We start from the raw sequence: 228,473 nt of genomic DNA on the forward strand, positions 1-228,473 counted from the left end.
CCGTTTGAGTGTCTCAATGCCCTCGGTAACGTCGTCGTGAAACTCGCGCGACGACTGTACAGTCACGACTAGGGTTGATTCGGATCGAAGCTGTTCGCGCTCCAGTGGATGCAGTGGCGGCGTGGTATCGTTCATGGGTGTCACCGTGGTGTGATGGTCTCACTTGACCTCGAACGCGGATTTCGGGATCTCGCTCCAGAACCGTTCCCAGAGTTCGATCATGCCGGGAAACGTGATACTGTCTGGGTTGGGGTCCGGTGCAACATGCAGTTCGTGTCCTTTCGTGTCCTCGTGTGAATTATCGTATCGGCGAATTGTCCCATCGTCAAGCGTGTGGGGAGGGTTCGGCTCCGTTGCACCGTAATGGAGTTTGTAGGCCCACCCAGACGGATACGCATCACGGTCAGTCCGCATGCAGAACACGCGGACGACGGTCCCGTCAGGGTACTTCTCCCCTTCGCTTATGCCATCGAGGTCGTCGTCGGTCAGCGATCCCATCCTCGCTTATTGGTACAGAGGCCAACGCAATAACTCTATTGGTTCCAAAACCAATAGAGACGATCCACAACGTGCAAGATATCATGGAATCGGAGTTAACAAGCACAGGGAGAGTGGGTTCGGAGTGAAAAGGCCGGGAACTAGTTAGCATCTACCCCCACTGTTTCCTACCGGGCAAATGCTCTTGTTTAAGGGTAGTAACATATGCAGCAGGCCGCTGAGGAATAGACACACACCACTATTTCAGTTGGCAGAGTTCAGATAGATCCCCATACCAACGCGTTTAGTAAGGATTTGAAAGTATACGGGCTGGTGAACCTGCGGTTCGAAGGGGAAACCGCATTGAATAGTGGGCACGTACTACTAGTTGGAGCCAAACGCAGAGAGGGAACACAATATGGCTACAAATACAGACGATACACGGCTGATCACGATCCTCCTCATACTTCTCGGTGCGTTCGTCGTCCTCCCGATGGTCTTCATGGGCTTCGGGTTGATCGGATTCGGGCCGATGATGGGTGGGATGGGGGGCGGTGGAATGTGGGGCAGCGGAACGATGTCAGGGTGGATGTTCATCGTCGGCATCGTGATGCAGCTCCTGTTCCTCGCTGCCCTCATCGGTGGTGGGTACCTGCTCTACCGAGCGGCCACAGGGGGTGAGAGTCACACGGACCAGGCGATCGAAGAACTTCGGCTCGCCTACGCTCGTGGCGAGTTGAGCGACGAGGAATACGAACAGCGACGCGAGGCGCTCGAACGGGACACCTAATCGCGAACCAACGAATCCAAGGAATGACGAAGACGTCCGACCACTACACGACGGCGCGTTCGTCCCTCCCGACTTGGCTTGACCGATACACAACGCTCGGACTGTACGGACTCCTCATCGGAACAGTCCTTTGTCTCGTTTCTCTGTTCACGAATCCCGTTCCGGACCCGTCGTTCTCCTGGGCAACACTCCCGCAATCACTGCGACTTCCACTCCAGCAACCGAGAATCGAACACTGGCCGGTCACCTACACCGTCGGCATCTGGCTGTGGGTCCTTTGCTTTCCCGCCCTGTTCCTCGCCGGCTATCGACGATACGGCGACTCGGAGCGTGGGAAAGCGGTGTGGTTCGTTGCGTTGCCGACGGTTGCGATGCTTGGCTGGACCACGTACTGCCGGTTCTTCTGGCCGAAGCTCCAGCCACCGACCTGGAACGCTCCGGCCTACACGTTCGTTTGCTGGCTGTACTGTTCGACCTACGACGCCATCTGGAGCAACGCAGCGTTCGTGATCGCGCTTCTCGGCGGCGTCGCGACAGTCCTCATGTTCCAGCAAACACGTAGAAACGAGTACGTACTCATCGGATTCGGCATACTGGCCCTCCCGCTCGGACTGCCGGCTCTTTACGAGGGGTCCCGTCGAGTCGGAAGTGAGCGTTGAGCGACCCAGCGTTAAAGCGGTGGAAGTCAGCGTAGACTCCCGTCTGGCCGAAATAGAGGCAGGTGACTCACAGTCACCGCTCGCGTTTAGCGCCCGATTGCTCAATCGCACACCCAGGGTTGCGTTTCCGTCAACCCCACATTGGTTGGGACGGAGATACCGCAATCCGATGCTCTCCGCCTCGTGGAAAGTACCGCCGAAGAAGTCTATCCAGCGAATTGCCAGAGACGACTTTCCGTCTTGAAGACGAACCCTAAGGCGTGAGTGGTCAGCATTCGCGCCGGCCCGACCTTGCAAGTTTTTCCGGTGAGTCCACCGTTAGTGTCTGCCAGTGTACTGGTTGCAGCTTCCAAAGGCAGGTAACATGAATCCGGTCCCCCTCGCTGTCGGCGCACTCTTACTTGTGCTGGCCATCATCGACATCCTCTGGACGACGCTTTGGGTCGAGGGCGGTGCCGGTCCTCTTACGTCCCTGGTGATGTCCAGCACCTGGAAGACGCTGAAGACCGTGTCCGGAGAGCGCCCCCGTGTGCTCTCGCTTTCCGGACCGCTGATCCTCGTCCTTGGACTCATCATGTGGATCGCACTCCTCTGGGCCGGGTGGACGTTCCTGTTCGCAGGCAGTGAGGGGAGTCTCATCGATACGCGGAGCACTGGCCCGATTTCCTGGACAGAACGGTTCTACTTCGTCGGATACACGGTGTTCACGATGGGGAACGGGGATTTCACACCGAACGGCGGGATCTGGCAGGTCGCGACCGCACTCATGACGGCCAGCGGGATGCTCTTTGTCACGCTCAGTGTCACGTATGTCCTCAATGTCCTCAGTGCCGTCACCCAGAAACGCTCACTCGCAAGCGGCATCAACGGACTCGGTGCACATCCCTCGGAGATACTCGAAACGAGTTGGAACGGCGACGGGTTTCAGGGGTTAGAGCTGCCGTTAAACACGATCGCAAGCCAGCTCGACACACTCACGGCAAATCACAAAGCCTACCCGATCCTCCACTACTTCTTCACGCCCCAGACGTCACAGGCACCGACGACGAACATCACTATCTTGGACGAGACGCTGACCGTCCTTCAGTTTGGCGTCGCTCCAGAACACCGCCCGGGTGAACCAGCGATCAGGCAAGCTCGGTCGAGTGTCCAGAACTATCTTGATACGCTCGGACAGGCGTTCGTCGAACCAGCGTCACGGCCACCACCGGCCCCGGATCTCGAACACCTACGCAACGATGGGATCCCGACCGTTCCGGATGAAACCTTTACTGCCTCGCTGCAGGAGATAGACGCTCGCCGACGCCATCTGTTAGGTCTCGTCGAGTCGGACGCACGACGCTGGCCGGGTGCCGACAATCACTAAGGAACCTCCCCGAAAGCCCCCAAACCCATCAATCTCGGCCCTGTACTCTTGCCCACTGACCACCGATGGATGACCACGACCGTTCGTCCGATGAGGCGGGGGCATCTGACGAACACCCTCATGACGGACACCGAAAGACAGCAGACGACGAGAGCGCCGATGGGGCGGACGAATCACGGGTTGAGCAATCGATGCTTGCGGACGAGGCAGAAGACGCCGGCGACGCCGAACAGGCAATTGCGGAGGAACACGAACACCACGTAGGCCACGGGGTTGGAGACCACGAACACGGCGGGGATCATGACGGCAACGGTGGCATGCACGAGGGTCACGAGCGGATGTTTCGCCGTCGGTTCTTCGTCTCGACGCTTCTGTCGATCCCGGTACTCCTCTATAGCGACGCGCTTCAGGACTGGCTGAACTTCTCGGTCCCGGCGTTCCCCGGTAGTGAGTGGATCAATCCCGTCTTCGCCGTCATCGTGTTCGCCTACGGTGGGGTCCCGTTCCTCCGGATGGCCGTCCCGGAACTGAAAGACCGGGAACCGGGGATGATGACACTCATCTCGATGGCTATCTCGGTGGCGTTCGTCTATAGCCTCGCGAGCGTCATCTTCCCGACCACGTCGGCGTTCTTCTGGGAACTCGTGACGCTGATCGACATCATGCTGTTGGGCCACTGGATCGAGATGCGGTCGGTCCGGCGGGCCTCCAGCGCGCTTGACGAACTGGCGAAGCTCATGCCGGACACCGCCGAGCGAATCACCGAAGAGGGGGGCACGGAGGAAGTACCGGTAGACGAGCTCTCGGAGGGAGACCGCATCCTCGTCCGGCCGGGTGCGAGCGTGCCCGCCGACGGCGTCGTCGAGGAGGGGGATTCCAGCGTCAACGAGTCGATGATCACCGGCGAGTCGAAACCCGTCGACAAGGAGCCCGGTGACGAGGTGATCGGGGGGACCGTCAACGGCGATGGAAGTCTTCGAGTCCGAATCGATGCCATCGGCGATGACACGACCCTCGCGGGGATCATGCGTCTCGTCGAGGAGGCCCAGTCAAGCAAATCACGGACGCAGGCACTCGCCGACCGCGCTGCCGGCTGGCTGTTCTACGTCGCACTCGGGGCAGCTATCGTGACAGGCATTGCGTGGACGGTCGCGACGACGTTCGATGCGACGGTCGTCGAACGTGTCGTCACGGTCCTGGTCATCGCGTGTCCGCACGCTCTCGGGCTCGCCATTCCGCTCGTCGTCGCGATCAACACGTCGCTCGCCGCTCGCAACGGGATGCTCATCCGCGACCGCATCGCGATGGAGGAAGCGCGGAACCTGGACTCGATCATCTTCGACAAGACCGGGACGCTCACCGAAGGTGAACACGGAGTCGTCGGGATAGCCACCGTCGATCGCGTCGACGAGGGCGAGGCACTCGAACTAGCTGCCGCCGTCGAATCCGACTCCGAACATATGATCGCCCGGGCAATCCGGGAAGCGGCTAGCGAGCACGGGATCGATGCGCCAGCCGCCAGCAATTTCGAGGCGATCAAAGGCCGGGGCGTTCGGGCCACTGTCGATGGAGAGGAGATCTACGTCGGCGGGCCGAACCTCCTTTCCCATCTCGATGTCGACGTCCCGCCGGAGCTGGAGACGTTCGCCGACGAAGCAGGCGAGAATGCACAGACGGTCGTGTACCTCGTCCGGGATGGAGAGCTGATCGCAGCCTTCGCCATGGCGGACGTGATCCGCGAGGAAAGCTACGCCGTCGTCGACGCGCTCCACGATCTGGACATCGAGGTGGCGATGTTGACCGGCGATTCTGAGGACGTGGCCAATGCGGTCGCCGCCGAACTCGGTATCGACACCGTCTTCGCGGAGGTGTTGCCCGAGGATAAGGACAAGAACGTACAGGAACTGCAGGATCAGGGAAAGCTCGTCGGAATGGTCGGCGACGGGGTCAACGACGCGCCTGCACTAACCCGAGCGGACGTCGGGATCGCTATCGGCAGCGGGACGGACGTCGCCGTTCAATCGGCGGATGTCATCCTCGTCCAGAACAACCCGATGGACGTCGTCCGGCTGGTGAAGCTCAGCCGGACGAGTTACCGGAAGATGCAGGAGAATATCGTCTGGGCAGCGGGGTACAACGTGTTTGCGCTCCCGCTCGCAGCGGGCGTTCTCGCACCGATCGGGATCCTTCTCTCACCGGCTGTCGGCGCTCTATTAATGTCGCTCAGTACGGTGATAGTGGCGATCAACGCACAACTCCTCCGACGAGTTGATCTTTCAGTGCCAAGTCTACCGGGAATGTCACCATCCGGGCAAACACAACCTGCGGACTGAAACCCGGAGTGTCAGTAACTGCTACTGAAGGAGCATTCCGCTACTCCCATTCAAGCGTTATAGAAAGTGCGAGGCGACAACCCACGGCTTTAGCCGTGGGTTGACCTCCTCCCACAGCGTTTTGTCAGTGACGTGTGAGACTGCGCACGAATGACGCGGGACGTAACTCGACGGACGGCGCTCGCGCTCACGGCGGCCGTCACCCCGCTCGTCGCCGGCTGCCAAGATGCCGAACCGTCGTCCGATGGCGAGGATTCATCGGCGGCGACCGACACGACGGACCCCACGCGACGGGCCACCGGGACCGAGACAGTATCGGAGCCGCGGGGCGACGGCCCGGACATCGCCGCGACCTACCAGCTCGGACACGGGCAGTGGGGCGACTGCATGGCCGGCAGTCCGAACGGCGGCCGATACGAGCAGGTCGTCGACGACGTTGCCACGCGCCACCGCGCCGCCTTCCGGGCGGCGAGGGTCGGGCGCGTCAGAACGCAGTTTCCGGCCGCGGAGGGCGGCCGGCGGCGGCTCGCTGCCTTCCTCGACCGGACCGAGCTGGACGTCGACCTCGTGGCGGATGTCGTGCGGGCAGCGGGGGCGGGCGACCATCGGGCGTTCGTCCCCGACCTCGCCGACGTGAGCGCAGGCGGCGAGGCGGTAGCCGGAGTGGTCGTGCCGGTTCGCTCGCTCCGAGGGGAGCGCGCAGGGGATGTCCGGGACCGGCTCCGCGACGATTACGGGTCGCTGCCGGCGTTCGCCGACTGGCTGCGGTCGGCGCTGTCGGACCGGCGGATCGTCGCGCAGGTCGGGATGCCGGGCGTCAGGTCGCTCCCCGGACAGCCCGTGTGGTACCGGGAGACGGTCGGCCGGTTCGACGCCGTGACGAACGCCGCCTGGCCGCCGCGGGCGTCCGACTCGCCCGGGGGGACGTTCGCGGCGTCGCTCCGCGATACGTTCCAGGCGCTCCGCGAGTTCGCGCGCCACGCCGACAGCGAGTTCGAGCCGACGGTCGCGTCGGGACTGCCGACGGGCGTCGACGCGTGCACGGACGGCGGCCCGCGGGCGGTCCCGCGCGACCCCGTATTCTGTCTCGCGGCCTCGAACAGGTAGGGACGGGCTGTCCCGAATCAACGCCTGTGGAGACTGTGCTCCCTACGGACACCGATTCGGTGTCTGCAAAGCGCGTCGTGGAAACAGGAAGCCCCACCTCAAGGAGCGAACCGCATTAGCGGTGAGCGAGTAGGGGGGAGGAAGCCACTAAGTAGCACGGGCCCGAATGTATCCGCATGAGTAGTATCGATCTTCCGCCCGGAGTGCTGGATGCGATTTCGGCACCGCCGGAGGATCGTGAGCCGATCGTTCGGCAGGAACTCGCCGTGTCGTTGTACCGGGAGGGATACCTGTCCTTCGGTAAGGCGCGAGAACTGGCCGGTCTCTCGAAGGCGGAGTTCCATCGGCTTCTCGGCGAGCGCAAGGTTGAACGTCACTACACTGAAGAAGACTTGGCCCTCGATGTCGAGTACGCGCTGGAATAACTCGTTTCGAACACGTCACCGCTGTTGAATCTCGCTCTCGTCGAGCGGCTTCATCTGATCGAATCCCAGTTCGGAGAGGTGGTCGTTCCGACAGCTGTCTGGACTGAACTCACCGCGGGATCCGACGGCCGTGACCGTATCGAGGCGCTTCGTGACCGGGGCGGAATGCGGGTCGTATCGCTGGAGCCGACCGATCTCCGAACCGAGTTCGAACGGGAACTCGATAGCGGGGAGGCCGCGGCCATCGCGTATGCCATCGACATCGACGCGGACCGGGTACTCATCGACGAGCGTGAAGGCCGTGCGACAGCCACGCGACACGACGTACCAGTGACCGGGGCCGTGGGAATGCTCCTCCGCGCGTCCGACCGAGGAGAAGTTGACCTCGAAACGGAACTCGACGCGCTCCGCGAGGCAGGCTTTTGGATCTCGGACACACTGTACGAACGCGCACTCGAAACGGACGCTGAGTAGAAGACTTCGCTCACGGAGAGGTCGATTCGCCAGCGAAGACGTGGAGATCCTCGTCGTTGTCCACGACTCGACGTTTGATTTGCGGCTGAGATGGCGGTAGCAACGACAATATAGTGGCCGTCATCGCCTTGACGGACGTGATACTAAATTTTTCACAGTACTTACGGCAAAAGGTGTATGCTGCTCTGCCGGGGAGACCCCCCCCCACGTCCGCATAATTACTCCCATAGGGTACCCTCACTCTGTATTCCTCTAAATGGATGAGAAGATCGTTACGGAGTAAGATGAGTGAAACACCTCTACGGCCCACCCCACCATGTCCGCATAATTCATAGAGAAAGAGATCGGGTTGTGTTGTAAAGAGCCTCTTACGTCGTGTGTATTCAGTAGTGTATTATGCGGACAGAGTGGGGTAGTTATTCTGCTCTCTCAGAATGAAGACGCTCCGGACACGATGGTTTTATAAGCAGGGTGCACAATTACGTTCGTATGTCGCGGTCGTTCACAGACCAAACAGACATTTTCGCTGACGAGACGGTTCTCTACGACTCTTGGACACCTGAGGAACTTCCGGAGCGTGAAACGGAGCTAGATGATCTCCACGATGCCCTTGCGCCCGTGGCGAGAGGTGCTTCCCCACACAACACGTTCGTCTACGGGAAGACTGGTCAGGGAAAAACCGTCGGTGTCACCTACAAATTAGAAGACCTGCGCGCGTTCGCCGACAATAACGATATCGACCTCTCTATCGTTCGGTATTCGTGCGCCAAGGACAATACGAGCTATCAGGTCGCCTCAAACCTGGTTGCAGAGCTGTCAGGCGAGAAGCCACGAGGGTACGATAAGAAGACGGTCTTCGACCGTCTTTACGAGAACCTGCAAGCGCTTGGTGGAACCGTGATTATCGTCTTGGATGAGATCGATTCGATTGGCACAGACGATGACATTCTATACGAGTTGCCACGGGCTCGCGCCAACGACCATCTGGAGGACATGTGGGTATCCGTCATCGGGATTTCGAACGACTTCGAGTTCCGGGACAATCTGAGCCCGAAAGTCAAGGACACCCTCTGTGACGAGGAAATCCACTTTGCTCCCTACGATGCGAGTGAACTTCGATCGATCCTTATCAGGCGTGCGGAGAAGGCGTTCAAGGACGGTATTTTGTCGGATGACGTAATTCCGCTCTGTGCGGCGATGGCAGCGCAGGACAAGGGTTCAGCGCGGCAGGCGATTCGGTATCTGTACAAGGCGGGTGAACTGGCGTCGAACGGCGGCGACGAAACCGTGACAGAATCACACGTTCGGGAAGCTGAGGCAGTCATCGAGCGCAAGAGCATCGAGCGAGGCATTCGGGATTTGACCACACAGGATCACCTCGCGTTGACCGCGGTCGTTTCGCTGGAAGTGGATGGGGAGACGCCGGCACGCACGAAACAGGTGTACGCGAAGTACACGGACATCACCACGCAGATTGGTGCTGAATCGATCGCGATGCGGCGCGTTCGTGACCATCTCCAAGACCTCAATCTAGCAGGTGTCGTGAACGCAATGGAACGAAACAAGGGCATACAGGGGGGGCAGCACTATCTGTGGGAACTCGGTGCTGATCTCGGTACGACCATCGACGTCCTTCGGGAGAACGAGCGGCTGGGTGCTGTGATGGAGCGCATCACTGCGTAGGGGATTATGTGGACGCAGGGGGGTCCCTCCGGTTAAGAATGATATTCGAAAGGCGGTGCTCAATCGGTTCAAGCAGTTCGTGGGTGGAACGACGCCCCACCTGAAACTACGCTATCGAGAGTTTCGGCGAGCGTGTCGACGGTCGTTTTGGTGAGAAAGTCGGCGTCGTCGATAACTTCGTCCACCGCCTCGCCTCCGCAACGGTCAGGCCGACGCTCCCGTGGGCGACACGGACGATCGAGGGAAGCGAAAGGAGAACTCGATCTCCTCCGTGCCAGCACGGAGAATCGGCCGCTTCCGCTGTCCCGTCTCCTCGAACTCGACGACGCCTAACTCCTCGAGTTCTCGAAGGTTTCGGTGGACCTCCCGATAATCGCGTTCGACTTCCTCAGCCACGTCTCGGATGCTCGCCGGGCGTTCCGTCACGATCGTTTCGATAATCCCGAGCGTCGACGGACGCATGAGCCGCTCGATGTCCTCGTAGGTCTCAAAGTTCAGAACGAATCGAACGTCCTGTTCGATCGTCTCGTCTACTTCGCCCGCCTCGGCACGACGTAGTCGCTCCCGCGCCGCTTGTTTTATCTCCTCTTCTTCACCGAACGTGATGCGTAGCGTGTTTTCGGTCATGGAACTTCTTTGCGCCCGGCATCCGGTCGCGTATGTCCGTCAACTCCTCGAACGTTATCTCGGAGTGGCGCCCCTAAGCTGGCGCCGCGTCGTCAGCCGGGTCCGACATCGATATTTCGAGGCAGACCTCGATCGAGTCGTACGGAACGAACGGTCGCTTCGCTCGACCCGCTTGCTCGAAATGAACGATGTCGTACTCGGCGAGGACCTGAAGGTCGTTATGGACAGTCTTGACATCACGGTTGAGTCGGTCGGCCAGCTGACGGATACTGTCCGGCTGTTCAGACATCACGCTCCGAAGGAGCTCGATACGGCGGTCGGTGAGTAGCGCCCGGAGATCACTGGGATTCTCGAAGTTGACGACGTGTGGAACCTCCTCATTGTTTTCCCAGCGTTCGAGTCGGTCCAACGAGCCTTGTCGGTGAGCCTCCTCGGACTCGGACGTGAGCCGCAACACGTTGGGGTAGTCCTTCGAGTCGAGGTTTTCGAGGAAGCTTGCCTCGGCTTCGACATCGTCCATCACGATCGCTTCCTCGTCGGCGCTATTTCCGTCGGTATCATCGGACGCGTTGTTGGGTTTGTCTGGCATGGTGGGTCACTGCTCGCGACGATCGTCCATCTCGTTGTAGAACCTCTGGGCGTGGTCTTGGAGGCCGGTGTATTCGATGTCGTCGTACACGCCATCTGTCATGTGATAGTGATGTCGGTCAACGTCAGGGTGGTCTGGAAAGTTGTCGAACCGCAGGAGGGTTCGACCGTCACCGGCCATATACTGGAATCGGTACTTGATCCCGTCTGGGTAGTCATCACTTTTCGGGACAGCGGTCGCAATCATCTCGTATCGGGTCCCGTCATCGAACGTCCCCTGGTCTTCGTACACAACCGTCGTCCCCATCTATGCTACCTATGTTGGTGTACAGTACCAACAATTAATAAGGCTTCTGTTGGTGTACATGGCCAACACTACGGCTTCAACTGAAGCGGTAGCGCGGAGTCCCCTTCCTCAAGGAGCGACCAAAGGGAGCGAGTAGGGAGGGGAGGAGCGCGTTCGCATCGGTTACAAACACTTTCCTATAAGTACCTACAACTCTACATTGAAACTGTGGCAGACGACTACGTGCGTCGGACGGCAATCACTCGTCTCGAAGTTACGGACGAGCAACGCGACCTCCTCGAAGAGACTATTACTGAGTGGAAGCGTGGGTGCCAGATTGCCACGGACATGGCGTGGGGCGAGTGCAACGCCAAAAGCGACGTACAGCCCCTCGCCTACGATACCGTGCGCGAACACACCGACCTCGGTAGTCAGCACGCGATTCTCGCCACTCATCAAGCCGCACAAGCCATCACCGGCTGTCTCAAACGTCGGTCAAAAGGCAAGAAGGTGAGCAAACCCACCTTCACCGCACCGACCGTAAAATACGACACTCGGACACTGACACTGTTTGACGATGATACGGTGTCCCTCTCCACCACGGAGAGTCGCATCCGATGTGACCTTGCTCTGCCTGACGCCGACGATGGCTACCAACGACAGTACCTTGACGCCGACGAATGGAGCGTTACGGAAAGCACCCTCACCGCCCGTGACGGCGACTACTTCTTGCATATTGGATTCCGCCGCCACAAGACTGATGCTGAGCGGAACACCGCCGAGGACGGAACGGTCCTCGGGGTTGACCTCGGTATCGAAAACCTCGCCGTCACCAGTACGGCGTACTTCTTCAGCGGGCGAGAGCTAGCTCACGACCTCCGTGAGTTCGAGAAGGTGCGTGCCGGACTCCAACAGACCGGGACGCGAAGCGCCCATCGGACGCTCGAACGGTCGAGTGGCCGTGAATTTCGCTACGTCCGTGACGTACTCCACCAAGCGTCCAACGCTATCGTAGACGAAGCACTCCGATACGACTGTGACATAATTGCGTTCGAGGACTTGACTTACATCCGCGACCGAACGGGTGCGTCGTGGGGGCACACATGGGCGTTCAGAACGCTCTACGAACAAGTGGAGTACAAAGCCGAGGCGGTTGGAGTGTCGGTAAAGCAAGTGGGTTCGGCATACACGTCGAAGCGGTGTACCGAGTGTGGCTTTACGGCCGACGAGAATCGCCCGACTCGTAATCACTTCTGCTGTCAGAAGTGCGAGTCGGAAGCGAACGCGGATTACAACGCGGCGAAGAATATTGGGATGCGGTACGTCCGTCGAGGCCAACAGTCGTCTCGCCGGACGGGCGACAGTCAACTTGCCCTGAAGTCTGGAACAGTGACGCCGAGCGACGGATTCACCGCCCACCCGGAAGGGTTCGAGGCCGAGTTCACGGACAAGCCCCATCCTCAAAGCGCCGAAGGCGCTTAGGGTGGGATAGTTGACTACGGGTCGGTTGTCAAGCACGACTGCGAAGACGTTCGCTCTGCGTAGCTTTTTCCGTCTTCACCACTCGCCGACGGCGCGCCGGAAGGCTCGCTCGGCCCCGTCAGCGACCCCGTCCCAGTCGCACCGCGGTGCGCGTTCGACTGGCTCGGTCGATGGTCTGTCACCGGGAGTGCGGCAGAGAGCGTCTTCGAGCGGGCGTCGACGGGCAAGTCCACGAGGAAGCACGGCGTCTCGACCGTTGGATGAACCGCATCGAACGGAACGTGACGAGGACGGTGTCGGGCCTGAACCCAACTCAGTCTCCGGTCTCGCCGTGTATCACCAGAACCGGGACGGTATCCGCCCGCAAGAGAGCCTCGGTCGTACTGCCGAGCAGTATCGTCTTGAACGCAGAGCGACCCTTCGCACCGACGACGACGAGGTCGACCTTCTGTTCTTCTGCGTAGGTAAGCAATTCGTCGTGTGGAACGCCTTCTCGAATCACTGTCGTAACCGAAACCTCGGCATCAGGGGACGCTTCGATGGCAGAAAGCGCTGCTTCCCCTTCTTCGCGGAGATTTTGCCGAACGACTTCCGGATCAACGATTGCGTTGTCGTACCCCGTCCGGGTTTCGATGACGTACAGGGCGTGGAGTTCGGCGTCGTGCTGTCGAGCGAGTTCGAGGGCGTGACGCGTAGCGCGTCCTGCGTTCTCGCTTCCATCCGTCGCGACAAGGATCCGGTCGTACATCCTGTACCACTACGCGGCGAGACCGGTTCAATCCAGCGAGAACGTCTGATTCACTGCTTGCAAGGCGACGCCGAGGAATTCGAGAGTGGCTCAAGGTCAGCGAACATGGGGTAGAGTGGATCCGAAGCACGAAGGCCGGGAATTCGGTAGCGCCCACTCCCCACTTTTTCATACCAATCGGAAGGACCCGTTTGAATGCACGACAGCTGATCTGGTATGAAAAAGTGGGGTGGGGTGTGTGTTACTCGGCTATCGTACTGTCGGCCGGGCTCGGTCGAAACTCCAACGAGAACGAGTCGAGGAGGGAATACGGGAACTGACCAGACACGAACGGCTCACCCGCAGAACACCGTGTGTGCACTCGCGCTGCTGTTCGAGATCAGGTGGCGCAGGTGAACGGGCCGACCCGACCACTCCACACTGTAGTCTCAGTATTTGAGTCGCCTGAACTACCTGCGGTCCCGGTCGTTGATTCGGCCCTGCACCCCGCTTCCAGCAAATGTTCTATCAGGCAGTAGTGTTTTATACTTGATTGCCACTTCACAGGGTGTAGAGTTCCTTGACATGACAAATCGACTGCAATCGGGGCAGGCGTTCGGGGACCGAGTGGGAATCGGGTGGCAACCGACGCGGAAGCGGGCAAAACCAAACTAACCGTGTACTTCACGATCAAAATCATCCGACTCGTTCTGAAGGTCGTCCTGTTTCCGTTTCGGTTACTCCTCCGACTCCCGAGGCTCGTCACGAATATCGGGGGCAGCGATCAGTCGGGGTACGAAGAAGCGTACGGGTACGAAGAGCAACCGCCGTCGGAGGCCGGAGCGAACGGGCAGGTGACAGAGCAGCACCGACCGTCGGGCCAGCCGGTCGACAGTGGTCGCGGGGAGTACAAGCAACAACAGGAGCCGTATCGGGAGGACGCCGCTCCGACACGAGGCTCCGAGCCGCACGCCGAGCCGGCCCAATCGACGGCGCCGCCTGAGCAGTATGGCCAACAGGCGGGGCCACAGGCACAGGCGCAAGCACCGGCAGCACAACCGGCCGCAGGGACCGGAGGCGGCACCGGCGCGGAACCGGCCCAGCGGGCTTCCGAACAGGCGGCCGCAGGCACAGGGGAACACGCGGCGGCCAACGACGCGGGACAAGCACCGGCGGACTCGACAGCACCGGATGCGACAGCGACCACGACCGCCGTGTCGGATGAAGCCAGCCGGGACGGGACCGGCGCTCAAGACGAGGGAGACAGTCAGGACTCCGAAGACGAAGCCGCCGACGAGGAGGACGAAGCGGCCGACGAGGACGACCTCGAGGCGCGCAAGGCCGAGTACGCGTCGGCCCTGTCGGCATCGGACCCGGCGACGAGGGAGGACGGCGTTCGGCAGGTTTCGGCGGCCGTCGAATCGGGTGACCTCCCACCGACAGCGGCGATGGACCTTCTTCAAGAGCCCCTCGGAGATGACGATCCGGGCGTCAGGGCGGCGGTTTGCGAGGCGCTCGCAACGATCGGAACCGATGCGGCCCGAGACGCGCTCAGAGACCTCCGCCTCGACCCGGACTCGCAAGTGAGCCGCGCAGCGACGCAAGCCTATCGAACCCTCGACTAACTCATGCTAGCACACACGCAGCCAGCGACGACGAACCGTTCTCGAACCACCGACCACGCGGGGGCCACGCCATGCGCGTGACCGACGTCTGTTACGAACAGGGGGAGGGCGTCGAAGAGGAGCGGGCCCGTGCCTTCGCCGTCAACGAGGTGTTACGAGGGCCGCTGAGCGAGTTCCTCGAATCACAGGAAGCCCAGGCCAAGCGGGCGGCAGCCGTCGGGGCGATCGGTATCGTCCTCGGTGGCGCACTGCTGATCGGCGGGAGCCAGGGGACGCTGGGAGCAGGGCTGATCGTCGTCGGCGCCGTCATCGGCGGTGGCGGGCTGTACTACGTCCGCTCGCAGGATCCCGACGTGACCGTCACCGGGGTCCGGAAGGGGTACTGGACGAGCTACTGCGTCCCGGAGGGCGACGGTGCTGTCCTCTACGACGCGACCGACTCGCGCCAGCGGACGACCTTCAACCTCGAACTGCTTGACGACCGCGACCGGATCGCCCGGGCAAGGGAACAGCTGCAGGACGTCGAGGAGTTCCCCGTCGTCATGCCAGCGGACGAAAACGTCGAGGAAACCGTCGCCGAGACGCTCGAATCCGTCTCCGAGGAACTGGATTCGGCGAGGGAACGGACCGTCTCCGCACCGGTTATCGGACGGACCGAACCGGCCGCGGACGCCGTCGACTTCCTGGCCGACCGGGCAGTCGCCGACCCCATCCCCACCGAGACGGCGATCGACCCGGGACAGGCACGGGACGACGTTAGCGCGCTTGCCGACCTCAAATCGATGGCGGCGACCGCTGACGGCGACGCGGAACTCGAAGCGGTCAGCGAGAGCAGCCGCACCATCGCCTCCGATCTGTCTGGCCATCAGGAGACGGCGATCGGCGTGCTAAACGACCACATCGAAACTGCAGCCGACGCGTTCGGCATCGTCAGTTACCACTTCTACTGTCCGGACTGTCTGACCGACGACGTGGAGACACGCCTCGAACTCGTGGACCCGGACGACGGGACGTGGGTGTGTGAGACCTGCCGGAACCACCACGAGACCGCCGAAACCGTCCCGCGCCACCGGATCGAGGACGACATCGTCAATCCCGTCTGGGACCAGCTCTGGACCGAGAAGGACGACGAGCGCCGGCGGATCTACGAGGAGATCGAGGACCAGAAGGCGGATCTGACCGAGCGCGAGTTCGAACAGCGCCAGGAGGAGATCCGGTCTGCGACCGACCGGATCCGCGACCTGCGCTCGCGGGTGCGCGACCTCGAAACGCAGGCCAAAGCCGCCGAGGGGACCGTCGACGAGATCGGCGAGCTGATGGTCAAGTACGAACACCTCCACCAGGAGCGCAAGGCGGAGTTCCAGACGGAGGTCAGCGAGGCGTTCGCCGAGATCGACGCGAAAACCGAGCAGATCCTGGCGGAGACGCGAAACGAGGAGCAGGAACGCATCGAAGCCGCCGAGCAGGCGGCACAGGAGAAAGCCGAGCTCATGCGCGAAGAGAAGCAAAAGCGCGAGCGCGCGAAGTTCATGGCCCGCCAGCAGATGGAGAACAAACGCACGAAAGCGAGCATGCAGAACGAACGCGCCACGACGGCGGCGAAACTCTCCCAGTCGGCCAAACAGCACAAGCAGGACGTCCTGCTCGATACGCACGGCAGCCTCAGCTCCTCGAAGCACATTAACAACGCCCGGAAGTGGAAAGTCGACAACCTCGGCGCCTCGAAGAACGGGGGTGGGACCTGATGTCCGCCGGCAACGACGACCTCCATCCCATCCTGAAGCGGATCAACGAGACCCTCGCGAACGTCCGAACCGAAGTCCAGCGCGTGCAGGGCGAACTGGAGAAGGTCCGGACGGCCATCACCGACGGCGTCGAAACCATCCGTGACGCTATTCAGGAGAGCATCCAGGCCCAGGCCGAGCTGAAGCTGATGGAGCACGTGATGGAGGCCAAAGCGGTCAAGCCCCAGATCGAGGCCGAACACGACCAGATAGAGACGGAGCGCGAGGAACTAGACGAGCGGATCGCCACCATCAACGAGCGGTACGAACGAAAACACGAGGAACTCGACCGGAAGGCAAACAGACGGGTCCGTGATGTCGGCTCGCACATCTTCGACGTGCAGGAAGACCAGTTTGAGGAGGGCATCGAGGGGCCGTTTGTCGACCAGGTGACGACGACGTGGGAAACGCTGCAGTCCCACAACGACGAGGTCAAGCAGGACCGGGGCGAGCGCGTCCGCGGCAGCGTCGGCGACGCCGTCCAGACGATCCACGACTTCATCGACCGGCAGTCCAAGCTCATCGACGACATCGACGCCCACCGCTTCGACGACGGGCGGCTCCCGGGACGCCCCGGCCAGTTCCGGCAGTTCCAGGTGCCCTACTACGTCGTCGAGTACGAGGAAGACGGCGTCGCGCATAGCCAGCTCGTCGTCCCCTCGCACGTCGATGCCGCGCCGGAATCGGAGTGGTCGACCGTCTCGCTCTCGCCGGTCTCGGGCGCGACGGACCTGCTCGGCGACGTGCCGACGCCGCGGGACGGTCATTCTGACCCGACGCCAAGCACCGCGATCGCCGACCATCTCTCGGCGTACGGCGAGGGGAGTTCGCTCGGCTCCTCCTACGGTGACGCCGTCGAGTCGGCGCTGCCCGACGAGCAGCTGTCGGTCACTGTCGAGGGAGGGGACCGCTGATGGCTCACGTCGAACGCACGCGGGCAGTCGTCGAAGCGGGCGAGACGTACGACGGGCGGATCTTCCCGACCGTGCAGGCGGAACTGGGACGGCAGGTTCGTCTGCGGGAAGGGTCGACCGTCCTCGGCAGCGTGTACGGCGGCACCGTCGAACTGGGGCCCGACGCGTCGGTCGAGGGGTCCGTGATGGCCGAGGACGGCGTCGAACTCGAGGGGGGCCACGTCCAGGGCGAACTCGGGACGCCCGGGAAAGTGGTCGCGAAAGATACCCACGCCGAGGGGACCGTGACTGGCACTCGGGTTCGGTTGCAGGACTGCGTGGTCCGCGGGAACGTAGTCGGCACCGAAGTTATCCTAGAGAACTGCATCGTCCTCGGCATCGTGACGGCCGAACGATCGCTCACCGCCGAGGAGACGCTTTGCTACACGTTCCGCTCGCACGGCGAGACGACGCTCTCGGAGACAACAGTCGTGTTACCCCAGGCGGTCGCCGACGGCCCGCTCTCGCTTGAGACGCCCGTTGCGGTGGCCGGGCTTGGCGAACTCGACTTCGAGGGTGAGGAGGACGTTCTGCCCGAGATGACTGCCGACGACGTGTACGAGCAGGACGGGACGACGTTCCTCACGCTCGCCCCGCGGATCCTGAACATCGAGGCGGCGAAGGCAACGCTAGAGGAACTGGAGTCGGGGATCATGGCTGCCGTCGACGATACGAGCGACGAGGAAGGGGCCACGATGGATGTCGAAGCGGTACTTGCGGGACTGGGGGTTGACCACGAGAAGATCATGGGTGAGTAAGTGATGTGGGAAGGGTCGTCGATTCTGTTCCGAATTACGTCGGTGGGAGAGGAACCGGTCGGGGGCAAATTAGTAGACAGAGTCGTAGAGATAGGACTCGGCTATCGCGGGTCTCACCACGTCAGTCCTTCGTAGACGATCCCATCTCGACGGTCGATCGCCCGGCGACCGTCTATGACAACAGGTGTCGCCATCGAATCAAATTCATCGTCAAGAGCCGTGATTTCCGGCCAGTCAGTGACGACGAGTGCTGCGGTTGATCCGTCTAGAGCGGTCGCGGGACTCGACGCGTAGCTCACGTCGGGGAACCGCTCACGCATGTTCTCGGTCGCGACAGGGTCGTACGCGACGATATCAGCGCCGCGTTTCTGAAGCCCTTTGATGACGGGAATCGCCCGTGAGTTCCTGATGTCGTCGGTCCCGGGTTTGAACGCGAGGCCGAGCACCGCGACGCGTTCATCGTGTACGTCGACGTGGTCGTCCATGAGCGACAGCAGGCGATCGGGCTGGCGGTCGTTCACCTCGGTTGCGGCGTCCAGCATGAGCGGCTCGTAGTCCTGCTGTCGTGCCGCCGCTCTGATCGCCGCGGTATCCTTCGGGAAGCAACTCCCGCCCCAGCCGATGCCGCTTCGGAGGAACTGCTCGCTGATGCGGTCGTCCAGCCCGATAGCATCGGCGACCTCGTAGGCGTCGATGTCGAACTCCTTGCAGATGTTCCCGATGTCGTTGATGAGACTGACTTTCGCGGCGAGGAAGCCGTTGTTGGCGTACTTGATCATCTCCGCGGTTCGGGTGTTCGTCTCGATGACCGGAGCGTCGGCGTTCGCAACGAGTGGGTTGAAGACATCGGCCATGTCGGCAAGCGCGCGGTCGTCGTCCGCGCCAAGGACGACTTTGTCCGGGTTGCGGAAGTCCTGGACGGCGCTCCCTTCCCGGAGGAACTCCGGGTTCATGCCGACGCCGAACGCCTCGCCAGCGCTCTTGCCGCTTTCCGCTTCGAGGATCGGCGTGATAGCGTCTTCCGTCGACCCCGGAATGACGGTGCTTTTCACGACGACCGTATGCCAGTCGTCTTTTCCCGCAAGGGTTGCGCCGAGTTGCGACGCACCGGCTTCCATGATGGAGAGGTCGATGCTTCCGTCGTCGTTCTGTGGCGTCGGGAGACAGAGGAAGGTCACCTCGGTATCGAGGATAGCGTCGTAGTTCGTCGTCGCGCGGAGTCGACCAGTACCAGTCTCGCCCGCGTGCTTTTCGATCAGATTCTGGAGACCGTCCTCGTGGATGGGGGCGGTACCGTCGTTGATCGAGCCGACGATATCCTGGTCGATGTCGACGTTGACGACATGGTGGCCGAGATCCGCGAAACAGGCTGCGATCGTGGTTCCAACGTAGCCGCTTCCGATGACGGAGAGATGCATACCGGGTATATCTGAACGGTATCTACATGAAGGGACGGGTTGAGCCGTCACCTGATGTCCAACGGCGGAGAATCGGCCGGGGTTCTACTCAATAACAAAAGGTATTTATCTAGAATATAGATCCTACTAACGAGTTATGGAGGTTACAAAAGCAGTTATTCCTGCTGCGGGATTTGGTACGCGATTCCTCCCAGTAACGAAGGCCCAACCGAAGGAGATGATGCCCGTTCTCGACAAACCGACGATCCAGTACGTCGTCGAGGAAGCGGTCGAGGCGGGAATCGAAGACATTCTCATCATAACGGGCCGCGGGAAACAGGCGATCGAACGTCATTTCGACAAGTCGTACGAACTCGAAGAGGAACTCGAGGCGGCTGGCAAGACAGACCGACTCGACCGCGTGCAACGGATCTCTGACCTCGCAGATATCCACTTCGTTCGGCAGAAGGAACGTAACGGGCTCGGTGACGCAGTACGATACGCTCAGAAGCACGTCGGCGACGAACCCTTCGCGCTTCTGCTCGGTGACACGGTTATCGAGAGTACCACCCCGTGTACCGAGTCCCTCATCAGGTACGCCGAAGAGTACGAAACCTCTGTGTTATCCCTCGAACGGGTTCCGTGGGCGGATGTCCCGAAGTACGGGATCGCCGACCTCGGCGACGCGTCGGAGGAGCAGGCCTGCTTCCCAGTGGAGGATTTCATCGAGAAACCCCCACGGGACGAAGCTCCGTCAAATCTCGCGATCACTGGGCGTTATGTATTTACCTCGGAAATCTTCGATCGACTCGAACAAACCGAAGTCGGTGTCGGTGGCGAACTCCAGCTGACGGACGCTATCCAGAAGCTGGATCACGTTCGGGGGGTCGAACTCACGGGTGATCGCTACGATATCGGGAACATCCCCAGCTGGTTGCAGGCCAACATCGAGATGGCGCTCCAGCACAACGAAGGCGAAATGAATACCGCCGTGGAAGCACTGATCGAGGAGTATTCCCAATGAGTCGGGTTCTCGTCACCGGTGCCGCAGGCTTCCTCGGTAGTTATCTCTGTGATTCGCTGCTTTCGGACGGCTACGAAGTAATCGGGATGGATAACCGAGTGAGCGGGCGAACCGAGAACCTCGATAACGCCTTCGGTCACGATCGGTTCACGTTCTACGAGCACGACGTGACCGAGTTCATCCACGTGAATGGCGAGTTGGACGCCGTGCTCCATCTCGCGAGTCTCGCGTCTCCCGTGTTCTATCGCGAGCATCCGATAAAGACGCTGAAGGTCGGTGCTCTCGGAACCCACAAGACGCTTGGACTTGCAAAGGAGAAAGACGCCACGTACCTCTTTACGTCGACCAGTGAGGTGTACGGCGATCCCGAGGTCAACCCCCAGCCGGAGGACTACCGCGGGAACGTCGATCCCTACGGTCCGCGGTCGTGTTACGACGAATCGAAGCGCTACGGAGAGTCACTCGTGCGGGCGTACCGCGACCAGCACGACCTGGATGTGCGGGTCGCTCGAATCTTCAACACGTACGGTCCGCGAATGCGTATCGACGACGGACGAGTCATTCCGAACTTCATGCGTCAGGCCCTTACTGGGGAGGACCTGACCGTGTACGGGGACGGCGAGCAGACGCGGAGCTTCTGCTACGTTTCGGACATGATTGACGGACTACTAGCGCTGCTCGAATCCGAGGTTCAGGACCCCGTGAATATTGGCAACCCTGACGAGCGAACGATCAACGAGCTGGCGGAGGTCGTGTTAGAGGTCACCGGGAGCGAGAGCGGAATCACCTATGAGGAATTACCGCCACAGGATCCGAAGGTGCGCCGGCCCGATATAAAGAAGGCGCGGGCAGAACTGGGATGGGAGCCCGGGACCACCTTACGGGAAGGACTACAGAGATCGATCGAGTACTTCGAAGAACAGGTGTGACCCGTCGCACTGGAACCGACGACAATGGTGAACTTATATGGCTGCCAAGACCATCCGGTATCGTGTTGACCGCTCGCTATGTCTGAGATAGATTCGGCGTCTGTTTCGCGGCGCGAGAAGATCGCTGCCCTCCGGAAAGTCGCTCGGTTCGATCCAAAACTGACGGCGCTCATCGTCGTGTTCGGTGTGACCGCGGCTAGCCTGGAGGCTGTTGGCCTGGGGTTCATCCTCCCAGTCATCGAACTCGTACAGTCCAGCGGCGATCCAGCTGCCAACGCAGACGGTGTCATGGAACTGTTCGTGGCGGCGTACCAACTATTGAACGTCCCGTTTACGCTCGGAACCGTGGTCGTCGGAGTCGCAGCGGTGATGCTCGTCCGGTACACGTCGAGTTTCATGGGTGCGTGGTTCAGAGCCGCCATTCAGACGTACTACGTTCGTCATCTCCAGACGGAGGCGTTCGACCATGCACTCGATGCACGCATTTCGTACTTCGATCAGGAGGGGTCCGACGACATCCTGAACGCGATCATCACGCAGACGAACTTCGCGGGGCGAGTGATCAGGAACGCCGTTCGGTTTCTTCAGGTCGCGTTGCTCTCACTCGTGTATCTGCTGGTGGCCTTCGTCATCTCACCCGAACTCACGATCTTCGCCGTCGTCTTCCTCGGTGGGCTCACGTACGCCGTGCAGAACGTCGTTGAATCCGGATACGAGCTCGGAGACGAAGTCGCGGAGGCAAACGAGAAACGACAGGCAGCCGCACAGGCAGGCACTCAAGGCGTTCGCGATATCCGGATCTTCGGCATCGCCGACGAGCTCCGAGAGAAGTTCTCCGAAGCGGTGGACCGGTACACCGATTCACAGATCACGCTCCGCCGGAACGAGGCCGCGGTTCGGAACTTCTACAATCTGATCGTCGCCGTTTCCGTGTTCATCCTCATCTTCCTCGCGTTGCGGTTCGCGGATCTCTCACTGGGGGCACTGGGCGTGTTTCTGTTCGCGATGTTCAGGCTCGGCCCACAGGCAAGCAGCATGAACCAGATGTTCTACAAGGTCACGAACGACCTCCCGCATCTCGTTCGGACACAGGAGTTCGTCGACAAACTCGCTCGCTACGAGGAACCGGACGACGCTACCCGTCCAGTTCCAGACTCAGTCACGGACGTCGAGTTCGATGACGTCCGGTTCTCGTACGACCAGGAGGAGGACGTCCTTCAGGGAATCACCTTCGAGGCACACCAGGGCGAGTTCATCGCGTTCGTCGGACAGTCCGGGGCCGGCAAGTCGACGATCGCCGCGTTACTCGCGCGGATGTACGAACCGGACGACGGCGAGATACGGGCGAACGGAGAGCCGGTCGCCGAGATGGACATCGACGAGTGGCGGGACCATCTCGCCGTCGTCCGACAGAACCCATACATCTTCGACGACACGTTGCGATACAATCTGACGCTCGCCAACCGTGACGCGTCACGGGCCGAAATCGAGCGAGTGTGCGAGATCGCGAAAGTCGACGAGTTCTTCGACGACCTCCCGAACGGTTACGATACGCTATTGGGGGATGACGGCGTCCGGCTCTCCGGAGGGCAGAAACAGCGGGTCGCGCTCGCCCGGGCCCTGTTGGCCGATGCCGACGTGTTGATTCTGGACGAGGCGACGAGCGACCTCGACACGAACCTGGAAGAAGAGGTACAACAGGCGATCGAGGGGATGGGTCGCGAGTACATCATCATCACGATCGCACACCGGCTCTCGACAGTGAAGAACGCAGAACGGATTTATACGGTCGAAGACGGGCGGATATCGGAGTGCGGTCAACACAACGAACTGCTCGCTCAACAAGGGAAGTACGCGGAGCTGTACGCGACACAAGCACAGGGATAACAAATCCGCCATCATATATTCGGCAGAGTGACGAAATGAAAAGACGATCTCGCCGATTAGATCGTTGTCTCCATACAGCAAGGTCTGCAAGGTGGTTTACCGGTTAGCTGACCCGGGTGGGCTGAAAATGACGAAGGACGAGCTGATTGCCACTGACAGCATCCGCTGCGATCCGAACCAAATCCGGCCCTGAAGCCTTCGTACACGGAGTCACTACGTCCTTCAACTAGTGGAAGGTGCTGTTCAACGGGATCGCCTCTTTTTGTTACGACTTTGGTTCCATGTCGCTGGGTTCGTCCTCCTTGATCTCCACGTGGATCCTGAAGAAGCGCCGCTTGTCGCCGCAGTCGAACAGGTAGCAGATCCAGTCGCGTTCTTCCAAATTCAGTTGGGGGATCCGACTGGCAACTAATTTATACTCTGGTTTAGTTCTATTTGGTGTAATGTCACTTCCAGGGATCCCTATCCGGACCCTATATCCCGCCATAGCAGCGGTACTACAGTCCAGGATTCGTTTTGGCCACAATATTTACTCAGAAGATTGGGACGCCCTCATTATTCTTGATGCTTGTCGTGTTGACGCGTTACGGGAAGTCCAGCACGAATATGATTTTTTGACAGACATAGAAACACGGTGGTCACGGGGGAGTACGTCAAAAGAGTGGCTGGAAAACACGTTTATCGAGCCCTATAGGGATGAGATCGAATCAACCACGTATATTACTTCTAATTATTATTCTACTGAGCTGAGGGAGGAGAATATGAACCGGCTCGGGTATCCAATGGCGGAGGATGAACCTGTTGGGGAACGGGTGTTCAAGACGTTGCTTCAAGACGATGTCCTCTACGCGTCTGAGTTTGGGGAGTTCATCTCCCTGTTTGATAGGGCGGTGTACGAAGACGGGAAGCAACTTCATCCTGAGATGGTCACCGATTGTGCGATCACCGTCGGCCGGGAGAGTGACTGGGATCGGCTCATCATCCATTATATGCAGCCACACCATCCATTCATTCAACGCGATGATCCGCCGAGATCTCATCGAGAGCCGTTCGCATACCTGAACGACGGTGGCCATTTTGAGGAGGTGTGGGAGGGATATCTCGGCAATCTCAGGCTCGCCTTAGATGCTGTCGAACTCCTATTAGAGAATCTCGATGCTGAAAAGACAGTCATCACAGCAGACCACGGTGAGTTGTTCGGGGAACTAGGACAGACCGGTCACGGCGTTGGGATTCCGCATCCGAACCTGCGAAAAGTCCCGTGGGTAGAAACGACGGCGTCCGACACCGGGTCGTACGAACCAGAGTATGAACGGACTGAGGAACGTGCCGCAGAGGACGAACTTCAGGAGCGGTTAGAAGCACTCGGTTACCGATAAACCGATTTTCAATCTTGCTGGGGTCTTAGGTTCACATTCTTGACTATGGAGGTAGGTCCACCGACACAGAATCGACGAAGAAATCTATAAAGTCTCCACGCTAAACTGGAGGTCTATCCACTCGGATGAGAAATACCCATGTTTTCAGGTAGTGGATCCGATTGTAGTCCTTGAAATCCAACCGCTCATTCATCGGTTTGGTCATTGTCCCACCATAGGTTCTAACATCGTGGTCTGGAAAGTGACTAGCGCCCTATAGAAACGTTAATAATTTACTGGAAAAGTTCAACTGTATGGGTCGAATCGCTACAGAATTAGTCGGAGCATATATATCAACCGTCTCTATTGTTCAGTCGTATTTCCGGTTGGGGACAAACATCTATGAAGACGATTGGGACGGACTCATCGTTCTTGATGCTTGCCGTGTTGATGCATTACGCGAGGTACAGGACGAATATGAATTTCTGACAGGTATCGAATCACAGTGGTCGAGAGGGAGTAACTCAAAGGAATGGTTAGAAAATACGTTTACTGCCGAATATCTGAACAGGATCGATTCAACGGCGTATATAACCGCAAACCCATTTGTGAACGAATTAGATGGTTCCCCACCTGATCCATCGGGATATCCACCGGGTCGAGATTCGGCAATCTGTAATAATCGACTGACCTCAGGACTTATTCGGGACGATGTCGTCTCGGCAGAAGATTTTGGTGATATAATCGAACTGTGGGACCTGGCTACGGGAGAAGACGACCCTCAGACCCACCCCAGTCCGGTAACTGATTGTGCAATAACCACCGCTCGAAAGACGGATTATGAACGATATATAATTCATTATATGCAACCGCACCACCCATTTTACGGAGATGCGGGGGACAAGCCATGGAATAAAGAGCCGTTTAGGTATCTGAAAAACGGTGGCGATTATGAGGCAGTGAGGGATGCTTACATTGACAACCTTCGGCTTGTACTAGATCATGTCGAACTCCTGTTGGAAAACTTTGACGCAGAGAGCGTCGTGATCACAGCTGATCACGGAGAACTATTCGGAGAGTGGGGATTGTATTCGCATATGGTTGGAGTTCCGCATCCGAATCTGCGAAAAGTCCCGTGGGTAGAAACGACGGCGTCCGACACCGGGTCGTACGAACCAGAGTATGAACGTTCTGATGAGCGAGTTTCGGAAGATGAACTTCAGGAGCGGCTAAAGGCACTCGGTTACCGATGACACGCTCACATTTTTACGACGATACGTATGATACTTCAGAACCTTTGTATGTTGACACACATCAAGAATATAGAAGGTGATGACAGTCCAGTCTCCTCTCCGGAAAGCTCTGCGATACTATCGAGAAAACGGTGCTTTCACGCTCGCCCAGTCGACGTTCAATTATCTCGGGTTTGCGGGTTGGCCCGTCGTGGGGAGGGCTATCGACGCAGTGTATCCGAGATTCATTGTCCCCTCGGAGGAGCTCAAATCGGAGTACTGCTCCCAATATTGGGAGTTAGAGGACGATCTTGATGGACTCCACTACGGCCTCAACGAGAAGATCGCACCACTCCAAGACGATCCCTTACTCTCCTATAACTACTATCCGCGATTTGCGTTCAAACAGCCGTTCGTTGCTGAGGTGCCGAACATCTCCGTCGCCGGTCCCTACGCGAGCGCATTCACGGATGACGGGAAGGTCCTCCTCGACCCGCACAATTCGTTCACGCCGGGGGCTGGCTGGCGCACGGGTGGTGCGATCAAGACGGCCATCTCGGACGTACCACTTACCGTCGGAACCGCATTGCTTCGTGGGCATGCCCCGGAACCGACACGGACGGTCCCTATCGCGGCGCTCGTCCACGACTATTGGGGCAACTTCTATCACTGGACGCTCGAAGAATTGCTCAAGCTCCGGGGTGTCCAGCAGTACGAACAGACAACGGGCCGCGAGGTCCCGATTATTATTCCGTCGGACCCGAAACCGTACATCACTGAATCGCTCAGGTTGCTCGGCTACGACGAAGACGACTACATCGAGTGGGACGGAGAGCCGTTAGGCGTCAAGCAACTGGTCGTGCCGTCGTTCCCGGATCCCACGCCACGCGCGATCGAGTGGCTACGGAACGAGATCACCAGCGGAATTGATCTATCGGACGAGACCAGTCCTGACTGGGTGTACGTCTCCAGACAGAACGCAAGTAAGAGGCGCGTGGTCAACTATGAGGAGGTACTGCCGGTGCTGGAGCAGTACGGTGTGCAGCCAGTAGAATGTGAGACGCTCTCGTTGGAGAAGCAGATTCGGTTGTTCAGTGGTGTAGACGGAATCATCGGCCCACATGGGGCAGGATTGACTGGGATGATTTGGGGGTCGGATATCCGCGTTGTCGAGGTGTTCAACAACGTTGTGAAGGGTCCATATTACGTATTGGCACACGTCCTCGGACACGACTATACGGCACTTTCAGCGGATCCTGTCGGAGATGCACACAGTGAGCGAGAAAGAGATGTACATATTGAACCAAACAAATTAGCCGAGACGCTTGATCGGCGTACAAATTGATTCAGTACTTTGTTTAGATAACCATATTTAGATTATGTAGAATTGGGACTCGCTATAGACCGGTCGAAGATATTCATATCCCTGAATCCATAATGTGAAGAAAAGTATTATCGTTATGATAGAAGGTGGCTCTATGGTCAGTTCCGAATTATATCTTGATTACCTCCCATCTCAGGTTGTCCGGGTAGATGAGATCACTGATGTTGGTAGTGGTATGTCTCCTTGTTATCATATACAAAGGGAGTCAGATGTTTGGACTTCAACATCTGCAGAAAGTCTTATTAATAAAATAGTGGAACTAAAACAGAACTCTGGGTTGAACAGCTAATCCCACTCAATCTTTATGTTTTTAATTCTTCTCTTACTCTAACATCCGCTTACCAGCTATTATCATTTGACCGACCCCCTCTTCTTTTCGTTTTTCATTGGCTCGTTTTAATAGATCTATTGTTCCAGATACACCAGTATCACGTATCTTGTACCACATCGATTTTTTATTCGTTACAACTCGAAACGGGTATCTGTCAAATGTAATCACACGTCGCCCGGTGTTTCGATTAAGTCTCCGACTGAAGTCGTCGAGTTCCTTTTTCGAATACCCTTGATGATGGATGATTTTTACCTTCCCAGATGCATAGGATACATTCTTATTCATGAAATTGTATTCCGGAGTTAGAGTTAGAATTTCAATTTCTGAGTTGTATAATGCCGATCGTAAGGCTGGTTGGTTATATTTGTAATTGAGTGACTCGTATGTTTCCTGCCAATGTTTGAAAAGTCCTCTGACTGACGGTGAATCATTAAATGCGATTACACCGCTATTATACTCTGGGAATGAATCAGGAATACTCAACCCATGTTCTTTATAAACATCCTCATTCCACCAGTGGCGGGCATTATTATGTGCCATCGCCAGATCTCCACGATCAAGTAGATCAAATATTTCAGATATATTGCCACATATGTAGGTGTCTGCGTCCAAATATAGGTTCTTATCGTGTTTTATATGATCTTCAGTTAAAATACTATCACCAGCAACAGAGACTTCGCTATCTATATTTATTACGTTATCAAACACACCCTTTTCAATATCTTCGTCCGTATAGATTGTTATTGAGACATTAGGATTGTATTTCTTTAGACTTTTAGCAGAAACACGTGCGTGGCGAATGAAGGCATCGCCAGATGCGATATAAAACGCCCCTCTTGACATATCCATATATTTTCTGTCACACAGCAAAAAGCTTTCTGTGTTTAAGAATAGTATCTCTGCTAACCGATATGGTTTCAGGACGAATACATCGTGGACTAGAGGTGCTTCAAGAAGGAGGACTACTAAGCCTAAAGAGAGCTGTATTCAATAATCTCGCCCCTCGATACATTGGGAAAGTCCTCTCTTGTAACGGTCTGTATGGGGAAAACGTCTTTTCGAGGGACTGGGATGTTCTAATTCTACTGGATACCTGTCGTGTGGATGCGTTACAAGCAGTTGCTAACGAATATGAGTTCATAGCTGACGTGAATAGCATTCGCTCAGTTGGAGGTACATCAGCTGAATGGATGGCAAATACATTCACACAGAAACATACAGAGACGATAAATGAGACAGCATATATAGCGAATAATGCTTTCGCTTCTAAGCTATTTAGCGAATCCGGATATTCTCTACCCGAGCTTCCATTTTGTAGCTGGAAGACAGTAGAAGAAAACGACTTCGGAAAGCTTGAGCATATTTGGAAATATGAACCCAAAGGAGAGGGAGGTGAGCTTGGACACTTAATGGGCCATACTCCACCACGCCCGGTAACAGATCGTGCTATATCTGTCATGAGAAACTCAGATTACGAGCGTGTTATCCTTCATTACAACCAGCCTCATAAGCCGTATACAGCAGACGCACTTGATGAAAACCGAGAACTGCAAGAGCACGAACATTTCCCATTTGACTATTTAAGAAGGGGAGGGAGTAAAGATACGGTATTCAATTCCTATCTGAACAATCTTCGATATGTATTAGATGACGTAAAGCTACTGCTACAGAACATTGATGCGAATCGTGTCGCGATTAGTGCTGATCACGGGGAAGCGTTTGGTGAGTACTGTACGTATGAACATCCGTTTGGAAGTCTCAACCCAGTTGTACGCCTTGTTCCCTGGGTGATTACATCAGGAGAAGACGATAAAACATATATACCCGAATTTGATCCCATTGAAAATACGGATAGAGATGTTGATGTACTACTTAACGCACTAGGATATACATGATATAGGATGACGTCATTTGCTCATGTTTAAGGCGATCCTCCCTAAGTCAGAATAGTCATGTATTTCATAGGATATACCATTTAGTCGTTTATCAAATTCAGCTACTTGTGACTGATTAAGATGAATATCCTCAATATTTATTATATTTGGGCATATTTCATCTTCAAGAAAAGAATAGACGACCTTATCGTCCATACCTTCAGTATCAACTTGCAATAGATCTACGTCATCAATAATGTCTGATTCGCTTATAATTCTAGAAGGTCGGTAAGTTTCCACTCTTACACCCTCTATTATTGACTCTGGTTTTGAATTTGAGTCGATATTATTTGATGCCCAACTAAGCAATTTATTTTTATCTGAAGTAGTAACACCAGTAGGGATTCTATAGTCCGGCCATTCATGCCCATACGATGCGTCGACATCAGACCAGTACTCTTCTTTGATCCTGTATAGTTTTATATAATCTTCATCTGAAAGTGTAACAGCTTTATTTAATATCTCGACAGACGGGTGGGATTTGTAATTTTCTTTTAGATATGGAATGAGTTTTTCTTGAGGTTCGATTAGAATGACATTTATATTGTCTTTATTGTTTTTCACAAAATCAAATATGGGGTCGCCATATTTCCCATCATTAGCACCTACTTGAATTATATTTAAACTTCCTTTAACTGCCAGTCCTCCCCTTAGTATATTCATATAGAACTCAATGTTTTCATCATAACTATGGCCTAATCCAACCATTCTCAAGACACTCCTTGCTGTAGACTTTGACAGAGACAACACAGAACCAGATAGTTTCATACGAGACAGATTCTTAGTGGAACGACTAATATACTGTGATAGGTTGAATCCCCTAATCAGTATAGTTCAGTTAATTATATCTTTTCCAGTAATAATATTATCTAAGGCTTGGCCGGTCATGGTTGCCGCTCCAAATTCTATCAATAAGTTCGTGAAATAATACAGTACGTTAGGAGGAACGGGACCCACTGGCCACTATTCAATTAGATCATTTATATTCGATAATATATACTGTCGCCAGTCTATGAGCAAAAACACACCAACGAATATCATCTCATCTGCACCATCGGTACCGGGATCGATTTCCTCGGGTAAGCAGTCGAGACACCACGTTTGTCGGGACGTCCACACACCCCCGTCGTACCACATCGCTTACATTCCTGTCGTGTCATCGTACTTAATACTCCGGTTATACGAAGCGCAGGTTCGGCCTGTCTCGACACCGTTGAGCACCGCCGCCGGATCAGGCTTTGCCATCGATACTCACCTCCCGCCACTCATCGAGGTCAGTCCTCATGAGTGTCCATCCGGATTCGGAAGCTGGGTCATATCGCCTGTCGAGGGGTCCCCCTCGACCCGGACTCTACACTCCTCACCGACGGATACGGCTGAGCCACAGTGACCTCAACAGACGGTCTGTTCGACCGTTGTGACCCCGCAAATCCGGCCTTTCGCCACTAATGTGATCTTATCGGTAGCTACACATCTCCAGAAGATCACAGTTCAGGTTCTCACCGTAGTATTCGTTGACAAACTGCCGAGGGATTCGAAGGGTCTTGTATTCGTACCGGACCAAGACGCCACCGTTGAACACGAGGACTCGATGCGCTTGTAAATAATGGCTGGATTCCCCTTTGTCCCGTGGTTCTAATAGGCGATATCACGTCTGATAGAGGTGTTTCGATACTCTTGGCGGGTATCGCTGGGGGGTCTTCAAGAAGTACGATTTCCTCTTCACGGATCATCTCCTAGAGCTCGTCCTCAAACACACCCTCGTCAACAGAATATAATCGATATCAAGCGGGATATGGTAGCTTCTGGTGCCGTGAGGGACTAGAAATAACCCAGCGCTTCTAGTTTCTCTTCCCTGTCCACTCTTTCGCTCGCAGTGTCGTAATTGCTGGCAGTATACGTGTTCCTATCGGTAGCCGTCGTCTCCCACCACGGCACCTCTCGGACTGCCGGATGGATGTGATCCCGTGGATGCCCCCAGCGCCCCTTTTCACCCAGATAGTTGCCGTGGTCGGCCGTGATCACGACCTTCGATGCGTCGATGTTGTCAAGCAGTATCTCGAGATCGTCGAGCACCGGGGCGAGGTTCTCGCGATATGCCTCTCGTGCGGTGTCTGGGTCTATAGCGCCGGATTTCACCGCTGCCCACTCGGCCTCTTCTCGCTCTTCTCCGGGCTCGCCCTCCTGTGGACTGAATCCCGTGAATCGGCCAGCGTGTTTCCCGACCGGCGGCAGGTGTGGCTGCATGTAGTGAACGACGTACCGGTCGAACTCCCCGGTCCTGATTGCAGCTATCGCGCGGTCGGTCACCGGCCTCGGAGGGACGGTTTCGAGCTCTTCGTCCCACGCGTACTGCCAGACCCGATCCACGTCCCCCAGCGCGGATTTCGGGAGCTCGTTCGTGAAGACGTTGGCCGTGATGTACGCCGTCTCCGCGAGTGTCTCCTCCGGTGCAGACCCGAAGGTCCGCCGGATCCAATCGGGCGACCACGAGCTCACACTCGTCGCTTTCTCGGGGTCCCCCAACCGGATCGAGTGGGAGGCGATCCGCTCGGCGGCGAGGTCGTACCGACACGCATCCAAGATGACGGCGACGTCCCAGTCTTCCTCGAATAGATATCTCGCCTTCCGCGGCGTGAAAACGAACTCGTCATACACTCCCTGAACGCGAAAATAGAGCCAGGTCGGGATCTGTGTGGGGTTTCGAACCCCTTTCGAAATGAGCCTTCCCGGGTCCATCACCTCGTTCTCATCTGTCACGATATATATGTGCTGTGGGATACGGCTCTGTAGAATTTATAACCCAGGAAAGATATATCCGCGTATGGAAATCGAACGCTGGCAGTCGGGGCCAAACCCCTCTATCTCTGTGGTTATCCCGACTGTTCCGTCTACGGACCATTCCGATGTCGTGGAGGAGCTGAAGGAACAGTCGTTCACGGAGGAATGGGAAATCCTAATAATCGTCGATGATGAGCCGACAGACCGACGTTGTGAAGCGCGAAATACTGGACTCCGCGAATCGACAGCGGACATTGTTGCGCATACGGACGATGATGTTTCACCGCCTAGTGATTGGTTAGATAATATTCATACAGCGTTTGAAGCGGATGTCATTTGTGTTGAGGGACCTGTGCGAGGGGGGATGAACTACACGGGAACTGGTCTCTATCGTGGATGTAACATGGCGGTCCGTCGAAGTGAAGCACTAAGGGTAGGTGGATGGGATGAAGAATTCGCTGGGTGGCGTGACGATACAGAGTTCGGATGGCGTCTTGAGCGAGAAGGGGAGGGAAAATGTATATATGTGGACTCTCTCTTGATGCACCATCCGCCCAAACCAAGAACTGAACCAAGAATTGATCAAGAAATAATGCTCTACAACCGATTCTCCAATAGATACCGGGATCGAGTACCCGGAAGTGCAAAAAAACATGCATTCATGTTCTTAGTGGAACGGCGTTTGGGGAGATATATATTGAATATTTTAAATAAAAATGGCATAAATTGATCTTATTTAGATACGAATGCTGTTGTTTCCCCATTCGAATAAACCCGGTCATGCATTGGTTGATATGGGGTTCCAACAAATACAAACTGCCGGCCACCTAACGAAAGACCATCTGCTGAGATCATGCCAGTTCGATTTGCAAGCTGAGAGTAGACGATCAAATCCCCTTGGTTTACGTCTGTCAGGTTGGCTTTTCCGGTATGCGGTCCAGTTCGTTCAATTGGGATCGATGTGGAAGGTTGAGTCAGTTGTATTAGGCTGACACCGTAGGTTTGGGCCCACCGATCTCCTTGTTCTCTCTGTTGCGTGTCGAATTGCCGAGAATGCGGTAAATCCTCGCTGACAGGTGATGTTGCCTTATCGGCGATTGGGGAGACCAGACTGGCCGTGGCGAAGGCAGTCACAAGAATGACGATAGCGATGCGTCCGCCGTTGATGGTAATGGTCCCCCCATTGAACACACCACGACTGTCGATCACGTAGAATAGTGCTCCAACACAGATATTGAATCCGAAGAGTACGAGTAACCCGTAGAAACGTTGTGGTGCAGTATCTACCGAATTCGTCAGTAGACTCACAACCAGCAGAAGAGATATAGCACCGATCCAGGTGATGACGAAGTCATACTCCCATTCGCTCCGTTGGAACAACCAAACCGCACCGAGGATTGACAGTGTGAAGAGAATCGTCTGAGCAGCCGTACTGGCGATCAGTACATTGATTGCGAGTTCCGAATATCGTCCCGGTCCACCCGTGGCTGTCCCCGTTTCTGAGGATTGGACGACAGACAAAAGAAGTCCAGTAAACCGTCCCACTAGTGGTCCCTGGTGAATCGGATTGCCCATCACACTGAGGAGATACACAATGACGAACAGAAGAGCATCTCTGGCAGATGTCATTGAAGCGTACTCTCGGGGTGTGATCTGGCTTGAAACAAATGTGAACGCACCGAGAACAATGAGAAGAATCATCGCTGCTCCGGCACTAAACTGATGGCCGAATACGAGTGCAGGTATAATGAGGATGCCAATTATAACCCTTCTAATTGGTGGATTCGACAGATTCAACGACTGATACAGTAGTACCCCAGTGCTACCCAAAAGCATAATCAGTACATAAAAGAAGTTCAGCTTGTTCGGATGCATACCACGACCAAGCATCCAGCTAGATGTCACAAAGATGAGCGTGGCATAGAGCGCCATTCGCTGCGGTATTGAGGGGAAAAAGCGATCGAATAATGAGATCACCAAAACAGTACATACGAGTAATAGTGTTGCGAGAAGAAAATATCCGAGTTGGGGCGACAATCCGGTAATGTGGGCAAATATCGCAGTATGAGCGAGGTGACCTGCGTAGATTGTCTGTCCAGTTAGGATGTTCCCCGTTGAGAGGATATGTGCTACACTTGGGATGTAAGCTCGTAACGTATCAGGACCGGCCATTCCAGCCGGAAATAAGAACTGACTGCTCCAATAAGTGAAAAATGATAACGATGCTATCTGCGGGACGATACTGTGCACCGACATTCCTCTAGCTATTTGATACGCAATAAGTCCAGAATAGCCTCCGAAGAGCACGTACAGGAGAGTGGGCCGCTGATACGTGTAGAATCGGAAGAGAATGATTATTGCGGTGGCATACAGACAAGCAAGGATTATTGGAATACGTCCATCTAACGGATCGTTTTCTGGTTTGATGGGTATCTCCGAGGGGAGGTAAAACCATTTCAGTAATAATCCGACAACACCGAGGAAACTGCCGATCGCTAACCCGAGAACCGGACCAACAACTGACCAGAACTCTAAGGAAATAAAAATGTACAGCAACGACAACCCAACCACTAAGAGAAGAACTGTTGCGTATTTCCGAAGCCAGTGGATGACGTGATTAATCATTATTTAGGCGTTCAGTATGATCCTTTTGGATAGAACGATACACATCGTCCACACGCGCCGCAATGGAAGTCCAGTCGTGTTCCATTGCCCAACTTCGGGCGTTATCCGATAGTTGAGCGGATTGCTTCGAATTACTCAATACTTTCCCTATCCGTTCAGCTAACCCTTTAATGTCATTCCGTCCAATGAGAAACCCCGTTTCCCCGTCGTCAACCGCCGTCGGGATCCCTCCCACTGAAGTACCAACAACGGGCGTTCCACAGGCCATCGCCTCCATGAACACGATACCGAACCCCTCGTACTCCGATGGCAACACGAACAGGTCCACCGAGGAGTACAGCGACGGGAGTTCCTCGTCAGGGACGAACCCGAGGAAACGAACGCTATCACGGACACCTAGCTCCGCAGCCAGTTCTTTCAACGACGGTTCCAATCGTCCCGTCCCGCCGATGAGTAACTCCGCGTCGTCGTACTCCAGTTGCGCGAAGGCGCGGATCGCCTTGTCGATGCCTTTCCGCGGGTCGAGTCGGCTCAACACCAGAACCGACCGCTTCGAATCATCCACGGCAGGATGCACAGCGTCCGTCGGACTGAACCGCTCCGTATCGATGCCGGGCGGCACAGTCGTGAGTTTCGCCTCGTCGAATCGGTACAGGTCCCGCAACTGCTCACGCGTGTGGTCGCTCACTGCGATGATGTGGTCCGCGGACCGCCCGCTCACCAGGTCCAGAAGGACGTTCACCGGGTGGAAGAAGTACTTGAATAGGTAATCGACGAACCCCCGAGGATCGACGGACCGCGCTTCGTCGTAGGACGTGCCGTGACTCGTCAACACCAGCGGCGCATCCAGCCCGCGCAGGAACAGCGGTCCGAACGCGACCGTGGATGCGGGCATCAGCGTGCCGTGAATCACGTCGTACTGCTCGAAGTCGATCCGGAGCCGACACGCGATGCTGAAGTACAGCGTCGAGAACACCACGAGCGGACGCGCCTTCGTGATGCGCGTCACGGTCACGTTGGGATGCGTCGGCACATCGTTGTCCTCGCCGGGCACCGCCTGCGTGTAGACGTCCACTTCGTGCCCGAGCTCCCCCAGCGCGTTCGCGAGTTCGTACGCGTACGTCGCGCCGCCACCCGTACGCGGTGGATACATCTTCGTGACGAAACACACCTTCAGGCCGTCAGTCATAGTGGCGTCCCGCCGGCGGTTAGTTCGTTCGCCGCCGTTTCGACGCGTTCCTTCTCGGTCTGCGTCGTTCTGTGTCGGTCGGCGAGGTCCGCCAGCGACGACGCGACCTCGGGATGCGTGGTGCTCGCATCGGTCGACTCCTTGGGGTCCGATCCGAGGTCGTACAGCTGTGTGTCTTCTTCGGCGGTGACGAACTTCCATCGAGGCGTTCGGATGGACAGCACCTGATTGTTCTCGGTCTTCGACACTACGAACGGCTGTGTGTGGGCCTGTGGGTCGAACTCCCTCCCGCTAGCCAGCGCGGCGAACAGTTCCGGCAGCGACTGAAGAGACACCTGCTCGCTCACGCGTTCGGCCGACCCGGCATTGTGTACGAACAGCGGTACGCGAAGGTTCTCCTCGTACAGTGTCTGCTCGTGGCCGAAGTTCCCGTGTTCGCCGAGCGCTTCGCCGTGGTCCGAGTGGAACACCGTCACGGGGTCGTAGCCACTAACGGCCTCGGTGAGTGCGTCAACGAAGCCGTCTACGGACCGGACTGCATCCCGGTACGCCTGTCCGATCAGTTCCTCAGCACGGTCGGAGAGTTCCTCGTCCGAGGACTGTCCGTGCCAGTATCGCAAGATGGAGTAGTACATCTCCCATGCCGCGGACTCCTCGCGGTGCCGTCTCGGGGTGATGTATGGCTGATGAGAATCGAGAATGAACACCCAGACAAAAAACGGTTCGGAGAGGTCAGCCAGTTTCTCCTGAATAATGTCGAAGTAGCCCGTCCACTGTGAGAACCACTCCTTCTTGGAACTCCACCCGAAGATATCCCCGGGTAGTGCCTCGAACCCGCTGTCGGCGAGTGTGAACAGCGTCGAATCCGAGAGCTTCGACGAGTCAATGTCCGGGCTATCGGCGCTGATTTCGGTGAAGTCGTCGAACCCGTAGTCGAAGTTGCTCTCCCGGGTCGTCCACGGGTTCGCGGTGAACGCTACGGTCTCGTAGCCCCGACGCTGCAACCGTTCGCTCAAGTGCTGAAACCGGGTCATGTGTTCGCCGATTCGTTGCTGGCGGCCCTGCCAGTTTGCCATCGTCCAGTTCTCGTCATCGGACATGAACTCGCCCGTGAACATCACGGGTACGCTCGACGGCGTCCGCGGCCCGGGAGCGATGGCCTGAGTGTACGAGATCCCCTCGTCAGCGAGCCGGTCGATGGTCGGCGTCAACCCGGAATCCGGGTTGATGAATCCGCAGTGATCGGCCCGAAGACTATCTACGCTCACCAGCACGAGGTTACGCTTCGAGTCCGTCACAGTCACTCCTCCAGGTAGCCCAGAGACTGAAGACGGTTCTGGACCTCTTCGCCCGACATCGTCGATTCACGCGACTCGTCCCCCTCACGTTCGGCGCGGGTCACGACCTCCGAAAGCACGAACTCGGCGTAGTCATCCACGCTCTCAAAGTCCGTGTACTGAATGCGATCCTCGATTCGCTCGGCGACATCATCCGAAACAGTAATATCCATCATTGCTGAAACGCGCGTTCAAATAAATGAGTTCGTTGTAATGTCATGTATCTTGTTCCGGCTCTCACAGATCGATCGTTCCAATCCACACTCTTTACCCAATCACTCGGTGTACCCAAGCGCATTCAGCCGCCGTTCGATCTCCTCGTCAACGTCCTCCTCGCCGTTGATGTCGCCCCCATTCTCGACACGCACGCGCTGCTCGACGTGTGCTTTTAGCTCCGACCGTAACGACCGGTCGGACACCGCCGTGAACTCGATCGATCCGCTCTCCCGATCGCGTTCACAGAAACATGCTTCCTCACGAGTCCGTACCGCATACCGACGAAGGTGACTGTCATCGTCCTCACCGCGCGCCTGCGAGAACACGCGCCGGTCCTCGGCAACGTCCTCCAGCAGCGAGACGCCGTCCTCATTCCCGATAGCCCGCTCGATAGTTGTACCGACATCCAGCGTGCTTACGGGCGAATCCACGGTCCCGGTCGCACCGCCGGGGGGCCGCACGAACAGCGGCACGTGCGTGATCTCGTCGTGCAGGTAGCGCGGATGTTCGTAGTAGCCGTGCTCCCCGAACGCGTCGCCGTGGTCCGCAGTCACGATCACCAGCGACTCCTCCAGCAGTTCGCGCTTCCGGAGCGCGTTCAGAAACTTGCCGATCTGTTCGTCGTTATACCGAATTTCGGCATCGTACAAGTCGATGAGCAACTGCCGCTCCGCTTCGGTAATCGACTCTGGATCGTCGATCGCGCGCTGGTACAGCGATTGTGCGTCCCGACCGCTGAGTTCCTTGTCCGCGTACAGCGTCGCGTACTCGGCGGGCGGCTCGTACGGTCCGTGGGTGTCCATGTAGTGATTCCATACGAAGAACGACTGCCGGCTCTCCAGCGAATCGATCCACGACAGCGAGCGCTCGTTGATCTCCATGGCCCGCGCGTAGTGTCGGTTTCGCACTTTGTCGAGCGCTCGCTGGGCGAGCGCGATCAACTTGTGTTGTCCCAGATGAAGGTCGTCATCGAAGTGATCGAACCCCCTGTCGAATCCATACGCCCGCGAGACGAACGGATTCGAGTGGAAGCCGGCAGTCGCGAACCCTTCGTCGGAGAGCGTCGACGCAATGGTATCAGCGGCCAGGTGGTACTTGGCGTCGGTTGCCACGTCGGGATATGCCCCAGTCAGGAGGGCAGGAACCGCTTCACGCGTGTGGGAACTTGCACTGTACGCGTTCGTAAATCGGATGCTTTCCGCCGCGAATTCGTCGAGTGCGGGCGACGTTTCGCGATGGTAACCGTAACAGGAGAGATGATCTGCACGGAGCGCGTCGGCAGAAAGCAAGATGACGTTCTCCCAACGTTCGCTCATTGAGTTGGTCCAATCCATGGAACAGTATAGGTGTTACGTGAACGACATCGAGCTAGAATCGTAAATAGATATCAGGATACGATCTTCATTGTTGGTCAATACACCGAAAAGACATTATTCGAAGTCTCCGCATAGCCGATAATGCGCCTGGCGTTCGTGAGTAACGTCGTGTATCCTTTCGTGACTGGCGGTGCCGAAAAGCGCATTCACGAGATCGGCACCCGCCTTGCCGACGAGGGCCATGACATCACAGTCTACGGCCGGCATTTCTGGGACGGTCCCGAGGAAATAACTCACGAGGGGATGACACTGCGAGCGGTCGCCCCCGAGGCGGAACTCTACGAGGACGACCGCCGCTCCATCACGGAGGCACTGGACTTTGCGGCGCGAGCCCTCCCCTCACTCCGCAGGCGTCTCCGATGCGATGAACACGACATCGTCGTCGCGAGCGTCTTTCCGTATTTCCCCGTGCTCGCCACGAAACTCGCGAGCCTCCGTTCGGACACGCCGGTCGTCACGACCTGGCACGAGGTTTGGGGGAACTACTGGGAGGAGTATCTCGGCTACCTCGCACCGTTTGGGAAGTTCACCGAGCACATCACCGCCCGCACGCCCCAACATCCAATAGCGATCTCCGGGGTCACGGCTGACCGTCTCGCGACCATCGGTCCCGACCGCCAGAACATTGAGATCGTTCCCAATGGGATCGACACCGAACAAGTCAGAAATGCGCGACGGCCTGACGGTGGCTACGAGATCCTCTTCGTTGGCCGCCTCATCGAACACAAGAACGTGGATGTGCTCCTTGACGCCTTTGACGCAGTTGCCAGCGATCACGACGCCAGGCTGGGAATCGTCGGCGATGGCCCCGAACGCGAACGTCTCGAAGCAAAACGGGACTCTCTGTCCCACGCGGATCGCGTTGAGTTCCTCGGTTTTCTTGACGACTACGATGATGTTCTCGGACACATGCGCGCCGCCGGTGTCTTCACCTCCCCCAGCACAAGGGAGGGGTTTGGTATCACGTTCGTGGAAGCGATGGCCGCCGACTGTACTGTCATCGCTGCTGACCACCCGGGTTCGGCTGCGGACGAGGTTATCGGAGATGCTGGCTTCCTCGTCGATCCCACAGTCGAATCCTTGACGCGGACACTCGACGAAGCATTGCACGGTAAACGGCCACTGGCGGACCCCGTCGAACGCGCTCGCCAGTACGACTGGGATTCGGTTGCTAGCCGCGCTGAAACAGCATATTTGCGTGCCGTAGACGGTACTTGGTAACTCACTGAGCTAAGTTGAGCAGATATCCCCACCGAATTGAGAATCGATCCCACAGCGCCCATTTCAATGTCCCACCAAATCGTACAAAGACTCTCTATCCTTCCGCAACGGCACTCATGAAGAACGACGAAAACGTCATCTGTAGGCCCAATACGATCGCCGTGAACGCCGCGATGTCGGCAGTCAGGGTCGGGAGTGCAGCGTACCCGGAGGTCACCCACTCCAGAAGCAGCGACGCCGCATAGAGGCCACCGGCAGCAAACATTACTACCCCAACTGTCGCCCCCCACTCTAACGTCAGATTCTCCGCCATCCAGTTCGTCACCGGATCCGTCGGCTTCCGAATCGGGTCACCAGCGACCGTCGCGAACACCCCCAGACACACGACCTCGAACCCGACGATCGTGAGCAAACTCCCGACGATCATCGAGCGCGGGCCGAACGACGCACTCCCGAGCTCGACGCCGGAAAACGCCACCCCCATCACGGCCAGCCCGAACACGGTCAGCAAAAGCCCCGGCACCGAGAACAGGTAGCCGGGCGCGTTCACGAGCATGAACTTCACGTGCCGCCACCCGTCACGGAAGCTATCGAGCGTCGCCTCCCCCTCGCGCTCGTGGTACGTGATAGGGACCTCCTCGATCGTCAGGTCACGCGCGCCGGCCTCCATGATCATCTCGCTCGCGAACTCCATACCGTCGGTCTCCAGGTCCAGCTCCGCCAGCTTCTCGCGCTCGATGACGCGAAAACCGCTGTGGGCGTCGCTCACGCCGGCCCCGTAGAACACGTTCAGGAACTTCGTCAGCAGGGGATTCCCGATGTACTGGTGTAACGGTGGCATCGCACCGTCTTTGATTTCGCCTTCCAGGCGGCTCCCCATCACGATGTCGGCGTCGCCGTTGACGACGCCGTCAAGCAGCTTCGGGAGCTCCTCGAAGTCGTACGTCGTGTCGGCATCGCCAATGGCAATGTACTCCCCGCGGGCGTGGTCGAACGCGTAGCGGTAGGCGTACCCATAGCCTGGTTTGTCGGGGACGACGACTCGCGCACCCATCTCCCGGGCAATCTCGGGTGTCCGGTCGTCCGAGCTATCGCTGACGATGATCTCGCCGCGGATACCAGCGGCGGCGAGCGCGTTCTGAATCCGCTCAATGCACTCGGCGATCCCGTCCTCCTCGTTCAGCGTCGGCATGACGACGCTCAGGGCTGGTACCTGTGTGCTGTCCTCGTCGACGAGCAACTCGTCGGCATCTTTTGAGACCTGGTGGTGTCCGACTGGGTCAGCGTCTGTATCTACGTTCGGATCCCGCTGACTTGGCTGGTCCGGCTGTTTGTCCGCCTCAGTTGACATTGTTCATAGGTTGTCCTTCCGAGTGACCGGCGGCGACCCACATTCAACGCAAACATATCGACCGTCGACCGTCTCAGCAGCTGGCGCGTTGCAGTCAACGCACTTCACACCAGCGGCCCTGACCATCCGTGGATAGCGGCCCATGTATCTGTAGTATACACTGTACTTGTTAGTAATAAAACTATTCAAGCGTACTGACCGGAATAGTCATCATGAACGATCCGATACGGTCACAGACAGATCAGGCCGTTCCGTGAAACAGGTGTTTTCTATACCCGTAATGCGTTTTATCGGTATTCAGAATTGATAAATTACTGCAGGTTTGTAAACATTAACCCATAATACGACAACAATCCTATCTGATACATAATCAATACAATATATAATGTAACAGTATAATATATGTGGCCCGGGTGGTATTGACCAACATCAAACCTTTTCAATCTAGTTGGTGTTCTGATACATATATGCAGGACAAGCGCGTTCTCGTCACCGGCGGCGCAGGTTTCATCGGCTCCAACCTCGCAAACACGCTCGCGACCGACAACGATGTGGTCGTCGTCGACGACGAGTACCTGGGCACGCCCGAGAACGTTGATGAGTCGGTCGAGTACCACGACGTGAGCGTCCTCGCCGACGACCTTCCCACGGATGTCGACGTCGTGTTCCACCTCGCCGCGCTCTCCTCGTACGCGATGCACGAGGACGATCCGCAGCGTGGCGCGCGGGTCAACGTCGAGGGGTTCGTCAACGTCGTCGAGCAGGCGCGCCAGGACGGCTGTGACACCGTCGTGTACGCCTCAACGTCCTCCATCTACGGCAGTCGCACTGAGCCCTCACCGGAGGACATGCCCATCGAAGCGAACACGGGCTACGAGGCCTCGAAGCTCGCCCGCGAGCGCTACGCCGAGTACTTCTCGAACCATTACGACCTCACCTGTGCAGGCATGCGCTTTTTCTCCGTCTACCAAGGCTACGGCGGCGCGGAGGAACACAAGGGCGAGTACGCCAACGTGATCGCGCAGTTCGCGGCGGACATCGCCGAGGGAACCCCGCCCAAACTCTACGGCGACGGCGAGCAGACACGGGACTTCACCCACGTCGACGACATCGTCCGCGCACTCGAAACGGCCGCGGACCACGAACTCGACGGCATCTACAACGTCGGCACCGGCGAGCCCTACAGTTTCAACCGCGTCGTCGAACTGCTCAACGCCGAACTCGGGACCGACGTCGACCCGGAGTACGTCGAGAATCCCATCCCCGAGGACGTGTACGTCCACGACACCTGTGCGGACGCGTCGAAACTGCAGGCTGAAACCGACTGGGAACCGCAGGTCGACTTCGAAGACGGTATCGCGCAGGTCTGCGAGCCCTACAAGTAACTCCTTGACGGGGTGGAGGCCATCCCTGACGCACCTACGGGCGATACCGAGAAACAGGGATGCTCATAGTCCCTGCAACCGCAACTGCAACGGAGCGATCGCTCACTGAGGCCCCCGAAACATCACCAACGGCAGTCTCGGAGCGAGAAACCGCCGCAGTCCCGTTCGCCTCGGAGACATTCACCCAGAGGTGCAACTCCCGATAGGCGTTCTCGGGCGTCGGCTCGGCGGGCACGTCCCCACGATATAGCATGTACGTCAGCCGCAGGCGCTCGCCGGTCATCGTCGGCGTGACGTTGTGTGTACGGAGCCAGGTTTCGTTGTCCGCGACCTCGCCGGTCGAGAACTGGGAGAGATCTTCGCGTTCAACGATCCGGGTCGAGTTGTTCACCATCTCGACCCGGTGCATCTCGACCACCACCTGATACGTCTCGGGCTGGTGTTCGTGATTCCCAACGCCGACGACGATCTCCGCGCTCTCGCCCTGCGTGAACTCCGTTGGATACCCGTCGGCCACGAGGTCGCCGGTTTCGTTCTCGGTGAGCACGTAGAACTCCGAGAACGACTCGCCCTGTTTTGGGACGGCGACCGCGTAGCCCACGCTGCCGACCGCAAGCAACAGGCTGAGCACGAGCAGGACGTTCAACGCGGCGTCGGCCCTCGTATCCGGCTCGAACAGTTCTGCACGCGCCGTGGCAACCCACTCGCGATACGGAACCCGAAACCGCTCGTCCGCGGGCAGCTCCCAGCGCCGATGCGCCGCGACAGCAGTCGAAATGAGCGTGAACCCGCTGACACCCACGAGGATCGGCAGCAGTCGGATCCCCCACGGCGTGAAGTTCAACACCAGTCCGATGAGCGGGACGACGGCGATGCTGAGCCCGAACGACAGCGCTACCCGCTCGATACCGTCGATCCCACGGTCACGGGCCGTCGCGAGGCGGCCGTCGTCAGAATCGACTCCCGAGCCTGCGTCCTCCGCTCCAGTCTCTGCATCGGCCTCTTCGACCGGAGATGCCCCGGCCTCCGGGAACAGGGCCGCGATGAACGCGTAGCCGGGGACGAACAGGACGAACGGTAAGCCGAGAACCACCCGAAGCGGCGACTCCCGGACGAGGGGTGCAAGCACCACGAGGTTCGTGAGACAGACGAGCGCGACGACTCCAGCGAGATCGGCCGGCAGTCGCCGAACGGGAGCTGGCAGCAGCAACCGCCACTCCGCCTCCTCAGCCATACACTCGTCGTTAGTGAGGGGGCCCTAAAAAGCGTCCATTGTCACTCGCAACTCCGGCGGACAGCAAGCACCACCAGTGCAACGACCCCCAGGGCCGCGCCGGAGAGCCCCGGACCGGGCTGACCGCTCGTGTCGCTCTCGTCGGTGGACGTGGTCGACCCACCGGGCGTCAACACACCGTCGTCGCCTGTCGTCGAGTCGGTGGTCGTCGTGTTGTCGGTCGGAGCGTCAGTACTCGTCACAGTAGTCCGGGAGACCGTCGACTCTGTTCCGTTCGCCGTAGAGGTCAACGTCGCAGCGGTCGTCGAAGTCGTGGTCGTCGGTGTCGTCCCATCAGGACCCGAGTCTGTCGTCGTGGTCGCGGGGCGGGTTGTCTCTGATCCCCCGCCAGGAGACGAACCGCCGCCGCCATCACTCGGCGTCGTCGTCGAAGACGGTGTCGTCGTGCGGGCTTCTTCGACGGTAATCGTCGACGAGCCGCTCACGCCGACGAGCGCCCGCTCGCCGAAGGCGGTTTCGTCGATGCGAACGCCCGCATACAATGCGTACTCGCCGGTGGAGAGGTCACTGGCCGCGACGGTCACGACGTACCCGCTTTCGGTCTCCTGTGTCGCCGTCACGCGTGTTTCGCCCTCGCTGTCCGCGATGACCGCCTCGACGGAGTCGGGGGCTGGCACATCGCTCATCTCGGTTACCTCGACGGTCGCGTTGAAGCGCTCGCCCTCGGTGACCGTCGACGGTGCGGAGACCGACACGTCGTACCCCCGAACCACGAGCGGGTGGACCGTCTGATAGTTCCCGTCGTGATACACCGTGAGCACGTACGAGCCGGGCTCGTAGTCGGAGAGGTCGAACGTGAACGACCCGTCACCCGTGCCGCGCTTCGAGGCCTCGATCTGCTCCTCGCCGTTGTAGAGGTACACCCGGTACACCTCGTCCGGACCGGTCACTTCGACGCTTACAGATCCTCCGGGATCAGCCACCGAGACACCCGAAACGTCGAACGTCTGGCCCTCGAACGTGACCGTCCGGGACGGCGTCTCGATGCTGTCGGAGACGGACATCTCCCACGTCGCAGTGTCGGTCGCTGCCCCGGAATCGGCCACCCCCGAGGAGAGTGCCGGGCTGACCACTGCAACGAGAAGCACCGCACAGAACACGGCCGGGAGGGCGGCTCGATGCACGTCCCCAAACAGGCTCAATTCGCGCATAAGGTTTGTGGATCGAAGGATTTCAGTCTGGCAGGACGGTCTCGGTGACCCGACTTGTTCGGGCGACGCTCGTGGCTGTCCCTGGCTCTACATCTCCCGCGCCGTGATGCTCTTGACCGTCCGCACAATCTCGCCCGGCGCGTGCTTCGGATGGGCGGAGAGGAACAAATGTACGTGGTCGGGTGAGATGTGAAGCGACAGTATCTCGTAGCCATACTCGTTGCACACGTTGCAGAAACTCGCTTCCAGCGAATCCTCGATTGGTTCGAGGATGGCGTGGCGGTACTTCGGACACCACACGAAATGGTAGTTGACGTTGTACACCGTGTGATTCGACCGCTTCTCACCCATATCGAACCCACTCCACCAACATAGTTGAGTATATCTAAAGGATATACGAAGGTATGGTGAATCGCTTTGAAATCGACGGCGAGGAAGTTCTCGACGGCGAGGTCAAACCGTTCGGGAACAGCGCCCACGTCACCGTCCCTAAACGATGGCGTGGAGCCGACGTGAAAGTCGTCCGAACCTCAGAACCCACCGAACAAGACGAAGAATGACCAACTCACAGGCCCTCGTCAAGACGCTGGACTTCCAACTCGACATACAGAGTGACAACGAGGGTCTGCTGTACGACGCCACACTCGAAGCCCGCTCGGTGTACAACGAAACCATCCAGCTCGCCAAAGACGGCGTGGACTGGGACGCCATCCCCGACCGCGTGGCCGACGATACCAACCTCGTGAAGAACACGACTCAGCGCGTCGTCGCCAAGGCTCTCGGCGCGATGGAGAACTACTACGAGTACGACGACTTCGGACTCCCGAGTCACACCAAAGACGGTGCGTACCCGCTTCGAGCGAACTACGAGGAGGGGTACAACCTGTCGCTCACCGACGACGGTGACGTGGAGTTCCGTATCAGCGCGAAGCCGTACAAACACGTCAAGGGATTCCTCAAAGGGAGTGACGCCCATCTCGATATTCTCAAAACCGCACTCGAAAACGACGAGTGGAAGATTGGGACCGCGGAAGCCCTGTTCCACAACGACAACGCTGAGTTGCACGTCAATGTCACCAACACCGAGCAGACTGTTCGAGACAAGCAGGACTCCCGGACTGTCGTGGGTGTGGATGTGAACGAGGACAATGTAGCCCTCACCGCTCTGTCCGAAGACGGGGTTGAGGACTCGTTGGTTATCGACTTTCCCGAGATCAAGTTCGAGCGTCACCGCTACTTCACGATGCGGAAGCGCGTCCAGAACGCGGGGAAGGACAGCATCCACGACACGCTGGAAGGGCGTGAGGAACGGTTCGTCCGCGACAGACTCCACAAGGTGTCTCGGCATATCGTGGAGTGGAGCCAGCAGTTCGAGAAGCCGTGTATCGTCTTTGAAGACCTCAAAGAGATGCGCGACAGTATCGACTACGGCACACGGATGAACCGACGCTTGCACCACCTCCCGTTCCGCGCCCTCCAGTTCTATACGTCGTACAAAGCGTCGTTCGAGGGCATCCCAACGGTGTGGATTAATCCCGAGTACACCAGCCAACGATGTCCGATATGTGGGCATGCGGAGCGTGCGAACCGCAACAAGAAGCGGTTCAAGTGTCGGTTGTGTTCCCACCAAGACCACAGCGACCGTAGTGCAAGCGTCAACATCGCCGTGAAAGGCGTGAAGAAACTCGATTGGAATGTGCCTGCTCTCAACAGCCTTCCCCAAGTGCGGAAGGTGCGACGGCAGGCATCGGGGGCTGTGGACGCCCCGACCGTGACCCACCCGACCGTCCGAGGCTATCAGGCCGATGGTCGCGTGGGAGTGTCCGACTAACCCACGGGAAGCCTCGGGGCTTGACCCCGAGGCGGTTCACAGGTATCAGTTCGTTGTGTGCTGTACGAGGGTAGAGTAAACATTATGGGACCACAGTATGATTTGTCCATTATGATAACATATCTCGTCACGGTGGGGTCTGACTTGGGACAGGGCCCACCGAGCGACCGGAGTAGATCGACCGGCAGTGGTCGCCGGAACCCCGACGCCAGTACCGGTATTTCAGCGGTGGGGGGATAACTAATGGGTCGGTTTCGGACCGCCACGGTCCTGCTGTTCGCGACCGTGATGACGCTCTCGATGATGACGGGGGCGGGGTTCGCCGAGACAGCAGGCACCACGGCACCTGTCGACCAGAACGCATCGAACACGTCGTACGCAGTCATCCAGGGCGACACCTGTGTCGACGTCGCGGCGTTCGGCGACGGAACGGAGTCCGTCGAGGAGTTCTACGACTACACGGTCGAGGAGGACACGGACGGTGACGGGGACGACGAGGGCGTCTACAGTTCGCTCGGGACGCAGGCGCTCCAGAAGTCCCAGACGAGCCAGGTCCTGCTGTACGAGGGCACCGACGGCGTTAGCCTCGTCACAGTCCACGACGAGTACGGTGACGACGGCGAAGGAGCCCGCGTCTCGTACAACGTCTCCGCGTTCGACGAGTCGGGCTCCCTCATCAAGTCCAACTGGACCGTCAGGGATGACTTCTACAACGGTGCCCCATCCGAGGACTACGACGTGTTCGTCAACGGAAGCGGGAACTACGCCGCCTGGTTCTGGCTCGACAACCGAACCGACGGCGGCGCGCTGACGCCCGAGAACGAGGACGACACTGCCGGGTTCGCTATCCAGCCGGGGTTCAACGACGATATCCACTACCCCGACGAGCTAGACGACCTCGACGACAACGGCGACAAGCACCCCGACCCCGATTACGAGGGGGGCCAGATAGAGCAGTGGAACGTTCTCTCGAACGACGGCACCGATGACGGTGTCGCCACCGAGCTGAACATGTCCCAGAACGTGACGATCGTCGAGCAGAGCTGTGAGAACGTTCGGCGGGCTGCGCTACGGGACAAGATCGACGTCTGGGACCGCTCGATCCTGCCGCTGCGCGCGGACACGTCGAACGCCGCGACGCGGATCCCGAACGCCGACTGGCGTATTCAGAGCCCGGGCGGCGACGAGACCTCCCTGAACAAGCCGTGGATCGGCGTGTTCAACGAGAGCGAAACGATCACCGTCGAGTACGACCACAGCGTCACGCAACGAGCCTCCGACGAGTTCGAGGGCGAGTCCGTGACACTCGTCGCTGGGAGACTCGAACCCACCCAGGGCCGCAACCAGATCATGAACATGAACCTGGGGTCGCTGTCGCTGATGAGCGGGAGCGTCTCGGACATCAACGAGAACGTGACGTTCAGCGAGGTCGACGAGAAAACCCTGGACGCCGGCACGGCCGACGCGGCGTTCGACTTCGATCCCTCACAGTCCGGCCAGTACATGCTGCTGATGGCGAACGCCTCCGACGGCGAGGGGCTCGTCGTCGATAACGGCGACCTCTCCATCGACGGCAACATCACGGTGCTCGGGGTCGAGCAGGTGGCCGTCCAGAAGGAACCCTCCTCGGTCGACCCGACGACGATCGAGAGTCAGAACAACGTGACCCCGGGCACGAACCTCACGTTCGACGTCGACGCGGGCAGTTCCGGTGACCCCGTCGCCCACGCGGTCGCCGTCTACGACGAGGACACCGGCTTCGTCGACCAGTCCTTCGTGATCGACGTTGAGGAGCGCCCCTCGCTCGATTTCAACGCGACCGAAGACCTCCGGATCGAGCACTCGGTCAACGAGACCAACGGCGTGCTCCGCACGGAGGGCGACGTCTCCTTCGACGGCCGGGATTTCTCCGACGAGCGACGGACGGAGCCGATGAACATTCCGGAGCTGATAGCAAACAACGGGCCGCCGTCGACCAACCCCGAAACCGAGTACGTGCCCGCCGTGGGCGGGGAGCGGCTCGACGCCTCGATGACGGTCGTCAACGGCTCCGCCACCGAGACGATCACCGTCGAGACCCTCGGTAACTGGACGACGAACACCGAGTACCGCTGGGTCCACGTCGCCGTCGAGGAGGACGGGTCGACGATGTACACGAACACCGACGAGTTCCAGCTGTCGGAACCCGACGAGGCTGAACCGCCGGACGACGGAAACGAAACCGACCCCGACGAGGGTGACGGCGGTGGGGGTGGCGGCGCGCCGCCAGGCGACCTGCCCGACCCGATCCAGCAAGTCGAAACGGAGGTCACCGTGACTGACGGCAAGGCAAACGTCCAGATCATGCACGCCAAAGGGTTCGAGCCCGTCGAGATCGACCTCTCCTCGGCGTTCGCGGACCGCGAGGGCGTCCGGCTCGAAGGGATGTCCGTCGAGTTCGCCCGGGACACGGACTTCAACATGACCGTCGACCAGGGCCCCGAGGACGTGCCCTCGGTCCACGCGGGACAGTCCGACATGGAGTACTTCAACGTCTCCTATGCGGACGCACCCGAAACCCGGGAAGTGCAGTTCACGTTCACCGTCGACCAGTCGACGCTGGACGAGCAGGGCATCGAGTGGAGCGACGTGGCGCTGTACCGCTACAGCGACGGCGAGTGGCAGCAGGTCGAGACGGGAGTCATCGGGCCGACCGACAACGGTTACCGCTACCAAGCAACGTCGCCCGGCCTCTCGGTGTTCGCCGTCTCGACGGAAGAGCCCCAGGTAGCGCCGCCGAGCGCGTTCAGCGTCTCGGACGCGTCGCTCGACAGTGAGGAGATCACGGTCGGCGAGGAGGCGACCGTCAGCGCCACCGTCCGGAACGCGGCAGGCGTCGAGGGGAACTACACGGTGAACCTGACCGTCGACGGCGAGGTCGTCGACGAACGGACGGTTTCGGTCGGTCCCGGCGAGTCCACCGAGGTGAGCTTCACCCGGCAGTTCGACGAAGTGGGGCAGTTCCAGATCGGGATCGGCGGCATGAATGCCGGCGAACTCGCGGTCGTCGAGAGTCAGGAGACCACGACTACGACGACCACGACGGCCGGGCCGGGTGACGGAGACGGCGGTGCCGGTGACGGCGATGGCGGTGCCGGTGACGGCGATGGCGGCGGTGGTCTCGGCGGCCTGTTCATCGCGTTGTTCCTGATCGTGTTGCTGGTCGCCGCCATCGGCTACTACCTCGCACAGCGGGAGGACATCGACTTCTCCCCCGCGGACTTCACGGGGCGTCTCGAGGACGACGAAGACGACGTGCTCGACGACGGGTCGTCGTCCGCAGGGTCCGCGAGCGCCACCAGTGCCGCTGACGACGAAGACACGGACGACGACGAGAGTGGCGGAGACGACGACGGTGAAGACGGAAGTGATGGCGACGACGACAGCGACGGCGGTGACGGTGGGGACGGAGATGCTGGTGACGACGGCGGTGACGATGGAGGCGATGATGGCGGTGACGACGATGATAGTGATGGCGGCGACGACGGTGGCGGCGATGACGGCGGTGGCGACGACGGCCACAGTGGGTCCGAGATCGCGAGTCACGGAGAGAGCCGAGAATCCGCCCCTGACGGTTCCGAGAGCGACGAGGCCACGGCCGACGAGGGCGAGAACGCGTCGTCCGACACCGGCGAGTCGACGGGGACGGACACGCCAACCGACACCACGGCGTCGGAGCTGTTCGCCGCCGAGGACGGGAGCGACGACGAGGACGACGAGTCCGAGGCGGAGCGCTCGCCGGTCGAGGTCGCGACCGACATGTTCGACGAGCCGGAAGACGAGGACGAATCGGGCGGCGAGGAACTCGACGCGAGCGACATTCTGAGCGACTCGGACGACGGGGAGTCGTAAGGGGGACCCTTATCATCGTTCGGAGTTCTTGCGTATCTATGGAACCGGGGTCGGGTACGGAGCCGATCGTGTCGTGTGAGTCCCTGGGTCGGGAGTACACCCGTTCGTCCGGTCGGTGGCTCGACCGCTTTCGGTCGGTCGACCGGCCAACGGTGACGGCGCTCTCCGATGTGACCCTCGCGGTCGACAGCGACGAAGTCGTCGGGATCGCCGGCCCGAGCGGGAGCGGGAAGTCGACCCTGCTGCACCTGCTTGCGGCCCTCGACGTGCCGAGCGAGGGCACGGTCGAGGTCGCGGGGACCGACGTGACCGGGCTGTCCGAACGGAAGCGAACACGGCTCCGGCTCGACCACGTCGGGATCGTCTTCCAGCGGTTCTACCTGCTACCGTCGCTCTCGGCGCGCGGGAACGTCGCGCTGCCGCTGGTCCAGCGCGGGGTCTCGAAGCGAAATCGCCGGGAGCGCGCGACGGCGCTGCTGGAGCGGGTCGGGCTCGGCGAGCGCGTGACACACCGTCCGGACGAGCTGAGCGGCGGCGAACAGCAACGGGTCGCGATAGCGCGCGCACTCGCCACCGACCCGGCGGTCGTGCTGGCCGACGAGCCGACGGGCGAACTCGACTCGGCCACGAGCGAACGGGTGCTCGACCTCCTGACCGATGTCGCGGACGAGCGGGCGGTGATACTGGCCTCGCACGACGACCAGGCGCTCGACCGAACCGACCGGGTCGTCCGACTGCGCGACGGTCGCGTGGTGCGCGATGCCTGAGGGACCCCAATCCTCGCGACTCCGCCGGGTTACGGGGCTGTTCGGGCTCGGCTTCCGCGGGGCGCTCGCCAGGCTCCGGGGCGGCGACTCGCGCCGAGTGCTCGTGACGGTCGTCGGCGTCGGGATCGCGGTCGGCTTTACGCTGACCGTCACCGGAGTCGCAGTGGGCCTCGCCGGACAGTCGACGGTCGCCTCCGACGACGTCGACTACTGGGTCGTTCCGGAGCAGGGCTCCTCGCCGCTGACGGTCGCCTCCGGCGGCGTCCGGCTCGGCGACTCCCACGCGACGGCGCGGTCGATCGCGGACGACCAGCGGGTTCGGGGCGCGACGCCCGTATTGCTGGAGTTCGTCGCCCTGGAGAACCCGACGGATGACACCCGGGAGTACGTGTTAGTGGCCGGCGTCGTTCCCGCGGACGACACGTTCGAGGTGTTCGGCGTCTCGACGGCCGGGCTCGCGCCCGGCGACCCCCACTACGCGAACGGCACGTACGACGGGGAGCGGACGGACGAGGTCGTTCTGAGCGACGGCGCGGCCGAACTCCTGAACGCCACGGACGGCGGCGCAGTCGAGTTGCAGGTGCGCGGCGCGGAGCCGCGGCGACTGCAGGTAGTCAACGTTTCCGTGGCGGAGTCGCGGGGGACGGGCACCTTTCCCGTCGCCGTGATGCACCTGAGCGAACTCCAGTCGATCACCGGCGCGGCCGACGGCGACCAGGCGAACCAGATCCTCGTCCGGACGAACGACCGCTCGGTCCGCGAGGAGCTGGACGGCGTCTACCCCGAGACGACCGTGATCGCCCGCAACGACGTCGGGCTCGACCGCGGCGGGGCCGACGACCTGCCGCTTGCGATCGCGGCCGCGGCGTTCGTCACCGCGCTCTCCGTCGGCACGCTCGCCGTGGCGACGACGATGGGACTCGAGGTGACCGGCGACCGCCAGCGGCTCGCACTCCTCGCTGCCGTGGGGTTCTCCCGGCGCTCCCGGGCGGTCGTGGTCCTGGCGGAGGTGCTCACCGTCGCCGTCGTCGGCGGGATCGCCGGCATCGGCGTCGGCGTCGCCGGCGTAGAAATCACGAACCGGGTTGCTGCAGAATACGTCGCCGACGCGTCGGCCGCGACCTTCCACCCGCTGTTCGTGCCGTACGGGATCGGGCTCGCCGTCGTCATCGGGCTGGTCGCGTCGCTGTATCCCGTCTACCTGAGCTACCGGTCCCGGCCGCTGGAGGTGATCGACCGATGAGCCGCCTGCGGCGGATCCGCGCGATACTGGGCGTCGCAGGGTCGCAGTTCCGATACGACCCGGGTCGGACCGCCCTCGCAGTCGTGGGAATCGCCGTCGCCGTCCTGGCGACCACCGTCCTGGCCGGCGTCGGCGTCGGCGTCCTCGCCACGGGCGAGGCCCAGTTCGACGCCGCCGACCGCGACCTGTGGGTCACCGGCGGGCCGGTCCAGTTCCAGCCGGGGACGGTCGGCGGTATCGAGAACACGCTGGTCGACGCCCACACGGTCGCCGCCGAACTCAACGAGCGTGACGACGTCCAGACGGCGGTCCCGATGGCGTTCCAGTCGGTGTACGTCAGCCCGGACGGCGAAGATTTCGAGACGTACGTCGGGGCGGGCGCGCCGGCGAGGGGCCCCTCGGTCACGATCACCGAAGGTCAGGAGTTCAGCTCCGAAGACGTCCACTACGCCAACGGGAGCTACGACGGGCCGATGACCCACGAGATGGTGATCGACCGGCAGACTGCGAACCGGTTCAACGTCTCCGTGGGCGACACGCTGTACGCCGGGGGGACGATCGCGACCGCCAGGCAACACGAGTTCCGGATCGTCGGGATCTCGCCGACGTACTCGCGGTTCCTCGGGACGCCGACCGTGACGATGCATCTGAGCGAACTGCAGGAGGTCTCGGGGACGACCGCGGCCGACCGCGCGACGTTCATCACCGTCGACCTGCAGGACGGCGCGAACCCCGAAGCGGTCAAAGCCGAACTCGAGGCCGAGTACCCCGACTACGAGGTCCGCACCAACGACGAGCAGATCCGGGCGATCCTCGGCGATCAGGCGGTCGTCATCGCGAGCGCCGTGAGCCTGCTCGTGCTGTCGGTCGCCGGCGGGCTGGCGCTGACGCTGAACGTCCTGCTCTCGGTCATCTATCAGCAGCGCCGCGAGTTCGCCGTGCTCAGGGCGATCGGGTGGTCGCCATGGACCGTCGTCGGGACGACAACCGCCTGGGCGTCGCTTCTGGGGCTGACCGGGAGCGTGCTCGGCGTCGCAGCGGCGATCCCGGTGACCGCAGGACTGAACCACCTGATCACGGCCGTCGTCGGGTTCGACGGGCTGGTGCGGGCGACGCCGGAGGTGCTGGCCGGCGGGTTCGCGCTCGGCGTCGTCGTCAGCCTCGTCGGCGCGCTCGGGATCAGCGTCCTCGTCGCCCGGTACTCGTCGACGTCCGTTCCCGGGCGGTGACGTCCGACTGTTCACCGTTTGACGACGACCGATCCGCGTCCTCCGAGGCGAGAAGATGGACGTAGTCGTCGAGGTCGAACGCGAACTCGCGGGCGGGCGGGAGGTCCACCCACGAAAACGCAAACTCCAGGCCTTCCTCGTCGCCGTCGCCGGTCACGGTGTGTGTCCAGCGGTCGCGGGGCTCATCGACGGTGGCGTGGAAAAAGTGCCGCACGTACCGCTTTGGCGGCGATCGGCGACGCGTCCAGACATCGCGTGCGAGGCAGGTGACCTCAGTGTCGAGCCGCAACCCGCTTTCCTCTTCGACCTCGCGGAACAGCGCCGCAACCGGCGTCTCGTCCGGTTCGACCGTTCCTTTCGGGACCTGCAACCCGTCGTATTCCGGGCCCTCGAACACCAGGAGTTCGCCCCCGCCACGCGTGAGATAGGCACATACCTTTGGGACGTGGCGAACACGGGCGGAATACATAGCTAGTTGACAATAACGCGGACGACAAAAACGTTCTGGCAGCCCCTGAACACGGACAGTCACTCACTATTCACCGGTTTCCGAGCGTGTACTCGGCGACTTCCTCGGAGTCGCAGTTCGGACAGCCGGCTTCGTCGTCCGACAGCGTCGTCCCACACTGTCGGCATTCGCGGATCGTCACCGCGTCGTCGCCGAAGAGCCCGGAGACGAGACCGGTGAGATCGACCATGGGGGAATCCACCCGTGACCAACACAGGTCAAATAAATAACTATTATGGCCTCCGCGTAATGCAAGGTGGAGCCTCCGGCCTCAAGGAGCGACCGAAGCGTAGCGAAGGGAGCGAGTAGGCCGGAGAGGAAACCGACACGGTACGACGCAACCGGTATGCTTCGACCGACCGACACCCAATCGTATAAGTACCCCCGCCCTTCTCTGGACTGTGGGTTCACGCACGACGACAACCGTCACGGCGAACAGTTCGAGTGCCAGAAGTGCGGGTACGAGGTGAACGCCGATTACAACGGCGCGAAGAACATCGGGCTACGGTACGCTCGAAAGCGAACACACAGACTCCGGTCCTCGCCCAAGTCGGGGAGCGGAGACGCAGCAGTAGACCTGCGTATAAATGGTGGGACGTTGAACGGCAAGAGCACCCGGCATATTGCCGGAGACTGATTGCCGGGAGTCCACATCAAAGCCACCGAAAGGCGAAGCCTTTCGAGGCCTCGATAGAGCGAAGCTCTATCGGTGGCCCCACCCTCAAGGACCGAGGCGCAGAGCGCCGAGGGAGTAGGGTGAGGTAGTTTACAGGTCGGTGACTGCCGCCCGACCAGCGTCGACCGCTGCCCGCAGTTCGGCGATCCCGGGCAAGCCATCACGGACCCAGGCGACGAGTGCAACGGCCGAAAGGAGGATCTGCAACAAAAACAGTGGCGTGGGCTCAATGCCGAGGAAGTGTGCTGTGAAGCTCTGTTGGGTCTCGTACTCGACTGGCGGGAGGAGCGGCCATGCCAGAAACGCAAGGTCCGCATAGTGCCCGGCGACCACCGTCGGGAGCGCGTCCGTCGCGAGGTGGACACCGTAGCCCACGCCGAAGGCAGCACCGAGCAGGGGACGGTCACGCCCGTTACAGACAAGCACGACGACGGCGACAACCACTCCGGCGACGAGCGCCGAGTGTGTGAGCGACCGGCCGTTCGGGAGGACGCCGAACGTCCAGGCCAGTGGCTTGTCAACGAGGTCAGGGAACTGTGTTCCAACGGCGAGCAGGATCGCTTCCGAACCGGTCGGTGGCTGCCCCCGACGATCGCGTGCCAACTGACTCCAGAGCAGATAGCCGACGGCGAGATGTCCCCAGGGCCACATCAAACGCTCGTTGGAGCAGCAAACGGAAACGGACTTCGGTTGGGATCCCCCGACAGCGGTGTGCCCGACACAGGAACGAGTCGGGTTTTAAGATGTGCGGGCAGTTACGGCATGATAATGGCGACCCGACGGCGCTGGCAGTTCATCCACGGACAGGTAGCCTGGATGCTCGCGACGATCCTCTGTTTAGCCCTGCTCGGGTCGCTCACGCTCGAACTGTTCTTCGTCGTCTCGCTCATCGGCTTCCTCGTCGTGATGGAACTCACCGCACCGTTCACCGTTACGCCGGCGTGGCGCGCGCGGCTGAAGTGGATCGTCGGTCTCGGCCTCGTTGTGTTCGCGTATATCGTCGTGCGGCGCATCCTCGCCATCCTCCCACCGGAGGTGTTTGGATGAGGTCACTTTCGGCGCTCACGTACCCACAGGTACTCCTCGCAGCACTGCTCGTTGCGACGGTTGCCGGCGTCGGCGTCGCGGCGAGCACGTCCAGCGCCGGGTTTGGCGCATACAACCCCGCCTGGGACGGGGCGTCTGACCTCCGAACCATCGCCGACGAGCAGGGTACGGAGAGCCAGATCGTCAGGGACACCGCGGCGTACGACACCCTCGGGCCGAACGAGACCGTCGCAGTCGTCCTTTCACCGGACGAACCGTACGACGCGAACGACACCGAACGGGTACGCACCTTCGTCGAGAACGGCGGAACAGTCGTAGTTGCGGCTGACTTCGGCGCGAACGGGAACGACCTCCTCGCCGGCCTCGGAGCGGATGCCCGGGTCGACGGCGCGCCGCTCCGCGACGAGCGTCACTACTACCGCGCCCCCGCGCTCCCCGTGGCGACGAACGTCTCGAACCACTCGCTGACCAGTGGCGTCCGACGCGTCACGCTGAACCACGGCAGCGCAGTCAACGCCAGCGGGGCGACAGTATTGATTGCCTCCTCGTCGTACGGCTATCTCGACCGGAACGGGAACGACACCATCGACGACAACGAAACGTTGGCGTCGTATCCCGTCGCGACGGTCGAACGTGCCGGTGACGGGCGCGTGATTGCCGTGAGCGACCCGAGTATCCTGATCAACGCGATGCTCGAACGCACGGACAATCGCGCGTTCGCGGGCAACCTGCTCGGGTCGGCCGACACCGTCGTGCTCGATTACTCCCACTCCGAAGAGCTCCCACCGCTCGTCGCGTTACAACTGACGGTCCAGCGCTCGGCCGTGCTACAGGTTCTCCTCGGTGTACTCGGCGTACTCGGGGTCGGCGCGTGGGCGCGCCGTCCGTCGGTGTCGGTGCCGATACCGATACCGTGGAGCGACGACAGCCCGGACAACGCTGGCCCGTTCCTGTCGACCGAAGAGGTCGCTGAGACGGTTCGCAGGCGACACCCGGACTGGCAGGCGGACCGTGTCGAACGCGTGACGGAAGGGATTATGCGTCGTCGTTCCGAACGAACTGACGATGACTGACCCGGCGACGTTGTACGAGGATATCCGCGACGAGATATCGACGGTACTCATCGGGAACGAACACGTCCTCGAACGCATCACGATATCGCTTCTGACGCGCGGCCACGTCCTGCTGGAGGGCGTTCCGGGGACCGCCAAGACGACCATGGCGAACCTCTTTGCGACGGCCACCGGCCTGGAGTACGCCCGGATCCAGATGACGCCCGACATCCTCCCGGCCGACATCACCGGGACGCAGATGTACCGCGAGTACACGGGGGAGTTCGAACTACAGCGCGGCCCCGTGTTCGCGAACGTCGTCGTCGCCGACGAGATAAACCGCGCGACGCCGAAGACCCAGAGCGCGCTGCTCGAAGCCATGGAGGAACGGCAGGTCACCATCGAGGGGACGCCGCTCGAACTGCCCGAGCCGTTCATCGTCGTCGCGACGCAGAACCCGATCGAGATGGAGGGTACCTTCGAACTGCCCGAGGCCCAGCGGGACCGCTTCCAGTTCAAGGTGAACGTCGACCTGCCGCCGCGCGACGAGGAGGCGGAGATGCTCGACCGGTTCGACGAGGACCCGCTGCTGGACGCGGGGAGCATCAGTCAGGTCGTCTCAGAGTCCGACATCTCCGCGGCCCGACAAACCGTCGAGGACACGTACATCGACGAGCGGGTCCGGGACTACGCTCTCGACATCGTCGAGGCGTCACGGACCCATCCCGAGGTGGAACACGGCGGGTCGCCGCGTGCGTCGCTTGCGTTCCTGAACGCGTCGAAGGCACGGGCACGGATCGAGGGCCGCGAGTACGTCATCCCCGGCGACGTGAAGGCGCTCGCCGAGTCGATACTCGCCCACCGGCTGGTGCTCACGGCGGACGCGGAGTTCGGCGACGTCTCCCCGCGGGACATCGTCACGGAACTCTTCGAGGACGTCGAACCGCCGAGCGAAATACGTCCCGAACCGGAGCCGACGCCGGACGGCGGCCGCTCCGAAGGGGAGTGAGCTACGCCGCCTCGTCCCAGCGGAGCGTCACGAGGTAGTCCGCCCGTTCGTTTTCCGCACGCGTCGTCTCCCCAGTGACGGGCGTATCGAGCGCCTGCGCCAGCCCGACGGCGAGAACGGACTGGACCGGATGGTCGAACCGGTCGAGGGAGCCGAAGGCGCTCGCCCGGACGGCCACTGTTGCCCGCGCGTCTTCGGAGTCAACGTCGACCCGCAGATCCTCGGCGAGTTCGAACTGCTCGCCGACCGCGTCCGCCAGCCCCTCGACGACGGCTGCCGGCTCCGCCCCCGGGTCGCCCGAGCGTGCCCGCTCGACTTCGCGGACGAGGGGGTCGCCCGTCGGCCGAAAGGAAGCGCCACGCTCCGCGGGGTCGTCGCCGACGACGAGCGGGGCCGTCAGCGCATCCGCGTCGGGGAGCGTGTAGTCGACGTGCTGGGGCACGTACAGCCAGGCCAGCGGGTCCGAGGCGTCCGTGGGGACGTACACGGTCCGGTCGGTCAGCCCGAGGTCCTCGACCAGCGCCGCCTCGGTCTCGGCCATCGCGCCGTACACCGACGACCCGACATCCGCGGCGATGAACCGCTCCGGCGTGAGGTAGTACGTCAGTATCGCAGCGAACAGGCCGGTACCGCCGAGCGCCAGTAGTACATCCCTGGTGGCCGGGAACAGCACCGCCCCCGCGAGGGCGACGGCACCGACGCCAGCCAGCCCGAGCGCGCTGCGTCGGTAGCTGGTGCGGCGAGCCACGGCGTACGAGCGCCGGAGCCGTTCGTTCTCCTCGCGGAGCAGTTCGAGCCGGAGCTGGAGGTCGTCCTCGCCCTCCTCGGCCGGCGATCCATCCGTCACCGTCGTCGGTTGCTGGCGTTCACTCATCGGAATCCTCCGCGAATCCGTTCGTCATCCGTCCGCCTCCACGAGGTCGAACAGCACCAGTTCGTAGCGGTGGAGGCCGTACGCGCCGAGCGCGACGAGGGTCGCGAGGACAAGGGCAGTGATGCCCAGGGAACTCCCCCGCCCCAGCGCGAGCAGTACGATCCCTACCGCACCGCCGATACAGAGCAGCGTCGTGACGGCGTCGCCGAGCGACCGAGACCCGGCTCCCCCGCCGGTCACGAGCGCGACAAGCAGGGCCGCCTCGACCGCGACGAGGACGCCGAGCCCGACCGCGGGGGAGAGCGCGGCGAGCAGGACGTGACCGATGGCGACGGCGTACGGCACCGGCAGCGCGGCCGCGAGGGCGAGCAGCACCCCCCCGACGATCCCGGCCGGGCCAGCGGCGGCTCCCATCACCCCGGCAGCCAGGATGACACAGGCGAGGCTCGCAAAACCTCGTTCGGGGCGGCTCGCGACGCTCACGTCGACTCACCCCTGCGTGCCACACGGCTGCGTGACTCCGGCCGCGCGTCGGCAACGGCCGAGAGCTTGCTCCCGGGACCGACCTCGAACGCCGAAACGCGCTCTAAACCGCCGAGCGAGCGGCGGAACGACTCGAATTCCGCGTAAGCGTCGTACGCGGCGTCGAGGTCCGCCAGCCGGCCCGGCTCGAACAGCACGGTCGGCGTGAGAAACACCATGACGTTACCACCGCCCTGGCGCGCGGCCATGACTGCCTCGCGCACTTCGCTCGGGTGACTGTCGTCCGTGACGATAACCGCCCACAGCGAGTCGCTCAACCGGGGTGAATCCCGGCGAACCGTCGCGAGGAAGGGCGCGTCGTCGGTCCGTCGTGCGCTGACCGTCCTCGCGTCGAAGAAGGGGCGAAGCGACGCTCCGAACTCGGAGTGATCGTCCGCGAGGACCGCGGCGGCGCGGCGGGTCTCGTCGGGCTCCCGGCGGTCGTACCGCGTTCGCCATGCGGTGGTGCGCTCCCCTGACGGGGCGAGGTTCCGCAGCGTACGGCGCACCGTCACGTACTGATCCGTTCCGCCGTGGGGCGGGTACCGCGTGGTCGGTCCCTCGTCGCCGACTGCCGTGAGGCCGAGTCGGCTGTTCAGCGACCGGGCGCTGTTGACGAACGCGAGCGCAACCTCCCGGGCATAGTCGAGTTTCGTCTCGCCGGCAGGGCCGGTCGCCATCGACGCACGGTGGTCGACGTACAGCATCGTCGCCGGGTCGGACTGCGCCTCGAACTCCCGGACGTGCGTGTGGTTCAGCCGCGCCGTCGCGTTCCAGTCGATCCGGCGGACCTCGTCGCCGGGGACGTACTGACGAACCGTCGCGGGTTCGAGGCCCGAGCCGCGCCGCTCCGACGTTCGGGTCCCGATGCCGCTCGCGATCCGGTCGCCGCCCTCCCCCACGTGCATGTCCCTCGGGGCGCGCGGCTCGACCGTGACCCGCTCCGTGTCACCGACTGGCACCTGCGAGCGGAGCAGGCCGAGCGGGTCGGTCGCGGTGAGTACCGGACGGCCGAACTCGAACTCGCCGGCGACGGGGAACGACAGTTCGAACGTCGTGCTTGCGTCCTCGCTGTCGAACCGAACCGTGCGAGCGTCCGTAGCGCCACCCGTCGAGCCGACCGGGGGTGACGCGGTGACGGAGAGGTCGACCGGCGTCGGCGGCCGAGTCGCGGCGAGTGATACCGTCACCGCGTCGTCGGTTGTGACGGTGCCCCGCGAGAGATATCGGTCGACTTCGATGTTTTCGACCGCATCTCGGAGTCCACGAAGGTAGCGGTACTGCCGAGACAGGAGCCACCCGCAGATGACGGCCGCGCCGACGAGCAGCGTCGGCAGGTCGAGCGTGACCGCACCAACGGCCAGAAACCCGGCGAGACAGAGCATTGCCCAGTACCGCCGTGTCGGCTGCATCGTCCCGACAGTGCGGCCGCTGCCAATTGAAGATGTTGGTCGGCGCGGGCGACTGCCCGGGGACGGAAAGACGGAAGCCCTTTTGTCGGTTCCCCGGTTGCAGTACGAACGTTACATGGCCTCGTCCCGCGCGGTCGCAGCTGTCGTCTGTGGCCTTCTCGTCTGTGGAGCAGTGGTCCCGCTCTCGGGCGCAGCGGCGTCCGTCACGCCCGCCGAGGGGGATCGGGCCGTACCGGTCGGCGGCGACACCGTCGTCGCCGTCGCACAGGAGAACAACACCACGACACAGCACGAGAACCCCGCGTCCGCGGGCGAGGACGGGGACCTGGAGAACGTCAACGGCTGGCTGGTAAACCGGCTCTCCGAACGGCTCGGCGACAGCACGCTCCAGTTGAGCCAGGGGGAGTACGACGCCGCCCGCGAGGTCGTCGGTGATGACTACTCCGACCGACTCGGGCAGCTCGTCGACGTGGCAGGCGAGACCAGCGGCGGTGGGGGCGACGGGGGTGATGGGGGCGGTGGCGGCGACGATAACCAGAACGACAGCGCCTCGTTCGACCGCGCACAGGAGGAGCAAGCGGAGTACGTCTCCGAGGTACAGGAGTACCGCGAGACGCGGGACCGATACGAGGCGGCCAAGGAGCGTGGTAACGAGACGGAGGCGCGGCGGGCCGCACGTCGGCTGGACCGGATCGCACAGAACGTGACGGCCACCGGTTCCGAGCTGACCGACGAGTACGAAGCGATCACGAACCGGACCGACGCCGATCTCACGGCGGAGATCCGGACCGTCGGGAACATCAGCGCGAACGTCAGCCGGACACAGTCGGCGATCCGGACAGCGGAGTTCATCGAGACGCGGCTAACGATCACTGCCCGGACGAGCGAGATCACGTTCCTGAACCCGCTCGAAGTGACCGGTCGACTGACCGACGCCAACGGGTCGGCGCTGGCGAATCGGACGGTCGCAGTTCGGCTGGGGAGCCGGACGCAACTGACGACGACGAACGCGACCGGGTACGTCACCGCGTCGTTCAGACCGACGGTCCAGCCGCTCGGCGAGGGGAACGCCACCGTTCGGTACGTTCCGGAGCCGGACTCGATCTATCTCGGCGACGCCACGTCGGTCCCCGTCGAGGTCGACCAGGTCACGCCGACGGTGACGCTCGACGAAACGCCGTCGACGACCGCCTACGACGAGCAGATCACCGTCTCCGGGTCGGTGGCGGCCGAGTCGGTGCCCGCGGCCGGCGTCCCAGTCGCTATCAGGCTCGGTGATACCCGACTCGGAACGGTTCGCACGGACGGTGACGGGGAGTTCACCTTCAGCGCGCGGACTCCGGCAGCAATTCCGACAGGAACGGCAGCACTCAACGCCTCGATACCGGTTCGGAACCGGGCACTCGCAGCCACGGGCACCGGGACGGAAGTGACAGTCGAGGAGACGGACGCATCGCTGACGGTCGCAGCCTCACAGGACGGAGCGGACGCCGTTCGGGCGACTGGCAGACTCACCGCGAACGGAACGCCCGTTTCGAACCAGCGCATCGAACTCCGCGTCAACGGGACTGTTGTAGAGACGGTACAGACGGACGCTAACGGGCAGTACAATGCATCACTGGCGGTACCAGCGTCGATAGCAGACACGGGTGGAGCCGTCGAGGTCACTGCAGTCTACGCTACTGAGCGGACGAACCTCGACGATGCGAGTGCTCGGACAGCCATTGTGCTTCCGACTCCCGCCGAGGTGGCGGACGAGCAGCCGCTGTGGCAGGACTGGCGGGTCCGTGGCGGTATTGGCGTTGTTGGACTGCTCGTCCTCAGCGGCGCGGCGTACTGGTGGCGACGGCGTCGGCAAGAATCGGTCCCCGAGGAGGACGGGTCGTCGCAGTCGGATAGCGCTCCCGGCGATACCGACATCCCGGAGGACGAGGGTGACGAAGCGTTCCCGACAGATGTAATCACGAGCGACGTGCTTGAGAACGGACAGCCTGATCGTGCGGTCGAACTGGCCTACAGCGATGTTCGCCGGCGGATCTCGGACGCCCTCGATGTGCCGTCCGTCCGAACGCACTGGGAGTTCTATCAGGCCTGTCGGGATGCAGGACTCGATACGGAAGGAGTCAAAGCACTCGAACGGCTGACTGAAGCGTACGAACAAGCGGCGTACGCACCCGAAGAACTCTCGATCGCAGAAGCCGACGAGGCGCTTGAAGCCGTTGATGCAGTCAGGTGAGAGATAACTGATTGCGGCGGGGTGTTCAGGTGTTTTGGACTGGACCGATCAGTCAGCTGAAGCAGGCTGCTGGGACGGAGACGGCTTGACGTGAGACGTTCCGTCACCGTGGACGACCACCTGATACCCCATGTATCTGAATTCGATCCTCACCGAATCGTCCGCGGTTTCGAGAACGTCACAGAGACTGTCCACATCAATGGTCTCCTGTAGTGGCGTGAGTTGAGTCGGATCGATGCCTTCCCGGGTTGCGACCTCTTCGACAACTTCAAGAAATAGATCGTCGGCGTTTCGGTCCGAAGGTTCTTCGGTTGACATGATAGGCTCGGCAACGTGATCTTGTTTAAATCTAGGGGACCAGCACATCACGACAGGACGGGATTTCCGGGGAGCACAAATGCACTACTGGGAGCTATCGACTCAACGAGAAACCGCCGGGCAATAGACAAGAGATTCAACGAAGCCCACTACCTGCTTGGGGATTCGACTTCGCTTGAGTTCCTTGAGATGGCAGTTCGGCACAGCAGGCGCTACGACCTGTCGTTGCACTTCATCACGCAGACTGACGGCGAGTTCTCGCTGATGCCCGAAGCGCGGACCATCGCGAATCTCCGTTCGATGACGGTCATTCACCGTGTCCAAGAGGAGGCTGAGAAACTCGAGAGTGGTTCGGACTGAGCGAGCGTGAAGTGGAGTGGGTCCGGAGTGCGAAAGCCGGGAACGAGGAGGACGGGTATTCGGAGGCCTTGTTGGGTATCGACGGTGAGAGGTGGTTTCCGCTTCGGGTGCGGGCGAGTGAGTACGAGGGGGAAATGGTTGATTGAGAAGATAAGTTCGAGATCTACCGACCAACGTTACTGCTGGAACCTTGCTCAGTGAGGTCAGTGGTCCGTATTTGAGACAGTACGTAGCTTCGTTAGTTCTCACGACGACGCAGTAGCGGTGTCACCAGCCTCCGGATCGAACGGGAGGTTGATAACGAGTTCGTCGAACCAGACCACTGGACGCTTGCTCTGACCGTCTTCCTCGAAGAAGATGATACCGAGCTGGGCGAGCTGGCTGAGTTCTTCGTGGACGTTCTTCACGTCTCGGTCAACAACTCGTGCAGTCTCGTTGATACTGGCTGGCTCTTTCCGGCGAACGGCCTCGATGAGATCGAGGACGCGCGGCGTCAGGGTCCCCATGAGATCATCGTAACTCGTGAACGAGAGCGTCGGCGTGGAATCCACCGCATCACTCCGTTTGAGTGTCTCAATGCCCTCGGTAACGTCGTCGTGAAACTCGCGCGACGACTGTACAGTCACGACTAGGGTTGATTCGGATCGAAGCTGTTCGCGCTCCAGTGGATGCAGTGGCGGCGTGGTATCGTTCATGGGTGTCACCGTGGTGTGATGGTCTCACTTGACCTCGAACGCGGATTTCGGGATCTCGCTCCAGAACCGTTCCCAGAGTTCGATCATGCCGGGAAACGTGATACTGTCTGGGTTGGGGTCCGGTGCAACATGCAGTTCGTGTCCTTTCGTGTCCTCGTGTGAATTATCGTATCGGCGAATTGTCCCATCGTCAAGCGTGTGGGGAGGGTTCGGCTCCGTTGCACCGTAATGGAGTTTGTAGGCCCACCCAGACGGATACGCGTCACGGTCAGTCCGCATGCAGAACACGCGGACGACGGTCCCGTCGGGGTACTTCTCCCCTTCGCTTATGCCATCGAGGTCGTCGTCGGTCAGCGATCCCATCCTCGCTTATTGGTACAGAGGCCAACGCAATAACTCTATTGGTACTCAAACCAATGATAGAAACAGCACCACGTGCAAGAGGACATCAAGTGGATCAGACTTGACGAACGCAAGGTGAGTGCGGAGTGCGAAGGCCAGAGACAAAGAAGACTGATTTTTCGGCGTTGCTTTGGATCGACGGCGAAGGCGAGTTTCCGCTTCGGGTTCGGGTGAGTGAGTTTGAAACCGAACTAGTAGAGACAAAGCTAGAGTGAGTCTTCTCGCTGTGCTGCGAGAGTGAGGAAGAGAACAGACAAAGACACTTGCAGACGCCAAAGAAGCCATCGCCTTGATCACGTGATGCTGAATCTTTCACAGTACTTACGGCGAAAAGTGAATGCTGCTTTGCCGGGGAGACCCCCCTACGTCCGCATAATCACAGAGGAATGGATTGGATTGTGTCGTAACGAGTCACTTGTGTCGTGTGGATTCGGTAGTATATTATGCGGACAGAGTGGGGATAGTCGTTCTTCACTCCCAGAATGATATCTGTAACGCTTTGAAAATAGTATTATATTTATAACAAGTGGTAGGTTTATTGTAGCCAATCTATCGCTTCCCCTCCCACCCGTCGTTTCCGCTGTTCTGGAAGACCCCACTCCGAATGAGGACTGAGAGAGACACCCGTCACTTCCGCTGTTCTTGAGGGTGGATAGCGGGGAACTATCTCGTCCAACAGTAGAAACTACTGAGGACCACAGAGGAATTCAAACACCGGAATCGACGGGTGCAAACAGTATATAAAATTTTGCGAACACAGGAAACAACGGAACGGAGGTATAATATAGATGTACTGTGATAGACTAGCGTGTGCCATCTGGATCGCCTTTCAATACTACGCAGAATATCTTCACAGATCGTGATGTCTTCGACATTGAAGGGTTCCAGCCAACCGAACTGATCGAGCGCGACGACCAAATCAACGAATATGCCGCTGCACTCGAACCAGTACTCAACGGCTGGAAGCCAAACAACATCTTCATTTACGGGAAGACGGGGACTGGAAAAACAGCCACAACGCAGTACATGCTGGATTGGCTTCAAAAAGATGTTACAGAACATAACGAGAACCATGAGCAGCGCATCGATCTCTCTGTCGTCTATCTCAACTGTGAGGCACTCACGTCCTCGTATCAGATCGCCGTTGAACTCCTGAATGAACTCCGAGACGAGAACAGGCAAGTCTCAACGCGTGGGCATGCACCAAACGATATCTATAACTGGCTCTTTGAGGAACTCGATTCTAGAGGCGGGGTTGTTCTGATCGTCCTTGACGAGGTTGATAACGTCGGTGAGGACGATACAGTCCTCTACAAACTTGCTCGTCCCGAGATCGAGAACGCGAATCTCGGGCTTATCGGCATTAGCAACGATTTCTCGTTCCGTGATGACCTTTCGGCCAAGGTCAAGGATTCACTCTGTGAAAAAGAGATCCTGTTTCCCGCCTACGAATCCGCTGAGCTCCGTGAAATTCTCTCGCAACGCGCCGAGAAGGGACTTCACGAGACAGCCTACACCAATGGCCCAATAGCGTTGTCAGCTGCCTATGCCGCACAGGATAAAGGAAGTGCACGCCAGGCAATTGATATCCTGCGCGAAGCCGGCGACATCGCTCGGCGTGAAGACGCCGATGAACTCACCGAGGATCACGTCGAAGCGGCCAAGGGTATCGTCGAACGGGGCCGTGTTTCTGAGATGATCGGCAGTCTCTCTCCACACGGAACGTACGCACTGCATGCGCTTGCGATCGCAGAACAGCACGATGAGACACCGATTCGAACTCGGGGCCTCTATGAGATCTATTCCGTTGTTTGTTCGCAACATGCTGCTGATCCCCTTTCAGACCGGGCTCTCCGCGACCATCTATCAGAGATCGACTTGATCGGTCTGGCCGCAGTCAACAAGAAGAATATCGGACGGGCTGGTGGGAAGTACAAGCAGTACGAACTGGATGTCAAGACAGAGTGTGTGATCGAAGCGTTTCAACGAACTGATGGTGTCGATGTCTCGGAAGTGGACCCATAGCTATCTAGGAAGAACAGCGGAAACGACGGGTGGGGGTCCTCAATTCCACCCACGATGTATGGCGGTCCATTCTGTTTTTGTATGTACGTGAACTATCCTGCGCTGTTTACCGCTGCCGTCTTTTGGGACGTTCGCAATGCTACTCAAGCAGGGGACTGCATCGCCCCACAATTCCTGGAAGTGACGTTCAAATTCCCTAACAGCTTTTTCGGAGGATGTAATTCCGCTCTGTGCGGCGATGGCAGCGCAGGACAAGGGATCAGCGCGGCAGGCGATTCGGTATCTGTACAAGGCGGGTGAACTGGCGTCGAACGGCGGCGACGAACCCGTCACAGGACTTTGCGACGCGACCTATTCGTTACAGATGTGGACTGTAGTCCGAGGGAGCCTAGTCATCCAGCGCAACCTCATAGAGCTGCAGGTGGGACTCGACCAACGAGTCTAGACTGAAGTTCTCCTCGACGAGTTCTCGGGCTCTAGCTGTGAGACGGTCAGTGTTTCCAGTTGCCGAAATTGCGTCCAGTATCGCCGCCTCCAGTTCGGGAACATCCTCCGGGTCGACGAGCCACAGGTGCCGTCCATCGACAGCCTGCTCCGCAACGGCCCCGACACGAGTCGACACGACTGGGCACTCCATCGCCATCGCCTCGAGAGCGACCATGGGTCCCGTCTCCGATCGAGACGATACGACGAGCAAGTCCAGGCCCGAGAGAATCCGAGGAATGTCCGACCGCCAACCGAGAAACTCGACCGCGGATTCGAGATCGTGCGTTCGGATCTTCGAACGGACTCGCTTTGCATACCCCCGTTGCGAGTCGAGTTCGGAACCGGCGATCACCAGTTTGCTGTCTGGCTGACGCTCGTGAACGGCAGCGAACGCGTCGATTAGTACGTCGAACCCCTTGACCGGGTTGATATTTCCGATCGCACCGATCAGGAACGTCGAGGGATCGACATCAAGTTCCGAGCGCAGGTCCCTCCTGCCCTCGGGATAGTTCTCCGGATCGAACTCCTCGAGATCGACAGGTGGATAGAGCGGGACGATCGTGTCGCTGTCGAGACCGAAATACTCGATTGCCGAATCGCACGAGATACCAATACCGTCCGCATATCGGTTCGCAAGCGATCCAGCGATGGAATTGACGGGCCAGGGCGTGAGCACGTCATTGAAGTGCCAGACGAGAGTTGCCGACGACCTGGCGGTTCCAATAGCTGGTTGAAAGTTATACGGCGTGTTTACGTGAACGAGATCGTACCCTTCAGAATCTATGAGCTGTCGAACGCCACGGATCTTTTTCGGGAGCGTCGAAACGAAGCGGACGTTTTCCCGAAGTCTTCGAGGAGATCTCAGTCTAGGAATCCGCATCCGATGCACCGTGGCGCCAATGTCGCGCGCTGCGTCAGCAAAATCGTCGTCTCCCGTGGGGATGAGGAAGTCCACATCGACGTTTCGGTCCGAAAGTCGGTCCGCCACCGGGATGGCCCTCGCTCCTGGCCCACCCATTCTGGGGTCTGTAAAACACGCGAGGACGCGCATGCTATCCGTCATACAGCTCACCCTCTGAGGCAATCTTCTGAGACACATCCTCCCGTCGTTCGAACTGCACCACGGCAATCGGAAGTGCGATTGCGATCCAGAACCATGGAGAGAGGGTCGTCGTAATCGACTTTGCGACAAGGCTTACAATGATCATAGTAATCGCGCCGTTTACAAGTGCAAGCGTGACGTCCGGCATTCGAAGGTTCTTGTTCAGGTGGAAGCCCACTGCTTCCCATGAGCTCGTAGTCACAGCCCCCAGGAAACTGATCAGTCCGAGCAGTCCAGTTTCGGCTAGAATAGTCCCGAAAAGAGACATCGGATAGTAGGACCCGACGCCGACGCCGAAGAGTGGACGGCGGAGCCACACCTCGACGCTCCGAACGAGATATCGGGCTCTGTAAGAACCCGAGCCATCCTGAAACTGCAACTTCTCGAATACGTATTCGACGACCGAGCTACTCTCTGTCACCAAAACCACAGATACGAGTCCGATACCGAATACTATCGCACATCCCAAAAGTCGTATGACTCGGGTCCGCTCGAAATCAGTAGTCAGGACACCCAGACCCGCCGTCACGGCAGCGAGGACCAACAACCCACCGTACCCGGTCGAACTGGTGGTGAGCAGGAGAAGCGTGAACAAAGCGACGACGACTCCGAACAGCGTCCGGTCTCTAAACACCCTGTTCGAGCCGGTCAAATAGAGCGTGGAACACACTGCCAGCAGATACAGCAAGAACTGAGCCGTATGTCCGGGTTCGCCGGAGACCGTTCCCATTCTCGGGAGAGGGCCGAGGAAGCCATATCCTTGCCCTGCCGGCCACATGTCGCCAAATATGATACCAATATTCACCAGCTGCTGGATACCAGTGAGGATAGAAAGTTGGTATAGTATTCCTGATAAACCCGCGAGGAAACCACCAAAGACGAGGGTTCGAAGGTAGAGCGGCAGTTCCTTAATCCGCATATTCATTGCAGTGAATACAATGACGACCACCGTGAAGATCCTGAGAGCGAGCTGAGTAATGTTTGAGTTCTGGAAGGAGAGAAGTACCCAATCGAAATTGCCTGCGTATTTTCCATACGGGTTGATTTCAACCGGAGCGGGATTGATAGCGACATGGGCCACCGAAATTGCGGCCACGATCAAGAACACACCAAACCAAGAATACGACTGACTCCATTGTAGTTCTGCTTCACCGCCCTTCGCCCATCGATACAACTGGTTGAACATGAGTCCGAAGAACGCGATCTCTGGAGGGGTAAATCGATGACTGATCGCGACTATCACCGTGATGCCGAAGAACGGTACCGTCGCGAGAAAATAAAGAATAGAACGCTTCCTGGATCCAATTGTAACTAAGAGAATCGGCAAGAACACTAGAACCGAGGGGTAAATTTTCACCATCGCTATTGGGTTTCGTCGGTCAAGACATTACTACCTGCTATCAAAGGCCTTGTGATAGCAGTGTGGGGTTGGACTCGCTGTCATCACTCGAGTCTTCGGTGTCCAAAGAAATGTATGAAGGTAGGAAGGTTTCATTAGGATCGTACTCTGATATGAGCGTCTGGATCCACTCGCACGGGATATCACCAAACGTCATAGCGTTTTAGACTGTCGGCTCATGAACATCGTCCAGGATCAACCGGGCGCGACTCCCGCAACATCGTCTATTGTCCGGAGCCTCCAATAATCCCAGTACAGACGAGGAGCGGACCCTCTCCGGCTCAGTGCCGCGTTTCTCTGTTATTGAGAATACCCGACGGAGGGAATCCTTGATAAGAAATATGGCGCAAAGTCGAAACACTCAATGAGGCGTACAAGGACTAGCAGATGATGGAGAAGCCGCTTGTCTCGATAGTCACGCCTTCATATCAACAAGAGGCCTACATCGAAGACACAATCCGATCCGTTCGGAAGCAAGAGTACGATCGAATCGAACACATCGTCGTCGACGGAGGCTCGACCGACGGTACAGTCGATATCTTGAAAGAGTACGAAGAGACCTACAATCTTCGCTGGATTTCCGAAGATGACGACGGTCAGTCCGACGCCATCAACAAAGGGTTCTCGATGGCAGACGGAGAGATCGTCGGGTGGATCAATTCGGACGACTTCTACTACGATTCCGATGTCGTCCCTACTGCAGTCGACCGATTCGAATCGGAGCCAGAGCTGGACGTCTTGTACGGTGGAATCGCTTTCATCGATGGTAAAGGCCTCATCGATCGATTCCAGCCATCAGCCAAGTTCGCTCCAACAATCTTGGCAGGTCACACGTATCTCCCGCAACCTGGCGTATTTTTCCGATCCGATGTCGTCAAGTCAGAACAGTTGAGGACTGACCTCGTCTTCTGTATGGACCTCGAGTACTGGCTCAGACTGGCAAACGAGGGGTACAATTTTGCCTCGACTTCGAAGATTATGGCAGCCTATCGGATGCACGACGAGGCCAAAGGACCTACATTGGGGGACGATACGCGGATTACGGAACGAGAATCAGTCGTCCAAGAGTACAATGAACCGACGTTCATTGAGGAAACATCATTTAAGGTTCTGAGAAATATAAATGAACTAATATTTAATCTTCGGAATCGAAGTGAACGGAGGGAACATCCACCGATATTCCAAGAAGACCATGATGCTACAATATGACGGATACTATCCCCAAAGAACCGATTGACGTCGCTATTCTCTATAGTATCCCGAGTCCCTATCAAGAGAACTTATTCGAGCTTGTGGGCAACAGAGAGGGAATCAATCTCCACGTATACTACTGTAAAGAACGCCCCGCAGATCGAGACTGGAACATCGATAGCGGAGAATACAGTTACGAGTCGCTTCCGGGTGTTACAATACATAGTCAATATCTTAATCCCAGCATCGTCCGACGCGTTGCGGACAAGCAGCCGGACGTGGTCATCGTCGGAGGGTACTCGCATCCGACGATGCAACTGGGTATCGTAACGGCTCGGACCCTCGGCCTTCCGGTCATCCTCTGGAGCGAGAGTCACGACCGGGACTGGTCGAATAGAGAAGGAGGCGTTAGTACGAAGCTAAAGAATCGGTTATTACCTCTCCTAATCAAGCAGTGTTCAGGGTTTCTCGTTCCGGGGGGTCTACAACGCCAGTATCTTGAGAGGCGAGGCGCTGCAACCAATTCGATATTTCGCGGGACCCATGCGTGTAACGTCGAACAATTCTACGTAGCCGCGCGACAGTCTGAGCGGGCAGAGACCCACGACAGGTACGGGATTACAGAGGACATCGTTTTGACGTTCGTCGGAAGACTCATTGAGGAAAAAGGACTATCTGAACTCATTGATGCTGCGGCTTCGGTATCCACTGAGCATGGGGATGTTGGATTCGTGATTGCGGGAAGTGGATCGTATGAGGACGAATTACGGCGACGTTGTGAGACGCATGGCCTCACCAACGTCTACTTCCCCGGTTTCGTACATCGGGAGCAACTCCCGCCCCTCTACGGGGCAAGTGACGTGTTTGTATTCCCTTCCCGAGGAGACCCCTGGGGCGTCGTCGTAAATGAAGCGATGGCGTGCGAACTGCCTGTGATCACTACGGATGCCGTTGGCGCGGGATACGACCTCGTAAACGACGGAGTCAACGGTGCTATCGTCCCACCGAACGATGCTGATGCACTTGCCGAGGCGATCACGGAAGTCGTTACGTCCGATTACGTCGACATGGGACGACGATCCTCCCAGATCATCGAGAAGTGGACGCACGAGCATGCGGCCGACAGTGTCGTCGATGCAGTCAGATGGTCGGTTGACAGTCCCGATCTAGCTGGTTCCCCCAATCAGGCTCACTGAAGTTCCTCAGGAGACGGCCGACCATCGCATCGGACGCCGAAATCGAGAGCAACGGATCCTCATCAGAGGTATCCGAGATCTTCGAGGCGATCTCAACCTCCTCGTCCGTGCTCCTTTCGTCGTGTGAGACTGTCGCTTGCTCGGACATAGATGTCCGTCGAACATCAGGGTACTCAAGCGAGTCATCCGCGAATATCGACGTTCGGACCGCACCAGTCATCGAGGTAGGAACTGGGAGGCCCTGGAGGTGAAGCAGCGTCGAACCCACATCCACAGCGTCCACCTCGATCTCTCCTTGCTCGAACGACGGCCCTGACGTACGAAGATTCCAGTGGGCTCGTGATCCGCGATCCGGTCGGTCGGCGGCTGCAGCCACTCCTCGGCAAAGTTACCGTACATCATCGCATTCCAGTCTATCGGTTCGAGAATTACGTCCGGAATCGACGGTCCGCGACTCCCGTAGACCTCGTCTACAGTCCGTGCGTTCTGGATGAGCTGCTGGCCAGTCTCGGGGTGCTGAAGGTCCTCGAAGCGGTCGACGACGTCGGAGCGGACGCCCTCGTAGTCTGGATTGACCGTCCCTCACCCGTACCAGTCGCTGCGGTACACGTACAGGTGGCCCACGTAGCCGTAGGCGAACACAGAGATCTCCTCCCACGGGATTTCCTCGTAGAGTGAGAACTGCCCCCTGCCGGCCGCCCGCTGCAGTAGGTGGTTACCCTCGCTCGACACAGTGCATTTGAGAAGGTCCTTGACATCTCGAGAGAGCCGAGATGCCATCGAGAGCGCGACGCTGCTCACCGTTTGGGAGATCCAAGCCTCACGGGTGCAGAACAGGATGTCCTATATAAGTTCGCTGTATACCTCTTGATACTGACGCGCGACCGTTGTATAGTGATATTGCTCCTCAGCACGTCTACGGGCATTTACTTCTAACTGCTCCCTCAGATCCTCATCTCGTAATATCCATTCAATACCGTTAGCAAAATCAATTGGATCGTATGGCTCCGCCAAATAACCTGTATCCTTATGCACTACAGTATCTGAGGGCCCAGTCGCATCGAACGCCACAACCGGTGTACCACATGCCATCGATTCGGTTACCGTTTGTCCAAATCCCTCATAACGCGATGGCACCGCCATGACATCGAGACACGAGTAGAGGAGAGATAAACTCTGCTCATCGTTTAGATATCCCACGTAATGTGTCGGGAGACCGAAATCCGGTGGATCCTCAGGTTCGCTCGCGCCGAATACAACGAGTTCGATATCGTCATGATCGGCAGCTAAAGACTTGATTGCATTCTGGAAGGGTTCAAATCCCTTCCGTGGGTTGCTAAGGGGACCTACGGAACCAAATCCAATTAACCGGGAATTGGTTGGGAGGTCGAATAGATTGCGTCCAGTCTTGGAATCATTTGGGCGGAACACGTCAGTATCGAGCCCATTTGGAATCACTTCGATACGACAGCCACCGAACAGAGCACTCTCTTCGGCGCACGACGCTAGCCAGTTGCTAGGGGCTACGACAGTCACGTCAGTATCATCAAGGGCACGCTGTTTCCGCTTCATCGTCACTCGCGATAGATCCAACGAACGCTTGCTATCGAGCTTTGGACAGTCTCCACAGGCGTCACGGTATCGATCACAGCCATCGCTGTAGTGGCAGCCGCCAGTCATGGGCCACATATCAGGAAATCTCCATACGAGAGGTGCGTCGAAGTCTGAGAGGGACGATATGCTGATATACCCGCCTGCTATCCAATTGAGATGAACCAGGTCTGGGTCCATCTGTGAAATTCGACTCGGTATTCGATCGGGTACCCAATCAAGAGAAAATGGGCCAACATCTTCGTAGAGTTGCAACGGGAGTGTATCCGCCATAGGACGAATTCGAGCTAATGCCTTGCCAACTTTCGAGCGTGGTCCTACGATGTATGGGCTATCACGTGATTGTTGTCGAACAAGCATTCGGGATTCGACACCAATGTCACGAAGTCCTTCGTGAATCCGACGTGTCGCATTGGCAGCTCCACCCGTATCCACCGCGTTTAACAATACGGGACGAAGTTTAGACATGCATAAATTCACCACGCGGAGACAATATAAGGACGACGATGCAGAAAACATCCCATAGTTCCCAGACACCATATTAAATACATTAATAATCAATTAGGACAGTCATATCACTTCCCACCAATACCTCCTGAGAACCGTGAATTATAATATTGTCATTATAATCTCAAAATATCCATTATATTCAAACTATAGTCCGACTTTTGTTCAAACATAACCCAACGCTTTGAGTGTCTCCTCAACTGTTCGTTCGGGAGTGGACTCATCAATTGATTCGGGACTGTATTCTCCAGTATCCTCCGCAGAGGTCTTTACCCAAGGAACTCTTCGGACATGGGGGTGTAAACTACCCCATGCATGACCAAACACTCCGAACTCCCCGAATGCTTCTCCGTGGTCTGCAGTTATCAATACGTTTTCTCTGTCTATATTCTGTAACAATGTCTCGACCTCGTCTAAGACAGATCTCAAGTCATCAAGATATGAATCAAAAACTGTTTGCTTATCACCAGTTCTCTTGATATATTCACCGGGGTCGCTCTCATACTGTTTCAATGACCTTTGTTCCCTTAGAGCATTGGAGGTGTATGGGCTATGAGGCTGGTTATAATGGAGAATTATAGTGTCGAAATCATAGGTACGGTCAACCGTGATTCCCCGATCAGTCACGTATCTAGGGGGTGAATGTCCTTCGACGTGCCCGTATCTACCTTCTTCTCCCTTCGATTCGTATCTCCAGAGATGTTCTAGCCGGCCCAATTCAGAGGCGTCAACTGTATCCCAATCCATGAGTCTCGAATGAAACCGAGAATCCACATGTACATTCATGTCATCGAATTCTCCCCTCCCCTCTTCTTCTAAAATCACTTTAGCGTAACCGTTTGCAGCTAGATATGCCGTTTGTTTGATTTTCGCCGAGTGCCGCTTGTCAAATGTTGCAGCGATCCACTCCCCGGATGTTCCTCCTACAGAGATGCGACTCTCGACCTTATTTATGAAATCATATTCCTCGGAGACGATCCTTAGTGCGTCTACTCGACAGGTATCTAGTAATATTACTAAATCGAAATTAGTTGAAAACACATTTGTACCCAATAGCCCCCTTGATGACAACATTAGAGCTGGCCACGCCAATACATGGTTTGCGGCTAGTCCAGGATTTTTAATCCCTTTCAGAATCTTCTCCATATCTCGCTAGTAGACTATACGCGATAATGATTGTAATGAAATGATATGGGCTTGGGCACTATCTAGTTGGGTCAGTTTGAGAAGTGAGCAGGTCGTTGAGTTTCTTGTCCAAAGATGCTCGCAGACCTACTCTGCGAAAACTGTACGGCGGATTTTCATGAATCTTTGGAGGGTGAGCGAACGGCAACGCCCAATAGGGCGTTCGCCGGCTGATTTTATGTGACCGGCTGTTCACTCAGAGAAACAACAACGATTCTCTCGGAATTAGCCGTGGAATGCTCGTGTCAAGCGGTTTGGCAGTGGGTTCACAGACTCGCTGACAGCGGCTGCGACCCGCCGACGGCATCGCCGTCGGCGGGTCGCAGTTAACGAAACCGCTGTCAAGATTAACGGCGAGTGGTCTTGGTTGTCCGCTGCAATCGACCTCGACACATAATTGAGTCTCGACGTCCGGTTGTTTGGTCGGCATGACACCGATCCAGCGGTTGCGTTTCTGCATGGACTCCGAGAGAAACACGGTCTCTCCGATGTCATGTTTCGCGTGGACCAGTTCGGCGAACGGACTGCTCTCAATCGATTAGGACTGAACGGTCAGACGGACTATACCGACCGTAACCTCATCGAAAAGTGATTCCACACACTCAAAATGGGCATCGACCGTTTCCATAACTCCTAGGTGGGCAGTCGGTCAAGCGCACGCGAATGGCTTGAACAGTTCGCGCACTACCACAATCATCAGAGACCGCATCAATCTCTCGATGGAAGAACGCCAGTTGAGGAGGGGCTAAAATAATCAGTACCGCCAGACACAGTACCAACACTCATATAATGCTATGCCTAAATAAGTTGTGTATGGATAGACCAAACATTATTTGTGTTTCTGTCGACAGCCTTCGCTCAGATTTTTGTTCATTTTCTGAGAATCCAGGTGAAAATACCACACCATTTCTACAATCATTAATCGATGAGGCGACATTATTTACAAATACTATTAGCCCTTCAATTTGGACGCTCCCTGTCCATACATCCATCTTTTCCGGATTATTTCCTCCTGAACACGGGGTTCTTACAGGTTCAGATGTCCTTAGCGAAAGTCACCCAACATTTGCAGAGATCCTTTCGGAAAGTGGCTATTCAACGAACGCATTCTATACAAACGCGTGGTTGGATACGGCCGATATTCTTCGCGGATTCGATAAAAAAAACACTGAGGATGTATCTGATTCTGAGACACAGGGATTTTCAATAAAACATAAGATAGCTCATGCCGCAGGGCTTCTTTCTCCAAAAATTAAATATTTTCTTACCAGAAGCTATAGGGGGCAAAAGCAATATCGAGAATGGCGTGGCCATGACCCAATTGATGGGACGAAAGGCACCGGAGGGGAAAAAACAATCTCAGCCGCTATTAGGGAAACCGGTGTTCAAAACGCGCCTTTCTGTTGGTTCGTCCATTTAAATGATGCGCATCATTTATATACTCCCCCCAATCCGTATCACCGGTTGTTCACAAACCGAAACACTGCTGCACTAACATATAATGTTGAATGGTGGCAGAAGCGGCTGTATTATAGTCGGTCTAAACGGCTAAAGGCAACTGCTGGAGATATTACACCCCCGGCGTATGAGGTGGATACCTTCAAAAATCTGTATAGAGGGGCGATTCGCTACTGCGATTCGCTCATTGAACGACTTACTGATGAGCTGAAACAGGTAGGTGAATGGGAGAATACTATATTAATCGTATTCGGCGATCACGGTGATGGTTTTGGTGAAGATGGTGTATATGGGCACCACTTCTCCTTACATGAATCTGTAACAAGCGTTCCATTATTGATTCGAGATCCGACTGGTCAAATCCCACCGGAGACTGTTCCATCGCCGACCTCACTTGTGGATATCTATGCAACAGTGTTAGGACTAACTGGAATTGACGGTCCAGAAACAAACTCGGTTGATCTCACAGAGGAATCTCGTGAATATGCCTATTCGTACTACGACATATCTGGGCACGATTATTATACAGATGCAGCAAGCTATGGGGTTGAACAAGATCGCTTGCCGCCGGCAAAGCAGTATGGTATTTGGGGTCCGAACGGCGAGAAAGTTATCAGTTATCCTGACCGGGGCGACTACGTAATGAGTCAGGACGCTGACGAGGCTCTGCGAAAGCAGCTTGATGCTCACACTCAGCAATTAGAACTGATTGAATCTGAAGATCGTGAACTAACAGACTCAGTAGAACGGCGCCTCGTTGAGATGGGATATTTGCGCGAATGAACCTATCGAATAAGGTTCTTTCAGACTCGGCAGCGTCTGCTGTGCGATTGCTTCTAAAGACAGTCAGGAGTCTGGTTGTTATTCCACTTATAACGAATCTATTGGGTACCGGAAGCTACGGCGTTTGGGCAACTGTGTTGCCGTTTATCGGGTTGCTAAGTTCAGCAGGAGGGATTCATCTTCACGGATCGCTTGTCAGATACTTCCAATCAAACGATTACCAAACGTACAGCGATGTATTGTCTCTGAGCATCTTTGTCAGCAGCTTGTTAGCTATCTGTTTCGTTATACTAGGGCTCTGGGTCGATCTCTCAGCGATATTTAATGGAGAGGTTGCTAGTCAACAGACGCTCGTTTTGACGTCGGCGATGCTTATCGCCACGAACATTTTGCTTCAAGTGAATTTGAACTTCCCTCGAGCGACAGGAAATATAAAATTATACGAAATTGGAAAGATAACTAGGTTAGTTCTAGAAACAACCAGTCTAATTGCAATATTTATTCTTGGTGGAACAGTAACCGACGGAATAATTGGACTAGTTGTCGTTTCAGTAATTCTTAATATCGGTATATTATTTGGGATTCTACGAACACATAATCTCCCATGGCCTAGTGTGACCAACTACCCGGTATATGTGCGATATGGCATCCCAATGTTGCCAAAAGCCGTTTCATCAGGCCTATTAGCCCAAATGGATCGCTATCTAATTCTTGTACTCATTTCTCCGGTAGCAGCGGGAACATACGCGATAGGGCGAGGACTGTCGGCATTCATCACAAATATCAGTCGGGTGCTCAACCCAACCTTATATCCCTCTGTATCGGGTGCTTGGGAAGAAGACCGATTTGACGAAATTTCAAAGTTATACACCGATATCATCCGCTATTATTTTCTTATCGCAATCCCTGCTATCGTGGGGCTTTCGTATTTGGCCCAGCCGATTATCACTTTAATTTCAACTCCTAGTATTTCGAATGAGAGTTGGATTCTTGTGCCAATCTTAGGGGTAGGATTCTTTCTACGCGGTATTGATAATATGTTAAGTTATATTCTCACAGCAGCTGAAAATACGCAAAAGATAGCAAAATCCGTAATGATTGCAGTCTGTATCAATATTCCAGCAAATCTTATTCTCATACATGAGTACGGTATTACTGGTGCGGCAATCGCTACGGTCGTCGCTCAATCCACCGCATTCATTCTTATTTATCGCTACGCCACATCCGAGATCGCGTTTGCTATCCCGTGGTGGTCACTCAGCCGGAGCCTCCTAGCTGCTGGCATTATGCTTACTAGTCTTTATTATTTACCGCTTCACTTCTCTATTGTTCTGGAAATTATCACGTCTGTATCAATCGGTGCAACCATTTACGCAACTGGGTTAGTTTTAATAGGGGAATTTACACCTAGTGAATTAATTGCTCTATTGAATCGATAGGTAGCGTCGAGATAGTTCGGTAAATCGAAGCAGTTGTATTGCACGGGTGGTGTTACGAATTTCGGGAGCTTGCCCAGACATATCTGGTCTACAGCATCAAATAGTTTGTTACCTCGTAGACTCCGCGTAATATATAAGTTCAATAGAGCCGTACGTTGGAAGCAATAGCCTATTCAGGCAAATATTAACAAGAGAATCTGTACCGGCTGTAAGGATCAGCACAAGAAGTTGCCGCCGATGTTAAGTTAAGAATAAGGCGGTCGGTGTTTCGAATGATCTATGTCTAATTCCAGCCACCTCAACGGTTCTGCTGAATTGATAGACTTAGAGTTTATGGAGCGAAAGTGGACACCCTACGAAATCATTAAAACAGGTATTCAGCTCCATCCTGCTGGACTATCATTTTCGAATGCCAAACAGTATCTTGTGAGGTTGGGCATCGATCGGAGTCAAACAGTAATTCACAATTGGATTCAAAAGACTGATTTGCAGCCATCCAACGGTCCGAGCCTGAATCGCATTGCAGTCAATGAGACTGCGATTCAGATCAACTCAGACAGATTCTGGCTGTATGCCGCCGCAGATCTTCGTACAAACGAATACCTCACGCTAACGTATTTCGCGTTCAAAATACTCATACTATTACTTCTCTGCTTTGTATAATATTTCACCGTTTCTGCTACAAATTCTGTTAACTGTGAACCCAAAGTCTTCTAGTCGTTGCTGCAGGTCTTGGGGAGAACTTCCAAAATCCCCGATAGATGGTCGACGATCTCCTGATTGTACGTGAACCTCGTAGTAAACAGAGCGACAATCTGGAGCAGATAGTGCTTTTTCTAATCCATCGATAACAAGCGGTTCAGACCCTTCTACATCTATTTTTACCACGTTCGGTGGAGGGATTTCTCCGTCATCGATTAGCTGATCTCCGGTTATGGTCGTAACTTCAGTCGTTCCTTCCGAGGCATTTGTTACTATTGACGACGATCCATAACCCACATCATCCGTATCTGGTTGACTAAATTCGATGCTTCCATCAGAATCCGAAAGAGCCACCCCAAGGACCTCAATATTCTGTAACTGGTTCTGATCGATATCGTGTTTCAATAGTTCGAGGTTCGGAGAATATGGTTCAAACGCGATTACCTCCCCCTCCGAACATTCTTTTGCAGCAAAAAGTGTGTAGAGTCCAGTATTCGCCCCAATATCGTATACAACGTCATCATCTCCGATCTCGTTCATGAAGTCGCGGAGTTCCTGCTGTTCAAACTCAAACCGTTGCCGATTACGTTGTACCATCCTCTTGGTCGGAGCTGAAAACGTTACAGTGCTATCTGCCACCGTCAACGAATAATGGCCTCGAATAGATATCAATTTATAGTATATATCCTGCCGGACTTTTCCATGAATTATTTGAAATAGTCTTTTTGCACCTTCATTCTTATAGATGGATAGACAACGCCGCATGCGAGATATCATTAATATTCAAAGGATGCAACGATGGTTTATGAAAATCATTTTATGCCTACGAGACCAAACCATATGAGGTATCTAGTCTCTTCATTTATCATATTTCTGTTCGTACCACTCAATCGTCTCCTCTAACCCCTCCTCAAACTCCGTAGTAGCCTTCCAACCGAACTCCTCCTGCGCCCTTGACGTATCCAGACACCGCCGTGGCTGCCCGTCGGGCTTCGAGGTGTCCCACTCGATTTCACCCTCGAACCCGGTAAGCTCGGCAATCAATTCGATCAACTCACGAATGCTGATCTCCTCCCCCGTCCCGAGATTCACCGGATCCCGATCCTCGTAGCGCTCCGTGGCGGTCAAGATCCCATCTGCCGCATCCTTAACGTAAAGGAACTCCCGGGTGGGCTCGCCAGTACCCCACGCAGTGATCGAATCGTCGCCTCGCTCCCGGGCCTCGACGCACTTCCGAATGATCGCCGGGATAACATGAGACGTCTCGAGGTCGAAGTCGTCCCGTGGCCCGTATAGATTCACGGGCAGGAGATAGATACTGTTGAAATCGTACTGCTTGCGGTAGGCCCAGGACTGTGTCAACAGGGCTCGTTTGGCGATTCCGTAGGGAGCGTTGGTCTCTTCGGGATACCCTTCGAAGAGATCGTCCTCGCTGAACGGAACGGGCGTGTGCTTGGGATAGGAACAGATCGTGCCGAGGATGGTACACTTCTCGACGCCGTGCTGTCGGGCCGCTTCCATGAGTTCGATGCCCATGACGGCGTTTTCGTAGAAGTACGTCCCCGGGTTCTCCCTGTTCGCCCCGATCCCACCGACAGTCGCCGCGAGGTGGATGACGACGTCGGCGTCGGAATCCTCGAACGCGCGATCGATCGCGGATCGGTCCCGCAGATCGTACTCGTCGCTCCGTGGTACGAAAATCTCCACGGAGTCCGATCGCGTCTCGAGGTCTTCGACCAGGTGGCTTCCGAGGAATCCCGCGCCCCCCGTCACCATCACCGTCTTGTCGTCCCAGAAGGCGGTGGAATCGGTCATCGCCAGTCTACCCTCCCAGCCCACGTCTCGGGGTTTTCAGCGTACCACTCGATGGTCTGCCGCACGCCCTCACGCCAGCTCACCGTCGGCTCCCAGCCCGTCTCGGCGTGGAGCTTCTCGTAGCCGACCTTCAGCTCCTCCACGTCGCTGTCGCCCGGCCGATACCGATCCTCCCGCTGGACGATCTCCGGACGCTCCCAGTAGCCCTCCTCCGCGCCGACATCGAGGATGAGGTTCGTCCAGTCGCGCATCGAAATGTTCTCGCCGTAGCCGTAGACGTACTCCTCGCCGGGATTACCCTCCAGCGCCACGTGCATGTGACCGCGAACGCCGTCGCTGACGTAGCACATGTCGCGCTTCGGCGTGAGATTCCCCAGTTCGACGATCTCTCGCTCCAGGGCCTGCGTGATGATCGTCCCGGTGATGTAGCGTGGGTTCTGCCGCGGGCCGTAGTTGTTGAACATCCGCGTCGTGACGCCCGGCACGTCGTAGGCGTCGTGGAAGTTCATCGTGAGGAAGTCCGCTGCGAGTTTCGACGTCGCGTACACTGACGTCGGATTCACGGGCGAGCGTTCGCTGAGGAGCACGCGGCCGTCCTCGTCGTACTCGTGTTTGTCCTCCATCTGATCGTCGACGTTGCCGTACTCCTCGGAGGTGCCAGCCGTGTCGAAGCTGTAGAGGTCGAGATCGAGATCGACGACGGTCTGGAGGAGATTGAGCGTGCCGACGACGTTGGCGTCAATCGTCTCGTAGGGCCGCTTCCAGGATTCCCCCACGTGGGCCTGGGCGCCGAGGTGGAAGACGATCGTATCGGAGTACTCCTTCAGGGGCCGCATCGCACGTTCGACCGAGTGCTTGTCCCGGAGGTCTCCGCGATGTACCGTCAGGTCGTCTTGGAGGTGTCGAATGTTCCGAAGCTCGCCACTGGAGGTCGCACGGACAAAGACGTGGACGTCTGCACCGAACTCCACCAGCTGCTCCGTGAGATGCGACCCGACAAAGCCGTCCGCGCCCGTGACGAACACCGGACGTTCCGCGAAACGGTTCTCGAGATCCATCGATACGCAATACTGCGAGTCCTGAGCTGTATGTAGTATTCGGTTGCCGATCGATAATCGCAGATTGCCCGAGCCATATGGGAGATCAAGGGTACTAAGGCCGTCCTTCGATCACGTTGGATACCGACTAACTCAGCGATGTCCGATGACCCCATCCCCCACGAAGACTGGCGCACCATCGTCGCGAACGTCCCTCTCGTCTCCGTCGACCTCGTCGTCGAGCACGACGGCGGCGTCCTCCTCGGCCGCAGGACGAACGAACCGGCGAAGGGCGAGTGGTTCCTGCCCGGCGGCACCGTCCACAAGAACGAGCGCCGACGCGAGGCGGTCCACCGGGTCGCCGAGGCGGAACTCGGCGAATCGGTCACGATCCAGGACCAACTGGGCACCGTCGAGCACTTCTACGACACGTCGGAGTTCGACGACGTCGACTCCAAGCACTACCTCTCGACGGCCTATCACTGTAGGCCAGTCGCCGACGAGCCGGCCTTCGAGCTTGACGACCAGCACGGCGCCCTCCGGGTCGTCGAGCCGCCATACGACGACCTGCACGAGTACGTGCGGACAGCGCTCGAGTTGGCCTGACCGTCTACTTCGCAGTCATCGTGAGCGTCGGACGGGCGATAGACCGTTCCCCAGATAGCTCACAACGTATGAGAGTGTCATAGGACTCTTCTCACACCGTGATGATCGTGCTTCCCGGATTGTCTCCGCGTTCGTGATTGGTGATTGCGATGACGAGACGAAGACACAGGGCGAGAACTTTCAGCAGCAATATTGGATGCATTAGAGCGCCTGGATGAACGCGAACGGCGAGCAACGTTGGCCAAAAAACGAGTCAGAGAGACACTGTCTCTTACGGCTGCAGCTGACCGCCACAAAGACCTCTACCGCTCTCTTGACTCGAAGTGAGAAGAGTAAAGAATTTAGCTACTCTTTAGTAACTGAGAATAGTGACAGATATAACGATCGTTCTTGGAACACGTCCAGAGATAATCAAGTTATCACCGGTCGTAAGAGCCTGCGAGGAAAGGGAAATTCCGTGTACTGTTATTCATACAGGGCAACACTACTCTGATGAACTCGATTCTGTCTTCTTCGAACGCCTTGAACTGCCTGAACCGGATGTTAATTTGAAAGTCGGCTCAGAGAACCATGGGAAACAGACGGGGGAAATGCTCATTCATCTTGAAGAAGTTCTACTCGACAAAACCCCCGACGTTGTTCTGGTTCAGGGCGACACCAATTCCGTTTTGGCGGGTGCAATCGCAACGAGCAAGCTCAACGCAGAGGTCGCACACGTTGAGGCAGGCTTACGGAGCTTTGACCGTGATATGCCAGAGGAAGTGAATCGAATCGTTGCTGACCACGTTGCGGACTATCTCTTTGCCCCGACTGAAGAGACACAAGAGCTGCTTCTGGAGGAAGGTATCCCGGAAGAGCGCATCTACGTTACCGGAAACACGATCGTCGATGCAGTGATCGCCAATCGGGAACTCGCCGCTGAAAAAAGTACTATTTTGGAGGACCTCAACCTGAAAAGCGGGCAGTATATCCTCATGACGGCCCATCGGGCAGAGACGGTCGACGACCAAGATGTATTCCGATCCGTCCTCGATGGAGTCGATAGAGTCGCTACTGCACTAGACGTGCCCGTCGTCTACCCCATTCATCCACGGTCACGGAACAAGATAGGAGAATTTGACATCGCTGTCCCCGATTCGATAAGGCTGATCGATCCAGTCGACTTTCTCGATTTCCTTCGTCTGGAAGACGATGCGATGTTGGCGATGACCGATTCCGGTGGCGTGCAGGAGGAAACCTGTATTATGGGCACTCCGTGTGTCACGTTCCGCGATTCGACAGAACGCCCCGAGACCGTAGATGTTGGTTCAAACGTAGTCGTCGGAACAGCCTCAAACGCGATTCTCGACGGTGCTAAGTCTCAAGTCGAGAAATCGAACGACTGGGAGAATCCGTTCGGCGAAGGTGATGCGGCAACGCGTATTCTCGATGCTATTCTACAGTCTACTCAGGAAAGCAAAAGATAATCATACCCTCTCTCCAGATAACCGACAATGGCAACCATTCTGGTGACTGGCGGGCTGGGAAGTGTCGGAGCTCCGCTCGTGGACGAACTCGAGTCCCGCGGTCACGACGTCTGGGTAGTTGACCTCCCCTGGAACGAGCGTGAGAAGTATTACAGAGCGGACATCAGCGAGTACAGGCAGATAGAATCGGTCTTCGAGGATCGGTCGTTCGATTACGTGTACCATCTGGCGGGGGAGTTCGGGAGGAAAAACGGGGAGGACTACTACGAGACGATGTGGAACTCGAACGCGGTCGGGACCAAGAACATTCTACGTCTACAGCAGGCACACGATTTCCGACTGGTCTTTTTCTCCAGTAGCGAGGTATACGGCGACTACGACGACGTGATGGAGGAAAGCGTCCCCCTGAAGGAAAACCCGAGACAACTCAACGACTACGCCATCTCTAAATGGGTGAACGAGCAGCAGATCCTCAATGCGGAAGATAGACACGGGATAGAGGCCGTTCGAGTGCGACTGTTCAACACGTACGGCCCGGGTGAGAAGTACAGCGACTATCGTAGCGTCGTCTGTAAGTTCTGCTACAGGGCCTTGCACGATCTTCCGTATCACGTGTACGAGGATCACCACCGATCGTTCACCTACGTCGCTGACACGGTACGCACCCTCGCAAACATCGTAGACAACTTCCACCCGGGAGAGGCATACAATATCGCAGGTGACGAGTACCACAACATCAAGGATCTGTCGGACCTCGTTCTAGATTATCTCGATAAGGACGACACCGACGTTGAGTACAGAGGAACCGAGGAACACAACACTCTGAACAAGAAAGCGAGTACCGAGAAAGCCAAACGTCACCTCGACCACGAGCAGCGGATCCCACTGGAAGAAGGGGTTCCGAAGACGATCGAGTGGATGCGGGAGTACTACGATGTCGAATAGGGTACAGACAGATCCGATCGCGGCAGATGGAGTCGATCCCATCGACAACGTAGTAGTGATCGGAACCGGGTTTGTCGGCTTGCCGCTCGCACTGCTACTCGCCCACAACGAAAAGGAGGTCGTGGGCGTGGATCTGGACGAAAATCTTGTCGAAGCGATTAATGACCAGTCACTCCGACTTGACGATTCGGAACTACAGAGACTACTCGAATCCGAGGAGGTACAGCGAAACCTGAAGGCACAGACGTCGCCGACGTCGGGCGATGCGTTCGTGATTTCCGTCCCTACGCCGCTTACCGAACCGAACAAGAGTCCAGATCTTTCACACATCGAGGCGGCTATCGAATCGATCTTTCCTTATCTAGAGGACGGGGACCTCATCAATATCGAGTCGACCATCCCACCGCTCACGCTGTGTGAAGTTATCATTCCCAAACTTCGAGACGCCGGGTTTGAGCCCGGAGAAGACATCCAACTGGCACACTCCCCCGAACGGATCCTCCCTGGAAACGTCTTTGAGGAGATCATCGAAAACGATCGGGTGATCGGCGGGGTCGACAGGGAAAGTGTGGAAAGAGCCGAGAAGATCTACGAACCGTTCCTACAGGGGGAGGTCTACAGAACCGATCTCGTTTCGGCGGAACTCTGTAAACTGATGGAAAACACGTATCGCGACGTAAACATTGCATTAGCCAACGAATTTGCACTCATTGGCGAAGAACTTGAAGTGGACATCAGCCACGTTATTGAACTAGCAAACAACCACCCGAGAGTGGACATCCTTCAACCCGGGATTGGTGTCGGTGGCCACTGCCTCCCGGTAGACCCGTGGTTTCTGAACGAGGTTGATCCCGAACACACGAACCTGATCACGACCGCTCGGCGGATCAACGATATGATGCCGTCTGTTGCAGCCCGTAACATAAGGAGAGCGTTGCGCGGCTCAAACGATCCCCACATCCTCGCACTAGGTGCCGCATACAAACCAGATACGTACGACGTTCGGAACAGCCCCGCAAAACGAATAGTACGTGATCTCCGACTTGACGGGTACGAAATAGACCATTATGACCGCCACGTTGAGGGAATGGAATACGAAAGACTTCAGGAACTGCTTGAATCGAACGCGCCGGACGTACTCCTGCAGTTAGTTCCACATCAAGAAACGTTATCCGAACTCGAATTGCTGGAGTCGTGGCTCCAAGATAACGACATACAACTTCTTCAGTTCGGCGTTGGAGATCCGTTGGATCCGAGTAAGTAATGACCGATACATCTGTACTTGTTATTTCACAGGTTTTTCCCCCGGAGCCGCTCGGCGGCGCTCACAGGTGGGAAAAACTTGCCAAGAACCTTCCAGACGAGTACGAGTGCCGTGTTTTAGCACCACCACCATCGTATCCGGCCGGCGAGTTCGAGAAGACGTATCGTCCACTGTCCAGAGAGGTACAAAATGGCGTCCCTGTAACTCGGCTCTATACGTATCAACCCGGGTCGGATCCATCAACACTCGAACGCATGCTTTATTATGGGATCTTCGCTCTTCTGTGTACTATCTATGTCCTGGCAAATTTCTGGCGATATAGGATCGTCGTTACGGTGTCTGCCCCCCACACTACCTTTCTTACCGGGATCGTCGCGAAGCTTCTGGGACGCACTTGGATCGTCGATATATACGACCTCTGGATAGATAACGCAGCCCAGATCGAGGGGATCAATACTGATTCGATCCCGTACCAAGCAGTTGCAGCACTCGAATCGGTCGCCATCAGACGATCCGATCACGTGATCGTCCTAACGCCAACTATGGGGGAGTTCTACCAAGAGAAATACGGAATCTCCGAGGCCCGGTTGACGGACGTGCCCTTCGGCGTCGACACAGATCTCTTCACTCAGAAGGTGGACGGTGAAAATAAGTCAAACACCTTGATATACACCGGTAATTTCGGAAAGGCACACGCGTTTGTTCCCTTTTTCAAAGCACTCGAGAAGGTTGAACACGACGTTCGCCTGAAAATGGTAGGATCAGGAAGACGGAACACTGAGTTGCAGAATTTGAGTCAGGATCTAGACCTAGAGGATCGGATAGAATTTGTGGGGACGGTCTCTCGATCCACGATCCCGGAATTGCTGGGGGAAACGACCGTGAGTTTGGTGCCCCTGCAAACAGAGTACGACCTCGACTACGCTCGCCCGAACAAGTTGTTGGAGACGATGGCTGTGGGAACACCGTTTGTCGCTAGTTCCGTCGGCGAGATCCAGTACGTTACGAACGCTTCGAACGCCGGGATAGCAGTAGCAAACGATCCGAAGGAGATCGCAGAAGCCATCGATGCCCTCTTGCGCAAGCCACAGCGACGAAAACAGATGGGCGAAAACGGTATCGAATTTATCGAAACACATCACTCTTGGCCACAGTTAGGAGAGAGAGTAGCGCGGATCTTCGACGAAACGACCGGGACGGGAGCACCAGACTGATTCTACCTCTCCGGATCATCCGATAGAACAGTCTACCGACTGTATTATCTAACCGATGTTCTTATCTACGCTCATCTTACACGTAATTCCATGCAGACGCTCGTCACCGGCGGCGGGGGCTTCATCGGATCGCACCTCGCCGACTTCCTCCTTGACGAAACAGGGGACAGCATCCTCCTCCTGGACGACTTCTCGACCGGCCAGCGCGACAACGTCGCCCACCTCGTAGATCAGGACCGCGTCGAGTTGATCGAGGGCGACGTAACGGACGACGAAACCGTCACCGAACTCGTCACCCATTCCGACCGCGTGTTCCACCTCGCGGCCGCCGTCGGCGTCCAGCGGATCGTCGACCAACCCCTCCAGTCGATGCGAACCAACCTCGTCGGCACCGAGAACGTCCTCGACGCCGCCGCCGAGGACGGCACGCCCGTCTTCCTCGCTTCCTCCTCGGAGCTGTACGGCAAGTCCGAGGACGTGCCCTTCGCCGAGTCGGACGACCGCATCCTCGGTCCCACCTCAGCGCTGCGCTGGAGCTACGCCTCGGCGAAGGCCATCGACGAGTCGCTCGCACTCGCCTACCACCGCGACCGCGACCTCCCGGTCGCAGTCGGTCGCTACTTCAACATCGTCGGCCCCCGACAGACGGGACAGTACGGGATGGTGATCCCGACGTTTGTCGAGCAGGCGCTGGACGACAAGCCACTCACAGTCTACGGCGACGGCACGCAGACGCGGAGCTTCACGCACGTCGCCGACGCCGTCGAGGCGACGTACGAACTCCTCACCACACCGGCGGCCCACGGCGAGGTCGTAAACATCGGCGCACCCGAACCGACGACGATCAACGCGCTGGCCGAGCGCGTCGTGGAACTCACGAATTCGAACTCCGAGATCACCCACGTCCCCTACGAGGAGGCGTACGACGAGGACTTCGAGGAGCCACAGCAGCGCGAGCCGGACGTCTCCAAGCTGGAAGCCACCCTCGGCTGGCATCCCTCGACCGACCTCGACCGCATTCTCGAAGACATTATCGACGAGCGGACGGAGGCGGTGGTCGCCGAATGACCGGCCTCCAGAAGCGGATCGACGAGCGAGATGCAACGGTCGCCGTCGTCGGCCTCGGGTACGTCGGCCTCCCGCTCAGTTGCCACTTCGCCGACGCCGGGTTCGAGGTCGTCGGCTTCGACGTGGACGACGAACGCGTCGCCCGCCTCCGGGCAGGTGACAGCTACATCGACGACGTGGACGACGACACGCTCGCCCACCGGCTCGAAGACGGCTTCGAGCCGACGACGGACCCCACGGCGCTCGCCGACTGCGACGCGTTCGTGCTGGCAGTCCCGACGGGCGTGACGGACGGCGAACCCGACATGAGCGCCGTCCGGCAGGCCACCCGGACCGTTGCCGAACACGCGCCCGACCGCGAGGTCCTGCTCGTCTGTTCCAGCACCGTCTACCCGGGGACCACCGACGACGTGATCCGCCCTGCGCTCGAAACGGCCGGACGGTTCCCGGAAGCGGACACGCTCATCGCGGTCGTCCCGGAGCGTCTCAGCCCCGGCGGCGAGTACGACTTCGCTGATATCCCGCTCGTCGTGGGCGCGGACAGCGATCGCGAGCGCAGGGCCGCGCGGGCGCTGTTCGACGCCGTCCTCACGGAGACGGTGCCCGTCGACGCGACGGTCACGGCCGAGTCGACGAAGATGCTCGAAAACACCTACCGGATGGTCAACGTCGCCTTCGTCAACCAGTTCGCGGCGTTCGCCGAGGACGCCGGGATCGACGCGTGGGACGTGATCGAGGCCGCCGGGACCAAACCGTTCGGGTTCCAGGCGTTCACGCCCGGCCCGGGCGTCGGCGGCCACTGCATCCCGGTCGACCCGCAGTTCCTCACCTGGCGGGCCAGACAGTCGGGCACCGCCCTGCCGCTCGTCGAGAGCGCGCGCGAGGTCAACGAGGAAATGCCCGACCACGTGTTCGACCGGATCGAGACGGCGCTGGCCGCCCGGGGCACCGACCTCGGCGACGCGTCTGTGGTGGCGCTCGGCGTCTCCTACAAACCCAACGTGGGGGACCTCCGGAACTCGCCCGCGCTCGCGGTCTGTGAGTCGCTCGTCGAGGCCGGCGCGTCCCTCCAGCCGGTCGACCCGCACGTCGACGCCGTCGATATCGCCGGCGGGCGGTACGAACCGACCGACGATGTCGACCGGGAGACGGTTCGGGCGGCGGACGCCGTCCTCCTGCTCGTCGATCACGACGCGTTCGACGCGGGCACCGTGGCTGCCGACGCGAACCTCGTGTTCGACGCGCAGAACGCGGTGCCGGAAGATACCGAAACGCCGGTGGTCAGGCTCGGCGACGGGAGCAGCGACCTGCGGCCGGCCGTCTCGGAGTCGACGGTCAGTCGTCTCTAAGCAGCCCGGACACGTCGACGAACACCTTGAACACCTGCCGGATGACGATCTTCACGTCCAGCCACAGCGACTGGTTGCGGATGTACCGCAGGTCGTAGCGGAACTTCTCGGCGGGCTCGGTGCTCATCACGTCGTTGATCTGGGCGAGCCCCGTCAGCCCGGGCTTGACGAACCAGCGCTTTCGCCACTTCGGCTCGGCGGACTCGAATTCGTCTTCGATCTCGGTCTGGGCCGGACGCGGCCCGACGACGCTCATGTCGCCGACGAGGATGGACCACAGCTGTGGAATCTCGTCCAGGTGCGTCGTCCGGAGGAACTGACCGAGCGGCGTGTGGCGGTCCTCCTCGATGGTCGTCCCGACCTCGCCGCCCTTCTTTGGCTTCAGCGTCCGGAACTTGTAGACGGTGAACGTCTCGCCGAAGAGGTACGTCCGCTTCTGGTCGAACAGCACCGGCCCCTCGCCCTCCAGTTTGATCGCGGCGACGATGCAGACGATGACGGGCGACAGCACGAGCAGCGCGGCCCCGGCGAACAGCAGGTCGAACGCCCGCTTGAGGACGTAGTCCTGCCAGTCCCACGGTTCGACCTGCACGTCGACGAGCGGTCCCACGTCCGCGTCGGCGGTGAGCAGCGTGTCGGCGTAGTCGCGGTGGACCTTCGTGGCGACGCCGTGTTCGTAACAGGCGTCGAGCGTCCCGAAGAACTCGCCGCGGTCGGTATCCTCGAACGCGAGCACTACGGTGTCCACGTCGTGGTCGACGAGCACGTCCTCCACGCGGGACAGGCCGCCGAGATGGTCCAGATCCTCCAGCCCTGCCACCACACCGCCGTCGGCGATGACCTTCCGCGGGTCCTCCACGGGAAGCGCGGCGGTCGGGCAGAGATACCCGAGCAGTTCGCCGTCCACGGCCTCCCGGACGCTGCGCATCTGTTCGATATCGTCGCCGACCAGAATGGTCCGGTCCAGTTCGCCCGGAACGGGTCGCCTGATCGCCACGAACCAGGCGGGCAGCGCAACGAGCAAGAGCCCGGTGAACAGCACGAGCGTCACCCGCGGCAGCCGGTGGGACCACTGGAAGAAGCCGAGCGTCGCCAGCGCCAGGCCGCTTACGAGCACCCGCTTCCCCGTGAGAAACACCGCGTCGAGGATCCGCCGCGGCCGCGGCTTGTACATCGGCACGAGCGCCCCCACGGTGAAGGCGACGCTCAGCAGGAGCGTCCGGCGGAGGTACTGCCCCTCCATCACGGTCGGCTCCAGATTGTTGAACTGTGGGACGTACGTCGTGAAGAAGTGCTGCAGGAACGGATGGTTCGCCACGAGCACGGCCACGGCAGCCAGCGCCGTGACCCCACCCACCGAGAGCACCCGGTAGCGCCACCCCGTGGTCATTACACGTCACACATCGGTGTACAAATATAAACACTACGTTACTCGCGCCGCAGGACGTGATCGGTCTCCGCCGACCTCCGGATTCCTGTCGCTCGCCGGGAAACCAACGAAAACGCTTTACCATGTGTAGATTCTACACATGGATATGTCCGGAGACAAAGCACGGGTCGATTTCAACGCCCCCGAAGACCTCGTGGAAGAGGCTGACGCCGTCGCGGACCTGCTCGACACGTCCCGGACGAACCTCCTGATCGACGCGTTGCGGCAGCAACTCGACGAGATCGCAAACGACGAGTCCTTCCGCCGTCGGCTCAAGGAGGCGTACTACGAAGACCGGCTCGGCTTCGAGACGGTAGAGATGGTGCTCGGGCGTGAGGAAGCCACACGACTGCGACTGCTTCGGGAGTCACTGGACCGCGAGCCACCAGTCCCGGACACCGCCGAGATCGATCCGCCGTCCGAGTCGGAGTTCTACGACGGTGAGATCGCCGAGTGGACGCCTGATGAGCAGTCGGACGACGAGGAGTCGCAGTTCGCGTAGCGATGGGACAGGACCCCGTCGCAGTCGTCGACACGAACGTCCTCCTGAACCTCGCAACGCCGGTCGTCGATGGCCGGCCTGACACGCCCTCAGGCGAGGACCCGTTTCGGACCGTGCTGACGGCGTACGACGTGCACGTTCCGGAGACGGTGCTCGGCGAGGTGGCCGAAGCCGCGGGGGACGATGACCTGCTCTCGGCAGCTGCCAATGCAGTGCTCGCTGCATCAGGCCGGCTCACGGCCCACGATGTCGTTACAGCTGGCGATGACCCTCTCGAATACGGTCTCGATCCCGGGGAGTCGATGGGAATCAGATTGGCAAACGAGATCGGTGCTGACCTGTTCGTCACTGACGAGTTCAACACGAGCAACTACCTGCTCGTGGCGATGGCACTCGACGACCGGAACACGCTGTTTACGACGCCGCACATATTATGTGGCCTCGCCGACCGCGATATCCTGGACACGGCGTACGTAGACGGGCTACTCACCTATCTCTGTAAATCCAAAAGCTGGGACGAACAGTACGTCGACCAGCTTCGGGCGAGATACCTCCGCGATTGATGCGGGAACAGGCAGCACTACCGCGCTTGCGACAAACGGATTCGAGGACCGCGGCCAGTTCAAAAACGGGTCCAAATTGATCGACGATATCACCTGAACCATCGACCGAGCCGGCGAAGGCTGGCATTCTGGTTCGTACCGCTCTCGTCCTCCTGTCAGACCTTGGTATGCTGAATGGGCGAGGCGCGCTCGCGCTGGGGGAATTCGGCAGCCGTACGGTCCCGGACCCGATGCACCCACTCCCGGCAACGACGCCTCGCATCCGAGAGACTGGGGGAATGTCCTCTCAGAGGTTCTTTCGGAGATCGAGGAACGTCAGCGCGGGTTCTGGAGCGGGTGAGATACCGTTCGAGCTCCGGGATGCCGAGCTGTCGCGTGGCAACCGCGGGCGCGCCGAGGGTGTTCGAAGACACCGAAGCAGTCGTTGGGTCGTTGGATCCATCCCCGGCCAGGAGATGCTGCAGCCACCCGAACCCACAAAACGGAACCGACCGCTACTCGACCATCGCCTCAACCACCTCGTCGACCGTAAACAGCCGTAGATCGTCGCGTTCCGCGGCGGCTTCCTCCACGGATGGCTTGAACCCGCTCCGGGAGAAGAGCGCGTAGTGCTCGTCTCGCTCACCACCATCGGGCGACCAGCGGAGTTCGTCGACGTGCCCCTGTAGCTTCGAGAAGGCGTCGTATCCGAGCGGCGAGCGCTGGAACTTGCACTCGCCCGCGATCAGCGTCTCACCGGCGGTTAGCCCGACGACGTCGATCTCGTGTTCGTCGTACCACCACTGACCAGTTTCCGTGATCGTCTGGTTCGGATAGAGCGTGCGGAGCGCCGAACAACACAGGTCCTCGAACGACCGGCTCGCGAAGTCCGCCAGTTCCGGTTCGACGAGCACTTCATACGCGTCGTCGAGTTCGTCGTACTCCGTTCCGGTACCGTAGACGAAGCGAAACCAGAAGCGGACGAACGGATCACGAATCCGATAGCGGCTGCGCTTGCTCCGCTCTTTCCGTTCGGTGATCGGAACGTGCTGTGCGACCAGCCGGAGCCGTGAGAGGCGGTCGAGATACTTCGAGAGCTGGTTGTAGTCGATACCCGTCGTTCCCGCGATCTCGTTCCGGCTGGTACTCCCGCCGGCAATGGCCTCCAGTATCGAGAAGTATCGAGTCGGTTCAGTGAGTTCCATCCGGAGCACGTAGTCCGGCTCGTCGTGGAGCGTGCCGTGGCGCGAGAGGATCGTTCGCCGGACGTTCTCCCCGAGCGTCGCATCCGGCGAGACTTCCTCAAGATAGTACGGAACGCCGCCGAAAACGCTCCACGTCAGCACTTGCTCCTCGGCGGTGAAGGCGTCGTCGAAGAACGCCATCGCCGCGTCGAACGGGAGCTGTCTGATGTCGAGTTTCAACGACGAGCGGCCGTACAGCGGACTGTTGCCGAGCAGCGCGGCCTCTTCCATCATGCTGATCGACGACCCGACGAGCACGACCGTTGCGGCCGAGTCGTCGAGTTCATGGTCGAACATCGCCTGCAACACGGACGGAAGACTTTCGTTCTGCTCGACGAGGTAGGGGAACTCGTCAAGGACGATGATCGCGTCCTGTTCGGCGAGATACCCGAGGACATCTTCCCAGTCCTCGCGTATCCGTGTCACACCGGGATACGACTCGGAGGCAGTTTCGATGAACTGTCGGAGCTGAAGCGCGCCCGTCTTTTGCTTCGCCTGGTGGACGATAGCGTCGTCGTACCCCTCAAGCGACTGCTTGACGAGCGCCGTTTTCCCGAGTCGACGACGACCGTATATCACGGCGAGTTCCGCCTCGTCGGACTCGTAGAGAGTGTGGAGCCGCGAGAGTTCCTCCGTCCGGTTCACGAAGTCGACCATGTGTACCCTACGATCTGGCCCATTATAGTACTCTCGATAATCGTACTTTGAAGTACAATACTTTAGAGTATCATTATTGGTTCGGTCGGGTCGACATAGACCGCCGCCAGATCGAGCGTACCGCCAAACCCTGCCCCCGACGACGCTTACAAACCGTCCCCGCACCTACCCTGGTGCATGACCGCCGACGACTTCCTCGATGCGCTCCGGGACGACAACGAAACCGCGCTCTCGCGGCTGGGCTCCTCGAAGTCGCTGTACGCCGCGACGGGCGGCGAGATGAACGCCGACGCCGTACTCGAAGCGGCGGCCGACGACGCCCACGCCGCCGCGGAGACGTACGAGACGTGGGCGGACGAGTCCGACCACGCCGTCTTCGCCGACGCCGCCGAAGCGGAGCGCGACCACTACGACGACGTGACCGACCAACTCGGCGACCACGACACCACCGCGACGCCGGCCATCTACGTCTATCTCGGCGGACTGGACGACACGGTCGCCCGCCTCGGCGGTCTCGTCGGCGCGGCGCTCGCGGGGAAACAGCGCGCCACCCAGACCTCCGGCTTCTTCACGGGCGAGGCCGACCCGCAGACCGCTTCGCTGTTCCGTGGATACGGGTCGACGCTGGAGGAGCGCCGGGACGCCGCTCTCGACGCGCTCGACGACGTCGCCGCGGACGACGGGGACTATGACCGCGCCGCCGAGGCCGCAAGCGGCGCGGTCCAGGCGGCCTACGACGACTACGTCGAGAAGCTGGAGTCGATGGGCGTCAACCCCAAACCGGTGTGTTGAAGCGCCAAGAACCGGTCGCTACACCCCGGGCAGGTCCTCGCGGTACTCCGTGATCGCTTCCTTCGCCTCGTCGATGTGCTCGCCGACGGCGTCGTTGCCGTTCTTTTTGATCTCCGCCAGGATGTTCTCGTGGCGCGCCAGCCGGCCGTGGTCGGGACCACGGTCGGCCGTCGCCATGCGGGCGAACTCGTCTGACTGGTCGTACAGGCGGTCGCGGACCGTCTCCCCGTCGGCCGCTTCGCTGGCCTCTCGGAGTCGGTCGCTTGCGCGCTGTAGTTCCTCGCGGACCATGCGTGACGGTACGGCGACGGCGAACATAAGCCCCGGGCCGCCTCAGCGGTCGAGCACGGCGGCGAAGAAGGGCGGTTTCGGCGGTTCGTCGGCGGCCGTCTCCGGGGCTGCCCACTCGGACTCGACGCGAAACCCCGCGGCACGCAGCTGATCCCGGGTCGCCTCGGCCCCGGCCATGTGCCAGGTCATCTCGACGCCGTCGCCGAGCCAGTCCGGGTTCGTGCGCTCGAACTCAGCGGGCGCTTCGGAGAGCAACACCCGTCCGCCGGGACGCAGGACGCGGGCGAACTCGTCGACGACAGCCTGATGGTCGGGAAGCGGCACGTGGATCAGCGAGTCGACCGCCGTCACGGCGTCGAACGCGTCGGCCCGGAACGGGAGATCCGTCATGTCACCTTGCACGAGCCGGGCGGCGGGAACGCCGTCGGCGGCGAGCCGGAGCTGGCCCGCGGCGAAGTCGAGGCCGACGGCTGTCGCTCCCTCAGAAAGCCGTCGGAGGACCGGCTCGCCGTGTCCACAGCCGGCGTCAAGCACGCGAGTCGGGTCGGCGAGCGAGTCGAGAAACGCATCCAGGATAGCTCGCTCGCGCTCGTCGCCGGAGCGGTTCGCGGCGTACGCCTCGGCGAGTTCGTCGTACCCCCGACGGACGGTCTCCCTGTCTGCCATCGGGGGGCGTTCGTCCCCCCGGTGGTTGAACGTTCGGTCCGGCCGCGGTGACGGCGGCTGCGGTGCCGCCTACTCCTCCGTGCGGTCCGAGACCGTCACGCCGAACGCCGCGCGGTCGGCGTCCGCCACTGCGGGCAGACCGAACAGACGCGGCCGGACGAGGAAATAGATCCCCGTAAAGCCGAAGCCGAGGGCCGCAAGCGCCATCGTGGTCGTCACGCCCAGCAGTTCGGCGACGACGCCGCCGAGGAGCGAGCCGAGCGGGAGCGTCGCCCCCGAGGCCGTCCCCTTGACCGACGAGACCCGCCCGAGGAGGTCCCCCGGGAAGACGGTCTGGTTCAGCGTCGCCGTGAGCACGCCGTCGACCCCGGCCGGCACCCACGCCAGCCCGAACAGCACGACGGTGAGCGCGGGCGAGGGGACGACCGCCGCGGCGAGCCAGCTGCACGCGCCGAGCGTGTGCATCACCGGCTTCAGCCGGCCGTAGGCGACGCCCTCCAGATACGGCGCGACGACCGACCCGACGAGCCGGCCGATGCCGAGCGCGCCGAGCATGAGGCCGTAGAGGGCGGGACCGCCCAGCCCGTCGCCGAACGCCGGCAGGATCGCGAGCGTCACGCCCGTCGCGAGGTTGGCGACAGCGGTCATGGCGATCAGCGGGACGAAGGCGCTCCCGCGGAGCGCGTCGACGCCCGCACGAAGGTCGTCGACGTACGAGGCGAACACGGCCCGCAGCGACTGCCCGTCGTCAGTCGGCGCGTCGGCGTCGGCCGTCTCCGAACGGTCGGCGGTCGCCTCGCCCCCGCGGGAAATCACGATGCCGGCGAACAGCAGCGCGGCGACGCCGAACGTGGCCGCGTCGAGCAGGAACAGCGCCGTCGCGCCGAAGACGGCGATGAACGCGCCGCCCAGCGCGTCGAATATCATGTCCAGCCCGAGCGTGACGGTGTGGAGCGCGGAGTTGGCCTGCGATAACTGCCCGTCGTCGACGATCCGCGGGACGAGCGTCGCCTGCATCGGGGCCATCGGTAACGTCGCGAGCATCAGGATCGGGAGCACGGCGAAGATGACGCCGACGCTCAGGTGCCCCGTCGCCGCAGCGAGCGGGAGAACCAGCACGACGATTCCCTGAACGACCTGTGACCCGACGAGCACGGGCCGGAGCGGGAGCCGGTCGACAAGGGGACCGGCGAACATCTGCAACAGCCACGGGAGCAACAGGATGGCGTTGGCGACGCCCGTCAGGAACGTCGATCCGGAGAGTTCGAAGACCAGCCAGAGGACGGCGACGCTGTAGAGGCTGTCGCCGGCGTTGGTGACGAACTGGCCCGCGAAAAAGCGCAGGAAGTCGCGGTTGCGCCAGATCGACGGCTTCTCGGCAGTCGGTTCCGCTTCGGTCGTCTCGACTGACTCGGCCGCCGTCATCGGCGACCACCCCTACGGGCCGTCGGGCGTTCACGAGGCGGTCGCCACAACCGCGAGCGATGCAACTGGTGATTGCGAAGCGATCCGTCGTCGTCTCCGTAAATCGGTACGTGGTCGGACGAGCCGCGGGGCGTCCCCAGCGGCTCAGCGAATGTCGGCATATGCGTGCGTGTTCGATCGAGAGACTGCGACTACAGGACGTAGCGAAGCGGCGCGAACCCGAGTGCTGCAGCTATCGGGCCCGCCGCGCGGCGGGAGGCGAACGCGGATCGAACACCGGACGGCCCGCGAGCCGACGGATCATAGAACGGTTCGTCCGAGGAATCGGCGACCCGAGAAATAAATCTGGTGGACCTATGAGACGGTCAACCGTGGTCGTTCACCCGAGACGCGCGGTTGGTGGTGGAAACACGACAACGGCTACGTGCCCAGGAGTACAGCGTACAACTGTGAGCCCAAACAGGGAGCAGGTCCAGTTCCGAGTCCCGGTTCCCCTCATCGACCGAGCGGATGCACTGGCGACAGCTCTCGAAACGGACAGAACGGATGTCCTCGTAACTGCACTCCGTGAATACTTGCAGGACGCAGTCCACGACGACACGCTTGTTCAGGAGATCGCTGCCGCCTACTACGACGACGAGATCAGCGACGAGCAACTCGAAGCACTTGTCGGTGCGGAAGAGACCGCCAACCAGCGCGTCCTGAAACAGCAACTCGACGAGGAGTTCGTCGACGAACTCGCTGAGCGATAACTACGTTCCACAGACTCGGACTCGTACGTGCCTCGCTGGCGAACGTTCACCGACCGTGTGATGCGCACAATCGCCGGGCGAGGACGGCCTCCATTATTCGAGGAGATCAGCACTGTTCGACGCGGGAGACACAAAGCGACATCCAACGAGCGGTCTCGTTGGGAGTGGGATTCTGAACCGAACAGTTATATCTTTCCCACTCAAAGTGGGAAACATGCCGACGGTGGATTCCAAAGGGCGGGTAGTGCTTCCGAAGGAGGTCCGGGAACAGATAGGGATCGCGCCCGGGACGGAGGTCACCGTTCACGAGGAAGACGGGAAAGTGATCGTCAAACCGGAGGACGACCCGGAACGGATCGTAGAGGACCTGGTCGAGCGGATCGAGGCCGCCGCCTCCGCGGACCGAACGACGACGCCGTACGAGGACCTGGACCCGCACGCGAAGAAGCACGTCGACGCCGTTCAGGACGGGGCAAACGGTGACGGCGATGAGTGAAGGGCCGTACCTCTTTGACGTCGGCGTGACGGCGCTCGCACACGCCGGGACGCCGGTGAGCGATACTCCACAGTCGTACGTCCGCGAGGCGATCCAGGGGTCGATCGATGCGGTCGTGCCGTACGCCTCACTCGTCGGCGCACATCACGTCCTCTCGTCGGTGTATGGGTTCTCGAACGACGAGGCGGCCGGGCTCATGCAGCGGTTCATGGACGCAAAGCGGATCCACTGGTACGCGGACCTCCCGGAGCGCATCGTCCGGAACGGGTTCGACCGGTCGGGGAACTTGAACATCGACGGCTGGGACGGCTACTACGCGCAAGTGGCTCTCGAGGAGGGGGTCGAAACGATCCTGACGCTTGACGACGACTTCGAGCGAGTCGACGACGTCGCGACCGAAGTCGTCCTGTCGTCCGAGGAGTTCGCCACGCTGAACGAGTATCTGGGGTACTGACGAGTCACGAAGCGAAGGGCGGCCGCCGACCGGCCCCGACGCCCCGCCTTTTTGCCCGTCTCTCCCGTACGGCTAGCGATGGTCGAACGGGCCGCGGGCCACGGCGAACCGCCCGAGCACGACACCGAGGACCACGGCGGGGAGGGCGGTCACGAACACCGGAGCCGCTGGCCCATCCTCGCGGCGGGCGGCGCTGGCGTGCTGTACGCGGGCATTGCGCTGTACGCGCTGGCAGCCGCGGCGGGCATCGCGCCGACGTGGATCGGCGGCGGTCTCGCCGTCCTCGGCACGCTCGGCGTTGTCGGCGGGCTCACCGGCTGGGCCGTCGAGGCGTACGCGCCGCCGGGCGGGAAGGACCGCCGGACGTACCGCGCGACGATGGCGCTGTTCCTCGCGACGGACGTGGGCACGTTCGGCGCGGGCTTCATCTACTACTTCTTCGTCCGTGTCGGCACGTGGCCGCCCTCGGAACTGCCCGACCTCGTCGGCTCGCTCGTACTGGCGAACACGGCGATACTGCTCGTCTCCAGCGTCACGCTCCACTACGCCCATGTCTCGCTGGAGCGCGACAAACGGCGGCGCTTTCTCGGGCTGCTCGGGGCGACCGTGTTGCTCGGCGTCGTCTTCCTCGCCGGCCAACTCTACGAGTACTACGAGTTCGTCGTCGCGGAGGGCTTTGCCCTCTCCTCTGGCGTCTACTGGAGCGCGTTCTACGGGCTGACGGGGCTGCACGGCCTGCACGTCGCGCTCGGCGTCGTCCTGCTGTCGGTCGTGCTCTTCCGGGGATACCGCGGGCGGTACGGGGCGGAGCGTGACACGGGCGTCACGACGGCGTCGCTGTACTGGCACTTCGTCGACGTCGTGTGGATCTTTCTGGTGGCGGTGCTGTACGTGGGCGCGGTTGTGGAGTTGTAGGGAGGGTAAACACAGTGGTTGTGCCATGATATAGATCAGGGAGGTCTAATATGAACTTTAAGTAGTTAGCACAACGAATGGTTTTCTATGAAAAGCAAATCGAATATTGATCCGGGGAGCGGAGCAACGATAACGCTCGATATCCCCACACAGGACGCGGGCCTGTTCAAGAGTCAGGCTGTACACGAGGTTCTCTCCTTCTTATCTCGGTACTACAGCAACGAGTTCTCCATCACGGAACTGACTGATGCTGTCGACTACTCACAGCCGAGTGTCTCCAAAGCCATCGATGTCCTCGCCGCCAACGACCTCGTCACAGAGCGGCGACAAGGAAACGCTCGGTTGGTGCAGATAAACCGTGAACGGTTGTTCCAGCCCGACGATCCGCTGCTCCAGATCCCGCAGGGGGAGTTCCACGCGCCAGTTCGAAGCGCAGTCGAGGAATTAGTCGAGCAGCTCGACAGTATCATCGGTGTCGTTCTGTACGGCAGTGTGGCGCGAGGGGAGGCCGACAGACGAAGCGACATCGACCTGTGGGTCCTCGTCGAAGAAGACCGAATGACGAACCAACGAACGGCGAACCGCATCCGGCAGGATCTCGAAGATCGGGAGTTCGATACCGGCCGGTATGCATACGAGATCGATATCGAATCGCTTCCGGCCGTGCCGAACTACACCGACGAGTTGCAGGAGATACTCGGCGATGGTCTCGTGGTCTACGACACGGAGAAGTTCGAAACGGTCCGAGAGATGGTGTTCCACGGTGAGCTCGATGAGTAGGGAGTCGGACCCACAGGCCATCACGGACGCGCTCATCGCAGCGGTCGACGCGTTCAACGAGGAGGGATACGGCGTTCCGACGCGGGAGGACGCGATCGATCCAGACGCCGACTGGAAAACGCAGTTGACGAAGGCCTGTCGGTTACTGTCCGCGGTCGATACGATCGCCGACCAGGGGTTCTGTACTGCCACTATCGAACTGTGCTTCGGCGCGACAGAACGGTCGATCGAGGCCTACGCGTTGGCTGAAGGTGGCGATGAGCTCGTTGACTTTCACGACCACACTACCTGCTACGACCGCGCAACCGACCTTGGGCTGCTATCTACTACGACGACACGCAAACTACGGCAACTGTACGACACCAACCGCACGGACAGTTACTACGGTGGACGACGCCCAACGGAACGCCAAGCCGACACGATGCAGCAACTTGCCCAAAGCGTCCACGGGTACGTCACAAACCAGATCAGGGAAGGCGGAGTCTGCGTCTGCGACACACCGCACTAGTGCGGTCCCACCGAACCTAAGTTACCCCTGCCGTCGCTCGAACGCCGCGTACCGCCGGTACAGCGGCGGCGTCAGTACGCCGAGCGCGCCGAAGGCCATCGCGGCCAGCCCGAGCGGGAGCAGGATCGGGTCGACGGACGTGCACGGCCGGGTCGAGCGCAGCGTCGCGTAGTACGTCTCGCCCTCGTACGCGACAAGGACGCCGTCTTCGAACGCCTCACGGTTCGGGAACGCCCCGTCGACCGCCCCTTCGCCGTCGAACGCGTCGACGCCGTCCGCGAACGCCGCGCGCTCGGCCGGCGAGAGGTCGTCGAACGGCAGCGTGCGGAGCGTCGGGCCACCGTCGCCGTACCCCGAGCGCAGGCGTTCGGTGTCCGCGGGCGACTCGACGCCGATGGTCGGCGCGCCACAGAGGCCGGCCTCGGCCTGGACCGCGCCGTAGCCGCCGAGCACCGCCGCGCCGATGCCGGCCGCGAGCAGCACGGTCCCGAGGAACGGCACGCCGTAGGTCAGCAGGGCGTCGCGGACCATCAGCGGTCGCCCTCCGGCGGGTCGCCCGATCCGCCCCCGGACATCCCACTCCCTTCCAGGTCTCGGCGGTACTCCGCGTACCGGAGCGTCCCCGCCAGCCCGATCCCGTAGAGCCAGTGGGCGACGAGGACGAAGGCGAGATAGCCCACGAGCGCCAGCCCGGACTGGCCGGTGTAAAAGGCGACGGCGAAGCCAAGGGACATGATCGTCGCGTAGGAGACGCCGGTGACGACCAGCAGGCGGCCGGGGAGATACTCCGCGAGCGCCCGGAAGAGGATGGCCCAGGTCGTCATCCCGCCGAGCAGGAACACGGCGTAGCCAGCGGCGATGCTTCCCTCGACGCCGACGAGTTCGGACAGTTCGACGAACCCTCGCAGGTCGAACACGCCGACCAGCGCGCCGGTGAAGAGCACGCCGGTCATGGCGAGCGTGCCGAGCAGGCCGCCGAGCGCGCCGTACAGCGTGTCCGCGAGGACCGACCGCACCAGCCCCCGCGGGTCCCGGAGCACGTCGGGGCTGCCGACCGACGGGTCGTCGGTGCTCGACGGGCGCACGGTCTCCGGATCCGGCTCCGTCGGCTCGACGGCGTAGCGGCGTTCGAGGCGGTCCTCGAACCACGCCCACTCGCGGGTGAACTGCCCCGTCCGCTTCAGGTCCCACACGTCGGCGTCCTCGACCGGTTTGCCGTTCCAGTACGACCACACCATGTTGTACAGCCACAGCAACACCGCGACGCCGATGACGAACGCGCCGACCGAGGCGACGCGCTGGAGCGGCGCGAACTCGACCGGGTAGTTGGCGTACCGGCGCGGGAGTTCGCCGAAGCCGAGCGCGAGCAGGGAGCCAAAGGTGACGACCGAGCCGACGATGAAGAGGCCGGCCTGGAACTTCGCCAGCCGGCGGTCGTACAGCCTGCCGGTGATCAGCGGATACCAGTAGTACGACGCCGCGAGCATCATCATCGGGATGATGCCCATGACGATCATGTGGAAGTGGCCGACGACGTAGTAGGTGCCGTGGTAGATGATGTCGACCGGGATCGCCGCGAGGAACACGCCGGTGACGCCGCCGACGACGAACGTGCCGATGGAGCCAAGACAGAGCAGCATCGGCGCGGCCAGCCGCACCTCCCCGTCCCAGATCGTCGTGATCCAGTTGAACGTCTTGATCGCGCTCGGGACGGCGATGGCGATGGAGATGCCCATGAACGACGCCTTCAGCCGCGGGTCGATCCCCGTCGTGAACATGTGGTGCGCCCAGACGCCGAAGGAGAGCACGCCGATGGCGAGCGTCGAGTAGACGATGTAGCGAAAGCCAAAGAGGCTCCGCCCGACGAATTTCGGGAGGAGGAAGCTCATCAGCCCCGCCGACGGGAGGAAGATGATGTACACCTCCGGGTGGCCCCAGAACCAGAACAGGTGCTGCCAGAGGATCGCCCCGCCCCCGGAGACGGCGTAGAACGTCGTGGCGAAGTTGCGGTCCAGCAGGAGCATGACGATCGCACTGCCCAGCAGCGGGAACGCAAACAGCACCAGCCCGCTGGTCACGAGGAAGTTCCACGAGAGGATGTCGAGGTTCGACCAGCCCACGTCCTCGCCACGCTCGTAGACGATGGTCACGACGAAGTTGATCGCGCCGATGACGGTCGCGATCCCCGAGAGATGGAGCCCGAGCAGGAGGAAGTCGATCTGGGGGTTCGCCTGCGTCGTCGACAGCGGCGTGTACAGCGTCCAGCCGATCCCCGGCTCCTCCATGACGCCGAACAGCGTCGCTAGCTGGCCGGGCGACACCGCGCCGAGCACCTGCGCTGCCACCTGCGCGACCAGCCCGAACCGGGCGAGCAACAGCGCCGGCGGGAGCAACCAGAACCCGACGGCGTTGAGCCGCGGGAACGCCATGTCGTCGGCGTCCAGCAGCAGCGGCAGGACGTAGTTCCCGACGCCGAAGAACACGGGGAGAACGAAGAAGATCAGCATCGTCAGCCCGTGGGTCGTGAACAGCGCGTTGTACGTCTGCTCGCTCCACACGGTCGCTTCGGGCGTCAGCAGTTCCAGGCGCATCATCATCCCGTCGACGCCGCCCCACAGCGCGGCGACGGTGCCGAAGAGGATGTACAGGATCCCGATCTCCCGGTGGTCCGTCGTCGTCGTCCACCGCAGGAGTTGCTCGCGGAGGAACGACCGGTCGAACACCGACCGTCGACTGTACCCCCCGTCGGCGCGGGGGCGGTCCCCGCACCGGCGGGCGTACAGGACGAACGCCACCAGCAGGAGCGCCAGCGCGGCGAGCGCGCCACCCTCGACGAGGACGCGGTTCATCGGTGTCTCACCGTGCCCCGCAGGCGTGCACCGACCGGATTGGTCATGTCCGCGGGACCACGGCGAGTCAAATAAACGTGGACCCGACCGACGATCCCGCAGTCGTCCTCGCAGTATCGAACCGAGATCCCTCGCTACGCCAGCCGGTCCAGCAACTGCGCGACGTAGGGGCTGTTCTCCCAGCTTCGGTGAAAATGGCGAAGGCGCTTCTTGTTCCCCTCAGTTGAACGGATCGTCGGGCGTCTCCAGTCGCGTTATCCCCTCGACCACGTCGAAATCGTCGTCGAAGGAGTACAGGTACTCGACATCCGTCCGCTCCATGTACGCGGCGATAGTCGCGTCGCCGAACGCGAGTTCCTCGTAGGTCTCGAAGAGTTCGACTGCGCGGTGAAAGTCCGTCTGTGCCGAGTGAACCAACTCGAAACCCGCCGACTCGGAGAGGCGGGTGCGCAGGTCGACCGCGATATCGTGGCGCTGCCGCTCGTGAATCCAGTTCAGCGCCTCCAAGAGCGCATAGTTCGTGACTCTGGCGCTCGGGAGCGTGCCGCGGTCGATGGCGTAGACGATCGCCTCCGCCCGTTCGTGCCGGTCGGTGGCGCTCGTGTCCTTGTAGTCGATGAGAACGTTGGAATCGAGGACGGCGACGCCCATTCAGATGTCCTCCGCGAACGCGGGGTCGTCCTCGTGCCCGGCTACGTCGTGTGTGTCGAGGCCGTCGCCACCCAGCGGCGCTTTCATGTCGTCGTCCTCGAACGCTCCGTATCGCTGTCGGACGACTTCCACGGCGAGATCCCCGTCCTCGTCGATATCCCAGCGAAGCTTGTCGCCGGGTTCGATGTCGAGCCGACGGCGGAACGACGCCGGGATAGTCACCATCCCCCGGTCGCTGACCGTGGTTTCCTCGGGGGCGTCCTCGGTTGCCATGCGCGATAGTACGGGTCCTCGCGCCATACATGTTCCGCCACATGTGCTGGTCGAACCGAACACAGCCGACGGGGAGCGCCATCGAGCCAATCCTCGGCCCGAGCTATTTACGCGACGACGTGGGACGGCACCCATGCCGGTCCGCTTCCGACGCGCCGCGCTCGCGACACTCGCCGCGGCCGGGCTGCTGACGCTGTTCGTCGCGCCGGCGGCGGCCCAGTCGGTAAACCGGGAACTGATCGACGACCTCAACACGCAACTGCTGTACGTCGCGCTCCCGCTGACGGTGTTCGTCGAGGTGATCCTCATCTACGCCGTGGTGCGGTTCCGGGACAACGAGACCCCGAAGCCGACCATCGACTCGCCGCCGCTGGAGGTCACCTGGACCATCGCGACGGCGATCATCCTCCTGTTCGTCGGCGTCTCGGCGTACGTCGTGCTCACCAGCCCGTACATCTCGACGGCGAACGACGAGGTCGGCCCGACCGACGAGCGGGTCCACGCGCTCGGCTACCAGTGGGGCTGGCAGTTCACCTACCCCGAGGCGAACGTCACGACACAGGACCTGCTCGTGATCCCTGCCGAGCGGAACGTGAGCGTCGGGGTGACTTCCGCGGACGTGTTGCACTCGCTGTTCGTCCCGGAGCTGGGGGTCAAGCAGGACGCCTTCCCCGGGAAGAACACGACGATCCGAACCTACGCGACCGAGACCGGCACCTACCGCGCGTACTGCACCGAGATCTGTGGCGCGGGGCACTCGCGGATGCGTGCCGACGTGGTCGTCGTCGACAACGAAACCTACCGCGAGTGGCTGGCCGCCCACGAGGGCGAGACGGGCGTGACCGCCGCGCCCGGCGAAGGGGGCAACGAAACCGCCGCGAATGCGACGCCGGCGCAGTCGCTCGGCGTCAGCGTCCAGCGAAGCTAGAGGAAAGCGCCGGGTCTCAGGCCGTCGTCCGGCGACGACGCGCGTCGTCGGCGAACAGGCCGTACGCGCCGGAGCCGAGGAGAGCGGCGGCCGCGATGGCCGTGGTGACGAGCCCGAGGCCGGGGTTGGTTCCGGCGTGGAGCCCCACGGCCAGCCCGGCGACGCCGAGCGTGACGATGAGGCCGACGCCGCTCATGAGGGCGCGGGTGCGGACCCGCCAGCCCCAGGCGAGCACCGCCGCGAAGGCGACGAGGCCGAGGAGGGCGGTCACACCGCCGAGGTAGCCGTAGCCGATACCGGAGGTGGAGACGCGACCGAGTCCCTGGGTCGTCCAGGGGAGGAACGCGGAGAGGACGACGGTCAGGGAGGCCGTCATCCCCACCTTTTCGGAGCGGGTGAATCTGAACTGCATCGTATCCGTATGGACCCCGCGGAGCGGCATAAGTATTGTCGTACTGATATGTTTGTGTACGTTTGCCACGTGAGCGTTGCACACACCGTCGCGACCGAGCCGGTAAAGTCGCTCCGCGCCCAACCGACGGACAACGTGAGCGACGCCAACTCCGGCCCGCTGTCACCCGACCGCCCCGACCGGGAGCGCCCGTTCCGTGTCGACGCGCCCTTCGACCCCGCGGGCGACCAGCCCGAAGCGATCGAACAGCTCGCCGAGGGGTACCGCCAGGGGATGGACCGCCAGACGCTGCTCGGCGTGACCGGCTCCGGCAAGACCAACACCGTCTCGTGGGTCATCGAGGAGATACAGCAACCGACGCTCGTCATCGCCCACAACAAGACGCTGGCGGCACAGCTGTACGAGGAGTTCCGGGAGCTGTTCCCCGACAACGCCGTCGAGTACTTCGTCTCCTACTACGACTACTACCAGCCCGAGGCCTACGTCGAGCAGACGGACACCTTCATCGACAAGGACGCCTCGATCAACGACGAGATCGACCGCCTGCGCCACTCCGCGACGCGCTCGCTGCTGACCCGTGACGACGTGATCGTCGTCGCCTCGGTCTCTGCCATCTACGGCCTCGGCGACCCGTCGAACTACGTCGACATGTCGCTGCGGCTCGAAACCGGACAGACGATCGACCGCGACGACCTGCTCGGTCAGCTGGTCGACCTGAACTACGAGCGCAACGACGTGGACTTCACGCAGGGCACGTTCCGGGTGCGGGGCGACACCGTCGAGATCTACCCGATGTACGGCCGGTACGCCGTCCGCGTGGAGTTCTGGGGCGACGAGATAGACCGCATGGTGAAGATCGACCCGCTGGAGGGCGAGGTCAAAAGCGAGGAACCCGCGGTGCTGGTCCACCCGGCTGAACACTACTCCATCCCGGAGGAGCGCCTCGAACGCGCGATGGAGGAGATCCGCGAGGACTTAGATAGCCGGATCTCCTACTTCGACCGCAAGGGCGACGCTGTCGCCGCCCAGCGCATCGAGGAGCGCACGACGTTCGACCTGGAGATGATGCAGGAGACGGGCTACTGCTCGGGCATCGAGAACTACTCCGTCTACCTCGCGGACCGCGAACCGGGCGACCCGCCGTACACCCTGCTCGACTACTTCCCCGACGACTTCCTCACCGTCATCGACGAGTCCCACCAGACGATCCCCCAGATCAAGGGCCAGTACGAGGGCGACAAGTCGCGGAAGGACTCGCTCGTCGAGAACGGCTTCCGCCTCCCGACGGCGTACGACAACCGCCCGCTCACCTTCGAGGAGTTCGAGGACCGGGTCGACCAGACGATGTACGTCTCCGCGACGCCGGGGGACTACGAGCGCGAACACAGCGACCAGGTGGTCGAACAGATCGTCCGCCCGACCCACCTCGTCGACCCCGAGGTCGAGGTCGCCGACGCGACCGGGCAGGTCGACGACCTCATGGACCGCATCGACGAGCGCGTCGAGCGCGACGAGCGCACGCTGGTGACGACGCTCACCAAGCGCATGGCCGAGGACCTCACCGAGTATCTGGAGGAGGCCGGCGTCGACGTGGCGTACATGCACGACGAGACGGACACCCTGGAACGCCACGAACTGATCCGGTCGCTCCGGCTCGGCGAGATCGACGTGCTCGTCGGCATCAACCTCCTGCGGGAAGGGCTGGACATCCCCGAGGTGAGCCTCGTCGCCATCCTCGACGCCGACCAGGAGGGCTTCCTGCGCTCGGAGACCACGCTCGTCCAGACGATGGGCCGAGCCGCCCGCAACGTCAACGGCGAGGTCGTGCTGTACGCCGACGAGCGCAGCGCCGCGATGGAGCGCGCCATCGAGGAGACCCGCCGCCGCCGCGAGATCCAGCGCGAGTACAACGAGGAGCACGGGCTGGAGCCGACCACCATCGAGAAGGCCATCGGCGAGACGAACCTCCCCGGCTCCCAGACCGACACCAGCGACGTGGCCGGCGACGGCCCCGCGGACGCCGAGGAGGCCGCCCGCCGGATCGAGCGGCTGGAGGAGCGCATGGGCGAGGCCGCCGACAACCTGGAGTTCGAACTGGCGGCGGACATCCGCGACCGCATCCGGGAACTCCGCGAGGAGTTCGACATCGAGGGCGACGAGGACGACGGCGTCGCGCCCGAGGTCGACCCCGAGTTCTGACGCCCCAACTCACTCGTACAGGTCGCCCTTGCTGAACACGTAGCCGAACACGACCAGTCCGACGAGGAGGCCGACGGCGTTCAGCTCGTACAGATCGAGGACGATCCCGAGCCCCTCCAGTATCAGCGCCCACTTCCACGCCCACCCCGCGAGCGTCCAGAGTCCGGCGTACACGACGAACTGGCCGAGCGAGAGAAACAGGAACACGAGGCCGAGGGAGCCAGCGGCTCCGCCGACACCGAGTAGTCTGAAGGCGGCCAGCAGGGCAAAGAGGGCCCCGAGGAAGCCGATGACGCAGATGATCTTGATACCGAGCGGCGCTGAGTCGCGGTCGGGTCGAGACGCGGGCGAGGTGGAGGGGGTGGTGGGCGGCGTGGTGCTCATTCTGTTCGTCGTTTCGATCGGCAGAAAATAATATTTCTGCTCCCGGTCAGCGAACGCCGAACCCGAAGACTGGCATGCCGAGCACCGGGCCCCACAGGAAGTGGAGCCCGATGCCGACCACGAGCGCGGGCACGGTCGTGTACACGGTCGCCACGATGGCGGCCTTCTTGTCGATGGCCAGCAGCGGGAACAGCGCGTCGCCGTCCTGGCTGATGGCGTTTGCCGTCAGCGCCGAGAACGGGAGGCTGCCCTCCGCGTAGACGGTCGAGAGGACGATCTGGGGGCCACAGCCCGGAATGAGGCCGACGACGGCCCCCGCGATGGGCGCGAGCACGCCCGCGGCAGCGGCGAGCGACGCGATGTCCGCGCCCGTCAGGAGCAGGCCGTACTCGTAGATCAGGTACGCACCGAGCACCCAGACCGTGACGAAACTCGTTTCCATGGCCGCGTGGACCAGCGTGTCGTACGCGGAGGCAAAGGAGTCGCGCGCCCGGCCGACGCTCCCCTCGCCGACGTAGTGGCGGCCGACCGCGTAGAGGTACAGCGACAGGAGCGATCCGGCGAGGCCGATGACGGTGAACGCGCCGGCGAACGTCGCCCCGAGCGCCAGCGGCACGTCGGGCGCGCCCCGGAGGAGGTAGGTGACCCCCAGCGTCAGCGCCGCGGCGGCCGCGAGCCACCAGGCGACGTGGGCCGCGTGCGAGAGCGGCGTGAGGACGGCTGAGCGGCGGTCCGGCCCCTCGTCGTGGACGTGCGTCGGCGGGTCGGTGGGGTACTCGTGGGTCGGGTTCGGAACGGGGTTGGGGCCCGCCCCGTGGACGACGCTCCCGCCGTCAGTCGTCGCGGGAGATATCCGCGCGACGGCCGCGTCGACCCGCTCGACGCCGACGCCGAACGCGTCGATCAGGTAGCCCGTCGCCACCGCGGCGACAAAGGCGATGCCGTAGGCGTACAGCGCCGCCTCCGGCGCGAGCGCGATGATGACGAACGCGGCGTCGCCCGCCGTCGCGGCCAGCGTCGCGACGACGGTGCCGAAGCTGACCGTCCCGCGGACGTACAGCGGCATCATCACGATCGCGCCGCCACAGCCGGGCGTCAGCCCCAGCAGCGCGCCGAACAGCGGCTGGCCCCGCTCGTGCTCCTCGACGTAGCGAAGCAGCGCGCCGCCGGTCCAGTACTGCGCCAGTCCGAACAGCAACACCGTCACGGCGACGAAGGCGCTGACCTGCACGTAGCCGTCCCGGAGGGAGGTGACCAGCACCTCGACCGCTTCATTCACGGCGGGTCGACCCCGCAGAACAGAGAATTAGACTCATCTAAATCTGTCTTTAGGATACTCAAATATAAAACTGCCGCCGGCCCGCACTCGCGGGCGGACAGCGGTCGGAAAACGGGATGACGATCTGCGGCGGTCGAATCGGACCGGAAGACGGTCCCCCGCTACCCGAGGAGGTAGCGGAGCTTCGGCCGCTGTTGCACGAACTCGGTCGCCTCGAGGTAGGCGTCCACGCCGAGGAACCGGCCCGCGGCGAACGTCCCGATGAGGACGAACATCAGGAGGCCGAGCAGGTCGCCGTTGACGTAGCCGTGGGCCCAGTCGGCGTTCCCGAGGTAGAACAGGGTCATGAGGACCCCGCCGAAGAACGCCGCCAGCCGGGTGAGCGCCCCGACGATCAGCCCGAGGCCGATGAGGAACTCACCGACCGGGATCATGAAGTTGGTGAACTCCAGGAGCCACGGGGTCTCGGCGACGAAGGCCAGCAGCCCGGCGATGGGGCTCCCGCCGGCGTTCGCCAGGTAGCCCTCCGCGCTGAACGGCGTGCCCGCGACGAACGCGAACTTCGTCCAGCCGGACATGAGGAACCAGTACCCCACCACCAGCCGGACCAGCACCGTCACGTAGCCGGCGACCGACCCCGCGTATTCGAACTCCTGTTCCCGCCCGAGCCAGTCGACGGTTGCTTCGTTGGTTGCCATAGCGGTCACCTCACATGCGAAGTTTGGCGGGACTATCACTTATACCGGGAGACCGATTCCCAGCTCCTGAGAACATGTTCCCCCGGAGATTAACCTCAGATGGGTGAAACCGGGCGGACCGCGGACCCGCTACGGCGGCGGTCAGCGTCCCCGTCGCCGGAGTCGGTGACGGTGAGCCACAGGTAGACGGTCCGGTAGGCGTTTCCGACCGTCGGGTCGTCCGGGGCGTCGCCCCTGTACAGCAGGTAGGCGAGGCGGACGCGCTCGCCCGCGAACGGCGGCGACACGGTGTGCTGTCGCCGCCACGTCCCGTCCGAGTCCAGCCGGGGCGTGTAGCGGTGGAGCACGGTCCGCTCCACGACGCGGCCCCCGGCCGGGCCGGGACGCGACGCCCTCGCCGTCACCCGCTCGTCGGCCGTCCCGTTCCCTCTCGCGACGCGCTGCAGTTGCACGACGACCGTGTAGTCGGTCGCCGTTCCTTCTCGGTTTCGGACGCCGAGCGTGAGGTCGCGCTCCGAGCCGACACTGACGTTCCGCGGGTAGCCGTCGGCGACGAGGGCACCGGACTCGTTCTCGGTCACGAGGTACAGTTCCGTGTACCCGCCGTCGTCCGACGGGGCGAGCGCCGCGACGCCGACGCCGGCGAGCGCCAGGACGACCGCGGCGGCGAGCACGAGGTCGAGCGCCGTCCAGTCCCGACCCGTTCGGTCGACGGCGTCGGCGGACGCCGCGGGTCCGCGCGACGGCGGGTCGGGACGGACGCGCCCGGGGAGCCGCGACCGACGGACCGCCGCGTAGCCCGTCACGCCGACCGTCACGGCGGTCAGGCCGGCGACCAGCGGGAACAGCCGCACGCCGACGGGCGTGAACGTGAGCGCGATGCCGAGCGCGGCGGCGACGAGCGCGCTCGTCACGACGGCGAGCGCGATGCGTACGGCCGCCGTCGGCCTGCCGGCGTCGGCGTCGTCGCTCGCTCCCCCGCCCGACGGCCGCGGGAACAGCGCGGTGACGACGGCGTACCCCGGCACGAACAGGACGAAGACGAGCCCGAACACCGGGCGCGCGGGCGTCCCGTTCAGCCCCGGCACCAGCACGAACAGGTCGGCGGCGGCCGTCAGGGCGAGGACCGCGATCAGGTCCGCACCGAGCCGCCGCTGGAGCTCGGCGAGCCGCGCGCCGCCGCCGGGTCGCGTGGGGCGTGTCATGGGTGGATCAGTCCGGTGTGAGGGAGCCGTCCGCGAGCGTGAACCGGCGGTCGAACGACCCCGCGAGTCGCGGGTCGTGGCTCACCAGCAAGACCGCCGTGTCGAACGTCTCGTGGACGGTGAACAGGGTGTCCAGCACGTCGTCGGTCGTCTCGGGGTCCAGCTGGCCGGTCGGTTCGTCGGCGAGGACGACGCTCGGCCGGTTGGCGAGCGCGCGTGCGATGGCGACCCGCTGGCGCTCGCCGCCGGACAGCGCCGGCGGCCGCCTGTCGGCAAGCGGGGTGATCCCGAGCCGGTCGAACAGCGTGTCGAGCCACGCCTCGTCCACGTCGCCGGCGTGTTCCTGCGGGACGCGCGCGTTCTCGTAGGCCGTGAGGTCGTCGATGAGCCGGAACCCCTGGAACACGAACCCGAGGTGGTCGCGCCGCAGCGCGGCGCGTTCGCGTTCGGACGCCGCGGTCGCGTCGGTCCCCCGGACCTCGACGGTCCCGCTGTCCGGCGCGGTGAGCAGGCCCAGCACCTCGAACAGCGTCGACTTCCCGGCCCCGCTCGCGCCGCGGACGAGCAGCCGGGCGTCGGGCGGCACCGCGACCGAAACGCCGTCGAGGACGCGCCGGTCGCCGCGGGCGAGCGTCACGTCGCGGGCGGCCAGCACGGGGGCGTCGCTCACGGGCCACCCCCCGGGAGCCCCGCGTCGCACCGGCCCGGCTCCCACCGCAGGACGATAGACGAGTCGGCTCCGCCGGCGTACACCACGTCGCCCGTCATCACCCACTCGTCGTAGGCCGACCGGGAAATGTCGAGCGGTTCGGTGGGACCGGGCGCGCCGACGGTCTTCCACGAACTCCGGGCGACGACTGGGCAGTCGGGCGGCGGCGCGTCGCCCCGGAGCCAGGCGGTCGTCGGCAGGTCGGTCACGCCGGCACCGCGGTAGTTGTACGCGACGAGCGCGACGTGGTCGTCGCTCGTCCAGCCGCCGTCGACGCGGTCCGTGGCGAACGTCGCCGCGTCGAGTTCGGCGGGGTCGGTGACGGGCTCGAACGGGAACGCCGCCAGCCCGGCGAAGGGGAGCGGGGCCGAGACGAGCACGGCGACGACGGCCGCCGCGGCGGCGACGCGCCCGAACGCCGGCCGCCGGCGGACCAGCACGGCGAGGCCGACCGCCGCGGCGACGACCAGCCCCGGGTGGACGAACGTCACCGACCTGACGACCAGGTCCTCGTACACCGGCGTCCGGCCGGCCGTGAGCGCGAACCCGACCGCCGCGAGCGGGCCGAGGACGAGCGCGAACATCGCGAGACCCCGGTCGGAGGCGAGGCGGGACAGACCGACCCCGGCGGCGGCGAGCACGACGACCAGCGGCAGGGTCAGCGTCAGGAGCAGCGACGACGTCGTCGCGGTCCCCGGGTAGACCGCGACCGCCGCGTTCAGCACGAAGACGGCCACGCCAGCGCCGAAGACCGCGACCGCCGCGCCGCGCCGGACGGCGGCGGAGGCGGTGTCGAGCCACCTGGCCAGCGCGACGACGAGCACCACCCACGCGAGGAACAGCCCGAGCGAGGCGGAGACGCTGCCGGCCTTCGGGAGGTCGGCGGCCGCGTAGTAGCCGAACGTCAGCAGCCAGAAGCCGGCCGTCCCGAGCGCCCCGTACGCGAGCCGCCGCGTCGTGGGCCGCCGTGCGACCCCGAGAGCGACCAGCGTCGTCCCGACGAGCCCGGCGACGAACGCGCTCAGGCTGTGGACGACCGGCACCGTGACGGCCAGGGCCGCGGTCAGCGCGAGCCAGCGGCGGCGCTCCGTCCGCAGCGTCCGGCCGAGCGCGAGAGCGAGGCAGGCGACGACCGCCAGCCCGAACACCTCCGCGTTGACCGACATCGACCGGAACAGGTAGGGCCCCTCGACGGCCAGGGCGAGCCCCGCGAACGCGGCCGCGCCGCGCCGGACGGGGGCCGAAAAGTCGGCCGCGAGCGAGCGGGCGTACGCCATCGCGACCAGCGAGGGGACGGTCGCCAGACAGGCGACGAGCGCCTGGGCCACGTACAGCGGGGCGACCCCCGTGACCTCGCTCACGACCGCGAGCAGCGTCGCGAACAGGTACTCGTCGGGTGCCGGCGCGGCCGGGCCGGCCAGCGCGACGCCGTCGGTCGCGAGGATCCGCTCCGCGCTGCTCACGAAGACGAACCCGTCGGTGTTGAACGGCAGCGGCGAGGCGTACAGCGACGAGAGGCGGGTCGCCGCGCCGACCGCGAGGACGGCCACAACCAGCAGCCAGTCGGGGCGGCGTCGGCTCATCGCGACCCCCCGAGCAGCCGCGATGGAGCCACCGAACTGTACCGCCAGGCGACGACGCCCGCGCTGACGAGCGCCAGCGCGAGCGAGCCGAGGGCCAGCGGCCCGACGACGGAGAGCGGGACGCGGGGGGTCACGCGGACGCCGAACACGGTGAGCGTTCCGACGACGGAGAGCGTCCAGACCGTCGCCGCGGCGAGGGCGATGCTGACCGCCGCCGCCGGCAGCCCGATCCGGAGCGCGTCGCCGAGCACCAGCCGTCCGATCCGGCGCGGGCCAGCGCCCACCGCCCGGTGGACGCCGATGTCGCCGCGGCGGGCCTGGACGGCGTCGGCGAACGCCGCGACCGTGCTGCCGACCGTCATCACCACGCCCAGCGCCACGAGCGTCGCCAGCACGAGCCAGAGGTTGCCGAACACCCGCGAAAGCAGGCCGCCGGCTCCGACCCCGCCGGGAGCCTCGTCGCTCGACGCGACGGCGCTTGCCAGCCGTTCGTCGCCGGTCACGCGGTACGTCCCCGTCGCTGCCCCGCCGCCGGCGGTCACCTGAACGGTGTACTCGCCGGGCGGGCGTCGGTCGAGCGTCGCCGAGACGGTCCGGTCGCGTCCCGGAGCCAGTTCCAGCGGTTCCGAGACGGCCACGCCGGGACCGTCGACCGACAGCGTCCGGTCGAGCGACACCCCCCACGGGTTCCTGACGCGGACCCGGACGGACGGGGTCGTGAACACGCCCGTCCGGTTCGGCGTCACGAGGCGGACGACGGGCTCGCGCCGCGCCCCGCGCTCGACGCGCAGCGCCTGCGTCGCGGAGCGGTTCCCCGCCGTGACCCGGACCGCGTACTCGCCGGGCGCGCTCGGCAGCCGGACCCGCGTCCGCCCGTCGTCGCCGACGCGCGCCGTCCGGTCGCCGAGCCGGACGGTCGCGTTCCCGACGGGCGCGCCGCCCGCCGTTCCGACGCCGACCCGGAGCGTCGCGTTCGGCGGGCCGACCTCGGGGAGCGGGGCGAGCACGAGCGTGTCGGCCGAGAGGACCCGGACCGTCCGCGTCAGGTCGCCGACCGTCACGACCCGGGTGCCTGCGCCGGGCGCGTCGAACCGGAGTTCGACCGTCCGGCGCTCGCCCCCGTCGAGCGTGACCCGCTTCGTCCGGCGCTGGTCGCCGAGCGTGGCACGGACCGTCCGCGACGCCGGCCCGGAATCGACGTTCCGGAGGCGGACCTCGACCGGGACCGTCTCGTCCGTGGCGACCCGCCGCGGCGCGCTCGTCCCGAGCACGACGACGCCCTCGGTCGTGCGGTTCGCGGCGGGCTCGCCGTAGCGGACGAGGTTCACCGACCCCTCGGGGACGCCCTCGAGGTGCCGCGCGAGCGGGAGGCTGACGAGGAGGTGGTCGTCGCTCGCGCCGTCGGCCGCGAACGTGCCGACCACCTCGACGGTGCCGACCGCCGGCGTCGTGCTGCCGCCGAGCGCGAGTTCGTCGCCCGGGGCGAGGCCGTGGGTCCGCGCGAAGGCGGTCCCGACGGCCGCCTCGTCGGTCGCGTTCGGTGCCCGCCCGTCGACGACGCGGGCGTCGGTCACGGCGCTGTACGCGTCGAACTCCACCCCGCGGGCGGGGACCGGCCGGCCGTCGTGGGCCAGGAACAGCAGGATCTCGGGGCTGGCGGCGACGCCGGAGCGCCGGAGCCGGTCGGCGTCCGCCGCCGGGACGTGGCTGTCGACCGGGTGGACGGCCCCGGGCTCGACGACCATCCCGCCGGACGCGCCGCCCGTGGCGCCGATCCCGCCGACGACGCCGGCCAGCGCGACCACAACGAGGACGAACGCGGCGAACACCGCGAGCGTGGCCGTCGTCGGGACGGCGGCCCCCGCCGGGAGAAACGATGGGCCGCCCGGCCACCGTCGGGTCGTCGCCGCCCCGGAGTCGAGCGGCGCGCCGCGAACCGCCGACCGGGCGGCCAGCGCGCCGGCGAGCAGTCCCACGCCGACGAGGGCGAGGAGGACGAGAGGGATCAGGCCGGCGGCGCGGGGGGTCACGCCCAGCGGGAGCCCGACCGGGAACCCGAGCGTCACGGCGGCGGTGACGGCGGCGTTCGGGACGACGACGCCGACCGCGTAGCCGAGCGTGACGCCGGCGAGCGTGAGCAGTCCCGCGCGGGCCGTCACGAGCAGGGCGACCCGTCGCCGGCTCGCGCCCGTCGCCCGGAGCACGGCGATCGACGACCGGCGGTCCCGGACCGTCATCCGGGTCACGCTGAACACGACGACGCCGACGAGCACGGCCACGCCGAGACAGACGACGCCGAGCACGCCGAGCATCTGCCGGGTGCCGACGAGGAAGAAGGCGAGCGCGCCGGTGAGCGGCGCGCCCGACGCCGGGACCGGCGACGCCGACGCGCGCAGTGTCAGAGCGCGGTCGCTCCCCAGCGACGTCGCCGTCCCGGCGTCGGTCACGAGCCACGGGTCCGGGAACGGCGTCTCGCCGCTTCGCTCCCGGACCGTTCGCTCCAGAGTCGCCCGGTCGCCGACGAGCGTGCCCGTCCCGTTCGACGCCGGCCCGGCGACGCCGTCGGGCGGGTCCATCCCGAACGCGCCGCCCCGCGGGACGCCGACGACCGTTCGCTGGACGCCGTCGACGGTCGCGGTCGCCAGCGGGAACGTCGTCCCCTCGGCCCCCGTGGTCGTCGTGAGCGACACGGCCGTCTCGGAGCCGTGGTCGGCCGCCATCACCGTCGTCTGTCCGGAGACAGCGAGCAGGACGACGACTGCACCGACGAGGAAGGCGGCGGTCACGGCGACGACGAGGACGGCGAGGCGGTCCCGGCCGGACCACCGCACCACGAGCGACTGCCGGTAGCTCATGGCGCACCAGCACCGGTCGGTGGGCTCCGGACGCCGGCGGACATTGGGGCCGTTTTTGGGCAGCCTAAAGATAAATAGCACGGTTCGATACCGCGGCTTCAGCGGCGTGTCAGTCGGACCGGACACAACCGTCGGCTCGGACCCGACAGTTAAGCGGCCGGTTACCGACGTTCACACCATGGGCGAGTCGAGGCTTGGGCGGTTCGTGGAGGGGCTTCGAGACGGAGGGCGACACGGGGGGCAATCTGCATGACGGGAGTCCTCCAGTCGCTGTTCGACAGCTACATCGAGATCCACACCGCACAGCTGGGCGTCCTGCTCGGCCTGTTCGTCGGCGTTATCTACCGGGAGCGGCCGACGCTTGCCTACGCGGTGCTCACCGTCGGCGTGCTGTCGGCGTTCGGGTACGTCCCCACCATCGGGTTCGTGCTGTACGACCACGTCGCGGCGGTCATCACGGTGAAGCCCTGGTACTTCCTGTCGGCGCTGTACGTCTCCACCGTCGCGAACCTGCTTGCGGTCGACTACGGGCCGGCGCTGTGGCGGCAGACGCTGGGCTCGTCCGACCTGCGGCGGGACGGCGTGGTAGAAGACGACAACGGGTAAACTACCCCACCCTACTCGCTCACGGCTTCGCCGTTCGCTTCGTTGAGGGTGGGGCTTTCGCGTGGACTCCCGCTCTGGCCGGAACCCCCGGCAGGAGAGTCATATTCTCCGTTCGCGTTCAACATCCCGCGATTCAGGCGCACGCCTACGGGTGCGCCTCCGCCGTCTCCAGTTTGGTTACGGCGGAGATACCGTAGTCCGATGTTTTTCGCCGCGTTGTAGTCGGCGTGGTTCTCGTACCCGCATTTCAGGCACTCAAAGTCCTCACCTTCGCGGTTGTCTGGGTGGGTGAATCCACACGTTGAACACCGCCACGACGTATTCTCCGGGTCCACCTGCACTACGTCGATGCCGTGGAGTTCGGCCTTGTATTCGACGTACTCGTACAACCGCTCAAACGCCCACTTGTGCCCCCACGACGCACCCGAGAGCCGGTCGCGGATGCCGGTCAACTTCTCGAAGGCGATAACCGTACAGCCGTTTTCGGCGGCTTCTTCGATGATGCCGTTCGTAATCCGGTGGAGCATCATCTTGAACCGCCCCGTCTCTTTGCGCCCGACCGACTGGATGTTTTCGTGGGCGTGACGCGACCCACACTGCTGGAGTGAGGCCCGCCGCTTCTCGTACTCCCGTCGCCAGTGGTCGAACTCGTGACCGCTCCAGAACGTACCCATCGACGTGACCGCGAGTTGGTTCACGCCGAGGTCAACGCCGAGGACTGTGCTGTGCCCGGTCGTTGCCTGCTCCGGCGTGTCGGTCTCCATCTCCGCCTTTGTGCGGAGGTGAAGGAACCACTCGCCGTCCTTGTTGTGGAGTTCCGCTCCCGTCACCTCGTAGTCGTCGTTGTCGAGATACCGACTGTGAGGTGTGTCGCGATCTGCGTCGGGCAGGACGTACTCAACTTCGATACGTCCGCCCACGGTTGCCAGCGACACGTACTCGTCGTGGAATGTCGCACACCGCTTGTCGTAGACGACAGTAGGCTTCGAGAAGTGTGGTTTGCCCGCATACTTGCCCTGTTTCCAGCGGGCGACGACGCTCTGTACGGCGTCGGCGGCCTTGTTGCGAGCGTTCTGGACGAGATTCGCGTGCAATCGTGTCCGGTCGCGTACCTCGTCGTAGGTTTCCTCCTGCAACTGCGCCTTGCTTGTGGTTTTGTAGTCGCCCTGCCATGCGTGGTCCACGACGTAGTTGGCGGCCCACAGAAACTCGTCAACAGTTTCGCGGAGAAGTGCGGCATCGTCGCTGTCCACATCGAGTTTCACCGGGACAGTTCGCCGCATCTCCATACGTCAGATGTACCCCCGATAGTTTATTAACGTTGTGGAGAAAGGGCGGCAACAGTTCGTGGGACGTGGTGGGATTGTCGGCTTCCTCTCCGGCCTACTCACTCGCTTCGCTCGCTCCTTGAGGCCGGAGGCTCCGCCTCGAATACGCTGACTCACGCCGACTGCGGATGTAAAAGGTTTTTTAGGACGGCCTAAAACGACGGGTAACCGGAGCGACTCGCACATGCACAGCAACAGGCGGCCAGTCGGCGGAACCGGGCGGCGGACAGCGGACGCGGATCGAACCGGGCGGTGGTGAGATGGTCGGACTATCCGGCGTCGTGGGCGACCACGTCGACGCCAGCGTCGAGACGATCCCGCCGACGGTCGACGACGAGCGGGCGAGCACGTATCGGGACGAGGGGATCGCGGTACGGTCGGCGTTCCACGAGGGGACGGCGACCGACCAGCCGGTCGAGGCGGCCGACGGGTCGCTCGTGTGGGTGTGGGGCGAGGTGTTCACCGTCACGGACGAGCGTGGCGGACGGCGGCGGGTCGATCCAGCGGAGACGGCGCGGGTGTGTGCCGGCCAGTACGACGAGTACGGCGACGGCTTCGTGGAGCGACTCGACGGCGAGTTCGTCGGGCTGCGCTACGACCCCGACGACGGGACCGCGACGTTCTTCGCCGACCGCGTCGGCGCGCGCCCCCTCTACTATGCCGTCGGCGACGGCTGTCTCGCGTTCTCGACGACCATCCAGACGGTCCCCGAAGTGCCGGGGTTCGAGCCCGCGTTCGCGGAGCCGTACCTCGCGGAGTATCTCTACTCACGTCGGGTTCAGGGGACGAAGACGCCGGTCGAGGGCGTCGAACAGATCGCGCCCGCGACGCTGCTGACGTACGACCCCGACTCCGGCGGGTTCGACGAGCGACAGTACTGGGAACCGCGGTACGACCCGGTCGACAAGCCACTGTCGTACTTCGTGTACGAACTGGCGAAGCGGTTCGAGCGGGCCGTCGCGGACCGGATGCCGAGGGAGGACGGCGACTACGGCCTCCTGCTGAGCGGCGGGAGCGACTCCCGGACGGTGCTCGCCGCCGGCGGGTCGGCGCTGGACTGCTATCACATGGGCGACGGGTGGAACCGCGAGGCGCGGGCCGCAAAGCGGGCGGCCGACGCCGCAGGGGCCGATTTCGAGCTGCTGGAGCGGGGGCTCGACTATCACGAGACGCTGCTGGAGCGGGCCGCGCCCATCCAGGAGTTCATCGGGCAGTTCCAGTCGGGGCACATGCTCGGGTACGCCGAGAAGCTCGCGGAGACCGACGCCCTGCTCACCGGGCTGTACTGCGACGTGCTGTTCGGGTCGTGGGGCGTCCCGCAGCGGGAAATCGACCTGCCGTTCGGCGTCACGCTGTGGCCGCCGGTCCCGGACGTACCGGTGACGCCCGCCGGGCACGTCGCCCAGCGGGAGGCCGACGGGATGGCGCGCGACCCGGCCTTCGTCGACGCGCCGCCGTACGGGGAACTCATCGACGCGAACCTCCGCGACCGGGGGGGTCGGGTCGACGCGCACGGCGTCGAGTACGAGTCCGTCGGGACGCTGGCGCTCAGCCAGTACCTCTACCCGGTCACGAACGGGATCGGCTTCGACCTGTTCGCCGCCCTCCAGATCACGCCCACCCGGAACCCGCTGCTGGACCGCCGGCTGATCGACCTCCACCTCTCGATGCCGCTGAAGTACCGGCTGCGGTCCGACCCGGTCCACCGGGCGATGGAGGCGCTCGACCCGTCGCTGGCCGACATCCCCCACGCGTCGACCGGCGTCCCGGTCAGTTCCCACAAGGCGGCACACGTCGTCGGCGACCGCGCCCTCAACCAGGTCGCGAAGCTCACCAGTTCGGCCACCCACCGGACCGACGGCCCGATGCAGGACAAAAACGAGGTCATCCGGAACCACGACTTCTTCGAGCGCGCGCTCGACCGGAACGAACAGCGGGGGAGGGCGCTCCCCTGTCTCGACTGGGCGGCCGTGCGGGAGACGTACCGGCGACATCAGGCGGGCGAGATACACGCCGGCGAGGAACTGTACCGGCTGGTGACGGTGCTGGAGACCCCGCTCGCGGAGCGGATCCTCGACGGGTAGAGCTACGCGACGGCGGCCGGCAGGTGCTGGCGCAGGTAGCCCGCCGTCCGCGCCCACTTCAGCACGCAGGCGAGCAGGTACCACAGCGGCAGCGCGGTCGCCGGGGCGGACGCGTCCGCCACCGTCTCGCGGAACCCGAGGGGGTTGACCGGGAGGTAGTTCCGCGGGTCCAGCGTACTCCGCACGTCCAGCCGGTCGCCGTGATACCGGCGGATCTGCCCGCGGCCGCGGCCGATGCGGACGTTCTGTGCGAGCAGTTCACGCACGGTCGACCTGGCGGGGTGGTACAGCGTCACCGACGGCTCGAACGCCAGTTCGTACCCCGCCTCGTCGACCCGGCGGCCGAACTCCAGGTCCCCGTTCGACAGCAGGCGCTCGTCGAAGCGGCCCACGTCCTCGAACACCCGGCGTCGGGTGACGAGACAGCACGTCGGCGCGAAGCGGTGCTCCCTGACGTACCGCTCGACGGGGAACCCCGTCGCGCGCCGGAACCGCGAGACGGTTCCCTCGGCGGCGACGACCTCGACGCGACAGCCCATGTAGTCCCGGTCGTCGGCCAGCATCCGCTCGGTGACCGACCGGACGTAGTCCGGCTCGACCCACATGTCGGCGTCGACGAAGCCGAGGACCTCCCCTCGTGCGGCCTCGATGCCGGCGTTCCGCGCCGCGTACGACCCCTGCACCGCGTCCTCGACGACGTGGCGGACGCGGTCCGACCGCGCGAACGCCCGGGCGACGGCGGTCGTCCCGTCGGTCGAGCCGTTGTCCGCGATGACGACCTCGTAGTCGGTCGCGGTCTGGTCCAGCAGCGAGTCGACCGTCGTCCGCAGGCCCTCGGGGTCGTTGTACACGGGGACGATGATGCTCGTTTGCACGCGCTCGTCATCCGGATCGACCGGCCCGGCGTTAACTGCATCGCTTCCGACCCGGACCGCCGTCGCCCGGCCGCTCCGCCGCCGAATGTAAAGTCATTTTAGGCCGGCCAAAAAACACCACTGGTATGACCGGAAACGCGGACGACGCAGGCGGCGACGAGCACCGGACCGTCTCCACTCGGCGCGGTCGTCGTGGGTTCCTGAAGCTCACCGGCGGCGTGACCGGCGCGGCCGCGCTCGCGGGCTGTCTCGGGAACGACGACGAGGGGTCGACGTACTCGCGGGAGGGGTCGATCCCCGACGCCAAGACGTACGCCGCCGACGAGCTGTTCAACATCGAGGAGTGGCGGGGCTCCGGGCCGCTGATCGACGACCGCCCCACGGAGTACGAGGGCCGGTCGATGCTCGACCTGCCGGACCTCAGGGGCGAGCTGACGATCTACCTCGGCGGCGGCGAGGGCGGGCTGTACGAGAACCTGATGCGGCGGATCCAGCACACGTACCGCGACTTCACCGTCGACATCAGGAAGGCCCCCTCCTCGCAGCACGCGAACACCATCGTCGAGGAGGTCAACGCCGGCCAGAGCCCGGCGGACATCTTCTGGGCGATCGACGCCGGGTCGGTCGGGATCGTCTCCGAGAACGACGCGACCGTCGAACTCCCGGACCACCTCGTCTCCGAGATCCCGGACACGTACCACCCGACCGACCAGTGGGTCGGCACCATGGGCCGCGCACGGAGCATCCCGTTCAACACCAACGAGTTCTCGAAGTCGGAGATCCCAAACGACATATTCACGTTCGCGCGGGATCCACGGTTCGACAACGCGATGGGCTGGGCTCCGACCTACGGCGCGTTCCAGGCGTTCGTCACGGCGATGCGCCTCATCAACGGGGAGAGCGAGGCGCGCCAGTGGCTCAACGGGATGCAGGACCAGGGCGTCGGTACGTACGACAACGAACTGGTCGTCGCCAATCGGGTCGCGAGCGGCGAGTTGAACGCGGGATTCGGGAACCACTACTACTCGCGGCTCGTGTACGAGGAGCGGCCCGACGCCCCGCTGGACCTCGCCTTCACGCAGGCCGACGCCGGCGCGCTCGTGAACTGCTCGGGGGCCGAGATCATCAAGAACACGCCGAACGAGACGCTGGCGGTGGACTTCATCCACCACCTGCTCAGCATCGAGGCCCAGGAGTTCCTGACGACCCGCGGGTACGAGTACCCGCTGCTCCCGAGCATCCCGCCGGTCGGGGACCTCCCGACGATCGACGAACTGAACCCGCCGGAGTTCGACCTCTCGCGGCTCGCGGACCTCGAACCGACGCTGCAACTCATGCGCGAGGTGGGCGTCCTGTAACATGTCGGTGGCCGACAGGGTAGTTGCACAGTTCGACCGCGAGGACGCCGACGGGTATCCGGTCGGTCTCACCCTCCTGAGCGGTGCGATCGCCGCGGCGGTGCTCTCGCCGCTCGCGTGGATCGTCATCCGCGTCCTGCAGGTCGACACCGACTACGCGCTGTCGATCATCGCGCGCCCGACGATCGTCGAGATCCTGGTGACGAGCCTCGGCCTCGTCGCCGCCGTCACCGGGGCGTCGATCGGCATCGGCGTGCCGCTCGCGTTCCTGACGGTGCGGACGGACCTCCCGTTCCGCCGGTTCTGGACCGTCGCCGTCGCCCTGCCGCTTGTCATCCCAAGTTACCTGGGCGCGTTCACGTTCATCTCGGCGTTCGGTCCGGGCGGGGTACTCGCGGACGCGCTCGCGCCCCTCGGCGTCGAGTCGATCCCCTCGATCTACGGGTTCTTCGGGACGACGCTCGTGCTCACGCTGTACACCTACCCCTACGTGTTCATCACCACGCGGGCGTCGCTGCTGTCGTTCGACCAGCAGCTCGTCGAGGCCGCGCGGACGCTCGGGACGACGCGCTGGGAGGCGTTCAAACGCGTGACGCTCCGGCAGCTTCTGCCCGGCATCACGTCGGGCGCGCTGCTGGTCGCGCTGTACACGCTCTCGGACTTCGGCACGCCGTCGCTCATGCGGCTGGACGTGTTCACGCGCGTCATCTTCGTCGAGTACAACACGTTCGGCCGCGAGACCGCCGCCATGCTCTCCCTGCAGCTGCTGGCGATCACCGCGGTGATCCTCGCCATCGAGTCGCGCATCGGCGATTCGAGCCGCGGGGCCTACGTGGGGACGGGCGCGAGTTCGGGCAGCGACACGACGGTCTCACTCGGACTGTGGAAGCTGCCCGCGCTCGGGTTCTGTGCGAGCATCGTCACCCTCTGTCTCGTCGTCCCCGTCGCCGTTCTGACCAACTGGCTGCTCCGGAGCCCGAGCGGGGCGACCAGGATGGGCGGCGGGTTCGAGTGGCAGTTCGCGGTCAACTCGGTGTCGGTGTCGCTCGCGGCGGCGGTCGCCTGTGCGGCCGCCGCGGTTCCGGTCGCCTACCTCGCCGCGAGACACCGGAGCAGGCTGTCGGAACTGTTCGACCGCGCGACGTACGTCGGCTACGCGATGCCGGGGATCGTCCTCGGGCTCGCGCTCGTGTTCTTCGGCGTCTACTACGAGTCGTCCGTCGGGGACCTCTCGGTGTTCGGTGCCGACATCACCCCGACGCTGTACCAGACGCTCCCGCTGTTGATCTTCGCGTACGTCATCCGGTTCCTCCCGCAGGCAGTCGGCTCGACGCGGTCGTCGGTGCGGCGCGTCGACCGGAGCCTGACGGAGGCCGCACGGATGCTCGGCCGGACCCCCGCGGAGGCGTTCCGCCGGGTCACGCTCCCGCTGATCGCGCCGGGCGTGATCGGCGGCGCGGCGCTGGTCTTTCTGACGACGATGAAGGAGCTGCCCGCGACGCTCGTGTTGCACCCGACGGGCTTCGAGACGCTCGTCACGTACATCTGGAGCGTCCGCGAGTCCGGCTACTACGGGTTCGCGGCGGTCCCCGCGCTGGTGCTCATCGTCGTCTCGGGACTCTCGATGGTCGTTATCCTTTCCCAGGAGGAGTGACTCATGGCACGAAACAACCACGACGGATCGCTCGCATCGCCCGAACCGGCGGCCACGGCCGCCGACCCCGACGACAGCCCCCCGCAGTCGACGGTGCTCGAACTCCGGGACCTCGTCCGCTCCTACGAGACCGAGACCGCCGTCGAGGACCTCTCGCTGTCCGTCGGCGAGGGCGAGGTGCTCACGCTCCTCGGACCGTCCGGCTGCGGCAAGACGACGACCCTGCGGCTGATCGGCGGGCTGGAACGCCCCGACGACGGGACCATCGAACTCGGTGACAGCGTCATCGCCGACGCCGGCGACACGTTCGTCCCGCCCGAGGAGCGGGGCATCGGGCTGGTGTTTCAGGACTTCGCGCTCTTCCCGCACCTGACCGCCGCGGAGAACATCGGGTTCGGGATCGCCGAGTGGCCGGAGAGCGAGCGGCAGGCACGGATCGAGGAGATGCTCGACCTCATCGGCATGTCGGACCACGGCGACGACCGGCCGGGCGAGCTCTCGGGGGGGCAGAAGCAGCGCGTCGCCCTCGCGCGCTCGCTCGCCCCCGAACCCGACGTGCTCCTGCTGGACGAGCCCCTCTCGAACCTCGACGTGAGCCTCCGGGTGTCCATGCGCGAGGAGATCCGCCGGATCATCGACGAGACGGACGTCACCGCTATCTGGGTCACGCACGACCAGGAGGAGGCGCTGTCAGTCGCCGACCGCGTCGGGGTGATGCACGACGGGGAGCTCCAGCAGGTCGGCCGGCCCGAGAAGGTGTTCGAGCTGCCGGCCTCGCGGTTCGTCGCGTCGTTCCTCGGTCGCGCCGGCTTCCTCTCCGCGACCGTCGAGGACGACGTGCTCGCGACGGACGTGGGCGACATCGACGCCGACGCGCTCGTCGGGGCCGAGCGGTCGGACTGGGAGGTGCTCCCGGACGAGGCGACGGTCGACGTGCTGGTCCGCCCCGACGACCTTCGCGTGACCCCGACGACGCCGGAGGAGGCCGACGGCACGATCACGCGCCGCCAGTATCAGGGACCGTCGTTCATCTACCGCGTCGAGACCGAAGGCGGCGACACGATCCAGTGTCTACACAGCCACACGGAGGTGTTCGACGTGGGCAAGTCGGTCAGCGTCGACCTCGTGGCGAACCACCCGCTGGTCTGGTTCCCGGCCGAGTGACCGCCGGGCCGCTCACCCGTCGACGACCCGTCGCGTGAGCGGCATCGAGAGGACGGTCACCAGCCGGTACAGTTCCTCGCCGGCGTCTATCTCGCCCGCCCGGTGGCGGCGGTACGTCTCCCGCACCGCCGCCCAGTCGACGCCGGGCAGTCGCCGCCCGGTCGCCTCGTGTCGCTCCAGGGCCCGACCCACGAAGTCGTCGCCCCTGACGACCTCGTCCTTGTCCTGCCAGGGCCCCTGAGTCCGGTACGACGCGTCGCCGAACTTGTCGGCCAGGTTCACCGCGCGGTTGCCGACGACGTGTGCCGCCTTCGGGGACGACAGCGGGACGCGCGTGGAGGCGTGGGGGATCGTCGCGAGCGACCCGTCGAGCCGCTCGATCGCGCGGTGCAGCGGGTCGCGGCGCAGCCGGTACTTCAGCGGCATCGAGAGCGCCAGGTCGACCAGCCGGCGGTCGAGAAACGGGTTCCGGGTCGGGACGATCTGGAGGGCGCTGAACAGGTCGAATCCGATCCCGTTCGTGATGGGGTACAGCGTGGAGCTGAGGCTCAGCTGCTCGACCGACTCGTAGCCGACGCCGTGGAACTCGACGCCGCTCCCCGCGGCGCGGATGTTGTCGGCGAGGATCTCGCCGAGCGGTGCCGAGTCGAGGAAGTCCGGGTCGCGCGTCGGCCCCGATGCCACCTGGTCGCGCACGAAGTCGTCGGGGGTCGAGGGCAGGCACGCCCGCGGGAGCCAGACCTGCACATCGAACGGCAGCCGAACCGTCGCCTGCGACACGCTCCAGGCCCCGAAGAGGTCGTCGCTGTACAGCCCGGTCAGCAGCGTGTCGACGTCGTCGGCGATCCCCTCGGCGAACCCGAGCGCGTGGCCCGTGTGGAACGGGCCGACGAACTCCTGGACGGGCGCGGCCCGCTCCAGCAGCGTCTCGTGGTAGCCAAGGCCCCGCTCCAGCAGCTCGAACCGAGACCCGGCGGCGTCGGCCGCCCGCTTGGCGACGCGCGCCTCGCGGTTCCACCCGTCGCCCAGGTGGAACGACGCGGGCGGCTCGTCCGCGGCCGCCAGCACGGCCCGGGAGTCGCTCCCGCCGCTCAGCAGGAGACCGTGGTCGCGGTCGTCGCCCGTCCGGTCGGCGACGGCCCGCTCGAACCGGTCCGCCAGCTCCCGCACGAAGTAGGAGAACGACCTGTCTTTCGGCCGGTATCTCGGCTCCCAGTAGCGGTGCCGGTCGACGCCGCCGCCCCCGATATCGTAGGTCAGGACCGTCGCCGGCCCGAGCTGTTCGACGCCCTCGACGGGCGTCTTCGTGCCGAACGTCCGCCGGCAGCGGAGGTACTCGGCGAGGTACCGCTCGTCGAACGCCGGGTCGAACCCGGGGAGGTCGGGCACCGTCTGGACGCTGGTCGAGACGGCGAGGCCGTCATCGGTTCGGGCGTAGTACAGCGGCCGCGCGCCGAGGCGGTCGATGAAAAACGAGACGCTGCCGTCGTCGGGGTCGTAGCGCAGTCCGACGAACTCGCCGTCGAGCCGCTCGACGAACTCCATGCCGTGCTCGTCGTACTGGCCGGCACACACCCGCGCCGTCTCCGCCGGATCGACCGACCGCCGGCCGCCGCGCTCGTCCGTGACGCTGTACACCTCGCCCCACACCCACACGAGCGACCCGTCGGCCGCCTCGGCCGGCTGGTCGACCGCCGTCCCCTCGTGGAACGCCGACCGCACCGCGATCTCCCGGCCGCGGTAGGCGTCGCTCGTCTCGCCGCCGGGGACCGTCTCCGGGACCGTCTCGACCTCGACCGAGTCGGCCGCGTCGCCGAACACGCCGGACAGGCCGACCATCTCAATCGCCGCCGGTCATTTCGGGGACGGGTTCTCGGCGGGGCGCGCCCCGCGGTCGGCGACGAAGTCGTCGACCTTGAAGCTCTGGAAGGGGTCCGCGCCGGGCAGCTCGTAGACCGCATCGTCGGCGACGGCGTTGACGATGGTGGCGTTGCGGTACGGGCCGAGGCCGAGGTCCGGCGCGTTGATGCCGTGGGAGTGCAGTTCCGCGTTCTGGACGAATATCTCGCCCGGGAGCCCGTCGGTCTCCACGCGGTAGTCCCGCGTGATCTCGAGCCGGCCCTGATCGTCGCGCCGGATCCGGTCCTCGAGCGGGTCGAGGAACGGCGGGTCGGTTCTCGTGTACCCGGTCGCCAGGACGACCACCTCGCTGTCGAGGACGAACCGCTCGTCCTCCTGCCACTGCTCGCAGACCAGCTGGTAGTCGTCCGAGCGCGGGCTGGCGGACCCGATGTCGGTGACCTCGGTCGCCGCGATCAGCCCCACGTCGGGCTCGGCGTCGCCGATGGAGTTGCGGTAGAGCGCGTCGTAGATCTTCGCGCTCGTGGTCTCGTCGATCCCCTTGTAGAGCTGGTCCTGCTTGCCGCGGATCTCGTCTTTGGTCTCCTGGTCCAGGTCGTAGAAGTAGTCGATGTACTCCGGCGTGTAGATCATGTGGCCGAGCTTGGCGTCGGCCATCTGGAAGAAGCCTCGCGACCGGGTGATCCAGTCGAGGCTGTACTCGTGGTCGGACTGGCGTTCGAGGAGGTCGCGGAACACCTCCGCCGCGCTCTGTCCGGAGCCGACGATCGTGACCGACTCGGCGTCGAGACACCGATCCCGGTTGTGGAGGTACGACGCCGAGTGGAACACGTCGCGGCCGAAGGCGTCCCGGAACTGCTCGGGGACGTGGCGCTGGGTCCCGATCCCCATGACCACGTCATCCGCGGCGTAGCTCGTCTGCTCGCCCGTGACGGGGTCGACCGTCTCGACGACGAACACGTCGCCGTCCTCGCGCACGTCGGTGACCTGCCGGTCGAACTGCAGCGTCGGCAGCTGGTCGGCCACCCACCGGCAGTACTCGTTGTACTCGCGGCGGGGGATGAAAAACTCCTCGTAGAAGTAGAACTCGTAGAGGCGGTTCCGCTCGCGGAGGTAGCTGAGGTAGCTGTAGGGGTTCGACGGGTCGACCATCGTCACGAGGTCCGCGAGGAACGGGACCTCGAGGGTGGTCCCCTCGATCAGCATCCCCTCGTGCCAGTTGAACTCCGGCTCCTGTTCGAGAAAGGCCACGTCGAGGTCGGCCGGCGCGTCGTCCAGCAGCGCCGCGAGGCCGAGGTTGAACGGCCCGACGCCGATGCCGACGAGGTCGTGGACGCGGTCGGTCATGCGACCGCCCCCTCGAACCGCTCGCGGTCACAGAACATGAGCAGCCCCGTCTTGTCGGGCAGGTCGACCTCGCGCTGGGCCTCGAACCCGCACTTCTCGAACACGCGGATGGCCCGGTCGTTCCGGGCGTCCGGTTCCGTGACGACCCGCCGCGTCTCGGGGTGTCGGAACTGGAAGTCGACCATCGCCCGCACCAGCGGTGCCCCGTACCCCTCGCCGAGGTACTCGCGGGGCCCGATGAGCAGGTGGATCCCCCGGTCGGCCGGGTCCGCGTCGTAGTAGTCGCCGATGCGGTCGCGGTCGGCCCAGTACGACTCCCAGTAGCTCATCGGCGTGTGGTCGAGGGAGCCGATGTACAGCGTCTGGTCCTCGTTCGCGGCGCGCTCGGCGATCGTGTCCCGAACCACCGGGAGCGGGTCGTTCTGCTCCCAGTACGGGAGCACGTGCTCGCTGTTGAGCCACGTGTGGAGGCGGCCGAGGTCGCGGTCGAGGTCGACCTCGCGGAAGCCGATCCGCTTCCCGGTGTCGGGGTCGGTCGTGAGGTAGCTGTATTCCGAACGCACTGTCTCCTGTGGCCCGCTCATGCCGGATCCCTCCGTCGACCCGCCCGCTCCTGCACGGACCGGACTGGGGTCCGCGTCGGTTCCGTGTGTGCCTTCATATCTGGATCGCTCGTTACCAGCCAGTTTTTAGGCCAGCCTTAAAAATATTTAGATGCCGAATTCGGAGCCTCAGACCGGCGAAACCGCCGGGCGCTACTGTTGGATCGCTACGACTTCCCCCGACACCGAGACGGTTCCGAGGTCGAGGCCGATGGTGGTGCCCTCCCGGAGCGGACGCGTCCGGAAGCGGAGGCCGTCGCCGGTCGCCCGCGCCCGCAGTTCGACGGTGAGGTACACGTCCTCGTTCCGGGGATGCTCGCGCTCGTAGATGTTGCCGTCGTCGCTGGTGAGGACGACCGAGGCCGGTTCGGTCCGGACGTCCGTGACGCGGGCGACCGTCACGTTGTCCCGCCGGTCGACCATCCCCGCCTCGATCCCGTCGGCGATCTCCGGCCCGACGTTCGTCGCCTTCACGACGACGGTCCGCTCGACCGGCCTGCCGGGCACCGAGGCGTTCCCCCACCGCGTCACCACGCCGGAGAAGGCGTAACGGTCGGTCCGGAACTCGATCGTCCGGTCGAGCAGCACCCGCCTGTCCCCGAAGTAGGTGTCGCCGCCGTAGCGGACCGTCCGCAGGGTGAGCCCGACGGCGTCGGTCCCGTTCGTCCGGTTCATCCGCGGGGTGACGACCGACCGCTCGACCGTCGCCACCGCCCGGCCGTCGATCCGGTACTCGTCGCCCGGCGAGACGAGGTCGGCCGTCGACCGGCTCAGGTCGGCCCGCACGAGCACGGGGAGCGTGCCGGTGTCCAGCGTCTCGCCCTCGGCGTCAAGCGCCAGCACCTCGCCGCGCACGTCGTACCTGGACGTCGCGACGTCGATGGCCTCGCCCCGCCGGACCGGCACGCCCGCGAACTCGAAGGTCTCCCCGCTCCCGTCGCGGTCGACGAGCCTGCCGTCGACGCGGACCCGGGCGACGACGGAGACGTTCCGCCCGTCAGCCGGCCCCACGTACGTGTCCGTGACCGTGAGGTTGGTCCCGTCGTCGCCGGTCGCCACGTCGCCTTCGGAGATGCGCTCGGCGACCGCCGGCGAGCGCTCGCCGAGGTCGACGGTCGCGTAGCGCGTCGCCGGTTCGCCGTCCTCGCCGCCGAAGGGAACGGCGTACACGACGCCGGCGGCGACCGCCCCGAGGACGACCAGCACGACGAGCGCGTCGTAGACGTTGACGCGGCCGAACAGGCGGCCGTCCTCGTCGATGGGCGTCACGGCTGGCACCTCCCCCGAACTGTGGTCGTATCCATGGTTCCGTCTCGAACTACCCGTGGGTTTCCGGGGCTCCGTAAAAGCCTTTCATATATAGTTTGGCGCACCTAAAGCACCCCGCACGCGCCCGAGCGACGCCGATATCGAGATAAACGGATTTATACGGAGCAAACTGGACTGCCGATGTAGACCCAGACACACTCATGCCGGACTCCGACACGCCGTCCGCCACGCGACGGGAGAAACTCGACGCGCTGTACAGCGTGCTGAAGTACGATCCGAAGCTCACCGCGACGATCGTCGGGCTCGGGATCGTCGCCGCCGTGCTCGAAGGCGTCGGGCTGAGTTTCATCCTCCCGATCATCGAACTGGTCCAGTCGGAGGGCCAGCCCGCGCAGGGCGGGATCGCCGGGCTGTTCGCGTCCGTTTACCGGGCGCTGAACGTGCCGCTGTCGCTCGGCACGGCGGTTCTGGGCGTCGCGGCCGTCATGACCGTCCGGTTCACGGCGAGCTTCCTCGTCGCGTGGTTCCGCGAGACGCTCCGCATGTCCTACATCCGGAACCTCCAGACCGAGGCGTTCGGGAACGCCTTCGACGCCGACATCTCGTACCTCGACGAGACGGGGTCGGACGACGTGTTGAACGCGATCATCACCCAGACCTTCTACGCCGGGCAGGCGATCGAGCGGCTGGTCGTGTTCGTCGAGCAGTCGTTCCTCGGCCTCGTCTACGGGGTCATCGCGTTCGTCATCTCGCCGACGCTCACGCTCGTCACGGCCGTCGTCCTCGGCGGGGTGACGGTGCTGTTGCGCGTCGTCGTCGAGCCGGGGTACGACATCGGCGACAGGGTCGCGGACGCGAACGAGCGCCGGCAGGAGGCCGCCCAGGCCGGCACCCAGGGGATGCGGGAGAGCCGGGTCTTCGGCCTCGTCGACGAGCTGTACGGGGACTTCGTCGACGCGGTCGACAAGTACACCCGGGCCCGCGTCAAGCTCCGCCGCAACGAGGCGGCGATCGACAACGCCTACCAGCTGGCGGTCGCCGTCTCCGTGTTCGCCCTCATCTACGGCTCGCTCACGTACGCCGACCTGACGCTCAGTTCGCTCGGCCTGTTCCTGTTCGCGATGTTCCGGCTCGGACCGAAGGCGAGCCGGGCGAACGAGCTGTTCTACCGGATCGAGCAGGACCTCCCGCACCTCGTTCGCACCCGGCAGTTCACGCGCGAGCTCGCGAACAACGCCGAGCCGGAGGCCGCCCGCCACGAGGTGCCGGAGACGGTCGAGTCGGTCGCCTTCGACGACGTGCACTTCGCCTACGACGACGGGGACGAGGTGCTCCGGGGCGTCGACTTCTCTGCGGAGCGGGGGGAGTTCGTCGCCTTCGTCGGCCAGTCGGGCGCGGGGAAATCGACCGTGGTCTCGCTGCTCGCACGGATGCACGAACCGACCGACGGCGAGGTCCGCGCGAACGGCGTCCCGATCGGCGGGATGGACATCGACGAGTGGCGCGACCGCGTCGCCGTCGTCGGCCAGGACCCGTACATCTTCGACGACACGCTCCGGTACAACCTGACGATCGCTGACCGGGACGCTTCCCGGGCGGAGATCGAGCGAGTCTGTGAGATCGCCCGCGTCGACGAGTTCCTCGACGACCTCCCGGACGGGTACGACACGCAGGTCGGCGACGACGGCGTCCGGCTCTCGGGCGGGCAGAAGCAGCGCGTCGCCATCGCCCGGGCGCTGCTCGACGACGCGGACGTGTTGCTGCTCGACGAGGCGACCAGCGACCTGGACTCGAACCTGGAGCGGGAGGTGCAACGCGGCATCGAGACCATGGACCGGGAGTACATCGTCGTCACCGTCGCCCACCGGCTGACGACGGTCCGGAACGCGGACCGCATCTACACGCTGGAGGAGGGGACGGTTTCGGAGGCCGGCGACCACGAGGAACTCGTCGCCAACGACGGGGAGTACGCCGACCTCTACGCGACTCAGACCGGCAGGTGAGCGCCGGCTACCGCGTCATCGCGCGCTCGTACAGCGCCTCGAACTGCGGGACGACGGTCTCGGCCCGGTAGGCGTCGACCTCGCGCCCGGCCGCCGCGGAGCGGTCGGCCAGCCCGTTGCCGTCGAACAGGGCACACAGCGCGTCGACGAACCCCTCGACGGAGCCGTCGGTGGTGACGCCGCCCTCGCCGACGATGTCGGCGACGCTGCCCACGTCGCTCGCGACGACCGGCGTCCCCGTCGCCAGCGCCTCGAGGAACACGCGGCCGAACGGCTCGTCCCACCGGCCGGGGTAGACGAAGCAGTCGTGGGCCGCGAACACGCCGGGAAGCTCGTCGTTGGGCACCCAGCCGGTGAACGTGACGCGGTCCGCGACCCCGCCGTCCGCGGCCTGTGCCTCCATCTTGCTCCGGAGGCCGCCGTCGCCGACGACGGTCAGCCGAACGGACGCGTCGGTCCGGTCGTTCAGTCGCGTCAGGACCGGGACGAGGCGGTCGACGCCCTTGTGCTCGTCGAGCGAGCCGACGTACAGCAGGTCGTAGGGGGCGTCGAAGTCGGACTCGTGGTCGCGGTCGAACCGGTCGTCGAGGACGTTCGGGATCACGGACAGCCGCTCGGCGGGGAAGCCGAAGTCGGCGTACGTCGTCTCGATGTGCGGCGAGAGGGCGTGGTACGCGTCGATCCGGTCGGCCACCGCCTCGCCCTCCCGGACCAGCTTGAGGTAGCCGAGCCGGCTCGCCGAGCGGTAGAGCGGGCCGTCCTCGTCGTGGCCGCCGGCGGTCGCGAGCGAACACGCCGTGCACTTCGCCAGCCCGTTGCTGGTGCAGGGCTCGCGGTCCATGTAGCGGAGGTCGTTCTTCGGGCAGATCCCGCCGTAGGCGTTCAGCGTCACGACCGTCGCGGCGCTCGTCCGGTCGGCGACCTCCCCCATCGCGGGCATGCTGTTCATCACGTAGCTGTGCACGAGGTCGTACTCGTCGAACTCGCCCACGCGCTCCCGGAGCGCGGCGTCGAGCTGGAGCGCCGAGTGGTACGGGTAGCCGGACAGGTCGAGCGGCCGGACCGAGACGTCGCCGTCGACTGCCGCGTCGTCGGGCGGCTCGGCCCAGGGGTAGACGGTCACGTCGTGGCCGCGGTCGGCCAGCTCGAACACGATGCGCGAGGCGCTGTGCGTCGCGCCCGTGCCCTCGCCCTGCGGATAGCTCGGGTGGATGAATCCCAGCTTCACGGCGACCCCCTCGTGGCGCTCATTCGGCGTACCCCAGGTCGCGCAGGCGTTCGGCGACCACGTCGTCGGCGGCGGCGTCGCGCTCCCCGGGCGTCGACTCGCTGATCGCCCGCCGGGGGCCGTCCTCGTACACCAGCCACGGCACGTCGACGAGTTCCGGGGTGTACACGCCCCGGGGGTGGCCCCACTCGCGGAACGGGATCGGGAACGCGCGCTCGCCGACCATGTTGCCGTGGTCGGCGGTCACCACCGTCTTGCCGCCGAGTTCGCGCATCGCTTCCTCGACGTGGGGGAGCGCACGGTCCAGGTTTGCGTCGTAGCACTCCCAGATATCGGATCGGTCCGCGTCGAGCCGCCCCTGCAACAGCTGCACCCAGACGTTCTCCTCGTCGGCCTCGGCGTCGGTGAAGTCGCCGCCGTCGAAGTCGGCGTCGGCCCCGACGAAGGGGTAGTGGGGCTGCATGTAGTGGACGACGAGCCGCTTGTTCGGGTGCTCCTCGGCGGCCCGGAGCGCCCGCTCGGTGACCGTCTCGGGGAGCACCGTGCCGTGCTCGTCGCTCCAGCCGTCGTCGCGCCACACGTCGACGACGGCCGCGAAGCGCGCCTCGATCGACTCGCGGTGCTGGTGGAGCTGCGGGTTCGCGGTCACGTAGACGGTGTCGGCGAGGTCGCGGCCGTCGACGTTCGCCCGGAGGAACTCGACGGTGGTTGACGCCCGCGACTCGCGGCGCTCCAGCCGGCCCGGGAGGTCGGCCCTGCGCTCGAACATGTCGTAGCGACACGCGTCGAGCACGAGCAGGTTGTCCCAGTCCGCGTCGAACGGGTCGACGCCGCCCGCGTTGCACCGCCGGAGACCGAGCCGGCGGTGGTACAGCCGGTTCGCGTGCCTGCAGAACAGGACCGGGGTGCCGATCGCACGGGAGAGTCGCGAACGCGCGTCCATAGTCCCCATCTCGCCGAAGCGACGGGATTAGTGTTTCGCCATCCGCTCGGGCGCCGCAAGCGCCGGCCGACGCGGCGGCGCGGGAACGGAACACTGATTTCGCGCCGCCTTCCAGCCCGCGTATGCACGTCCTCACCGCGACGAACAACCTCTACCCCGACCCGGAGGCGACCGGCTCCGGGCGGTACAACTACGAGGTCGGCCGCAGGCTCGTCGAGCGGGGGCACACCGTCTCGGTCATCACCAGACGGCGCGGCGACGCGCCGGCGCGGGAGACGGTCGCGGGCATGGACGTCTATCGGTACGACGCGTCGGTCCCGCGGCTCCCGGCGACGCTGCGGGGGATCGACCGGCTGGTGGCGTCCGTCCGGGAGACGGCCCCCGTCGACCTCGTCAGCTTCCACGGCGCGCTGAGTTCGTTCGGCGTCGACCGGGCGGTCGCCGACCGGGTCCCGCGGACGTACACGGTCCACGGGCTCTGGGGGGTCGAGTACCGCGACAGGCTGGTCGACCCGAGCCGGTGGGCCGCGCCGTGGCACTGGCTCAACCGGACGCTCCGCCACCGGGTCGAGGGGCGCGTGCTCGGCCGCAGCGACGCCGCGGTCGTGCTGAGCGAGTTCATGCGCGACCGGTTGCGCGAGTTCCACCCGGACGCGCCGCCGACGGCGGTCGTCCCGGGCGGCGTCGACGCGGAGCGGTTCGCCCCGCTCGACGGCCCGGGGCCCGAGGCGTTCGACGGGGACGGGACCGCGTTTCTCACCGTCCGCCGCCTCACCCCGCGGATGGGGCTGGAGACGCTGCTCGACGCGTTCGCTCGGCTGGCGGCCGACGGCGTCGACGCCCACCTCTACGTCGGGGGCGACGGCCCGCTGCGCGACCGGCTGGAGACCCGGGCCGACCGGCTCGGCATCGGGCGGGACGTGACGTTCCTCGGTTACGTCCCCGAGGACGACCTGGCGTCGCTGTACGCCGGAGCGGACGTGTTCGTCCTCCCGACGCTCGAACTGGAGGGGTTCGGGCTCGCGACGCTCGAGGCGCTGGCCGCCGGGACTCCGGTCGTCGGGACGCGGGCCGGCGCGACGCCGGAGATCCTCGGCGAGCTTGAGCGTCGGTCGGCGGTTCCGGAGCCCCTGCTGGTCGACGCCGGCGACGCGGACGCGCTCGCCGACCGGCTGCGGGCGTGGGCGGAGACGGCAGAGCGGGAGCGCGCGAGCGAGGCCTGTCGGTCGTACGTGACGGAGGCGGGCTACACGTGGGCGGACGTCTGCGGTCGGCTGGAACGGCGCTTCGAGGACCTGCTGGAGTGAGCGGAGTATCAACAGTTATGTACGGATCGGCCGTACCCTCGACCGATGGGGCAGGGACGCATCGAGCCGTTCTCCGAGTCGAAGACGTACGCCGTCGTGCGGACGCTGTACGGCTGGACGGCCAGCAGCCGGGTCCTCTCGCTGCTCGACGACGAGCGCGTGCTGTTCGGCTGCCTCGCCGGCTTCGTGCTAGCGAGCGTGGTCGCCGTGTTCCGCTCGAACCTCGGGGCCGGCGTCAAGTTCCTGAGCTTCGCGCTGCTGTTCGTCGCGCTCGCGGTGCCGATCCACCGCCTCGTCGACCCGCCGACGGAGTGACCGGTACCACGATTCGAAGACCGGGGCGCAAAACGCCGCCAGGAGCAGCACGAACACGGACCGGTGTCTGATCGTCGTCCCGAAGTTCGAATCGATCAGCCCGTAGCCGACGACCCCCCCGAGGTAGACGACGCCGAGAAACATCTCCACGCGGGGGTCGGTCTCGACGCCGCGAAGCGAGACGACCGCGACCACCGCGAACGCGATCAGCAGCGGCAGCGAGAGGACCGCCACCACGTCGAACGCCGACGTGACGTGCAGCGGAAACGGAGCGAACTGGAAGTAGATCGCGCGGACCGGCGCGGCCAGCAGCACGTCCAGCCACGACTCGTACCGCATGAAATCGAGGTATGCCGCGCCGCCCGCCGAGCGGTACTGCAGCCGCGCGTTGAGCGCGTCGACGGGGAACAGGGCGGCGAACAGCGCGAACCCGGCAACGCCGACGGGGAGCGCGGCGAGCGCAAGCGATCGGAGCGACACCGTCCGGTCCGCGACCCGGTCGACCGCGGCCACGAGCAGCGAGCCGGCCGCGCCGAGCAGCACCAGCAGGGCCAGTTCCTCACGCAGCAGGAACAGCAGGCCCCAGAGCGGCGGCGCGGTGAGCGCCCACCAGCGCCGCCCCTCGGCGACCGCCCGCACGCAGACGGCCGCGAGCGTCACGGCCAGCAGCGTCGAGAGCGCGTCGCGCATCGGGAGGCTGTTGAACAGGAACGGGAACGGCAGGAACAGCGCCACGAGCAGGAGGCCGTTCGTCGACGACAGGGGGACGTAGAGCCGCCGGGCGAGGTAGCACACCGGCAGCGGTATCAGCACGGCCAGGAGCCCGTTGAGTATCGCCAGCGCGGTCGGGTCGGCCCCGAAGACGGCGTAGACGATCGCCTGTGCCGTGCCGAACGCGTCCAGCGGGGAGAGCGGACTCGTGTCGGCACCCCCCAGGATGCCGAGCGCCACCGAGTGGAACACGTCGATGTCCCAGTCGTACGGCAACAGCGGGAGCACGGCGACGGCGAAGACGAGATGGCCGGCGAGGGTGACCCCGCCGGCGTATCGGTACAGCCGTCCCCGCTGCCGGCTGACGAGGGCGAACAGCAGGACGACCGCGACGGCGGCGGCGACGACCATTCGGGGACGGCTATTCGCGGCCCGGACATATACCTGTCCACCGCGTCCGGGCCCGCGGACCACGGGTCGGCGGCCGGTCAGTCGGCCGCGAGCGCGTCCCGGTAGACGGCCAGAGTTTGCTCCAGCATCTGCCCCCGGGTGAACGTCTCGCGGACCCGCCGCTGTGCGTTCTCGGAGTACCGCCTGTACCGTGACGCGTCCGCGAGCAGGTCCTCGGCGGCGGCCGCGATCTCGGCCGGCTCGCCGGGCGGGACGGTGCGGCCGGTCTCTCCGTCGACGCTCACGTACGGAACGCCGGTGGGGAGCGACGTGTTGATCACCGGCAGCCCGCGTTGCATGGCTTCGAGCTGGACGATCCCGAACGATTCGTTCGGGGCCGAGGAGGGGAGCACGAACAGGTTCGCCGCCCGGTAGAGCTCGTCGAGCCGCTCCTCGGAGACGAACCCCTCGAAGGTCACGCGGTCGGTGACGCCCTCCTCGCGCGCGTGCCGTTCGAGCGACTCGCGTTCCGGTCCCTTGCCGACGATCGACAGCCTCGCGTCGACGTCCGCCATCGCCGAGATGAGGTGGTCGACGCCCTTGAAGTCGACCAGCCGGCCGACGAAGAGGAGCCGCCTCCCGTCGAGCGGCTTCGGGGAGACCGGGGTGTCGTCAGCGTCGACCCCGATCGGCACGACGGCGGCCTTGTCGCGGACCCCCGCAAGCCGCGCGCACTCGTCACGCATCTGTGGGGAGGTGACGATGATGCGCTCCGCGCCGTCGAGGAACCGGTCGAGGACGGGTTCGTACGGGTAGATCGCGGGGCCCTTCCCGATGATGTCGTCGTGGAAGGTCGCGACGTACGGCGTGTCCACCCGGTTGAGCAGATGACTCACCGGGCCGAGCGGGAACGGCACGTGGTAGTGAACGAGGTCGGCCCAGTCCAGATGCTGGCGGAGTCGATAGGGAAACCCGGGCGTGATCGGCGTCGACATGACCTCGCCGAGACAGCCGGCGCGGACGACTGTGGTGCCGTGTTTCTCGTCGACGGCTGCCCGCCCGCGGGTCTGCGACGTGACGATCCGGAAGTTCACGTCGTCGATGCCGGTGACCAGCGCACGGACGAGGCGCTGTATCCCCCCGGTGTGGGGATAGTAGTACGTGCAGACCTGCAGGACGTTCGGCGTGTCGTCGACCATGGTTGTGGCGTCGTGCCGGTGACCGCCGGGGCGGGACACCGAGTCGTTTCAGGTGTAGTAGCGGACGCCGCCATAAGCGACACGGTTTTTAGGCTGGCCAAATACTCGTGCGGTACGGGCCGAGCGACTGCGATCGGCCGGCCTTCGAATCTCCCCTTTCCGCGGCAACACGGCCGGTCGGAAACCTTCACACTTTTATTTTAGGTCCGCCAAAAACAGGCCGATGACAGAGGACGTCCAGTCACAGTCGAAGACCGCGATCTCGCTCCACGGTGGGGGGCCCCTGACCCGACCCAGGAACGTCTACCGGATCCTCTCGGGGGTCGGGCTGGTGGTCCTGACGGTGGGTGCCCTCGCCGTCGTCGCCGTCGCCGACCTGCAGCGACTGTTGGGCGTCCGCGGGCTGTTCGGGACCGGGACGTCGGCTGGGTCGCTCTCCGCGGAGACGCCGGCCGTCCTCGCGCTGGCGGCTGCCGTCACCGTGGCCGCGACCCTGCCGCTGTGCAAGCCGCGGCCCCGACGGATCCTGGACACGGTGACGCGGACGCTACGGTCCCTGCTGGTCGCCGCCGTCGCGCTCGCGACCGTCGGCTACTTCACTGCGACGCTGCGGCTGCCGCGACCGGCGCTGCTCTCGTTCGTCGGAGTCCTGGCCGTGACGCTGCCGGGGTGGTTCGTCGCCCTGCAACAGTGGCAGCTCAAACGAGCAGAGGGAACGCTGATCGTGGGGAACAACCCCAAGCGCGTCGAGGCGGCGGTTCAGGCCGCGGCGGAGCCGATCGTCGGGTACGCGTTCTCCCCCACGGACTCGCACGACGACGGGGCGACACGCACCGACGGCGGCCGGCCCGCCGTTCCGGAGAAGCTGTCCCAGTACGAGTGTCTGGGCGGGCTCTCGCGCCTCGATGACATCCTCGACCGGGCGGACGTTGGGACGGTTATCCCTGCCCTGCCCCAGACGGACCGCGCCGAGTTCTTCGGCGTGCTCGAAACGTGCCACCGCCACGACGTGAACGTGGAGATCCTCAACGAGCACAACGAGAGCGTCCTCGTCGAGGACGAGAGCGCCGTCTCCGCCGACCGAACCAAGCGCCTCATCGCCATCAACATGGAGCCGCTGGACCTGCAGAACAGGGTCGTCAAGCGCCTGTTCGACGTGGGCTTTGCCGGCATCGGCCTCCTCGTGACGCTCCCGCTGTTCGTGCCCATCGCCGTCGCGATCAAACTGGACAGCCGCGGACCGGTGTTCTACAGACAGGAGCGCACCACCCAGTTCGGCGACCGCTTCCCGGTGTACAAGTTCCGGAGCATGCGTCCCGAGAGCGAGGCCGCCGCTCCCGGGGAGGACGAGGACAGGATCACCCGTGTCGGGCGCTTCCTGCGGCGGACTCATCTCGACGAACTCCCCCAGCTGTGGGCCATCTTCACCGGCAAGATGAGCGTCGTCGGGCCGCGGGCGGCGTGGACAGCCGAGGAGGAGTTCATCCAGCAGGAGATGGAGACCTGGAAGAAGCGGTGGTTCGTCAAGCCGGGGCTGACCGGGCTGGCGCAGATAAACGAGGCCACCAGCGAGAACTCGCGGGCGAAGCTACAGTACGACCTCACGTACATCAAGAACCAGTCGTTCTGGTTCGACACGAAGATCGTTCTCCGTCAGGTGTGGATGGTGCTCACCGACCTCGCCCACATCGTCGCCCGGTCGTTCGCCGGGCGAAGCCGCGACGGGTCCGACTGACGGCCCGGGTCCGTCACGGGTCGGCGCACACACCGTCGCGGGTAGCGGTACACCGACTGCTGGCGGCAGCCCCCGCCATCACTTGCCGGGAATCACGCTCCACGACGCGCCCGAGCCACCGCTGGCGGGGCGTCGGTCTGTCAGTTCACTGCGCGGCTATCGACGCGAAAAGGCGGCGTAAGGGAAACCGTCAGTCGTCGCCGGTCGTTCCGGTCTCGGACTGTGGCCCCTCGAACGGCTTGGCGGGGACCTCTTTCCTGCTGGCGTCGAGTTCCGAGAGCCCGTACACCAGCCCGATCAGCACGAGCGCGCCGACCGGCAGGAAGACGACCGGGCCGAGGCCGGTGACGCCGTAGATCAGGTACGCGAGCGTCGCCACCGAGATGACGGTGACGGCGTAGTACATCTGCGTCCGGACGTGGTCGATGTGGTCCGACCCGGCGAACGTCGACGAGAGGATCGTCGTGTCGGAGATGGGCGAGCAGTGGTCGCCGAAGATCGACCCGCTGAACACCGCGCCGACGGCGACGGCGACCATCTCCGGGCTCTGGTTACCGATCTCCCACGCCAGCGGCACGGCGACGGGGGTGACGAGCGACATCGTCCCCCACGAGGTGCCGATGGAGAAGGAGATGAACGCGGCGGCGAACAGGATGACGATCGGCAGCATCATGGGCGAGACCAGCCCCTCCGCGATGCCGGTGACGTAGTCGCCGGTGCCGAGCGCGGTGGCGACAGAGCCGATGGACCACGCGAGGACGAGGATGCTGACCGCGTGGAGCATGATGCCGAAGCCGTCGAGCACGGACTCCATCCCCTCGCCCAGGTCGATGTGACCGTCGTAGATCCCGAGGGTGAGCGCGCTCGCCACCATGCCGAACGAGCCCCAGATGAGCGCACCGGTGAAGTTGGCGTTCTCGGCGATGCCGAGGGCGTCGCGGCCGGGCGCGTAGCCGGTCCCGACCGCGCCGCCGAGCACGACCACGATGAGGACGCTCACCGGGACCACGAACGTCCGCAGGCGCGGTTCGTCCGTGACGGGGTCACCGAGGTCCTCCTTCATGCTCTGGAGCGGGTTGGCGTTCTCGCGGGTCACGTTGCCCGTCTCGCGGGCGCGGGTCTCCGCGTCCAGCATCTCGCCGAAGTCACGCTGGGTAATGACGACGATCCCGACCATCAGGATGGCAAAGAGGCAGTACACGTTGAACGGGATCGACCAGAGGAACGTCGCCACCGCCGACGGCGTCTCGCTCTGGATCCCCATGTTCTCGTAGGCAGTCTGGACGAGGCCGATCTGGAACGCGACCCACGACGAGATGCCGAACGTCGCGACCGGCGCGGCCGTCGAGTCGAGGATGTACGCCAGCTTCTCGCGGGACATCCGCATGTTGTCGGCCATGTCCTTCATCGCCGAGCCGACGATGGCGGTGTTGGCGTAGTCGTCGAAGAACCACACCATACCGAACAGCCACGTCACGACCCCGACCCGGCGGTGGGAGTCGACCTTCGACCTGGCGAACTGCGCGACGGCCAGCGAGCCGCCGAGCCGCCAGATCAGGGCGATCCCCGCGCCGAGCAGGAACGTGAAGATGATGATCTTCGCGTTGAACGTGCTCTCCCCGATCGAACTGATCACCCAGTCGAACGCCTCGACGATCCCGAGGAACGGGACCGCGACGATCTCGACCGCGCTGTCGGCCGCGTCGGCGGCGACGATCGCGCCGCCCATCCACACGCCGATGAACAGCGACAGCATCGCCCGTCTGGTGATTATCGCCAGTACGATGGCTAGCAGCGGCGGTGCGAGCGATAACGCGCCGAATTCCGATGCCATGGTAGGGCGTTACACACGTGGGGGTTAAAATCATTCACGGTCCGTCCGGGTAGTAATACAATTGAACTTGTGCTACTACAATTTAGTTGGCAAAACTTATGTGTGGGCCTGCCGTCACTCCGAGGCACGCCAGGCCGGCGGTTTCGGCCGCGAGCGCCGCGGAGCGACGGGTTCGTCAGCCACAGCTCCGTCCGGCGCACAGCCGTCACCGGCCGGCCGCGACACACCACCATGACAGCAACGACCCGCACCGACCGACTGCGGTCGGCACTCGACCACGCCTGTACCGGCTACGACGACCAGATCCCCGACGAGGCCCGCGAGGCGGTCCTCGCGGACGCCGAAAGCGACCTGTACGCCGAGGCGACCGTCGCCGAGACGTACGACGCGCTGATCGGCGAACTCACCGCCCGGATCGACTCGGTCCCCGAGTTCGCCGACGTGGCGGCCGCCGTCTTCAGACAGCGGTACTACCGCGAACTGCTCGGAGCGGACCTGACGGGCGACGAACTCGACGACGCCTACCGCGAGTCGTTCGTCGACGCCATCGAGCGCGGCGTCGAGGCCGACCTGCTCGACGAGCGCATGGCCGACTACGACCTCGACGCGCTCGCCGACTATCTCGTCCCCGACCGCGACGAGGCCTTCGACTACCTCGCGATGGAGACGCTCCACCAGCGGTACTTCCTCCGGACGAACGACGGTGAGCGCCTCGAACTCCCGCAGGCGTTCTGGATGCGCGTCGCGATGGGCGTCGCCCTCCGCGAGGACGAGGGCGAGCGCGAGGCCTACGCGAAGGAGTTCTACGACGCGCTGTCGACGCTGCGGTTCGTCCACTCGACGCCGACGCTGTTCCACGCCGGGACGACGCACCCCCAGCTGTCGTCGTGTTACATCACGACGGTCCCCGACGACCTGGAGGGCATCTTCGATGGCTACAAGGAACACGCGAAGCTGTCGAAGTGGTCCGGCGGCCTCGGCAACGACTGGACGCCGATCCGTGCGACCGGCTCGCTCATCGAATCGACCGGCGTGGAGTCGACCGGCGTCGTCCCGTTCCTCAAGATATCCAACGACGTGACCGCGGCGATCAACCGCTCGGGCAAGCGCCGCGGCGCGGCGTGTGCGTACCTCGCGGCGTGGCACCTCGACTTCCCGTCGTTTCTCGACCTGCGCCGCAACACGGGCGACGAGCGCCGGCGCACCCACGACCTGAACACAGCGGCGTGGGTGCCCGACCTCCTGCTGAAGCGCGTCCGCGAGGGCGGGGAGTGGACGCTGTTCTCGCCCGACGAGGTGCCCGAACTCCACGGGACGTACGGGCAGGCATTCGAGGAACAGTACCGCGAGTACGAGCGGCTGGCCGACGCGGGCGAACTGCGCCAGTACGAGCGCGTCGACGCCGAGGAACTGTGGCGCGATATGCTGACGCGCCTGTTCGAGACTGGCCACCCGTGGATCACGTTCAAGGACGCCTGCAACGTCCGGTCGCCCCAGGACCACGCGGGCGTGATCCGCTCGTCGAACCTCTGTACGGAGATCACGCTGAACACCAGTTCCGAGGAGACGGCGGTCTGCAACCTCGGATCGGTGAACCTCGCCGCCCACGTCGACGCGGACGGCCTCGACCGCGAGGCGTTCGCCGACACCGTCGAGACGGCGATGCGGATGCTCGACAACGTCGTCGACCTGAACTTCTACCCCACCGAGAAGGCCGAGCGCTCGAACATGCGTCACCGCCCGGTCGGGCTGGGGATGATGGGGTTCCACGAGGCGCTCATGGCACAGCGGATCCCCATGGCCGACGAGGACGCCGTCGCCTTCGCCGACGAGGTGGGCGAACTGCTCGGCTACCACGCGGTCCTCAATTCGTCGCGCCTCGCCGCCGAGCGCGGGACGTACGGCTCCTACGAGGGGTCGAAGTGGGACCGCGGTGTCCTCCCGCAGGACACGGTCGAACTGCTGGAGGACGAGCGCGGCGTGGAGACGCCGCTCGACCCCACCGAACGGCTGGACTGGGACCGCGTGCGCGACCACGTCGCCGAACACGGGATGCGCAACTCCAACACGATGGCCGTCGCGCCGACGGCGACCATCTCCACCATCGCGGGCACGTCGCCGAGCATCGAGCCGCTGTACTCGAACCTCTACGTCAAGTCGAACATGTCGGGCGACTTCACCGTCGTCAACGACCACCTCGTCGCGGACCTGCGCGAACGCGGTCTGTGGGACGACGCGATGGTCGACCAGCTGACGTACCACGACGGCTCCGTCCAGGAGATAGACCGTGTCCCCGACGACCTGAAGGAGCTCTACCGCGGCGCGTTCGAGGTGGACCCGCGCCACCAGATCCGGCTCACCGCCCGCCGCGGGCAGTGGATCGACCAGAGCCAGTCCCACAACGTCTTCTTCCCGTCGACGGACGGGTCGTTCTTAGACGACGTGTACCGGACGGCGTGGGAGTACGGCCTGAAGACGACCTACTACCTCCGGACGCTCGGCGCGAGCCAGGTCGAGAAGTCGACCGTCGACATGGCCGAGTACGACGACACCCAGCGCCGCGACGACGCGGACGCCGACCGCCGCGACGCGGACGGTGCGGACGAGTCAGGCGACGGCTCCGCGCCGACCGTCGAGGACCCGACCTGCGACGCCTGCCAGTGACCACGAGCGCTCTACGGTAACCGCCAATGCCTATCAGCAACGACGACACCCACGACCCGAACAAGATACTGCCGATCGACTACGACTGGGCCCGCGAGTACTACCGCGACGGCGTCGCCAACAACTGGACGCCCGAGGAGGTGCCCATGCAGGACGACGTGAGCCAGTGGGAGAACGGCGAGCTCACCGACGCCGAGCAGCGCCTCGTCGAGTGGAACCTCGGCTTCTTCTCGACGGCCGAGTCGCTGACCGCGAACAACATCGTCCTCGCGCTGTACGAGTACGTCACCGCGCCGGAGTGCCGCCAGTACCTGCTCCGGCAGGCCTACGAGGAGGCGGTCCACACGGACACGTTCATCTACTGCTGTGACACGCTCGGCTTCGACCCCGAGTACATGTATGGGATGTACGACCGCATCCCGTCGATCCGCGAGAAGGACGAGTTCGTCGTCGACCTCACGCGGGCGGTCGACCGGGACGACTTCGCCATCGAGACGACCGACGACGTGCGCGAGTTCGTCCGCGACTGCGTCGGCTTCTACGTCATCATGGAGGGGATCTTCTTCTACGCCGGCTTCGCCATGATGCTCGCGCTGAAGCGCCGCGGGAAGATGGTCGGCGTCGGCGAGCAGTTCGAGTACATCATGCGCGACGAGTCGCTCCACCTGAACTTCGGGGTGGACCTCATCAACCAGATCCGCGACGAGCGCCCCGGCGTCTGGACCGACGCGTTCGAGCGGGAGGTCGAGGACCTAGTCCGCGAGGCCGTCCGCCTCGAGGGGATCTACGCCGAGGAGGCCTGCCCCGACGAGGTGCTCGGCATGTCGGCCGACCAGTTCGTCGAGTACGTCGAGTACGTCGCGGACCGCCGGCTCCAGCAACTCCGGATGGACCCCGTCTACGGCACCGACAACCCGTTCCCGTGGATGGCCGAGCAGGTCGACCTCAACAAGGAGAAGAACTTCTTCGAGTCGACGGTGACGGAGTACCGCGACGCCGGCAGTCTGGACTGGGACTGACTCGGCCGACCGAAGTCGGCTACAGCCGACTCGCCAGCGTCTCGGCGGTCTTCTCGCCGACGCCGTCGACGCTCCGCAGTTCGTCGGGCGAGGCCGCCCGGACGTTCTCGACGCTGCCGAAGCGCCGGAGCAGGCGTTTCCGCGTTTCGGGGCCGACGCCGGGCACGTCGTCCAGCACCGTCTTCACTTCGTCGCGGACGGTCTGGTGGTACTGGACGGCGAAGCGATGGGCCTCGTCGCGCACGCGCTGGAGGAGGTGGAGGTGGGGCGCGTCGTCGGGCCAGTCGCGGACGCCCGAGGGCGTCACGACGAGTTCCCGGTCCTTGGCGAGCGCGACGGCCGGGACGTCCCAGCCCGTCTCCGCGAGGGCGTCCCGCGCCGCCCCCAGCTGGCCCTCACCGCCGTCGATCAGCAGGAGGTCAGGGTCCGGGCGGTCGTCCCGCCCCTCGACGGCGCGCTCGGCGCGCCACCGGACCAGGTCGCGCATGTTGGCGTAGTCGTCGTTGCGGTCCTCGAGTTTCTTCCGGCGGTAGTCGGGCTTCTCCGGGTCGCCGTCGACGAACGTCACGTTGCTGCCGACGACGGCGCTCCCTTGCGCGTGACTCACGTCGAACCCCTCGATGCGGTCCGCGCGGTCGATGCCGAGCTCGTCGGCCAGCGCCCGCGTCCCGTCGCGGTCGCCGCCGCGGCTCCGGGCGTTCTTCAGCGCGAGGTCGACGAGCTTCGCCTCGCGGCCCGCGCCGGGCACCCGGACGGCGACGCCCTCGGCGTCCAGCCAGGCGTCGACCTCGGGGTCGCCGTGGCGCTCCGGCAGGAGGACGGCGTCGGGCAGGTCGCGCTCGGCGTAGTACTGCACGAGAAACGCCGCCAGCACGCCGGGGACGCCCTCCCCGTCCTCGGGGGCGGCCAGCCGGTGGCGTTCCCGGTCGACTAACTGGCCCCCCTCGCTGTGGAGGCGGGCGACGGTGGCGTCGTCGCCCTCGACGGCGACGCCGAGCACGTCGACGCTCCGCTCGCCGCCGTGGCTCGACACGGCCTCGCCGCCGCCCTCGTGGAACGACTCGACGACGTCGAGGCGGTCCCGGAGGTTCGCCGCGCGCTCGAACTCCTGGCTCTCGGCGGCCCGCTCCATCTCGCGGCGGAGCGGGTCGGCGAGCACGCCCGTCTCGCCCTCGAAGAAGCGCCGGACGGAGGCCACGTCGTCGGCGTACGCGTCTTCTCCGATCTCGCCGGTGCAGGGCGCGGTGCAGAGACCGACCTCGTAGTCCAGACAGGGGCGGTCCCGGTTCGCGTACTTGTGGTCCGAACAACCGCGCAGGCCGTACGTCTCGCGGAGCGCCTTCACGACGGTTTCGACCCGGCCCTTGTCCGTGAAGGGACCGTACGCGACGGCGTCCGGGTCGGGGTCACGCGTCACCTCGATCCGCGGGACGGGGTGGTCGGTAAGCTGGACCAGCGGGTAGGACTTGTCGTCCTTCAGCCGGACGTTGTAGCGGGGCTGGTGGCGCTTGATCAGGTTGGCCTCCAGCAACAGCGCCTGGGTCTCGGTGTCGGTGACAGCCACCTCGATGCTGTCGGCACGCTCGACCATCCGGCCGATCCGCCGGCTCCGCGGATCGGCGTACGACCGGACCCGGTCCCGCAGGTCGACGGCCTTGCCGACGTACAGCGTCGTCCCGCCCTGCTGGAACTGGTAGACACCGGGGTCGCGGGGGAGGGCCCCCGCCCGCTCCCGAACCGCCGCGGCGTTCATCGGGCGAGGCTAGCCGCGGCGGCGATTAGTCCCTTTCGGCTCGGCCACCGTCTCACTCGCCGTACGGCGGTTTCGCCGCCTCCGGTCCCTGCCCTTCGAGGTGGATGATGTTCTCGCGGCCGATCGAGAGCTTCTCGACCTCACCGTTCTCCGTCATGTCCGACAGGAGCCGGCTCACCTTCGCCTTCGACCACTCCGTCTCCTCGACGATCGCCGCCTGTTTCATCCGGCCGTCGTTCTCCCGGAGGAGCTGTAACACCCGCTGTTCGTCGGTGAGGAGCGGCTCGTCGTCTGGGTCGGGCTGGTCGGTCTCGGCGGCCGCCGACGCCCCATCCTGCCGGCGGCTGTAGAGGACCCAGCCGGCGATGAGACCGACGCCGAAGACGAGCGCGCCGGCCGTGAGCTTCACGACCGTCGCGCCGTCGGTCGGGTTCGTGCCGAGCTGGAGTTCGAGCCCGTCCCGGAGCCCGTCGCCGTCCGTGTCGGGGTCGGTCGGGTCCGTCCCGTAGTTCTCGACCTCCGCGCCGTCGGACAGGCCGTCCATGTCCATGTCGGAGTCGGTCATGTCGAGCCCGAGTTCGACCTCCTTCCCGTTGGGAAGCCCGTCGCCGTCTAAGTCGCCGTCCTTCGTGACGGCTCTCGTCGAGAGGTTCTCCGCGTCGACGGTCGTTCCGTTCGAGTCAGTGAGTACGACCGCGACCGTCTGGCGCTCCGTCTCGTTCGTGTCGGGCTGGTCGACCGCGAGCGTGACCGTCGCGTTCGGGCCGGAGACGTTCCCCACACAGCCGATGCTGGTCGTGCGGTTCCCGTCGGTGTACCGGTCGGCACAGACCCGGTACTCGCGGTCCTCCGTGCCGGTGAAGGAGACCGTCAGGTTGTACGGCTCGTCGGTCCAGACGTACGTCGAGTTGTTGTGGCTCGTGACGGCCCCCGGCTCCGCGATCTCGACCTCGTCGATCCCGGTGTCCGTCGCCATCGTACCCGAGGCTACGGTTCCCAGACACGCGACCACGAGGAGAACACCCATCACGGCGAGCCCCCCTCTCGCCAACGTCATAGTCGTCATTCGCCTCCCTGTCCTATACCGTTTGTCGAGGTAGACTGAGACATCATACCGGTGATGCCTCTCCCGAACCGCGGGATCGCTGCGGGGTCGACGGACCGGTCACGCGTTTACGCTACCGCCGCAGTGTCGTTTCCGGCCGTGTCGTTGCCCGCAGTGTCGTTGCCAACGGTGTCGTTCCCGACCGTGTCATTGCCGACAGTATCGTTGCCGGCCGTGTCGTTACCGACAGTGTCGTTGCCGTCGTCCATGGTGTCGTTGCCGGCCGCGTCGTCCGTCTCGGTCTCGTCGCCGACAGCACCGTTGTCAGCGCCGATCCCGTCCGTCTCGTCCGTTCCGTTCGTGTCGTTCGCGCCGCCGGGACCGCCACAGCCGGCGAGCCCGACGAGCAACACCGCGACGACCGCGATCAGTACGACGCGTCCGCGTGGCAGTTTGGCTCTCATGCCGTCCGGGAAGGGGACGGCGGAGCGATTAAATCGCCGGAGCCGTTCCGGACGGTTCCGAACCGTTCCGGGTCGAGCGGCGGTCCCGCCGGATCGAGGGACTGCGTGGCCGTGGGATCGTAAGCCCCTGCTAGCCGGACACACCCCGTGACTGGTCCCCACGCGTTCACCGGGATCCGCCGCGAGAGCCGCGATCGACCGCCTGAAGCCGATTTGTTCCATCGGTTAGACCGAACGTATTTATAACGGGAGTCCGACAGACACGGACGATGACCGCCATCGAACTGAACGGCGTCACGAAGCGGTTCGGCGACGTCGTCGCCCTCCAGAACGTCGACCTGACCGTCAGGGACGGGGAGATATTCGGCTTCCTCGGCCCGAACGGCGCGGGCAAGTCGACGACGATCGATATCCTGCTCGACTTCGTCCGCCCCACGTCGGGGACGGCGACGGTGTTCGGCCACGACGCGCAGGCCGAGAGCGAAGCAGTGCGCTCCAGGCTCGGCGTCCTCCCGGACGGCTACCGGGTGTACGACCGGCTCACCGGCCGCCAGCACATGGAGTTCGCCATCGAGTCGAAGGGGGCCGACGACCATCCGGAGGAACTGCTCGAACGGACCGGCATCTTAGAGGCCGCCGACCGGAAGGCCGGCGGCTACTCCAAGGGGATGGCCCAGCGGCTCATGCTCGCCATGGCGCTGGTCGGCGAACCCGACATGCTGATCCTCGACGAGCCCTCGACCGGGCTGGACCCCAACGGCGCGCGGCGGATGCGCGAGATCATCCGCGAGGAGCGCGACCGCGGCGCGACGGTGTTTTTCTCCAGCCACATCCTCGAACAGGTCGAGTCCGTCTGCGACCGCGTCGGCATCCTCCGGGACGGCGAGGTCGTCGCCGTCGACAGCGTCGAGGGGCTCCGCGACGCCGCGGGCACCGACATGACGCTCAAGGTCACCGTCGACGAGGTGACGCCGGCGGTCCGCGGGGCCGTCTCGGACCTGCCCGGCGTCACCGCCGTCGAGGTCGAGGGCGCGACGCTCGTGGTCTCCTGTACGGGCGAGGTCAAGACGGACGTCTTGAACGCCATCGAGGACGCGGGCGGCGACGTGCGTGACTTCTCGACGGAGGAGGCGTCGCTGGAGGAGCTGTTCGCGGCCTACACCACCGAGGAGGTGCGCGTATGAGCCTCAGCCCCGCCTCGGTCCGTGCGGTCGCCCGAAAGGACTTCCGCGACGCCGTCCGCTCGAAGACGCTGTGGATCCTGTCGGCCCTGTTCGTCCTCTTTGCCGCCGGCATGGCGTACGTGTTCACCCTGCTGGGGTCGGGGGCCGACGGGGAACTGACCGTACTCGACCTGCTCTTTTTCCTGCAGTCGCCCGTCGCTCTGCTCGTGCCGCTGACGGCGCTGTTGCTCGGCTACAAGTCGATCGCCGGCGAGATAGACTCCGGCAGCGTGAAGATCCTGCTGTCGCTGCCCCACTCCCGGAGTTCGGTCGTCCTCGGGAAGCTGCTGGGCCGGACCGCCGTGCTCACCGTCCCGATCCTGATCGGCTTCGCCGTCGCCGCGGTGGTCGTGGTCGCGCTGTACACCACGTTCTCGCCGGGGTACTACGTCGCGTTCGTCGGGGTATCGGTGCTGTTCGGCCTCGCGTACGTGAGCATCGCGATCGCCGTGTCGTCGCTGACGAAGTCGACGTCGCGGGCCGCGGTCGGCATCTTCGGCGTGTTCGCCCTCTTCAACTTCCTCTGGGACGTGCTCGGCTGGGGGATCCACTACGTCGTCACCAGACTCGGGGAGGGACCGGCAACCTTCTTCCCCGGGATCCAGCCGCCGAACTGGTACCTGTTCTTCCAGCGCCTCTCCCCCAACGGCGCGTTCGCCGGGTCGATAGCGTCGGTGTTCCCCGGCGAGAGCCAGATCGAGGGGTACTTCCCACAGGGGGACGTGCCGCTCTACCTCGAAGACTGGTTCTCGGTGCTGATTCTGGTCGCGTGGACCGTCGTCCCGCTCGCGCTCTGCTACCGGCGGTTCAAGGCGGCCGACATCTGACGCCGCCGCCGTTTTCGGCAGCGTTCAGACGCCACGCTCGTCGAGCAGACCCTCGAACTCGGCCTCGTCCAGCACCGGAACGTCCTCGCGCTCCGCGTCGTTCGTCTTCGACGCGCCGGGGTTCTCGCCGGCGACGAGGTAGTCCGTGTTGCCCGAGACGCTGCTCGTCGCGTTCGCGCCGTGCCGCTCCACGAGTTCCTGGGCCTCGCTCCGGGTGTAGCCGTCCAGCGACCCGGTGAACACGAACGTCACCCCGGCGAGTTCGTCGCCGCCGCCCTCGTAGGGCTGTGGCTCGACGCCGCGCTCGCGGAGGTCGGCGAGCGCCCGGCGGTTCGCCTCGCTGTCGAAGAAGTCCCGGACCTGCGCGGCGACGGTCGGCCCAACGTCGGACACCTCCTGCAGGTCGGCCTCGGTGGCGTCGACGACGGCGTCAAGCGTGCCGAACTCGCGGGCGATCTCCCGGGCCGTTGCGGGACCGACGCCGGGGACGCCCAGCGCCGAGAGGAAATCGGGGAGTTCGGGCTCTTTCGAGGCGTCGAGTTCGGCGAGCAGGTTCTCGGCGCTTCGCTCGCCCCACCCCTCCAGGTCGAGCAGGTCCTCGCGCTCGATGGCGTAGAGGTCGGCGACGCTGTCCGCGACCAGTCCCGCCTCGACGAACTGGCGGACGCTCCGCTCGCCCAGCCCCTCGATGTCGAGGCCGTCGTCGCTGGCGTAGTACTCCACGGCCCGGCGAAGCTGTGCGGGGCAGGCCATCCCGCCGGTGCAGAAGGCCATCGGGCCGTCGCGCTCGACGGCGCTGTCACAGACCGGGCAGGTGTCGGGGAACTCGTAGTGGCCCTCGCTCCGGTGCTCGGTCACCTCCGCGACGTAGGGGATCACGTCGCCGGCGCGCTCGACGCGCACCTCGTCGCCGACCGCGACGCCCATCTCGGCGATCTCGTCGGGGTTGTGGAGGCTCGCCCGCGAGACGGTGACGCCGCCCACGTCGACGGGGTCAAGCAGGGCCACCGGCGTCAGGCGACCGGTGCGGCCGACCTGCACGGCCACGTCCCGAACGGTCGTCCGCTCGGCGCGGGCGGGGAACTTGTACGCGAACGCCCAGCGGTAGTGCCGCGACGTCGCGCCCAGCTCGTCGCGCGTCCCGCGGTCGTCGACCTTGATCACCGCGCCGTCTATCTCGTAGTCGAGTTCGTCGCGCTCGTCGTGCAGGCGGTCGCGGTAGTCGATGGCCGCGTCGATCGACTCGACGCGCTCGACCAGGTCGGCGACTGGCAGGCCGAACTCGGGCAGCGCCTCGTGCTCAGCCCACCGCGTTTCCCACCCGTCACTCGAATCGAGCACCTCGAAAAAGTAGCAGGCGAGCGGGCGCTCGGCGACGACGGAGGGGTCCTGCTGACGGAGCGTCCCGGCGGTCGCGTTGCGGGGGTTGGCGAAGGGCTCCTCGCCGCGCTCGACGCGCTCGCGGTTGTGCGCCTGGAACGCGTCGCGCGGCATGTACACCTCGCCGCGAACGGCGAGGAAGTCGGGATGGTCGCCGGCGAGGCGCTGGGGGATCGCGCGGATCGTCCGGACGTTCCGCGTCACGTCGTCGCCCTCGCGGCCGTCACCCCGGGTGGCGGCGCGGACGAGGCGGCCCTCCTCGTACACGACCTCGACCGAGACGCCGTCGAACTTCGGCTCGCAGACGTACGTCACGTCGCCCACCTCGTCCCGGACGCGCCGGTCGAACTCCCGCACGTCGGCGGCCTCGCCGCTCTGGTCGATCGACAGCATCGGCGCGACGTGCTCGACGGTGTCGAACTCGTCGACCGGCTCGCCGCCGACGCGACGGGTCGGGCTGTCCTCGGTCGGCAGGTCGAAGGCGTCCTCCAGTTCCTCCAGCCGGGCGAACAGCGCGTCGTACGTGCGGTCCGCGATGACCGGGTCGTGCTCGACGTAGTACTGCCGGTCGTGGTAGCGCACCGCCTCGCGCAACCGCTCGGCCTGCTCGCGGGCCGTCGACTCGGAGATGGCGTCGACCGCCTCGAACTCCGTCGGGGGGTCCGCGAGGTACGGGTTGTCGTCCGTCTCGGTGGTCGGCATCGTCGGACGCTACTCGCGGACGGCCCTAAAACGCGGCGTCCGCCGACGCTCGGCGGGGGACTGAGCGAAGTCGGCATCAGCGCAGCCGCGAGGCTGCGCCGGCGGCGACACGCGTCGGGGCAGCGAGCGCGCCGTTCGGCTCGGTCTCAGTCGCGCAGTTGCTGCACCGTCGGGAGGTGCCAGTCGTACGTGACGGCGGCCAGCCGGGTCGCGACCGTCACGACAGCGCACGCGACGGCAGCCGTGCTCGCGGCCGCGCCCAGTTCGCCCGCCAGCCAGTACGCGCTCCCGCCGAGGACCGCACAGCTCGCGTAGAAATCCTCGAAGAGGATGAAGGGTGCCCGGTCGAGCAGCACGTCCGCGAACGCACCCCCGCCGACGGCGTTGATCGTGGCGATCGCAACGACGCCGAACGCCGACACGCCCGTCTCGGTCGCGACGATCGCGCCGGTCGTCGCGAAGGCGGCGAGCCCGATAGCGTCCGCGACGAGCGTGACCGGATGCGTATCCGGGGCGGACAGCACGACGCTCAACGCGATCGCCAGGCCGACGCCGAACAGTCCCAGGCCGATCTCGACCGGCGACTGGAGCGCCAGCGGCACCCGTGCGACGAGCAGGTCGCGGGTCGTCCCGCCGGCAAACGCCATCGCGAGCCCGACGATCGTGATCCCGAACACGTCGAACTCCTCCCGGATCGCCTTCGACGAGCCGACGAGCGCGAACGCGACCAGGCCGACCGTGTTCATGACGGCGAAGGGGTCGCCGAACAGAGTCGTCACGAGATCCTGACTCACTGCGCTCGCGTACGAAGACGAGTCCCTTGAGTGCACGTATCGACGCAAACAGCGCGGAACTGCGTGGAGTCGAACGGCACGCTCACTCCATCGTCACGTGCTGGCAGTTCGTGCCGAGGCGCACGCTCGGCGATTCGTCGGGACCGCCCTCGACCCACACCGTGATCCCCTCCCAGTTGTCGCCGGAGCACTCGGTTTCGCCGGCGAAGGCGGGCCACGGGCGCTCGAACCGCTCGCCGTCGACGGTCACGACGACCGTCTCGGGGTCCGTGGACTCGGGGAACGTCGCGTCCTCGTGGGCCTCGTTGTCGTCGGAGAGGGCGTACTCGCGCTCGAACAGGACGGAGCCGTCGTCGGCCTCGACGACCACGGTCACGTCGCGGGTCGCGTCGCGGTCGCCGAGGTAGACGCTCACGGTGTGTGCGGGTTCCTCGGACGCCAGCACCTCGGCACAGCCGGCGAGGCCGCCGACGCCGCCGGCAGCGAGCAGGCCGAGCATCGTCCGTCTGGAGGGCGTTGGGGGCATAGTTGACAGTTTGGCAACGGGCGGCATATGCCTTCGGTCACTCTTCGGCCGACACCACGTCGATGGCGACGGCCTCGTCCGGGTCGATCCCGGTGAGACCGAGGTCGACCCCGAGGTCCGCCTCCAGCGCCGCGAGGAACGCCTCGGGGTCGACCGTCTCTATCAGCAGGTCCGCAGCGGTCTCGCCGACCGCTGCCCCGACGGTCTGGCCGCCGAGCGTCTCCACCACGGGGCCGGCGGGCGTGCGGCCGACCACGTCGCGGGCGACGAGCCGGCCCGAGAGCCGTCCGACGGTGCGGACCGCCTCGTCGTAGTCGACCGCCTCGCCGACCGGCGCGCCGTCGAGCGCGGCCGCGAGGTCGACGGTCTCCAGCACGTCCCTGACCGCGTCGATGGCGAAGTACGCCGACAGCGCGTCCGCCAGTTCGTCCATCGGGTCAATGGGCGCGTTCCCGGGCATGACGGATCCCCGTCGTGGACCGCGAGGCAAAAGCGTTGCCGCCGGCGCGACGGATACGTCGGCGTCACGCCTCCTCGGTCCCGCCGAACGTCCCGGTCCGCTCGATGTCCAGCCGCAGGAGGACGGGCAGGGTCACGGCGGCGAGCAGGATTTCGAGGCTCCCGACGACGAGAAACGCCGTCCCGAAGCCGTACGCGTCGGCCACCGTCCCGCCGAGGAGAAAGCCCGCGAGGAAGCCGAGGCTGCCGAACAGGTTGAACCCGCCCATCGCCGTCCCGCGGTCGCGTTCGGGCGCGAGGTCCGTGACCAGCGCCATCGTCGCCGGCGACATCAGCGCGCCGAGCACGCCGACGAGCACCATCCCCGCGCCGGCCAGCGCGACGGTTGGCGCGCGGCCGACGGCGATGACGACCACGCCGTAACACGCCGAGCCGGCGACGATCGGGAGCCGGCGGCCGTACCGGTCGGACAGCGCGCCGAAGGGGTACTGAAGGAGGGCGAAGGGGGCGAAAAAGAGCGCGAGCATCAGCCCCGCCGCGCCGGCGTCCAGCCCGAAGGTCGACCGGAAGTACAGCGTCCCGACCAGCGCGAAGAAGCCGGCGGTGAGCCGGTCGATGAAGCCGAACGCGTACGGCACCGACAGCGTCGGCGTGGCGGTCAGGTTCGACAGCGCCTCGGCGAGGCCGCCGTCGCGGGCGACGGCGCGGTCGTCGACGAGCGCGACCAGCAGGCCGGCCGCCAGCAGCAGGCCGCTGGCGACGTACAGCGGCGCGAGCGGGTCGACCTCCGTGAGCTGGCCGCCGAGCGGCGCGCCGGTCGCGGTGCCGGCACCGATGGCGATCCCGGCCGCGCCCATGTTCTTGCCGTGACCGCCCGAGAGGTCCATCAGCATCGTCATCGCGAGCGAGAACGCGCCGATGGTCGCCGCGCCCTGGAGCGCGCGGACAACGAGCACCGCTTCGAAGGAGAGGTCGGTCACGGCGGGGGCGAGCGCGAGCGCGCCGTAGCCGACCGCGCCGCCGACCGCGCCGGCGGCGATGAAGGGGACGCGCCTGCCGGCGGCGTCGCTCGCCGCGCCCCAGACGCCGACGAAGGCGACGAAGGCGGCGAACTCCGCGACGAGGAACCACATGCTCGCGTCGAGTTGCGTCGTCGCCCCCAGCGCGGCGACCAGGTCCGAGATACCCGGGTACAGCAGCGTCTGGGCGAGCAACACGACGAAGACGACGCCAGCGAGCAGCGTCCTGTCGCGCGCCGGCCGTGTCATCGACGGGACGTAGGGGCTGGAGGCACTTGAGCACCGCCGACTCGCGTCGCCGACGCGCCGGGCGAACCGCGGGGTTCGGGTCGAGCGACCGTCGGACCCGTCGGAGGGGTCAGAACCCCCAGCGGAGGCCGGACATCGTGGCGACGATAGCGACCATGAGGACGAGTTCGACCAGGCTCAGCATGCCGTACTTCTTGTTCAGTTCGGCGAGTCGCTCGTGGTCGGTGTCCTCGGCGGCGATCTCGTCGAACATCCCGGCCGTGAACATATGCAGCGGGCCGAACCCGAGGACGAGCAGCGCGACGGCGAGCCCGAGCGCCGCCCACAGCGACGGCGTCGGGGACGCCAGCAGCCCCATCATGCTGGCGAGTCCGACGCCGGAACCGACCGCACCGAGCGAGACAGGCTCCATGAGCAGGTTCATCCGCGGGACGAACCCCTGGGCGAACTCGACGTTGGCGTCCTGAGAGAGACTCCCCATGACGGGGCCGAGGACCACCGCGCCGAGCACCGCAGTCCCGAACCAGAACGCGCCGAGGAAGAGGTGGACGGTGAACATGATTCTGATGTCGCCGGTGAGATACCCCAGGACGGGGAGTCCCAGCGGAACGGCGACGGCACCGGCGGCAAACGGCCGGGAGGCCGCATCAGCCATCAGCCGATACCGCTCGCGCGTGTTCGTCGGGCGTCGTGCGTCAGTCAGAGACATACCGGATCCCGCTCCATGTCGGTCGGATCATCTGTTGTCACACGGATAAATTCACTGGCTCGACAGGCTTCGCACCGGCGTGTTGCCCCGACGGCCCGCGTTTCCGACGGCGGCGGCCGCCCACGCATCCGCGGTCGGTGCGTGCCAGACAGTGGCAAGATTTGCGAATGTTGCCGTAACTGTGGGTTATATGGATTTGAGAATATATGAGCCATACACATGACCAACGACGACGAGGACGGCGAGCAGGGCCTCTCGACCCGCTCGGTCCACGCGGGCGGGTCGCCAGACGACGCGACGGGCGCTCGCGCGACGCCGCTCTACCAGACCACCTCCTACGAGTTTCCCGACGCCGACCGCGCCGCGGAGCTGTACGCGCTGAACGCCGAGGACCATATCTACTCCCGGATCAGCAACCCCACCGTCGAGGTGCTGGAGGAGCGCCTCGCCAGCCTCGAAGGCGGCACCGGCGCGGTCGCGACGGCCAGCGGGATGGCCGCGCTGGACGCGGCGACGCTCGTCCTCGCCGAGTCCGGCGACAACGTCGTCTGCTCGACGGACACGTACGGCGGCACGACGGCGTACCTCTCCCACACCGCGGACCGCCGGGGGATCGAGGCCCGATTCGTCGACACGCTGGACTACGACGCCTACCGCGAGGCGGTCGACGAGGACACCGCGTACGTCCACGTCGAGACGGTCGGCAACCCGTCGCTGGTGACGCCCGATTTCGAGCGCGTCGCCGAAATCGCCCACGACGCGGGCGTCCCGCTCGTCGTCGACAACACGTTCGCCACGCCCGCGCTCTGTCGGCCGCTGGAGCACGGCGCGGACGTGGTCTGGGAGTCCACGACCAAGTGGCTCCACGGGTCGGGCACCACCGTCGGCGGCGTCCTCGTCGAGGACGGCGCGTTCGACTGGGAAGCGAACGGCTACGACGAGATCGCCGGCGACAACGACGCGTACCACGACACGGACTTCGCGCGTGACTTCCCGGACGCGCCGTTCGCGGCCGCCGTGCGCTACCGCTCGCTGCGGAGCCTCGGCGACCAGCAGTCGCCGTTCGACGCCTGGCAGACCCTCCAGGGGCTGGAATCGTTCCCCCTGCGGATGGAACGCCACTGCGAGAACGCCGCCGTCGTCGCGGAGTACCTCGCGGACCACGACGACGTGGCGTGGGTCGCCTACCCCGGCCTCGACTCCCACGAGACTCACGAGAACGCCAGCGAGTACCTGGAGGGCGGCTACGGCGGCATGATCGCGTTCGGGCTTGAGGGCGGTTACGAGGCGGGGAAGGCGTTCTGCGAGCGCGTCGAACTCGCCTCCTTCCTGGCGAACATCGGCGACGCCAAGACGCTGGTCATCCACCCGGCCAGCACGACCCACGGCCAGCTCTCGCCCGAGGAACAGCGACAGGCGGGCGTCACGACCGACCTGATCCGGCTCTCGGTCGGCATCGAGGACCCCGCCGACATCCTCGCGGACATCGAACGGGGGATCGAGGCCACATGAGGGCGACCGCCGGAACCGTCGACGTGGGCGAGTTCGAGTTCGAGTGCGGGGACACCCTCCCGTCGCTCGAACTCGCCTACGAGACGTACGGCGAGTTCACGGGCGACGGCGCGGAGCAAAGCTCCGCGAGCGACCGGACGCAGTCCGGAAGCAACGCGGTGCTGGTCTGTCACGCGCTCACCGGGAGCGCCCACGTCGCCAGCCGCCGGCTGTCGGACGGCGAGGCGGTCGAGACCGGCGGCCAGGCCCGCGCGTGGTGGAACGACATCGTCGGCTCCGGGAAGGCCGTCGACGGCTCGGAGTACTACGTCGTCTGCGTCAACGTGCCCGGCTCCTGCTACGGGTCGACGGGACCGGCCAGCGAGAACCCCGAGACCGGGGAGCCGTACGGCACCGAGTTCCCGCCCGTCACCGTCACCGACTGGACCCGGGCCCAGCGGCTGGCGCTGAACGAACTCGGCGTCGGTCGCCTTCACGCCGTGATCGGCGGGAGCGTCGGCGGGATGAACGTGCTGGAGTGGGGCAAGCAGTACCCCGACGACGTGCGCCGGCTGATCCCGGTCGCCACGGCGGCGCGGCTCGACCCGCAGTGCCTCGCCATCGACGGCATCGCCCGGCGGGCGATCACGACCGACCCGAACTGGAACGGCGGCGACTACTACGGCGGCGAGCACCCGAAAGACGGCCTCGCGCTGGCCCGCCAGCTGGGCCACGTGATGTACCTCTCGAAGGCGTCGATGGAGCAGAAGTTCGGCCGGCGCGCCGCCGGGCGCGCCGCCGCAGCCGACGTGTTCCCCTCGGACCCGGCGGGCGACTTCTTCCCGTACCGCGACGTGGAGTCGTACCTCGACTACCAGGCCGACAAGTTCGTCGAGCGGTTCGACGCCAACAGCTACCTCTATCTCACCCGGGCGATGGACAACTACGACCTCGCCGCCGGCTACGACGGGGACGCCGACGCCCTCGCTGCGTTCGAGGGCGAGGCGCTGGTCCTCTCGTTTACCGGCGACTGGCACTTCACGAGCGAGCAGGCCGAGTCGCTCGCGGCGGCGTTCCGCGACGCCGGCGTGCCGGTCGCCCACCACGTCGTCGACTCGGACCACGGCCACGACGCCTTCCTCGTCGAACCGGAGAACGTCGGCCCGCCGGTCGCGGACTTCCTCGCGGACGGCGTCGACGGCCGCGCAGTCACCGACACCGCCGGAGACGGCGACGACGGAAGCGACTTCGCGCCGGTCCACACCAGTCTGTTTTCCTGACGGATCCATCCCCCGTAATTATATTACCGGCCCCTGACATCCGTCGGGTATGTCAGGTGCAGGAAACGGCGGCGGCCGCAAGCGACGCGGCGGCTCCGGCGGCGACCGAACCGGGTCGGAGAACCGACGGCAGAGACAGCAGTCGGGCGGCTCCGGCGGCCGACGCGGCCAGGGCGGCCGTGGCGGCGGACAGCAGTCCGGCCGCGGGGGCGGGTCCCGTCGTGGCGGCCAGCGGTCCGGAGGCGGCGGGCAGCGAGCGCAGGGCGGTCAGGGTGGTCGTGGATCCCGCCAACGCGCCGGGCAACCTGCCAGCCAGGGCGGGGGTCGCCAGCAAGGCCCGCCGCCGTCCGGGTCGGGAGGCGGGACGATGCCGTCCGACGCGCGAACCACGGTCGGCTACGTGGTCGTCGCGCTCGCCGCGATGGGCCTGGCCGTCGGGCTGATGGTCGGGGCCGTCTCGGCCCTCGGGGAACAGGCGATCTCGGTCGAGCCCGTACAGGACGACGCCCAGCAACCGGACGATAGCGACCTGACTGCCGAACAGGAGCGGAAGCAAAGCACCGTCGAGGAGAAGCGGTTCCGCCAACGACTCGCCCAGTCCACCCTGTCGATGCTCCCGGTCCTCACCGTCGTCCTCGGCGGTATTGGCGGGCTGGTCGTCGGGCGAACGGTCGACGCGGACCTCGGGACGGTCGCCGTCGCCGCCGCCGTCGCCGCGTTCGTGGGCGCGACGCTGTTCATGTTCCTCGGCGGCTACGTCACGGGACAGCAACTGCCCGAGTTCGAACCTGCACCGAACATCGCCGTCTACGTCCCCTCGACCCAGCTGGCGCTCGACGCCGGGTCGCACTTCTTCAACAGCCTCGGCGCGGGGGTCGCAGGGGGCGTCGCCGGCGGTCTCGCGGGCGTCTGCGGCCGAAAGATCGGCTAGGCGAAGGACGACACCGGTGCAGTCGGGCCGGCAGACGGCCGGCAGCGTCACGAACCGGGACCCCGGACCGAAGTTCTATCTGCCGTATCATATCCGTCGTCTCTCACCGAGCCGTCAGGTACGAACGGTCCGAAAACGGCATCTCGAACCGTCTTCCCGACCGATCAGCCGTGAAAACCGTCGTAAGTTATAATACAACACTGTTTGATGTGAAAGTGATGTCAGATCGGAACCAAGTCGACCACGGCGAAGGACAGCAGCAGGAGGGGAACCAGCCGGGACAGCCACAGGGACAGCCGCAGGGACAGCCACAGGGACAGCCGCAGGGACAGCCCACCGGCCAGCCGGTCGCCCGGGGCTCCGGAAGCGACCTGCCGGTCAAGGAGGGCGCGGTGTTCGGTGCGCTCGGCGTGCTCGTCACCTACTTTACCCACCTGTACCTGACGGTCGCCGCGGCGGCCCAGAGCACCCCGCTGACGTACAGCCAGGAAGGGACCACGGTCGTGACCGACATGGTCGCCTCGTGGGTCGCGGCCGGCTGGAGCTATCTCGGGACGTTCGGCGTCGGCTTCGAGGCCGGCGGCGAGACGGCCGCGCTGTCGGCGGCACCGAACAACGTCGCCGCGCTCACCAACTCGCCGTTCACGCTCGCGACGACGGTGCTGTTCGCCGTCACCGTCGGGACGCTGGTCGCGGCCGGCTACGGGGTCGCCAAGCACACCGACGCCGACGACCCGGCCACCGCGGCGAAAGCCGGGCTGACCGTCGTCCCGCCGTACCTCGTGTTCGCCGGGATCGCGGCGGTCCTGATGTCGCATACGTACTCCGATCCGCAGCTGGTGAGCAGCGTCATCAACAGCGTCGGGGCGCTCGAAGCCGAGCAGTTCATCAGCGGTGGCGAGGTCTCCTCGGACCTGCAGTTCGGCCCCTCGCTGACCGACGCGGTGCTGCTCGCCGGCGTCGTCCTCCCGGCCGCCTTCGCCGTCGTGGGGGCGCTGCTCACGCAGGGCGAGCGGAGCGTCGACGCGGTCGTCGACAGGGTCAACAACTGAACTGCGAATCGACGGTCCGGACGGGACCGTGGGTCAGGGGGTCTCAGTCCGAGCGAAACGCCGAACTCCCGCCGATTCGGTTTCAATCTTTATTACCCCGGTATGTGTTAGGCAGTAGTGATGTCAGATCGTGGCGGAAATCGGCAGAACAGAAACGCGCAGGGCGGACAGACAGGCGGGAACCAACAGGCCCGACCCCAGCAGCAGCCACAGGGTCAGCCGACCGGGCCACAGGGCGGCGGCCGGGGCGTCGGCGACGTCGCGACCTCGCCGGCAACACAGAGCTACCTCAAGTTCTTCACCGGTATCTACGCCGTCGTCGGGATGGCTGTCGGGCTGAGCGTCGTCCTCATCGGCGTGGCGGGCGGGTCGCCGCTCCAGCCGGAACTCAGCGGAACGGTCGAGAACGCGCTCGAACAGAACGTGAATAACTACGACGCGATCCTCCAGCAGATGCAGATGAACCGGCTGGGCGCGACCGCGATCAACGGCGCGCCGCTGCTCGCGGCCGTCCTCGGCGTCATCACGGGCGGCTACGTCGGGAGCCGCCTCGACGCGCCCGACCGCGACGCCTACGTCACGGCGGGTCTCAGCGCGGGCGTCGGCTCGGTCGTACTGGTCGCGCTCACCGGCTTCCTCGCATCGACGCAGATCAGCCCCGTCCCGCAGCCGGAACTCCCCGAAGGGGTGGCCGGCGCGGCCGGTGCCGGCATCCAGGCCGACGCCGGCATGGGCGTCGTCGAAGGCATCCCGTCGGCGATCCTCATGGGCGGCACGAGCCTCTCGACGGGCGACCTCCTCATCAACTCGGTGCTGGTCGGCGTCGCCGTCGCCGCCTTCGCAGCCGCGACGGTGTACGTGGTCCGCAACTTCAGCCCCGAACCCTGAGCGCAACCACCTGATCCGTCTCGGTCCCCGCGAACTCCGCAGCGCCTTACAGCACGCCGTCCTCTTCCAGTAGCCGCTGCAGGCGGTCCATCCGCGCGACGACCGCGTCGCAGTGCGGCCGGACGGCGTCTTTCGGCACGAAGCCGACCGCCCGACCGGCGACCTGCAGCATCGGCAGGTCGTTCGCGCCGTCGCCGACGGCGACGGTGTCGGCCAGTTCGACGCCCAGGTCGTCGACGAGCGATTCGAGGGCGTCGTCCTTCGTCCCCTCGATGAGCGGCCCCTCGACCTCGCCGGTGAGCGCCCGCCCGCCGTCGCCCGCCGCCATCGGCAGCCGGTTGGCGACGATGCTGTCGACGGTCACGCCCTCTTTTTCCAGCGCGGCCTCGACGCCGCGCTCGAAGCCGCCGGTGAGGATGGCGACGTGGACGCCGGCGTCGCGCAGCGCCGCGATGAGGTCGGCCGCGCCGGGCCGCAGGGTGACCTCGTCGAACGCCGCGGCGGCCTCGGCCTCGGGCAGTCCGTCGAGCAGCGCCGCGCGCTCGCGCAGGCTGGTGGCGTAGTCGATCTCGTCGTTCATCGCCCGCTCGGTGATCGCGGCCATCTCGTCGGCCACGGCGCGGCGCTGCCCGAGCAGGACGGTCATCTCCGAGTCCGAGAGCGTTCCATCGAAGTCAAAGGCGACGACTGTCATGCCGCGGGATTCGTCCGGAGGTGTTGAAAAGAAAGCGGTTCCGATCTATCGTCGAGCATTTCTCGCCTTCGGCCATCAGAAGTGTTATAAAATCATCATTTATATCCCAGCACCGTTGAGGTTTATATTCTATTTTTAGGTTCATCAAGAACGAGAACTTCTTATAAAAATCTATATTAATAGGATATAATTAATAGTATGAAGAAGCCATACGATAGATTAGAAAATAACAAATAAAAAGATATTTAAACAGTAATTGAATGGTATTGTGTGAGGATGAAAAGAAGAGACTTACTCCACACAGTCGGTAGTGCATCTCTGGCCGCCGCCGGAATGGGGGTCGCAAAAGCTGAATCTAATGAAATCATTACTGAAAATGTTCATTTCGTAACATTTAGCGTTGGTCTTGCCGATGAATATCGATCTCAGAATAATATAACGCGAGAATCATCAGGATGCTCGGCGCGTCCAGATTATTCGTATGATGACTACAGAAACCGAATATTCGTACCCACCGGATCCCGTCCCTCACCTTCTGAAAATGAGCTAGTGGTTAGAACGACATATAATAGATACCATACAGGAAGAGAAGTAGACTTATTTACTCGAAGTCGTCCGATTCCTATTCGCGGATCGGTAGAAAGTATAGGAAACGAATATTTAGGTGTTAAGATTTCTCCGGATGTCAAAATTTTGAAAGAGGGAGCTAGAATAGAAGTTAGTTTAGATAACCAAAGTATGGTCTTACCTCCAAACAGTTCAAACGAAGTGATGGCAGAGACAGAAAACGACCATATCTTATCTTATGATATCACCAATCATGGGAATATACCGTTACTATCACATAGCACTAGGGAACTCCATCCGGTTTCTCCAGCGGACGAAGGCCAAATCAGAGAGATGGTAACAATCAATCAACCTTCAGACCCAGATATTCAATGGCATAGCAATAGCCATGCAATAAGCATTAATGAGGGAGGTACATAATGTCCGGATACACTAGTGTTGTAGTGGTTACAACGGAGGAACACCCTTGGGAAAATAAGGGTAACAGTCTTAGTGAAATAGCTAATCGAGTTGAAGATCGATGGAATGCCGAGATTGACAATGGTGACAATGAATTTACGATGAGGGCAACCGTCGACGATTATAAAGTTGATATAAATGATCGGACAGATGCAGAGACTGCGAAAAACGAAGCGGCTGGTTATCTGGAAAATTCTAATATTTCTATGGTGTATGATGTCGTTCTAGTCATGGATGATTATTCCCATGATGCTGCGAATGGATATGCATTCGTGGGATCTGAGAATAATCCTGCTGCTGGAACTTACGATAGGGGGATTGCATATTGTACAAAAGGAGATTATCACCTTGCAGAACATGAAGTATCACATACTTATGGTGGACTCCATGACCACCATGATGAGTGGGGGTCGTACCACTATACAATAATGGGTAACCCAGGTGACAAACAGTGCTTTGAAGATAACACTACATCCAGCTTCCGGGTTAGAAATAACCAATATAATAATTGCGCTCAACAGAATATAAGATCATATGTAAACGAACACCGAGATAAACTAAACTATTAATATAAATAACCTAACTTCAAGATTAGTCACATGACATCTATGATCGAAGCAGCGACATTCATGTTACCCCTAGGAAGTGTGGCCGGTTTAGTCGCATTTCTCGTTACTGCCGTCGTAGTTGGCGAGTACCGGCCTATCAAATTAATAGTATCAGTAGCTCGGCTAGAAGAGAACGGGAACCCTTCAAAGATGATGGTCGGTAGTATCTACGTGGCGTTGGGTGCTGCCGGTGGAATGATCTACTGGATACTGTTCGTCGTCGCTCCGGGGTATCCTGACTCGAAGATAGCCGCCACCGCGCTCTCCTTTTTCATCCTCGCGTACCTACCGATGGAATTTTCTCTCCTGAAACGCGACGCGGAGACCCACGCACATCGACTCCGTCTCGCGTGGGCCGGGTCGATCGTCGTCTATCTCCTCGTCGTTGTCGGCGTCACGACCCCGTTCCTGACCCAACCGACCGGGTGACGTCCGTCGTGTGAGGGCATCTTTTCTCCGACCGCTCGACCGCCGTCGCGGTCCGAAGCATCAATCGGCAGTTTTCGCCACCCCTGCCGACAAAGGAAGCGTTAACTCGGGCGCGCGAATTCGTCCCGACATGAAGGTACTCGTCACCGACCCGATCGCCGACGCGGGCCTCGAACGGCTCCGCGAAGCGGGCCACGAGGTCGTCACCGCCTACGACGTGGAGGGCGACGAACTGCTAGACGCCGTGGCCGACGCCAACGGGCTGATCGTCCGGTCAGGTACGGAGGTCACCGAGGACGTGTTCGCGGCCGCCGAGGAACTGGTCATCGTCGGCCGAGCCGGCATCGGCGTCGACAACATCGACATCGACGCCGCGACCGAGCACGGCGTCATCGTCGCCAACGCGCCGGAGGGCAACGTCCGCGCGGCCGCCGAGCACACGGTCGCCATGGCGTTCGCCTCGGCGCGCTCGATCCCGCAGGCTCACGTCCGCCTCAAGGCCGGCGAGTGGGCGAAAGGCGACTACCTCGGCACCGAGGTCAACGGCAAGACGCTGGGCGTCGTCGGCCTCGGCCGCGTCGGCCAGGAGGTCGCCAAGAAGCTGGACTCGCTGGGGATGGACCTGGTCGCGTTCGACCCCTACATCAGCGAGGAGCGCGCCGACCAGCTCGGCGCTGAACTGGTCGACCTGGACGGCTGTCTCGACCGCGCCGACTTCCTGACGGTTCACACGCCGCTGACCCCCGAGACCGAGAACATGATCGGCGAGGAAGAGCTGGCACAGCTGGAGGGCGGCTACCTCGTCAACTGCGCCCGCGGCGGCGTCGTCGACGAGGACGCGCTCGCGGCGGCCGTCGAGGACGGCGTCCTCGCCGGGGCCGCAGTCGACGTGTTCGCCGACGAGCCGGTGTCGCCGGACAATCCCCTGCTCGACGTGGAGGACGTGATCGTCACGCCCCACCTCGGCGCGTCGACGGAGGCCGCCCAGGAGAACGTCGCCGTCTCGACGGCCGACCAGGTGGTCGCCGCGTTCGACGAGGAGCCGGTCGTCAACGCCCTGAACGCCCCCTCGATCGACGAGAGCGCGTTCCCGCGCGTCGAGCCGTACATCGGCCTCGCGGAGACCGCCGGCAAGATCGCCGCACAGCTGTTCGACGGCCGGATCGCCGAGGTCGAGGTGCGCTACGAGGGCGACATCGCCGAGGAGGACGTGGAACTCGTGACGGCGAGCGGCCTCAAGGGCGTGTTCCAGCCCCTGGAGTGGCAGGTCAACGCCGTCAACGCGCCCCAGATCGCCGAGGAGCGCGGCATCGAGGTGACCGAGTCCAAGACCCGGCAGGCCGAGGACTTCCAGAGCCTCGTCACCGTGACGGTCACCGACGGCGAGGAGAAGATCAGCGTCGACGGGACGCTCTTCGCCGACGACGACGCCCGCATCGTCCGGGTCGACGGCTACCGCGTCGACGCCATCCCCGGCGGGCAGATGATGGTCGCGCGCAACACCGACGAGCCGGGCGTCATCGGCCTCATCGGCAGCGTGATGGGCGACCACGACGTGAACATCGCCGGGATGTACAACGCCCGCGAGACCATCGGCGGCGAGGCGCTGACCGTGTACAACGTGGACAGCCCCGTCCCCGACGCGGCGTTCGAGACGCTGGAGGCCGACGACCGCATCATCGAGGTGCGCTACATCCAGCTGAACGGCGTCGAGGAGTAGCGGGGACCGAGCGTGTCGAAGCGGCCGCGGCCGGGCCGCTTCAGCGTCGGAGTCTGTCGAGGAGGCCGGCGTCGCGGTCGCTTCTGTCGTCGTTCGCGGTTCGCGCTCGCTCGTCTAGCAGTCGTTCGTAGCGCGCTATCACCGCCTGCCGCCGCTTTCGCTCCTGATCCAGCGCCTGTTCGAGCGCGGCGATCCGGGCGCGGAGCTGTGCGGTCCGGGCGCGGCCGGCGACGCTCCCGGCGGGCGAGGTGCTGTCTCGGTGGCGTTCGGGTGGGGGTGGCTGGTTCGCTGCCATGCGTCTCCTCATGTGTGACAGAGTACCAAAGAACCCCAGCAGACGGGCGTCAGTCGGTCGTATGACGGGGGTCCCGCCGTCAGGTCCGTCCGCTTACTCGCCGAGATGCTCCAGCACGGCGTCGGTGTCGTTCGGCACCGGTTCGGGGTCGCCGCCCGCCTCGGCGGCCGCGTCGGGGTCCTTCAGCAGGTGGCCCGTCGTGAGGCAGACGACCGCCTCGTCGTCGCCGACGACGCCCGCCTCGCGGAGTTTCCGGAGGCCGGCGACCGACGCCGCGCTGGCCGGTTCGACGCCGACGCCCTCCGCGGCGAGGTCGCGCTGGGCCTCGGTGATCGCCTCGTCGGAGACGGCGACGGCGGTGCCGCCCGTCTCGCGGATGCCGGGCAGGGCCTTCGGGGCGTTGACGGGGTTGCCGATCCGGATCGCCGTCGCGCGGGTCTCGACCTCGTCCCAGCGCTCGGTGTCGTCCCAGCCGTGCTCGACCGCTTCCACCATCGGGGCCGCGCCCTCGGCCTGCACGCCGGTGAGCTTGGGGACCTCGTCCTCGGCCATCGCGCCGGCCTGGACGAGTTCGCGGAAGCACTTGTACAGCGCGGCGGTGTTGCCGGCGTTGCCCACCGGGAGGACGATCCGGTCGGGGAACCGGCTCTCGTCGTCGCGGAACTCCTCCAGGATTTCGAGGCCGATCGTCTTCTGGCCCTCCAGCCGGAACGGGTTCAGCGAGTTGAGCAGGTACGCCTCGCCGCGCGCGGCCAGGTCCTGCACGATGTCGAGGCAGGCGTCGAAGTTGCCGTCGACTTCGAGGATGCGGGCGTCGTGGAGGCTCGCCTGCGCGACCTTGCCGGCGGCGACCTTGCCGGCGGGCAGGAGCACGAGCGTCTCAAGGCCGGCGCGCGCGCCGTACGCCGCGAGCGCGGCGCTGGTGTTGCCCGTCGAGGCGCAGGCGAGGCGGTCGACGCCCAGTTCCTGCGCGACGCGGACGCCGACGGTCATCCCGCGGTCCTTGAAGCTGCCCGTCGGGTTCATCCCCTCGTGTTTCACGCGGAGGCGGTCGACGCCGACCTCGTCCTCCAGTCGGGGAACCTCGTGGAGGGGGGTCGACCCCTCGGGCAGGGTGACCCCCTCCGCGAACGGGAGCGCGGCGCTGTATCGCCACACCCCCCGACCCTCGAACTCGTCGAACGTCGGCGGGTCGGCGTAGCGCGCCTCCAGCAGGCCGTCGCAGTCGTCACAGCGGTACCGGATCGCCGAGAAGGGGGCGAACGACTCGCCACACTCGATGCAGGCCAGCCAGACGCCGTCCGTTGCCTCGTCGGGGACGGCCTCGGCCGCCGCCGAGAGGGTCATGGAACTCATTGTCGGGACCAACGCGTCCGGTCGGGAAAAGCGGTCCGCTCCGGGCGAAACTCCGCGCGACGCTACTCGTCGCCGAACCCGTCGATGGCGGCGTGGACGCGCTCGGTCCACTCGTCCAGGGCGTCGTGGAGCCGTGTCTTCGCCTCGGGAAGCGGGGTGGCGGTGTACTGGTACACGTAGCCGCCGGGGTCCAGCAGGCGGCGCTCGCGCTCGGCCAGCCCCTTCTCCATGAGCGTCGTCAGCGACCGGTTCACGTTGCTCCGGTCCCGGTCGAGTTCGTCGGCCAGTTCCTCGACGGTGCTGCCGGGGTGGTCCAGCAGCGCGAGGTACGTCCGCGTCTCGTGGGCCTGGATGTCGAACACGCAGGTCATGACCTCGCGGAACTCGGGGTCGGCTGTCTCCAGCAATTCGCCCATGTTCCGCGGGGGCTCGGAGTCGGCCATGCCACCCCGTTAGGTCGGACGGGGGTTAAAATTCCGCATCGGTTTCGCTCTCACTCCGGCGATTCGACGTACCCCTGGTTCTCGATGCACCGTCGCATCTCCGCGACGTCGTCGTGCTTGTGGAGCGTCGTCGGCGTGTCGCAGTAGTACGTCTCGCCGTCGTGGCGGAGCGTCACCTCGTGAGGGGAACCGAGCAGTTCGGTTTCGAGGACGACGCGTCGCCCGTCCTCGAGCGCGTCGAGGATGGTCTCCGCGTCGAGTTCGCCCGCAGTCGCGTGGAGTGGCTCGGGCATCGTCGGTGGCGAAGTATCGTGTTCGAGGCTAATCAGTGTTGGCGGCGGGACCTGGTATTTAATCCTATCGGCCCTATGCGCCCGCCGCGCCACGCCGAACCAGAACTATTTGCCGGTTCGTGGTATCGGGGAGCATGGCACAGCAGACAGCCACCGAACGAAGCACCGACACGGAAACGACGGTCGCCGCGTGGCAGGCCGGCGTCCTCGCGGGCATCGGCGGCGGGTTCGTGATGGGGATCATGCTGACGATGCAGATGACGCCGGTCATCGAGAATGCCATCCCCGCGCTGTGGGGGCTTTCAGGCGGGGCAGCGGGATGGACGATTCACATGGCGAACTCGGCCGTCTTAGGGGTCGTCTTCGCCGCGATAGCGGGCACTGCGGCGCTGTCCGACTACGGCGACTCGGTCGGGACGAGCGCGCTCGTCGGCGTCGCCTACGGCGTCGTGCTGTGGGTCGTCCTCGCGGCGGTCGTGATGCCAGTCTGGCTCGACGCCGTCGGGTTCGGCGCGGTACCGCCGCTGCCGAACTTCAACCCGATGAGCCTCGTCGGCCACGTCGTCTACGGGGCCGTGACCGGCGCGCTGTACCCGCTGATCCGGTAGTACGCCGGTCGACGTCCCGTGCTTCACGGGTCGGCGGTCACCGTGGGAATGTGCGGCTCGTGCATCAGCGGGCTAACACTTTATCGGTGGCCTAGGACTGTCGAGCATGGCAACGACCGACGAAGTCGGCCTCAGGACCGAGCGGAGCAACTCCTACGTCCTTTACGGCGCGCTCGCCGGGGTGGTCGCCGGACTCGCGTTCGGCCTGCTCATCCAGTTCCGGCTGGAGCGGATGACCGCGATCGGCGCGATGTACACGCTCGGCGAGCCGAGCCTCTCGATCGGGTGGGTCGCTCACGTCGTCCACAGCGCGCTGTTCGGCGCGCTGCTCGGGCTTGTCGTGGACCGCGAGCCGCTCCGAACGATCGCACGCAACCCCCTGAAAAGCGCCGGCGTCGGGATCGCGTACGGGATCACCCTCTGGGCGGTCAACATCGTGTTCCTCTGGCCGCTGTGGCTCAACGGCGTCGGCCTGCCGGGCGCGCCCGAGCTGCCGTTCCTCGGCGTCATGCCGCTGGTCGGCCACGTCGTGTACGGCGGTCTCGCCGGGGCGATCCTCTCGGCGGTGCTCCAGTAGCTACGCGTCGAGCAGGTGCGCGAGCAGCCCCTTCTGGGCGTGCATTCGGTTTTCCGCCTGTCGCCACACCAGCGAGCGGTCGCTCTCGATGACGGCGTCGGTGATCTCCTCGCCGCGGTGCGCGGGGAGACAGTGCATCACCGACGCGTCCGGCGCTGCGCCCGCGAGCAGGTCCTCGTTCACCTGGAACCCCTCGAAGTCGGTCATCCGCACGTCGCGCTCGTCCTCCTGGCCCATGCTGATCCACACGTCGGTGTAGATCACGTCAGCGTCCTCGACGGCCGCGACCGGGTCGTCGGTCACCGTCGGGTCGCCGCCGAGGTCGCGGGCGCGCTCGACCACGTCGTCGTCGATCCCGTACCCCTCGGGCGTGGCGACGGTGAGGTCGATATCGGTCAGCGCACAGCCGAGCGCGAACGACTGGGCGACGTTGTTCCCGTCGCCGACCCACGCCGCCGAGACGCCGTCGAAGCCGCCCTCCGTCTCGCGGATCGTCAGCAGGTCCGCGAGCGTCTGGCACGGGTGGGCGTCGTCGGTCAGCCCGTTGACCACGGGCACGTCGGCGTACTCGGCCAGCACCTCGACGTTGTGGTGCTTGAACACGCGGGCCATCAGCGCGTCGACGTAGCCCGACAGCGCTCGGGCGGTGTCCTTCAGCGGCTCGCCGCGGCCGAGCTGGATGTCGTTCTCGCCGAGGAACACGGCGTGGCCACCCAGTTGCGTCATCCCCGTCTCGAAGGAGACCCGGGTTCGCGTCGAGGGCTTCTGGAACAGCATGCCGAGGGTCCGCTCCGGCAGGTCGCGGTGCGGTTCGCCCGCGGCGAGTTGCTCCTTGTACGCCGCCCCCCTGTCGAGGACGGCCGTCAGTTCGTCCGGGGTCAGGTCGTCGACGTCGAGGTAGTTGTCGGTCATGTGTTGGCGGTCACGACTGCAAGCGGTCAGCGACGCGTTCGAGCACCGCGACGGCGCGGTCGAACTCGGACAGCGACAGATGTTCGTTCGGCGCGTGGTCGAGGTCGGAATCGCCCGGGCCGTACGTCGCCATCGGGCAGTCCCAGGCCCGTGCGTAGAGGTTCATGTCGCTCGTGCCGGTCTTGCGGAGCAGTCGGGGGTCGCCGTCCGCGTCGCGGATCGCGGCGCGGAACGCCCGCGCCACGTCGTTCCGGGGGTTCTCCATCACCGGCGGGATCGGCTCCTCCCAGGTGACGGTGCCCGACTCCAGTTCGCCGTCCGCAACCTCGCGGACGGCCTCGGCGGTCTGCTCGGGCGGGATCCGGAGCTGCACGTCCATCGTCGCCTCGACGGAGAGGCCGTCGGCGGTGAACCCGCCGTCGAAGGAGACCGGTTTCGTGGTCACCTGCTCGAAGACGGGCACCCACTCGTCCGGTTCGAACGCGTCCTCGACCCGGGACCACCAGCGGATGCCGTCCTGGATGGCGTTTGCCTCGGGACGGGACGTGTGGCCGGACTCGCTGGTAGCGACGTACGTGCCCGCGAGGAAGCCCCGATAGCCGAGCGTGATGCCGTCCCAGCCGCTCGGCTCGCCGTTGATCACGGCGTCGGGCGCGTCGCGGTCGGCGACGAGGTGGCGCGCCCCCCGCGAGTTCGTCTCCTCGCCCACGACGCCGACGAAGGAGACGCCCGTCCGCACCGCCGCAGCGGCCATCGCCGCGAGCGGGCCGGTGGCGTCGACGGAGCCGCGCCCCCAGAGGTTCCCGTCATCGTCCACCTCGACGGGGATCTCGCCGGGCACGGTGTCGATATGCGAGGTCAGCAGGACGGCGTCGTCGGCGGGCGCGCGGACGTTGCCGACCTCGTCGATCCACACGTCGCGGCCGTGGGCCTCGAAGAAGTCGGCGAGGTGCTCGGCCGCCTCGGCCTCCTCGCCCGTCGGCGAGGGGATCGAGACGAGGTCGACGAGCAGGTCGCGGGCCTCGTCGTCGGGGACGGCGGCGGTTGCGCTCATGTGACGACGGCCTCCATGGCGTCGACGACCTCGTCGACGTGGGCCTCGTCGACCGTCAGCGGCGGGAGCAGGCGCACGACGGTCCGGCCAGCCGGCAGCGCGAGCACGCCGTGGTTCATCGCGAGTTCCTTCAGCGCGCGGTTCGCGCCGCGGCCGACCTCGACGCCGACTAGCAGGCCCTCGCCGCGGACCTCGCGGACCTCGTCGCCGAGCGCCGCTTCGAGTTCGGACTGCAGGTACTCCCCCATCGCGGCGGCATTGTCCGCGACGCCGTCCTCAATGACCGTCTGGACGGTCGCACCGGCTGCCGCGGAGACGACCGGGCCGCCGGAGAACGTCGAGGCGTGGGAGCCGTAGTTCTCGGCGATCCAGTCGCGACACAGCGTCGCGCCCATCGGGAGCCCGTTCGCCAGCCCCTTCGCGCTCGTGATGATGTCGGGGGTGATGCCCGCCCGCTGGCAGTTCCAGAGCGCGCCCGTCCGGCCCATGCCGGTCTGGACCTCGTCGAAGATCAGCGCCGCGCCGGCGTCCTCGGTGACCTCGCGGGCGGCCCGCAGGTACTCGGTCGAGGCGGGGTTGATCCCGCCCTCGCCCTGGACCGGTTCGACGATGACGCCCGCGGTGTCGTCGTCGACGGCCTCGGCGAGGGCGTCGGCGTCGTCGTACGGCACGAACTCCACGTCGCCGATCAGCGGCTCGTACGGCTCCTTGTACTTGCTCTTCCAGGTGGTGGCGAGCGACCCCATCGTCCGCCCGTGGAACCCCTGCATCGTGGCGACGAGCTTCGACTCGCCCGTCGCGGCGCGGGCGAACTTCAGCGCGGCCTCGTTGGCCTCCGTCCCGGAGTTGCAGAGCCACACCTTGTCGATTGGGTCCGGTGCGGTCTCCGCGAGGCGCTCGTACAGCGCCGTCCGGGCGGCGTTGGGGTAGGACGCCTGCACGTAGGTGAGCCGCTCGAACTGCTCGGTGACGGCCTCGGTGATGGCGGGGTGGCCGTGGCCGAGCGGCACGCAGGCGTACGACGCGCCCATGTCGAGGTACTCGTTGCCGTCCTCGTCGTAGAGGTACGCGCCCTCGCCGCGCTCGATCGGGATCGGCTTCTCGGAGAAGACGAAGCCGCTCATGCCTCGTCACCTCCGATTTCGTCGGCGTCGATCCCGTCGACCTGCTCGCCCTCGGCGTCCGCGCCGAGCGCGCCGGGCGTGATCGTCGTGCCAGCGCCGTCGAGCGCCTCGACGATGGGATCGTTCCGGTTCGCGTCGGCGACGGTGACCGACGCCGCGCCGCCCTCCAGCGCCTCGGTCGCCGCCATCACCTTCTTCGTCATGAACCCCTCCGCGGCGGCCTCGACGCGCTCGAACTCGGCGGGCGTCGTCGCCGCGTCGATCAGCGTCGACTCGTCGTCGGGGTCCTCGTACACGCCCGCCACGTCCGTGAGGACGACCAGGTCCGCGCCGAGCGCGCCCGCGACGGCGGCCGCCGCGCGGTCCGCGTCGGCGTTGACCGGCGTGCCCGTCGTGGTCCCGTCCTCGGCCGCGAGCATCGGCACGGTGACGACCGGCGTGTACCCGTCCGAGAGGAGCGTCTCCAGCAGGTCCGCGTTCACGTCCTCGATCTTGCCCGAGTGGTCGCCGCGCCGGATCTTCTTCTTGCCGTCCTCGACGACCCGGACCGCGGACTTCCGCGGACCGGTGAGGAGCTTGCCGTCGACGCCGGAGAGGCCGACGGCGTCGACCCCCTCCGACTGGAGGCCGGCGACGAGGTCGGTGTTCAGCTTGCCGGGCAGCACCATCTCGAACACCTCCATCGTCCGCTCGTCGGTGAATCGGCCGACGACGCCGCCCGGCGTCTCGACGTATTCGGGCTCCTCGCCCAGCGCTTCGAGGGTCTCGTCCACCGCGGTCGACCCGCCGTGGACGACGACCACGTCCTCGCCGTTGGCCGTCAGGTGGGCCACGTCCGCCAGTGCGCCTTCCGGGTCGACGGCGCGCGCGCCGCCGATCTTGACTACTACTGTCATGGTACTGAAAAATCGGTGTCTGTCTGCGTCATTGAAAGCTCAGGGTGCGCCGACGGGGTGGAGCCCCTGGAACTCCAGGCCCGCCGTCTCCTCGAAGCCCAGCGCGACGTTGGCGGCGTGGACCGCCTGCCCCGCCGAGCCCTTCATCATGTTGTCGATGGCCGAGAAGACCACGAGGCGCTCGTTGCCGGGGTCCAGCTCGAAGCCGACCTCGGCGTGGTTCGTCCCGGCGACGGCCTTCGGCTCGGGGTAGCGGTAGACGCCGGAGCCGCCCGCCGCCAGCCGGACGAACGGTTCGTCCTCGTAGGCCCCGCGGTACGCGCCCCAGAGGTCGCCCTTCGAGACGGGGTCGTCCGGGAACACGTGACAGGTCGCGGACGCGCCGCGGATCATGTCCACGGCGTGGCAGGTGAACGAGACGGACGTGCCGAGGAACTGCTCGATCTCGGCCTCGTGGCGGTGGCCGGTCGGCGCGTACGGGCGGACGACGCCCGAGCGCTCGGGATGGGACGACGCCTCGCCGCCGCCCGCGCCGCCTTCCGAGGAGCCGACCTTCACGTCGACGACTATCTGCTCGTCACCGGAGAGCACGCCGTCGGCGAACAGCGGGTACAGCCCGAGGATCGTCGCGGTGGCGTTACAGCCGCCCGAAGCGATCAGGTCCGCGCCCGCGAGGTTCTCGCGGTTGATCTCCGGGAGCGCGTACTCGGCCTCGTCTAACAGTTCGGGCCGGCTGTGGCCGTCGTACCACTCGTCGTACTGCTCTTCGGAGTCGAGCCGGAAGTCCGCCGAGAGGTCGACGACGGTGTCGGCGGCGTCCCGGAACGCGTCGATCCGCTCCATCGAGACGCCGTGGGGCGTCGCGGCGAACAGGACGTCGACGCTCTCCAGGTCCGCGGGGTCGGAGAAGCGCAGGTCGGTCCCCCGCAGGTTCGGGTGGACCGAGCCGACCGATTTGCCGTCGTAGCTCCGGCTCGTCGCCTGGGCCACCTCGAACTCGGGGTGGCCGGCGAGCAGCCGCAGCAGTTCGCCGCCGGTGAAGCCGCTCCCGCCGACGACCGTCGCCGAGGGCGTCACTGTGCGGTCACCTCCTGCCGCTCCGCGGCCGTCGCCTCCAGCCAGTCGACGACGGCGGCGGGCACGTCCACGTCGGTCGTGTCGTTCAGCGCCTTGAACTCGACGGTGTGGTTCACCTCGTGGACGGTGTAGCTGTCGCCCGTCTCCATGAGGTCGACGCCGAGCAGGCCGCCGCCGACGGCGTCGCTCGCTTGCTCGACAAGGTCACGGGCCTCGTCGTCGAGTTCGAACTCGGCCGTCTCGGCACCCTGTGCGGCGTTGGTGAGCCAGTGGTCCGACGAGCGGACCATCGCGGCGACGGGCTCGCCGTCGGTCGCCAGCACGCGGATGTCGCGGCCGGGCTTCTCGACGAACTCCTGGACGTAGAACACCTTGTGCTCGTAGTGGCCGAGCGTCGCCTTGTGTTCGAGGATGGCCTCGGCGGCGCTTTTCGAGTCTATCTTCGCCATCAGGCGACCCCAGGAGCCGATCACCGGCTTGAGGACGCAGGGGTAGCCGAAGTCCTCGATGATCTCCATCGCGGCGTCCTTGGTGAACGCCACGTCCGTGTTGGGCGTGGGGATGCCCGCGCGGGTGAGCGCGAGGCTGTTTTTCACCTTGTCCGCACACACCTCGGCGGTGTCCGGGCTGTTGACGACGGGCACGTCGTACGCCTCGCAGAACTGCGTGACGTAGAGGCTCCGGCTCGTCGCCAGACAGCGGTCGATCACCAGATCGAGGTCGTCGAACGCCGGCGGTGCCTGCTCGATGTTGAACCGCTGTTTCCGCACGTCTATCTTGGTCACCTCGTGGCCCCGGTCGCGAAGCTCCGACAGCAGGAGCTTCTCGTCCTTGCGGATCCGGGAGTACAGCATGCCGACGTTCATTGTCGTGTGTTCGTGGTAGGTCGCTGGGTCGTCTCGGTCGCTCGTCGAGCGAGTGTTCGTGCCGTCGTCACCTTACTCCCCCCAGTCCTCTTCCAGCTCGGGGGCCTTCTCGAGGACCGGCGGGTTGGTGTCGGTGACTTCCAGCTCCGCGCCGCAGGTGGTGCAGTCGAGTATCTCTCCCACTTCGAGGTCGTCGTGCAGGGCGACGTCGGCCCCGCACTCAACGCATTCCGCCATTGTACTCCTCACTCGTCGTGGAGAGACCTTAAACCCTTCGAACTTACCAGAAAAATTAAGTTATCTACAGCCACCTCTAATGGAGTTAGGAGCGTTCAAAACCGAATTTCGAGTTCCGATATCAGATTCGGAATATGTTATGTGTCCCCTCGCGGGGACGGCGGCAGCGGCGGCCCGGTCGCCGGGGGCGTGTGGACCGGCTCACGCATACGACGCCACCTCCGCGTGGAGCAGTTCGTCGGCGTCCGCGACCGCGTCGCGCTCGGTTTCGACGGCCTCGGCGTGGACCGCCAGCGCCGTCTCGGCCTCGCTCACCTGTGCCGCCACGGCGTCGGCCGCGGGGCCGCCCAGCGAGTCGCGGCTCGCCACGCTCTCGGCGGGGTCGAGCGCGGCCTCGACGGCCTCGCGGTCGACGTACGTCGAGAGCGGGTCGCCGAGCACCTCGCGGGCCGCGGCGTCCAGCGCGTCGTAGTCCGCGCCGGCGTCAGCCGACCCGTCCGCAGCCTCCATACGCTCGGCCGCCGCGGCCACCATCTCGTGGGCCGAGCGGAACGGGAGGCCGTGCATCGCCAGCAGGTCCGCGACGCCGGTCGCCGTCGAGAACCCCTCGCCCGCCGCGGCGGCGAGCGCGTCGGCGTTCCAGTCGGCGGTGGCGACCGCCCCGGCGGCCACGTCGGCCGCGTCGACGACCGCGTCGACCGTGTCCCAGGCGTGGGGCGTCGCGCGCTGGAGGTCGCGGTTGTACGCGCGGGGCAGGCCCTTCAGCGTCGTCAACAGGCCGTTGACCCCGCTCGCGGCGTCGCCCGCGGTCGCGCGGACCAGTTCCAGCGTGTCGGGATTCTTCTTCTGGGGCATGATCGACGACGTGGACGCGTAGTCGTCGGCCAGATCGACGAACCCCTTGTTGGCGAAGACGACCAGGTCCTCGGCCAGCCCCGACAGCGTCGTCGCGTGGTTCGCCAGTGCGCTCGTCGCTTCAAGCAGGAAGTCACGCGCCGAACTCGCGTCCATCGAGTTGCCGAGGACCGTCTCGAAGCCGAGCAGGTCGGCGGTCCGCTCGCGGTCCACGTCGAAGGGCGTCCCCGCGAACGCCGCCGCGCCCAGCGGCGAGCGGTTCGTCCGGTCGTACGCGTCGAGCAGGCGCTCGGTGTCGCGGGCGACCGCCGACTCGTAGGACAGCAGCCAGTGGGCCACCGTCGTGGGCTGGGCGGGCTGGAGGTGCGTGTAGCCGGGCATCACCGTCGCGTCGTGGGCCGCGGCCGCCTCCGTCAGCGCCTCGCGCAGCGCCAGCGTCGCCTCGGCGGCGTCGAGCAGGTCCTCGCGCAGCCGGTAGCGGATGCAGGTCGCCACCTCGTCGTTGCGCGAGCGGGCAGTGTGCATCTTCCCGCCCTCGTCGCCGACGCGCTCGATCACCGCCGTCTCGATGGCGGCGTGGACGTCCTCGCCGTCGGGGAGCGCGCCGTGGCCCGCCGCCTCGATGTCGTCCAGCGCGGCGAGGATGTCGCCCGCGACCTCGTCGTCGACGATGTCCTGCTCGGCGAGCATCACGACGTGCGCGCGGTCGACCGCGAGGTCGGCCGCGAAGATGTGCCGGTCCGCGTCGAGCGAGGAGAGGAACTCGCGGGCGGGGCCGCCGCTGAAGCGGTCGCGGCGCACCACGTCGCCGGAGTTCCCCTCGGTCATCTCACTCGCCCTCGCTCTCGCCGCCGTCGGGCGTCAGCTTCTTCCCGTTCGCGGCGTCGGTGACGGCGTTTGCCAGGCGGCCCTGGAAGCCGTGGTACTTGGCGACGCCGGTGGCGTCCTTCTGGGTGATGTTCTGCCCCTCGACCGTCTCGGTGTTGAACGACGCGGCGTCCTCGGAGTAGGCCGCGTACTCGCTCTCGCGGGCGACCGGGCGGGCGCTCCCGCCCTCCAGCTTGACCGTCGCCGTGCCGGTGACGCGGGACTGTGTCTCGTCGATGAACGCCTCCAGCGCGCGGACCAGCGGCGCGTCGACGAGGCCCTGGTACGCCTTGTTCGCCCACTGCTGGTCGACCTGCTCCTTGAAGTCGCGCTCCTCCTGGGTGAGGACGAGCCCCTCAAGCGCCTCGTGGGCGTTCAGCAGGACGGTCGCGGCGGGGTGCTCGTAGTTCTCGCGCACCTTCAGCCCGAGCATGCGGTCCTCCATCATGTCCGTGCGGCCGACGCCGTACGCGCCGGCGCGCTCGTTCAGGTGCTCGATCAGCTCGACCGGACCGTACTCCTCGCCGTCGACGGCGACGGGTTCGCCGTCCTCGAACTCGATCTCCACGAGATCCGTATCGCCGGCGGTGCCGGGCGCGTCGGTCCACTCGTAGATGTCCTCCGGCGGCACGTAGCCCGGGTCCTCCAGCTTCGCGCCCTCGACCGAGCGGCTCCAGAGGTTCGTGTCGATCGACCAGTCGCCCTCGTTGCCGCTCTCGACCGGGAGGCCGCGCTCCTCGGCGTACTCCATCTCCCACTCGCGTGTGAGTTCGAGCTCGCGGACGGGCGCGATGACATCCAGATCGGAGTCGCGCCAGACCGCCTCGAAGCGGAGCTGGTCGTTCCCCTTGCCGGTACAGCCGTGGGCGACGGCGTCGCAGTCGTGTTCCTTCGCCGTCTCGAGGATCGCGTTCGCGATCACCGGGCGCGCCAGCGCGGTGCCGAGCGGGTAGCCCTGGTAGGTCGCGTTCGCTTTCAGCGAGTCGAGACACATCGTGGCGAACTCCTCTCGGGCGTCGACGACGTACTGGTCCACGTCTAGCGCTTCGGCGGTCTCTTCGGCTTCGTCGAACTCCTCGGCGGGCTGGCCGACGTCGACCGTGACGCCGATAACCTCGTCGTATCCGTACTCCTCTTCGAGCAGTCCGACGCACACCGTCGTGTCGAGTCCGCCCGAGAAGGCGAGTGCCACGCGTTCCATCTGTGACCGAACGGACGAACTTGAAGATATTAAATTCTTCTATCCTAGTTTTGTAAGAAAATCACAGAGATGCCTATAGACGATTTACAGACTTCTCATCTGTTCGTTGGAGCACCAGTGTCGAGGGAGTGATAGATGTGGGCCTACGGGAGGCCCGGTCGTCGCGGTCGCGGAGAAACGGCGGCGGACCCATCGCTGTCCCGGAGCGGCGTCCCGGACGGGCGACGGAAGCGACTCATCGTACTGATCAGTAGCAACAGCAGGCTATTAAACCCTTCCGGCGGGGCAAATGTTACGGCTCGGCGACCGTGACCGCGGGAGCGGCGAACGCGTCGGCGGCAACGGTCCGGACGCTATCGCGACGCTCCCCCGCCTCGCCACCACGGTCGTCTCCCGCGCCGCTGCGGCCGTCGGCCGACCCGTTGCCCGCGTCGCTCCCGTTCGACGGGCCACGGTCATCGGCCGCGTCGTTCCCGGTTTCCGGACCGCGGTCGTCGGCCGGATCGCTCCCGTTCTCCGGACCGCGATCCTCGGGCGGGCCGCCGCGGTCGGGTCCGAGCCCGACACCGGGGTTCTCACCGACGATCGAACGGGCGAGTTCAGCGGTTTCGGGGCCGGTAAGGTTGCCGGCTCGGGTCCGGAGCGTCCGGATCCGCTCCGACCGCTCCTGGCTCAGCGCGCCAGGTCCGGACGCGGCGAGGTCGGCGCTGACGTTCGCCATGTGGCGGACGTTGCGGGTCTCGGCGGCGAGCGTCGCCATCCGGGCGCGGTACTCGCCCTCCCCGATGGTGCCGTTCTCGTGGGCGGCCGTCAGCGCCGCGCGGCGCTGTTCGAGTTCCGCAAGCCGCTGTTCCAGTTCCGGCAATCGCTCGTCGACGACCGCTGCCGGCCCGGCCGGGGAGCGGTTCGCGCCGACGCGGAAGGCACGCTCGCTGATCTCGCCGTCGACTGCCGCACCCTGCGCGCCGACGACGCCGGCGAGCTGTTCGCCCGGTGCGACCGTGTCGTTCGTCTCGTTGTCGGCGACTCCCGCGACCCCCGCGCCGCCGTCGACCCCTGCAGCGGCGACGGCGGGGACCGTCGCAACCGCCGCCAGGACGGCCAGGGTGACGAGGAAGCTCCGTTCGTTCATCTCGGTTCGTCGTTACGCCCCCACCAACATATAAACTCCAGACCCTCGCCCCGGATCAACGTCCGTTAAGCCGGGTTAATTCACGCAAAACGTCGAGCTTGCTTGCGATCCGCCGAGCGACTACGGTTCCGCCTCGTCCGGCCCCTCCCCGGGGAGCGACAGCACGTTCTCGCGCCCGAGGCGGAAGCTCTCCAGTTGCCCCTCGTCGCGCAGGTCGCCGACTACCTGGCTCGTCTTGGCCTCGGTCCAGTCCAGCGCCTCGACCACTTCCTGCTGTTTCATCCGCCCGCCGCGCTGGTCGAGGAGGCGCAACACGCGCTCCTCGTTGCTGAGCAGTTCGGGGGGCGGGCCGTCGTCCCCGTCGGCATCGTCGCCCTGAGCGGTGGTCGCCGCGGCCGCACCGCCGCCGGCCGAGGGGCTGTCGGTCGCTTCGCCGCCGCCGGTCGTCTCGTCGCCCGTCGCGTCGGCCCCCTCGCGGAACCAGTACGCGACGCCGCCCGCGGCGGCGAGGCCGACGAGCGCCAGCGCGCCGAGCAACAGCCCCGATCCGCCGTCGCCACCACCGTCGGCCCCCGCACCGTCGTCGCCCCCAGTGCTCGTATCGCCGTCGTCCGTTCCGTTCCCGCCGCCCTCGCCATCGGCCGGCGTGAGGACGATAGACGGCTCGCCGGAGGCGAAATCGGTGTCCGTCCCACGCCAGGTGACCGAGCCGTCGCCCCCGTCGTCGCCCGGCGGCGACACGTCGGCGTCGTAGCCCTCGGGCCACTCGACCGTCAGCCGCGTCTCGCTGCTGAGGAAGAAGCCGCGGATCGCGTCGCCGACGCGGATCCCGTCGCCGTCGACGACCGCGAACGCCTCCCAGGTGAACGAGTACGTCACGACGCCGTACTCGTCGGGGATCGAGCGCCGGTCGGCGCTGACGCGCACGTTCCGGACGGCCATCTCGCGGCCGGTGTCGTTCTCGGCCGCGCCGACGGTGTTGCCGATGCGGTCCCGGAAGTCGGCCGTGTAGTTCCCCGGGTTCGCTTCGATGTCGCGCCGGAGTTCCTCGAACGCCTGCGTGGTGTTCTCGTCGTCCAGCCGGGTCCAGTACTGCAGTTCCCAGCGTGCAGTCCCGTTCTCCGCAACCGTCACGAGGATCCGGATCTCGTCGGTGTCGACGCTCTGCCCGCCCGCGTCCCGCGGGTCGGGGTCGCCGTCCGTCCCGGCGGCGAGCGCGGGCGACGCGACGCCCGCGGCCGACAGGACCAGCGCGAGACAGAGCGCCGTCGCGGCGGTCGTCCGTGCGTCCATCGTCACTCTGTCGCCGAGGGTCGGGGAAATGTCTTGCTGTCCCGGTAGCCACAGAGTACTTAGGTGTTTACTGCAAACCCCCGGTCATGATGAACGACCGCGGCGACATCGAGGTCGAGACCCTGCTGAAGGTCGTGCTGGGGCTGCTCGCTCTGTTGCTCGTTCTGGAGATCGTCGGCTTCTTCGTCGAGGGACTGCTCGCGATCCTCGGGCCGCTTCGCCCGCTGCTGACACTGGTCGTGCTGGTGCTCATCGTCCTCTGGCTGCTCGACCGGCTCTGATAGTGTTCCCTCTCGCTGGGTCCCGGTGCTCGCCCGCACTGGTACCGGCGAGTTGGCGAGCGCAACCCCTGTGACCGGCAAGCTCTTGCCACCCCGCCCGCTATCTCGGCCGTGCTCAGCCTCAACGCTCCGATCCCGGGCCGCGTGGCGCGGCTCGCCGCCGACCTCCACCCCGAACTGGTGGCGTTCGACGAGATCCGGGAGCACCACTCGCTGCTGGTCAAGCGGCTCGGGGACCCCGACCACCTCCCGCCGGTCCAGCACGAGGTGCGGCGGGCGCTTGCCGGCGCGCCGACGTTCGAGGTCGGCGTCACCGGGATCGACTACTTTCCGAACCCGCCGATGGGGGCCGCCCCGGTCGTGTATCTGAGCGTCGAGAGCCCGGGGCTCCGCGAGGTGCACGGCCGGCTCGTCGACGAGTTCGGCGCGGTCGACGGGCTGGAGGACGGGGCGTACACGCCACACGTCACGCTCGCCCGCGGCGGCGACGAGGCGGCCGCAGAGCGACTGACAGAGCGCGACGTCGAGCCGGTGACCTGGACGGTCACCGAACTCCGGTTCCGGGACGCGCGCTACGGCGAGACGGTCAGCACCGTCTCGCTACCGGCCTGAACTCGGGCAACGCGCCGCCGCCTCCCGGGAATCGGCGCTCCGCCCGTGCCGGCTACGGCGTCGGCGGCTCGCCGTCGTAGGCACCGATCCCCTGGTAGAAGTTCAGCATCGCGAACTTCAGCTTCGTCGGGTCCACGTCGACCATCTCCTCGCGCTCCTCCGGCGGGAACGAGTCGTGGACGCCGTACTTCCCCATCTCCTCGCTCGCGGTTTCGGTGTAGCGCTCGTCGAGCAGGACGCGCACCCCGAAGTCGTCCGGCGACCGGATCACTCGCCCGAGCGCCTGTCGCGTCTTGCGGATCGTCGGGATCTCGACCGCGTACTCCCAGCCGGGGTCGTCGCCGCGGTCCGAAAAGGCCGCGCCGTAGGCGTCCTGCACCGCCTTCGCGCGGTCGTCCAGATGCGGGTACGGGACGCCGACCACGACGACGGTGCGGGCGTCGTCGCCGTCGAAGCTCACGCCCTCCGCGAGCGTCCCCCACAGCGACGTGAGCATGACCGCGTCGTCGCTGTCGGTGAACTCGCGGCGCAGGTCCTCGACGGCGTCGCCGGGTTCGTCGCGGAACACCGTCGCGTCCACGTCCAGCAGGTCGTGGTAGCGCTCGGCCTCGGCGTAGCTGGGGAAGAAGACGAGCGTGTTGCCCGGCGTGAAGCGGACGGCGTCCGAGAGCGCGCCGGCGACCGCCGCCTGCGTGTCCGGGTCGTCGCGCTCGCTCGAAAACAGCGCCGGCGTCCCGGCGGCGAACGTCCGGCGGCGCTCCTCGGGGAAGCTCAGGCCGTACGCCATCGTGACGGGCGCTTCGAGGCCGAGCACGTCGCCCATCACGTCGAACGGCCGGAGCGTCGCGCTCATCAGCACGCTCGCGTACACCTCCTCGAACAGCTGTCCCGTCACCTCCTGCGGGATGCAGGTGTACAGTTCGGCCCGTCCGTACACCTCCTCGGTGCCCGCGTCCCGCCGGACGGAGACGACCGGGTACTGACCCAGCGCCGCGCCCTCGTCGACCCACGAGGAGATGAAGGTCGCCGCCTGGAGCGTCTGACACTCCGTCCGGGTCGTCGCGTCGCCGCGCCTGTACGCCTCCTCGTACTCCTCGTCGAGTTCCCGGCCCAGTTCCGCCGCCGCCGCCAGGTCCTCGTCGACGCCGGGACCGGTGTACCCCTGGAGGAACGCGCGGGTGAGGTCGTCCCGGCCCTCGTCGTTGGCGATGGAGAGGTCCTCCCAGTTCTCGCCGACCCGCTCGCGCTCGCCGAAGCCCAGCGCGTCGTCGTACGTCTCGACCAGCGCCGTCCGGAACGCGCCGATGACGTTTTGCGCGGCGGCCGCCCGCGGGTCGTCGCTCTCGTCGAGTTCGTCGAGCGCCGACTCCAGCGTGTTCTCCGTGAGCGTGCGCGTCGCGTGGTCGCGGGCCGCCCCCTCGACGTTGTGGGCCTCGTCGAAGACGGTGATCACGTCCTCGGGGTCGCGGTCCAGCCACCGGAAGAACTGCTCGCGGATCCCCGGGTCGAGCAGGTGGTGGTAGTTGCAGACGACGAGGTCGACCCCCTCCATCCCGTCCTTCAGCAGTTCGTAGCCACAGAGCGTCCGCTCGCCGGCGTACTCGTACACGTCCTCGGGCGTGCGCACGTCCTCGAACAGCCAGTCGTAGAACTCGTCGGTGTCCGCGGCGAGGTTGTTGTAGTAGTGCTCGCAGGTGTTTTGCTCCTCTAGCTCCTCGACCTCCGCCTCGACGCTTTCGAGTTCGTCCATCACCGCGCTCCGGGCCTCCGCGGCGCGCTCGTCGCCCTCCTGGCTCTCGTCCAGTAGCTCCTCCTGCCGGCGCTCTAGCTGGTCGCGGTCGCGCTCGGCGTCGACCAGCTCGTAGGTGTTGTCCCGGAGCACCTGGCACTCCTCGAACCCCACGTCGATGTGGCACATCGACGCCTTCCCCTTGAACACGACGGACCTGATGGGTTCCTGCCGGGTGATCTGGCGGGCCTCGGTGACGAACTGGCGCATCTGCTGGTGGACGTTGGTCGTGATGACGACCGTCTTGTCCGCCTCGCGGGCGTACTCAAGCGCGGGCACGAGCGCCGACAGCGTCTTCCCGGTGCCGCAGGCCCCCTCGAACAGCACGTCCTGTTGGCGGGAGAGCGCGTTGTAGATGCGGTCCATCGCCGCCCGCTGGTCGTCGTAGGGGTCCTCGTACGGGAAGAAGCGCATGTACCCGTTCGTCTCTGGCACGGCGAGAGCTTTCTCCCGCCCGGACAAAAAGTCTCGCCCCGCCTACGCCGTCTCCGGCTCGATGTACACCGTCTTCACGCCCGAGTTGGCCGCCATCACGGCGTCCTCAAGCCGGGTGATCCGGTCGTCCAGCTCGTCGGCGTCGATCGCGGGGTCGAACGACACGTCGGCGGCGACGAGGATGCGGTTCGGGCCGAAGTAGACGGTCCGGAAGTCGACGATCTCGACGACGCCCTCGCCACCCGCGACGATCTCGCGGAGTTCCCGCTCCTTCTCCTTCGGGACGCTCTCGCCGATCAGGAGGCGCTTGTTCTCCCAGGCCAGCGCGAGGGCAAAGCCCATCAGCAGTAGCCCGATGATCAGCGCGCTCGCGGCGTCGTACACGGGGTTCTCGGTGACTCTGGTCAGGTAGACGCCGGCCAGCGCGATCCCCGCACCGGCGAGCGCGATGGCGTCCTCGGTCAGGGCGGTCAGCGTCGTCACGTCGCTGGTCTTGCGGAACGCCTCGCGGAGCGTCGACCAGCCCTGCTCGGCCATCTGCGTCGACATCGCGTCGTAGGCCTTCTTCAGCGCCCACGTCTCGAAGACGATCGCGCCGGTCAGGACGGTGTAGTTCACGAGGACCGGGTCGAACGTGGTGCCGAACAGGGTGATATCCTCGCTCGCGCGGTGGACGCCGCCGTGCATGAGCGCCTCGTAGCCGTGCGTCGCGCTCTCCCAGCCGGCGATGCCAAAGAGCAGAACGCTGACGAGGAAGCTGTAGAAGAACTGGGCCTTGCCGTAGCCGAAGGGGTGCGAACGCGTCGCGTCCTGCGCGCCGAAGCGGATGCCGATCAGGAGGAACACCTGGTTGCCGGTGTCGGAGATCGAGTGGTACGTCTCCGACAGCATCGCGGGGCTGCCAGTCAGCAGGTAGCCGACGAATTTCATCACTGCGATGGCCCCGTTGGCGACCAGGGCGGCGAAGACGACCGATTTGCTGCTTGCCATCACGTCTACCCGCGGCCGCCCGTGACAAAGTAGTTAGGACTCGAACCGCCACTCGCCGTCGTCGTGGACGACCCCCGGCACCGAGCGCAGGCGCGGCCGGACGCAGTCCCACCACGCGTCCGGGTCGTCGTAGCCCGCCGAGTGGGGACCGTACACCGCGTCGACGATCCCCTCGGCCGTCGCCGGGCCGTCCTCGCGGAGGTGTTCCACGACCGCGCGCACGGCGTCGCGCCGCCAGTCGCGCATCATCCGACTCGCACCGGGAAACGCCATCCGGGCGATCGCAAGGCCGACGGCGTCGCCCGCCTCGACGGCCCCCTCGGCGCTCCGCTCGCGGAGGGTGGCCGCCGGCAGGTGCCAGACGACGGCGCGGCGCTCCGTCCCCTCTGCGTCGGTCGTCGTCACCTCGCGCCGCCGGAGCGTGCCCTCGGCGACCAGCGTTTCGAGGGCGTCCGCGACCGCGTCCCGGGGCGCAGCAGCGGCGACGGCGACCTCCGCGACCGTCCGCGGGGCGGCGTCGACGAACGCGTCGCGGACGGCCGGGACGATGTCGGCATCGTCCACGTCGTTGCCCTCGTCCGCATCGGAACCGCCGTCCGCGACGTGGGCGTCGTCGGTCCCGACCCCCGAGTTCGCGGCACGACCCGACGACTGCTCGCTCATGCGTCGCAGTACGCAGGGGGGACTCAAGGGTGTTGTCCTCGGACGAAAGAGCCGTATCGGGGGAGCGAGAACCCCGACGCATGCTAGTCGTCTGCTCGGACACGCACAGCCGGACGGGCCACGAACTGACCGACCACATGACCGAGGCCGTCCAGTCGGCCGATCTGGTCGTCCACGCGGGCGATTTCACGTCGGCGGCGGCGCTCAACGCCGTCCAGGCCGAGAGCGACCGGCTGTTCGCGGTCCACGGCAACGCCGACGGGGCCGCCGTGCGCGACCGCCTCCCGCCGGCGCGGACGTTCGACGTCGGCGACCGCACCGTCGCGCTCACCCACCGGCGGGACGGCGGCGCGACGGGGCTGGCGATGTTCGGCCGGTCCCGGGACGCCGACCTCGTCGTCTCCGGCCACACGCACCGGCCGTCGGTGTCGGACGCCGACGACGTGACGCTGTTGAACCCGGGGAGCTACGCCGACCCGCGGGGCAACAGGCCCGGCTACGCGGAGCTAGAGCAGGCGGACGACGAACTCCACGGACGGTTGCTTGAGCCGGACGGGACGGTCGTCGAGACGTTCGTCGTCGGGTAGGAAGGGATCGGGAGCCGTCGGCCCGCACCGAACCGAACGCGCGGTGGAGGGCGTCCGGCCGGCGGGTGGGGGAGCCGGCCGAGCGCAGGGGTCCGGGACGGGGTGCCCGGTGTGGAGGGCGGATGGTCACGACGTGGCGGTCGGGGACCAACGGAGGGCCGAAGCGCGTCGGTGCGGGCCGGTCGGTGGCTGGTGGGCCGTGAGGCCGCATCCCTACGTTATACCGGGTATATAAAGAGCGTACCGTAAGCTCAAACGGCGGTTTTAGCTACCGGGCTGGCGGTCGACGTGCCGGAAGAACACCCAGACGGACACGGCGATGACGCCGACGACGAACAGCAGGAGGCCGGGCGGGATCCCGCCGTTCAGCCCCAGGTCGAGCGCGGAGGCCGCGCTGTCGTTTGCCGCGACCGTCTCGTTCGCGCCCCGGACCGTCTCGTTGACCGCCGTCGTCGTCGCGTCCGCGCCGCCGTCGGTCGCGACCGCCGTCTCCTCCGCCGCGTCGGCGGTCGTGCGCGTGTACTCGGTCACGGTCTCCGTCGACTCGGGCGCTTCGGTCGGCTCCTGCAGGATCCCGACGTCGTCCTCGCTGGTCGTCCCCGCGTCCGTCAGGGTCACGTCGGTCTCGTTGTTCGTGTAGCTCACGTCGGCACCGTCGTCGTCCGCCGCACCGACAGCGCCGCCGGTTCCGCCCCCGCTGCCGCCGCCGCCAGCACCGGTACCGGGCGGCGCGATCGGCGTGTTCCCGACGATCTGCTGGAGCGCGATACTGGCGGCCCCGACGATGCCGATGCCCCCGAGCAGCCGCGAGAGCGCGGTCTTCAGGGAGGAGGTCTCCTCCTCCTGGCCGGCGAAGAGGACGAGCGGCTGGTCGGCGGGGGCGTACACGTTCATCTCGCGGCCCTTCTCCGAGTAGACGGTGTCGACGACCTCGACGACCTCGGCGTCTTCGAGCTTTTCGAGGTGGTACTGGGTGTTCTGGAGCGACGTGTCGACGGCGTCGGCGAGCTTCGACGGCGTCGCGGGGTCGTCGTGGAGGGCGGCGAGCAACTGGCGGGCGGTCGCGGAGGAGAGGGCGGCCAGCACGTCGTCGGCGTCGTCGCTGTCGACGCCGACGACCCTGGGGTCCGCGTTCTCGGCCGCGGACGCGTCCGAGGTGGAGGGCAGGAGGTCGGCCATGTGTCCGTTATTCCCACGAGACGGCATGAACTTTCTCCCTTTCGAGCGCCCGAACCGCCGTCGAAACGTATTTGCGCCCGCCGCGAGTAGCCGGCGGCACATGGCTTCGGTCGACCCCGTTATCGTCCTCATCGTCGGCTGCTTGCTCGCACTGATCTTCTTTCTGTACCTGATGGTCCGCCGCACCCTCAAGGGGTTTCAGGAGGGCGTCGACGACGGCCGACAGTAGGCACGGACGACGACCGCCGTAGCTGCGCCGTCAGGCCAGCGCCGTCCGGACGCGCTCGACCGCCGTCTCGATGTCCCCGCGGTCCACGTCCAAGTGCGTGCAGAAGCGAACCGTCGTCTCGCCGAAGGCGGAGCCGAGCACACCCTCCGCCTCGCAGGCGTCGAGGAACGCCTCGGCGTCCAGCCCCGCGCCGGCCACGTCGACCAGCACGATGTTCGTCTCGGGGGGCTGGACCGACAAGCCGTCGACGGCGTCGAGTGCCTCGGCCAGCAGGCGGGCGTGCTCGTGGTCCTCGGCGAGGCGGTCGACGTTGTCGAGCGCTTCGAGCCCCGGCCCGGCGATCACGCCGGCCTGACGCATCCCGCCGCCGAACAGCTTCCGGGTGCGGCGGGCGCGCTCGATGAAGTCCTCGCTCCCCGCCAGCATCGAGCCGACCGGCGCGCCGAGCCCCTTCGAGAGACAGAACATGACCGAGTCGACCGGCTCGACGATCCGCGAGGCCGGCACGTCGAGCGCCGTCGCCGCGTTGAACAGCCGCGCGCCGTCCAGGTGGACCGGCACGCCGAGGTCGTGGGCTGCGTCGGCCGCCGCGTCGATCTTCGCCGGGTCGATCGCCACCCCACCCTTGCTGTTGTGCGTGTTCTCAAGGGAGAGCAGGCCCGTGCCGGGGCGGTGGAGGTCCTCCTCGACGTACCCCTCGCGGACCTGTTCGGGCGTCGGTACGCCGCGCTCGCCGCCGTCGAGCGTCCGGACCTGCAGGCCCGACAGCTGCGCGAACCCGCCCAGTTCCCACTTGTACACGTGGCTCTCGCGCTCGACGAGCGCCTCCTGGCCCCGGTCGGTGTGGGTTCGGGCGGCGACCTGGTTGCCCATCGTCCCCGTCGGCACGTACAGCGCCGCCTCCGTGCCGACCATCTCGGCCGCGCGGCGCTCCAGTTCGTTCACCGTCGGGTCCTCGCCGTACACGTCGTCGCCCACGTCGGCCGTCGCCGCGGCCTCGCGCATCGCCTCGCCGGGCGTCGTCACCGTGTCGCTCCGCAGGTCTATCATGGCATCCCGTACGCGCTCGGGTCAATAAAACGGCGGCATCGCGGACCGTCGGTCCCCCGCGGGTTTCAGTCGGCGGTCTCGACCGCTTCGTCCCCGGCGAACGCCGCGATGACGCGGTCCGTGTCGCCGCTCCGGGACAGCACCGTGACGATGTCGTCCGACCGGATCTCCGTCGTGCCGTGGGGCGTCAGCACGCGGTCATCGCGCTCGATGGCGATCACCAGCGAGTCGTCGTCGAGAACGCCGTCGCGGACGGCGTCCTCCAGCGTCCGGTCGACGATCGGCGCGTCGCGCTGGACGGTCACGTCCACGACGTTGGCGTCGCCGGTGAGGCTGATGAAGTCCGTCGCCTCGCCCGACGGGACCTCGTCGTCCGGACCGAAGGAGCCGTACGGGCTGTCGGTTTCGGCCTCCACCAGCGTCTCGTCCTCGATTTCCAGCCCCAGCTTCGACAGGGCGCGGGAGACGCGACGGAGCGCCTCGGTGTCCTCGCCGACGGCCATGACGTGCAGGTTCCGCCGGCCGGTCATCAGCTCGCGGACGTTGATTACCCCGGGGATCGCGCTGGCCTCCCGCGCGAGCGCCTTCCGCTCGGAGACCGGCGCGTTGCAGACGTAGAGGTTCGTCAGGTGCCCGTCCGCACGCTCGAAGTCGATCCCGGCCGTGTAGCCGCGGATGATCCCGTGGTCCTCTAACTGGTCGATCCGGTTCCGGATCGTCCCCGGCGAGACGTTCACCTGGTCGGCGATGGTCGGCGCGGAGGTGGTCCGGGCGTCGCACATCAGCTCGTAGATGATGCGACGGTCGATCTCGTCCAGCCGGTAGTCCATACCGCCCGTACCACCACGGCCTACTTCAGGCCACCGTTTGCGGTGGTCAGTTTGCGCTCACGTAGTCGCTAGGTCATTACGCTATCAGTAATTTATCACCCGTTAAATTGTGCTATGAGCAAAAAACACGGTGTGTTTATATATCTGCGATCCGTGCCAACTGGCATGAACGGAGACACGCACGGACGACGCTTGACGGCCCTCGCTCCGGGACGCGGGCACTGGCTGAACCCGGCGGCGAACGGCGGGACTGCCGGGGGACCGGGACGATGACGCTGCTCGACCACCTCGTCGTCCCGGTTGCGAGCGAGGCCGACGCCAAGGCGACCTGCGACGCGCTCCGGCCGCATCTGGGCGCGGTCGAACGCGTGACCGCCGTCCACGTCATCGAAAAGGCCGGCGGTGCCGTCGACAAGGCCCCGCTGGAGAAGCGCCGCGAGGACGCCGCGGAGTTCCTGGCGGTCGTCGAGTCGGAGATCGGCGGGAGTGTCGCGGTCGACACCAGAACCGCCTTCGACACGGACGTGGTCGACGCGATATTCGCGGCGGCGACGGACGCCGGCGCGACCGCGGTCGCGTTCCGTCCCCGCGGCGGCAGTCGCATCGTCCGGCTCCTGAGCGGCGACACCGCGACGGGGCTGGTCACCGACCCCGAGATACCGGTCATCGCGCTGCCCGATCCGGCGGAGGACGACTGAGATGAGCGATGCATCGCTCGTCGTCACTCACGGCACCACCACAAGAGGTGGTCCCGCGTGAGCGACGAGGAACTCGCCAAGGACCTCGGGCTCGTCTCGGCGATGACGATCGGGATCGGGACGATGATCGGTGCTGGCATCTTCGTCCTGCCCGGCGTCGCGGCGCAGGCGGCCGGCCCGATCGTCGTCGTCTCCTTCGTCGTCGGCGGCGTCATCGCGATGGTCAACGCCTTCTCCGTCTCCGAACTCGGCACCGCGATGCCGAAGGCCGGCGGCGGCTACTACTACGTCAACCGGGCGCTCGGACCATTGTTCGGCTCGATCGCCGGGATGGGGGACTGGATGGGGCTGGCGTTCGCCTCGGCGTTCTACAGTATCGGATTCGGCCAGTATCTCGCCACGCTGGCACCGATCCCCGGGTTTCTGTTTCTCACCGACATCCAGGTCGGCGCGCTGATCGCCGGCACCGCCTTCGTCCTCGTGAACTACGTCGGCGCGAAGGAGACCGGCGGCGTACAGACGGTCATCGTGACGTTACTTCTGGCGATCCTCGGCGTGTTCGCGGTCCAGGGGTGGCTGTCGTTCGACTACGCGACGCTTTCCGGCGACGGCGGCCTCGCGCCGATGGGTGCCGGGGCGATCCTCCCCGGCACGGCGCTCGTGTTCGTCTCCTTCCTCGGGTACGCGAAGATCGCGACGGTCGCCGAGGAGCTGAAAAACCCCGGGCGCAACCTCCCGCTGGCCGTCATCGGGAGCGTCGCCATCGTCACCGTCCTCTACGCGATCCTCGTGAGCATTATGCTGGGCGTCGTGCCGTGGCCGGAGCTGAGTCAGGACGCGCCGCTCACGCAGGCGACCGAAGCGGCGTTCCCGGGCGGCTACGCCGGGATCGCCGTCACGGTCGTGACCGGCGGCGCGCTGCTTGCGACCGCCTCCAGCGCGAACGCCTCGATCCTCGCCTCAGCCCGGATCAACTTCGCGATGGGCCGGGACAAGATCGTCACGAACTGGCTGAACGAGATCCACCCGAACTACGCAACGCCGTACCGCTCGATCCTCGTCACGGGGGCGATGATCGTCGTCTTCATCGCCGCGCTCGGCCAGGACATCGAGGTGCTGTCGAAGGCGGCGAGCGTCCTCCACCTCGTCGTGTACGCGCTGATGAACGCCGCGCTCATCGTCTTCCGGGAGACCGACGCGCCCGAGTACGACCCGGACTTCACCGTCCCGCTCTACCCGCTGACGCCGATCGCGGGGATGGCGCTGTCGCTGGGGCTGCTCGCCTTCGTCGGCGGCCGCGAACTCGCGCTGTCGGCGGTGTTCGTCGTCGGCGCGGTCGTGTGGTACTTCGCCTACGCCCGGAAGCACACGCCAAAGCGGGGGTTGCTCGGACAGTACGTCCGTGACCGGCAGGCGTCGCTGCCCGACTCCGTGGTCGGCGCGGCCGAGACCGTCGCGCCGGACGGCACCGGCGACGCTACCGGGACCCCGACCGTCATGGTCGCCCTCTCGAACCCCCGAACCGAGCGGGCGCTCATGACGATCGCCGGCGGGCTGGCGAAGGCGAAGGGCGGTTCGGTGCTCGCCACCCACATCGTGCAGGTGCCGGACCAGACCACGCTGGCGGCGGCCGCCGAACAGCGGTCCGAACTCCTGCAGGAGTCCGAGGAACTACTGGCGGACGCGCGCGGCGACGCGGAGCGCTTCGAGGTCGACGTCGAGACGCGCACGATCCTCTCCCACCAGGGCGTCGCCGAGGTGTTCGACGCCGCGCGGGAACACGACGCCGACACGCTCGTGCTGGGCTACGGCGGCGCGCAACTGGCCGGCGGGCGGGTGGAGGGCACCCTCGACGAGCTCACGCACGACCTCCCCTGTGACGTGCTCGTGTTGAACGAGCGGGAGTTCGACCCCGGCCGGGTCCTGCTGCCGACCGCGGGCGGCTACTCCTCGGACCTCTCCGCGGAGCTGGCCCGCGCGCTCCGCGACGCCGTCGACGCCGAGGTGTCGGTTCTCTACGTCGCCGGCGAGGACGAGAGCGAGGCGGCCGGCCGGGAGTTCCTCGGCGAGTGGGCCGCCGACCACGGGCTGGCCGACGCCGAGCTACTGGTCGAGTCGGGCGACGTGGAGACCGCTATCCGGGACGCCGCCGCCGACCAGTCGCTGGTGGTTATCGGGGCCACGGAGGAGGGGCTGCTCTCCCGCGTGGTGCGCGGCTCGCTGACGCTGTCGGTGCTGGAGAACATCGACGCGTCGGTGCTGCTCGCCGAGCGCCCCCACTCGCGGTCGCTCCGGGAGCGCCTGTTCGGCTGACCGCCAGGGCTGCCGCCGGGCCGTTCCCGAGCGCTCGGCGGAGGCTGAAACCAAACCGTTTAGCACGGGGCGGCCCGACGGCCGGAGTATGGATCCACGTGTCCGCGAACACGCGTCCCTGCTCGTTCACGAGGCGCTCGAACTCGAAGAGGGCGACGACGTCGTGATCAAGGCTCCGCCCGTCGCGGAGGACCTCGTCGTCACGCTCCACGAGGTCATCGGCGACGTGGGAGCAAACCCCGTCGCCCAGTACACGAACCGCGGCGGCCGCGCCATCCGGGCGTACCTCCGCGCGCACGACGACGAGTTCGACACGCCCGACCACGAGATGGCGCTGGTCGAGGCCGCCGACGCCCACGTTCACATCCGCGGTCACGAGAACGTCACCGAGAAGAGCGACGTGGACCCCGAGCAAAGCTCCGCCTGGGAGCAGGCCCAGCGCCCCATCCTCAACGAGCGACTGACCGACAACTGGACGCTCACGCAGTACCCAGCCCCCGCCAACGCGCAGCTGGCGGAGATGAGCACGGAGGGGTACGAGAACTTCGTCTGGGACGCCGTCAACAAGGACTGGGACGAACAGCACGAGTTCCAGCAGCAGATGGTCGAGATACTCGACCCCGCCGAGGAGGTCCGGATCGTCTCCGGCGACACGACCGACGTGACCATGAGCGTCGCCGGCAACCACACGATCAACGACACCTGCACGAACAACGTCCCCGGCGGCGAGGTGTTCACCGCACCCCAGCCCGACTCCGTCGAGGGCGAAGTCCTCTTCGACAAACCGCTGTACCACCAGGGCCGCGAGGTGCTCGACGCCTACGTGAAGTTCAAGGACGGCGAGATCGTCGACCACAGCGCCGGCAAGAACGAGGACGTGCTGACCGAGGTACTGAACACCGACGACGGCGCGCGCCGCCTCGGCGAACTCGGCATCGGGATGAACCGCGACATCGACCAGTTCACCTACAACATGCTGTTCGACGAGAAGATGGGCGACACCGTCCACATGGCCGTCGGCCGCGCCTACGACGCCAACGTCGGCGAGGGCAACGAGCAGAACCAGAGCGCCGTCCACGTCGACATGATCGTCGACATGAGCGAGGACTCCTACATCGAGGTCGACGGCGAAGTCGTCCAGCGCGACGGCACGTTCAAGTTCGAGGACGGGTTCGAGGGCTAACTCGACACCGTTCGGGCCTGTCACTGCCTACCGATCCATCTCCTGGCGGACTGAAAGGGCGAGGCGCGCTCGACGAACCCCGACGACGCAAGCACTGCAGGCCGCCGTGCGGCCGAAGCGCGCAGCGAGTCGCGGGAGTCGAGCGCGCCGAGGGCTTTCGGAGCCCCATCGGCCGATTCGGTGGTCCAGTTTCGGGTGTTCGACGCCTGCCGTGACACGCGTCGGCACGTATCGAATCGGTTAAGTACCCCGATGAACGTTCGTGAGGTATGCCGAAGGTCGCCTGTCCGGACTGTGACCGGAACATCGCCGTTCACGAACTCGAAGCCCGGACCGTCGCCCAAACGTCGGGGTTCAACACGAACTACCGCTGCCCGTTCTGCCGCGCCGATTTCGAGGATATCGGCGAAAACCTGGTGTAGGGAGCCCGGTGGCCGGCCGCGTGACTCCGTCTCGACCGTTCGTCCTTAGCTGTCCTCGTCGTTCCACCAGTCGTCGATGTCGAGGAGTTCGTCCTCCTCGTCCTCGTTGACCGGACTGGCGCTGACGGTGATGAGGTCGGGGTTGTCACCGAACGGCGTCCACTCGCGGTTCAGCTCGAACAGCTGGGGGTGGTCGTCGTCGCTGTCGTCGCCGTCGCCGACGTACCCCTGCTCCCCGTCGAACGCCCCGAGGTTCGCCTCGTTGGCGGGCCAGAACGGCACCACCTCGCCGGTGTTCTGCCACCGGATCATGCGGGTGTTGTAGTCCGAGAAGAAACTGTCCTGGATGTCGCCGTAGTTCGGCGTCCAGTCGACGACGTCTGACACGATGGCGAACCTCGCGTTCGGATGGAAGTTGCTCTCCTGGATCAGCGCCTTCCACTCGTCGTCCAGCCCGCCGCTGCCTTCCTGTGCGGCCGCAGTGCCAGACATGGCCAGTCCCGTGCCGGCCGCTGCGACCGCGCCTTTCTTCATGAACGAGCGCCGCGTGTCGCCGGTCATCCGTTCGAGAAGGTGTTCGTCGCTCATGCTGCACCGGGCTTCGGTTCTCCGGCGAGGAAAAGGCAGAACGTCGTTTCGATCCAAACCCGAGCGTAACCCCGATCGGCCGGGGTTCTAACGGCGGCGTAGGACAGAACGGTCGACGACCGCCCGCGTTCAAGTGTGGCGTTCCGTCCATTCGACCGCCGGCGCTCTTCGGGGCCAGCCGAGGGGCCGACTCGGGACGTTTTTCGTCGCTCCGTCCCGGTCGGCGGCCGTTCACCGGAACTGGTTCGATTGCGGACGGCTTTCTCCCGGCTTACTCCGGGACAACCTGACCTCTCGACCGCCGTATCCGCCGGAGCCGTCGCTTCTTCACAGCCGGTCGCGGAGAACGGGCACGATGGGATTCTCACTCGATGCCAGCCCTCACTTCGTTCGGGCTGCCGTAGTTCGAATCCCTGGGCCGCTTCGCTCGTCACGTCCGTTCCTCGCAGAAGCGGGCACGATGGGATTCGAACCCACGACCGTCGGATTAGAAGTCCGACGCTCTATCCGGACTGAGCTACGTGCCCTCGCGTGTTCGTCCGTCGGTCCGCTCAAAATACCTTGGGATCCCGACCGTGTGACGCTTCAAAGCGCTTAAGCGCGCCACGGAAGTACCACATCGCAATGAGAGTCATCGGGACCGTCGGCCTGCCCGGCAGCGGGAAAGGCGAGGCCGCGGCCGTCGCCGAGGAACTCGGCGTACCCGTCGTGACGATGGGCGACGTGATCCGGCAGGAGTGCCGGGACCGCGGGGTAGACCCCGCCACGCACCACGGCGAGATCGCACAGGCGCTGCGCGAGGAGAACGGCCCGGACGCCATCGCCCAGCGGTCGCTGCCGGTGATCGAGGACGAACTGGAGACTGACGACACCGTCCTCGTCGACGGGATCCGGTCCGGCGTCGAGGTCGAACGGTTCGAGGAGGCGTTCGGCGACGAGTTCGCGCTGGTGAGCATCGAGGCACCCTTCGAACTCCGCGCCGAGCGCGTGGACGAGCGCGGCCGGGACGCGACCGGCGCGGACGGCGAGACCCTCGCCGAGCGCGACGAGCGCGAGCGCGGGTTCGGCATGGACGAGGCGATGGACCGGGCGGACGTGACCATCGAGAACACGGGGACCCTGGAGGCGTTCCGGCGGCAGGTCCGGGCGCTGGTTCGCGAGGGGCCCGACGCACTCCGGGGGGACGCATGAGCACGGTGTACAGCGTCGACGTGCGGATCGTCGCGCCGGTCAAGGACACCGAGGTGACCGACCGCGTCGCCGACGCGGTGACGAACCTGTTCCCCGAGGCCGAAACGGACTCCCGGCCGGGCGAAGTCGTCGCGACGGCGCACTCGATGGAGCACTTCTCGGAACTGCTCCACCGCCAGGAGATCCTCGACACCGCCCGCCGGGAGTTCTTCGACACCCTCCGGGGCGACACCTTCTCCTTCGGCCTGAAGAAACAGGCGGCGTTCCAGGGCGTCGTCAACTTCGCAGTCGGCAACCCCGACGAACTCGGCGACATGGAAGTCCGCGTGACCGTCACCCAGCCGACCGCCGAGGCGTTCATCGACCACGTCGCCCCGCCGACGGAGGGCGGCGAACCGCTCGCCGACGAGTGAAAACCGGGACTGAATCGACGGTTCGATGCCGGACAGATCAGGTTTCGAACAGGATCGAAAGCTACTTGTGTTCAGAAACGAACAGTTCGGCTGCCACCAATCCACCCGCACGTCGTCACTGAGTTCCCCCGAACCCACCCGATGTCGTCGATAGCCACCCTGGATTGGTGGTTCCCCACCCCTGCCGATTTTTTCCTCCACTGAGCTCGGATGTGACAGTTGCCGGCGTCACTCGCCCTCCGTCAACGCGTAGTACGCCGAGCGGAGCGTCACCGGCGAGACGCCCGCCACGTCGGCGGCCGCGGTCTGTGTGAGGTCGCCCTCGCGCTCGCAGTCGGCGGCGTAGAGGCAGGTGGCGGCGACGCCCGCCGGGTTCCGGCCCGAGACGACGCCCTGCTCTCCGGCGCGCTCGGCGAACTCCCGGGCGCGGCGCTCGACCGCGCGGTCGCAGTCGAGTTCGCTGGCGAACCGCGGCAGGAACTCCGCCGGGTCGACGGGACCGGTCGGCAGGCCCAGGTCGCGGTTCAGCGCGTCGTAGGCGGCCTTCAGTTCGTCCTCGTCGGCGCGGGCGTCGTCGACGACCTCCGCGAGCGTCCGCGACACTGACTCGATCCGGCATGTCGCGTACACCGCGGCGGCCGCGAAGCCCTCCAGCGAGCGACCGCGGAGCAGGTCCTCGGACTGGGCCGACTCGAACAGCGTACACGCCTGGTCGCGGACGTGCTCGGACAGCGACAGCGAGCTCACCAGCCGCCGGATCTCGGTGAAGCCGTACACCTGATTGCGGTCGGACTTCGAGGGGATCCGCGCACGGTTGTGTTCCCGCCGCATCCGGGCGACCTGCCGGCGCTTGCGTCCGGTCAGGCGTGTGTTCGATCCGTCGCCGAAGCCGATCTCGGTCGAGAGCCCGCGGTCGTGTCTGGACCGGGTCAGCGGCGCGCCGGTCCGCTCGCGGTTCCGGTCGTCGTCCGCGAACGACCGCCACTCCGGACCGCGGTCGATGCGGTCCTCGGCGACGACGAGCCCGCAGTCCGCACAGACTGTCTCGTCGCGGCTGTCGTTCAGGTGGCCGTCACATTCCGGGCATGCGTCGGTGGAGCGTGTCGCACTCATCACAGTCGGAGCTTCGTCCGGATGGGTTATTTAAATATAGGTGGTCGGCGGAGAAAACCGGTAGAACCGCCGGTTCGAACGTACCGGTAACCGGTACGTTCCAGGTCGAGCGCAGGAATATTTCTACACTAGTACCAGTAATTTTTAATCGGTTGGTTCAATACGTCCGGCCATGACGCTGTCGGAGATCGCCGCGGGTGTGGAAGTCACTGCCGAGCAGCGGGACCGCGGCGTGGCGACGGTCGACGACACCGAAACGGAACTCGCCGACCGACTCGCGGAGTACGCGGACGACCTGCCCTGCACCGCCGACGACGCTGCGACGGTCGTGGAGACGTACGCCGATGGGGCGAGTGTCGGTGTGGCGGGCAGCGCTGCCGGCGTCGCGCCGATGACCGCGGCGAAGGCGCTCCATCGGCTGGGCGTGCAGGGGCTCTCACCGCTCTCGCCGCGCCAGCGCGAAATCGTCCGTGACTGGCTGGCCGCCGACCTCCCGCGGTCGGAGGCGCTGGCGCTGTGTGGCGAGTCCGAGGCGGAGTTCGCGCTCGCGGCGTACGTCGAGACGCACGACCCGGTCCCGGGCGCGGCCGAGGCCGCCGAGCGCGCGCTGGCCGACGCCGGACCAGGGGAGGATCCGCTCGACGACGCGATGAGCTCCGTCGACGAGCTACTGTAACACGTCCGACAGCAATCCGTCCTCCGGGAACTCGACGTCGAGCGACGCGTCGAACAGCGTCTCCGCGACGGCGGCGACGGCCGGCGCGTAGGCGTCGTCGGGGTCGGTGACCGCCGGGGCGTTCCCCGGGCGGACGACCGCGCTTTCGGGCACCGTCAGGTCGGCCTCCTCGACCGGGTCCTCCCCGCGGTTCGAGACGACGAGGTCGGCGGCTGTGCCCACGTCCGCCAGTCGGCCGCGGAGCCGCTGGAGCGCGTCGACCCCGCGGTTGGACGCGGGGAGCACGACGCCGACGCGGTCCGCCCGCGTCACCGCGGCGACGGCGGGGTTGTCCGCGACCGGCGGCGCGTCGACGACCACGTGGTCGACTCGTTCGGCCGCCGTGTCGATGGTCTCCCCGAGCCGTTCGGCCGCGCCGGCCGTCTTGGCCCGGGCCAGCGCCTCGAACGCCGCGCGGGCGGGGCAGGCGGCAACGGAGCCGGGAGCGTCGACGTCGAGGTCGACCAGTGCGTCCGTGACCGCCGTTTCGTCGTCGGTGACGAGCGTCGTCACGTCGGGGTCGATCCGCCCGTCGACGTAGTCCGCGAGGCCCTGCGTGGCGTAGTTCGCGTCGATCACCGCTACCTCGCGCCCGTCGCGGGCGAGCGTCGCCGCGACCTCGACCGAGAGGCGCGTCGTCCCCGCGCCGCCGGTCGCGCCGACGAGGGTTACAGTTCGGATCGTCATGCCAGTCGTTTCTAACTTACTGGCATAAAAATATCCGCGTTTGGTTCGAGCAGAAACGACTACGCGCCGTCGGCGATCCGGTCGGCGATGTCGTCGAGTTCGTCGTCCGAGAGGTCGGGGCGGGAGCCGGCGATCGCGTGGATCGGGCGGCCGCCGTCGCCCTCGAACCGCGGGATGACGTGCCCGTGGACGTGCGGGACCTCCTGGCCCGCGGCCTCGCCGTTGTTGAACGCGACGTTCGAGGCGTCGGCGTCGACGGCGTCCTCGACGACCGGGGCGAGGTCGTGGAGCGCGGCAAAGACGGCCGCGCCCGCGTCCTCGGGCAGGTCGCCGAGCGTCTCGTGGTGTGCTTTCGGGATGACGAGCGTGTGCCCCGGCGCGAGCGGATTCGCGTCGAGGAAGGCGAGCACGTCGTCGTTCTCGTAGACGGTTCGGCTCGGGATGTCGCCGGCAACGATCCCACAGAAGATGCAGTCCTCGGCCATGTGCGTGGCGTCGGCCGCTCCGGTAAAGAAGGTTACCCGACGAGCGCGGCCAGCGGCCGGCAGCCGCGACCGTCACTCGACCAGCGCGGCCAGTTCCTCGCGGATGGCGTCGACGTACCCCTCGCGGTCGTAGCCGAGGCGGCCGAGCCACACGTCCTGATAGGAGGGGTGCAGGAGGGGGAGCACGTCGACGTCGAGCGCCTCCACGCGGACGGGGTCCAACACCGAGTCGATGAAGCCGTCGAGCGTCCGGCCGTCGGCGGCGAGCAGCGACCGCGTCGCGTGCTTGCCCGTCGCGAGGACGGCCGCGGGGGCGACCTGGTCGAGTTCCGTCCGGAGGTGGTCGCGGCAGTTCGCCCGCTCCGCGGCGGTCGGCTCGCGGTTGGATCCGTCGCCGTCCGCGGGGAAGCACTTGACCGCGTTCGTGAAGTAGCAGTCGTCGGCGTAGCCGAGGTCGGCGACGAGTCCGCGGACGCGGCGGCCGGAGTGGCGGGTGGTGTACGCCCGCCCGGTCCAGTTGCCGCCGCGCCAGCGGTCGGCCTCCGGATCACCTGCGCCGGGTGCCTCCCCGACGACGGCCAGCGTCGCGTCGAGCGAGCCGGTGCCCCACGAGATCCGTTCCCGGCAGTCGACGAGCGCCGGACAGCGCTCGCAGCCGGGTTCGATAACGTTACGCGAGTCGGGGAATCGGGGCATCGGGCGGACAACGACCGCCGTGTTCGTGTACCCGTCGGTTTTCCGGCGTCGCCCGCCGAACGAAAAACCCATAATCACCTGCCGTCTCCCGTCGGCCATGCAGATACTCATCGAACTGTTCGTGTACGCGCTCGGGGCGGGCGCGCTGACGCTGCTCGGCCTGGCGACCGAGTACAGTGGCCTCCAGCAGCTCACTGGCGGCGACCCCGTGCTCGGGCTGTGGTTCACCGGGTTCGGCGTCGTCCTGCTGTACGCGGGCGTCTACCTGCTCGGCTACGAGCAGGTGGTCCGGCGGGCAATCGACGCCTAACCGGGAGTAACGGGTTCCGCCACCAACACGAACCGGCAACAACGCGGGAACCGTTCGAACGTTCTCCGACATAGAACCCCGTAGAGCCCGTAACAACGGTTAATCCGCTGTTTTCCTTGCATACGGAGGCAATGTCAGCAACACGGCGAGACGCGCTGAAGGCGCTCGGTGCCGCAGGTGTACTGTCGGTGGTCGGGGCGGGAGCCGCGACGGCCCAGGAAGGAAACGACGATGACGACGAGGTGGACCTCGGGGCGGACGAGGCGGCCGTCAGGGTCGCCCACGCGTCGCCCGACGCGCCCGACGTGGACGTGCTCGTCGACGGCGAGCCGGCGTTCACCGGCGTCGCCTACGGCAGCGTGACGGAGTACGCGACGCTCCCCACGGGGACGTACACGGTGACCATCACCGCCGCGGGCGACCGCGACACGGTGGCGTTCGAGGGCGATATCACGGTCGAGCCCGGCTACTTTACCGTCGCGGCAGTCGGCGAACTCGCCGAGGACACCTTCGAGCCGGCGATACTGGAGGACGGCAACGCCGCGCTGGTGCGGCTGTACCACGCCTCGCCCGACGCGCCCGCCGTCGACGTGGGCGTCGAGGACACGGAGTTCGTACCGTTCGAAGACGTGAGCTTCGGGCAGGTGACCGACTACGCGACGGTCGCACCCGGATCGTACACGCTGGCCGTCCGGCCGGCGGGCGACGACGAGGCCGACCCGGTCGCCACGTTCGACGTGGAACTGGAGCGCGGGACGGTGTACAGCGCGTACGCGACGGGCTACCTCGCGCCGGAGGACGCCGCGGGCGACGAGGAGTTCGACCTGGTCGTCGCGGAGGACCCGTTCGAGCAGTTGCCCGAATCGGCCGACGACACGGACGACGACGGCGATGACATGGACGACGACGGCGACGACATGGACGACGGCACCGGGAACGGGAACGACGACAACGGCGACGACACGACTACCGACGACAGCGACGACGGCAACGACAAGCACTGATCGTCCCGCATACGTTTTTTTGCGCTGCCGGGCACTGCCTCCGCGAACCGACCGGAGTCGAACCGATTTGGTCTGAACCAATGTGGTCACCGATCCGGTCAACGAACCACCGTACGCAACCGCCCTAACGATCAGCGGTCGGCCAGCGCGAGGGCGCTCGCCGCCCCCGGCGAGCGGCCGAGCGTTCGGGGGAGGGCAGGCACTCGAAGCGTGCGCTGACGACCGTCAGCGCTCGCGCAGACTGGCGGGCCTTAGCGAGAATCGCACAGCGATTCTCGCGGCGTCTTCGCGAACGGAGTGAGCGAAGGCTCGGAGGACGCTTTGCGTCCTCCGGTGGACATAGAAAGGGCGCAGCGCGCCGTGCCAACGGCGCGCAAGGGCTTTCTGTGGGACCGATCCCCCTTTAATAGTGGAGGGACACAGACCACCCATGAGCAGGTTCGCGGCGGTCGACGACCAGTACGACCCCGACGCCGTCGAGGAGCGAGTGTTCGACTACTGGGACGAGGTCGACGCATACGAGCAGGCGAAAGCACACCGTGAGGGCGAGGAGCCGTTCTTCTTCGTCGACGGCCCGCCGTACACCTCCGGGTCGGCCCACATGGGCCACGCGTGGAACAAGAGCCTGAAGGACGTGTACATCCGCTACAAGCGGATGTGCGGCTACGACGTGACCGACCGCCCCGGCTACGACATGCACGGCCTCCCCATCGAGACGAAGGTGGAGGAGGAGAAGGGGTTCGAGAACAAGAAGGACATCGAGGCGTACGGCGTCGACCGGTTCATCGACGACTGCCGCGAGTTCGCCGAGGGGAGCCTCGAAGGCCTCCAGAACGACTTCAAATCCTTCGGCGTCTGGATGGACTGGGACGACCCGTACAAGACGGTCACCCCGGAGTACATGGAGGCGGCCTGGTGGGGGTTCTCGCAGGCCCACGAGCGCGGCCTCGTCGAGCAGGGCCAGCGCTCGATCACCCAGTGTCCGCGGTGTGAGACGGCCATCGCCAACAACGAGGTCGAGTACGAGGACGTGGAGGACCCGTCGATCTACGTGAAGTTCGACCTGGCCGACCGCGAGGGCCACCTCGTCATCTGGACGACGACGCCGTGGACGATCCCCGCGAACACGTTCGTCGCGGTCGACGGCGACCTGGAGTACGTCGGCGTGGACGCGGAGAAAGACGGCGAGACCGAACGGCTCTACGTCGCCGAGGAGTGCGTCGAGGACGTGCTCCGGGAGGGGCGCTACGACGACTACGAGGTCGTCGAGACGCTGTCCGGCGATGAGATGGTCGGCTGGGCGTACGACCACCCGCTCGCCGACGAGGTGCCCGAGCATCCCGACGGCGAGGGCGCGCTGGAGGTGTACACCGCCGACTACGTCGAGGCCGACCGCACCGGGCTGGTCCACTCCGCGCCGGGCCACGGCGAGGAGGACTTCGAGCGCGGGCGGGAACTGGGGCTTGACATCGTCTGTCCGGTCGGCAGCGATGGCGTGTACGACCAGCGCGCCGGCGAGTACGCCGACCAGTACGTCAAAGACGCGAACGACGACATCATCGCTGACCTGCAGGACTCGGGGCTGATGCTCTCGGCCGGGACGACCACCCACAGCTACGGCCACTGCTGGCGCTGTGACACCGGCATCGTCCAGATCGTCACCGACCAGTGGTTCATCAACATCACCGAGATCAAAGACGATCTGCTGGACAACATCGGCGACGCGGAGTGGTTCCCCGAGGAGGCCCGGGAGAACCGCTTCCGGAACTTCGTCGAGGAGGCCCCCGACTGGAACGTCTCGCGCCAGCGCTACTGGGGGACCCCCGTGCCGATCTGGCTCCCCAGCGAGGACGAGCGCGGCGAGCCGGTCGAGTGGAGCGGCGACATGGCCGACGCCATCGTCGTCAGCGACCGCGAGGAACTGGCCGAGCGCGTCGACCAGGAGGTCGACCCCGACGCGGTCGACCTGCACAAGGGCACCGTCGACGACCTGACGATCACCGAGGACGGCGTCACCTACGAGCGCGTCCCGGACGTGTTCGACGTGTGGCTGGACTCCTCGGTGGCGACGTGGGGCACGCTGGACTACCCCGAGGAGACCGACGCGTTCGACGAGCTGTGGCCCGCCGACCTCATCATGGAGGCCCACGACCAGACGCGGGGCTGGTTCTGGTCCCAGCTCGGCATGGGGACAGCCGCCGTCGGCGAGAGCCCCTACGAGCGAGTGCTGATGCACGGCCACGCGCTGATGCCCGACGGCCGGGCGATGTCCAAGTCCAAGGACATTCGGGTCGACCCCGGCGAGGTCGTCGACGAGTACGGCGCGGACCCGATGCGGGCGTTCCTGCTGTCGCTGACCGCCCGCGGGGACGACATGCAGTTCTCCTACGACGAGACGGGGGAGATGCAGCGCCGCCTCAACATCCTCTGGAACGTGTTCCGCTTCCCGCTGCCGTACATGCGGATGGACGGGTTCGACCCGGAGGCCGTCGACCTGGCCGACGCCGACCTCGAACTCGCCGACGAGTGGGTGCTCTCGCGGCTCCAGACCGTCGAGGCCGAGGCCACCGAGGCGATGGAGGACTACCGGCAGGACGAGGCCGTCGACGCGATACTCGACTTCGTCGTCGAGGACGTCTCCCGGTACTACGTCCAGCAGGTCCGCGAACGGATGTGGGAGGAGGCCGACAGCCCCTCCAAGACGGCCGCCTACGCGACGCTGTACCGCGTGCTCCGCGAGGTCGTCGCCCTGCTCGCGCCCTTCACGCCGTTCATCACCGAGGAGATATACGGGACACTCACCGGCGACGCCGAGTACGACACCGTCCATATGTGCGACTGGCCGACGCCGGACGACGCGTGGCGCGACGAGCAACTGGAGACGGACGTTGCGTTCCTCCGCGCCGTCGAGGAGGCCGGCTCGAACGCCCGCCAGCAGGCCGAGCGCAAGCTGCGCTGGCCCGTCCAGCGCGTCGTCGTCGCGGCCGAGGACGAGCGCCTGACCGACGCCGTCGCGCGCCACCGCGACCTGCTCGGCGACCGGCTCAACGCCCGCGACGTCGAACTCGTCGGGGCCGACGAGGAGTGGTCGGAGCTGCAGTACAGCGCCCGCGCCGACATGAGCGAACTCGGCCCCGCGTTCGGCGACCGCGCCGGTGCGGTGATGAACGCCCTGAACGACGCCCGCGTCGACGAGCCGTCGCTGGACGCGCTGGAGGCGGCCGTCGCCGACGCGCTCGACGGCGAGTCGCTGACCGACGAGATGGTCGAGTTCGTCACCGAAACGCCCGAGGGCGTCACCGGTACCGCGGTCGAACGCGGCGGCGAGGAGCGCGGCGTCGTCTACGTCGACACGACGCTCACCGAGGACATCGAGTCCGAGGGGTATGCCCGCGAGGTGATCCGCCGCGTGCAGGAGATGCGCAAGGACCTCGATCTCGACATCGAGGAGCGCATCCGGCTGGACCTGTCGGTCGCCGACGACCGCGTCGCCGACCTCGTCGACCGCCACCGCGACCTCGTGCGCGAGGAGGTCCGCGCCGACGAGTTCGCGGCCGTCGAGGACGGCCATCGCAAGGAGTGGGACGTTGAAGGCGTGGCGATGGAGATCGCCATCGAGCCGTTCGAGGCCGACCAGCGGGAGGCCTCGGAACAGGCGAGCGGCGACTGACGGGAGCCGCGAGCCCCCGCTGCACCCGAAGCGTCGGAGTAGCGGGACGGAGTCGGGGCGCCGGAGCGGGGCGACGCCCCGCGGAGACGCTTTTTGATCGAGCTTTTTGCGTGAGTGGTGCGCGACGCGCACCCGAACGGAAAAAGGTCGTGTCGGGACGTTGAAGGCGTGGGAATGGAGATCGCAATCGAACCGCTGGCTGCACCCGAAGCGTCGGACTGACGCACCGGGTCAGACACCGTACTCGGTCACGCCGAGTATCGCCCCGCAGTTTCGACACTCCCAGACGGTCGCGTCGCTGAACTTCGCGTCCGTGTCGCTCTCGACGACCTCGACGAGTTCCTCGCCGCAGTCCGTGCAGTGACCCATGGTCGGCCGTTTATTTCGTCACCACAAAAAACAGACCGACGGTTCTGCACGGCCAGCGCGAGGGCGCTCGCCGCCCCCGGCGAGCGGCCGAGCGCCCGGGGGAGGGCAGGCCGTCGGCTGTGGTCGTTGTGCGGGTCGAAGCGATCACGCATACGGCGGCGAAGCCGCCGTTTCGCCGTCAGAGCGAAGCTCTGACGAGCCTCCGCTCACGTCGTTCGCGGAGACACCGCGAGCGCCGTCGGCGCTCGCGGCCTTTTTCATCGAAGTTTTTGCCGGGAGGGTGCCCGCAGCGGGCCGAAGGCCCGCGAGGACACCCGACCGGGAAAAAGTTCGTCGTCAGTCCTCGGCCGGGGACCCCACGTCGCCGGCGTCGTCGGCCGTGGAGGTCCACTCGTCGCCCCACTCGTTGCCGTCGTCGCCGTCGCTTCCGTCCATGCTGCTTAGCCCGTCGTCCGACGACACCGACTCCGTGTCGGTGTCGAACTGGTCGAGCACCTCGGAGAGCCGCGACGCCTGGCCGGCCAGGTCGCTGGCGGACTGGGACACCTCGGTCAGCGCGGAGGTCTGCTCCTCGGCGGCGGCCGCCACGTTCTCGGCCTCGGCGGTCGTCTCCTCGGAGATGGTGGCGGCGTCGTCGACCATGGCGACGACCTGCTGGGTCGACTGGGCCTGCTGCCGGGAGGCGTCGGAGATCTCCTGCACGCCGGTGTTGGTCTCCTCGGCGAACTCGGCGATCTCCTCCAGGGCCTCGATGGCGCGCTCGACCGAGCCGCGGTGGTCGCCGATGTGGTCGCTGGTCCGCTGGACCTCCTCGGCGGTGCGTTCGGTCTGCTCGCGGATGCTGTTCAGGCGCTCCTCGATCTCCTGGGCCGCGTCCTGGGTCTCCTCGGCCAGGTCCTTGACCTCGCCGGCGACCACGGAGAAGCCCTCGCTCTCGTCGCCGGCCGACGAGCGCGACGCCTCGATGTTGGCGTTCAGCGCGAGCATGTTCGTCTCCTTGGCCAGTTCGGTGATGAACTCGATGACCTCACCGATCTGGTCCATCTCCTCCTCGAGGGCCTCGATCTCGTCGACGGCCTCCTCGGACTCGGCCTCGATCGTGTCGAGCCCCTCGATCGCCTCGGTGGCGGCCTCGCGGCCCTCCTTGCCGGTCCGGGCGGTGCGCTCGGCGATGTCGGCGACCTCGTTCGAGGAGGCGGCGATCTCCTCGATGGTCGTCGAGAGTTCGTCCATCTCCGCCGACACCGTCTGGAGCTGTTCGTTCTGCTCCTCGGCGCCGTCGGAGATCTCCTGGATGGACTCGCTGACCTGCTCGCTGGCCGCGCGGACCTCCTCGGAGCTGACGGTCACCTCCTCGCTGGAGGCGGCGACGACGCTCGCGAACCGCTTGACCTCGTCGAGCGTCCCCTCGATGGTGTCTATCATCGCGTTGAACTCGGCGGCGATGTCGGCCATCGCGTCGTTCTGGCTCTCGGGGCTCATCCGCGCGGTCAGGTCGCCCGCGGCGCACTGCTGCATCACGGTCGCGTACTCGTCTGCCTTCGCTTCGAGGTGCCGGTTCATCTGCGCCGTCCGTTCGCGGGCCTCCTCGGCCTCCTGTCGGGCGCGTTCGGACTCGCGGATCTGCTCGCGGAGCGCGTCGCGCATGCTGTCGAACGACTGGTAGAGCCGGCCGATCTCGTCTTTCCGGTGGGTGTGCAGGTCCACGTCTAAGTCGCCCTGCTCCATGCGTTCGGACCGCTCCCGGAGCGCGGTGAGCGGGCTGATCGTCTGCCGGCCGAGCACGACGCCGACGAGACCGAGCGTCAGCAGCGCCGAGGCGATGATGAGCAGGACGTTCTGGCTGACCTGCTGCTGGACGGCGAATGCCGTGTCCTTGTCGACGGTTCGGATGGCGACCCAGTTGGTCGCGTTGACCTCGGCGTAGGCGTGGACCTCGTCGGCGGACTGCTGGAAGCCGGTCTCCCCGGACGAGCGCGTCTCGGCGACGGCGTCGCCGTGGAGGCTCGTGTTGACGGACTCGTCTATCTGGAGCACCGTCTCGCCGTTGCCGTTGATGATCTTCGTGTCGTAGGCGGGGTCGTCGGTCTGGATCTGGTCCAGGTGGTCCTGCACGCGGGCGAGGACGACGACGTACTGGTCCTCCTGTCCCGGGACGGAGCTGGCGAACGCCATCACCGGCCGGTCGTTGAGCACGGGCGAGCGGTACGAGCGGTCGCTCATCCAGACGCGGTCGTTCTCGCCCGGCCCGGAGGGCACGTCGGCGTCGGCCCACGGCACGTTCCGGGCGGCGAGCGTCTCGGTCTCGAACCCTTCGATCGGGAACTCGGTGCTCGCCGCGACGACGCCCGCCTCGGAGTCGACGAGGTGGACCGCGAGCACGTCGTCGGACATGCGGTCGCGTCTCGTGATGAGGTACTGTGCCGGCTGGTCACCCTGCTGGAGGGGTTCGCCGGCCGAGACGGTCCGGGTCTGAAGCTGCATCTTGTCGACCCACTCGTTGAGCGAGTCGGCCTGGAGTTCGCTCGTCCCCTTCAGGTCGGTCTCGGTGCTGGCCTCGACTGCGCCCTGTGCCTGCAGGAAGCCGTAACTGCCGACCATCGAGATGACGAAAACGACGATCAGGATGGAGACGAAGAACTTCAGGGCGTACCGTCGCTGGATGAACGACGGCACGAGCAGGTTGGTAACCCGCGTCGAGAGCGGCACCGTTCGGTCTGCGCTGTCGTCGGTATCGGTGTCTGGATTGGTGTCAGTCATTGGTCTAAGGCTGTCGAGGGACTTCGATGTCGCCCGAGACGATCGATGCCTGGATGTCCTCGATCTCGGTTTGCAGTTCGTTCGGGACCGCGCTCCCGAGTTGGCTGCCGTAGACGAGCGAGACGCCGTCCGCCTCGAGACCGAGTTCGACCACGGAGCCGCCCTGGAACTCGTCGTCGAGGACGCTCGCGATCGCCCGTGAGACGGCCGTGTGGACCTGCTTGGTCATGCTGGCGACGATCACGTCGGAGTAGCGCGGGTTCGACCGCGACTGGTCGGAGTCGACCCCGAGCGCGAAGCGGCCGCGCTCCTGTGCGGCCTGGAACACGCCGAGTCCGGTCCCGCCGGCGGCGTGGTAGACGATGTCCGCGCCCTCGTCGTACATGCGCTCGGCGGCGGCCTTCCCGCCCTCGATGTCGCCGAACCCGCCGACGTACTCGGTGAGCACGTCCACGTCGGCCTCGTGGTGGTCGACGCCGGCGAGGAAGCCGGCCTCGAACCGCCGTATCACCTCGGTTTCGATGCCGCCGACGAAGCCGACGGTCGACGCGTCGGGTCGCGTCTCGCCACTCCCGGCCGCGACGTCGCGGCTCGTCAGCCCCGCGGCGAGGTAGCCGCCGAGGAACGAGCCCTGATGCTCCTTGAACGCGTAGCTCGCGACGTTGTCCTTGTCGACGACGGAGTCGACGATTGCGAACTTCTGGTCGGGGAACTCGTCGGCGTTCTCCTGTAGGCCGCTCACGTGGTCGAACCCGATACAGCAGACGAGGTCGTAGTTCGGCGAGGTCGACTCGGCGAACTCCTGCTGGTACCCCGGCATCTCCTCGGGGCTCGACGGCTCCCGGTAGGCGAAGGAGATGCCCCGTTCGAGCTTCATGCGTTGCACGCCACGGTGGGCCAGGTCGTTGAACGATTTGTCGTCCAGACCGCCGGTCGAGTACACCATGCCGATGTACGCGTTCGCGTCGGCGCGGACGTTGTCGTCGAACTCGTTGCCGTCGTTTTCGTCGTCGGCCGCCTCCGCGTCGCCGTCGTCGCTGCTTCCGAGAAGCGCCTCCCGCGCAGCCGCACAACCGGCGAGGGACGCGAGGCCGGCGCTCCCGGCCCCGGTCAAGATCCGGCGTCTGTCGTATTGTGGCCCCTTACCTGCCATGAACAAGAGGAATATATTGCATCTACTTGTATCCAATGGTAGACATCCGACACGATGTCCCCGGGAATACGGACGTTAACGGCTGTCACAGGAGGTAACTGGCCGGTGTGATTGTTGTTGACAAATTTATATAACTGGGTGGTCGGCGGCGAAACGCCCATTATATATCAGGACCCAGACAGAGTAGTGCTACGGAACGCGTTGCTCGTCGCGCTCGTGATCGGGGCCATCCCGGCGGTCGCCGGGGTGGTCGGCGCGTCGACCGCCGGCGTCGGCCAGGGCGACCGCGTCGCGACGGTCGACCACGCGGCGTGGCCGAACGCGTCGGCCCCGAACGCCAGCGCGGACGCGCTCGTCCGGACGGTGACGCTGGGGCTGACGCCCGACGACCCCGGCAGCATCGAGGCGACGGTGCGGTTCGACGTGCCGGACCGCGTCACCGGCGTCCGGGTCACCGTGCCGTCGGACGCCACCGTGACGGCGACGCGCGGATTCGACCGCGAGGAGGACCGTGAGTACCGGTGGGACGGGTCGACCGCCCGCCCGTCGGTGACGTTCGACCAGCCGGCAAACGTCACCGGCGACGCGCGGCGGTCGGTGAACGTGACGAACGGGAACGGCGTCGCCGAGAGCACCGCGGACGACACGGACGAGGGGGACCGCTGGGCCGAGTACGTCCCCGACGAGCGCGCCGCTCCCCGGGGGCATCTCGACGACGCCGCGCCGGGGTACGTGTTCGTCGACGCCGGCGACTGGGCGGTGGTGCAGGTGCCACAGCTGGCGACGGGGTGGCAACGGCCGAGCAACGAGCCCGAGGTGACCCTCGACCGCCGCACCGAAATCGCCGGCGAGGGCGCGACGGGCGGCGAGATGGCGTACCTCGGTCCGTACGAGGACCACGTCCGCGAGACCGACCGCGGCCGGATCCGGCTAGTCGTCCCCGAGGCGGCGTCGATGGCCGAGTCGCCGGACGCCGTGCTCGACTCGGTCGCGGCCACGAGCGACCGGCTGCGCGTCGGCGCGAACGACGCGGAGACGTTCTTCGTCGCCGTGCCGACCGACGCGGACTGGGGACCGCTCGGGCTGCAGTACGGGCCCGACGACGCGTGGGTACGCGCCGACTCGCGGCTGGCGTCCCCGAACAACGTCTGGATCCACGAGTACGTCCACACCCAGCAGGACTACGCGACGACGGCCGAGACCGACTGGACCATCGAGGCCTCGGCCGAGTACTACTCGGCGCTGTTCGCGTTCGAGCAGGGCGAGATCGGGTTCGACCGGTTCCGCGACCACCTGCGGAACGGCCAGCGCTCGCCCTTCGCGGGGGCCGTGCTCGCCGACCCGTCCACGTGGCGGGGGAACGGCGCGAACTACGTGAAGGGGGCGCTCGTCGTCGGCGCGGTGGACTACACCGCCCGCGTCGAGAGCGACCGGCGGCGGAGTTACGCGACGGCACTGCGCCGCCTCAACGAGCACGGGCAGGTCGACGGGGCGACGTTCTACGCCGCCGTCAACGACTCCGGCGGGCCGAGAGCCCGGGAGGTCGCCCGCCGGTACGCGACGACGGACCGCGTCCCGACGGTGTGGGGCGCAAGCGAGCACGCGACCGCGTTCGACGCCGCGCCGGCCGTCCGCACGGTGGCGGTCGAGGGGTTCCGCGTCGAGGGGCAGTACCGGAACCGGAGCGTCGCCGCCCCGCCGCCGCTGGCCGCGGGCGAGCGACTCACCGCGACGGTGGCCGTGGGGAACGACGGCGGCCGGACCGGGGAGTTCGTCGTCGCACTGACCGTCGACGGGGAGCGCGTCGCCGCCCGGAGCGTCACCGTCACGCCCGGGGCGCGGAGAACCGTCGACCTGACCGCGACGTTCGACGAGCCGGGTGAGTACGCGGTCGCAGTCGCCGGCGACGCGCAGACGGTGACGGTCCGCGAGCCGGCCGCGCCGACGGTGACGGCCCTCCGGGTCGAGCCGTCGTCGCCGACCGCCGGTGAGCCGGTTCGGCTGGTCGCCACGGTCGAAAACGACGCGGACGTGCCGGCGGACGGCGCGGTCGAGTTCGCCGTCGCGGGGGAGCCGGTCGGGAGTCGGCGGGCGACGGTCGACGCCGGCGGGCGGACGACCGTCGCGGCGAACGCGACGCTTCCGGCGGGGAGCGTGTCGGTTAGTGCTGGCGGCGTGGAGCAAACAGTCGGCGTCGCCGGAAAACGTGACGGCGGCGGGAGCGACGGCGGAAGCGACGCCCGGGGGATGCCCGGATTCGGCGTCGTCGGCGCGGTCGTGGCGGTCGCGGTAGCGATGGCGCTCGCCCGGCGACGGACGTAGCCGGCGGCGCTACGCCCGGGTGACGGTCAGTTCGCAGTGGCCGTCGCCCTCGTGGACGCAGACGGGGTGGTCTATCGCCACTTCCTCGCCGTTGACCTCGGCGATTCCCTGGATGATACCCTCGGCCAGCGCGCAGAGTTCCCGGTCGGAGTGGTACGCGACCGTCACGGCGTCGCCGTCGCGGCGCGTCTCCACGTCCGGGGGCGTCGTGTCGTCGTTGCTGCCCTCGATCCCCTCGTACACCGTCTCAAGCTGGGCGATGGTGTCGAGCGTGTCCCACTCGTCCCGGACGTGGGCCTTGAACGTGTCGAGCAGTTCCGGGGCGAGATACGCCCCGAAGTCGCGCTGGACCGCCCGCTCGGAGCGCCCAGTGTTGTCGGCGATCACGGTTACGATCCCGGTCACCTCCTCGTCCGGGTAGTGTGAAACCGGTAGATAGAGCTTCGGCTCGATCCCAGCCTCGTCGAGCAGGTCCTCCCAGGAACCGTCGTTCAACCGCGCTTCGACGTACTCCTTCAGCGACTTGTGGATTATCCCGTGCATGTGTCAGTGGATCCCCCACACACGCCGTACATTCACGATCGATACGGTCATTCGAACGATGCTTAAATCTCCCGACTCCGGTGAGGGGTTCGAAATCCTACAGGTGGGCCGCGACCGCCGGCGCGACCGTCACCTCGCTGGCCGCGCGTTCCAGCGTGTCCGTCCCGTAGACGGTCTCGACGCCCGCACGGGAGAGCTTCGTCGGCGCGTTCCGGGCCAGCAGCGGATGGACGCAGGCGACGAACACGCGCGCCGCGCCCCGGTCGGCGAGGATGCCGACCGCCTCGCTCATCGTCGACCCGGTCGCGATGATGTCGTCGGTGACGACCACGTCCCGCCCCTCGACCGCCGCGTCGCGTGGCGAGATATCCACCTCCGAGCCCGAACGGCGGGTCTTCTCGAAGAAGTCCGTCTCGCCCGCGCCGTACGCGTCGCGGACGGCCGCCGCGATGTCGAGCGCGCCCTCGTCCGGCGAGAGGAAGACGGGGTCGACGAGGTCGGCCGGGAGCGGCTCGGCGAGCCGGGGCGACGCGTCGACGACCGTCGCGGTCGGGTCGAAGAAGTCACGGACCGCGTCCTCGTGTGGGTTCACGACGAGCGTCCGGTCCGTCCCGGCGCTGATCGCCCGAGCGACGGCGCGAGCCGACACCGGCTCGCCCGGGGCGAACGCCGCGTCCTGCCGCGCGTACCCCATGTACGGCAGGACGGTGACGACTTCGCTCGCGCCCGCCTCGCGGGCGGCGTCCTGTAGCTGGAGCAGTTCGACGTGGGCGTCGCTGGTCGGCGTCGACGCGACCACGACGGCCCGGTCCGGCGTGGCGTCGCCGATCCGGGCGATCAGTTCGCCGTCGGGAAACCGTTCGAACTCGACGGGGGCGAGCGGCTCGTCGAGTTCGGCGGCCAGCTCGGCCGCCAGGGACTGGGACGCGGAGCCGCTGAGTATCATGGTCGGGGATCCGCGAGCCTGCTTAAACCCGTTTTCGTTCTGCCGGGAGCGGCGCGACGGGCACCGACGCAGGCGCGGTTCAGCGCGGCCGGACGCGGACCGACCCGGTCGACTCGACGGTCACCGCGAACTCCCCGTAGTCGAACCGGAGGCGGTCCGCACCCTTACTCGCGTCCGGCGTCTGGCCGAGCAGCGCATTGAGCGCGTCGGGGTCGACGAAGTCGTACAGGGGCGAGAGGGCGCGGCTATCCTCGCCTGCGACCCCGACCGGTTCGTAGTCGGACACCGTTGTCACGGCCTCGATGACGGCTTCGCTGAACCGCTCGGTCGGCTCCATCTCGTAGTCGAACGGGGACGCGTCGGTCCCGAGTGTGTTGCGTGAGGACATTCGATGGTTCGTCTACGTCGTCCCCCCAGTTCAGCGGTGAGGTTAACTATGGAGGGTGTTCAAGTCCGATTCGGACCACCGGGAGGTACGCCCGGCTACTCGTCATCGCAACCGTACTCACCCTTACTCGTCGATGTCCGTCCCGTGAACCAGCGTAGTCCCGACGAGGTTCCGGTAGCCGCGCTTCAGCCGCGCCGACACCGAGGGCCGCGAGATGCCGAGCTGGTCGGCCAGTTCCTGTAGCGTCGTCCCGCTCGGCTCGTCGTAGTACCCCTCCTCGAAGGCGAGCAGGAGCGTCTCCCGCTGCTCCGGCGTCAGGTCGTAGCGGCCCCCCATCTCGTCCTCCGAGAGCGCGTGGAGGTGCGTGAGTTCCACGTCGATCCCACACTCCCTGCAGCGGCGCCGAAACCCCGCGATCGCGGTGGCGTCGTCGCCGCGGAGTTCGAACGACCACTCCGTCGCCGTGCCGCTCGCGCGCAGGAGCGACGCGTCGCTGTCGGTGATACAGGAGATGATCCCCTTGGCGTCGGCCCCCCACTCGATCCGGTACAGCGACACCGCCGGCGTCGTGTCGACCAGTTCCATCCCGGCCAGGTCCGGGTGCGAGCGGATGGCGGCCTCCACGTCCTCCGCCGCCGCATCCCGGACCCAGACGTACGGGACGATCGCGTCGCCGGTCGGGACGATGCGGTCGAGTTCGATCGCCGCCGCCGGGAGGTCCTCGAACAGGCGACCCAGCGGGAAGGCGTCGGCGGGTACCGTGAACTCCGCTATCGTGGCCATGTGGGACCGAACACCTCGTCGGTGAAAAGTCGGCGGTGGCGTGTCGCACGGGCGACACGGGCCGTTCCCCGCTTCCCCAACGCTTAGTGCCGCCCCGCCCTACCGAACGGTCGATGGGAAGCATCTCCGACCGCGTCCCTGCGACCCCGTCGAAGCCGGGGACGGCGGTGTTCGTCTCCGGCGTCGCCAGCATGGGACTGGAGATACTCGCCGGGCGCGTCGTCGCCCCGCAGTTCGGGAGCAGCATCTACACCTGGGGGAGCATCATCGGCGTGTTCCTCGCCGCGCTGAGCCTCGGCTACTACGTGGGCGGAAAGCGCGCCGCCGTCGAGGCGACCCACGAGCAGATGGCCGTCCTGCTGGCCGCGACCGCCGGCTACGTCGCCGTGCTGATCTTCGCGGGCGAACTCCTGCTCGCCGGGGCCGCCGCGTTCCCGCTTCCGCCGCGGTACGCCTCCGTGCCGGCTATCGTCCTCCTCTTCGGCCCGCCGACGTACCTGCTCGGGTTCATCAGCCCGTACGGGGCCGAACTCACGAAGAAGGAGGGGATCGGCGCGGCCTCCGGCCACGTGTACGCCGTCGGCACCGTCGGGAGCATCGTCGGCGCGTTCGGGACGACGTACTTCCTGATCCCGTCGCTGTCGGTCGACCTGATCGCCCTCGTCTTCGGGGCCAGCCTCGTCGTGACGGCGGCGTGGCTCCTCCTCCCGTCACCGTCCCGCCGCCCCGCGGCCACCGTCGCCGTCGTGACGCTGCTGCTGGTCGCCGCCGTGCTCGCCCCCGCGGTCGGCTACTCCGTGCGCGGCGAGGTCGTCTACCAGACCCAGACGCCGTATCAGGAGCTGGAAGTGATCGACAGCGGCGACACGCGGACGCTGTACCTCGACGGCCAGCGCCACAGCGCGATGGACAAGGACGACCCGACCCGGCACGTGTTCGAGTACACGCGGTACTTCCACGTCCCCATGCTCGTCGCCGACGACGTGGACCGGGTGCTCTTTATCGGCGGCGGGGGCTTCTCCGGCCCGAAGCGGTTCGCCGCGGAGTACAACGCGACCGTCGACGTGGTCGAGATAGACCCCGAGGTGATCGACGTGGCCAAGGAGTACTTCCGCGTCGAGGAGGGCGACGGGCTGAACATCTACAACGCCGGCGGCCGCCAGTACCTGCAGGACACCGAGAAGACGTACGACCTCATCGTCCTCGACGCGTACAAGCGCGACAAGGTGCCGTTCCAGCTCACCACCGTCGAGTTCATGCAACTCGCCAACGACCGCCTCGACGAGGACGGCGTCCTGCTGGCAAACGTCATCTCGGCGCGAAGCGGCCCGGCCTCCAAGTTCTACCGCGCGCAGTACAAGACGATGAACGAGGCGTTCCCGCAGGTGTACGCCTTCCCGACCGCGGGGGCGGCTTCGGTCCAGAACATCGAGCTGATGGCGACGAAAGGCGACGAGCAGGTCACCGAGGCGTTCCTCCGGGAGCGCAACCGGCAGCGCGACGTGGGGCTAAACCTGAGCGACGAGATAGACAACTTCCAGCGCACGACCGACACCGACGGCGTCCCGGTCCTGCGCGACGACCGCGCGCCGGTCGACAGCCTGCTCGAACCGATGGCCGGCCAGCGCTACGTCGTCGAGCAGACGGGCGACGGCGGCAACGAGTCCGCGGCGGCGTCGCCGTCGGTGCTCCGGGCGGATGCGGCGCGAAGTCCGGCGTTCCCGGGATAGCTTCCTCGCGGGTGGCGGCGACGCGACCCCTGATCATGCAGTCGGTTGTCCCCCTTTTCCGTCATTTGCCGGACGAGTCGGCGGGCCCCGGAGCCGACGCACAACGGACCGTTTCACAACGCATTTATTTCGAATCGAAATAGTACCGGCAGTGCGACGCGTTCCGAACCCCGTCCGACTTGTCGTCCTCTGGATCGGCCTCGCGCTGGCCCGTGCGGGCCTGATCTCCGCCGACCGGGTCCGCCGGACGACGGACCTGGCGTGGCCGCGGATCCTCACCGGGATCGCCCGGATGTCGAAGAACGCCGTCGACGTGGCGATGGTGGGGGTGGCTGTCGGGCCGCTCGCCATCGCCGGCGTCGGCTTCGCGTCGCCGTACTGGGGCGTCGCCTTCTCGCTGGGCGGCGGCTTCGCCGGCGGCACCATCGCGCTGGTCTCCCAGCGCTACGGGGCCGACGCCCACGGCGAACTCGGGCAGGCGATCCGCACGAGCGCCGCGCTCGTCCTCGCGGTGACCGTGCCGGTCGCCGCCGCCTTCTCCCTGTTCCCGGCCGAGCTCGTCGGCGTGATGACCGACGATCCCCGGACGATCGAACTCGGCGCGGACTACCTCCGGGTGCTCGCGCTCGGCGTCCCCTTCGCCGGGCTCAACCTCGTCGGCAGCCGGATCTACATCGGCATGGACGACGCGTACACGCCCATGCTCGTCCGGGCCGGCGGCGCGGTCGCCAACGTCGCCGTCAACGCCGTCCTGATCTTCGGGCTGGGGATGGGCGTCGTCGGCGCGGCGCTGGGCACGGTCGTCGCGAACGTCCTCGTCACCGCGACGTTCGCCGCGGGCCTCGCGGCGGGGCGGCTCCCGCTGACCGGCGACCTGGGCGTCCGGGTGCGCGTCCTCGGGCGCTACGTCGACCGGGGCGTCCTGCGGGACCTCTTCGACATCGGCCTCCCCGTCGTCGGCCGGAACCTCGTGTGGACGGTCGCGAAGTTCCCGATGCTGGCCATCGTCGGCCTGTTCGGGCCGACGGTGGTCGCGGGCTACGTCATCGCCCGCCGGATCTGGGGGATCATGAACACGCCGGGCTGGGGCTTCGGGCTCGCAGCGTCCAGCCTCGTCGGGCAGGAACTCGGCGGCGCGGACGAGGTCGCCGCGGAGGCGTACGCCCGCGACGTGATCCGGTTTGCCGTGGCGACGTACGCCGTCGCGGCGGTCGCCATCGGCCTGTTCGCCCGGCCCATCGTCGTCTCGTTCGTCGGCGACGCCGGTGACCCGTCCGTGCCGGTCGCGGTCGCGTTCGTGTACGTCGCCTGCGTCGCCTCGATCCCGCAGGCGGTCAAAGGGGCGGCCGCCGGCCCGCTGGACGCCAGCGGCGACACGCGCTGGCCGTTCTACAGCCAGGCGATCGGGATGTTCCTGGTCGCGCTCCCGCTCGCCTACCTCGGCGCGACGACGGCGCTGGGGATCGCCGGCCTCTACCTCGCCTTTGTCGCCGAGACGGCCGTCCCGGCGGCGATCAACTACCGCCGCTTCGCCACCGGGAAGTGGAAGTCGATCAGCCGGGAGTTCCGGCCGGACGCCGCGCCCGCGGACGACTGACTGCGGCGAGCGCGAGAGTCACTCCGCGCCGCCCGGCGTGTCGCTCTCGCGCACGGACGCCGAGGAGCCGGGCGAGTCGTCGGACCGGTCCGGCTCGGCCCCGACGTCCCCTTCGGATTCGGTCGTCGTATCACCCGTAGAACTCCCGTCCCCGGTGCCGCCGTCCGGGTCCGTTCCACCGTCCGTGTCCGCGCCGCCGTCCTCGGCCAGCGTCGACTGCCGGTAGCCGCCCGTCTCCGCCGACAGCAGGTCGACCCCCTCGGAGAGCAAGGCGACCGCGAGCGGGCCGGCGATGATCCCGACCGGGCCGAGGCTGAGCAGGCCGCCGGTGAAGCCGATGAAGTACAGCGTGCTCGGCATGTCGGCGCTCCGCCGGGCGAGGCGCGACCGGATCACCACGTCCGGCAGGTAGCCGACGAAGACGGCCCCGGCGATGCCGACGATCGCCGCGGCGGCGACCTCGCCGGCGAGCAGTTCGTACGCGACCAGCACGCCGAGCAGCACGCTCGGGCCGACGATGGGGAGGAACTGGAGGACGCCGGCGACGACGGCGAGCGTCACCGCGCCGGAGTAGCCGAGCGCGAGAAAGAGCACGAGCGCGACGACGAACGTGCCCAGGGCGGTCGCCGCCTGGAGCACGTAGATGGCGAACAGCGTCGACCGGGCGCGCTCGTGGAGCGCCGCGACCACGTCGCGGTACTCGACGGGCACCGTCCCGACGACGGCGCGGTACGCCCGGTCCGAACCGAGCAGGAAGCCGAACACGACGAAGCCAAACAGCGCGAACTTGATCGCCAGCACCGGCGTCGCGGCCGCCACGTCGACGGCGATGTCGCCGAGGTACGACGCGAGGACCGTCTGTACCTCGCCGGCCGGGATCACCCGGCTGTAGCCGAGGAACTCGACCTCGACCGCCGACGGGAGGCTCCGGAACAGGTCCAGCAGCTGGTCCCGGCGGCGGTACAGCACGGCGACCAGCGGCGTGAACACGGTCAACGCGGCAAGGAATGCGAGCGTCGACGTGAGCGCGCTCGCCCACCACTCGGGGACGCCGCGGGCGACGAGCCAGCGGTACACCGGCGCGAAGACGGCCGCGACCGTGACCGCGAAAAACACCGTTGCGAGCACGTCCCACAGGATCGCCGCTGCGACGAGGGCGAGGGCGACGACGACGCCCGAGAGAACGTATCTACGACTGCGTGACACGTTCGCCCCTCACGGCCGGACGGCAAAACGTTTCCGCCGGGGGACGGCCGCTCGCCGTCCCGGATCACGGAGGTTAAGACTACCGAGTGCAACCACCGGGTAATGAGACGGCGCAGGTTCCTGACGGCGACCGCGGGCGTCGCCGCCACGACGGTCGCAGGGTGTATCACGCAGTCCGACGACGGCGACGACAGCGGGAGCGGCGACGGCACGCTGACGACGCCCGAGAGCTTCGAGGGCGAACTCACCGTCGCCACCTACGGGGCGTTCGTCGACTCGCCGAGCACCAGCCCCGGCGGGTGGGTGAAGGAGGCGTTCGAGGAGGAGTACCCGGACGTGACCCTGAACTGGGAGGTCGCGGAGAACGGCGTCACCGAGTTCGTCCAGCGCGCGTCGCGGGACGCGAGCATCGACGCCGACGTGTACCTCGGGCTGAACGTCGACGACCTCGTCGTCGCGGACCGCGAACTCGACGACTCGCTGTTCATGAGCAGCGACGCCTACGCGCTGGACAACGGCGACGCAGTGCGGGACGACCTCCGCTTCGACCCGCAGTCCCGCGCGGTCCCCTACGACACCGGCTACATCACGCTCGTGTACGACGAGAACGAGGTCGACGAGCCGACCTCGCTCGACGCCCTGACGACCGACCCCTACCAGGGGACGCTGCTGGCCCAGAACGCCCAGTCCAGCGACCCGGGCCGGGCGTTCATGCTGTGGACGGTGAACCAGTACTCGGCCGACGGCTACCTCGACTACTGGCGGGACCTGGTCGACAACGACGTGCGTATCTTCGGCTCGTGGGGCGACGCGTACGATGCCTACAGCCAGGGCCAGCGCCCGATGGTCGTCTCCTACTCGACGGACCAGGTGTACGCGAACCGGAACGACCAGGACATGAGCCGCCATCAGGTCGCGTTCCCGAACGGGCAGGCGTACGCCAACCCCGAGGGGATGGCCGTGTTCGAGGCCAGCGACAGCCCGGCGCTCGGCTTCGAGTTCCTCGACTTCGTCCTCTCGCCGGCGGCACAGGGCGAGATCGCCGTCCGCAACGTCCAGTTGCCCGCGACGGACCACGCCGACCTGACCGACGAGTTCGACCAGTACGCCCTCGAACCCGACGAGGCCGTGGTGTTCGACTACGACGAACTGGCCGGCAACCTCGACGGCTGGGTCAGCGAGTGGGCCCGCGAGATCGCCGGGAACTAACCCGCAGGCGTTCCAGCATCCAGCGTGAGTCGCACAGGTCGGGCCGTCGCGGCGCTCGAACACCACGCCGTCGGCACGGTCGCCGTCGCGGCGGCCGTCACCGTCGCGCTCGTCTTCTACCTGCCGGTGGGGATCGTGCTCTCCGAGGCGGTGACGGTCGTGCCGGGGGTTCCGCCCGGCGTCTCGGTCGCGCCGCTGATCGACGTGCTGACCGACGAGTTCTACGTCGGCGCGCTGGCCGGCGTCGCGGCCGACCCGCTCGCCGTGGGGCGACACGCCGGGAACGTCCTCGACTGGGCGGACGCGTTCCTCGCCGGCGAGACCGGCCTCCCCGAGTTCGGGCTGTTCGGGTTCACCGCGTATCAGGCGCTCGTCTCGACCGTCGCGAGCGTCGCGCTCGGGCTGCCGGGGGCGTACGTCCTCGCCCGGTTCGAGTTCCCCGGCCGGCGGACGCTCCGCTCGCTGACGATCCTCCCCTTCATCCTCCCGTCGGTGATGGTCGCGATCGGCTTCGTCGCCACGTTCGGGCGGGAGGGCCTCCTGAACAACTCGCTCGCGGCCGTCGGCCTCCCGCCCGTCGACCTCATCGGCAGCCTGACCGTCGTGGTCGTCGCCCACGCCTTTTACAACGCGCCGCTGGTCACCCGGGTCACCGTGGCGGCGTGGGAGACGGTCGACGCCCGCGCCGTCGAGACGGCCCGGAGCCTCGGGGCGAGCCGCCGCCGCGCGTTCGTCGATGTGGTCGTCCCGCAACTGCTCCCGGCGGTGCTGACCGGGGCGCTGCTGACGTTCGTGTTCACGTTCATGACGTTCCCCATCGTGCTGGCGCTGGGCGGGCTGGATCTCGCCACCGTCGAAGTGTGGGTGTACGCGCTCCTGCGGAACCTGAACTACGAGGAGGCGGCCGCGCTGGCCGTCCTCGAAACCGCCGTGTCGCTGGCGCTGACGTACGCCTACCTCCGGTACGAGGCGGCACAGGCGTCGGGGAGCCGGGGCGCGACCCCGCCCGACCGCGTCCCGCTCGTCCCGTCGCCCCGCGCGCTGCTGTCGCCGAGCCGGCTCGCCGTCCTCGCGTACGCCGCCGTCGCCGCGCTGGTGTTTCTCGGCCCCATCGTCAGCATGGTGTGGACGAGCGTCGCCGGGCCGGACGGCCCGACGCTCGCGTACTACGAGTTCCTCGTGCAGCGGCAGGTCGAGGGCACCGCCGTCCAGACGAAGCCGTGGCCGGCGGTCCGCAACTCGCTGACCTTCGCGCTCGGCACGCTCGCCGTCGCGCTCCCGATGGGCGTCGCCGTCGCGCTGGTGACGACCCGCGAGTTCCGCGGCCGGACCGTGCTCGGCGCGATAGCGATGGGACCGATCGCCGTCTCCGGCATCGTCACGGGCGTCGGCCTCCTGCTCGGGCCCGTGTTCGGGATCCCCCTCGGCGGCGGCTACCGCCTGCAGGTGACCGGCGCGGTCGCGGTCGTCGCGGCCCACGCCGTCGCCGCGTACCCCTTCGTCACGCGCTCGGTCGCGCCGCCCCTCCGACGGCTGGACCCGGCGATGGTCGAATCGGCGCGGGCGCTCGGAGCCAGCCGCGCCCGGGCGCTGCTGGACGTGGAACTGCCGCTTATCGCCGCCGGCGTCGTCGCGGGCGCGGCCTTTGCCTTCGCCATCAGCGTCGGCGAGTTCGATTCGACGGTCATACTTGCGGAGGGCGCGGACAGCTACACGATGCCTGTCGCAGTCGAGCGCTACCGCGGCCGCCGGCTCGGGCCGGCGACCGCGATGGGCACCGTCCTGCTCGCCGTCACGAGCGCCAGCTTCGTCGTCATCGACCGCCTCGGGGGGCGGTTCGAGCGTGGTTGACCTGCACGTCGACGCCGTCTCGAAGCGCTACGGCGGGACGACGGCGCTCGACGGCGTCGACCTGGAGGTGAACGACGGCGAGTTCTTCACGCTCGTCGGCCCCTCGGGCTGCGGGAAGACGACGACGCTGCGAACGATCGCCGGCTTCGAGTCCCCGACCGAGGGGGTCGTTCGCTTCGGCGACCGCGAGATGACTGGGGTGCCGCCGGAGGACCGCGACGTGGGGGTCGTGTTCCAGTCGTACGCGCTCTTTCCGCACATGACCGTCGCGGAGAACGTCGCCTACGGCCTGCGCTTCCGCGACCCGCCCGGCGACGCGACGACCGACGAGCGCGTCGCCGAACTGCTCGACCTCGTCGACCTCCCCGGGATGGGCGACCGCGACCCCGAGGAGCTGTCGGGCGGCCAGCAGCAGCGCGTCGCGCTGGCCCGCGCGCTCGCCCCCGGCCCGGAGGTGCTGCTGCTCGACGAGCCGATGAGCGCGCTGGACGCCCGCCTCCGCGAGCGTCTCCGCCGGCAGGTGAAGGCGATCCAGTCGGAACTGGGGATCACGACCGTCTACGTCACCCACGACCAGGCGGAGGCGCTGGCGATATCCGACCGCGTCGCCGTGCTGCACGACGGCCGCGTCGAGCAGGTCGGCACGCCGGAGGACGTGTACCGCCGCCCCCAGCGCCGCTTCGTCGCGGAGTTCGTCGGCGAGAACAACGTGTTCGCGGGCCGGGTCACCGGCAGCGACGCCGCCGGCACCACCGTCGACGTGAACGGGCGCTCGCTCCGGCTCCCGCCGGTCGAGGCGAGCGCGGGGGACACGATGACGTTCTGCGTCCGCCCGGCGGCGCTGTCGACGGAGAAGGTGACCAACCAGCTCACCGCGACGGTGCGGACCGCGGAGTTCCTCGGCGAGGCGGTGCGGGTCCACGCCGACTGGAACGGCCGGGAGCTGGTCGTCCGCCTCCCGGACGCGCCCGACGGCGACGCGGTGACGGTCGGGTTCGACCCCGCGGACGTACACGTGTTGCCCGACGAAGCGCGGTGAACACTGGCTGCCGTGTGTGTCGCGTCCGTTACAGATCCGCGTTTCAGCGAACCGTTTAGTCGGTCGCGTCCCACGATCGCACGATGCCACCCACCGAAACCGCACTCGTGGTCGGTGTCGGTCCCGGAGTCGGCGAATCCGTCGCACGCCGCTTCGACGCAGAGGGTGTCGGCGTCGGCCTGCTCGCCCGCTCGGCGGACTTCCTCGACGACCTCGCGACCGACCTCGACGACGCGACGGCCCTCCACCTCGACGCGACCGACGCGGACGCGCCGGACCGGGCGCTGTCCCGCGTCCGTGAGAGCCACGGCCCGGTCGACGCGCTCGTCCTGAACCTCCCCGGTCCGGCCGACGCCGGCGGCGACGCGACGGCCGTCGATCCAAGCAACCTCCGGCGCGCGTGGGCCCAACAGGTGCCGATCGCCCTCCGGTTCATTCGCGCAGCCGAACCCGACCTGCGCGACGGCGGGACCGTCGTCGTCACCAACTCGATGCAGTCGAAGCGCCCGAACGGGGTGAGTCCGGCCCGCGCCAGCGCCCGCTTTGCCCTCCGCGGGCTGGTCGGGTCGCTGGCCGACGGGCTCTCGGACGACGGGATCCACGTCGCCCACCTCGTGATCGACGGGTGGATCGACCGCCCCGACCTCCGCGAGCGGTTCCCGGACCACGAGCCGTGGACCGACCCGGACGCCGTCGCCGACACCTGCTGGCATCTCGTCGACCAGTCCGGGGACGCCTGGACGCACGAACTCGACGTCCGCGCCCGCGGCGACGAGGTGCGGTTCGGATGAGCGACGCGGGACACGGCACGAACCGCACCGTCCTGATCGCCGGCGTCGGGGAGACGCTCGGGACGGCGCTGGCCCGCGCGTTCGCCGACGCGGGCGACGCCGTCGCGCTGCTCGCACGGTCCCCGGACCACGTCGAGTCGCTGGCCGCCGACCTCCGGCGCGACGGGGCCGACGCCGTCGCTGTGACGGCTGACGTGACCGACCCGGATGCCGTCGCCGATGCGTTCGATGCCGTCCGGGCGGCGTTCGGGCAGGTCGACGTGCTGGTCCACAACGCCAGCGCGCCGGCCGGCGGTCCCGTCGACGACTGCGACCCCGCGGCGTTCGAGCGCCCCTGGCGCGTCCGGACGTACGGCGGCTATCTCTGTGCCCGCGAGGCGCTCGCGGACGGCGGCGACCCGACGGTCCTCTTTTCGGGCACCTCGTACGCCGTGGAGCCGACGGGACGGATGCCCGACTGGAGCAGCGCCGCCTTCGCGACGCGTGGGCTTGCGGCGTCGCTGGACGACGGCCCGGCCGACGCGACGTACGTCGCCATCGGCGCGACGGTCGCGCCGCCCGGCGGCTACGTCACCGACGACCGCGTCGCCGCCGAGGCGGTGGCCGCGCGGTTCGTCGAGTTCGCCGACGACCCCCCGGAGGCAACGACGGTGCGGGTCCCCTAATCCACGCTCGACCAGAACCGCTCCAGCCCCAGCGAGAGCATATCCGGGCTAACGGCCTGGAACTCGTCGTTCTCGGGGAAGTACTCGCGCACGCTGTCCCAGGAGTCCCGGGCGTAGCGCTCGTCGACGAGCACGCGGACGCCGACCTCCTCGGGGCCGCGGATGACGCGGCCGATGGCCTGCCGCGCCTTGCG

The 228,473-nt window shown here is 64.8% G+C and carries 209 protein-coding genes, 1 tRNA gene and 6 pseudogenes (1 of these 216 running past the window's edge); 106 read left to right on the top strand and 110 right to left on the bottom strand.

The window, feature by feature from the left end:
- Positions 1-159: 159 nt before the first annotated feature.
- Entirely contained in the window at positions 160-498 is a 339-nt protein-coding gene (locus D8896_RS03450) for a toxin-antitoxin system TumE family protein (protein ID WP_121820698.1), read from the bottom strand.
- Between the two features lie 397 nt (positions 499-895).
- Between D8896_RS03450 and D8896_RS03455 the strand changes: the two genes are divergently transcribed.
- From D8896_RS03455 to D8896_RS03495, 9 genes and pseudogenes are all read left to right on the top strand, one after another.
- Entirely contained in the window at positions 896-1,267 is a 372-nt protein-coding gene (locus D8896_RS03455) for an SHOCT domain-containing protein (RefSeq protein ID WP_121820699.1), read from the top strand.
- 23 nt (positions 1,268-1,290) lie between these two features.
- Complete coding sequence (locus D8896_RS03460; protein ID WP_121820700.1) at positions 1,291-1,926, top strand: hypothetical protein; 636 nt, start codon at positions 1,291-1,293, stop codon at positions 1,924-1,926.
- A gap of 364 nt (positions 1,927-2,290) precedes the next feature.
- The gene (locus D8896_RS03465) at positions 2,291-3,292 is read left to right on the top strand and encodes a potassium channel family protein (RefSeq protein ID WP_121821188.1); all 1,002 of its coding nucleotides are present in this window, start codon (positions 2,291-2,293) and stop codon (positions 3,290-3,292) included.
- Between the two features lie 65 nt (positions 3,293-3,357).
- Positions 3,358-5,625, top strand: a complete 2,268-nt coding sequence (locus D8896_RS03470) for a copper-translocating P-type ATPase (RefSeq protein ID WP_375137050.1) — start codon at positions 3,358-3,360, stop codon at positions 5,623-5,625.
- A 150-nt stretch (positions 5,626-5,775) separates the two neighbouring features.
- Positions 5,776-6,732, top strand: coding sequence for a hypothetical protein (locus D8896_RS03475; RefSeq protein WP_121820702.1), 957 nt, complete (start codon positions 5,776-5,778; stop codon positions 6,730-6,732).
- Positions 6,705-6,865, top strand: a pseudogene (locus D8896_RS19815) (RNA-guided endonuclease TnpB family protein); the annotation flags it as partial. The gene D8896_RS03475 and the pseudogene D8896_RS19815, both read left to right, overlap by 28 nt.
- Before the next feature lie 43 nt (positions 6,866-6,908).
- Positions 6,909-7,157, top strand: coding sequence for a UPF0175 family protein (locus D8896_RS03485; RefSeq protein WP_121820703.1), 249 nt, complete (start codon positions 6,909-6,911; stop codon positions 7,155-7,157).
- Positions 7,158-7,181: 24 nt separating this feature from the next.
- Entirely contained in the window at positions 7,182-7,631 is a 450-nt protein-coding gene (locus D8896_RS03490) for a DUF3368 domain-containing protein (protein ID WP_240451993.1), read from the top strand.
- A gap of 489 nt (positions 7,632-8,120) precedes the next feature.
- Positions 8,121-9,314 (top strand): Cdc6/Cdc18 family protein, encoded by a 1,194-nt coding sequence (locus D8896_RS03495; protein ID WP_121820705.1) that lies wholly within the window; start codon positions 8,121-8,123, stop codon positions 9,312-9,314.
- Positions 9,315-9,518: 204 nt separating this feature from the next.
- Here D8896_RS03495 and D8896_RS03500 read toward each other — a convergent pair whose 3' ends face one another.
- The 3 genes from D8896_RS03500 to D8896_RS03510 all read right to left on the bottom strand — a co-directional run bounded on the left by D8896_RS03500 (position 9,519) and on the right by D8896_RS03510 (position 10,821).
- Entirely contained in the window at positions 9,519-9,941 is a 423-nt protein-coding gene (locus tag D8896_RS03500; protein WP_121820706.1) for an HVO_A0114 family putative DNA-binding protein, read from the bottom strand.
- A 73-nt stretch (positions 9,942-10,014) separates the two neighbouring features.
- A complete protein-coding gene (locus D8896_RS03505) occupies positions 10,015-10,530 on the bottom strand; it encodes an HVO_A0114 family putative DNA-binding protein (protein ID WP_121820707.1) in 516 nt (171 codons plus the stop codon).
- Between the two features lie 6 nt (positions 10,531-10,536).
- Positions 10,537-10,821 (bottom strand): toxin-antitoxin system TumE family protein, encoded by a 285-nt coding sequence (locus D8896_RS03510; RefSeq protein ID WP_240451994.1) that lies wholly within the window; start codon positions 10,819-10,821, stop codon positions 10,537-10,539.
- Between the two features lie 222 nt (positions 10,822-11,043).
- On the opposite strand from D8896_RS03510, the gene D8896_RS03515 reads away from it, so the two are divergent.
- Positions 11,044-12,297 carry an RNA-guided endonuclease InsQ/TnpB family protein gene (locus tag D8896_RS03515; RefSeq protein WP_121820709.1) on the top strand — a complete coding sequence of 418 codons (1,254 nt, stop codon included), beginning with the start codon at positions 11,044-11,046 and terminating at the stop codon, positions 12,295-12,297.
- 313 nt (positions 12,298-12,610) lie between these two features.
- On the opposite strand, the gene D8896_RS03520 is transcribed toward D8896_RS03515, so the two are convergent.
- Positions 12,611-13,045, bottom strand: coding sequence for a universal stress protein (locus tag D8896_RS03520; RefSeq protein ID WP_121820710.1), 435 nt, complete (start codon positions 13,043-13,045; stop codon positions 12,611-12,613).
- 617 nt (positions 13,046-13,662) lie between these two features.
- On the opposite strand from D8896_RS03520, the gene D8896_RS03530 reads away from it, so the two are divergent.
- The 4 genes from D8896_RS03530 to D8896_RS03545 all read left to right on the top strand — a co-directional run bounded on the left by D8896_RS03530 (position 13,663) and on the right by D8896_RS03545 (position 18,144).
- A complete protein-coding gene (locus D8896_RS03530) occupies positions 13,663-14,649 on the top strand; it encodes a HEAT repeat domain-containing protein (protein ID WP_121820712.1) in 987 nt (328 codons plus the stop codon).
- A 71-nt stretch (positions 14,650-14,720) separates the two neighbouring features.
- Entirely contained in the window at positions 14,721-16,394 is a 1,674-nt protein-coding gene (locus D8896_RS03535; RefSeq protein ID WP_121820713.1) for a coiled-coil domain-containing protein, read from the top strand.
- Complete coding sequence (locus tag D8896_RS03540) at positions 16,394-17,347, top strand: hypothetical protein (RefSeq protein WP_121820714.1); 954 nt, start codon at positions 16,394-16,396, stop codon at positions 17,345-17,347. The genes D8896_RS03535 and D8896_RS03540 overlap by 1 nt, the downstream gene beginning before the upstream one ends.
- Positions 17,347-18,144 carry a hypothetical protein gene (locus tag D8896_RS03545; protein ID WP_121820715.1) on the top strand — a complete coding sequence of 266 codons (798 nt, stop codon included), beginning with the start codon at positions 17,347-17,349 and terminating at the stop codon, positions 18,142-18,144. The genes D8896_RS03540 and D8896_RS03545 overlap by 1 nt, the downstream gene beginning before the upstream one ends.
- A gap of 113 nt (positions 18,145-18,257) precedes the next feature.
- Here the strand turns inward: D8896_RS03545 and aglM are convergent, their stop codons facing one another.
- Positions 18,258-19,562, bottom strand: coding sequence for a UDP-glucose 6-dehydrogenase AglM (aglM, locus tag D8896_RS03550; protein WP_121820716.1), 1,305 nt, complete (start codon positions 19,560-19,562; stop codon positions 18,258-18,260).
- Positions 19,563-19,698: 136 nt separating this feature from the next.
- On the opposite strand from aglM, the gene galU reads away from it, so the two are divergent.
- From galU to D8896_RS03575, 6 genes are all read left to right on the top strand, one after another.
- The gene (gene galU / locus D8896_RS03555) at positions 19,699-20,565 is read left to right on the top strand and encodes a UTP--glucose-1-phosphate uridylyltransferase GalU (protein WP_121820717.1); all 867 of its coding nucleotides are present in this window, start codon (positions 19,699-19,701) and stop codon (positions 20,563-20,565) included.
- Positions 20,562-21,494, top strand: a complete 933-nt coding sequence (locus D8896_RS03560; RefSeq protein ID WP_121820718.1) for a UDP-glucuronic acid decarboxylase family protein — start codon at positions 20,562-20,564, stop codon at positions 21,492-21,494. Before galU ends, D8896_RS03560 begins: the two co-directional genes overlap by 4 nt.
- A 78-nt stretch (positions 21,495-21,572) precedes the next feature.
- Entirely contained in the window at positions 21,573-23,381 is a 1,809-nt protein-coding gene (locus D8896_RS03565; RefSeq protein ID WP_121820719.1) for an ABC transporter ATP-binding protein, read from the top strand.
- A 443-nt stretch (positions 23,382-23,824) separates the two neighbouring features.
- Complete coding sequence (locus D8896_RS03570; protein ID WP_162991413.1) at positions 23,825-24,760, top strand: alkaline phosphatase family protein; 936 nt, start codon at positions 23,825-23,827, stop codon at positions 24,758-24,760.
- Between the two features lie 293 nt (positions 24,761-25,053).
- Entirely contained in the window at positions 25,054-25,992 is a 939-nt protein-coding gene (locus D8896_RS19130) for an alkaline phosphatase family protein (RefSeq protein WP_162991414.1), read from the top strand.
- Positions 25,993-26,071: 79 nt separating this feature from the next.
- Complete coding sequence (locus tag D8896_RS03575) at positions 26,072-27,316, top strand: glycosyltransferase family 61 protein (RefSeq protein WP_121820721.1); 1,245 nt, start codon at positions 26,072-26,074, stop codon at positions 27,314-27,316.
- A 361-nt stretch (positions 27,317-27,677) separates the two neighbouring features.
- Here D8896_RS03575 and D8896_RS19135 read toward each other — a convergent pair whose 3' ends face one another.
- Positions 27,678-28,529 carry a glycosyltransferase family protein gene (locus D8896_RS19135; protein WP_162991415.1) on the bottom strand — a complete coding sequence of 284 codons (852 nt, stop codon included), beginning with the start codon at positions 28,527-28,529 and terminating at the stop codon, positions 27,678-27,680.
- Between the two features lie 101 nt (positions 28,530-28,630).
- On the opposite strand from D8896_RS19135, the gene D8896_RS19140 reads away from it, so the two are divergent.
- Complete coding sequence (locus D8896_RS19140; RefSeq protein WP_162991416.1) at positions 28,631-29,581, top strand: alkaline phosphatase family protein; 951 nt, start codon at positions 28,631-28,633, stop codon at positions 29,579-29,581.
- 12 nt (positions 29,582-29,593) lie between these two features.
- Here D8896_RS19140 and D8896_RS03580 read toward each other — a convergent pair whose 3' ends face one another.
- Positions 29,594-30,388 carry an FkbM family methyltransferase gene (locus D8896_RS03580; RefSeq protein WP_121820722.1) on the bottom strand — a complete coding sequence of 265 codons (795 nt, stop codon included), beginning with the start codon at positions 30,386-30,388 and terminating at the stop codon, positions 29,594-29,596.
- A gap of 1,053 nt (positions 30,389-31,441) precedes the next feature.
- Positions 31,442-32,380, bottom strand: a complete 939-nt coding sequence (locus D8896_RS03585) for a hypothetical protein (RefSeq protein ID WP_162991417.1) — start codon at positions 32,378-32,380, stop codon at positions 31,442-31,444.
- 64 nt (positions 32,381-32,444) lie between these two features.
- Between D8896_RS03585 and D8896_RS03590 the strand changes: the two genes are divergently transcribed.
- Positions 32,445-33,131, top strand: coding sequence for a glycosyltransferase family 2 protein (locus D8896_RS03590; RefSeq protein WP_162991418.1), 687 nt, complete (start codon positions 32,445-32,447; stop codon positions 33,129-33,131).
- A 2-nt stretch (positions 33,132-33,133) separates the two neighbouring features.
- Here D8896_RS03590 and D8896_RS19145 read toward each other — a convergent pair whose 3' ends face one another.
- From D8896_RS19145 to D8896_RS03610, 5 genes are all read right to left on the bottom strand, one after another.
- Positions 33,134-35,026, bottom strand: coding sequence for a hypothetical protein (locus tag D8896_RS19145; RefSeq protein WP_162991419.1), 1,893 nt, complete (start codon positions 35,024-35,026; stop codon positions 33,134-33,136).
- Entirely contained in the window at positions 35,019-36,215 is a 1,197-nt protein-coding gene (locus D8896_RS03595) for a glycosyltransferase family 4 protein (protein ID WP_240451995.1), read from the bottom strand. Before D8896_RS03595 ends, D8896_RS19145 begins: the two co-directional genes overlap by 8 nt.
- Entirely contained in the window at positions 36,212-37,513 is a 1,302-nt protein-coding gene (locus D8896_RS03600; RefSeq protein ID WP_240451996.1) for a sulfatase-like hydrolase/transferase, read from the bottom strand. Before D8896_RS03600 ends, D8896_RS03595 begins: the two co-directional genes overlap by 4 nt.
- A gap of 2 nt (positions 37,514-37,515) precedes the next feature.
- Positions 37,516-37,725: a hypothetical protein gene (locus D8896_RS03605; protein ID WP_240451997.1), complete on the bottom strand. Its 210-nt coding sequence runs from the start codon at positions 37,723-37,725 to the stop codon at positions 37,516-37,518.
- Between the two features lie 102 nt (positions 37,726-37,827).
- Positions 37,828-39,084 (bottom strand): sulfatase, encoded by a 1,257-nt coding sequence (locus D8896_RS03610; RefSeq protein WP_121820727.1) that lies wholly within the window; start codon positions 39,082-39,084, stop codon positions 37,828-37,830.
- 141 nt (positions 39,085-39,225) lie between these two features.
- Between D8896_RS03610 and D8896_RS03615 the strand changes: the two genes are divergently transcribed.
- Complete coding sequence (locus D8896_RS03615) at positions 39,226-40,365, top strand: glycosyltransferase family 4 protein (RefSeq protein WP_121820728.1); 1,140 nt, start codon at positions 39,226-39,228, stop codon at positions 40,363-40,365.
- A 94-nt stretch (positions 40,366-40,459) separates the two neighbouring features.
- Here the strand turns inward: D8896_RS03615 and D8896_RS03620 are convergent, their stop codons facing one another.
- On the bottom strand, positions 40,460-41,716 hold the full coding sequence (locus tag D8896_RS03620) for a glycosyltransferase family 2 protein (RefSeq protein WP_121820729.1): 1,257 nt from the start codon (positions 41,714-41,716) through the stop codon (positions 40,460-40,462).
- Positions 41,717-42,183: 467 nt separating this feature from the next.
- Here D8896_RS03620 and D8896_RS03625 point away from each other — a divergent pair, with 467 nt between their 5' ends.
- Positions 42,184-43,101, top strand: coding sequence for an NAD-dependent epimerase/dehydratase family protein (locus D8896_RS03625; protein WP_121820730.1), 918 nt, complete (start codon positions 42,184-42,186; stop codon positions 43,099-43,101).
- Between the two features lie 34 nt (positions 43,102-43,135).
- Here the strand turns inward: D8896_RS03625 and D8896_RS03630 are convergent, their stop codons facing one another.
- The 3 genes and pseudogenes from D8896_RS03630 to tnpA form a co-directional block, all read right to left on the bottom strand.
- Entirely contained in the window at positions 43,136-44,335 is a 1,200-nt protein-coding gene (locus D8896_RS03630) for a DUF1616 domain-containing protein (protein WP_121820731.1), read from the bottom strand.
- Between the two features lie 41 nt (positions 44,336-44,376).
- Complete coding sequence (locus tag D8896_RS03635; protein WP_162991420.1) at positions 44,377-45,519, bottom strand: hypothetical protein; 1,143 nt, start codon at positions 45,517-45,519, stop codon at positions 44,377-44,379.
- A 117-nt stretch (positions 45,520-45,636) separates the two neighbouring features.
- Positions 45,637-45,897 (bottom strand): annotated as a pseudogene (gene tnpA / locus D8896_RS03640) (IS200/IS605 family transposase); the annotation flags it as partial.
- Positions 45,898-45,950: 53 nt separating this feature from the next.
- Between tnpA and D8896_RS03645 the strand changes: the two are divergent.
- From D8896_RS03645 to D8896_RS03670, 6 genes are all read left to right on the top strand, one after another.
- Complete coding sequence (locus tag D8896_RS03645) at positions 45,951-46,106, top strand: DUF2080 family transposase-associated protein (RefSeq protein WP_006067108.1); 156 nt, start codon at positions 45,951-45,953, stop codon at positions 46,104-46,106.
- Positions 46,103-47,377 (top strand): RNA-guided endonuclease InsQ/TnpB family protein, encoded by a 1,275-nt coding sequence (locus D8896_RS03650; RefSeq protein ID WP_121820733.1) that lies wholly within the window; start codon positions 46,103-46,105, stop codon positions 47,375-47,377. Before D8896_RS03645 ends, D8896_RS03650 begins: the two co-directional genes overlap by 4 nt.
- 243 nt (positions 47,378-47,620) lie before the next feature.
- Positions 47,621-51,268 carry a PGF-pre-PGF domain-containing protein gene (locus D8896_RS19715; RefSeq protein WP_121820734.1) on the top strand — a complete coding sequence of 1,216 codons (3,648 nt, stop codon included), beginning with the start codon at positions 47,621-47,623 and terminating at the stop codon, positions 51,266-51,268.
- Between the two features lie 38 nt (positions 51,269-51,306).
- Entirely contained in the window at positions 51,307-52,035 is a 729-nt protein-coding gene (locus D8896_RS03660; RefSeq protein ID WP_121820735.1) for an ABC transporter ATP-binding protein, read from the top strand.
- Entirely contained in the window at positions 52,028-53,278 is a 1,251-nt protein-coding gene (locus D8896_RS03665) for an ABC transporter permease (RefSeq protein WP_121820736.1), read from the top strand. Before D8896_RS03660 ends, D8896_RS03665 begins: the two co-directional genes overlap by 8 nt.
- The gene (locus tag D8896_RS03670; protein WP_121820737.1) at positions 53,275-54,507 is read left to right on the top strand and encodes an ABC transporter permease; all 1,233 of its coding nucleotides are present in this window, start codon (positions 53,275-53,277) and stop codon (positions 54,505-54,507) included. The genes D8896_RS03665 and D8896_RS03670 overlap by 4 nt, the downstream gene beginning before the upstream one ends.
- Here the strand turns inward: D8896_RS03670 and D8896_RS03675 are convergent.
- Positions 54,458-54,976: an NUDIX hydrolase gene (locus tag D8896_RS03675; RefSeq protein ID WP_121820738.1), complete on the bottom strand. Its 519-nt coding sequence runs from the start codon at positions 54,974-54,976 to the stop codon at positions 54,458-54,460. The two genes, D8896_RS03670 and D8896_RS03675, sit on opposite strands and share 50 nt — an antisense overlap.
- Before the next feature lie 70 nt (positions 54,977-55,046).
- The gene (locus tag D8896_RS19155) at positions 55,047-55,205 is read right to left on the bottom strand and encodes a hypothetical protein (protein ID WP_162991421.1); all 159 of its coding nucleotides are present in this window, start codon (positions 55,203-55,205) and stop codon (positions 55,047-55,049) included.
- 207 nt (positions 55,206-55,412) lie between these two features.
- Here D8896_RS19155 and D8896_RS03680 point away from each other — a divergent pair.
- Positions 55,413-55,652, top strand: a pseudogene (locus tag D8896_RS03680) (zinc ribbon domain-containing protein); the annotation flags it as partial.
- A 129-nt stretch (positions 55,653-55,781) separates the two neighbouring features.
- Here the strand turns inward: D8896_RS03680 and D8896_RS03685 are convergent.
- Positions 55,782-56,342, bottom strand: a complete 561-nt coding sequence (locus D8896_RS03685; protein WP_121820739.1) for a metal-dependent hydrolase — start codon at positions 56,340-56,342, stop codon at positions 55,782-55,784.
- A gap of 117 nt (positions 56,343-56,459) precedes the next feature.
- On the opposite strand from D8896_RS03685, the gene D8896_RS03690 reads away from it, so the two are divergent.
- Genes D8896_RS03690 through D8896_RS03700 form a run of 3 tightly spaced genes read left to right on the top strand, consistent with a single transcriptional unit; the run spans position 56,460 to position 58,799 of the window.
- Positions 56,460-56,738, top strand: coding sequence for a hypothetical protein (locus tag D8896_RS03690; protein WP_121820740.1), 279 nt, complete (start codon positions 56,460-56,462; stop codon positions 56,736-56,738).
- On the top strand, positions 56,735-57,811 hold the full coding sequence (locus D8896_RS03695; protein WP_121820741.1) for a DUF4350 domain-containing protein: 1,077 nt from the start codon (positions 56,735-56,737) through the stop codon (positions 57,809-57,811). The genes D8896_RS03690 and D8896_RS03695 overlap by 4 nt, the downstream gene beginning before the upstream one ends.
- A complete protein-coding gene (locus D8896_RS03700; RefSeq protein WP_121820742.1) occupies positions 57,804-58,799 on the top strand; it encodes an AAA family ATPase in 996 nt (331 codons plus the stop codon). Before D8896_RS03695 ends, D8896_RS03700 begins: the two co-directional genes overlap by 8 nt.
- A 1-nt stretch (position 58,800) precedes the next feature.
- On the opposite strand, the gene D8896_RS03705 is transcribed toward D8896_RS03700, so the two are convergent.
- The 3 genes from D8896_RS03705 to D8896_RS03715 are packed head-to-tail and all read right to left on the bottom strand — an operon-like array spanning position 58,801 to position 61,607.
- Positions 58,801-59,673: a hypothetical protein gene (locus D8896_RS03705; protein ID WP_121820743.1), complete on the bottom strand. Its 873-nt coding sequence runs from the start codon at positions 59,671-59,673 to the stop codon at positions 58,801-58,803.
- Between the two features lie 24 nt (positions 59,674-59,697).
- The gene (locus D8896_RS03710; protein ID WP_162991422.1) at positions 59,698-60,156 is read right to left on the bottom strand and encodes a hypothetical protein; all 459 of its coding nucleotides are present in this window, start codon (positions 60,154-60,156) and stop codon (positions 59,698-59,700) included.
- Positions 60,153-61,607 (bottom strand): DUF58 domain-containing protein, encoded by a 1,455-nt coding sequence (locus D8896_RS03715; RefSeq protein ID WP_121820745.1) that lies wholly within the window; start codon positions 61,605-61,607, stop codon positions 60,153-60,155. The genes D8896_RS03710 and D8896_RS03715 overlap by 4 nt, the downstream gene beginning before the upstream one ends.
- Positions 61,608-61,722: 115 nt before the next feature.
- Between D8896_RS03715 and D8896_RS03720 the strand changes: the two genes are divergently transcribed.
- Positions 61,723-63,843 carry an Ig-like domain-containing protein gene (locus D8896_RS03720; RefSeq protein WP_121820746.1) on the top strand — a complete coding sequence of 707 codons (2,121 nt, stop codon included), beginning with the start codon at positions 61,723-61,725 and terminating at the stop codon, positions 63,841-63,843.
- 48 nt (positions 63,844-63,891) lie between these two features.
- On the opposite strand, the gene D8896_RS03725 is transcribed toward D8896_RS03720, so the two are convergent.
- Positions 63,892-64,161 (bottom strand): HalOD1 output domain-containing protein, encoded by a 270-nt coding sequence (locus D8896_RS03725; RefSeq protein WP_121820747.1) that lies wholly within the window; start codon positions 64,159-64,161, stop codon positions 63,892-63,894.
- Positions 64,162-64,299: 138 nt separating this feature from the next.
- On the opposite strand from D8896_RS03725, the pseudogene D8896_RS03730 reads away from it, so the two are divergent.
- A pseudogene (locus tag D8896_RS03730) lies at positions 64,300-64,667 on the top strand (VirB4 family type IV secretion system protein); the annotation flags it as partial.
- A gap of 99 nt (positions 64,668-64,766) precedes the next feature.
- On the opposite strand, the gene D8896_RS03735 reads toward D8896_RS03730, so the two are convergent.
- Together D8896_RS03735 and D8896_RS03740 are read right to left on the bottom strand one after the other, a co-directional pair.
- On the bottom strand, positions 64,767-65,216 hold the full coding sequence (locus D8896_RS03735; protein ID WP_121820748.1) for an HVO_A0114 family putative DNA-binding protein: 450 nt from the start codon (positions 65,214-65,216) through the stop codon (positions 64,767-64,769).
- A gap of 24 nt (positions 65,217-65,240) precedes the next feature.
- Positions 65,241-65,579, bottom strand: coding sequence for a toxin-antitoxin system TumE family protein (locus tag D8896_RS03740; RefSeq protein ID WP_121820698.1), 339 nt, complete (start codon positions 65,577-65,579; stop codon positions 65,241-65,243).
- A gap of 849 nt (positions 65,580-66,428) precedes the next feature.
- Between D8896_RS03740 and D8896_RS03745 the strand changes: the two genes are divergently transcribed.
- A complete protein-coding gene (locus D8896_RS03745) occupies positions 66,429-67,643 on the top strand; it encodes an AAA family ATPase (protein WP_121820749.1) in 1,215 nt (404 codons plus the stop codon).
- A 214-nt stretch (positions 67,644-67,857) separates the two neighbouring features.
- Positions 67,858-67,977, top strand: a pseudogene (locus D8896_RS20070) (cell division control protein Cdc6); the annotation flags it as partial.
- Between the two features lie 54 nt (positions 67,978-68,031).
- On the opposite strand, the gene D8896_RS03755 reads toward D8896_RS20070, so the two are convergent.
- Together D8896_RS03755 and D8896_RS03760 are read right to left on the bottom strand one after the other, a co-directional pair.
- Positions 68,032-69,192, bottom strand: coding sequence for a glycosyltransferase family 4 protein (locus tag D8896_RS03755; protein WP_162991423.1), 1,161 nt, complete (start codon positions 69,190-69,192; stop codon positions 68,032-68,034).
- Positions 69,182-70,591, bottom strand: a complete 1,410-nt coding sequence (locus D8896_RS03760) for an O-antigen ligase family protein (protein ID WP_121820751.1) — start codon at positions 70,589-70,591, stop codon at positions 69,182-69,184. The genes D8896_RS03755 and D8896_RS03760 overlap by 11 nt, the downstream gene beginning before the upstream one ends.
- Before the next feature lie 429 nt (positions 70,592-71,020).
- Between D8896_RS03760 and D8896_RS03765 the strand changes: the two genes are divergently transcribed.
- Complete coding sequence (locus D8896_RS03765) at positions 71,021-71,839, top strand: glycosyltransferase family 2 protein (protein WP_162991424.1); 819 nt, start codon at positions 71,021-71,023, stop codon at positions 71,837-71,839.
- Positions 71,836-73,017, top strand: coding sequence for a glycosyltransferase family 4 protein (locus D8896_RS03770; RefSeq protein ID WP_121820753.1), 1,182 nt, complete (start codon positions 71,836-71,838; stop codon positions 73,015-73,017). The genes D8896_RS03765 and D8896_RS03770 overlap by 4 nt, the downstream gene beginning before the upstream one ends.
- Here the strand turns inward: D8896_RS03770 and D8896_RS19160 are convergent.
- The 4 genes from D8896_RS19160 to D8896_RS19165 all read right to left on the bottom strand — a co-directional run bounded on the left by D8896_RS19160 (position 72,962) and on the right by D8896_RS19165 (position 76,281).
- Complete coding sequence (locus D8896_RS19160) at positions 72,962-73,300, bottom strand: hypothetical protein (protein ID WP_162991425.1); 339 nt, start codon at positions 73,298-73,300, stop codon at positions 72,962-72,964. The two genes, D8896_RS03770 and D8896_RS19160, sit on opposite strands and share 56 nt — an antisense overlap.
- A 299-nt stretch (positions 73,301-73,599) precedes the next feature.
- Positions 73,600-73,818 (bottom strand): hypothetical protein, encoded by a 219-nt coding sequence (locus tag D8896_RS03780; protein WP_121820755.1) that lies wholly within the window; start codon positions 73,816-73,818, stop codon positions 73,600-73,602.
- A gap of 42 nt (positions 73,819-73,860) precedes the next feature.
- Positions 73,861-75,168: a glycosyltransferase family 4 protein gene (locus D8896_RS03785; protein WP_121820756.1), complete on the bottom strand. Its 1,308-nt coding sequence runs from the start codon at positions 75,166-75,168 to the stop codon at positions 73,861-73,863.
- Positions 75,169-75,300: 132 nt separating this feature from the next.
- Complete coding sequence (locus D8896_RS19165; RefSeq protein ID WP_162991427.1) at positions 75,301-76,281, bottom strand: alkaline phosphatase family protein; 981 nt, start codon at positions 76,279-76,281, stop codon at positions 75,301-75,303.
- 114 nt (positions 76,282-76,395) lie between these two features.
- On the opposite strand from D8896_RS19165, the pseudogene D8896_RS03790 reads away from it, so the two are divergent.
- The 3 genes and pseudogenes from D8896_RS03790 (at position 76,396) to D8896_RS19170 (ending at position 80,000) form a co-directional block, all read left to right on the top strand.
- A pseudogene (locus tag D8896_RS03790) lies at positions 76,396-77,074 on the top strand (IS6 family transposase).
- 59 nt (positions 77,075-77,133) lie between these two features.
- Complete coding sequence (locus D8896_RS03795) at positions 77,134-78,561, top strand: sulfatase (protein WP_162991428.1); 1,428 nt, start codon at positions 77,134-77,136, stop codon at positions 78,559-78,561.
- A gap of 614 nt (positions 78,562-79,175) precedes the next feature.
- Positions 79,176-80,000, top strand: a complete 825-nt coding sequence (locus D8896_RS19170) for a lipopolysaccharide biosynthesis protein (RefSeq protein ID WP_162991429.1) — start codon at positions 79,176-79,178, stop codon at positions 79,998-80,000.
- 642 nt (positions 80,001-80,642) lie between these two features.
- Here D8896_RS19170 and D8896_RS03805 read toward each other — a convergent pair.
- The 3 genes from D8896_RS03805 to D8896_RS03815 form a co-directional block, all read right to left on the bottom strand.
- The gene (locus D8896_RS03805; protein ID WP_162991430.1) at positions 80,643-81,242 is read right to left on the bottom strand and encodes an FkbM family methyltransferase; all 600 of its coding nucleotides are present in this window, start codon (positions 81,240-81,242) and stop codon (positions 80,643-80,645) included.
- 318 nt (positions 81,243-81,560) lie between these two features.
- Positions 81,561-82,517: a GDP-L-fucose synthase family protein gene (locus D8896_RS03810; protein ID WP_121820760.1), complete on the bottom strand. Its 957-nt coding sequence runs from the start codon at positions 82,515-82,517 to the stop codon at positions 81,561-81,563.
- Complete coding sequence (locus D8896_RS03815) at positions 82,514-83,575, bottom strand: GDP-mannose 4,6-dehydratase (protein WP_121820761.1); 1,062 nt, start codon at positions 83,573-83,575, stop codon at positions 82,514-82,516. Before D8896_RS03815 ends, D8896_RS03810 begins: the two co-directional genes overlap by 4 nt.
- Before the next feature lie 138 nt (positions 83,576-83,713).
- Between D8896_RS03815 and D8896_RS03820 the strand changes: the two genes are divergently transcribed.
- The 7 genes from D8896_RS03820 to D8896_RS03850 all read left to right on the top strand — a co-directional run bounded on the left by D8896_RS03820 (position 83,714) and on the right by D8896_RS03850 (position 91,466).
- The gene (locus tag D8896_RS03820; RefSeq protein ID WP_121820762.1) at positions 83,714-84,160 is read left to right on the top strand and encodes an NUDIX domain-containing protein; all 447 of its coding nucleotides are present in this window, start codon (positions 83,714-83,716) and stop codon (positions 84,158-84,160) included.
- Between the two features lie 368 nt (positions 84,161-84,528).
- Positions 84,529-85,626 (top strand): non-hydrolyzing UDP-N-acetylglucosamine 2-epimerase, encoded by a 1,098-nt coding sequence (gene wecB / locus D8896_RS03825; protein ID WP_205596763.1) that lies wholly within the window; start codon positions 84,529-84,531, stop codon positions 85,624-85,626.
- Positions 85,627-85,653: 27 nt separating this feature from the next.
- A complete protein-coding gene (locus D8896_RS03830; protein ID WP_121820764.1) occupies positions 85,654-86,571 on the top strand; it encodes an NAD-dependent epimerase/dehydratase family protein in 918 nt (305 codons plus the stop codon).
- Positions 86,561-87,835 carry a nucleotide sugar dehydrogenase gene (locus D8896_RS03835; RefSeq protein ID WP_240451998.1) on the top strand — a complete coding sequence of 425 codons (1,275 nt, stop codon included), beginning with the start codon at positions 86,561-86,563 and terminating at the stop codon, positions 87,833-87,835. Before D8896_RS03830 ends, D8896_RS03835 begins: the two co-directional genes overlap by 11 nt.
- The gene (locus D8896_RS03840) at positions 87,835-89,049 is read left to right on the top strand and encodes a glycosyltransferase family 4 protein (protein ID WP_121820765.1); all 1,215 of its coding nucleotides are present in this window, start codon (positions 87,835-87,837) and stop codon (positions 89,047-89,049) included. The genes D8896_RS03835 and D8896_RS03840 overlap by 1 nt, the downstream gene beginning before the upstream one ends.
- Positions 89,050-89,139: 90 nt before the next feature.
- Positions 89,140-90,117 (top strand): GDP-mannose 4,6-dehydratase, encoded by a 978-nt coding sequence (locus D8896_RS03845; protein WP_121820766.1) that lies wholly within the window; start codon positions 89,140-89,142, stop codon positions 90,115-90,117.
- Positions 90,114-91,466 (top strand): nucleotide sugar dehydrogenase, encoded by a 1,353-nt coding sequence (locus tag D8896_RS03850; protein ID WP_121820767.1) that lies wholly within the window; start codon positions 90,114-90,116, stop codon positions 91,464-91,466. The genes D8896_RS03845 and D8896_RS03850 overlap by 4 nt, the downstream gene beginning before the upstream one ends.
- Here D8896_RS03850 and D8896_RS03855 read toward each other — a convergent pair.
- The gene (locus D8896_RS03855) at positions 91,453-92,856 is read right to left on the bottom strand and encodes a sugar transferase (protein ID WP_121820768.1); all 1,404 of its coding nucleotides are present in this window, start codon (positions 92,854-92,856) and stop codon (positions 91,453-91,455) included. The two genes, D8896_RS03850 and D8896_RS03855, sit on opposite strands and share 14 nt — an antisense overlap.
- 145 nt (positions 92,857-93,001) lie before the next feature.
- On the opposite strand from D8896_RS03855, the gene D8896_RS03860 reads away from it, so the two are divergent.
- Positions 93,002-93,397, top strand: coding sequence for a hypothetical protein (locus D8896_RS03860; protein WP_121820769.1), 396 nt, complete (start codon positions 93,002-93,004; stop codon positions 93,395-93,397).
- Between the two features lie 2 nt (positions 93,398-93,399).
- Positions 93,400-93,960, top strand: a complete 561-nt coding sequence (locus D8896_RS03865) for a hypothetical protein (RefSeq protein WP_121820770.1) — start codon at positions 93,400-93,402, stop codon at positions 93,958-93,960.
- A gap of 494 nt (positions 93,961-94,454) precedes the next feature.
- On the opposite strand, the gene D8896_RS03870 is transcribed toward D8896_RS03865, so the two are convergent.
- Entirely contained in the window at positions 94,455-95,840 is a 1,386-nt protein-coding gene (locus D8896_RS03870; protein WP_121820771.1) for an ATP-binding protein, read from the bottom strand.
- A 177-nt stretch (positions 95,841-96,017) separates the two neighbouring features.
- On the opposite strand from D8896_RS03870, the gene D8896_RS03875 reads away from it, so the two are divergent.
- Positions 96,018-96,632 carry a rubrerythrin family protein gene (locus D8896_RS03875; protein ID WP_121820772.1) on the top strand — a complete coding sequence of 205 codons (615 nt, stop codon included), beginning with the start codon at positions 96,018-96,020 and terminating at the stop codon, positions 96,630-96,632.
- Positions 96,633-96,650: 18 nt separating this feature from the next.
- On the opposite strand, the gene D8896_RS03880 is transcribed toward D8896_RS03875, so the two are convergent.
- The 3 genes from D8896_RS03880 to D8896_RS03890 form a co-directional block, all read right to left on the bottom strand.
- Positions 96,651-96,923: a DUF7553 family protein gene (locus tag D8896_RS03880; protein WP_121820773.1), complete on the bottom strand. Its 273-nt coding sequence runs from the start codon at positions 96,921-96,923 to the stop codon at positions 96,651-96,653.
- A 42-nt stretch (positions 96,924-96,965) separates the two neighbouring features.
- Positions 96,966-97,589: a class I SAM-dependent methyltransferase gene (locus D8896_RS03885; protein ID WP_121820774.1), complete on the bottom strand. Its 624-nt coding sequence runs from the start codon at positions 97,587-97,589 to the stop codon at positions 96,966-96,968.
- 69 nt (positions 97,590-97,658) lie between these two features.
- Positions 97,659-99,014, bottom strand: a complete 1,356-nt coding sequence (locus D8896_RS03890) for an MFS transporter (RefSeq protein WP_121820775.1) — start codon at positions 99,012-99,014, stop codon at positions 97,659-97,661.
- A 449-nt stretch (positions 99,015-99,463) separates the two neighbouring features.
- Between D8896_RS03890 and D8896_RS03895 the strand changes: the two genes are divergently transcribed.
- From D8896_RS03895 to D8896_RS03920, 6 genes are all read left to right on the top strand, one after another.
- Positions 99,464-99,766: a hypothetical protein gene (locus D8896_RS03895; RefSeq protein WP_121820776.1), complete on the top strand. Its 303-nt coding sequence runs from the start codon at positions 99,464-99,466 to the stop codon at positions 99,764-99,766.
- 214 nt (positions 99,767-99,980) lie between these two features.
- Positions 99,981-100,262 carry an AbrB/MazE/SpoVT family DNA-binding domain-containing protein gene (locus D8896_RS03900; protein WP_121820777.1) on the top strand — a complete coding sequence of 94 codons (282 nt, stop codon included), beginning with the start codon at positions 99,981-99,983 and terminating at the stop codon, positions 100,260-100,262.
- Positions 100,255-100,716 (top strand): type II toxin-antitoxin system VapC family toxin, encoded by a 462-nt coding sequence (locus D8896_RS19720; protein WP_205596764.1) that lies wholly within the window; start codon positions 100,255-100,257, stop codon positions 100,714-100,716. The genes D8896_RS03900 and D8896_RS19720 overlap by 8 nt, the downstream gene beginning before the upstream one ends.
- A gap of 78 nt (positions 100,717-100,794) precedes the next feature.
- Positions 100,795-101,631: a cytochrome c oxidase subunit 3 gene (locus D8896_RS03910; protein ID WP_121820778.1), complete on the top strand. Its 837-nt coding sequence runs from the start codon at positions 100,795-100,797 to the stop codon at positions 101,629-101,631.
- A gap of 87 nt (positions 101,632-101,718) precedes the next feature.
- A complete protein-coding gene (locus D8896_RS03915; protein WP_121820779.1) occupies positions 101,719-102,411 on the top strand; it encodes a nucleotidyltransferase domain-containing protein in 693 nt (230 codons plus the stop codon).
- Complete coding sequence (locus D8896_RS03920; RefSeq protein WP_121820780.1) at positions 102,404-102,919, top strand: DNA-binding protein; 516 nt, start codon at positions 102,404-102,406, stop codon at positions 102,917-102,919. Before D8896_RS03915 ends, D8896_RS03920 begins: the two co-directional genes overlap by 8 nt.
- A 21-nt stretch (positions 102,920-102,940) precedes the next feature.
- On the opposite strand, the gene D8896_RS03925 is transcribed toward D8896_RS03920, so the two are convergent.
- From D8896_RS03925 to D8896_RS03940, 4 genes are all read right to left on the bottom strand, one after another.
- The gene (locus tag D8896_RS03925) at positions 102,941-103,450 is read right to left on the bottom strand and encodes a hypothetical protein (RefSeq protein WP_121820781.1); all 510 of its coding nucleotides are present in this window, start codon (positions 103,448-103,450) and stop codon (positions 102,941-102,943) included.
- On the bottom strand, positions 103,450-105,768 hold the full coding sequence (locus D8896_RS03930; RefSeq protein WP_121820782.1) for a DUF6789 family protein: 2,319 nt from the start codon (positions 105,766-105,768) through the stop codon (positions 103,450-103,452). The genes D8896_RS03925 and D8896_RS03930 overlap by 1 nt, the downstream gene beginning before the upstream one ends.
- A 219-nt stretch (positions 105,769-105,987) precedes the next feature.
- On the bottom strand, positions 105,988-106,419 hold the full coding sequence (locus tag D8896_RS03935; RefSeq protein ID WP_121820783.1) for a type II toxin-antitoxin system VapC family toxin: 432 nt from the start codon (positions 106,417-106,419) through the stop codon (positions 105,988-105,990).
- Positions 106,420-106,692 (bottom strand): AbrB/MazE/SpoVT family DNA-binding domain-containing protein, encoded by a 273-nt coding sequence (locus tag D8896_RS03940; RefSeq protein WP_121820784.1) that lies wholly within the window; start codon positions 106,690-106,692, stop codon positions 106,420-106,422.
- A gap of 133 nt (positions 106,693-106,825) precedes the next feature.
- Here D8896_RS03940 and coxB point away from each other — a divergent pair, with 133 nt between their 5' ends.
- Positions 106,826-107,620, top strand: coding sequence for a cytochrome c oxidase subunit II (coxB, locus tag D8896_RS03945; protein ID WP_121820785.1), 795 nt, complete (start codon positions 106,826-106,828; stop codon positions 107,618-107,620).
- A gap of 16 nt (positions 107,621-107,636) precedes the next feature.
- Here coxB and D8896_RS03950 read toward each other — a convergent pair whose 3' ends face one another.
- Positions 107,637-108,032 carry a hypothetical protein gene (locus tag D8896_RS03950; RefSeq protein WP_121820786.1) on the bottom strand — a complete coding sequence of 132 codons (396 nt, stop codon included), beginning with the start codon at positions 108,030-108,032 and terminating at the stop codon, positions 107,637-107,639.
- A gap of 135 nt (positions 108,033-108,167) precedes the next feature.
- Here D8896_RS03950 and uvrB point away from each other — a divergent pair, with 135 nt between their 5' ends.
- Positions 108,168-110,231, top strand: coding sequence for an excinuclease ABC subunit UvrB (uvrB, locus tag D8896_RS03955; RefSeq protein WP_121821192.1), 2,064 nt, complete (start codon positions 108,168-108,170; stop codon positions 110,229-110,231).
- 9 nt (positions 110,232-110,240) lie between these two features.
- Here uvrB and D8896_RS03960 read toward each other — a convergent pair whose 3' ends face one another.
- From D8896_RS03960 to D8896_RS03990, 7 genes are all read right to left on the bottom strand, one after another.
- A complete protein-coding gene (locus tag D8896_RS03960) occupies positions 110,241-110,615 on the bottom strand; it encodes a hypothetical protein (RefSeq protein ID WP_121820787.1) in 375 nt (124 codons plus the stop codon).
- 46 nt (positions 110,616-110,661) lie between these two features.
- On the bottom strand, positions 110,662-111,894 hold the full coding sequence (locus tag D8896_RS03965; RefSeq protein ID WP_121820788.1) for a putative manganese transporter: 1,233 nt from the start codon (positions 111,892-111,894) through the stop codon (positions 110,662-110,664).
- A gap of 161 nt (positions 111,895-112,055) precedes the next feature.
- Positions 112,056-112,592 carry a DoxX family protein gene (locus tag D8896_RS03970; RefSeq protein ID WP_121820789.1) on the bottom strand — a complete coding sequence of 179 codons (537 nt, stop codon included), beginning with the start codon at positions 112,590-112,592 and terminating at the stop codon, positions 112,056-112,058.
- Positions 112,593-112,687: 95 nt separating this feature from the next.
- The gene (locus D8896_RS03975; protein WP_121820790.1) at positions 112,688-113,797 is read right to left on the bottom strand and encodes a DUF1616 domain-containing protein; all 1,110 of its coding nucleotides are present in this window, start codon (positions 113,795-113,797) and stop codon (positions 112,688-112,690) included.
- Positions 113,798-113,804: 7 nt separating this feature from the next.
- On the bottom strand, positions 113,805-114,467 hold the full coding sequence (locus D8896_RS03980; protein ID WP_121821193.1) for an ABC transporter ATP-binding protein: 663 nt from the start codon (positions 114,465-114,467) through the stop codon (positions 113,805-113,807).
- Entirely contained in the window at positions 114,464-116,089 is a 1,626-nt protein-coding gene (locus D8896_RS03985) for a sodium/phosphate symporter (protein WP_121820791.1), read from the bottom strand. The genes D8896_RS03980 and D8896_RS03985 overlap by 4 nt, the downstream gene beginning before the upstream one ends.
- Positions 116,086-118,944, bottom strand: a complete 2,859-nt coding sequence (locus tag D8896_RS03990) for an FtsX-like permease family protein (RefSeq protein ID WP_121820792.1) — start codon at positions 118,942-118,944, stop codon at positions 116,086-116,088. Before D8896_RS03990 ends, D8896_RS03985 begins: the two co-directional genes overlap by 4 nt.
- Before the next feature lie 249 nt (positions 118,945-119,193).
- Here D8896_RS03990 and D8896_RS03995 point away from each other — a divergent pair, with 249 nt between their 5' ends.
- On the top strand, positions 119,194-119,550 hold the full coding sequence (locus tag D8896_RS03995; RefSeq protein WP_121820793.1) for a hypothetical protein: 357 nt from the start codon (positions 119,194-119,196) through the stop codon (positions 119,548-119,550).
- 11 nt (positions 119,551-119,561) lie between these two features.
- On the opposite strand, the gene D8896_RS04000 is transcribed toward D8896_RS03995, so the two are convergent.
- A complete protein-coding gene (locus D8896_RS04000; RefSeq protein WP_121820794.1) occupies positions 119,562-120,839 on the bottom strand; it encodes an RNA-guided endonuclease InsQ/TnpB family protein in 1,278 nt (425 codons plus the stop codon).
- Between the two features lie 299 nt (positions 120,840-121,138).
- Between D8896_RS04000 and D8896_RS04005 the strand changes: the two genes are divergently transcribed.
- Positions 121,139-122,962 (top strand): asparagine synthase-related protein, encoded by a 1,824-nt coding sequence (locus D8896_RS04005; RefSeq protein ID WP_121820795.1) that lies wholly within the window; start codon positions 121,139-121,141, stop codon positions 122,960-122,962.
- Between the two features lie 2 nt (positions 122,963-122,964).
- Here D8896_RS04005 and D8896_RS04010 read toward each other — a convergent pair whose 3' ends face one another.
- Complete coding sequence (locus D8896_RS04010; protein WP_162991431.1) at positions 122,965-123,837, bottom strand: glycosyltransferase; 873 nt, start codon at positions 123,835-123,837, stop codon at positions 122,965-122,967.
- A gap of 125 nt (positions 123,838-123,962) precedes the next feature.
- On the opposite strand from D8896_RS04010, the gene D8896_RS04015 reads away from it, so the two are divergent.
- From D8896_RS04015 to D8896_RS04025, 3 genes are read left to right on the top strand one after another with little or no spacing between them, the layout of a single operon-like run.
- Positions 123,963-125,195 (top strand): substrate-binding domain-containing protein, encoded by a 1,233-nt coding sequence (locus D8896_RS04015; protein WP_121820797.1) that lies wholly within the window; start codon positions 123,963-123,965, stop codon positions 125,193-125,195.
- Position 125,196: 1 nt separating this feature from the next.
- Positions 125,197-126,849, top strand: a complete 1,653-nt coding sequence (locus tag D8896_RS04020) for an ABC transporter permease (RefSeq protein ID WP_121820798.1) — start codon at positions 125,197-125,199, stop codon at positions 126,847-126,849.
- Positions 126,850-126,852: 3 nt separating this feature from the next.
- A complete protein-coding gene (locus tag D8896_RS04025) occupies positions 126,853-128,013 on the top strand; it encodes an ABC transporter ATP-binding protein (RefSeq protein WP_121820799.1) in 1,161 nt (386 codons plus the stop codon).
- A 12-nt stretch (positions 128,014-128,025) separates the two neighbouring features.
- Here the strand turns inward: D8896_RS04025 and D8896_RS04030 are convergent, their stop codons facing one another.
- From D8896_RS04030 to D8896_RS04045, 4 genes are all read right to left on the bottom strand, one after another.
- On the bottom strand, positions 128,026-129,852 hold the full coding sequence (locus D8896_RS04030) for an asparagine synthase-related protein (protein WP_121820800.1): 1,827 nt from the start codon (positions 129,850-129,852) through the stop codon (positions 128,026-128,028).
- A gap of 15 nt (positions 129,853-129,867) precedes the next feature.
- Complete coding sequence (locus tag D8896_RS04035) at positions 129,868-131,220, bottom strand: lysine N(6)-hydroxylase/L-ornithine N(5)-oxygenase family protein (RefSeq protein WP_121820801.1); 1,353 nt, start codon at positions 131,218-131,220, stop codon at positions 129,868-129,870.
- The gene (locus D8896_RS04040; RefSeq protein ID WP_121820802.1) at positions 131,217-131,804 is read right to left on the bottom strand and encodes a GNAT family N-acetyltransferase; all 588 of its coding nucleotides are present in this window, start codon (positions 131,802-131,804) and stop codon (positions 131,217-131,219) included. The genes D8896_RS04035 and D8896_RS04040 overlap by 4 nt, the downstream gene beginning before the upstream one ends.
- Before the next feature lie 171 nt (positions 131,805-131,975).
- On the bottom strand, positions 131,976-133,091 hold the full coding sequence (locus tag D8896_RS04045; protein ID WP_162991432.1) for a DUF4330 domain-containing protein: 1,116 nt from the start codon (positions 133,089-133,091) through the stop codon (positions 131,976-131,978).
- A gap of 200 nt (positions 133,092-133,291) precedes the next feature.
- On the opposite strand from D8896_RS04045, the gene D8896_RS04050 reads away from it, so the two are divergent.
- On the top strand, positions 133,292-135,094 hold the full coding sequence (locus D8896_RS04050; protein ID WP_121820804.1) for an ABC transporter ATP-binding protein: 1,803 nt from the start codon (positions 133,292-133,294) through the stop codon (positions 135,092-135,094).
- A 7-nt stretch (positions 135,095-135,101) separates the two neighbouring features.
- On the opposite strand, the gene D8896_RS04055 is transcribed toward D8896_RS04050, so the two are convergent.
- A complete protein-coding gene (locus D8896_RS04055; protein WP_121820805.1) occupies positions 135,102-136,322 on the bottom strand; it encodes a glycosyltransferase family 4 protein in 1,221 nt (406 codons plus the stop codon).
- A gap of 19 nt (positions 136,323-136,341) precedes the next feature.
- Positions 136,342-137,265: an alkaline phosphatase family protein gene (locus D8896_RS04060; RefSeq protein ID WP_121820806.1), complete on the bottom strand. Its 924-nt coding sequence runs from the start codon at positions 137,263-137,265 to the stop codon at positions 136,342-136,344.
- 122 nt (positions 137,266-137,387) lie between these two features.
- Between D8896_RS04060 and D8896_RS04065 the strand changes: the two genes are divergently transcribed.
- A complete protein-coding gene (locus D8896_RS04065) occupies positions 137,388-138,572 on the top strand; it encodes a glycosyltransferase family 4 protein (RefSeq protein ID WP_121820807.1) in 1,185 nt (394 codons plus the stop codon).
- Between the two features lie 189 nt (positions 138,573-138,761).
- Here the strand turns inward: D8896_RS04065 and D8896_RS04070 are convergent, their stop codons facing one another.
- Both D8896_RS04070 and D8896_RS04075 read right to left on the bottom strand, forming a co-directional pair.
- Positions 138,762-140,009 (bottom strand): glycosyltransferase family 39 protein, encoded by a 1,248-nt coding sequence (locus D8896_RS04070; RefSeq protein ID WP_121820808.1) that lies wholly within the window; start codon positions 140,007-140,009, stop codon positions 138,762-138,764.
- Between the two features lie 77 nt (positions 140,010-140,086).
- Entirely contained in the window at positions 140,087-141,187 is a 1,101-nt protein-coding gene (locus tag D8896_RS04075) for a glycosyltransferase (RefSeq protein WP_121820809.1), read from the bottom strand.
- Positions 141,188-141,410: 223 nt separating this feature from the next.
- Here D8896_RS04075 and D8896_RS04080 point away from each other — a divergent pair, with 223 nt between their 5' ends.
- A complete protein-coding gene (locus D8896_RS04080; RefSeq protein WP_121820810.1) occupies positions 141,411-142,922 on the top strand; it encodes an exopolysaccharide biosynthesis polyprenyl glycosylphosphotransferase in 1,512 nt (503 codons plus the stop codon).
- 190 nt (positions 142,923-143,112) lie between these two features.
- Here D8896_RS04080 and D8896_RS04085 read toward each other — a convergent pair whose 3' ends face one another.
- Positions 143,113-144,756, bottom strand: a complete 1,644-nt coding sequence (locus tag D8896_RS04085) for a Na+/H+ antiporter NhaC family protein (protein WP_121820811.1) — start codon at positions 144,754-144,756, stop codon at positions 143,113-143,115.
- Between the two features lie 231 nt (positions 144,757-144,987).
- Between D8896_RS04085 and D8896_RS04090 the strand changes: the two genes are divergently transcribed.
- Together D8896_RS04090 and D8896_RS04095 are read left to right on the top strand one after the other, a co-directional pair.
- Entirely contained in the window at positions 144,988-147,420 is a 2,433-nt protein-coding gene (locus D8896_RS04090) for a ribonucleoside-diphosphate reductase subunit alpha (RefSeq protein WP_121820812.1), read from the top strand.
- A 26-nt stretch (positions 147,421-147,446) separates the two neighbouring features.
- A complete protein-coding gene (locus D8896_RS04095) occupies positions 147,447-148,439 on the top strand; it encodes a ribonucleotide-diphosphate reductase subunit beta (protein WP_121820813.1) in 993 nt (330 codons plus the stop codon).
- Between the two features lie 19 nt (positions 148,440-148,458).
- On the opposite strand, the gene D8896_RS04100 is transcribed toward D8896_RS04095, so the two are convergent.
- From D8896_RS04100 to D8896_RS04110, 3 genes are all read right to left on the bottom strand, one after another.
- A complete protein-coding gene (locus D8896_RS04100) occupies positions 148,459-150,192 on the bottom strand; it encodes an excinuclease ABC subunit C (RefSeq protein WP_121820814.1) in 1,734 nt (577 codons plus the stop codon).
- 52 nt (positions 150,193-150,244) lie between these two features.
- The gene (locus D8896_RS04105) at positions 150,245-151,168 is read right to left on the bottom strand and encodes a helix-turn-helix transcriptional regulator (protein WP_162991433.1); all 924 of its coding nucleotides are present in this window, start codon (positions 151,166-151,168) and stop codon (positions 150,245-150,247) included.
- Between the two features lie 197 nt (positions 151,169-151,365).
- Entirely contained in the window at positions 151,366-151,701 is a 336-nt protein-coding gene (locus tag D8896_RS04110; RefSeq protein ID WP_121820816.1) for a hypothetical protein, read from the bottom strand.
- A gap of 269 nt (positions 151,702-151,970) precedes the next feature.
- On the opposite strand from D8896_RS04110, the gene D8896_RS04115 reads away from it, so the two are divergent.
- Together D8896_RS04115 and D8896_RS04120 are read left to right on the top strand one after the other, a co-directional pair.
- Entirely contained in the window at positions 151,971-152,885 is a 915-nt protein-coding gene (locus tag D8896_RS04115) for an ABC transporter ATP-binding protein (protein WP_121820817.1), read from the top strand.
- Positions 152,882-153,751 carry an ABC transporter permease gene (locus D8896_RS04120; protein ID WP_121820818.1) on the top strand — a complete coding sequence of 290 codons (870 nt, stop codon included), beginning with the start codon at positions 152,882-152,884 and terminating at the stop codon, positions 153,749-153,751. The genes D8896_RS04115 and D8896_RS04120 overlap by 4 nt, the downstream gene beginning before the upstream one ends.
- Before the next feature lie 24 nt (positions 153,752-153,775).
- Here the strand turns inward: D8896_RS04120 and ligA are convergent, their stop codons facing one another.
- The 6 genes from ligA to D8896_RS04150 form a co-directional block, all read right to left on the bottom strand.
- Positions 153,776-155,833: an NAD-dependent DNA ligase LigA gene (ligA, locus tag D8896_RS04125; protein WP_121820819.1), complete on the bottom strand. Its 2,058-nt coding sequence runs from the start codon at positions 155,831-155,833 to the stop codon at positions 153,776-153,778.
- A 146-nt stretch (positions 155,834-155,979) separates the two neighbouring features.
- Complete coding sequence (locus D8896_RS04130) at positions 155,980-156,627, bottom strand: trimeric intracellular cation channel family protein (RefSeq protein ID WP_121820820.1); 648 nt, start codon at positions 156,625-156,627, stop codon at positions 155,980-155,982.
- Between the two features lie 82 nt (positions 156,628-156,709).
- On the bottom strand, positions 156,710-157,153 hold the full coding sequence (locus tag D8896_RS04135; RefSeq protein ID WP_205596767.1) for a hypothetical protein: 444 nt from the start codon (positions 157,151-157,153) through the stop codon (positions 156,710-156,712).
- A gap of 37 nt (positions 157,154-157,190) precedes the next feature.
- A complete protein-coding gene (locus D8896_RS04140) occupies positions 157,191-157,613 on the bottom strand; it encodes a hypothetical protein (protein WP_121820821.1) in 423 nt (140 codons plus the stop codon).
- Between the two features lie 64 nt (positions 157,614-157,677).
- Entirely contained in the window at positions 157,678-158,880 is a 1,203-nt protein-coding gene (locus D8896_RS04145; protein WP_121820822.1) for an MFS transporter, read from the bottom strand.
- Positions 158,881-158,989: 109 nt separating this feature from the next.
- Positions 158,990-159,589: a hypothetical protein gene (locus tag D8896_RS04150; RefSeq protein ID WP_121820823.1), complete on the bottom strand. Its 600-nt coding sequence runs from the start codon at positions 159,587-159,589 to the stop codon at positions 158,990-158,992.
- 219 nt (positions 159,590-159,808) lie between these two features.
- Between D8896_RS04150 and D8896_RS04155 the strand changes: the two genes are divergently transcribed.
- From D8896_RS04155 to D8896_RS04175, 5 genes are all read left to right on the top strand, one after another.
- The gene (locus D8896_RS04155) at positions 159,809-161,101 is read left to right on the top strand and encodes an O-acetylhomoserine aminocarboxypropyltransferase/cysteine synthase family protein (protein ID WP_121820824.1); all 1,293 of its coding nucleotides are present in this window, start codon (positions 159,809-159,811) and stop codon (positions 161,099-161,101) included.
- Entirely contained in the window at positions 161,098-162,360 is a 1,263-nt protein-coding gene (metX, locus tag D8896_RS04160) for a homoserine O-acetyltransferase MetX (protein WP_121820825.1), read from the top strand. Before D8896_RS04155 ends, metX begins: the two co-directional genes overlap by 4 nt.
- A gap of 49 nt (positions 162,361-162,409) precedes the next feature.
- Positions 162,410-163,291, top strand: a complete 882-nt coding sequence (locus D8896_RS19175; RefSeq protein ID WP_162991434.1) for a hypothetical protein — start codon at positions 162,410-162,412, stop codon at positions 163,289-163,291.
- Positions 163,292-163,509: 218 nt separating this feature from the next.
- The gene (locus tag D8896_RS04170) at positions 163,510-164,343 is read left to right on the top strand and encodes a hypothetical protein (RefSeq protein WP_121820827.1); all 834 of its coding nucleotides are present in this window, start codon (positions 163,510-163,512) and stop codon (positions 164,341-164,343) included.
- Between the two features lie 120 nt (positions 164,344-164,463).
- On the top strand, positions 164,464-165,231 hold the full coding sequence (locus tag D8896_RS04175) for a hypothetical protein (protein WP_121820828.1): 768 nt from the start codon (positions 164,464-164,466) through the stop codon (positions 165,229-165,231).
- 46 nt (positions 165,232-165,277) lie between these two features.
- Here the strand turns inward: D8896_RS04175 and serB are convergent, their stop codons facing one another.
- A complete protein-coding gene (serB, locus tag D8896_RS04180; RefSeq protein ID WP_121820829.1) occupies positions 165,278-165,925 on the bottom strand; it encodes a phosphoserine phosphatase SerB in 648 nt (215 codons plus the stop codon).
- Between the two features lie 276 nt (positions 165,926-166,201).
- Here serB and D8896_RS19180 point away from each other — a divergent pair, with 276 nt between their 5' ends.
- From D8896_RS19180 to serA, 4 genes are all read left to right on the top strand, one after another.
- Positions 166,202-166,912: a hypothetical protein gene (locus D8896_RS19180; protein ID WP_162991435.1), complete on the top strand. Its 711-nt coding sequence runs from the start codon at positions 166,202-166,204 to the stop codon at positions 166,910-166,912.
- The gene (locus tag D8896_RS19185) at positions 166,912-167,520 is read left to right on the top strand and encodes a hypothetical protein (protein ID WP_162991436.1); all 609 of its coding nucleotides are present in this window, start codon (positions 166,912-166,914) and stop codon (positions 167,518-167,520) included. The genes D8896_RS19180 and D8896_RS19185 overlap by 1 nt, the downstream gene beginning before the upstream one ends.
- Positions 167,521-167,550: 30 nt before the next feature.
- The gene (locus D8896_RS19190; protein ID WP_162991437.1) at positions 167,551-167,988 is read left to right on the top strand and encodes a hypothetical protein; all 438 of its coding nucleotides are present in this window, start codon (positions 167,551-167,553) and stop codon (positions 167,986-167,988) included.
- Positions 167,989-168,118: 130 nt separating this feature from the next.
- Complete coding sequence (gene serA / locus D8896_RS04195) at positions 168,119-169,708, top strand: phosphoglycerate dehydrogenase (RefSeq protein WP_121820832.1); 1,590 nt, start codon at positions 168,119-168,121, stop codon at positions 169,706-169,708.
- Between the two features lie 40 nt (positions 169,709-169,748).
- Here serA and D8896_RS04200 read toward each other — a convergent pair whose 3' ends face one another.
- The 4 genes from D8896_RS04200 to D8896_RS04215 form a co-directional block, all read right to left on the bottom strand.
- A complete protein-coding gene (locus tag D8896_RS04200) occupies positions 169,749-170,003 on the bottom strand; it encodes a hypothetical protein (protein WP_121820833.1) in 255 nt (84 codons plus the stop codon).
- A gap of 93 nt (positions 170,004-170,096) precedes the next feature.
- On the bottom strand, positions 170,097-171,359 hold the full coding sequence (gene thrC / locus D8896_RS04205; RefSeq protein WP_121820834.1) for a threonine synthase: 1,263 nt from the start codon (positions 171,357-171,359) through the stop codon (positions 170,097-170,099).
- Between the two features lie 62 nt (positions 171,360-171,421).
- Positions 171,422-171,802 (bottom strand): helix-turn-helix domain-containing protein, encoded by a 381-nt coding sequence (locus tag D8896_RS04210; RefSeq protein WP_121820835.1) that lies wholly within the window; start codon positions 171,800-171,802, stop codon positions 171,422-171,424.
- A 50-nt stretch (positions 171,803-171,852) separates the two neighbouring features.
- Positions 171,853-172,095 (bottom strand): hypothetical protein, encoded by a 243-nt coding sequence (locus tag D8896_RS04215; protein WP_121820836.1) that lies wholly within the window; start codon positions 172,093-172,095, stop codon positions 171,853-171,855.
- Between the two features lie 134 nt (positions 172,096-172,229).
- On the opposite strand from D8896_RS04215, the gene D8896_RS04220 reads away from it, so the two are divergent.
- Positions 172,230-172,703: a histidine kinase gene (locus tag D8896_RS04220; protein ID WP_121820837.1), complete on the top strand. Its 474-nt coding sequence runs from the start codon at positions 172,230-172,232 to the stop codon at positions 172,701-172,703.
- A 106-nt stretch (positions 172,704-172,809) separates the two neighbouring features.
- Positions 172,810-173,280 carry a hypothetical protein gene (locus D8896_RS04225; RefSeq protein WP_121820838.1) on the top strand — a complete coding sequence of 157 codons (471 nt, stop codon included), beginning with the start codon at positions 172,810-172,812 and terminating at the stop codon, positions 173,278-173,280.
- On the opposite strand, the gene argF is transcribed toward D8896_RS04225, so the two are convergent.
- From argF to D8896_RS04280, 11 genes are all read right to left on the bottom strand, one after another.
- Positions 173,281-174,192 carry an ornithine carbamoyltransferase gene (gene argF, locus D8896_RS04230; protein ID WP_121820839.1) on the bottom strand — a complete coding sequence of 304 codons (912 nt, stop codon included), beginning with the start codon at positions 174,190-174,192 and terminating at the stop codon, positions 173,281-173,283.
- A gap of 10 nt (positions 174,193-174,202) precedes the next feature.
- A complete protein-coding gene (locus tag D8896_RS04235; RefSeq protein WP_121820840.1) occupies positions 174,203-175,246 on the bottom strand; it encodes a [LysW]-lysine hydrolase in 1,044 nt (347 codons plus the stop codon).
- Positions 175,243-176,370 carry an aspartate aminotransferase family protein gene (locus tag D8896_RS04240; RefSeq protein WP_121820841.1) on the bottom strand — a complete coding sequence of 376 codons (1,128 nt, stop codon included), beginning with the start codon at positions 176,368-176,370 and terminating at the stop codon, positions 175,243-175,245. Before D8896_RS04240 ends, D8896_RS04235 begins: the two co-directional genes overlap by 4 nt.
- Positions 176,367-177,266 carry an acetylglutamate/acetylaminoadipate kinase gene (locus D8896_RS04245; protein ID WP_121820842.1) on the bottom strand — a complete coding sequence of 300 codons (900 nt, stop codon included), beginning with the start codon at positions 177,264-177,266 and terminating at the stop codon, positions 176,367-176,369. Before D8896_RS04245 ends, D8896_RS04240 begins: the two co-directional genes overlap by 4 nt.
- A gap of 39 nt (positions 177,267-177,305) precedes the next feature.
- Positions 177,306-178,343, bottom strand: a complete 1,038-nt coding sequence (argC, locus tag D8896_RS04250; protein ID WP_121820843.1) for an N-acetyl-gamma-glutamyl-phosphate reductase — start codon at positions 178,341-178,343, stop codon at positions 177,306-177,308.
- On the bottom strand, positions 178,340-179,209 hold the full coding sequence (gene lysX / locus D8896_RS04255; RefSeq protein WP_121820844.1) for a lysine biosynthesis protein LysX: 870 nt from the start codon (positions 179,207-179,209) through the stop codon (positions 178,340-178,342). Before lysX ends, argC begins: the two co-directional genes overlap by 4 nt.
- Before the next feature lie 72 nt (positions 179,210-179,281).
- Positions 179,282-179,446, bottom strand: a complete 165-nt coding sequence (lysW, locus tag D8896_RS04260; RefSeq protein ID WP_121820845.1) for a lysine biosynthesis protein LysW — start codon at positions 179,444-179,446, stop codon at positions 179,282-179,284.
- Positions 179,447-179,647: 201 nt separating this feature from the next.
- Positions 179,648-181,129: an argininosuccinate lyase gene (gene argH, locus D8896_RS04265; protein ID WP_121820846.1), complete on the bottom strand. Its 1,482-nt coding sequence runs from the start codon at positions 181,127-181,129 to the stop codon at positions 179,648-179,650.
- 1 nt (position 181,130) lies between these two features.
- Positions 181,131-182,369: an argininosuccinate synthase gene (locus tag D8896_RS04270; RefSeq protein ID WP_121820847.1), complete on the bottom strand. Its 1,239-nt coding sequence runs from the start codon at positions 182,367-182,369 to the stop codon at positions 181,131-181,133.
- Positions 182,370-182,661: 292 nt separating this feature from the next.
- Positions 182,662-183,501, bottom strand: coding sequence for a hypothetical protein (locus tag D8896_RS04275; RefSeq protein ID WP_121820848.1), 840 nt, complete (start codon positions 183,499-183,501; stop codon positions 182,662-182,664).
- Between the two features lie 120 nt (positions 183,502-183,621).
- Positions 183,622-184,794, bottom strand: a complete 1,173-nt coding sequence (locus D8896_RS04280; protein ID WP_121820849.1) for a helix-turn-helix transcriptional regulator — start codon at positions 184,792-184,794, stop codon at positions 183,622-183,624.
- 86 nt (positions 184,795-184,880) lie between these two features.
- Here D8896_RS04280 and D8896_RS04285 point away from each other — a divergent pair, with 86 nt between their 5' ends.
- Positions 184,881-185,075, top strand: a complete 195-nt coding sequence (locus D8896_RS04285) for a DUF7554 family protein (protein ID WP_121820850.1) — start codon at positions 184,881-184,883, stop codon at positions 185,073-185,075.
- Between the two features lie 111 nt (positions 185,076-185,186).
- A complete protein-coding gene (locus tag D8896_RS04290) occupies positions 185,187-185,687 on the top strand; it encodes a 2'-5' RNA ligase family protein (protein WP_121820851.1) in 501 nt (166 codons plus the stop codon).
- Between the two features lie 52 nt (positions 185,688-185,739).
- On the opposite strand, the gene D8896_RS04295 is transcribed toward D8896_RS04290, so the two are convergent.
- Genes D8896_RS04295 through D8896_RS04305 form a run of 3 tightly spaced genes read right to left on the bottom strand, consistent with a single transcriptional unit; the run spans position 185,740 to position 189,564 of the window.
- On the bottom strand, positions 185,740-187,911 hold the full coding sequence (locus D8896_RS04295; RefSeq protein ID WP_121820852.1) for an ATP-dependent DNA helicase: 2,172 nt from the start codon (positions 187,909-187,911) through the stop codon (positions 185,740-185,742).
- Positions 187,912-187,953: 42 nt separating this feature from the next.
- The gene (locus D8896_RS04300; RefSeq protein ID WP_121820853.1) at positions 187,954-188,901 is read right to left on the bottom strand and encodes a cation diffusion facilitator family transporter; all 948 of its coding nucleotides are present in this window, start codon (positions 188,899-188,901) and stop codon (positions 187,954-187,956) included.
- Between the two features lie 33 nt (positions 188,902-188,934).
- Positions 188,935-189,564: a hypothetical protein gene (locus D8896_RS04305; protein WP_121820854.1), complete on the bottom strand. Its 630-nt coding sequence runs from the start codon at positions 189,562-189,564 to the stop codon at positions 188,935-188,937.
- An 80-nt stretch (positions 189,565-189,644) separates the two neighbouring features.
- On the opposite strand from D8896_RS04305, the gene D8896_RS04310 reads away from it, so the two are divergent.
- Positions 189,645-190,151, top strand: a complete 507-nt coding sequence (locus tag D8896_RS04310; protein ID WP_121820855.1) for a metallophosphoesterase — start codon at positions 189,645-189,647, stop codon at positions 190,149-190,151.
- 264 nt (positions 190,152-190,415) lie between these two features.
- Here the strand turns inward: D8896_RS04310 and D8896_RS04315 are convergent, their stop codons facing one another.
- Positions 190,416-191,330, bottom strand: coding sequence for an ArsR/SmtB family transcription factor (locus D8896_RS04315; RefSeq protein WP_121820856.1), 915 nt, complete (start codon positions 191,328-191,330; stop codon positions 190,416-190,418).
- A gap of 100 nt (positions 191,331-191,430) precedes the next feature.
- Between D8896_RS04315 and D8896_RS19970 the strand changes: the two genes are divergently transcribed.
- Positions 191,431-191,559: a DUF7859 family protein gene (locus D8896_RS19970; protein WP_259372640.1), complete on the top strand. Its 129-nt coding sequence runs from the start codon at positions 191,431-191,433 to the stop codon at positions 191,557-191,559.
- A gap of 30 nt (positions 191,560-191,589) precedes the next feature.
- On the opposite strand, the gene D8896_RS04320 is transcribed toward D8896_RS19970, so the two are convergent.
- Together D8896_RS04320 and D8896_RS04325 are read right to left on the bottom strand one after the other, a co-directional pair.
- Positions 191,590-192,609, bottom strand: coding sequence for a threonine aldolase family protein (locus D8896_RS04320; protein ID WP_121820857.1), 1,020 nt, complete (start codon positions 192,607-192,609; stop codon positions 191,590-191,592).
- A 65-nt stretch (positions 192,610-192,674) separates the two neighbouring features.
- Positions 192,675-193,439 (bottom strand): Lrp/AsnC family transcriptional regulator, encoded by a 765-nt coding sequence (locus D8896_RS04325; RefSeq protein WP_121820858.1) that lies wholly within the window; start codon positions 193,437-193,439, stop codon positions 192,675-192,677.
- Positions 193,440-193,708: 269 nt separating this feature from the next.
- Between D8896_RS04325 and D8896_RS04330 the strand changes: the two genes are divergently transcribed.
- The 4 genes from D8896_RS04330 (at position 193,709) to D8896_RS19195 (ending at position 198,055) form a co-directional block, all read left to right on the top strand.
- On the top strand, positions 193,709-194,137 hold the full coding sequence (locus D8896_RS04330) for a universal stress protein (protein WP_121820859.1): 429 nt from the start codon (positions 193,709-193,711) through the stop codon (positions 194,135-194,137).
- 57 nt (positions 194,138-194,194) lie between these two features.
- Positions 194,195-196,450, top strand: coding sequence for an amino acid permease (locus tag D8896_RS04335; RefSeq protein WP_121820860.1), 2,256 nt, complete (start codon positions 194,195-194,197; stop codon positions 196,448-196,450).
- A gap of 88 nt (positions 196,451-196,538) precedes the next feature.
- Positions 196,539-197,633, top strand: a complete 1,095-nt coding sequence (locus D8896_RS04340) for an aminopeptidase (protein WP_121820861.1) — start codon at positions 196,539-196,541, stop codon at positions 197,631-197,633.
- A 269-nt stretch (positions 197,634-197,902) separates the two neighbouring features.
- The gene (locus D8896_RS19195) at positions 197,903-198,055 is read left to right on the top strand and encodes a hypothetical protein (protein WP_162991438.1); all 153 of its coding nucleotides are present in this window, start codon (positions 197,903-197,905) and stop codon (positions 198,053-198,055) included.
- A gap of 45 nt (positions 198,056-198,100) precedes the next feature.
- On the opposite strand, the gene D8896_RS04345 is transcribed toward D8896_RS19195, so the two are convergent.
- Complete coding sequence (locus tag D8896_RS04345; RefSeq protein ID WP_121820862.1) at positions 198,101-198,643, bottom strand: twin-arginine translocation signal domain-containing protein; 543 nt, start codon at positions 198,641-198,643, stop codon at positions 198,101-198,103.
- Positions 198,644-199,095: 452 nt separating this feature from the next.
- Positions 199,096-199,170: transfer RNA gene (locus D8896_RS04350), tRNA-Arg, on the bottom strand.
- Between the two features lie 97 nt (positions 199,171-199,267).
- On the opposite strand from D8896_RS04350, the gene D8896_RS04355 reads away from it, so the two are divergent.
- Together D8896_RS04355 and D8896_RS04360 are read left to right on the top strand one after the other, a co-directional pair.
- Positions 199,268-199,834, top strand: coding sequence for an AAA family ATPase (locus D8896_RS04355; RefSeq protein ID WP_121820863.1), 567 nt, complete (start codon positions 199,268-199,270; stop codon positions 199,832-199,834).
- Entirely contained in the window at positions 199,831-200,247 is a 417-nt protein-coding gene (locus D8896_RS04360) for an RNA-binding domain-containing protein (protein WP_121820864.1), read from the top strand. The genes D8896_RS04355 and D8896_RS04360 overlap by 4 nt, the downstream gene beginning before the upstream one ends.
- A 228-nt stretch (positions 200,248-200,475) precedes the next feature.
- On the opposite strand, the gene D8896_RS04365 is transcribed toward D8896_RS04360, so the two are convergent.
- On the bottom strand, positions 200,476-201,360 hold the full coding sequence (locus D8896_RS04365) for a transcription initiation factor IIB (RefSeq protein ID WP_121820865.1): 885 nt from the start codon (positions 201,358-201,360) through the stop codon (positions 200,476-200,478).
- Between the two features lie 172 nt (positions 201,361-201,532).
- Here D8896_RS04365 and D8896_RS04370 point away from each other — a divergent pair, with 172 nt between their 5' ends.
- The gene (locus D8896_RS04370; protein WP_121820866.1) at positions 201,533-202,036 is read left to right on the top strand and encodes a DUF7858 family protein; all 504 of its coding nucleotides are present in this window, start codon (positions 201,533-201,535) and stop codon (positions 202,034-202,036) included.
- On the opposite strand, the gene D8896_RS04375 is transcribed toward D8896_RS04370, so the two are convergent.
- From D8896_RS04375 to D8896_RS04385, 3 genes are all read right to left on the bottom strand, one after another.
- A complete protein-coding gene (locus D8896_RS04375; RefSeq protein WP_121820867.1) occupies positions 202,028-202,762 on the bottom strand; it encodes an AAA family ATPase in 735 nt (244 codons plus the stop codon). The genes D8896_RS04370 and D8896_RS04375 overlap by 9 nt on opposite strands.
- 59 nt (positions 202,763-202,821) lie before the next feature.
- On the bottom strand, positions 202,822-203,247 hold the full coding sequence (locus tag D8896_RS04380; protein ID WP_121820868.1) for an HIT family protein: 426 nt from the start codon (positions 203,245-203,247) through the stop codon (positions 202,822-202,824).
- 72 nt (positions 203,248-203,319) lie between these two features.
- Positions 203,320-203,943, bottom strand: coding sequence for a uracil-DNA glycosylase (locus D8896_RS04385; RefSeq protein ID WP_121821195.1), 624 nt, complete (start codon positions 203,941-203,943; stop codon positions 203,320-203,322).
- Between the two features lie 97 nt (positions 203,944-204,040).
- On the opposite strand from D8896_RS04385, the gene D8896_RS04390 reads away from it, so the two are divergent.
- From D8896_RS04390 to ileS, 3 genes are all read left to right on the top strand, one after another.
- Positions 204,041-204,253: a hypothetical protein gene (locus tag D8896_RS04390; RefSeq protein WP_121820869.1), complete on the top strand. Its 213-nt coding sequence runs from the start codon at positions 204,041-204,043 to the stop codon at positions 204,251-204,253.
- Positions 204,254-204,384: 131 nt separating this feature from the next.
- Positions 204,385-205,257, top strand: coding sequence for a DUF4397 domain-containing protein (locus tag D8896_RS04395; protein WP_121820870.1), 873 nt, complete (start codon positions 204,385-204,387; stop codon positions 205,255-205,257).
- Between the two features lie 430 nt (positions 205,258-205,687).
- Positions 205,688-208,927 carry an isoleucine--tRNA ligase gene (gene ileS, locus D8896_RS04400; RefSeq protein WP_121820871.1) on the top strand — a complete coding sequence of 1,080 codons (3,240 nt, stop codon included), beginning with the start codon at positions 205,688-205,690 and terminating at the stop codon, positions 208,925-208,927.
- Between the two features lie 231 nt (positions 208,928-209,158).
- On the opposite strand, the gene D8896_RS19200 is transcribed toward ileS, so the two are convergent.
- The 3 genes from D8896_RS19200 to D8896_RS04410 all read right to left on the bottom strand — a co-directional run bounded on the left by D8896_RS19200 (position 209,159) and on the right by D8896_RS04410 (position 213,209).
- Positions 209,159-209,296: a hypothetical protein gene (locus D8896_RS19200; RefSeq protein ID WP_162991439.1), complete on the bottom strand. Its 138-nt coding sequence runs from the start codon at positions 209,294-209,296 to the stop codon at positions 209,159-209,161.
- A gap of 336 nt (positions 209,297-209,632) precedes the next feature.
- The gene (locus tag D8896_RS04405) at positions 209,633-212,056 is read right to left on the bottom strand and encodes a methyl-accepting chemotaxis protein (protein WP_121820872.1); all 2,424 of its coding nucleotides are present in this window, start codon (positions 212,054-212,056) and stop codon (positions 209,633-209,635) included.
- 4 nt (positions 212,057-212,060) lie between these two features.
- Positions 212,061-213,209, bottom strand: coding sequence for a BMP family lipoprotein (locus tag D8896_RS04410; RefSeq protein ID WP_121820873.1), 1,149 nt, complete (start codon positions 213,207-213,209; stop codon positions 212,061-212,063).
- A 186-nt stretch (positions 213,210-213,395) separates the two neighbouring features.
- On the opposite strand from D8896_RS04410, the gene D8896_RS04415 reads away from it, so the two are divergent.
- A complete protein-coding gene (locus D8896_RS04415; RefSeq protein WP_121820874.1) occupies positions 213,396-215,531 on the top strand; it encodes a hypothetical protein in 2,136 nt (711 codons plus the stop codon).
- A 9-nt stretch (positions 215,532-215,540) separates the two neighbouring features.
- Here D8896_RS04415 and D8896_RS04420 read toward each other — a convergent pair whose 3' ends face one another.
- The 4 genes from D8896_RS04420 to D8896_RS04435 all read right to left on the bottom strand — a co-directional run bounded on the left by D8896_RS04420 (position 215,541) and on the right by D8896_RS04435 (position 218,191).
- Entirely contained in the window at positions 215,541-216,074 is a 534-nt protein-coding gene (locus D8896_RS04420) for a heme NO-binding domain-containing protein (protein WP_121820875.1), read from the bottom strand.
- 97 nt (positions 216,075-216,171) lie between these two features.
- Positions 216,172-217,020: a ribose-phosphate diphosphokinase gene (locus tag D8896_RS04425; protein WP_121820876.1), complete on the bottom strand. Its 849-nt coding sequence runs from the start codon at positions 217,018-217,020 to the stop codon at positions 216,172-216,174.
- 79 nt (positions 217,021-217,099) lie between these two features.
- Positions 217,100-217,408, bottom strand: coding sequence for a HalOD1 output domain-containing protein (locus tag D8896_RS04430; protein WP_121820877.1), 309 nt, complete (start codon positions 217,406-217,408; stop codon positions 217,100-217,102).
- A gap of 123 nt (positions 217,409-217,531) precedes the next feature.
- On the bottom strand, positions 217,532-218,191 hold the full coding sequence (locus tag D8896_RS04435; protein WP_121820878.1) for a helix-turn-helix domain-containing protein: 660 nt from the start codon (positions 218,189-218,191) through the stop codon (positions 217,532-217,534).
- A 113-nt stretch (positions 218,192-218,304) separates the two neighbouring features.
- Between D8896_RS04435 and D8896_RS04440 the strand changes: the two genes are divergently transcribed.
- Positions 218,305-219,921, top strand: a complete 1,617-nt coding sequence (locus tag D8896_RS04440; RefSeq protein WP_121820879.1) for a spermidine synthase — start codon at positions 218,305-218,307, stop codon at positions 219,919-219,921.
- 151 nt (positions 219,922-220,072) lie between these two features.
- Positions 220,073-221,518: an MATE family efflux transporter gene (locus D8896_RS04445; protein ID WP_121820880.1), complete on the top strand. Its 1,446-nt coding sequence runs from the start codon at positions 220,073-220,075 to the stop codon at positions 221,516-221,518.
- A gap of 18 nt (positions 221,519-221,536) precedes the next feature.
- Here the strand turns inward: D8896_RS04445 and D8896_RS04450 are convergent, their stop codons facing one another.
- Positions 221,537-222,724, bottom strand: a complete 1,188-nt coding sequence (locus tag D8896_RS04450; protein ID WP_121820881.1) for an AI-2E family transporter — start codon at positions 222,722-222,724, stop codon at positions 221,537-221,539.
- 102 nt (positions 222,725-222,826) lie between these two features.
- Between D8896_RS04450 and D8896_RS04455 the strand changes: the two genes are divergently transcribed.
- The 5 genes from D8896_RS04455 (at position 222,827) to D8896_RS04475 (ending at position 228,279) form a co-directional block, all read left to right on the top strand.
- On the top strand, positions 222,827-223,933 hold the full coding sequence (locus tag D8896_RS04455) for a thiamine ABC transporter substrate-binding protein (RefSeq protein ID WP_121820882.1): 1,107 nt from the start codon (positions 222,827-222,829) through the stop codon (positions 223,931-223,933).
- 24 nt (positions 223,934-223,957) lie between these two features.
- Positions 223,958-225,784 carry an ABC transporter permease gene (locus tag D8896_RS04460; RefSeq protein ID WP_121820883.1) on the top strand — a complete coding sequence of 609 codons (1,827 nt, stop codon included), beginning with the start codon at positions 223,958-223,960 and terminating at the stop codon, positions 225,782-225,784.
- The gene (locus tag D8896_RS04465; protein WP_121820884.1) at positions 225,777-226,823 is read left to right on the top strand and encodes an ABC transporter ATP-binding protein; all 1,047 of its coding nucleotides are present in this window, start codon (positions 225,777-225,779) and stop codon (positions 226,821-226,823) included. Before D8896_RS04460 ends, D8896_RS04465 begins: the two co-directional genes overlap by 8 nt.
- Positions 226,824-226,906: 83 nt before the next feature.
- Complete coding sequence (locus tag D8896_RS04470; protein ID WP_121820885.1) at positions 226,907-227,614, top strand: SDR family NAD(P)-dependent oxidoreductase; 708 nt, start codon at positions 226,907-226,909, stop codon at positions 227,612-227,614.
- On the top strand, positions 227,611-228,279 hold the full coding sequence (locus tag D8896_RS04475; RefSeq protein ID WP_121820886.1) for an SDR family NAD(P)-dependent oxidoreductase: 669 nt from the start codon (positions 227,611-227,613) through the stop codon (positions 228,277-228,279). The genes D8896_RS04470 and D8896_RS04475 overlap by 4 nt, the downstream gene beginning before the upstream one ends.
- Here the strand turns inward: D8896_RS04475 and D8896_RS04480 are convergent.
- A protein-coding gene (locus tag D8896_RS04480) for an ATP-dependent DNA helicase (RefSeq protein WP_121821196.1) crosses the window boundary here: on the bottom strand, positions 228,276-228,473 show its end. Its footprint extends 2,166 nt past the window's final position; 198 of the gene's 2,364 nt are visible here — the last part of the coding sequence; its start codon lies beyond the right edge, outside the window; its stop codon occupies positions 228,276-228,278. The two genes, D8896_RS04475 and D8896_RS04480, sit on opposite strands and share 4 nt — an antisense overlap.

Origin of the sequence: Halostella salina (genome assembly GCF_003675855.1) — an archaeon.
In the GTDB taxonomy this organism is placed as follows: Archaea; Halobacteriota; Halobacteria; order Halobacteriales; family Natronoarchaeaceae; genus Halostella; species Halostella salina.

What these genes read in the sequence shown, in the direction of transcription:
- D8896_RS04150 (WP_121820823.1), bottom strand. Translation starts at nt 159,589, where the DNA reads ATGTCTCTGACTGACGCACGACGCCCGACGAACACGCGCGAGCGGTAT.
- D8896_RS03645 (WP_006067108.1), top strand. Translation starts at nt 45,951, where the DNA reads ATGGTGAATCGCTTTGAAATCGACGGCGAGGAAGTTCTCGACGGCGAG.
- D8896_RS03985 (WP_121820791.1), bottom strand. Translation starts at nt 116,089, where the DNA reads ATGAGCCGACGCCGCCCCGACTGGCTGCTGGTTGTGGCCGTCCTCGCG.
- D8896_RS04340 (WP_121820861.1), top strand. Translation starts at nt 196,539, where the DNA reads ATGGATCCACGTGTCCGCGAACACGCGTCCCTGCTCGTTCACGAGGCG.
- D8896_RS03495 (WP_121820705.1), top strand. Translation starts at nt 8,121, where the DNA reads ATGTCGCGGTCGTTCACAGACCAAACAGACATTTTCGCTGACGAGACG.
- galU (WP_121820717.1), top strand. Translation starts at nt 19,699, where the DNA reads ATGGAGGTTACAAAAGCAGTTATTCCTGCTGCGGGATTTGGTACGCGA.
- D8896_RS04200 (WP_121820833.1), bottom strand. Translation starts at nt 170,003, where the DNA reads ATGGCAGCGAACCAGCCACCCCCACCCGAACGCCACCGAGACAGCACC.
- D8896_RS03920 (WP_121820780.1), top strand. Translation starts at nt 102,404, where the DNA reads ATGAGTAGGGAGTCGGACCCACAGGCCATCACGGACGCGCTCATCGCA.
- D8896_RS03880 (WP_121820773.1), bottom strand. Translation starts at nt 96,923, where the DNA reads ATGGTCCGCGAGGAACTACAGCGCGCAAGCGACCGACTCCGAGAGGCC.
- D8896_RS03660 (WP_121820735.1), top strand. Translation starts at nt 51,307, where the DNA reads ATGGAACCGGGGTCGGGTACGGAGCCGATCGTGTCGTGTGAGTCCCTG.
- D8896_RS19190 (WP_162991437.1), top strand. Translation starts at nt 167,551, where the DNA reads ATGACATCTATGATCGAAGCAGCGACATTCATGTTACCCCTAGGAAGT.
- D8896_RS03605 (WP_240451997.1), bottom strand. Translation starts at nt 37,725, where the DNA reads ATGGATATTACTGTTTCGGATGATGTCGCCGAGCGAATCGAGGATCGC.
- D8896_RS04245 (WP_121820842.1), bottom strand. Translation starts at nt 177,266, where the DNA reads ATGACAGTAGTAGTCAAGATCGGCGGCGCGCGCGCCGTCGACCCGGAA.
- D8896_RS03575 (WP_121820721.1), top strand. Translation starts at nt 26,072, where the DNA reads ATGACAGTCCAGTCTCCTCTCCGGAAAGCTCTGCGATACTATCGAGAA.
- D8896_RS03595 (WP_240451995.1), bottom strand. Translation starts at nt 36,215, where the DNA reads ATGACTGACGGCCTGAAGGTGTGTTTCGTCACGAAGATGTATCCACCG.
- D8896_RS03995 (WP_121820793.1), top strand. Translation starts at nt 119,194, where the DNA reads ATGACGGGAGTCCTCCAGTCGCTGTTCGACAGCTACATCGAGATCCAC.
- D8896_RS03845 (WP_121820766.1), top strand. Translation starts at nt 89,140, where the DNA reads ATGCAGACGCTCGTCACCGGCGGCGGGGGCTTCATCGGATCGCACCTC.
- D8896_RS03450 (WP_121820698.1), bottom strand. Translation starts at nt 498, where the DNA reads ATGGGATCGCTGACCGACGACGACCTCGATGGCATAAGCGAAGGGGAG.
- D8896_RS04020 (WP_121820798.1), top strand. Translation starts at nt 125,197, where the DNA reads ATGTCGGTGGCCGACAGGGTAGTTGCACAGTTCGACCGCGAGGACGCC.
- D8896_RS04395 (WP_121820870.1), top strand. Translation starts at nt 204,385, where the DNA reads ATGTCAGCAACACGGCGAGACGCGCTGAAGGCGCTCGGTGCCGCAGGT.
- D8896_RS04470 (WP_121820885.1), top strand. Translation starts at nt 226,907, where the DNA reads ATGCCACCCACCGAAACCGCACTCGTGGTCGGTGTCGGTCCCGGAGTC.
- D8896_RS04355 (WP_121820863.1), top strand. Translation starts at nt 199,268, where the DNA reads ATGAGAGTCATCGGGACCGTCGGCCTGCCCGGCAGCGGGAAAGGCGAG.
- D8896_RS03705 (WP_121820743.1), bottom strand. Translation starts at nt 59,673, where the DNA reads ATGAGTGAACGCCAGCAACCGACGACGGTGACGGATGGATCGCCGGCC.
- D8896_RS03820 (WP_121820762.1), top strand. Translation starts at nt 83,714, where the DNA reads ATGTCCGATGACCCCATCCCCCACGAAGACTGGCGCACCATCGTCGCG.
- D8896_RS04370 (WP_121820866.1), top strand. Translation starts at nt 201,533, where the DNA reads ATGACGCTGTCGGAGATCGCCGCGGGTGTGGAAGTCACTGCCGAGCAG.
- D8896_RS19970 (WP_259372640.1), top strand. Translation starts at nt 191,431, where the DNA reads ATGGCTTCGGTCGACCCCGTTATCGTCCTCATCGTCGGCTGCTTGCTC.
- D8896_RS04305 (WP_121820854.1), bottom strand. Translation starts at nt 189,564, where the DNA reads ATGAGCGAGCAGTCGTCGGGTCGTGCCGCGAACTCGGGGGTCGGGACC.
- D8896_RS04315 (WP_121820856.1), bottom strand. Translation starts at nt 191,330, where the DNA reads ATGGCCGACCTCCTGCCCTCCACCTCGGACGCGTCCGCGGCCGAGAAC.
- D8896_RS03970 (WP_121820789.1), bottom strand. Translation starts at nt 112,592, where the DNA reads ATGGCAACCAACGAAGCAACCGTCGACTGGCTCGGGCGGGAACAGGAG.
- D8896_RS04475 (WP_121820886.1), top strand. Translation starts at nt 227,611, where the DNA reads ATGAGCGACGCGGGACACGGCACGAACCGCACCGTCCTGATCGCCGGC.
- D8896_RS03590 (WP_162991418.1), top strand. Translation starts at nt 32,445, where the DNA reads ATGGAAATCGAACGCTGGCAGTCGGGGCCAAACCCCTCTATCTCTGTG.
- D8896_RS03650 (WP_121820733.1), top strand. Translation starts at nt 46,103, where the DNA reads ATGACCAACTCACAGGCCCTCGTCAAGACGCTGGACTTCCAACTCGAC.
- D8896_RS04345 (WP_121820862.1), bottom strand. Translation starts at nt 198,643, where the DNA reads ATGAGCGACGAACACCTTCTCGAACGGATGACCGGCGACACGCGGCGC.
- D8896_RS03840 (WP_121820765.1), top strand. Translation starts at nt 87,835, where the DNA reads ATGACCGATACATCTGTACTTGTTATTTCACAGGTTTTTCCCCCGGAG.
- D8896_RS03960 (WP_121820787.1), bottom strand. Translation starts at nt 110,615, where the DNA reads ATGAGCACCACGCCGCCCACCACCCCCTCCACCTCGCCCGCGTCTCGA.
- D8896_RS03885 (WP_121820774.1), bottom strand. Translation starts at nt 97,589, where the DNA reads ATGGCAGACAGGGAGACCGTCCGTCGGGGGTACGACGAACTCGCCGAG.
- D8896_RS19715 (WP_121820734.1), top strand. Translation starts at nt 47,621, where the DNA reads ATGGGTCGGTTTCGGACCGCCACGGTCCTGCTGTTCGCGACCGTGATG.
- D8896_RS03475 (WP_121820702.1), top strand. Translation starts at nt 5,776, where the DNA reads ATGACGCGGGACGTAACTCGACGGACGGCGCTCGCGCTCACGGCGGCC.
- D8896_RS03630 (WP_121820731.1), bottom strand. Translation starts at nt 44,335, where the DNA reads ATGGCTGAGGAGGCGGAGTGGCGGTTGCTGCTGCCAGCTCCCGTTCGG.
- D8896_RS03740 (WP_121820698.1), bottom strand. Translation starts at nt 65,579, where the DNA reads ATGGGATCGCTGACCGACGACGACCTCGATGGCATAAGCGAAGGGGAG.
- D8896_RS19200 (WP_162991439.1), bottom strand. Translation starts at nt 209,296, where the DNA reads ATGGGTCACTGCACGGACTGCGGCGAGGAACTCGTCGAGGTCGTCGAG.
- D8896_RS03460 (WP_121820700.1), top strand. Translation starts at nt 1,291, where the DNA reads ATGACGAAGACGTCCGACCACTACACGACGGCGCGTTCGTCCCTCCCG.
- D8896_RS04115 (WP_121820817.1), top strand. Translation starts at nt 151,971, where the DNA reads ATGACCGCCATCGAACTGAACGGCGTCACGAAGCGGTTCGGCGACGTC.
- D8896_RS04455 (WP_121820882.1), top strand. Translation starts at nt 222,827, where the DNA reads ATGAGACGGCGCAGGTTCCTGACGGCGACCGCGGGCGTCGCCGCCACG.
- D8896_RS03570 (WP_162991413.1), top strand. Translation starts at nt 23,825, where the DNA reads ATGTCACTTCCAGGGATCCCTATCCGGACCCTATATCCCGCCATAGCA.
- ileS (WP_121820871.1), top strand. Translation starts at nt 205,688, where the DNA reads ATGAGCAGGTTCGCGGCGGTCGACGACCAGTACGACCCCGACGCCGTC.
- D8896_RS04175 (WP_121820828.1), top strand. Translation starts at nt 164,464, where the DNA reads ATGTCAGATCGTGGCGGAAATCGGCAGAACAGAAACGCGCAGGGCGGA.
- coxB (WP_121820785.1), top strand. Translation starts at nt 106,826, where the DNA reads ATGCCGGTCCGCTTCCGACGCGCCGCGCTCGCGACACTCGCCGCGGCC.
- D8896_RS03875 (WP_121820772.1), top strand. Translation starts at nt 96,018, where the DNA reads ATGACCGCCGACGACTTCCTCGATGCGCTCCGGGACGACAACGAAACC.
- D8896_RS19165 (WP_162991427.1), bottom strand. Translation starts at nt 76,281, where the DNA reads ATGGAGAAGATTCTGAAAGGGATTAAAAATCCTGGACTAGCCGCAAAC.
- D8896_RS04365 (WP_121820865.1), bottom strand. Translation starts at nt 201,360, where the DNA reads ATGAGTGCGACACGCTCCACCGACGCATGCCCGGAATGTGACGGCCAC.
- D8896_RS03755 (WP_162991423.1), bottom strand. Translation starts at nt 69,192, where the DNA reads ATGACGGATAGCATGCGCGTCCTCGCGTGTTTTACAGACCCCAGAATG.
- D8896_RS04220 (WP_121820837.1), top strand. Translation starts at nt 172,230, where the DNA reads ATGGCACAGCAGACAGCCACCGAACGAAGCACCGACACGGAAACGACG.
- argH (WP_121820846.1), bottom strand. Translation starts at nt 181,129, where the DNA reads ATGACCGAGGGGAACTCCGGCGACGTGGTGCGCCGCGACCGCTTCAGC.
- D8896_RS04050 (WP_121820804.1), top strand. Translation starts at nt 133,292, where the DNA reads ATGCCGGACTCCGACACGCCGTCCGCCACGCGACGGGAGAAACTCGAC.
- D8896_RS03805 (WP_162991430.1), bottom strand. Translation starts at nt 81,242, where the DNA reads ATGAACGAGATCGGAGATGATGACGTTGTATACGATATTGGGGCGAAT.
- D8896_RS04155 (WP_121820824.1), top strand. Translation starts at nt 159,809, where the DNA reads ATGACCAACGACGACGAGGACGGCGAGCAGGGCCTCTCGACCCGCTCG.
- D8896_RS03855 (WP_121820768.1), bottom strand. Translation starts at nt 92,856, where the DNA reads ATGACCACGGGGTGGCGCTACCGGGTGCTCTCGGTGGGTGGGGTCACG.
- D8896_RS03720 (WP_121820746.1), top strand. Translation starts at nt 61,723, where the DNA reads ATGGCCTCGTCCCGCGCGGTCGCAGCTGTCGTCTGTGGCCTTCTCGTC.
- D8896_RS04120 (WP_121820818.1), top strand. Translation starts at nt 152,882, where the DNA reads ATGAGCCTCAGCCCCGCCTCGGTCCGTGCGGTCGCCCGAAAGGACTTC.
- D8896_RS03810 (WP_121820760.1), bottom strand. Translation starts at nt 82,517, where the DNA reads ATGACCGATTCCACCGCCTTCTGGGACGACAAGACGGTGATGGTGACG.
- D8896_RS03975 (WP_121820790.1), bottom strand. Translation starts at nt 113,797, where the DNA reads ATGACACGCCCCACGCGACCCGGCGGCGGCGCGCGGCTCGCCGAGCTC.
- D8896_RS04420 (WP_121820875.1), bottom strand. Translation starts at nt 216,074, where the DNA reads ATGCACGGGATAATCCACAAGTCGCTGAAGGAGTACGTCGAAGCGCGG.
- D8896_RS03770 (WP_121820753.1), top strand. Translation starts at nt 71,836, where the DNA reads ATGACGGATACTATCCCCAAAGAACCGATTGACGTCGCTATTCTCTAT.
- D8896_RS04275 (WP_121820848.1), bottom strand. Translation starts at nt 183,501, where the DNA reads ATGAACGAACGGAGCTTCCTCGTCACCCTGGCCGTCCTGGCGGCGGTT.
- D8896_RS03940 (WP_121820784.1), bottom strand. Translation starts at nt 106,692, where the DNA reads ATGGCAACCGAGGACGCCCCCGAGGAAACCACGGTCAGCGACCGGGGG.
- lysW (WP_121820845.1), bottom strand. Translation starts at nt 179,446, where the DNA reads ATGGCGGAATGCGTTGAGTGCGGGGCCGACGTCGCCCTGCACGACGAC.
- D8896_RS03890 (WP_121820775.1), bottom strand. Translation starts at nt 99,014, where the DNA reads ATGACGGCGGCCGAGTCAGTCGAGACGACCGAAGCGGAACCGACTGCC.
- D8896_RS03520 (WP_121820710.1), bottom strand. Translation starts at nt 13,045, where the DNA reads ATGTACGACCGGATCCTTGTCGCGACGGATGGAAGCGAGAACGCAGGA.
- D8896_RS04145 (WP_121820822.1), bottom strand. Translation starts at nt 158,880, where the DNA reads ATGACACGGCCGGCGCGCGACAGGACGCTGCTCGCTGGCGTCGTCTTC.
- D8896_RS19185 (WP_162991436.1), top strand. Translation starts at nt 166,912, where the DNA reads ATGTCCGGATACACTAGTGTTGTAGTGGTTACAACGGAGGAACACCCT.
- D8896_RS03455 (WP_121820699.1), top strand. Translation starts at nt 896, where the DNA reads ATGGCTACAAATACAGACGATACACGGCTGATCACGATCCTCCTCATA.
- D8896_RS04405 (WP_121820872.1), bottom strand. Translation starts at nt 212,056, where the DNA reads ATGACTGACACCAATCCAGACACCGATACCGACGACAGCGCAGACCGA.
- D8896_RS04390 (WP_121820869.1), top strand. Translation starts at nt 204,041, where the DNA reads ATGCAGATACTCATCGAACTGTTCGTGTACGCGCTCGGGGCGGGCGCG.
- D8896_RS04135 (WP_205596767.1), bottom strand. Translation starts at nt 157,153, where the DNA reads ATGCCCCCAACGCCCTCCAGACGGACGATGCTCGGCCTGCTCGCTGCC.
- D8896_RS04425 (WP_121820876.1), bottom strand. Translation starts at nt 217,020, where the DNA reads ATGATACTCAGCGGCTCCGCGTCCCAGTCCCTGGCGGCCGAGCTGGCC.
- D8896_RS03735 (WP_121820748.1), bottom strand. Translation starts at nt 65,216, where the DNA reads ATGAACGATACCACGCCGCCACTGCATCCACTGGAGCGCGAACAGCTT.
- D8896_RS03990 (WP_121820792.1), bottom strand. Translation starts at nt 118,944, where the DNA reads ATGAGCTACCGGCAGTCGCTCGTGGTGCGGTGGTCCGGCCGGGACCGC.
- serA (WP_121820832.1), top strand. Translation starts at nt 168,119, where the DNA reads ATGAAGGTACTCGTCACCGACCCGATCGCCGACGCGGGCCTCGAACGG.
- D8896_RS04285 (WP_121820850.1), top strand. Translation starts at nt 184,881, where the DNA reads ATGATGAACGACCGCGGCGACATCGAGGTCGAGACCCTGCTGAAGGTC.
- D8896_RS03545 (WP_121820715.1), top strand. Translation starts at nt 17,347, where the DNA reads ATGGCTCACGTCGAACGCACGCGGGCAGTCGTCGAAGCGGGCGAGACG.
- D8896_RS04210 (WP_121820835.1), bottom strand. Translation starts at nt 171,802, where the DNA reads ATGGCCGACTCCGAGCCCCCGCGGAACATGGGCGAATTGCTGGAGACA.
- D8896_RS03930 (WP_121820782.1), bottom strand. Translation starts at nt 105,768, where the DNA reads ATGAACCGCGTCCTCGTCGAGGGTGGCGCGCTCGCCGCGCTGGCGCTC.
- D8896_RS04025 (WP_121820799.1), top strand. Translation starts at nt 126,853, where the DNA reads ATGGCACGAAACAACCACGACGGATCGCTCGCATCGCCCGAACCGGCG.
- D8896_RS03910 (WP_121820778.1), top strand. Translation starts at nt 100,795, where the DNA reads ATGGTCGAACGGGCCGCGGGCCACGGCGAACCGCCCGAGCACGACACC.
- D8896_RS04325 (WP_121820858.1), bottom strand. Translation starts at nt 193,439, where the DNA reads ATGGACTACCGGCTGGACGAGATCGACCGTCGCATCATCTACGAGCTG.
- D8896_RS19130 (WP_162991414.1), top strand. Translation starts at nt 25,054, where the DNA reads ATGGGTCGAATCGCTACAGAATTAGTCGGAGCATATATATCAACCGTC.
- D8896_RS04015 (WP_121820797.1), top strand. Translation starts at nt 123,963, where the DNA reads ATGACCGGAAACGCGGACGACGCAGGCGGCGACGAGCACCGGACCGTC.
- D8896_RS03620 (WP_121820729.1), bottom strand. Translation starts at nt 41,716, where the DNA reads ATGTCAACTGAGGCGGACAAACAGCCGGACCAGCCAAGTCAGCGGGAT.
- D8896_RS03950 (WP_121820786.1), bottom strand. Translation starts at nt 108,032, where the DNA reads ATGCAGTTCAGATTCACCCGCTCCGAAAAGGTGGGGATGACGGCCTCC.
- D8896_RS03610 (WP_121820727.1), bottom strand. Translation starts at nt 39,084, where the DNA reads ATGAGCGAACGTTGGGAGAACGTCATCTTGCTTTCTGCCGACGCGCTC.
- D8896_RS03915 (WP_121820779.1), top strand. Translation starts at nt 101,719, where the DNA reads ATGAAAAGCAAATCGAATATTGATCCGGGGAGCGGAGCAACGATAACG.
- D8896_RS03690 (WP_121820740.1), top strand. Translation starts at nt 56,460, where the DNA reads ATGGCGACCCGACGGCGCTGGCAGTTCATCCACGGACAGGTAGCCTGG.
- D8896_RS04410 (WP_121820873.1), bottom strand. Translation starts at nt 213,209, where the DNA reads ATGGCAGGTAAGGGGCCACAATACGACAGACGCCGGATCTTGACCGGG.
- D8896_RS04270 (WP_121820847.1), bottom strand. Translation starts at nt 182,369, where the DNA reads ATGGAACGCGTGGCACTCGCCTTCTCGGGCGGACTCGACACGACGGTG.
- D8896_RS04320 (WP_121820857.1), bottom strand. Translation starts at nt 192,609, where the DNA reads ATGATAGACCTGCGGAGCGACACGGTGACGACGCCCGGCGAGGCGATG.
- D8896_RS04430 (WP_121820877.1), bottom strand. Translation starts at nt 217,408, where the DNA reads ATGTCCTCACGCAACACACTCGGGACCGACGCGTCCCCGTTCGACTAC.
- D8896_RS19175 (WP_162991434.1), top strand. Translation starts at nt 162,410, where the DNA reads ATGTCAGGTGCAGGAAACGGCGGCGGCCGCAAGCGACGCGGCGGCTCC.
- argF (WP_121820839.1), bottom strand. Translation starts at nt 174,192, where the DNA reads ATGACCGACAACTACCTCGACGTCGACGACCTGACCCCGGACGAACTG.
- D8896_RS04030 (WP_121820800.1), bottom strand. Translation starts at nt 129,852, where the DNA reads ATGGTCGGCCTGTCCGGCGTGTTCGGCGACGCGGCCGACTCGGTCGAG.
- thrC (WP_121820834.1), bottom strand. Translation starts at nt 171,359, where the DNA reads ATGAGTTCCATGACCCTCTCGGCGGCGGCCGAGGCCGTCCCCGACGAG.
- D8896_RS03465 (WP_121821188.1), top strand. Translation starts at nt 2,291, where the DNA reads ATGAATCCGGTCCCCCTCGCTGTCGGCGCACTCTTACTTGTGCTGGCC.
- D8896_RS04110 (WP_121820816.1), bottom strand. Translation starts at nt 151,701, where the DNA reads ATGAGAGCCAAACTGCCACGCGGACGCGTCGTACTGATCGCGGTCGTC.
- D8896_RS03725 (WP_121820747.1), bottom strand. Translation starts at nt 64,161, where the DNA reads ATGTCAACCGAAGAACCTTCGGACCGAAACGCCGACGATCTATTTCTT.
- D8896_RS04095 (WP_121820813.1), top strand. Translation starts at nt 147,447, where the DNA reads ATGCCTATCAGCAACGACGACACCCACGACCCGAACAAGATACTGCCG.
- D8896_RS04085 (WP_121820811.1), bottom strand. Translation starts at nt 144,756, where the DNA reads ATGGCATCGGAATTCGGCGCGTTATCGCTCGCACCGCCGCTGCTAGCC.
- D8896_RS19195 (WP_162991438.1), top strand. Translation starts at nt 197,903, where the DNA reads ATGCCGAAGGTCGCCTGTCCGGACTGTGACCGGAACATCGCCGTTCAC.
- D8896_RS03925 (WP_121820781.1), bottom strand. Translation starts at nt 103,450, where the DNA reads ATGGTCCGCGACGCCCTGCTGACCTACGGCGTGCCGTTCCTCGGGACC.
- D8896_RS03670 (WP_121820737.1), top strand. Translation starts at nt 53,275, where the DNA reads ATGAGCCGCCTGCGGCGGATCCGCGCGATACTGGGCGTCGCAGGGTCG.
- D8896_RS04280 (WP_121820849.1), bottom strand. Translation starts at nt 184,794, where the DNA reads ATGGACGCACGGACGACCGCCGCGACGGCGCTCTGTCTCGCGCTGGTC.
- D8896_RS04065 (WP_121820807.1), top strand. Translation starts at nt 137,388, where the DNA reads ATGCACGTCCTCACCGCGACGAACAACCTCTACCCCGACCCGGAGGCG.
- D8896_RS04005 (WP_121820795.1), top strand. Translation starts at nt 121,139, where the DNA reads ATGGTCGGACTATCCGGCGTCGTGGGCGACCACGTCGACGCCAGCGTC.
- D8896_RS04300 (WP_121820853.1), bottom strand. Translation starts at nt 188,901, where the DNA reads ATGGCAAGCAGCAAATCGGTCGTCTTCGCCGCCCTGGTCGCCAACGGG.
- aglM (WP_121820716.1), bottom strand. Translation starts at nt 19,562, where the DNA reads ATGCATCTCTCCGTCATCGGAAGCGGCTACGTTGGAACCACGATCGCA.
- D8896_RS04375 (WP_121820867.1), bottom strand. Translation starts at nt 202,762, where the DNA reads ATGACGATCCGAACTGTAACCCTCGTCGGCGCGACCGGCGGCGCGGGG.
- D8896_RS03870 (WP_121820771.1), bottom strand. Translation starts at nt 95,840, where the DNA reads ATGGTCGACTTCGTGAACCGGACGGAGGAACTCTCGCGGCTCCACACT.
- D8896_RS03560 (WP_121820718.1), top strand. Translation starts at nt 20,562, where the DNA reads ATGAGTCGGGTTCTCGTCACCGGTGCCGCAGGCTTCCTCGGTAGTTAT.
- D8896_RS04080 (WP_121820810.1), top strand. Translation starts at nt 141,411, where the DNA reads ATGACAGAGGACGTCCAGTCACAGTCGAAGACCGCGATCTCGCTCCAC.
- metX (WP_121820825.1), top strand. Translation starts at nt 161,098, where the DNA reads ATGAGGGCGACCGCCGGAACCGTCGACGTGGGCGAGTTCGAGTTCGAG.
- D8896_RS03695 (WP_121820741.1), top strand. Translation starts at nt 56,735, where the DNA reads ATGAGGTCACTTTCGGCGCTCACGTACCCACAGGTACTCCTCGCAGCA.
- D8896_RS03715 (WP_121820745.1), bottom strand. Translation starts at nt 61,607, where the DNA reads ATGCAGCCGACACGGCGGTACTGGGCAATGCTCTGTCTCGCCGGGTTT.
- D8896_RS04100 (WP_121820814.1), bottom strand. Translation starts at nt 150,192, where the DNA reads ATGAACGCCGCGGCGGTTCGGGAGCGGGCGGGGGCCCTCCCCCGCGAC.
- D8896_RS03540 (WP_121820714.1), top strand. Translation starts at nt 16,394, where the DNA reads ATGTCCGCCGGCAACGACGACCTCCATCCCATCCTGAAGCGGATCAAC.
- D8896_RS04380 (WP_121820868.1), bottom strand. Translation starts at nt 203,247, where the DNA reads ATGGCCGAGGACTGCATCTTCTGTGGGATCGTTGCCGGCGACATCCCG.
- D8896_RS04040 (WP_121820802.1), bottom strand. Translation starts at nt 131,804, where the DNA reads ATGAGCGGGCCACAGGAGACAGTGCGTTCGGAATACAGCTACCTCACG.
- D8896_RS04000 (WP_121820794.1), bottom strand. Translation starts at nt 120,839, where the DNA reads ATGGAGATGCGGCGAACTGTCCCGGTGAAACTCGATGTGGACAGCGAC.
- D8896_RS04330 (WP_121820859.1), top strand. Translation starts at nt 193,709, where the DNA reads ATGACGCTGCTCGACCACCTCGTCGTCCCGGTTGCGAGCGAGGCCGAC.
- D8896_RS03860 (WP_121820769.1), top strand. Translation starts at nt 93,002, where the DNA reads ATGTCCGGAGACAAAGCACGGGTCGATTTCAACGCCCCCGAAGACCTC.
- D8896_RS03615 (WP_121820728.1), top strand. Translation starts at nt 39,226, where the DNA reads ATGCGCCTGGCGTTCGTGAGTAACGTCGTGTATCCTTTCGTGACTGGC.
- serB (WP_121820829.1), bottom strand. Translation starts at nt 165,925, where the DNA reads ATGACAGTCGTCGCCTTTGACTTCGATGGAACGCTCTCGGACTCGGAG.
- D8896_RS04240 (WP_121820841.1), bottom strand. Translation starts at nt 176,370, where the DNA reads ATGAGCGGCTTCGTCTTCTCCGAGAAGCCGATCCCGATCGAGCGCGGC.
- D8896_RS03785 (WP_121820756.1), bottom strand. Translation starts at nt 75,168, where the DNA reads ATGGTGTCTGGGAACTATGGGATGTTTTCTGCATCGTCGTCCTTATAT.
- D8896_RS04075 (WP_121820809.1), bottom strand. Translation starts at nt 141,187, where the DNA reads ATGGTCGACGACACGCCGAACGTCCTGCAGGTCTGCACGTACTACTAT.
- D8896_RS03685 (WP_121820739.1), bottom strand. Translation starts at nt 56,342, where the DNA reads ATGTGGCCCTGGGGACATCTCGCCGTCGGCTATCTGCTCTGGAGTCAG.
- D8896_RS03900 (WP_121820777.1), top strand. Translation starts at nt 99,981, where the DNA reads ATGCCGACGGTGGATTCCAAAGGGCGGGTAGTGCTTCCGAAGGAGGTC.
- D8896_RS04360 (WP_121820864.1), top strand. Translation starts at nt 199,831, where the DNA reads ATGAGCACGGTGTACAGCGTCGACGTGCGGATCGTCGCGCCGGTCAAG.
- D8896_RS04060 (WP_121820806.1), bottom strand. Translation starts at nt 137,265, where the DNA reads ATGGACGCGCGTTCGCGACTCTCCCGTGCGATCGGCACCCCGGTCCTG.
- D8896_RS04090 (WP_121820812.1), top strand. Translation starts at nt 144,988, where the DNA reads ATGACAGCAACGACCCGCACCGACCGACTGCGGTCGGCACTCGACCAC.
- D8896_RS19155 (WP_162991421.1), bottom strand. Translation starts at nt 55,205, where the DNA reads ATGGTCGATCTCACCGGTCTCGTCTCCGGGCTCTTCGGCGACGACGCG.
- D8896_RS19135 (WP_162991415.1), bottom strand. Translation starts at nt 28,529, where the DNA reads ATGTCAAGAGGGGCGTTTTATATCGCATCTGGCGATGCCTTCATTCGC.
- D8896_RS03700 (WP_121820742.1), top strand. Translation starts at nt 57,804, where the DNA reads ATGACTGACCCGGCGACGTTGTACGAGGATATCCGCGACGAGATATCG.
- D8896_RS03535 (WP_121820713.1), top strand. Translation starts at nt 14,721, where the DNA reads ATGCGCGTGACCGACGTCTGTTACGAACAGGGGGAGGGCGTCGAAGAG.
- D8896_RS03765 (WP_162991424.1), top strand. Translation starts at nt 71,021, where the DNA reads ATGGAGAAGCCGCTTGTCTCGATAGTCACGCCTTCATATCAACAAGAG.
- ligA (WP_121820819.1), bottom strand. Translation starts at nt 155,833, where the DNA reads ATGCCGACCACCGAGACGGACGACAACCCGTACCTCGCGGACCCCCCG.
- D8896_RS04035 (WP_121820801.1), bottom strand. Translation starts at nt 131,220, where the DNA reads ATGACCGACCGCGTCCACGACCTCGTCGGCATCGGCGTCGGGCCGTTC.
- lysX (WP_121820844.1), bottom strand. Translation starts at nt 179,209, where the DNA reads ATGAACGTCGGCATGCTGTACTCCCGGATCCGCAAGGACGAGAAGCTC.
- D8896_RS03760 (WP_121820751.1), bottom strand. Translation starts at nt 70,591, where the DNA reads ATGGTGAAAATTTACCCCTCGGTTCTAGTGTTCTTGCCGATTCTCTTA.
- D8896_RS03830 (WP_121820764.1), top strand. Translation starts at nt 85,654, where the DNA reads ATGGCAACCATTCTGGTGACTGGCGGGCTGGGAAGTGTCGGAGCTCCG.
- D8896_RS03625 (WP_121820730.1), top strand. Translation starts at nt 42,184, where the DNA reads ATGCAGGACAAGCGCGTTCTCGTCACCGGCGGCGCAGGTTTCATCGGC.
- D8896_RS03675 (WP_121820738.1), bottom strand. Translation starts at nt 54,976, where the DNA reads ATGTATTCCGCCCGTGTTCGCCACGTCCCAAAGGTATGTGCCTATCTC.
- D8896_RS04070 (WP_121820808.1), bottom strand. Translation starts at nt 140,009, where the DNA reads ATGGTCGTCGCCGCCGCCGTCGCGGTCGTCCTGCTGTTCGCCCTCGTC.
- D8896_RS03795 (WP_162991428.1), top strand. Translation starts at nt 77,134, where the DNA reads ATGGATAGACCAAACATTATTTGTGTTTCTGTCGACAGCCTTCGCTCA.
- D8896_RS04435 (WP_121820878.1), bottom strand. Translation starts at nt 218,191, where the DNA reads ATGGCCACGATAGCGGAGTTCACGGTACCCGCCGACGCCTTCCCGCTG.
- D8896_RS19720 (WP_205596764.1), top strand. Translation starts at nt 100,255, where the DNA reads ATGAGTGAAGGGCCGTACCTCTTTGACGTCGGCGTGACGGCGCTCGCA.
- D8896_RS03470 (WP_375137050.1), top strand. Translation starts at nt 3,358, where the DNA reads ATGGATGACCACGACCGTTCGTCCGATGAGGCGGGGGCATCTGACGAA.
- D8896_RS04310 (WP_121820855.1), top strand. Translation starts at nt 189,645, where the DNA reads ATGCTAGTCGTCTGCTCGGACACGCACAGCCGGACGGGCCACGAACTG.
- D8896_RS03565 (WP_121820719.1), top strand. Translation starts at nt 21,573, where the DNA reads ATGTCTGAGATAGATTCGGCGTCTGTTTCGCGGCGCGAGAAGATCGCT.
- D8896_RS03850 (WP_121820767.1), top strand. Translation starts at nt 90,114, where the DNA reads ATGACCGGCCTCCAGAAGCGGATCGACGAGCGAGATGCAACGGTCGCC.
- D8896_RS04140 (WP_121820821.1), bottom strand. Translation starts at nt 157,613, where the DNA reads ATGCCCGGGAACGCGCCCATTGACCCGATGGACGAACTGGCGGACGCG.
- D8896_RS03485 (WP_121820703.1), top strand. Translation starts at nt 6,909, where the DNA reads ATGAGTAGTATCGATCTTCCGCCCGGAGTGCTGGATGCGATTTCGGCA.
- D8896_RS04440 (WP_121820879.1), top strand. Translation starts at nt 218,305, where the DNA reads ATGGGAAGCATCTCCGACCGCGTCCCTGCGACCCCGTCGAAGCCGGGG.
- D8896_RS04170 (WP_121820827.1), top strand. Translation starts at nt 163,510, where the DNA reads ATGTCAGATCGGAACCAAGTCGACCACGGCGAAGGACAGCAGCAGGAG.
- D8896_RS03665 (WP_121820736.1), top strand. Translation starts at nt 52,028, where the DNA reads ATGCCTGAGGGACCCCAATCCTCGCGACTCCGCCGGGTTACGGGGCTG.
- D8896_RS03580 (WP_121820722.1), bottom strand. Translation starts at nt 30,388, where the DNA reads ATGAAACTATCTGGTTCTGTGTTGTCTCTGTCAAAGTCTACAGCAAGG.
- D8896_RS03815 (WP_121820761.1), bottom strand. Translation starts at nt 83,575, where the DNA reads ATGGATCTCGAGAACCGTTTCGCGGAACGTCCGGTGTTCGTCACGGGC.
- D8896_RS03835 (WP_240451998.1), top strand. Translation starts at nt 86,561, where the DNA reads ATGTCGAATAGGGTACAGACAGATCCGATCGCGGCAGATGGAGTCGAT.
- D8896_RS03865 (WP_121820770.1), top strand. Translation starts at nt 93,400, where the DNA reads ATGGGACAGGACCCCGTCGCAGTCGTCGACACGAACGTCCTCCTGAAC.
- D8896_RS04225 (WP_121820838.1), top strand. Translation starts at nt 172,810, where the DNA reads ATGGCAACGACCGACGAAGTCGGCCTCAGGACCGAGCGGAGCAACTCC.
- D8896_RS03505 (WP_121820707.1), bottom strand. Translation starts at nt 10,530, where the DNA reads ATGCCAGACAAACCCAACAACGCGTCCGATGATACCGACGGAAATAGC.
- D8896_RS04105 (WP_162991433.1), bottom strand. Translation starts at nt 151,168, where the DNA reads ATGGCGACGGACACCGGGATCGACGAGGTCGAGATCGCGGAGCCGGGG.
- D8896_RS03935 (WP_121820783.1), bottom strand. Translation starts at nt 106,419, where the DNA reads ATGGGCGTCGCCGTCCTCGATTCCAACGTTCTCATCGACTACAAGGAC.
- D8896_RS04385 (WP_121821195.1), bottom strand. Translation starts at nt 203,943, where the DNA reads ATGCCCCGATTCCCCGACTCGCGTAACGTTATCGAACCCGGCTGCGAG.
- D8896_RS19180 (WP_162991435.1), top strand. Translation starts at nt 166,202, where the DNA reads ATGAAAAGAAGAGACTTACTCCACACAGTCGGTAGTGCATCTCTGGCC.
- D8896_RS04215 (WP_121820836.1), bottom strand. Translation starts at nt 172,095, where the DNA reads ATGCCCGAGCCACTCCACGCGACTGCGGGCGAACTCGACGCGGAGACC.
- D8896_RS19145 (WP_162991419.1), bottom strand. Translation starts at nt 35,026, where the DNA reads ATGATTAATCACGTCATCCACTGGCTTCGGAAATACGCAACAGTTCTT.
- D8896_RS03500 (WP_121820706.1), bottom strand. Translation starts at nt 9,941, where the DNA reads ATGACCGAAAACACGCTACGCATCACGTTCGGTGAAGAAGAGGAGATA.
- D8896_RS04235 (WP_121820840.1), bottom strand. Translation starts at nt 175,246, where the DNA reads ATGAGCGCAACCGCCGCCGTCCCCGACGACGAGGCCCGCGACCTGCTC.